The sequence below is a fragment of the Pseudomonas sp. RC4D1 genome, assembly GCF_018390395.1.
Lineage (GTDB): Bacteria > Pseudomonadota > Gammaproteobacteria > Pseudomonadales > Pseudomonadaceae > Aquipseudomonas > Aquipseudomonas danubii.
The window spans coordinates 1,105,405-1,334,933 of record NZ_JAHBAW010000001.1 but is presented as its reverse complement, the minus strand read 5'-3'; the positions used below and the strand labels follow the sequence as shown (position 1 = coordinate 1,334,933).

At 61.6% G+C, this 229,529-nt stretch carries 210 protein-coding genes, 3 tRNA genes, 1 other RNA gene and 3 pseudogenes; 93 read left to right on the top strand and 124 right to left on the bottom strand.

Features of this window, described 5'->3' with window-relative positions; all coding sequences use genetic code 11:
* Positions 1-28 precede the first annotated feature (28 nt).
* The 4 genes from KHO49_RS06085 to KHO49_RS06070 all read left to right on the top strand — a co-directional run bounded on the left by KHO49_RS06085 (position 29) and on the right by KHO49_RS06070 (position 4,750).
* Positions 29-790: an outer membrane lipoprotein-sorting protein gene (locus KHO49_RS06085; RefSeq protein ID WP_213664764.1), complete on the top strand. Its 762-nt coding sequence runs from the start codon at positions 29-31 to the stop codon at positions 788-790.
* A gap of 18 nt (positions 791-808) precedes the next feature.
* Positions 809-2,140, top strand: coding sequence for a hypothetical protein (locus KHO49_RS06080; RefSeq protein WP_213664763.1), 1,332 nt, complete (start codon positions 809-811; stop codon positions 2,138-2,140).
* Between the two features lie 282 nt (positions 2,141-2,422).
* The gene (locus tag KHO49_RS06075; protein WP_249735477.1) at positions 2,423-3,451 is read left to right on the top strand and encodes an SEL1-like repeat protein; all 1,029 of its coding nucleotides are present in this window, start codon (positions 2,423-2,425) and stop codon (positions 3,449-3,451) included.
* Between the two features lie 273 nt (positions 3,452-3,724).
* Positions 3,725-4,750 carry an SEL1-like repeat protein gene (locus KHO49_RS06070; RefSeq protein ID WP_249735476.1) on the top strand — a complete coding sequence of 342 codons (1,026 nt, stop codon included), beginning with the start codon at positions 3,725-3,727 and terminating at the stop codon, positions 4,748-4,750.
* Between the two features lie 94 nt (positions 4,751-4,844).
* Here KHO49_RS06070 and KHO49_RS06065 read toward each other — a convergent pair whose 3' ends face one another.
* The 4 genes from KHO49_RS06065 to KHO49_RS06050 are packed head-to-tail and all read right to left on the bottom strand — an operon-like array spanning position 4,845 to position 9,636.
* Positions 4,845-5,705, bottom strand: coding sequence for an efflux RND transporter periplasmic adaptor subunit (locus KHO49_RS06065; RefSeq protein WP_102878436.1), 861 nt, complete (start codon positions 5,703-5,705; stop codon positions 4,845-4,847).
* Positions 5,706-5,715: 10 nt separating this feature from the next.
* Positions 5,716-5,916, bottom strand: a complete 201-nt coding sequence (locus tag KHO49_RS06060) for a DUF1656 domain-containing protein (RefSeq protein WP_007930063.1) — start codon at positions 5,914-5,916, stop codon at positions 5,716-5,718.
* Positions 5,906-8,113, bottom strand: a complete 2,208-nt coding sequence (locus KHO49_RS06055; RefSeq protein WP_170001125.1) for an FUSC family protein — start codon at positions 8,111-8,113, stop codon at positions 5,906-5,908. Before KHO49_RS06055 ends, KHO49_RS06060 begins: the two co-directional genes overlap by 11 nt.
* Positions 8,114-8,124: 11 nt before the next feature.
* Positions 8,125-9,636 carry an efflux transporter outer membrane subunit gene (locus tag KHO49_RS06050; RefSeq protein WP_110596051.1) on the bottom strand — a complete coding sequence of 504 codons (1,512 nt, stop codon included), beginning with the start codon at positions 9,634-9,636 and terminating at the stop codon, positions 8,125-8,127.
* Positions 9,637-9,902: 266 nt separating this feature from the next.
* On the opposite strand from KHO49_RS06050, the gene KHO49_RS06045 reads away from it, so the two are divergent.
* Positions 9,903-10,871 (top strand): LysR family transcriptional regulator, encoded by a 969-nt coding sequence (locus KHO49_RS06045; protein ID WP_102878433.1) that lies wholly within the window; start codon positions 9,903-9,905, stop codon positions 10,869-10,871.
* A gap of 211 nt (positions 10,872-11,082) precedes the next feature.
* Positions 11,083-12,057: a 2-hydroxyacid dehydrogenase gene (locus tag KHO49_RS06040; protein WP_102878432.1), complete on the top strand. Its 975-nt coding sequence runs from the start codon at positions 11,083-11,085 to the stop codon at positions 12,055-12,057.
* 90 nt (positions 12,058-12,147) lie between these two features.
* Here the strand turns inward: KHO49_RS06040 and KHO49_RS06035 are convergent, their stop codons facing one another.
* Positions 12,148-13,095 (bottom strand): DMT family transporter, encoded by a 948-nt coding sequence (locus KHO49_RS06035; RefSeq protein ID WP_110596050.1) that lies wholly within the window; start codon positions 13,093-13,095, stop codon positions 12,148-12,150.
* Positions 13,096-13,251: 156 nt separating this feature from the next.
* Here KHO49_RS06035 and KHO49_RS06030 point away from each other — a divergent pair, with 156 nt between their 5' ends.
* From KHO49_RS06030 to KHO49_RS06020, 3 genes are all read left to right on the top strand, one after another.
* Complete coding sequence (locus KHO49_RS06030; protein ID WP_213664762.1) at positions 13,252-14,127, top strand: AraC family transcriptional regulator; 876 nt, start codon at positions 13,252-13,254, stop codon at positions 14,125-14,127.
* A 475-nt stretch (positions 14,128-14,602) separates the two neighbouring features.
* Positions 14,603-15,877, top strand: a complete 1,275-nt coding sequence (locus KHO49_RS06025) for an OprD family porin (protein ID WP_213664761.1) — start codon at positions 14,603-14,605, stop codon at positions 15,875-15,877.
* Positions 15,878-15,929: 52 nt separating this feature from the next.
* Complete coding sequence (locus KHO49_RS06020; protein ID WP_115581640.1) at positions 15,930-16,757, top strand: acid phosphatase; 828 nt, start codon at positions 15,930-15,932, stop codon at positions 16,755-16,757.
* Positions 16,758-16,797: 40 nt separating this feature from the next.
* On the opposite strand, the gene KHO49_RS06015 is transcribed toward KHO49_RS06020, so the two are convergent.
* The 11 genes from KHO49_RS06015 to KHO49_RS05965 all read right to left on the bottom strand — a co-directional run bounded on the left by KHO49_RS06015 (position 16,798) and on the right by KHO49_RS05965 (position 29,476).
* The gene (locus KHO49_RS06015) at positions 16,798-19,236 is read right to left on the bottom strand and encodes a TonB-dependent siderophore receptor (protein ID WP_110596046.1); all 2,439 of its coding nucleotides are present in this window, start codon (positions 19,234-19,236) and stop codon (positions 16,798-16,800) included.
* A 317-nt stretch (positions 19,237-19,553) separates the two neighbouring features.
* Positions 19,554-21,257: a bifunctional metallophosphatase/5'-nucleotidase gene (locus KHO49_RS06010; protein ID WP_213664760.1), complete on the bottom strand. Its 1,704-nt coding sequence runs from the start codon at positions 21,255-21,257 to the stop codon at positions 19,554-19,556.
* Positions 21,258-21,404: 147 nt separating this feature from the next.
* Positions 21,405-22,043 (bottom strand): MotA/TolQ/ExbB proton channel family protein, encoded by a 639-nt coding sequence (locus KHO49_RS06005; RefSeq protein WP_115581638.1) that lies wholly within the window; start codon positions 22,041-22,043, stop codon positions 21,405-21,407.
* Positions 22,044-22,071: 28 nt separating this feature from the next.
* On the bottom strand, positions 22,072-24,312 hold the full coding sequence (locus KHO49_RS06000; protein WP_213664759.1) for a TonB-dependent receptor family protein: 2,241 nt from the start codon (positions 24,310-24,312) through the stop codon (positions 22,072-22,074).
* A gap of 43 nt (positions 24,313-24,355) precedes the next feature.
* Positions 24,356-25,126 (bottom strand): energy transducer TonB family protein, encoded by a 771-nt coding sequence (locus KHO49_RS05995; RefSeq protein ID WP_102878423.1) that lies wholly within the window; start codon positions 25,124-25,126, stop codon positions 24,356-24,358.
* Positions 25,127-25,130: 4 nt separating this feature from the next.
* The gene (locus tag KHO49_RS05990; protein WP_060837609.1) at positions 25,131-25,538 is read right to left on the bottom strand and encodes an ExbD/TolR family protein; all 408 of its coding nucleotides are present in this window, start codon (positions 25,536-25,538) and stop codon (positions 25,131-25,133) included.
* Between the two features lie 168 nt (positions 25,539-25,706).
* Positions 25,707-26,696, bottom strand: a complete 990-nt coding sequence (locus KHO49_RS05985; protein WP_213664758.1) for a FecR family protein — start codon at positions 26,694-26,696, stop codon at positions 25,707-25,709.
* Positions 26,693-27,268: an RNA polymerase sigma factor gene (locus tag KHO49_RS05980; RefSeq protein ID WP_102878420.1), complete on the bottom strand. Its 576-nt coding sequence runs from the start codon at positions 27,266-27,268 to the stop codon at positions 26,693-26,695. Before KHO49_RS05980 ends, KHO49_RS05985 begins: the two co-directional genes overlap by 4 nt.
* 14 nt (positions 27,269-27,282) lie before the next feature.
* Positions 27,283-27,609: a DUF3325 domain-containing protein gene (locus tag KHO49_RS05975; protein ID WP_102878419.1), complete on the bottom strand. Its 327-nt coding sequence runs from the start codon at positions 27,607-27,609 to the stop codon at positions 27,283-27,285.
* Positions 27,609-29,174, bottom strand: a complete 1,566-nt coding sequence (locus KHO49_RS05970) for a PepSY-associated TM helix domain-containing protein (RefSeq protein WP_213664757.1) — start codon at positions 29,172-29,174, stop codon at positions 27,609-27,611. The genes KHO49_RS05975 and KHO49_RS05970 overlap by 1 nt, the downstream gene beginning before the upstream one ends.
* Positions 29,171-29,476 carry a DUF3649 domain-containing protein gene (locus KHO49_RS05965; protein WP_102861711.1) on the bottom strand — a complete coding sequence of 102 codons (306 nt, stop codon included), beginning with the start codon at positions 29,474-29,476 and terminating at the stop codon, positions 29,171-29,173. The genes KHO49_RS05970 and KHO49_RS05965 overlap by 4 nt, the downstream gene beginning before the upstream one ends.
* A 220-nt stretch (positions 29,477-29,696) precedes the next feature.
* On the opposite strand from KHO49_RS05965, the gene KHO49_RS05960 reads away from it, so the two are divergent.
* The 3 genes from KHO49_RS05960 (at position 29,697) to fecA (ending at position 33,653) form a co-directional block, all read left to right on the top strand.
* Entirely contained in the window at positions 29,697-30,185 is a 489-nt protein-coding gene (locus KHO49_RS05960; RefSeq protein ID WP_110596041.1) for a sigma-70 family RNA polymerase sigma factor, read from the top strand.
* A gap of 8 nt (positions 30,186-30,193) precedes the next feature.
* Positions 30,194-31,159, top strand: a complete 966-nt coding sequence (locus KHO49_RS05955; RefSeq protein ID WP_213664756.1) for a FecR domain-containing protein — start codon at positions 30,194-30,196, stop codon at positions 31,157-31,159.
* Positions 31,160-31,292: 133 nt separating this feature from the next.
* Entirely contained in the window at positions 31,293-33,653 is a 2,361-nt protein-coding gene (gene fecA, locus KHO49_RS05950) for a TonB-dependent Fe(3+) dicitrate receptor FecA (RefSeq protein WP_213664755.1), read from the top strand.
* 67 nt (positions 33,654-33,720) lie between these two features.
* Here fecA and KHO49_RS05945 read toward each other — a convergent pair whose 3' ends face one another.
* Together KHO49_RS05945 and KHO49_RS05940 are read right to left on the bottom strand one after the other, a co-directional pair.
* Complete coding sequence (locus KHO49_RS05945; protein ID WP_102861208.1) at positions 33,721-34,128, bottom strand: HPF/RaiA family ribosome-associated protein; 408 nt, start codon at positions 34,126-34,128, stop codon at positions 33,721-33,723.
* A 213-nt stretch (positions 34,129-34,341) separates the two neighbouring features.
* On the bottom strand, positions 34,342-35,289 hold the full coding sequence (locus tag KHO49_RS05940; protein ID WP_102861207.1) for a LysR substrate-binding domain-containing protein: 948 nt from the start codon (positions 35,287-35,289) through the stop codon (positions 34,342-34,344).
* Between the two features lie 135 nt (positions 35,290-35,424).
* Between KHO49_RS05940 and KHO49_RS05935 the strand changes: the two genes are divergently transcribed.
* From KHO49_RS05935 to KHO49_RS05925, 3 genes are all read left to right on the top strand, one after another.
* Positions 35,425-36,801, top strand: coding sequence for an L-serine ammonia-lyase (locus KHO49_RS05935; RefSeq protein WP_213664754.1), 1,377 nt, complete (start codon positions 35,425-35,427; stop codon positions 36,799-36,801).
* Positions 36,802-36,864: 63 nt separating this feature from the next.
* Positions 36,865-38,160 (top strand): serine/threonine transporter, encoded by a 1,296-nt coding sequence (locus KHO49_RS05930; RefSeq protein ID WP_213664753.1) that lies wholly within the window; start codon positions 36,865-36,867, stop codon positions 38,158-38,160.
* Between the two features lie 219 nt (positions 38,161-38,379).
* Positions 38,380-38,697 carry a DUF3509 domain-containing protein gene (locus KHO49_RS05925; protein WP_102861204.1) on the top strand — a complete coding sequence of 106 codons (318 nt, stop codon included), beginning with the start codon at positions 38,380-38,382 and terminating at the stop codon, positions 38,695-38,697.
* Here the strand turns inward: KHO49_RS05925 and KHO49_RS05920 are convergent.
* A complete protein-coding gene (locus tag KHO49_RS05920; RefSeq protein WP_102861203.1) occupies positions 38,694-39,194 on the bottom strand; it encodes a phosphate-starvation-inducible protein PsiE in 501 nt (166 codons plus the stop codon). The two genes, KHO49_RS05925 and KHO49_RS05920, sit on opposite strands and share 4 nt — an antisense overlap.
* Positions 39,195-39,460: 266 nt before the next feature.
* On the opposite strand from KHO49_RS05920, the pseudogene KHO49_RS05915 reads away from it, so the two are divergent.
* A pseudogene (locus KHO49_RS05915) lies at positions 39,461-39,715 on the top strand (YebG family protein); the annotation flags it as partial.
* Between the two features lie 177 nt (positions 39,716-39,892).
* Here the strand turns inward: KHO49_RS05915 and KHO49_RS05910 are convergent.
* The 3 genes from KHO49_RS05910 to KHO49_RS05900 form a co-directional block, all read right to left on the bottom strand.
* On the bottom strand, positions 39,893-40,318 hold the full coding sequence (locus KHO49_RS05910) for a hypothetical protein (RefSeq protein ID WP_213664752.1): 426 nt from the start codon (positions 40,316-40,318) through the stop codon (positions 39,893-39,895).
* A complete protein-coding gene (locus KHO49_RS05905; protein WP_249735474.1) occupies positions 40,315-40,581 on the bottom strand; it encodes a hypothetical protein in 267 nt (88 codons plus the stop codon). Before KHO49_RS05905 ends, KHO49_RS05910 begins: the two co-directional genes overlap by 4 nt.
* Before the next feature lie 98 nt (positions 40,582-40,679).
* The gene (locus KHO49_RS05900; protein ID WP_102878408.1) at positions 40,680-41,699 is read right to left on the bottom strand and encodes a Leu/Phe/Val dehydrogenase; all 1,020 of its coding nucleotides are present in this window, start codon (positions 41,697-41,699) and stop codon (positions 40,680-40,682) included.
* 182 nt (positions 41,700-41,881) lie between these two features.
* Here KHO49_RS05900 and KHO49_RS05895 point away from each other — a divergent pair, with 182 nt between their 5' ends.
* Together KHO49_RS05895 and KHO49_RS05890 are read left to right on the top strand one after the other, a co-directional pair.
* Positions 41,882-42,685 (top strand): SirB1 family protein, encoded by an 804-nt coding sequence (locus KHO49_RS05895; RefSeq protein WP_110596037.1) that lies wholly within the window; start codon positions 41,882-41,884, stop codon positions 42,683-42,685.
* 59 nt (positions 42,686-42,744) lie between these two features.
* On the top strand, positions 42,745-43,212 hold the full coding sequence (locus KHO49_RS05890) for a GNAT family N-acetyltransferase (RefSeq protein ID WP_213664751.1): 468 nt from the start codon (positions 42,745-42,747) through the stop codon (positions 43,210-43,212).
* A 12-nt stretch (positions 43,213-43,224) separates the two neighbouring features.
* Here KHO49_RS05890 and KHO49_RS05885 read toward each other — a convergent pair whose 3' ends face one another.
* The 4 genes from KHO49_RS05885 to hmgA all read right to left on the bottom strand — a co-directional run bounded on the left by KHO49_RS05885 (position 43,225) and on the right by hmgA (position 47,993).
* Complete coding sequence (locus tag KHO49_RS05885; protein WP_213664750.1) at positions 43,225-44,595, bottom strand: MFS transporter; 1,371 nt, start codon at positions 44,593-44,595, stop codon at positions 43,225-43,227.
* Positions 44,596-44,733: 138 nt separating this feature from the next.
* Complete coding sequence (gene maiA / locus KHO49_RS05880) at positions 44,734-45,372, bottom strand: maleylacetoacetate isomerase (RefSeq protein ID WP_213664749.1); 639 nt, start codon at positions 45,370-45,372, stop codon at positions 44,734-44,736.
* 11 nt (positions 45,373-45,383) lie between these two features.
* Positions 45,384-46,685 (bottom strand): fumarylacetoacetase, encoded by a 1,302-nt coding sequence (gene fahA, locus KHO49_RS05875; protein ID WP_213664748.1) that lies wholly within the window; start codon positions 46,683-46,685, stop codon positions 45,384-45,386.
* Between the two features lie 3 nt (positions 46,686-46,688).
* A complete protein-coding gene (gene hmgA, locus KHO49_RS05870; protein ID WP_110653390.1) occupies positions 46,689-47,993 on the bottom strand; it encodes a homogentisate 1,2-dioxygenase in 1,305 nt (434 codons plus the stop codon).
* Positions 47,994-48,160: 167 nt separating this feature from the next.
* Between hmgA and KHO49_RS05865 the strand changes: the two genes are divergently transcribed.
* Entirely contained in the window at positions 48,161-48,961 is an 801-nt protein-coding gene (locus KHO49_RS05865) for an IclR family transcriptional regulator (protein ID WP_102861192.1), read from the top strand.
* 10 nt (positions 48,962-48,971) lie between these two features.
* On the opposite strand, the gene KHO49_RS05860 is transcribed toward KHO49_RS05865, so the two are convergent.
* The 9 genes from KHO49_RS05860 to KHO49_RS05820 form a co-directional block, all read right to left on the bottom strand.
* Positions 48,972-51,524, bottom strand: coding sequence for a LuxR C-terminal-related transcriptional regulator (locus KHO49_RS05860; protein WP_213664747.1), 2,553 nt, complete (start codon positions 51,522-51,524; stop codon positions 48,972-48,974).
* A gap of 148 nt (positions 51,525-51,672) precedes the next feature.
* Positions 51,673-53,040, bottom strand: coding sequence for a DUF1329 domain-containing protein (locus KHO49_RS05855; protein ID WP_110596032.1), 1,368 nt, complete (start codon positions 53,038-53,040; stop codon positions 51,673-51,675).
* Positions 53,041-53,064: 24 nt separating this feature from the next.
* A complete protein-coding gene (locus tag KHO49_RS05850) occupies positions 53,065-54,855 on the bottom strand; it encodes a DUF1302 domain-containing protein (protein ID WP_213664746.1) in 1,791 nt (596 codons plus the stop codon).
* A gap of 484 nt (positions 54,856-55,339) precedes the next feature.
* Positions 55,340-55,699: a hypothetical protein gene (locus KHO49_RS05845; RefSeq protein WP_102861188.1), complete on the bottom strand. Its 360-nt coding sequence runs from the start codon at positions 55,697-55,699 to the stop codon at positions 55,340-55,342.
* Between the two features lie 162 nt (positions 55,700-55,861).
* Entirely contained in the window at positions 55,862-56,773 is a 912-nt protein-coding gene (locus KHO49_RS05840) for an SDR family oxidoreductase (protein ID WP_102879066.1), read from the bottom strand.
* Between the two features lie 168 nt (positions 56,774-56,941).
* On the bottom strand, positions 56,942-57,844 hold the full coding sequence (locus KHO49_RS05835) for an alpha/beta fold hydrolase (RefSeq protein ID WP_213664745.1): 903 nt from the start codon (positions 57,842-57,844) through the stop codon (positions 56,942-56,944).
* A complete protein-coding gene (locus KHO49_RS05830; protein ID WP_102861186.1) occupies positions 57,844-58,626 on the bottom strand; it encodes a class II aldolase/adducin family protein in 783 nt (260 codons plus the stop codon). The genes KHO49_RS05835 and KHO49_RS05830 overlap by 1 nt, the downstream gene beginning before the upstream one ends.
* 144 nt (positions 58,627-58,770) lie before the next feature.
* Positions 58,771-59,457, bottom strand: a complete 687-nt coding sequence (locus KHO49_RS05825) for an LrgB family protein (protein ID WP_060837578.1) — start codon at positions 59,455-59,457, stop codon at positions 58,771-58,773.
* A complete protein-coding gene (locus KHO49_RS05820; RefSeq protein ID WP_110653386.1) occupies positions 59,447-59,833 on the bottom strand; it encodes a CidA/LrgA family protein in 387 nt (128 codons plus the stop codon). Before KHO49_RS05820 ends, KHO49_RS05825 begins: the two co-directional genes overlap by 11 nt.
* Before the next feature lie 98 nt (positions 59,834-59,931).
* Between KHO49_RS05820 and KHO49_RS05815 the strand changes: the two genes are divergently transcribed.
* Positions 59,932-60,828, top strand: a complete 897-nt coding sequence (locus KHO49_RS05815) for a LysR family transcriptional regulator (RefSeq protein WP_170001145.1) — start codon at positions 59,932-59,934, stop codon at positions 60,826-60,828.
* Here the strand turns inward: KHO49_RS05815 and KHO49_RS05810 are convergent.
* Positions 60,809-61,264 (bottom strand): flavodoxin, encoded by a 456-nt coding sequence (locus tag KHO49_RS05810; RefSeq protein WP_102861183.1) that lies wholly within the window; start codon positions 61,262-61,264, stop codon positions 60,809-60,811. The genes KHO49_RS05815 and KHO49_RS05810 overlap by 20 nt on opposite strands.
* A 159-nt stretch (positions 61,265-61,423) precedes the next feature.
* Here KHO49_RS05810 and KHO49_RS05805 point away from each other — a divergent pair, with 159 nt between their 5' ends.
* Together KHO49_RS05805 and KHO49_RS05800 are read left to right on the top strand one after the other, a co-directional pair.
* Positions 61,424-61,897, top strand: coding sequence for a PAS domain-containing protein (locus KHO49_RS05805; protein ID WP_102861182.1), 474 nt, complete (start codon positions 61,424-61,426; stop codon positions 61,895-61,897).
* Between the two features lie 53 nt (positions 61,898-61,950).
* The gene (locus tag KHO49_RS05800; RefSeq protein ID WP_102861181.1) at positions 61,951-62,556 is read left to right on the top strand and encodes a hypothetical protein; all 606 of its coding nucleotides are present in this window, start codon (positions 61,951-61,953) and stop codon (positions 62,554-62,556) included.
* 18 nt (positions 62,557-62,574) lie between these two features.
* Here the strand turns inward: KHO49_RS05800 and KHO49_RS05795 are convergent, their stop codons facing one another.
* On the bottom strand, positions 62,575-63,534 hold the full coding sequence (locus KHO49_RS05795) for a MerR family transcriptional regulator (RefSeq protein ID WP_213664744.1): 960 nt from the start codon (positions 63,532-63,534) through the stop codon (positions 62,575-62,577).
* A 209-nt stretch (positions 63,535-63,743) separates the two neighbouring features.
* On the opposite strand from KHO49_RS05795, the gene KHO49_RS05790 reads away from it, so the two are divergent.
* The 6 genes from KHO49_RS05790 to KHO49_RS05765 all read left to right on the top strand — a co-directional run bounded on the left by KHO49_RS05790 (position 63,744) and on the right by KHO49_RS05765 (position 66,802).
* Positions 63,744-64,313, top strand: coding sequence for an antibiotic biosynthesis monooxygenase (locus tag KHO49_RS05790; protein ID WP_213664743.1), 570 nt, complete (start codon positions 63,744-63,746; stop codon positions 64,311-64,313).
* Between the two features lie 125 nt (positions 64,314-64,438).
* Positions 64,439-65,149 (top strand): dihydromonapterin reductase, encoded by a 711-nt coding sequence (gene folM, locus KHO49_RS05785; RefSeq protein ID WP_213664742.1) that lies wholly within the window; start codon positions 64,439-64,441, stop codon positions 65,147-65,149.
* 23 nt (positions 65,150-65,172) lie between these two features.
* Positions 65,173-65,733 carry a GTP cyclohydrolase I FolE gene (folE, locus tag KHO49_RS05780; RefSeq protein ID WP_102861177.1) on the top strand — a complete coding sequence of 187 codons (561 nt, stop codon included), beginning with the start codon at positions 65,173-65,175 and terminating at the stop codon, positions 65,731-65,733.
* Positions 65,734-65,735: 2 nt separating this feature from the next.
* Positions 65,736-66,116: a dihydroneopterin triphosphate 2'-epimerase gene (gene folX, locus KHO49_RS05775; protein WP_102878391.1), complete on the top strand. Its 381-nt coding sequence runs from the start codon at positions 65,736-65,738 to the stop codon at positions 66,114-66,116.
* A 58-nt stretch (positions 66,117-66,174) separates the two neighbouring features.
* The gene (locus KHO49_RS05770) at positions 66,175-66,471 is read left to right on the top strand and encodes a DUF1244 domain-containing protein (RefSeq protein WP_110596025.1); all 297 of its coding nucleotides are present in this window, start codon (positions 66,175-66,177) and stop codon (positions 66,469-66,471) included.
* A complete protein-coding gene (locus KHO49_RS05765) occupies positions 66,464-66,802 on the top strand; it encodes a HopJ type III effector protein (RefSeq protein ID WP_102861174.1) in 339 nt (112 codons plus the stop codon). The genes KHO49_RS05770 and KHO49_RS05765 overlap by 8 nt, the downstream gene beginning before the upstream one ends.
* 67 nt (positions 66,803-66,869) lie before the next feature.
* On the opposite strand, the gene trxB is transcribed toward KHO49_RS05765, so the two are convergent.
* Positions 66,870-67,832: a thioredoxin-disulfide reductase gene (gene trxB / locus KHO49_RS05760; protein ID WP_060837566.1), complete on the bottom strand. Its 963-nt coding sequence runs from the start codon at positions 67,830-67,832 to the stop codon at positions 66,870-66,872.
* 310 nt (positions 67,833-68,142) lie between these two features.
* Here trxB and cysZ point away from each other — a divergent pair, with 310 nt between their 5' ends.
* Positions 68,143-68,892, top strand: coding sequence for a sulfate transporter CysZ (gene cysZ, locus KHO49_RS05755; RefSeq protein ID WP_102878389.1), 750 nt, complete (start codon positions 68,143-68,145; stop codon positions 68,890-68,892).
* A 45-nt stretch (positions 68,893-68,937) separates the two neighbouring features.
* Positions 68,938-70,218 carry a glycosyltransferase family 4 protein gene (locus KHO49_RS05750; protein ID WP_213664741.1) on the top strand — a complete coding sequence of 427 codons (1,281 nt, stop codon included), beginning with the start codon at positions 68,938-68,940 and terminating at the stop codon, positions 70,216-70,218.
* Here KHO49_RS05750 and KHO49_RS05745 read toward each other — a convergent pair.
* The 3 genes from KHO49_RS05745 to KHO49_RS05735 form a co-directional block, all read right to left on the bottom strand.
* On the bottom strand, positions 70,215-71,318 hold the full coding sequence (locus tag KHO49_RS05745; RefSeq protein ID WP_102861171.1) for an NADH:flavin oxidoreductase: 1,104 nt from the start codon (positions 71,316-71,318) through the stop codon (positions 70,215-70,217). The genes KHO49_RS05750 and KHO49_RS05745 overlap by 4 nt on opposite strands.
* 186 nt (positions 71,319-71,504) lie before the next feature.
* On the bottom strand, positions 71,505-71,987 hold the full coding sequence (locus KHO49_RS05740) for a glutathione peroxidase (protein ID WP_102861170.1): 483 nt from the start codon (positions 71,985-71,987) through the stop codon (positions 71,505-71,507).
* A 122-nt stretch (positions 71,988-72,109) separates the two neighbouring features.
* The gene (locus KHO49_RS05735) at positions 72,110-72,595 is read right to left on the bottom strand and encodes an FKBP-type peptidyl-prolyl cis-trans isomerase (RefSeq protein ID WP_102861169.1); all 486 of its coding nucleotides are present in this window, start codon (positions 72,593-72,595) and stop codon (positions 72,110-72,112) included.
* Here KHO49_RS05735 and KHO49_RS05730 point away from each other — a divergent pair.
* Genes KHO49_RS05730 through yihG form a run of 3 tightly spaced genes read left to right on the top strand, consistent with a single transcriptional unit; the run spans position 72,564 to position 75,965 of the window.
* The gene (locus KHO49_RS05730; protein ID WP_102861709.1) at positions 72,564-72,902 is read left to right on the top strand and encodes a DUF3565 domain-containing protein; all 339 of its coding nucleotides are present in this window, start codon (positions 72,564-72,566) and stop codon (positions 72,900-72,902) included. The genes KHO49_RS05735 and KHO49_RS05730 overlap by 32 nt on opposite strands.
* A 57-nt stretch (positions 72,903-72,959) precedes the next feature.
* Positions 72,960-75,059: a phosphate acetyltransferase gene (gene pta, locus KHO49_RS05725; RefSeq protein WP_102878385.1), complete on the top strand. Its 2,100-nt coding sequence runs from the start codon at positions 72,960-72,962 to the stop codon at positions 75,057-75,059.
* Positions 75,060-75,965, top strand: coding sequence for a 1-acylglycerol-3-phosphate O-acyltransferase, YihG family (yihG, locus tag KHO49_RS05720; protein WP_102878384.1), 906 nt, complete (start codon positions 75,060-75,062; stop codon positions 75,963-75,965).
* Between the two features lie 120 nt (positions 75,966-76,085).
* Here yihG and cysN read toward each other — a convergent pair whose 3' ends face one another.
* The 3 genes from cysN to KHO49_RS05705 all read right to left on the bottom strand — a co-directional run bounded on the left by cysN (position 76,086) and on the right by KHO49_RS05705 (position 79,905).
* Positions 76,086-77,984, bottom strand: coding sequence for a sulfate adenylyltransferase subunit CysN (cysN, locus tag KHO49_RS05715; RefSeq protein ID WP_102878383.1), 1,899 nt, complete (start codon positions 77,982-77,984; stop codon positions 76,086-76,088).
* Between the two features lie 9 nt (positions 77,985-77,993).
* On the bottom strand, positions 77,994-78,911 hold the full coding sequence (gene cysD / locus KHO49_RS05710; protein WP_102861165.1) for a sulfate adenylyltransferase subunit CysD: 918 nt from the start codon (positions 78,909-78,911) through the stop codon (positions 77,994-77,996).
* A 235-nt stretch (positions 78,912-79,146) separates the two neighbouring features.
* Positions 79,147-79,905, bottom strand: coding sequence for a Nif3-like dinuclear metal center hexameric protein (locus KHO49_RS05705; RefSeq protein ID WP_110596022.1), 759 nt, complete (start codon positions 79,903-79,905; stop codon positions 79,147-79,149).
* 102 nt (positions 79,906-80,007) lie between these two features.
* Between KHO49_RS05705 and algW the strand changes: the two genes are divergently transcribed.
* The 3 genes from algW (at position 80,008) to KHO49_RS05690 (ending at position 84,094) form a co-directional block, all read left to right on the top strand.
* Positions 80,008-81,162 (top strand): Do family serine endopeptidase AlgW, encoded by a 1,155-nt coding sequence (gene algW / locus KHO49_RS05700; RefSeq protein ID WP_102878381.1) that lies wholly within the window; start codon positions 80,008-80,010, stop codon positions 81,160-81,162.
* 85 nt (positions 81,163-81,247) lie between these two features.
* Complete coding sequence (locus KHO49_RS05695) at positions 81,248-83,353, top strand: TonB-dependent siderophore receptor (protein WP_102878380.1); 2,106 nt, start codon at positions 81,248-81,250, stop codon at positions 83,351-83,353.
* 12 nt (positions 83,354-83,365) lie between these two features.
* On the top strand, positions 83,366-84,094 hold the full coding sequence (locus tag KHO49_RS05690) for a DUF4198 domain-containing protein (protein ID WP_213664740.1): 729 nt from the start codon (positions 83,366-83,368) through the stop codon (positions 84,092-84,094).
* A gap of 82 nt (positions 84,095-84,176) precedes the next feature.
* On the opposite strand, the gene hisC is transcribed toward KHO49_RS05690, so the two are convergent.
* The 10 genes from hisC to KHO49_RS05640 all read right to left on the bottom strand — a co-directional run bounded on the left by hisC (position 84,177) and on the right by KHO49_RS05640 (position 92,165).
* Entirely contained in the window at positions 84,177-85,229 is a 1,053-nt protein-coding gene (hisC, locus tag KHO49_RS05685) for a histidinol-phosphate transaminase (protein WP_110596057.1), read from the bottom strand.
* 2 nt (positions 85,230-85,231) lie between these two features.
* Positions 85,232-86,560 carry a histidinol dehydrogenase gene (hisD, locus tag KHO49_RS05680; RefSeq protein ID WP_047283941.1) on the bottom strand — a complete coding sequence of 443 codons (1,329 nt, stop codon included), beginning with the start codon at positions 86,558-86,560 and terminating at the stop codon, positions 85,232-85,234.
* Between the two features lie 154 nt (positions 86,561-86,714).
* Positions 86,715-87,350 carry an ATP phosphoribosyltransferase gene (gene hisG / locus KHO49_RS05675; protein ID WP_016968619.1) on the bottom strand — a complete coding sequence of 212 codons (636 nt, stop codon included), beginning with the start codon at positions 87,348-87,350 and terminating at the stop codon, positions 86,715-86,717.
* Positions 87,351-87,479: 129 nt separating this feature from the next.
* Complete coding sequence (gene murA, locus KHO49_RS05670; RefSeq protein ID WP_102861160.1) at positions 87,480-88,745, bottom strand: UDP-N-acetylglucosamine 1-carboxyvinyltransferase; 1,266 nt, start codon at positions 88,743-88,745, stop codon at positions 87,480-87,482.
* Between the two features lie 22 nt (positions 88,746-88,767).
* Entirely contained in the window at positions 88,768-89,007 is a 240-nt protein-coding gene (locus KHO49_RS05665; RefSeq protein ID WP_011059280.1) for a BolA family protein, read from the bottom strand.
* A 117-nt stretch (positions 89,008-89,124) separates the two neighbouring features.
* A complete protein-coding gene (locus tag KHO49_RS05660) occupies positions 89,125-89,430 on the bottom strand; it encodes an STAS domain-containing protein (RefSeq protein WP_213664739.1) in 306 nt (101 codons plus the stop codon).
* The gene (locus KHO49_RS05655) at positions 89,427-90,080 is read right to left on the bottom strand and encodes an MlaC/ttg2D family ABC transporter substrate-binding protein (RefSeq protein WP_102861158.1); all 654 of its coding nucleotides are present in this window, start codon (positions 90,078-90,080) and stop codon (positions 89,427-89,429) included. Before KHO49_RS05655 ends, KHO49_RS05660 begins: the two co-directional genes overlap by 4 nt.
* 11 nt (positions 90,081-90,091) lie before the next feature.
* A complete protein-coding gene (gene mlaD, locus KHO49_RS05650; protein WP_011059277.1) occupies positions 90,092-90,559 on the bottom strand; it encodes an outer membrane lipid asymmetry maintenance protein MlaD in 468 nt (155 codons plus the stop codon).
* Positions 90,559-91,356 (bottom strand): lipid asymmetry maintenance ABC transporter permease subunit MlaE, encoded by a 798-nt coding sequence (mlaE, locus tag KHO49_RS05645; protein ID WP_102861157.1) that lies wholly within the window; start codon positions 91,354-91,356, stop codon positions 90,559-90,561. The genes mlaD and mlaE overlap by 1 nt, the downstream gene beginning before the upstream one ends.
* Complete coding sequence (locus tag KHO49_RS05640) at positions 91,356-92,165, bottom strand: ATP-binding cassette domain-containing protein (protein WP_102861156.1); 810 nt, start codon at positions 92,163-92,165, stop codon at positions 91,356-91,358. The genes mlaE and KHO49_RS05640 overlap by 1 nt, the downstream gene beginning before the upstream one ends.
* A 264-nt stretch (positions 92,166-92,429) precedes the next feature.
* On the opposite strand from KHO49_RS05640, the gene KHO49_RS05635 reads away from it, so the two are divergent.
* The 10 genes from KHO49_RS05635 (at position 92,430) to KHO49_RS05590 (ending at position 99,500) form a co-directional block, all read left to right on the top strand.
* A complete protein-coding gene (locus KHO49_RS05635) occupies positions 92,430-93,404 on the top strand; it encodes a KpsF/GutQ family sugar-phosphate isomerase (RefSeq protein WP_213664738.1) in 975 nt (324 codons plus the stop codon).
* Complete coding sequence (locus tag KHO49_RS05630) at positions 93,404-93,928, top strand: KdsC family phosphatase (protein ID WP_102861154.1); 525 nt, start codon at positions 93,404-93,406, stop codon at positions 93,926-93,928. The genes KHO49_RS05635 and KHO49_RS05630 overlap by 1 nt, the downstream gene beginning before the upstream one ends.
* A 9-nt stretch (positions 93,929-93,937) precedes the next feature.
* Positions 93,938-94,510 carry an LPS export ABC transporter periplasmic protein LptC gene (gene lptC / locus KHO49_RS05625; RefSeq protein WP_102861153.1) on the top strand — a complete coding sequence of 191 codons (573 nt, stop codon included), beginning with the start codon at positions 93,938-93,940 and terminating at the stop codon, positions 94,508-94,510.
* A complete protein-coding gene (lptA, locus tag KHO49_RS05620; protein ID WP_102861152.1) occupies positions 94,497-95,042 on the top strand; it encodes a lipopolysaccharide transport periplasmic protein LptA in 546 nt (181 codons plus the stop codon). The genes lptC and lptA overlap by 14 nt, the downstream gene beginning before the upstream one ends.
* Complete coding sequence (gene lptB, locus KHO49_RS05615; protein ID WP_011059270.1) at positions 95,042-95,767, top strand: LPS export ABC transporter ATP-binding protein; 726 nt, start codon at positions 95,042-95,044, stop codon at positions 95,765-95,767. The genes lptA and lptB overlap by 1 nt, the downstream gene beginning before the upstream one ends.
* Before the next feature lie 182 nt (positions 95,768-95,949).
* Positions 95,950-97,443, top strand: coding sequence for an RNA polymerase factor sigma-54 (locus KHO49_RS05610; protein ID WP_102861151.1), 1,494 nt, complete (start codon positions 95,950-95,952; stop codon positions 97,441-97,443).
* A 125-nt stretch (positions 97,444-97,568) separates the two neighbouring features.
* The gene (hpf, locus tag KHO49_RS05605; protein WP_016966642.1) at positions 97,569-97,874 is read left to right on the top strand and encodes a ribosome hibernation-promoting factor, HPF/YfiA family; all 306 of its coding nucleotides are present in this window, start codon (positions 97,569-97,571) and stop codon (positions 97,872-97,874) included.
* A gap of 12 nt (positions 97,875-97,886) precedes the next feature.
* Complete coding sequence (gene ptsN / locus KHO49_RS05600) at positions 97,887-98,351, top strand: PTS IIA-like nitrogen regulatory protein PtsN (protein ID WP_011059267.1); 465 nt, start codon at positions 97,887-97,889, stop codon at positions 98,349-98,351.
* A gap of 2 nt (positions 98,352-98,353) precedes the next feature.
* The gene (gene rapZ, locus KHO49_RS05595; protein WP_016966640.1) at positions 98,354-99,211 is read left to right on the top strand and encodes an RNase adapter RapZ; all 858 of its coding nucleotides are present in this window, start codon (positions 98,354-98,356) and stop codon (positions 99,209-99,211) included.
* A gap of 16 nt (positions 99,212-99,227) precedes the next feature.
* Positions 99,228-99,500 (top strand): HPr family phosphocarrier protein, encoded by a 273-nt coding sequence (locus KHO49_RS05590; RefSeq protein ID WP_041115979.1) that lies wholly within the window; start codon positions 99,228-99,230, stop codon positions 99,498-99,500.
* 29 nt (positions 99,501-99,529) lie between these two features.
* On the opposite strand, the gene KHO49_RS05585 is transcribed toward KHO49_RS05590, so the two are convergent.
* The 6 genes from KHO49_RS05585 to pmbA form a co-directional block, all read right to left on the bottom strand.
* Positions 99,530-100,423, bottom strand: coding sequence for a ZIP family metal transporter (locus KHO49_RS05585; RefSeq protein WP_213664737.1), 894 nt, complete (start codon positions 100,421-100,423; stop codon positions 99,530-99,532).
* A 33-nt stretch (positions 100,424-100,456) separates the two neighbouring features.
* Complete coding sequence (locus KHO49_RS05580) at positions 100,457-101,068, bottom strand: superoxide dismutase (protein WP_102861149.1); 612 nt, start codon at positions 101,066-101,068, stop codon at positions 100,457-100,459.
* Position 101,069: 1 nt separating this feature from the next.
* Positions 101,070-101,519 (bottom strand): DUF2753 family protein, encoded by a 450-nt coding sequence (locus KHO49_RS05575; RefSeq protein ID WP_102861148.1) that lies wholly within the window; start codon positions 101,517-101,519, stop codon positions 101,070-101,072.
* A gap of 27 nt (positions 101,520-101,546) precedes the next feature.
* Positions 101,547-102,923 carry a class II fumarate hydratase gene (locus KHO49_RS05570; protein ID WP_102878373.1) on the bottom strand — a complete coding sequence of 459 codons (1,377 nt, stop codon included), beginning with the start codon at positions 102,921-102,923 and terminating at the stop codon, positions 101,547-101,549.
* Positions 102,916-103,311 carry a FagA protein gene (locus KHO49_RS05565; protein ID WP_102861146.1) on the bottom strand — a complete coding sequence of 132 codons (396 nt, stop codon included), beginning with the start codon at positions 103,309-103,311 and terminating at the stop codon, positions 102,916-102,918. Before KHO49_RS05565 ends, KHO49_RS05570 begins: the two co-directional genes overlap by 8 nt.
* A 234-nt stretch (positions 103,312-103,545) precedes the next feature.
* Complete coding sequence (gene pmbA / locus KHO49_RS05560) at positions 103,546-104,892, bottom strand: metalloprotease PmbA (RefSeq protein WP_102861145.1); 1,347 nt, start codon at positions 104,890-104,892, stop codon at positions 103,546-103,548.
* Positions 104,893-105,000: 108 nt separating this feature from the next.
* Here pmbA and yjgA point away from each other — a divergent pair, with 108 nt between their 5' ends.
* Positions 105,001-105,522 (top strand): ribosome biogenesis factor YjgA, encoded by a 522-nt coding sequence (yjgA, locus tag KHO49_RS05555; protein WP_102861144.1) that lies wholly within the window; start codon positions 105,001-105,003, stop codon positions 105,520-105,522.
* 48 nt (positions 105,523-105,570) lie between these two features.
* Here yjgA and tldD read toward each other — a convergent pair whose 3' ends face one another.
* The 8 genes from tldD to mreB form a co-directional block, all read right to left on the bottom strand.
* Positions 105,571-107,013 (bottom strand): metalloprotease TldD, encoded by a 1,443-nt coding sequence (tldD, locus tag KHO49_RS05550; protein WP_102861143.1) that lies wholly within the window; start codon positions 107,011-107,013, stop codon positions 105,571-105,573.
* A 26-nt stretch (positions 107,014-107,039) separates the two neighbouring features.
* Complete coding sequence (locus KHO49_RS05545) at positions 107,040-107,879, bottom strand: carbon-nitrogen hydrolase family protein (protein ID WP_213664736.1); 840 nt, start codon at positions 107,877-107,879, stop codon at positions 107,040-107,042.
* Positions 107,880-107,937: 58 nt separating this feature from the next.
* Entirely contained in the window at positions 107,938-111,741 is a 3,804-nt protein-coding gene (locus KHO49_RS05540; RefSeq protein ID WP_213664735.1) for a YhdP family protein, read from the bottom strand.
* Between the two features lie 75 nt (positions 111,742-111,816).
* Positions 111,817-113,274 carry a ribonuclease G gene (gene rng / locus KHO49_RS05535; RefSeq protein WP_102861140.1) on the bottom strand — a complete coding sequence of 486 codons (1,458 nt, stop codon included), beginning with the start codon at positions 113,272-113,274 and terminating at the stop codon, positions 111,817-111,819.
* A gap of 56 nt (positions 113,275-113,330) precedes the next feature.
* Positions 113,331-113,936, bottom strand: coding sequence for a Maf family protein (locus KHO49_RS05530; protein ID WP_102878369.1), 606 nt, complete (start codon positions 113,934-113,936; stop codon positions 113,331-113,333).
* Positions 113,937-113,979: 43 nt separating this feature from the next.
* Positions 113,980-114,471, bottom strand: coding sequence for a rod shape-determining protein MreD (gene mreD, locus KHO49_RS05525; RefSeq protein WP_102861138.1), 492 nt, complete (start codon positions 114,469-114,471; stop codon positions 113,980-113,982).
* The gene (mreC, locus tag KHO49_RS05520; RefSeq protein WP_170001240.1) at positions 114,471-115,565 is read right to left on the bottom strand and encodes a rod shape-determining protein MreC; all 1,095 of its coding nucleotides are present in this window, start codon (positions 115,563-115,565) and stop codon (positions 114,471-114,473) included. Before mreC ends, mreD begins: the two co-directional genes overlap by 1 nt.
* A 142-nt stretch (positions 115,566-115,707) precedes the next feature.
* Positions 115,708-116,745, bottom strand: a complete 1,038-nt coding sequence (gene mreB, locus KHO49_RS05515) for a rod shape-determining protein MreB (RefSeq protein WP_002555108.1) — start codon at positions 116,743-116,745, stop codon at positions 115,708-115,710.
* A gap of 211 nt (positions 116,746-116,956) precedes the next feature.
* Between mreB and gatC the strand changes: the two genes are divergently transcribed.
* The 6 genes from gatC to KHO49_RS05485 all read left to right on the top strand — a co-directional run bounded on the left by gatC (position 116,957) and on the right by KHO49_RS05485 (position 122,123).
* Positions 116,957-117,244 carry an Asp-tRNA(Asn)/Glu-tRNA(Gln) amidotransferase subunit GatC gene (gatC, locus tag KHO49_RS05510; RefSeq protein WP_011059250.1) on the top strand — a complete coding sequence of 96 codons (288 nt, stop codon included), beginning with the start codon at positions 116,957-116,959 and terminating at the stop codon, positions 117,242-117,244.
* A gap of 16 nt (positions 117,245-117,260) precedes the next feature.
* Entirely contained in the window at positions 117,261-118,712 is a 1,452-nt protein-coding gene (gene gatA / locus KHO49_RS05505) for an Asp-tRNA(Asn)/Glu-tRNA(Gln) amidotransferase subunit GatA (protein ID WP_102878367.1), read from the top strand.
* 10 nt (positions 118,713-118,722) lie between these two features.
* Positions 118,723-120,168 (top strand): Asp-tRNA(Asn)/Glu-tRNA(Gln) amidotransferase subunit GatB, encoded by a 1,446-nt coding sequence (gene gatB, locus KHO49_RS05500; protein WP_102878366.1) that lies wholly within the window; start codon positions 118,723-118,725, stop codon positions 120,166-120,168.
* Positions 120,169-120,250: 82 nt separating this feature from the next.
* Positions 120,251-120,631: a septal ring lytic transglycosylase RlpA family protein gene (locus KHO49_RS05495; RefSeq protein WP_102878365.1), complete on the top strand. Its 381-nt coding sequence runs from the start codon at positions 120,251-120,253 to the stop codon at positions 120,629-120,631.
* Between the two features lie 50 nt (positions 120,632-120,681).
* A complete protein-coding gene (locus KHO49_RS05490) occupies positions 120,682-121,746 on the top strand; it encodes a calcium/sodium antiporter (RefSeq protein WP_213665251.1) in 1,065 nt (354 codons plus the stop codon).
* Entirely contained in the window at positions 121,743-122,123 is a 381-nt protein-coding gene (locus tag KHO49_RS05485; RefSeq protein WP_102861132.1) for a carboxymuconolactone decarboxylase family protein, read from the top strand. The genes KHO49_RS05490 and KHO49_RS05485 overlap by 4 nt, the downstream gene beginning before the upstream one ends.
* A 68-nt stretch (positions 122,124-122,191) precedes the next feature.
* Here KHO49_RS05485 and KHO49_RS05480 read toward each other — a convergent pair whose 3' ends face one another.
* Complete coding sequence (locus KHO49_RS05480; RefSeq protein ID WP_102878363.1) at positions 122,192-123,133, bottom strand: AEC family transporter; 942 nt, start codon at positions 123,131-123,133, stop codon at positions 122,192-122,194.
* A 166-nt stretch (positions 123,134-123,299) separates the two neighbouring features.
* On the opposite strand from KHO49_RS05480, the gene KHO49_RS05475 reads away from it, so the two are divergent.
* Both KHO49_RS05475 and KHO49_RS05470 read left to right on the top strand, forming a co-directional pair.
* Positions 123,300-124,940: a phospholipase gene (locus KHO49_RS05475; RefSeq protein WP_213664734.1), complete on the top strand. Its 1,641-nt coding sequence runs from the start codon at positions 123,300-123,302 to the stop codon at positions 124,938-124,940.
* Positions 124,941-124,953: 13 nt separating this feature from the next.
* Positions 124,954-125,145, top strand: coding sequence for a hypothetical protein (locus KHO49_RS05470; RefSeq protein ID WP_102861129.1), 192 nt, complete (start codon positions 124,954-124,956; stop codon positions 125,143-125,145).
* A gap of 181 nt (positions 125,146-125,326) precedes the next feature.
* Here KHO49_RS05470 and KHO49_RS05465 read toward each other — a convergent pair whose 3' ends face one another.
* The 3 genes from KHO49_RS05465 to KHO49_RS05455 form a co-directional block, all read right to left on the bottom strand.
* A complete protein-coding gene (locus KHO49_RS05465) occupies positions 125,327-127,054 on the bottom strand; it encodes an ABC transporter ATP-binding protein/permease (RefSeq protein WP_213664733.1) in 1,728 nt (575 codons plus the stop codon).
* A 97-nt stretch (positions 127,055-127,151) separates the two neighbouring features.
* Positions 127,152-127,712, bottom strand: a complete 561-nt coding sequence (locus KHO49_RS05460) for a response regulator transcription factor (protein WP_025132017.1) — start codon at positions 127,710-127,712, stop codon at positions 127,152-127,154.
* Positions 127,705-128,967 (bottom strand): ATP-binding protein, encoded by a 1,263-nt coding sequence (locus KHO49_RS05455; RefSeq protein ID WP_102878360.1) that lies wholly within the window; start codon positions 128,965-128,967, stop codon positions 127,705-127,707. The genes KHO49_RS05460 and KHO49_RS05455 overlap by 8 nt, the downstream gene beginning before the upstream one ends.
* Before the next feature lie 239 nt (positions 128,968-129,206).
* Here KHO49_RS05455 and KHO49_RS05450 point away from each other — a divergent pair, with 239 nt between their 5' ends.
* From KHO49_RS05450 to KHO49_RS05400, 11 genes are all read left to right on the top strand, one after another.
* Positions 129,207-129,923, top strand: a complete 717-nt coding sequence (locus KHO49_RS05450) for an SIMPL domain-containing protein (protein WP_102861126.1) — start codon at positions 129,207-129,209, stop codon at positions 129,921-129,923.
* Between the two features lie 222 nt (positions 129,924-130,145).
* Positions 130,146-130,709, top strand: a complete 564-nt coding sequence (locus tag KHO49_RS05445; RefSeq protein WP_102878358.1) for a helix-turn-helix domain-containing protein — start codon at positions 130,146-130,148, stop codon at positions 130,707-130,709.
* A gap of 263 nt (positions 130,710-130,972) precedes the next feature.
* Positions 130,973-131,410 carry a hypothetical protein gene (locus KHO49_RS05440; protein WP_213664732.1) on the top strand — a complete coding sequence of 146 codons (438 nt, stop codon included), beginning with the start codon at positions 130,973-130,975 and terminating at the stop codon, positions 131,408-131,410.
* 113 nt (positions 131,411-131,523) lie between these two features.
* Positions 131,524-133,149 (top strand): ABC transporter substrate-binding protein, encoded by a 1,626-nt coding sequence (locus KHO49_RS05435; protein WP_102878356.1) that lies wholly within the window; start codon positions 131,524-131,526, stop codon positions 133,147-133,149.
* 307 nt (positions 133,150-133,456) lie between these two features.
* Positions 133,457-135,043, top strand: a complete 1,587-nt coding sequence (locus KHO49_RS05430; protein WP_110653059.1) for an ABC transporter substrate-binding protein — start codon at positions 133,457-133,459, stop codon at positions 135,041-135,043.
* Between the two features lie 166 nt (positions 135,044-135,209).
* Positions 135,210-136,616, top strand: coding sequence for an OprD family porin (locus KHO49_RS05425; RefSeq protein WP_110596009.1), 1,407 nt, complete (start codon positions 135,210-135,212; stop codon positions 136,614-136,616).
* Positions 136,617-136,694: 78 nt separating this feature from the next.
* Positions 136,695-138,290, top strand: coding sequence for an ABC transporter substrate-binding protein (locus KHO49_RS05420; RefSeq protein ID WP_110596008.1), 1,596 nt, complete (start codon positions 136,695-136,697; stop codon positions 138,288-138,290).
* A 73-nt stretch (positions 138,291-138,363) separates the two neighbouring features.
* The gene (locus KHO49_RS05415; RefSeq protein ID WP_102861119.1) at positions 138,364-139,374 is read left to right on the top strand and encodes an ABC transporter permease subunit; all 1,011 of its coding nucleotides are present in this window, start codon (positions 138,364-138,366) and stop codon (positions 139,372-139,374) included.
* A gap of 11 nt (positions 139,375-139,385) precedes the next feature.
* The gene (locus KHO49_RS05410) at positions 139,386-140,297 is read left to right on the top strand and encodes an ABC transporter permease subunit (protein ID WP_011059232.1); all 912 of its coding nucleotides are present in this window, start codon (positions 139,386-139,388) and stop codon (positions 140,295-140,297) included.
* A gap of 10 nt (positions 140,298-140,307) precedes the next feature.
* Positions 140,308-141,276: an ABC transporter ATP-binding protein gene (locus tag KHO49_RS05405; RefSeq protein ID WP_110596007.1), complete on the top strand. Its 969-nt coding sequence runs from the start codon at positions 140,308-140,310 to the stop codon at positions 141,274-141,276.
* Positions 141,276-142,247 (top strand): peptide ABC transporter ATP-binding protein, encoded by a 972-nt coding sequence (locus KHO49_RS05400; protein ID WP_102861117.1) that lies wholly within the window; start codon positions 141,276-141,278, stop codon positions 142,245-142,247. Before KHO49_RS05405 ends, KHO49_RS05400 begins: the two co-directional genes overlap by 1 nt.
* A gap of 106 nt (positions 142,248-142,353) precedes the next feature.
* Here KHO49_RS05400 and KHO49_RS05395 read toward each other — a convergent pair whose 3' ends face one another.
* Together KHO49_RS05395 and KHO49_RS05390 are read right to left on the bottom strand one after the other, a co-directional pair.
* On the bottom strand, positions 142,354-142,599 hold the full coding sequence (locus KHO49_RS05395) for a hypothetical protein (RefSeq protein ID WP_170001157.1): 246 nt from the start codon (positions 142,597-142,599) through the stop codon (positions 142,354-142,356).
* A 335-nt stretch (positions 142,600-142,934) separates the two neighbouring features.
* On the bottom strand, positions 142,935-144,518 hold the full coding sequence (locus KHO49_RS05390; protein ID WP_102878351.1) for a peptide chain release factor 3: 1,584 nt from the start codon (positions 144,516-144,518) through the stop codon (positions 142,935-142,937).
* A 349-nt stretch (positions 144,519-144,867) separates the two neighbouring features.
* Here KHO49_RS05390 and KHO49_RS05385 point away from each other — a divergent pair, with 349 nt between their 5' ends.
* The 5 genes from KHO49_RS05385 to KHO49_RS05365 all read left to right on the top strand — a co-directional run bounded on the left by KHO49_RS05385 (position 144,868) and on the right by KHO49_RS05365 (position 150,146).
* A complete protein-coding gene (locus tag KHO49_RS05385) occupies positions 144,868-145,584 on the top strand; it encodes an ABC transporter permease (protein WP_102878350.1) in 717 nt (238 codons plus the stop codon).
* A gap of 24 nt (positions 145,585-145,608) precedes the next feature.
* Positions 145,609-146,505 carry a glycine betaine ABC transporter substrate-binding protein gene (locus KHO49_RS05380; protein WP_213664731.1) on the top strand — a complete coding sequence of 299 codons (897 nt, stop codon included), beginning with the start codon at positions 145,609-145,611 and terminating at the stop codon, positions 146,503-146,505.
* Positions 146,506-146,520: 15 nt separating this feature from the next.
* Positions 146,521-147,174 carry an ABC transporter permease gene (locus KHO49_RS05375; RefSeq protein ID WP_102861112.1) on the top strand — a complete coding sequence of 218 codons (654 nt, stop codon included), beginning with the start codon at positions 146,521-146,523 and terminating at the stop codon, positions 147,172-147,174.
* Positions 147,171-148,328, top strand: coding sequence for an osmoprotectant ABC transporter ATP-binding protein OsmV (locus tag KHO49_RS05370; protein ID WP_102861111.1), 1,158 nt, complete (start codon positions 147,171-147,173; stop codon positions 148,326-148,328). The genes KHO49_RS05375 and KHO49_RS05370 overlap by 4 nt, the downstream gene beginning before the upstream one ends.
* Before the next feature lie 654 nt (positions 148,329-148,982).
* The gene (locus tag KHO49_RS05365; protein ID WP_102861110.1) at positions 148,983-150,146 is read left to right on the top strand and encodes a type III PLP-dependent enzyme; all 1,164 of its coding nucleotides are present in this window, start codon (positions 148,983-148,985) and stop codon (positions 150,144-150,146) included.
* 51 nt (positions 150,147-150,197) lie between these two features.
* Here the strand turns inward: KHO49_RS05365 and KHO49_RS05360 are convergent, their stop codons facing one another.
* The 3 genes from KHO49_RS05360 to KHO49_RS05350 are packed head-to-tail and all read right to left on the bottom strand — an operon-like array spanning position 150,198 to position 151,882.
* Entirely contained in the window at positions 150,198-150,386 is a 189-nt protein-coding gene (locus KHO49_RS05360; RefSeq protein ID WP_102878347.1) for a hypothetical protein, read from the bottom strand.
* Positions 150,387-150,412: 26 nt separating this feature from the next.
* Positions 150,413-151,198, bottom strand: coding sequence for a tetratricopeptide repeat protein (locus KHO49_RS05355; RefSeq protein WP_213664730.1), 786 nt, complete (start codon positions 151,196-151,198; stop codon positions 150,413-150,415).
* 3 nt (positions 151,199-151,201) lie between these two features.
* Positions 151,202-151,882, bottom strand: a complete 681-nt coding sequence (locus KHO49_RS05350; protein ID WP_060842472.1) for a Fe2+-dependent dioxygenase — start codon at positions 151,880-151,882, stop codon at positions 151,202-151,204.
* 207 nt (positions 151,883-152,089) lie between these two features.
* Between KHO49_RS05350 and KHO49_RS05345 the strand changes: the two genes are divergently transcribed.
* On the top strand, positions 152,090-154,345 hold the full coding sequence (locus KHO49_RS05345; protein WP_170001159.1) for a TonB-dependent receptor: 2,256 nt from the start codon (positions 152,090-152,092) through the stop codon (positions 154,343-154,345).
* 155 nt (positions 154,346-154,500) lie between these two features.
* The gene (locus KHO49_RS05340; RefSeq protein ID WP_213664729.1) at positions 154,501-157,032 is read left to right on the top strand and encodes a PepSY domain-containing protein; all 2,532 of its coding nucleotides are present in this window, start codon (positions 154,501-154,503) and stop codon (positions 157,030-157,032) included.
* Positions 157,033-157,223: 191 nt separating this feature from the next.
* On the opposite strand, the gene KHO49_RS05335 is transcribed toward KHO49_RS05340, so the two are convergent.
* Positions 157,224-158,765 carry an alkaline phosphatase D family protein gene (locus KHO49_RS05335; RefSeq protein WP_213664728.1) on the bottom strand — a complete coding sequence of 514 codons (1,542 nt, stop codon included), beginning with the start codon at positions 158,763-158,765 and terminating at the stop codon, positions 157,224-157,226.
* Positions 158,766-158,995: 230 nt separating this feature from the next.
* Here KHO49_RS05335 and KHO49_RS05330 point away from each other — a divergent pair, with 230 nt between their 5' ends.
* Complete coding sequence (locus KHO49_RS05330) at positions 158,996-159,775, top strand: SDR family NAD(P)-dependent oxidoreductase (RefSeq protein ID WP_110653068.1); 780 nt, start codon at positions 158,996-158,998, stop codon at positions 159,773-159,775.
* Positions 159,776-159,830: 55 nt separating this feature from the next.
* A complete protein-coding gene (locus tag KHO49_RS05325) occupies positions 159,831-160,463 on the top strand; it encodes a LysE family transporter (RefSeq protein WP_110653069.1) in 633 nt (210 codons plus the stop codon).
* A gap of 67 nt (positions 160,464-160,530) precedes the next feature.
* On the opposite strand, the gene KHO49_RS05320 is transcribed toward KHO49_RS05325, so the two are convergent.
* From KHO49_RS05320 to ptsP, 4 genes are all read right to left on the bottom strand, one after another.
* Positions 160,531-160,908 (bottom strand): DUF6124 family protein, encoded by a 378-nt coding sequence (locus KHO49_RS05320; protein ID WP_170001162.1) that lies wholly within the window; start codon positions 160,906-160,908, stop codon positions 160,531-160,533.
* Between the two features lie 483 nt (positions 160,909-161,391).
* On the bottom strand, positions 161,392-163,137 hold the full coding sequence (locus tag KHO49_RS05315; protein ID WP_213664727.1) for a PTS fructose-like transporter subunit IIB: 1,746 nt from the start codon (positions 163,135-163,137) through the stop codon (positions 161,392-161,394).
* An 11-nt stretch (positions 163,138-163,148) separates the two neighbouring features.
* Positions 163,149-164,090: a 1-phosphofructokinase gene (gene pfkB / locus KHO49_RS05310; RefSeq protein WP_170001164.1), complete on the bottom strand. Its 942-nt coding sequence runs from the start codon at positions 164,088-164,090 to the stop codon at positions 163,149-163,151.
* Positions 164,090-166,951: a phosphoenolpyruvate--protein phosphotransferase gene (gene ptsP, locus KHO49_RS05305; RefSeq protein ID WP_213664726.1), complete on the bottom strand. Its 2,862-nt coding sequence runs from the start codon at positions 166,949-166,951 to the stop codon at positions 164,090-164,092. The genes pfkB and ptsP overlap by 1 nt, the downstream gene beginning before the upstream one ends.
* Positions 166,952-167,253: 302 nt before the next feature.
* Between ptsP and cra the strand changes: the two genes are divergently transcribed.
* Positions 167,254-168,249: a catabolite repressor/activator gene (gene cra, locus KHO49_RS05300; protein WP_213664725.1), complete on the top strand. Its 996-nt coding sequence runs from the start codon at positions 167,254-167,256 to the stop codon at positions 168,247-168,249.
* Between the two features lie 3 nt (positions 168,250-168,252).
* A complete protein-coding gene (locus KHO49_RS05295) occupies positions 168,253-169,044 on the top strand; it encodes a TatD family hydrolase (protein WP_213664724.1) in 792 nt (263 codons plus the stop codon).
* 18 nt (positions 169,045-169,062) lie between these two features.
* Here KHO49_RS05295 and KHO49_RS31485 read toward each other — a convergent pair.
* The 5 genes and pseudogenes from KHO49_RS31485 to KHO49_RS05275 all read right to left on the bottom strand — a co-directional run.
* Positions 169,063-169,578: pseudogene (locus KHO49_RS31485) on the bottom strand (methyl-accepting chemotaxis protein); the annotation flags it as partial.
* Between the two features lie 342 nt (positions 169,579-169,920).
* Positions 169,921-170,124, bottom strand: a pseudogene (locus tag KHO49_RS31480) (HAMP domain-containing protein); the annotation flags it as partial.
* 1,183 nt (positions 170,125-171,307) lie between these two features.
* Positions 171,308-172,144 (bottom strand): regulatory signaling modulator protein AmpE, encoded by an 837-nt coding sequence (gene ampE / locus KHO49_RS05285; protein WP_213664723.1) that lies wholly within the window; start codon positions 172,142-172,144, stop codon positions 171,308-171,310.
* Entirely contained in the window at positions 172,141-172,701 is a 561-nt protein-coding gene (gene ampD, locus KHO49_RS05280) for a 1,6-anhydro-N-acetylmuramyl-L-alanine amidase AmpD (protein WP_102861093.1), read from the bottom strand. The genes ampE and ampD overlap by 4 nt, the downstream gene beginning before the upstream one ends.
* 63 nt (positions 172,702-172,764) lie before the next feature.
* Positions 172,765-174,993: a DUF1631 domain-containing protein gene (locus tag KHO49_RS05275; protein ID WP_213664722.1), complete on the bottom strand. Its 2,229-nt coding sequence runs from the start codon at positions 174,991-174,993 to the stop codon at positions 172,765-172,767.
* 363 nt (positions 174,994-175,356) lie between these two features.
* On the opposite strand from KHO49_RS05275, the gene nadC reads away from it, so the two are divergent.
* Positions 175,357-176,205 (top strand): carboxylating nicotinate-nucleotide diphosphorylase, encoded by an 849-nt coding sequence (nadC, locus tag KHO49_RS05270; protein ID WP_102861091.1) that lies wholly within the window; start codon positions 175,357-175,359, stop codon positions 176,203-176,205.
* A 40-nt stretch (positions 176,206-176,245) separates the two neighbouring features.
* Here nadC and KHO49_RS05265 read toward each other — a convergent pair whose 3' ends face one another.
* The 18 genes from KHO49_RS05265 to rlmE form a co-directional block, all read right to left on the bottom strand.
* Complete coding sequence (locus KHO49_RS05265) at positions 176,246-176,542, bottom strand: DUF6388 family protein (RefSeq protein WP_047283892.1); 297 nt, start codon at positions 176,540-176,542, stop codon at positions 176,246-176,248.
* 269 nt (positions 176,543-176,811) lie between these two features.
* Positions 176,812-177,333: a hypothetical protein gene (locus KHO49_RS05260; RefSeq protein WP_102878333.1), complete on the bottom strand. Its 522-nt coding sequence runs from the start codon at positions 177,331-177,333 to the stop codon at positions 176,812-176,814.
* 483 nt (positions 177,334-177,816) lie between these two features.
* Positions 177,817-177,892, bottom strand: a tRNA-Thr gene (locus KHO49_RS05255).
* Between the two features lie 117 nt (positions 177,893-178,009).
* Positions 178,010-180,115, bottom strand: coding sequence for a polyribonucleotide nucleotidyltransferase (gene pnp, locus KHO49_RS05250; RefSeq protein WP_041115943.1), 2,106 nt, complete (start codon positions 180,113-180,115; stop codon positions 178,010-178,012).
* Between the two features lie 197 nt (positions 180,116-180,312).
* Positions 180,313-180,582 (bottom strand): 30S ribosomal protein S15, encoded by a 270-nt coding sequence (gene rpsO, locus KHO49_RS05245; RefSeq protein ID WP_011059205.1) that lies wholly within the window; start codon positions 180,580-180,582, stop codon positions 180,313-180,315.
* 115 nt (positions 180,583-180,697) lie between these two features.
* Positions 180,698-181,615, bottom strand: coding sequence for a tRNA pseudouridine(55) synthase TruB (gene truB / locus KHO49_RS05240; RefSeq protein WP_011059204.1), 918 nt, complete (start codon positions 181,613-181,615; stop codon positions 180,698-180,700).
* Between the two features lie 3 nt (positions 181,616-181,618).
* Positions 181,619-182,020 carry a 30S ribosome-binding factor RbfA gene (gene rbfA, locus KHO49_RS05235; RefSeq protein WP_213664721.1) on the bottom strand — a complete coding sequence of 134 codons (402 nt, stop codon included), beginning with the start codon at positions 182,018-182,020 and terminating at the stop codon, positions 181,619-181,621.
* Positions 182,021-182,179: 159 nt separating this feature from the next.
* Positions 182,180-184,696: a translation initiation factor IF-2 gene (gene infB, locus KHO49_RS05230; protein ID WP_102878332.1), complete on the bottom strand. Its 2,517-nt coding sequence runs from the start codon at positions 184,694-184,696 to the stop codon at positions 182,180-182,182.
* A gap of 27 nt (positions 184,697-184,723) precedes the next feature.
* A complete protein-coding gene (gene nusA, locus KHO49_RS05225; RefSeq protein WP_011059201.1) occupies positions 184,724-186,205 on the bottom strand; it encodes a transcription termination factor NusA in 1,482 nt (493 codons plus the stop codon).
* Positions 186,206-186,252: 47 nt separating this feature from the next.
* Entirely contained in the window at positions 186,253-186,711 is a 459-nt protein-coding gene (gene rimP / locus KHO49_RS05220) for a ribosome maturation factor RimP (RefSeq protein ID WP_041120545.1), read from the bottom strand.
* A 130-nt stretch (positions 186,712-186,841) separates the two neighbouring features.
* A tRNA-Met gene (locus tag KHO49_RS05215) sits at positions 186,842-186,918 on the bottom strand.
* 96 nt (positions 186,919-187,014) lie between these two features.
* Positions 187,015-187,100: transfer RNA gene (locus KHO49_RS05210), tRNA-Leu, on the bottom strand.
* A gap of 29 nt (positions 187,101-187,129) precedes the next feature.
* Positions 187,130-187,513 (bottom strand): preprotein translocase subunit SecG, encoded by a 384-nt coding sequence (gene secG / locus KHO49_RS05205; RefSeq protein ID WP_015634120.1) that lies wholly within the window; start codon positions 187,511-187,513, stop codon positions 187,130-187,132.
* 4 nt (positions 187,514-187,517) lie between these two features.
* Positions 187,518-188,273, bottom strand: coding sequence for a triose-phosphate isomerase (gene tpiA, locus KHO49_RS05200; protein WP_102861086.1), 756 nt, complete (start codon positions 188,271-188,273; stop codon positions 187,518-187,520).
* 66 nt (positions 188,274-188,339) lie between these two features.
* The gene (gene glmM / locus KHO49_RS05195) at positions 188,340-189,677 is read right to left on the bottom strand and encodes a phosphoglucosamine mutase (RefSeq protein WP_102861085.1); all 1,338 of its coding nucleotides are present in this window, start codon (positions 189,675-189,677) and stop codon (positions 188,340-188,342) included.
* A gap of 16 nt (positions 189,678-189,693) precedes the next feature.
* Positions 189,694-190,545 (bottom strand): dihydropteroate synthase, encoded by an 852-nt coding sequence (gene folP, locus KHO49_RS05190; protein ID WP_110653077.1) that lies wholly within the window; start codon positions 190,543-190,545, stop codon positions 189,694-189,696.
* An 8-nt stretch (positions 190,546-190,553) separates the two neighbouring features.
* Positions 190,554-192,458, bottom strand: coding sequence for an ATP-dependent zinc metalloprotease FtsH (gene ftsH / locus KHO49_RS05185; protein WP_102861083.1), 1,905 nt, complete (start codon positions 192,456-192,458; stop codon positions 190,554-190,556).
* 201 nt (positions 192,459-192,659) lie between these two features.
* Entirely contained in the window at positions 192,660-193,289 is a 630-nt protein-coding gene (gene rlmE, locus KHO49_RS05180; protein ID WP_047283886.1) for a 23S rRNA (uridine(2552)-2'-O)-methyltransferase RlmE, read from the bottom strand.
* Positions 193,290-193,393: 104 nt separating this feature from the next.
* Between rlmE and KHO49_RS05175 the strand changes: the two genes are divergently transcribed.
* A complete protein-coding gene (locus tag KHO49_RS05175; RefSeq protein WP_102861082.1) occupies positions 193,394-193,702 on the top strand; it encodes a YhbY family RNA-binding protein in 309 nt (102 codons plus the stop codon).
* A gap of 12 nt (positions 193,703-193,714) precedes the next feature.
* Here the strand turns inward: KHO49_RS05175 and KHO49_RS05170 are convergent, their stop codons facing one another.
* The 8 genes from KHO49_RS05170 to grpE form a co-directional block, all read right to left on the bottom strand.
* Positions 193,715-194,119 carry an MFS transporter gene (locus KHO49_RS05170; protein WP_213665250.1) on the bottom strand — a complete coding sequence of 135 codons (405 nt, stop codon included), beginning with the start codon at positions 194,117-194,119 and terminating at the stop codon, positions 193,715-193,717.
* Between the two features lie 28 nt (positions 194,120-194,147).
* Positions 194,148-194,624 (bottom strand): transcription elongation factor GreA, encoded by a 477-nt coding sequence (gene greA / locus KHO49_RS05165; protein WP_011059193.1) that lies wholly within the window; start codon positions 194,622-194,624, stop codon positions 194,148-194,150.
* A complete protein-coding gene (gene carB / locus KHO49_RS05160) occupies positions 194,621-197,842 on the bottom strand; it encodes a carbamoyl-phosphate synthase large subunit (protein WP_102878329.1) in 3,222 nt (1,073 codons plus the stop codon). The genes greA and carB overlap by 4 nt, the downstream gene beginning before the upstream one ends.
* 130 nt (positions 197,843-197,972) lie before the next feature.
* A complete protein-coding gene (gene carA / locus KHO49_RS05155) occupies positions 197,973-199,109 on the bottom strand; it encodes a glutamine-hydrolyzing carbamoyl-phosphate synthase small subunit (RefSeq protein WP_110595985.1) in 1,137 nt (378 codons plus the stop codon).
* Between the two features lie 256 nt (positions 199,110-199,365).
* Entirely contained in the window at positions 199,366-200,172 is an 807-nt protein-coding gene (gene dapB, locus KHO49_RS05150; RefSeq protein ID WP_102878327.1) for a 4-hydroxy-tetrahydrodipicolinate reductase, read from the bottom strand.
* A 10-nt stretch (positions 200,173-200,182) separates the two neighbouring features.
* Positions 200,183-201,307 carry a molecular chaperone DnaJ gene (dnaJ, locus tag KHO49_RS05145; RefSeq protein ID WP_102861077.1) on the bottom strand — a complete coding sequence of 375 codons (1,125 nt, stop codon included), beginning with the start codon at positions 201,305-201,307 and terminating at the stop codon, positions 200,183-200,185.
* Between the two features lie 321 nt (positions 201,308-201,628).
* On the bottom strand, positions 201,629-203,545 hold the full coding sequence (gene dnaK / locus KHO49_RS05140; RefSeq protein WP_102861076.1) for a molecular chaperone DnaK: 1,917 nt from the start codon (positions 203,543-203,545) through the stop codon (positions 201,629-201,631).
* 102 nt (positions 203,546-203,647) lie between these two features.
* Positions 203,648-204,214, bottom strand: a complete 567-nt coding sequence (gene grpE, locus KHO49_RS05135; RefSeq protein ID WP_102861075.1) for a nucleotide exchange factor GrpE — start codon at positions 204,212-204,214, stop codon at positions 203,648-203,650.
* Between the two features lie 249 nt (positions 204,215-204,463).
* Here grpE and recN point away from each other — a divergent pair, with 249 nt between their 5' ends.
* Complete coding sequence (gene recN / locus KHO49_RS05130; RefSeq protein WP_213664720.1) at positions 204,464-206,137, top strand: DNA repair protein RecN; 1,674 nt, start codon at positions 204,464-204,466, stop codon at positions 206,135-206,137.
* Between the two features lie 94 nt (positions 206,138-206,231).
* On the opposite strand, the gene fur is transcribed toward recN, so the two are convergent.
* Entirely contained in the window at positions 206,232-206,636 is a 405-nt protein-coding gene (fur, locus tag KHO49_RS05125; protein ID WP_011059185.1) for a ferric iron uptake transcriptional regulator, read from the bottom strand.
* Between the two features lie 98 nt (positions 206,637-206,734).
* Between fur and KHO49_RS05120 the strand changes: the two genes are divergently transcribed.
* On the top strand, positions 206,735-207,262 hold the full coding sequence (locus KHO49_RS05120; protein ID WP_102861073.1) for an outer membrane protein assembly factor BamE: 528 nt from the start codon (positions 206,735-206,737) through the stop codon (positions 207,260-207,262).
* Between the two features lie 59 nt (positions 207,263-207,321).
* Here the strand turns inward: KHO49_RS05120 and KHO49_RS05115 are convergent, their stop codons facing one another.
* From KHO49_RS05115 to KHO49_RS05105, 3 genes are read right to left on the bottom strand one after another with little or no spacing between them, the layout of a single operon-like run.
* Entirely contained in the window at positions 207,322-207,636 is a 315-nt protein-coding gene (locus tag KHO49_RS05115) for an RnfH family protein (protein ID WP_213664719.1), read from the bottom strand.
* A complete protein-coding gene (locus tag KHO49_RS05110; RefSeq protein ID WP_016967218.1) occupies positions 207,629-208,063 on the bottom strand; it encodes a type II toxin-antitoxin system RatA family toxin in 435 nt (144 codons plus the stop codon). Before KHO49_RS05110 ends, KHO49_RS05115 begins: the two co-directional genes overlap by 8 nt.
* Before the next feature lie 7 nt (positions 208,064-208,070).
* Positions 208,071-209,474 carry a sodium-dependent transporter gene (locus KHO49_RS05105; RefSeq protein WP_102861071.1) on the bottom strand — a complete coding sequence of 468 codons (1,404 nt, stop codon included), beginning with the start codon at positions 209,472-209,474 and terminating at the stop codon, positions 208,071-208,073.
* Between the two features lie 116 nt (positions 209,475-209,590).
* Between KHO49_RS05105 and smpB the strand changes: the two genes are divergently transcribed.
* Positions 209,591-210,073, top strand: coding sequence for an SsrA-binding protein SmpB (gene smpB / locus KHO49_RS05100; protein ID WP_047283878.1), 483 nt, complete (start codon positions 209,591-209,593; stop codon positions 210,071-210,073).
* Positions 210,074-210,154: 81 nt separating this feature from the next.
* On the opposite strand, the gene KHO49_RS05095 is transcribed toward smpB, so the two are convergent.
* Entirely contained in the window at positions 210,155-210,922 is a 768-nt protein-coding gene (locus KHO49_RS05095) for a GntR family transcriptional regulator (protein WP_102861070.1), read from the bottom strand.
* Between the two features lie 261 nt (positions 210,923-211,183).
* On the opposite strand from KHO49_RS05095, the gene KHO49_RS05090 reads away from it, so the two are divergent.
* The 7 genes from KHO49_RS05090 to ssrA all read left to right on the top strand — a co-directional run bounded on the left by KHO49_RS05090 (position 211,184) and on the right by ssrA (position 219,753).
* The gene (locus KHO49_RS05090; RefSeq protein WP_213664718.1) at positions 211,184-212,878 is read left to right on the top strand and encodes a lactate permease LctP family transporter; all 1,695 of its coding nucleotides are present in this window, start codon (positions 211,184-211,186) and stop codon (positions 212,876-212,878) included.
* A gap of 141 nt (positions 212,879-213,019) precedes the next feature.
* Positions 213,020-213,844, top strand: a complete 825-nt coding sequence (locus tag KHO49_RS05085; RefSeq protein ID WP_213664717.1) for a (Fe-S)-binding protein — start codon at positions 213,020-213,022, stop codon at positions 213,842-213,844.
* Positions 213,841-215,295, top strand: coding sequence for a LutB/LldF family L-lactate oxidation iron-sulfur protein (locus KHO49_RS05080; RefSeq protein WP_102878319.1), 1,455 nt, complete (start codon positions 213,841-213,843; stop codon positions 215,293-215,295). Before KHO49_RS05085 ends, KHO49_RS05080 begins: the two co-directional genes overlap by 4 nt.
* The gene (locus KHO49_RS05075) at positions 215,295-215,966 is read left to right on the top strand and encodes a LutC/YkgG family protein (protein ID WP_213664716.1); all 672 of its coding nucleotides are present in this window, start codon (positions 215,295-215,297) and stop codon (positions 215,964-215,966) included. The genes KHO49_RS05080 and KHO49_RS05075 overlap by 1 nt, the downstream gene beginning before the upstream one ends.
* Positions 215,963-218,773: an FAD-binding and (Fe-S)-binding domain-containing protein gene (locus tag KHO49_RS05070; protein WP_213664715.1), complete on the top strand. Its 2,811-nt coding sequence runs from the start codon at positions 215,963-215,965 to the stop codon at positions 218,771-218,773. Before KHO49_RS05075 ends, KHO49_RS05070 begins: the two co-directional genes overlap by 4 nt.
* 211 nt (positions 218,774-218,984) lie before the next feature.
* Positions 218,985-219,272, top strand: a complete 288-nt coding sequence (locus KHO49_RS05065; RefSeq protein ID WP_102878316.1) for a PA2433 domain-containing protein — start codon at positions 218,985-218,987, stop codon at positions 219,270-219,272.
* Between the two features lie 87 nt (positions 219,273-219,359).
* Positions 219,360-219,753: a transfer-messenger RNA gene (ssrA, locus tag KHO49_RS05060) on the top strand.
* A gap of 513 nt (positions 219,754-220,266) precedes the next feature.
* Here ssrA and KHO49_RS05055 read toward each other — a convergent pair.
* Positions 220,267-221,115, bottom strand: coding sequence for a helix-turn-helix domain-containing protein (locus tag KHO49_RS05055; RefSeq protein ID WP_102878315.1), 849 nt, complete (start codon positions 221,113-221,115; stop codon positions 220,267-220,269).
* A 157-nt stretch (positions 221,116-221,272) separates the two neighbouring features.
* On the opposite strand from KHO49_RS05055, the gene KHO49_RS05050 reads away from it, so the two are divergent.
* From KHO49_RS05050 to KHO49_RS05040, 3 genes are all read left to right on the top strand, one after another.
* Positions 221,273-221,821: a GNAT family N-acetyltransferase gene (locus KHO49_RS05050; RefSeq protein WP_102878314.1), complete on the top strand. Its 549-nt coding sequence runs from the start codon at positions 221,273-221,275 to the stop codon at positions 221,819-221,821.
* Positions 221,822-222,118: 297 nt separating this feature from the next.
* Positions 222,119-222,556 (top strand): GNAT family N-acetyltransferase, encoded by a 438-nt coding sequence (locus tag KHO49_RS05045; protein WP_102878313.1) that lies wholly within the window; start codon positions 222,119-222,121, stop codon positions 222,554-222,556.
* 643 nt (positions 222,557-223,199) lie between these two features.
* Positions 223,200-223,577: a DUF6124 family protein gene (locus KHO49_RS05040; RefSeq protein ID WP_213664714.1), complete on the top strand. Its 378-nt coding sequence runs from the start codon at positions 223,200-223,202 to the stop codon at positions 223,575-223,577.
* Between the two features lie 149 nt (positions 223,578-223,726).
* On the opposite strand, the gene KHO49_RS05035 is transcribed toward KHO49_RS05040, so the two are convergent.
* The 4 genes from KHO49_RS05035 to KHO49_RS05020 all read right to left on the bottom strand — a co-directional run bounded on the left by KHO49_RS05035 (position 223,727) and on the right by KHO49_RS05020 (position 228,147).
* Positions 223,727-224,719 (bottom strand): TerC family protein, encoded by a 993-nt coding sequence (locus KHO49_RS05035; protein ID WP_213664713.1) that lies wholly within the window; start codon positions 224,717-224,719, stop codon positions 223,727-223,729.
* Positions 224,720-224,981: 262 nt separating this feature from the next.
* Positions 224,982-225,437, bottom strand: coding sequence for a GNAT family N-acetyltransferase (locus KHO49_RS05030; RefSeq protein ID WP_110595972.1), 456 nt, complete (start codon positions 225,435-225,437; stop codon positions 224,982-224,984).
* A gap of 70 nt (positions 225,438-225,507) precedes the next feature.
* Positions 225,508-227,148: an ArnT family glycosyltransferase gene (locus KHO49_RS05025; RefSeq protein ID WP_213664712.1), complete on the bottom strand. Its 1,641-nt coding sequence runs from the start codon at positions 227,146-227,148 to the stop codon at positions 225,508-225,510.
* A gap of 114 nt (positions 227,149-227,262) precedes the next feature.
* Positions 227,263-228,147 carry an EamA family transporter gene (locus tag KHO49_RS05020; RefSeq protein ID WP_213664711.1) on the bottom strand — a complete coding sequence of 295 codons (885 nt, stop codon included), beginning with the start codon at positions 228,145-228,147 and terminating at the stop codon, positions 227,263-227,265.
* 115 nt (positions 228,148-228,262) lie between these two features.
* Between KHO49_RS05020 and KHO49_RS05015 the strand changes: the two genes are divergently transcribed.
* The gene (locus KHO49_RS05015; protein WP_110595969.1) at positions 228,263-229,045 is read left to right on the top strand and encodes an AraC family transcriptional regulator; all 783 of its coding nucleotides are present in this window, start codon (positions 228,263-228,265) and stop codon (positions 229,043-229,045) included.
* A 26-nt stretch (positions 229,046-229,071) separates the two neighbouring features.
* Here the strand turns inward: KHO49_RS05015 and KHO49_RS05010 are convergent, their stop codons facing one another.
* Entirely contained in the window at positions 229,072-229,389 is a 318-nt protein-coding gene (locus KHO49_RS05010) for a hypothetical protein (RefSeq protein ID WP_011059155.1), read from the bottom strand.
* Between the last annotated feature and the right edge of the window lie 140 nt (positions 229,390-229,529).

Here is a 229,529-nt window from a genome sequence, read left to right as displayed (position 1 = left end):
GTCAATCACTCAAGAAGAAGGCTTCGTCATGCTCAAATACATCCTGGCCCTGCTCATGGGCTTGAGCGGCGCTCAGAGTTCGATGTCTTACGCAGACTCATCTCCTCTTACCCCACAGCAGATCGTCGCTGCCAGCGACCGTGCCCGAGGGGGCGGCCTGAGCGGTATCGAATGGAAAATCGACATCACCGGTGAGGACAGCAAGGGCCCCCTGAGCAAGCACAGCTACCTGGTCAAGGCCAGCGGCAACAACAGCCTGGCGCAAACCATCTATCCGCCCCGTAACCGAGGGGCTCGGCTGCTGCAGCTGGAACGCAACATGTGGTTTGGCAAGCCCAGCCTGAGCAAGCCGGTGTCGATTTCGGCACGCCAGAAGATGATCGGCATGGCCTCCAATGGCGATATTGCCTCGACCAATTACGCCAATGACTACAACGCCTCAGTGCTGCGCAGCGAACCGGTCAACGGCGAAGACAGCCATGTACTGGAGCTGCTGGCCAAGAATCGCTTCGTCACCTACGACCGCATCATCTATTACGTCTCAAGCACCCGCCTGGTACCGCTGAAGGCCGAGTTCTACACGGTCTCGGGCAAGTTGTTCAAAACCGCCAGCTTCGACGCCTACAGCAACCTGGAACTGGACAATGGCCAGCACCAGCTGTTCATCAAGCACATGACCATCCGGGATGCCATCGAGCCGTCCAACTACTCGGTCCTCGACTATCAGGATGTGAAGTTGCAAACCTTCGCCGCCGACACCTTCAGCATCGACTCGCTCAATCGCCCCTGAATCAGGATGAAACAACGCATGCCACGCCCAAGGATGGGGTACCCGCAGGCGGCTCGATGGCGAGCCGGCCCGCTACAACCGCGGCTCTGGCTGCTGGTGCTCTGCTGCAGTGCCGCGCCGTCCGCCAGCGCCCTGGACAGCCTGTCACTGCACAACGACCTGACCGTCCTCAGCTATGCCACCTGGAACCGGCTGAACCAGGACGCATTGGCCAACCCGGACAATCTGATCGCTCAACTGCCACGACGCCAGATGGAGCTGGCGCCACGCCCGGATTTCAGCCTCACGACCTCGTCATGTTTTTTCCAGTTCAAGCCACGGGCGTTCCTCAGTGCCCGGGGAGAGAGTTTTGCTACGGGCGACCAACACACCTCCGGTGATGCCTATGTGAACGAAGCACGCCTGTCCTGCTCGCTGCCCAATGCGCTCAACCTGGAGTTGGGACGCGGCACTTTGCTGTGGGGCAACGCGGTCCTGCTCTCGCCCAGCAATCCCTTTTTCCCCGAGACCGGCAAGACTGATCCGGTCAACGAGGTCTTCGGCAAAGATTTCGCACGAGCCACTCTGGCGCTTGCCGAGCACTGGCAAATCGAGGGCATGCGCAGCGTCAGTAGCAACTCGCGAGACATGAGCGCGCAGCACTTCTCCCCCATCAGCGCGGTGAAGCTCAACTGGACCGCAGAGGCCGCGACGGCCAGCCTGCTGGCCTCCAAACGCGACAACGGCGTCAGGCGACTGGGGGCTTATGGCACCCTCACCGTCTCCGATGCGTGGCTGCTCTACCTGGATGGTTCGCTGGGGCAAGGCCGCGACATTCCCTTGCCTGTGGCTCCCACGGCGCAAACCAGGGCCTGGCACTTCGAACACCAGCCGATGGCCGACCGCAGGTTGCGCAAAAGCCTGCTGCTGGGCAGCGGTTACACCTTGGAATCCGGCTGGACCCACACCCTGGAAGCGCTCTACAACGGTGACGGCTATAGCCCGTCCGAGCGCGAGGACTATCAGCGGGCGATTGGCCAGAGCAACGCCGCGCTGATGCTGGGTGATGACAATGCGGCCCAAGTGCTGGGGCAAGCCCTGCTCACTGCCCGGCAAGGCCTGCTGGGGCAGCGCTACGCCATGTACCAGATCGACCGCAACGACTGGTTCAACACCTGGGACCTGGCACTGCGCTACACCCAGGCCTTCGACTCGCCACGGGGCGGCAATCTGGCGCTGTCGCTGAACTACAAAATGAACGATCACAGCGAACTGTTCACCTTTGCCCAGTGGAATACCGGCAATGGGCAGTCCGAGTTTGCACAACTGTCTCGCTCTTCAGTCATCAGTGGCATCCGCTACTACTTTTGAAACCCGTATCCGCAGACCTGTCAGGGCCCCCGTCATTGGCCAGGACACTCGCTGATCGAGGAGAAAAGGCTGATGAAGCAGTGCCGATTGAGCGCCAAGCGCTGAGCATTCAACGTCGCCGATCACCTGCATGACACCGTTGTATGCCGCGCCGATGCCCGTAGAATGGGCGCACTCAAATCGCAGGGAAGCGGCATTTCAAGCACGGAACGGCTGCACCCCGCCCCTGCTCATGCCCTCTTGGCGTCCTGCCTTTTACGATTGAACCTCAGGGACTCTCCATTGATATCTCGCAGCCTGCTGCCCTTGGCCATCCTCACTCTGCTGCTGGGCTGCAATGCCTCGTCACCGGACGAAAAACTCAATGCCACCCTGCCGGACCTGAGCCTGGAACAGATCCTGCCCAAGGTCGAAGCCAACCCGTACTGCTCGCCGGAGATGGACAGCGAACGGCTGGTCGGCCTCGGCATCCGACTGATGAATGAGGACGAGGTACTGCATGGCGCAAGCCGTACCTTGCTGGCGAGCAAGGCCATACAAATGGCCCGCGCCTGCCTGATCATGGCCGCCCCCCGCGACACCATGAGCCTGTGCATCCTGGGCGGGATTGTCGGGTCCAGGCAGAAGGACTATGACAAAAGCGAAGCCTTCAACTACATCGCTTACGCCGCCCAGCACAATGAATCCTGCGCGGAAGCGGGCCTGTACGACATCTACAACCTTGGCAAGTTGGACCAGCCCGCGAACAAGGCATTGGCCATGGCCTGGCTGGAACGCGCCGCTCGGCACGGCGACGAGGACTCGCAACAAGAGATGCTGCGCAGCAGCGAACAGGACAATTTGCCACTGGCCTACGCCTGGGCCCGAACCCTCGATGACGCCCAAAGGCTCGAAGCGCTGAAACGCAAGATGAGCCCTCAGCAAACAGCTGAAGGCGAACAGCACTACACCCGGCTGCTCAGCCAGCTCCCCTCCAAAAAGGATCTGGAGCAGGCGCTGCGCCAGAACGTCATCCTCCTGGGCACAGGGGATATCTACTACGACTACCCGGAGGTGTTCGCGGGCATGTCGCCTGAGCAACAGCATGCTTTCGTCGCCCAGTTGGTAGACATGCAGGACCGCTACCCGAAGTTCCACACCCGCGGCCAACTGGTGGCCTACGCCTTGATTTCCCGCCTGGTGCAAAGCACCGGGCCGGCCGTGGACCTGTGGCAAGACCCGGCGCTGCAGGCCGTGCTGGAGGACGATGACCTGAGCGTGGAAGACAGCGTGGCCAAGGCCAAAATCCTCCTGGCCAAGCGCAAGCCATAGCAGCGGCTGGCGCTACGCCTTTTGCAGCCGCCGCCGAGGTGTCGCGCGCAAGACCCAAGGGCCCTTTGCCGCAGCCAAACAGGTGCGGCGGTTTGGGTTGTACGCCCTCTCAAACCCCGTAGAATGCGCAACCTTGAGCCCTTGGGCCCATGCAGCATGGAATCGCTGGTGTCGACACCCAAGCACGGAATGGCTAACGCTCCACCCTATCCCGTCCTGTCCCTGCCTGATTTCATGCGCGTCTTTTTTCATTCGCCGATCAGGGAATACCCATTGAAATTGTTCAACGTGCTGCCACTGGCCTTGGCTGTCTTGCTGGCGGCTTGCGCCTCCACGACGCCGGAAAACACCGCACCGAAAATCCCCGAACTGAATGACACCCTGCCCAAGCTGACGCTGGAAAGTGTCTTGCCCAAGGTCAGCACCAACGAATACTGCAACCCGGCCATGGAGGCCGATCTGCTGTTCGGCATCGGTTACAAGCTGAACGAGATCGAGGACTACAAGAACGCCAAGGGCTGCTTCGCCATGGCCGCGCCGCACTACACCCGGGCCTTCTGCTACCTGTCCACCACCACCGACCAGGAAACGGACAAGCCCAAGGCCGAGCGCGACCGCGAGTCGTTCAACTACATCGCCTACTCGGCGTCGCAGAACGATTGGTGCGCCGAGTACGGCATGTACGCCACCTACTGGTTCGGCGACAAGGACATCCCCAAAGACCGGGACCTGGCCCTGCGCTGGCTGGAACGCTCGGCGCTGCACGGCAACCCGGAACCGCAGCAGAGCCTGGCCGACGCCGCCGAAGAGTCCGGCGATCTGGTGAAGGCCTACGCCTGGCTGAAAGTCATCGACAACACCGAGGACACCAGCCAGTTGGATGCCCTGAAAGGCAAGATGAGCCCTGAGCAACTGGCCGAAGGCGAACAGCGCTTTGCCGACCTCAAGAAGCGCGTAACCAGCAAGCAGGTGATGTACGACGAAGCACGAGATGAGGAGGTGGCGATTTTCTCGGCCGAGATCCATTTCGATCTCCCCGACCTGTTCCAGGGCATGACCACGGCCCAGCGCCAGGCCTTTGTCAAAGCGGCCATCGCCAAGGCCCGGGACAGCGGCAAGTTCGATCTGCATTACGCGCTGACCCAGTACATCATCGTCTCGCGCCTGGCCCAACAGCGTTACCCCGGTGTCGACGTGCTGCAGAACCCGAAGCTGGTGGCCGCGATCAACCACGTCAACGACGGCCTGGAAGCCACGGCGAAGAAGTCCCTGGCGATCATGCAGAAAAGCTACAAATAACCGCCCCCCCACTGTCGTAGGAGCCGGCTTGCCGGCGAAGAGGCCCGCGAGCCTTGCATCGCCCCTGCCGGCGCTTTCGCTGGCAAGCCAGCTCCTACAGGGGCTCGGGGTTGACGATGACGGTGCAGGTGATGCCCGCCGCCAGCAGCACACCTTCCGGCACTTCATCAATGTGGATGCGCACCGGCACGCGCTGGGCCAGGCGCACCCAGTTGAAGGTCGGGTTGACGTCGGCGATCAGTTCGCGGCTTTCCGGGTTGTCGCGGTCGTAGATGCCGCGGGAAATGCTTTCCACATGCCCCTTGAGCACTTCACCGCTCATCAGTTGCATGTCGGCCTTATCCCCCACGCGCACGTGGGGCAGCTTGGTTTCTTCGAAGAAGCCATAGACCCAGAACGAGTTCATGTCGACCACCGCCATCTTCGCCTCGCCGATGCGTGCGTAGTCGCCGCGGTGCACGTTGAGGTTGGTGACGTAGCCGTCCACCGCCGCCCGTACCTGGGTGCGTTTGAGGTTGAGCTCCGCCGCTTCCAGCTGCGCCTGGGCGTGCTGGTAATCGGCCAGGGCCGAGTCGGCGATGTTGCCGGCGTCGTCGCGGTTTTCCTTGGAGATCACCAGGTTGTCCATGTCGGCGCGGCGTCGGGCGTTGACCTTGCGCATCTCCCAGGTGGCCTTCTTCGAGGCCACCAGCGCTTGCGCCTGCTTGACCGCGATCTGGTAGTGCTCGGGGTCGATCTGCATCAGCAGATCGCCCTTGCGCACCAGCTGGTTGTCCTTGACCGGCACGTCCACCACTTCGCCGGTAACGTCGGCGGCGACGTTGATGATGTCCGCGCGCACCCGGCCGTCACGGGTCCAGGGGGTGTACATGTAGTGCTCCCACAGGGTACGGCCAATCCACAGGGCCAGGGCCAGCACGAGCAGGGTGGCGAGCAGGCTGAAAAACTTTTTCATTGCGGGGGTCTCAACGGTAGACAGTGAGCGCCATGGCGCCGAACAGACAGCAGAACAGGCTCAGGCGCAGCAGCGCCGGGTGCCAGAAGAAGCGATACAGGTCATAGCCGGAAATAAACCGGTCCAGGGCCCAGGCCAGGGCCGCGGCGATGAAGAACATCAGGGTCATGGTGGGCATGTAAACGCCGTGGAAGGCGATTTCACGAGGCATGGTCAAGTCCTTGGGGTGCAGGCGCCGTTGGCTTGGCCACGGCATAGGCTGCCAGCGGCGATTGCGGGTCGAGCAGTGAAGTACGGATGAAGTGCAGGTAGCTCTTGACCCGGCGCAGGGCCGAAGTGTCGAAGTGCGGGGCAAAGGGCTCGTCGGTGGCCTGGACCCGGCTGATGGCGTGGTCCACGGCGATCAGGCCGCGCTCCAGGTTGCTCTGGCTCGGTTGCAGGAACAGCCGCACCAGGGAGCGCCCCATGACCCGGATCGCCTGGCGCCAGGGCTGGGATTCGGCATAGGCCGGGTGCACCGGGAGGATCGCCTGCTCCTTGCGCAACTCGATAATGGCGTGGCCGACTTCCAGCACCACGAACATCCAGCGCAGCAGCTCGCTCTGCACCTTGGGCTGGCCCACCGCCAGGCCGTAGGCCTGGTGCAGCAGGTCACGGGTGCGGCTTTCGAAACTGGAGGCCAGGCCCTTGAGCTTGCCGCTGATGGCGTACACCACCTGGCCGCGCAGGTCCTGCTCCAGGCGCCGCCACAGCCAGCGGCTGTTGGGCGGCAGGATGATCGCCCCGGCCGCGGCGCAAACCAGCATGCCCATGACCATGGCGATGTAGTCGTTGATGAAGGTGTAGGGGTTGTAGACGGTCAGGTTGTCCGGCACCGAACCGGTGCTGAAGAAGATCAGCAGCCCCAGGCCGACCCCGGCGTACTTGGGCCTTGAGGCGAGGAATGAACCGAGCACGATCACCGGCGCCAGCATCAGGCACAGCAGCGGGAAGCCGTCGATCCAGGGGAACACGAAGAACATTTCGACGAAGCCCACCAGGGCACCGATCAAGGTCCCGCAGGCCATCTGGAAGGCCATGCGCTTGGGGTTCGGCGTCGCGGCCGAGAGGCCGATGGTGGCGGCGGCGATCAGGGTCATGGTGGCGCCGCTGGGCCAGGCGGTGGCCACCCAGTAGCTGCCCAGCACCACCAGCACAAAGGCCGCGCGGATGCCCGAAGCGGCGCAGGCCAGCCAGTTGGTCTGCGGCGTGTAGGGCTCGTCCCAGCGCTCGCGTTCGTGACTGTGGTCGGCCAGGGACGCGTGGGTCTGGGCGTAGCTGTGCATCTCGTCGACGAAGCGGTAGAGCAGCTCGTAGGCGGTGTGAAAATCCAGCTGCTCGGCGTCGCTCGGACCGCTCTCCTGGAAGGCCGCCCGCAGGCTGCGCACCCGTGCTGGCAGCTCGGCCTTGTAGGCCGCCAGGGCCGTGGCCAGGCGCGCCGCATCGGGGCTGGTCAGGGCCCGGCCGGAGAAACCGTCCAGCAGTTCCGCCAGGTCCTGCAGGCCCGGCTTGATCGCTGCCACCACATGGTCGGCGCCACTGCTGCGCAGGCGCTCGAGCAACTGGTGCAGGGCGTTGAAACGCGTGGTGATGCCCATGAATTCGCTGTTCAAGCGGCTCAGGCGGCCATTGCGCCGGCGCATGTGCGGGTCTTCAAACACAGTGACGCTGCGCAGCCCTTCCAGGCCCACGGCCTCGGCGATGAAGCGCACGTTGCTGGTTTCAAAGCTGTCGCGCTGGCTGCGCCCGCGCAGGCCGTCGGTGACGAACAGGGCGAACACCCCGAAGCGTTGGTACAGGGCGTTGCGCATGGCGGCGCTGGCGGTCTGCGGCAGGATCGCGGCGCTGACCAGGGTCGAACAGAGAATCCCCAGGGAGATCTCCAGCACCCGCCACACCGCCGCCATGAAGGCGCCTTCCGGGTGAGCCAGGGCCGGCAACCCGACCATGGCCGCGGTGTAGCCGGCGAGGACGAAACCGTAGGCGCGAAAGTTGCGGTAGCGCGCGGCACCGGCCGAGCAGATGCCGACCCAGATCGCCAGGGAGCCGAGGAACAGCTCGGTGTTCTGGGCGAACAGGGCGATCAGCGCCACCATCACCGCCGAGCCGGTCAAGGTGCCGAGAAAGCGGTAGAAGCTCTTGGCGAACACCTGGCCGCTCTGCGGCTGCATGACGATGAACACGGTGATCATCGCCGTGCGCGGTTGCGGCAACTCCAGGCGCATGGCCAGCCACAGGGTGAGGAACGCGGCGGCCAGGACCTTGAAGATGTACACCCAGGTCACGCCGTCGCTGCGCGCCCAGTCGAAGAAACCCCGGCGCCATTCCAGGGAGTACAGCCAGCGCAAAGGGGCGGGCAAGGAAGTCATGAGGGCCTGCTTCAGTGGTCGAACACGGCCAGGGCCGCGGGGGTCTTGGGTGCCTGGGTGCGATTTTCCGCGGGGACGTCACGGCCGGCTTCCAGCCCGCCGCCCAGGGCCGTCACCAGGTCCGCCTGGACGGTCAGGCGCGCGGCCTGCACCTGTTGCTGGATCTGCTGCTGGTGGAACAGCAGGCTCTGGGCGTTGAGCACGTTCAGGTAGTCGGTCAGGCCGCGCTGGAAGGCCACGGTGGCGATGTCGTAGGTCTTCTGCGCTGCGGCCACCGACTCGGCGGCGAAGGCTTGCTGCTTGTCCATGGACTCGCGGCGGATCAACTGGTCGGAGATGCTTTTCAGCGCGTCCACCAGGGTCTGGTTGTACCTGGCCACGGCCAGGTCGTAGCCGGCTGCGGCTTCACCCAGTTCCGAGCGCAGGCGCCCGCCGTCGAAGATCGGCAGGCTGATGGCCGGGCCGACGTTGTAGTTGAGCTTCTTGCCGGTGAGGAACTCCAGGGCCCCGCCGCCGGTGGCCATGAAGCCGAGGCTGCCCACCAGGTCGACGTTGGGGTAGAAGCCGGCGTGAGCCACATCGATGCCGCGAGCCTGGGCCGCCACTTGCCAGCGGCTGGCGACCACGTCCGGGCGCTGGCCCAGGAGTTCGGCGGGCAGGGCCGAGGGCAGTTTCAGCGCGGCGCCCAGGGACAGGCTCGGTCGCTGCAGTTGCGCGCCCTCCCCCGGGCCCTTGCCGGCCAGGGCCGCCAGTTGATTGCGGGTCAGGGCGATTGCTTCGTCCAGGGCGTCCAGTTGGCGATGGGTTTCCGGCAGCGGCGCCTCGGCCTGGCTGACTTCGAAATGGGTGCCGAGGCCGCCGTCCAGGCGTCGTTGCGCCAGTTCGAGAATCTGTTGCTGCTGCTTCAGGGTGGCGGCCACGATATCGCGCTGGGCGAAGTGCAGGGACAGCTGGATATAGCTGCGCACCACGTTGTTCACCAGTTCCAGCTGGGCCTGGCGGGCTTCGGCCACGCTCATGTGGGCCAGGTCGACGGCGCGCTCGGTGCTGTTGCTTTCCCGGCCCCAGAGGTCCAGGGCATAACTCAAGCCCAGGGCGGCGTTGTTGTCCCAGGTGGTGGTGTTGGCCAGGGCGCCGGGGCCGTAGAACTGATCGGTGGGCCAGTTGTGGCGCTTGAGGGTGGCGTCGCCCTTGATCTGCAACGACTCGGCCGACTCGGCGATACCGGCCAGGGCCTTGGCCTGGCGCACCCGGGCGGCGGCCATGGCCAGGCTCGGGCTGCCTTGCACGGCGAGGCTGATCCAGCGGTTCAGCTGCGGGTCGCCGTAGGCCTGCCACCACTGGGCACTGGGCCAGTGGGCCTCTTGCGCGGCGCTCTTGATCGCCTCGTCAGTGGCCAGTGTATTAGCGGGAAGTGTCTTGCCTTGTGGGGCAATGCCTCCGGTTCCGATGCAGCCGCTGATTGCTAACGATAAAGCCCAAACACTGAGGGTCTTGAACCCTCTGCTGATGCGACGCGGCACTGCTGCGAATTCCTGAAGATCGGGGGGGAGTATTTCTCTCGTAGGCATCGGCTGGCCGGCGCAGCGATACGCCTGCTAAACCGCGTTGCGCGGATCGCCGGCAAACCGGCTCCTACGGATCGGCGCAATTCTAGGGGGCGGCCGGGGCGGCGATAAGGTGGGATTCCTGTGAATCTTTGTTACCGTAAACGCGATAATCCCTTGGTCGCCTATCCAAGCCCCCGTAACTTCGTGTCACAATTTGCCATCTCCCCAGAGAGCACCCCATGGACACTTTGCAAAACATGCGCGCCTTCAGTTGCGTCGCCGAAGCCGGTAGTTTCACCGCCGCGGCAGTGCAACTGGACACCACCACGGCCAACGTCTCGCGCGCAGTCTCCAATCTTGAGGCTCACCTGCAAACCCGCCTGCTCAACCGCACCACCCGCCGTATCGCCCTGACCGAAGCCGGCAAGCGCTACCTGCTGCGCTGCGAGCAGATCCTGGCCTACGTCGAAGAAGCCGAGGCCGAGGCCAGCGACGCCCACGCCCGCCCCGCCGGGCAATTGAAAGTGCACACCATGACCGGCATCGGCCAGCACTTCGTGATCGACGCCATCGCCCGCTATCGCAAGTCGCACCCGGACGTGACCTTCGACCTGACCATGGCCAACCGCGTGCCGGACCTTCTGGACGAAGGCTACGACGTGTCCATCGTCCTGGCCAGCGAGCTGCCGGACTCGGGGTTCGTCTCCCAGCGCCTGGGGATCACCTACAGCATCGTCTGCGCCTCCCCGGCCTACGTGAAAGCCAACGGCTGCCCGCACAAACCCAGCGACCTGCTCAACCATGCCTGCCTGCGCCTGGTGAGCCCGGTGATACCGCTTGAGAAGTGGGCTTTCGACGGCCCGGAAGGCCAGGAGATGGTGACCATCAACAGCTCGCCGTTCCTGGTGAACTCCGCCGACGCCATGAAGACCGCGATCATCAGCGGCATGGGCGTTGGTGTGCTGCCGGTGTACGCCGCCATCGAAGGCCTGCGCAACGGCACCCTGGTACGGGTCATGCCCAAGTACCGCTCCCAGGAGTTGAACCTGTACGCCATCTACCCGTCGCGCCAGTACCTGGACGCCAAGATCAAGACCTGGGTCGAATACCTGCGCGGCTCCCTGCCGGAGATCCTCGCCGCGCACCAGGCGGAACTGGCGGCCTATGAACTGAGCGGCAGCCTGAGCGGCGCACGCCTGAGCACTTGAGCCCGCCCCCTTGAACCGGGGGCCTGTAGCCGCTGTCGAGCCAAGGCGAGGCTGCGCGGGCTCAGCCTGAGCAACTCTCGCCGAACCCTCCAGAGCGGCCACCAGGCCGCCCCCGTTGCAAGCCATCGCAGCCTGCGGCAGCGGCTACAAAAAGCCGGTGGGGAATGTTAGCTTGCTTGGCATTCTCTCCCGCCTGATGAGTCTCCCCGCAATGAAAAAGACGGTACTTGCCTTCAGCCGCATCACCCCCGAGATGACCGAACGCCTGCAACAGGACTTCGAGGTCATCGTCCCCAACCCCAAGCTCGGGGACATCGCCGCGCAGTTCAATGAAGCCCTGCCCCAGGCCCACGGCCTGATCGGCGTCGGCCGCAAACTGGGACGCGCGCAGCTGGAAAACGCCGCACGACTGGAAGTGGTGTCGAGCATCTCGGTGGGCTACGACAACTACGACCTGGACTACTTCAACGAACGCGGGCTGATGCTCACCAACACTCCCGACGTGCTCACAGAAAGCACCGCCGACCTGGCCTTTGCCCTGCTCATGGGCAGCGCCCGCCGGGTGGCCGAGCTGGATGCCTGGACCAAGGCCGGGCAATGGCAGGCCAGCGTCGGCCCGGCGCTGTTCGGCGGCGATGTGCACGGCAAGACCCTGGGCATCGTCGGCATGGGCAACATTGGCGCGGCCATCGCCCGGCGTGGGCGTTTGGGCTTCGGCATGCCGATTCTCTACAGCGGCAACAGCCGCAAGACTGCCCTGGAACAGGAACTGGGGGCGCAGTTCCGGAGCCTGGAGCAACTCTTGGCCGAGGCGGATTTCGTCTGCCTGGTGGTGCCGCTGAGCGACAAGACCCGACACCTGATCAGCCACCGCGAACTGGCGCTGATGAAACCCAGCGCGATCCTGGTGAACATTTCCCGGGGGCCGGTGGTGGATGAACCGGCGCTGATCGAAGCCCTGCAGAAGGGCCAGATCCGCGGCGCCGGCCTGGATGTGTACGAGAAAGAGCCGCTGGCAGAATCGCCGCTGTTCCAACTGAAAAATGCGCTGACCCTGCCGCACATTGGCTCGGCCACCCATGAAACCCGTGACGCCATGGCCAACCGCGCCATGGCCAACCTGCGCAGCGCCCTGCTGGGCGAACGCCCGCAGGATCTGGTCAACCCGCAAGTGTGGAAGGGCTGACCAGCCACTGCCTCTCACCCCCTGTAGCCGCTGCCGAGCCTGCGAGGCTGCGACAAGGTCCGCAGGACCTTCAGCGATAGCCCGGCAGAATCAGGTCGCCTGGTTTTGCGACGGCTGCGCCGCCGTTCGCAGCCTCGCGAGCTCGGCAGCGGCTACAGAGGCTGGCGCAGCCTTGGGTTTACGGAACACCAGGACGTTGCCCAGCATCACCAGCACCAGTCCAGCCAATGCCGGGGCGGTCCACTGATAGCCTTCGGCAAAGGCCGAGACGTTCAGCGCCACCACCGGGAACAGCACCGTGCAATAGGCCGCCCGCTCCGGGCCCATGCGCCCGACCAGGGTCAGGTAGGCGGTAAAGCCGATCACCGAACCCGGTATCACCAGGTACAGCAGCGAGCCGATGTAGCGGGTGGTCCACTCCAGGTCGAAGGCAATGCCCTGGAACAGGCAATACACCGCCAGCATCGTCGCGCCGTAGGCCATGCCCCAGGCATTGGTGGTCATGGGCTTGAGCCCGGCTTTCTGCTGCAGGCTGGAGAGCATGTTGCCCGCCGAGAAGCACAAGGTGCCCAGCAGGGCCAAGCCCAGGCCCCGCAGGGTTTGCGGACTGGCGCTGTGGCCTGCCAGTTCCGGCCAGAACAGCAGCCCCAACCCCAGCAGGCCCAGGCCGCCGCCCAGCAGCACGTTGCGGGCAATCTTCTGGCCAAAGAACACCCGCGCATTCAGGGCATTCCACAAGGTCGCGGTAGAAAACACCACCGCCACCAGGCCGCTGGGAATCCATTGGCTGGCGTGCAGAAAGCACATGAAATTGATGCAGAACAGGCATAGGCCCTGGGCCAGGCAGATCAGGTGGCCACGGCGGTTCATCGGCTGCAGCTTGCGGCTGAGCAGCAGCAAGGCGAACAGCACCAGGGCCGCCAGGGCGAAGCGATAGACGATGGACACCGGAATCGCCACCACCCCCAGTTGCAGTTTCAGGGCGATCCAGGTGGTGCCCCAGATCAGCACGGTCAACAGGTACAGCGATAGGTTCATGGCGGGACTCCTTTATCAGGAGTGCAGTGTCCCGTCCGCCAGACCTTGGGCGCTTGCATAAACTTGCGCTTTTTATCGGCCCGGGGCTGGCGGCGAACCGGCGAGGGAGTAGCATGCGAACCACCGGAAACCGGACCCCTTGCCGACTCGAACAGCATGCCCGTACTGGATACCCTGCAAGTCTTCCAAGCCTTGAACCGCTCGCCCCATGCTCGCCTGGAGCATAGCGCCGAGCTCGGAGACGGCTTGTCCGCAGCCTTGTGGAGCAACCATCACGACGCCCAGGAATATGAGGCGCCCGGCCACCACACCCTGTCCTGCTACCTGGCCGGCGGCACCGGCACCTTTCGCCGCGATCAGCCGGGCAGCAAAGGCGGCCCAGGCAAGCTGTGCATCCTGCCTGCCGAGCACCAATCGGCCTGGGTGATCAACGGCGATATCCGCCTGGCCCACGTGTATTTCAGCCCCGAACAATTCGCCCTGGGTTGCGTCACCCTGCTGGACCGCGAACCCCGGGCAATGCAACTGCGCGAAAGCACCTTTGTCGACGACCCCGAGCAGACCCGGCGCTTTGCGCAACTGGTCCGCCTGAATTGGGACGAGCCCGGCGAGCGCCTGCTCACCAGCAGCCTGGCCCACGAGATGCTCTGCCATGCCCTGCTCAATCAAGTGGGCCTGCGCCAGGGTGCCCGGCTCAAGGGCGGCTTGGCCGCGCACCAGCGCCGCCTGCTGGTGGACTACATCGACAGCCAGCTGGACGCGCCCCTGAGCCTGGGCCAACTGGCGGGGTTGTGTGCGCTGTCGGAGTACCACTTCGCCCGCATGTTCCGCGCAAGCTTCGGCCTGCCGCCCCATCAATATGTGCTGGCCCGGCGCCTGAGCCGGGCCCGGCACCTGCTACGCAGCACTGCCCAGCCCCTGGGGGAGATTGCCCTGGCCTGTGGTTTTGCCAGTGCCAGCCACTTCAACAATCGCTTCCGCCAGGCCCTGGGTGGAACACCGGGGGACTACCGCCTGGCATTCCTGCGCTGAGGTTCGGCTTAATCCTGACCCGCCTCTGTAGGCCCCTTCTTATGCCAAAGTCCGCATCGGCACGCCTGAATAAGTAAATTACTCAAATTCTTTACATAAACAGGACAACTCTTACCAAACAACCAATAAACTCCTACGCCGCCCTCTATAAAAGAGCACTTCCAACAAGTACCGATATGACAAACAAAAACATAAACAGGTAATTATTTTAAAACTTCAGTTATCACCCCATTCACAGAACTGATGATTCTTGTTTAACCCCAGACCCAACTTAGTCTTTAGGCCTTGAATCCCCGGCATTACGCAAAGATTCAACAAACAGCCACACGCCTTCACCCCCATCAACTTCAACCCCAAAAAAGCCACACCCACAACTTCACCCACCCTTCATCAAATTTAAACAAAGCTGCAAAGACTCAACACATCAGCCCCCAATCGCCTTTCTCCTAAAACAACAAAAACAGAGGACGATGAAATGCCTTCAAGACACTGGCCACGACAATGGCTCAACCGCTCTACCCTACTTTGCGCCGGGCTGCTGGCCATCCCGGTAAAAGCCGAACTGCTTGAAGACAGCAGCGCGCGCCTGGAACTGCGCAACTATTACTTCAATCGGGACTATCGCGAAGGCACCGCGCCCAGCCGTGAAGAATGGGCACAAGGTTTGCTCTTGCGCCTGGACTCGGGGTTTACCGAGGGCCGCCTGGGTGTGGGTGCCGACGCCATCGGCATGCTCGGCATCAAGCTGGACTCCGCGCCTGGCCGAACCGGCACCGGGCTGCTGAAGGTGGGACGCGATGGCCGGGCAGAGGATGACTATTGGAAACTGGCCCTGGCCGGGAAGCTCAAGGCCAGCAAGACCCTGTTCAAGTTCGGCGCGCTGGTGCCACCGGTACTGCCCACCTTGAAACCCAACGACGGCCGCCTGTTTCCGCAGATTTTCGAAGGCGGGCTGCTGACCTCGAATGAAATCGATGACCTGGAGTTGACCGCCGGGCGCCTGAGCCGGGTCATGCAGCGCAACGCCACGCAGTACACGCCGCTGACCTTGAGCCCCTTGAACCGGCGCTTCCAGGGTCAGGGGGCAACGGCAGAACACTTCGACATGGCGGGCGTCGACTATCGATTCCACAAGCAATGGCTGGCGCGGGTGCATGTCGCCCAACTCGAGGACATCTACCGCCAGCAGGTCTTCACCCTGGTCAACAAGAGCCCCTGGGGCGCAGGGACGTTCAGCAGCGATCTGCGCTTGAGCCTGATGAACGACTACGGCAATGCCAAAGGCGGCAAGATCGACAACCGTGCTCTGCAGGGGCTGCTCGGCTATGCCTACAAAGGCCACAGCCTTGGCCTGGCTTATCAGCGAATGTTGGGAGACACCGGTTATGCCAACATCCTGGGCGCCGATGCCAACTTGATCAACTTATCGGTACTGGGTGACTTCGCCAATGCCAAGGAACGTTCCTGGGCACTTCGTTATGGCTATGACTTCGCCAACCTGGGCTTGCCGGGCCTGAGTTTCAACAGCCGCTATATATCCGGCAGCCATGCCGAAATCACCGGCACCCGAACCATTGGCAAGTCATGGGAGTTGGATAACGAACTGCGTTATGTCGTGCAACAAGGCCCACTGAAAAACTTGAGTGTGCGCCTGCGCACCGCACACTATCGTTCCAACTATGCCAAGAACTTCATTCGCGACACCGATGATACACGGCTGATGTTCAATTACGCCTGGAACATCAAGTAACCCAACAAGCAGAACCCATGTAGCGAATCAAACTCCTAGAGGTGATATCCACATGCAACGCCTACTATCGAACTGTTTGGCCGGTCTATTGTTTTCAAGTCTGATCCACTCCGCCGTGGCCAAACAAACCAGCCAAACGGAAAGCGTCCCGGAGTTCCGACCGGGTTACTTGATCGGTTATCTGAAACAGCAGGATCTGCCCAATAGTCTGTCGCTGTTACCACCACCTCCTGCGGTGGGCACGCCAGCCTTCGCGCTGGACCAGAGCATGGCTGAAAAGAGCCAGGCCTTGCGTGGCAGCAAACGCTGGGCGTTGGCCATCAGCGATGCCAACCTGAAATTCCCCGCCGCCGCAGAGACGTTTTCCTGTGCGCTGGATGCGCCAATCAGCGAACAGCAAACACCTGCGCTGTACAGAGTCTTGCGCCGGACCCTGACCGATGCCGGGCTGGCCACCTATCGCGCAAAGAAGCGCTACCAGCGCCCCCGGCCCTTCGTCTACAACCAGCAGCCCAGTTGCACCCCGGAAGATGAAGCCAAGCTGGCCGCGGATGGTTCCTACCCATCGGGCCACAGCGCCATCGGCTGGGCCTGGGCGCTGCTGTTGAGCGAACTGGCCCCCGAGCACGGCAACGCGCTCTGGGCCCGTGGCCGGGCCTATTCGGAAAGCCGCATGGTGTGCAACGTCCACTGGTACAGCGACGTCCGTGAAGGCCGCGAGATTGGCGCAACCACCGTGGCACGCTTGCACACCGATCCGACCTTCCAGGCCGACTTCGCCGTCGCCCGGCAAGAGCTGCTGGCCGTTCGCGCCAAGGGCCTGACTGCCAGCGGCGACTGTGCGGCGCAAGCGCAAGCCCTGGCGCTGGGCGCCGACTAAGGCGCTACGGCCACGTCCAGGACCAGGACCAGGATGCTCATCAGAACTCCAGGGTGCTGGACAGCGACACCTGGCGGGCATCCCCCATGGACACGAAGAACTTGCTGGCCGACGAGGTGTAGTAAGTCTTGTCGAACAGGTTCTTCACGTTGAGCTGGAACTTGACCTTCTGCCCTTCGACCCGGGTGTCGTAGGTGGCAAAGGCATCGGCCACGGTGTAGCCCGGCAGGTCGAAGCTGTTGGGCGCATCCCCGGCGCGCTCGCCGACATAACGGGCCCCGGCGCCGACGCGCAGGCGGTCGCCACCGATCAGGCTGCCGAAGTCGTAGACCGCCGACAGCGAGCCGGTGTTCTTGGCCACGTTCTGCAGTTGCTTGCCCTTGTACTGGGTGTCCTTGGTCACTTCGGTGTCGGTGTAGGCGTAGCTGCCGATCAGGCTCCACTGATCGGTGAGCTGCCCGGTCAGGTCCAGTTCCAGGCCCTGGGAGTGCACCTCACCGGCGACGCTGGTGACCGTCTCGGTAGCGGTGGCGGTGGTCACCAGCACATTGCGCTTGGTGATATCGAACAGCGCCGCGCTGGCGGTGACGCGCCCGGGAATGTCGAGCTTGGCCCCCAGCTCCCAGGACTTGGCTTCTTCCGGGGCGATGGAGCCGTCGAGCACCGCGCTGCCACCGGCCAGATCGGCGATGCTGGAGTTCGGCTTGAACGACTCGGTGTAGCTGCCGTAGAGCGACAACTGGTCGGTGTAGCGATACACCAGCCCGGCCCGCGGCACGAATTTCTGTCCGTTGCTGTTGGTGTTGACCCGGAACGGCCGGCCCTTGCCGGCGTACTGGTCGTATTCCTGGAAACGTCCGCCGCCCACCAGAATCCACTGGTCGGTAAGGTGGATGGCGTCCTGGAAAAACAGCGAGTCGCTGCGCAACAGGTCGGTCTGCGCACTGTCGTTGGCGCTGACTGTGGTTCCGGCCACCTCCCGGCCGTAGACCGGGTTCAGGTAGTTGAAGGTGGTCCGGCTTTTCTGCCGGATCAGGTCGGCGCGGTAGATCTTGCGGTACTCATCATCCAGGCCGAACACCAGATCGTGGCGCATGCCGCCCAGTTGCACCTGGCCTTCCAGGCTGACGGTGGCGTAGCGGTCGGTGGTCAGGGCGTCCTGGGTGCCGTCCATGGCCCGGGTCAGGGTGCCGTTGGCATTTACCGCGGTCAGGCGCACCTGGCTGGCGTCGTAGGTCTCGCGGTTCCAGCTGTAGCCGAAGTGGGCCTTCCAGTCGTCGCTGAGCTCGTGGTCGACTTCAAAGCGATACAGGTCCGAGCGCCCTTCCATGTTGTTGAACGGCTCGTCCAGGCGTCGGGTGGCCGGGATGTCCAGCGGGTGATTGGTCTTGGGATCGATGGCGGTGCCACGGTCGAAGGGGGTCAGGAACTCGCGGTGCTCATAGGCCAGCAACACCTTGGTGCGCTCGCCGTACCAGGCCAGGGACGGCGCCACCAGGGATTCGCGATGGGTGCCGAAGTTGCGCCAGTAGTCTTCGTCTTCATGGTCGACGATCAAGCGGTAGGCCAGCCCGGAATCACCCAGCGGGCCGGTGGTGTCCAGGCTGCCGCCGCTGCCGTTCTTGCCCGAGCCGTAGGTCGAGCCACGCACGGTCAGGGCCGTGGACTGCTGCAATTCAGGCTTCTTGCTGACAATGTTGATGACCCCGCCCGGGTCCTGGATGCCGTACAGCAGAGACGACGGGCCCTTGAGCACTTCCACCCGGTCCGCCGTGGCATTCAGCGCCCGGCCCTGCACCACTGGCATGCTGTCGCGCATGATCGAACCGTTGCGGTTGTCGCCAAAACCGCGCAACAGCACCGCATCCTGGGTGCCGCCCAGGGTGTTGGTCTGGGTGATGCCGCTGACGTTCTTCAGGGCATCGTCCAGATTGCGCGGGGTCTGGTCCCGCAGCACCTGGGCCGGCACTACGTTGATGATCTGCGGGATTTCCTGGTTCAGCGCTTGGGAACGGGCCACCGAAGTGGTGGCCGGCGGCTGGTAGCTGGTGCTGTCGTCGAGGCCCGGGGTGGTGATGCTGGTGGCCCCCAGGTTCAGTGCGCCACTGCTGGGCAAGGGTTCCAGGACCAAGGTGTGCGCGTCGCTGCGCCGGTAGGTGAAGCCGGAACCGCCCAGCAGACGCTGCAGGGCCTGTTCGGCGCTGAACGGGCCGCTCAGAGCCGGTGCCTTGAACGCATAAGGCGCTTCGTCGGTGTAGACCACGCTGATCCCGGTGACCCGGGTGAAATCGCTCAGGGCCTGGGGCAGCGGCTTGGCCACGATGGCAAAGTTGAACAGCGCACCGTGTTGCGCACTGCCGGCCTCGGCCGCCTGCGCCACGCTCAGGGGCAGCCACGCCAACCCCGACACCACCAGCGCCGAAGCGCCGAACCACCGTTTGACCGAAGCGTTTGCCGCCGAATGTGCCCTGGACTTCATGCTTGAGACTCGCGTGTAAAAAAGCCATGAATGCGAATTAGTCGCACTTTCAAGCACTACACGTGGCTCGAACGCAAAGACCTCACCTGTTTTTTGAAAATATTTTCACGATGGCGAAAACGCCCCTCCCGCCCGATGCATCCGCTGTAGCCGCTGGCGCAGGCTGCGAACGAGCAGGGCGGCACTCCGACGAAGTGGTCGCGGCGGTCTTGAGGCCGCTGCTGGCTTGGCGGGACATCGCCAAGCAAGGTCCTGCGGACCTTTTCGCAGCCTCGCAGGCTCGGCAGCGGCTACAAGGATCAGGGGCGCTTCTGGTGTCAGTTGAGGCGCTGGATGCGCCCGGCGCTGCTGCTGGAACCCACCGGCTGGCCCTGCTGGTCCATGGCCTTGAGGTACTGCAGCATCGCGTCCAGATCGCTGAGCCCGAGGTCGCTGCGGTTGCGGCCGCTCTTGAACAGGCTGAAGCGGTCGCCGCCATCGGCCAGGAAGCCATTCATCACCAGTCGGTAGTTGCCATCGGCCTGCAGCGGCTTGCCGTTGAGGCGCAGGCTGCCGGGCACTACGCGGCTGTCCAGCGGGCGCTGGGCGTCCCAGCGATAACTGAAGCCCTGGGACACTTGCAGGATGTTGGCATCGTCCGCGCCCTTCCATTGCTGGTTGAGCACCTGTTCGATCTGCCGCCCCGTGAGGTCGAAGGCGATCAGGTTGTTGTTGAACGGCTGCAAGGTCGCCAGTTGCCCGTAGTTCACCTGGGTCTGCCCCGGTTCCAGGGCCAGGTCGCTGCGAATGCCGCCGGTGTTCATGAAGGCGATTTGCGCACCGTTGGCCCGGCCACCCGCCAGATGGGCATCGGCGATCAGGTCGCCGATGGGCATTTCCCCGGCATTGTCAGCTCGCCGGGCAATCGTCGAGGCGGCAATCGCCCCTACCGGCTGGAGCAGCACCTGATTGCTGCGGGCCTCGACCTCCTGTTGCAGCTTCGCCAAGCCCTGGTCCTGTGGATAACGGGCCGGATCGGCCAGCAGGTTAAGGGCCTGGATGCTCGTCACCCGGTGCTGGCCCGGGGTCACTTGCAGGGTCAGGTGGGTCAACAGATGGCCGTAGGCATTGCCCTGGGTCACCAGCAATGGCCCGACCTTGCACAGGTAGCCCTGGTGCGAGTGAGCGCTGATCAACACGTCCACCGCCGGGTCCAGGCGCTTGGCCACGTCGACGATATCGCCACTCAACTGCGAGCAGTCCTGCTTATCGAAAGGTTCCGGGGTCGCGCCACCCTGGTGCACCACGGCGACGATGGCGTTGACCCCCTTGGCGTTGAGTTCGGGAATCAACTGGTTAATCGATTGGGCTTCATCGGCCACCTGCAAACCGCGCATGCCCTTGGCGCTGACCACCGAAGCCACGTCCCGCAGCACCGCGCCGACGAAGGCCACCTTGACCCCGCGCACCTCCTCGATGCGGTAGGCCGGCAACAGCGGCTGGCCGGTGTCGCTGTCCAGCAGGTTGGCCGCCAGGTAGGGGAAACCGCTGCCAGGGTAGTTCGGGCGGAACTGGCAGGCCTTGTCCGGCCGCGATGACTGGCAGCCGCCATTGAGCTGGCGCAGGAACTCGGCCTTGCCGTTGTCCAGTTCGTGGTTGCCGATGGCGCTGAGTTTCATGCCCATCTGGCGCAAGGCGTCCAGGGTCGGCTCGTCGGCCCACATGGCCGACAGCGGCGGGCTCCCGCCCACCAGATCGCCGGCGCCGATGAACAGCAGTTGCGGGTCCTGCTGGCGCAGCTGGGTGAGCATGCCGCCCAGGGTGGCGATACCGCCGGCCGCAAGCTTGCGCACCCCGCCCGGGGCCTGGGGGTCCTTGTAGCTGAAGGGGTTGGCCTGCAAATAGCCGTGCAAGTCGTTGATGGCGACGATGTTCACCGCCACCGGTTGCGGCTCGCGCGGCAGCGAGCTGCAACCGGCCAGGGTGACCAGGGCCAGGGTCAGTGCACCCAGCAGCCGGGGCATGGGACGAAGACGGGACATGAAAGAAATCCTTGGCAGATCAGCAAAAAAAAGGCCGCTGACACAGGCCTGGATCGGACAGAGACGAGCGCTGGGGAACAGCGCTCGCCGTCGATCGTCCGAACGCGGCCCGAGCCTACGGCAGCGGCTACAGGTCACGTCAGGTCATCAGGCCGGTTGCAGATTGCCCTGGACCGTGGGTACGGGGGCCTTCAGGGCGGTGCCCATGCCGGCGCGCAGCAACAGGATCTTCAGATGGTCGGTGATGCGTTCGACCCGGTCCTGGAAGTGGTTGTGGAAAATCATGCTGCCCAGGGCGATGGCGATACCCAGGGCCGTGGCGTAGAGCGCGGTGCCGATGCCCTTGGACACTTCACCGGGGTCGCTGACGCCGGTCTCGGCCAGGGCCTTGAAGGTGTCGATGATCCCCAGGATGGTGCCCAAGAGGCCCAGCAAGGGCGCGGCGGTGACCACGGTTTCCAGCAGCCACAAGCCATGCATCAGCTTGCTGCGGGTGGCGATGTAGATCGACTCGCTGAGGTCTTCCAGGTCCTTGTGGCTGGCCAACCCCTGCTTGTGGGCGAACAGCTCGGCGACCATCTCCAGGGGCAGGCTGTTGCGCTGGCGCAGCTCGGCGGGCAGGTCGTCGACGCTGTGCATTTTCGGGTTGAGCACGGCCTCCAGTTTCTTCGCCTGGCGCAGGCTGAAGCTGAAGTAGATGCCGCGTTCCACGGCGATAAAGGCGGCAATCGCGGCGGCGCCGTACATGGTGTAGAAGGTGATGTCGTGCAGCAGATTCATGTCCATCGTCATTTCCTCTTGGGCCCGAAGGCCATCAGAACCCGGCTTCCAGGGAGACCATCGCGGTGCGTTCCTCACCGACGTTGTAATAGGCCGTGCTCGGTGCCAGGCCATTGGTGCGCTGGGTGTTGAACGACACGGTGCGGGTCGAGGCCAGGTATTCCTTGTCGAACACGTTGAGCATGGAGAAGCGCAGGGTCGCGGACTTCAGCACTTTCTTGTCCACCGGCAAGTGGATACCGGCATTGAGATCCACCACGGTGCGGCCGGCGATCTTCTCGTCGTTGGTCAGGTCGCCGTAGAAGGCGCCGACGTACTTGCCGACGACGTTGCCGTAGTAGCGCGAGTCGTCGTAGCCCAGGCTCAGGTTGAACATGTTTTCCGGCACGTTGGCCAGTTGCTTGCCGGAGGTGGGCAGCAGCACGTTCTTGTTGCTCAGGTCGTCCATCTGCTCGGACTGGGTGTAGGTGTACGAGGCGTAGTAGTTGAAGTCGTGGGGCAACTTGCCGCTCCACTCCAGTTCCAGGCCGCGGTTCTTCACTTCGCCAACGTTGGCCACCACATAGTCGCCGTTGACGTCGGTGGTGGAGATCTGCCGGTCCTTGAAGCTGATGTAGAACAGGGTCGCGCTCAGGGCCATGTTGTCTTCGCTGTAGCGCCAGCCCAGTTCCTGGTTCCAGCTCAGCTCGGGTTTCAGGCTGATGGAATCGCCCTTGTTGTAGAGCACGTAGTTGGGCGGCGTGCGCATGTTGCGGGTGACGTTGTAGAAGGCCTGGTTGTTCGGGTCGATCTGGTACTTGGCGTTGAAGCTGGGCAGGAACTCGTGGTACCTGGCGTCGCGTTTTTCCGGCTTGTCGGTGAGGCTGCCGAGGTTGTTGCCGTCACGTTCCACGTACTGGTAGGCCAGGGCTCCGGTGAGGGTCAGGTCCGGGGTCGCCTGCCAGGTGTCCTGCACCCAGAGTTTCTGCGCCGGGGTCACGGTGTATTGGTGACGGCCCTGGACCGTGGCGCCGTTGCGGTCCACCAGTTGGTCGGAACCGTTGTAGTCGCCCCAGACATTTTCCGGAGCGCCATTGCCCTTGATCCCGATGAAGGGCTGGGTCTGGCGCTGGCGGGCGCGCTCGTACCAGTAGCCGACGTCCAGGCTGTGCTCTTCGTTGAGATCCCACTTGAGCTTGGTGGTCATCCCGGGGCGCCAGGTTTCGGTCCACGACGGCCGGTAGTAGGTGCCGGCAGGCAAGCCGCTCAGGTCGTAGTTGCCGGCCTTGTTCGAGCTGGCGGACAAGCTGGTGGCGGTCTGGCCGCTGAAGCTGCCGCCGTTGGACCACACGTAGTAGGGGTTCAAGGTCAGGCTCAGGTCGTCGCGCAGCTGAAAGCGCTGGGTCACCGAGGCGGTCAGGCTTTCAAAAGGGTTGCGGTTGAGCTTGTAGGACTGGGACACGCTGCCGTTCTTGAACACGGTGCTTTCCGAGTAGTCCAGGCGCCGGCCCTGGTTCTGGAACTGGGCCTTGCTCAGGCTGTTGTAGTTGTAGTTTTCCTGCTGGTTGTACTTGACGATGGCGTTGGTGGAGTTGCCGTTGCCGTCTTCGAACAGGGTGTTCCACTCGACCTTGTCAGCCCGCAGGGTGCCCTTGCCGCGCCACTTGTCACCCTCGGTGTGGGACGCCGAGACCCAGGTCTTGAAGCCGCCCAGGTCACCGGTATTGAGACGGGCGAAGCTCTTGCGCACGTTGTTCGAGCCGATGGACTGCTTGGCGAACACGCCGAAGTCCTTGGTCGGGCGCACGGTCACCAGACCGATGTTGCCGCCGCTGGAGCCGATGTGCGGGCCGTCGGCTTCGGACGAGCCCTGGGTGACGAAGACTTCGCTGAAGTTCTCCGGGTCGCCCATCAGGTTCGGGTAGATGCTGTAGTCCCCCGAATCGTTGATCGGGAAACCGTCGGCAGAAAGCCCGACCTGGTCGGAGTTCATCCCGCGCATGGTGAAGTTGGTGCCGCTCAGGCCGGTGGCGTCGGTGCTGGAAACGTTGATCCCCGGGGTGTACTTGAGCTTGTCCACGGCGTTGGCAGTGGGGGCCATCTGGTCCATGGCCTCCTTGGTCACGGTGGAACGTCCCTTGGCGCTTTCTTCCTTGATCATGTGGCCGTTGCCCAGGGTCTGTTTACCGGCAACGTTCACCGAACCGACGTCAACTGTATCGTCGGCCAAAACCAATGGCGCAAAACTGCCCAGGCCCGATGCCAGAAGCAGGGCATAAAGTTTATTGATCTTCACGGGTCAATCCCTTGCTTACAACTTTCGTTAATAGGTGATGGGTTTATTCCACGTTGTAACTAAAGGTCGCGGTAAAACGTTGCTTGTTCTTGCCGGAGAACGCGTCCGAGGGAAACGGTGAAACTTTCTCCACGCGGCGCAAACTGGTTTGCGCCGCGCGATTGAGCAACATGTTCGGCGCCTTGTTTTCGATGCCACTGTCGAGCACGTTGCCGGCCCGATCGACTTCCAGCCAGATCACCACATCGCCCTGGGGACGTTGCAGCGAGGCCTCGCGGCCGCTGGGGTATTGCTTGTGCTTTTCCAGTTCCTTGCGCAAAGCGGCGGTGTACAGGCTTTCCTTGATTGCACTGGCGGGCGCCGCAGGTGCGGGGGCCGGAGCCGGTGCAGGAGCCGCTGGCGCCACCACCGGTTGCGGTGCTGCAACCACCGCCGGCTGCGGCGCGGGGGCACTCCTGGCCACCTGAGCCGGAGCCGGCTTGGGTGGTTGCGGCTTGGCCAGCAACGGCTTGGGCGCTGGGGGCTTGGGCTTGACCACCGGCTTGGGCTTGGGCGGCTCGATCACCAGCGGCTCTTCCTCGGGCACCACCAGCGGTGGCTCGGGCTCGATCGGCAGCGGCTCGGGCTCAGGCGGTGGTGGCTCTGCCGCGGCCACCAGTTCCGCCGCATCCACCAGGGCAATTTCCACCGTGCTTTCGTCGTACACCGGCTTGATCTGCAACTGTTGCAACTGACTGGCATAGATCACCAGCAACAACAGGCCGGCCGGCAGCAGGCACGCCAGCCACTTGCGAGTTCTATATAAACCGAACATGGCGTCAGGACTTGCGCGTAGCGATGGAGACGGAAGAGAAGCCATTGCCCTTGAGCAAGTCCATCACCGAAACCAGGCGCTTAACTTCCACGCCCTGATCGCTGTTGATAATGATCACCAACTTTTCGCTGCCGTTGTTCAGCACTTTAAGTTGTGCCAACAGCGCCCCTTCATCCAGGTCCTGGCCGTCGAGTTGCAGGCGTTCTTGCAGCCCCAGGGTAATCACCGCCTTGTTTTGCGGCTTCAATTGTTGCGCGGTACTGGCCACCGGCAACTGCGTCTTGATTCCCACGGCGGGAATCACGTTGAGACTGATCAGTACGAAGAACACCAGGAGAAACATCATCACATCGATCATCGGAATGATTTCGATGTGGGCCTTCTTCTTTTTTGCGACATCCCAGCTGCGCATCGTCTTGCTCCCGCTTCAGCCTTCCCTCCCTTGTGAGAGCTGAATCACAACCCTCGCCGATCCTGACCATGTGCTCAGGAATCCGCAGATCATCCGCGCCTGATATAACGGTTTGGTGACAGAAAGGTGTGATATCGATGAATGTTCGGGAGCTCTGGGACGGGCCTTTCAGCGCAGGACTATGAACCTGCCGAGGACTTGGTGCTGTTCGAACCCTAAGGCCGCCTGCAGGGAATCGAGGACCGCCTGAGGGTCCTTGCTGGAGAAACTGCCACTGACCCGGCGCGCTGCCAGTTGGTCATTGAGCAGCAGGATGCGTCCGGGGAAATAGCGCCGCAGGTCCTGCACCACCTCGGCCAGGGGCACGTGGTAGTAGTTCAGCCAACCCTGGCGCCAGGCCAGTTGCGCTTCGCTGTCGACACCCTGCAACGGGGTCGCCTGGCCATGACCGTACGCCACCTGCTGGCCGGCACCGAGCACCTGCTGCGCCGCGCCTTTGGCGGCGGTGACCGCGACACGTCCGGACAGCACCGTGACCTGGGCACCGTCGGCTTGCAGACGCACTTCGAACTGGGTGCCCAGGACCCGCGCTTCGCCCTCCCCGGCCGCCACCACAAAGGGCGCGCCCGTGTGGCTGACGCTGAAGAAACCAGCGCCACGACGCAACTGCACATGCCGTTCGCCGTGGCGGAAGTCCACGGCAATGGCGCTGTCGGCGTCCAGGGTGACCTGACTCTGGTCGGCAAGAATCACCGTGCGTACCTGACCCGGCGCGGAAACGTAATCGGCGCCCAGGTCATCGAGCCAACGGCCCGGCTGCCAGCCGGCGCCCAGGGCGATCACCAGCAGCACACTGGCGGCCATGGCCAACCCTGCCGACCAGCGCCGCCGGACCCGAGCACGGGCTCCGTCCATGGCACGCAGCAGGCCCTGCAGGGCCAAGGCGTCTTCATCCGCCAGGGTCCGCGCCGGCTGTTCACTCAACTCCCACAGCACCTGGGCCTGGGCATAGGCTTCGACGTGGGCCGGATCGGCCTGCAGCCATTGGCTGAAGGTGGCCTGGTCGCCACTGCTGGGCTGATCGTGGAGCAGGCTCAGCCAGGCCAGGGCGGCCTGTTCCTGGGCCGGCGTCGGGATGACACGGGAGCGCTGATTCACGGTGCATTCCTTGGCGTGCGCGGGGGTGCAGGTTCCCGCAGGCTGGCCTTGCAGGCTTCGAGGGCGCGCATCATGTGTTTTTCCACGGCGCTTTGGGACAGGCCCATGACCTTGGCGATCTCGGCGTACTTGCGCCCGTGGATACGGTTGAGCAGGAAGATCTGCCGGGTTCGCTGCGGCAGGCTGCGCAGGGCGGCCTCCACGTGTCGCAAGTCATTGCCGGCTTCCAGGGCGGCCTGGGGCTCGCTGCCCTGGTTGTCCTGCTGTTCCGGTAGCCAGCCTTCACTGACCCGCACCCGCGCGCCTTCGCTGCGCAAATGATCGATGGCAATGTTGCCGGCGCAACGCAGCAGGTAGGTGCTGAGCTCTTCGACCTGCACCAGGGGCCGGCGCCAGAAGCGCAGGAACAGGTCCTGCACCAGGTCCGCGGCGGTGGCCCGGCAGCCGACCCGGCGGCTGACCAAGGCTTCCATCTGCGAACGCTGGGACAGGAACACCTGCAGAAAATGCGCACGACTGCCCCGCAGATCGGGGTGATCCAGGTCGCTGGGTTCCGGTGGCAGGGCGCTCATCACGGGCCGCTCCCTCAGAACCGGGCCAGGGCCGCGAGGGGGCAGGCCAACAGACTGGCCCCCGCCATCGATAGCACCAGACGCGGGCGATAGGGCAGCAGCAACACCAGCAGCAAGGCACTGCACATCAGCACGGCGCACCACTGCACCAGCCCCAGGCTCCAGCCGGTGCCCTGCACTGCCGCCGCCAGCGACAGGCCCAGCAACAACCAGCCTCCCAGGCGCAGGCCCTGTTGGCGCCGAGTCGTGGGCTTGTGCCCCAGCAGTTCGCCGTGATGCCGGTCCAAGGACAGGCACAGGCCGGTGAATCCGCTAAAACACAACAGCAGCGCCAGCAACATCAGTTCACCTCGGTGTCAGGGGGCAGAGGCCGCTGCCGGGCCGGTGTTTGCTGGCCGCGATGCAGCTTGCGCGCAGCCCAGGCCAGGAACAGGCCACTGCTCAGGCAGGCCAGGTCGAAGCCCGCCAGCATCCAGTCGCCACGCACCATGAAGCCGTCCATCAGGCTCGGGCTGGTCACAGCGTCCAGCAAGGGGATGCTGGAGAACAGCAAGGCGGCGAGGCTCAATTGCTCGACCCAGGCACGCCGCCCGGGCCGGACCACGGCATGCACCAGGCTCAGGCCCCACAGGATGAAGAAGCTGTTGACCTCCCAGTCGGCGCGCTCGGCGAAGGCTGCCGGCAACAGCCGGTTGGCCCAGAAGAAGCCGGCCACCGCCAGCACCAGCCCGGACATGCTGGCAATGTTCAGCACTTCCACCAGGCGCAGCTCGAAGGGCATGACCCCGCTCTTGGCGTGCTTGAGCTGGCGCTTGCCCAGCCAGATCACCAGCCCGGTGCCGATCATCGCGGTGCTCGCCAGGCCGCAGATAAAGTACAGCCAGCGCAACACCGGACCGGCGAACAGGCCCATGTGCAGGCCATAGAAACTGCCGCCGATGGCCATGGGCAGGGACTGTTCGGGGCTGGCGTCCAACGGCTGGCCAGTGACCCCGTTGAACGACACGCTGCTGCCAAGATCCCGGGCCACCCGGTCGGCGCTGTGGCGCATGACGTGCACCGACGCATTCACATCCCCCGGGTGGTTGACCACCAGGCGCTGCGCATGGCCCCCCGGCCACTGTGCCAAGGCTTGCTTGAGCAGCGGGTCCAGGGCCGTCAGCGCTGCCGGCTGCCCAGCCGCCGGGATGCTGTTGCTGGCCGGCCGCAAGTCCTTGAAGAACGCATTGCTGTCACCCTTGTAGGCCACCAGGATGCTCGCCGGCATGACCATGGACATGAAGATCACCAGGCTGCTGTAGGTGATCATCAGGTGGAATGGCAGCACCAGCACGCCCACCGCGTTGTGCCCGTCGAGCCAGGTGCGCTGGCCCTTGCGGGGCCGGAAGGTGAAGAAGTCCTTGAAGATTTTCTTGTGGATGATGATGCCGCTGATCAGGGCCACGAACATCACCATGGCGGCCAGGGTCGACAACCAGCGGCCCCAGGGATAAGGCATTTGCAACTGGAAGTGGAAGCGGTAGAAGAACTCGCCGCCACGGGTATCGCGCACCTGCAGTTCGCTGCCGGTGCTGGGGTCCAGGAGTTTTTCCGTGAACTCGCCGCGCTCGCCCGGGGCGCTCGGCGCCTGCCAGGCCACCGATAGCAGCGGCTGGCGCGCATCGGGCAGGGTAATGAACCAGCGCTGCGCGCCCTGGCCGTGCTGTTCCAGGTAACGCTGGGCCAGATCCAGGCTGATATCGGCATGCACGGCCCGAACCGGGGCCTCCGGCTGCATCCAGTGGGTAATTTCCTCCTTGAAGTAGGACAGGGTTCCGGTGAAGAAAATCGCGAACAGCAACCAGCCGAACACCAGCCCGGCCCAGGTGTGCAGCCAGGCCATGGACTGACGCAAACCTTCCTTCATGGCAAGGCCACCCAATAGGCGCTGCCGGCGACCAGCGCCAGCACCAGGCTTGGCAGCAACAGGCCGAACCAGGCCTGCCAGGCAGTGCGACAGGCGAAGCACCAGAGCACCGCCAAGAGATAGAACACAAAGGAGGCCATCATCCCGCTGAGCACGGCGTCGGCCCGGGGAATGGGCAGCAGCAGGGTCAGGCAGACGCTGGACAGCGCCGCCAGCAGGTAACCACCCAGGACCGCGGCACAGACCCGCGAGACCACTGCCAGACGATAGGAAGCGGGAACTCCGCCGGCCTTGCTTTTCATGTTTGAACCTTGCAGCGAGGGGATGCCCGGGGCACTGCGCAGGCCGTCGGGGAGAAACAGGCGCACAATACTAATGATAAATATTCTCATGTGCAAAAAAACACCGACAACTCGGCCCATTTCTGTCGCTACGGGCTGATTGCCGAATGCCCTGTCGCAACACTACAATGCGAACAATTCTTGTTCTCTTATGCGCCTTGTGGGTGCAGGAGCGTCCGACTTGTCCCATTGCGCTACCGTCGAAGGCCTCTACCAAGCCCATCACAGCTGGCTGAACACTTGGTTGCGGCGCCGGCTCGGCTGCCCCCACAGTGCCGCCGACCTGGCCCAGGACACCTTTATTCGTGTGCTCAGCGCCCGGGAAACACCGCCCCTGATCGAGCCCCGGGCGTTTCTCACCACCATCGCCAAACGGGTGCTGTTCAACCACTACCGACGCCAGGACCTGGAGCGGGCCTATCAGGAAACCCTGGCGCAGATGCCGGAACAGGTGGCCCCCTCCGAGGAGGAGCGGGCCATCATCCTGCAGACCCTGATGGAGCTGGACGCCTTGCTCGACGGCCTGCCACGCCCGGTCAAGCGGGCCTTTCTGCTGTGTCAGCTCGATGGCCTGACCTACGGCCAGATTGCCGAGCAATTGAACATCTCCATCGCCACAGTCAAACGTCATCTGAACAAAGCCGCCATGCGTTGTTATTTCGCCCTGTGAGCCCCTCGATGAATCCACACCTCAATGGCCAGCCCGACTTCAGCAACGCCGTGGCCGAACAGGCCGTGCACTGGCTGATCGAAATGCAAGGCGGCCCCTTGAGCCCACGCCAGCAAGCGGCCTGGCAGCAATGGCACGACGCCCATAGCGAACACCAGCGAGCCTGGGCGCATATCCAACGGGTCAATCAGCGCTTGCGCGGCTTGTCCTCGCCCCTGGCCCACGCGGCCTTGAATGCACCGAAATCCGCCAGCCGGCGCCAGGCCCTGAAGCTGTTGCTGATTCTCGGTGCCGGCTCGGCCGCCGCCTGGGGCCTGCGGGAACACAACCCGCTGCCGCCGCTGTTGGCGGACTACCGCAGCTCCCTGGGCCAGCGGCGCACCTTGCAACTGAGCGATGGCAGCCAGTTGCAACTCAACACCAGCAGCGCGGTGGATGTGCGTTTCGATGGACAGCAACGACTGATCCGCCTGCTGGAGGGCGAGATCATGCTCAGCGCCGGCCAGGACGCCCGGCCGCTGGTGGTACAGACCGCCCAGGGGCAGGTCCGCCCCGCTGCCGCACGAATCAACCTGCGCCAGTTCAAGGAGCACAGTCAGTTGGCGGTGTTTTCCGGAACGGTCAGCGTGACGCCGGCGCACTACAGCGCAATGCCGCCTCAGGTAGCGGCCGGACAACAACTGAATTTCACCCACAGCAACTGGCAGCCGCCCCAGGCCCTGGGTGCCGGCAGCGGTGCCTGGAGCGAAGGCATGCTGGTGGCGGCCCATATGCGCCTGGCGGATTTCCTCGACGAGTTGGGTCGTTACCGTCGTGGCCAGTTGAACTGCGATGCCCAGGTGGCGGACCTGCTGATCTCAGGCAGTTATCCCCTGGATGACAGCGAGCGGATTCTCGACCTGCTGGCCATTAGCCTGCCGGTCAGGGTGCGGCGCTTTACCCGCTATTGGGTCACGGTTGAGGCCCGGGCCTGATTGTCGGGAACCACCATCCGTCGCTGGTTCTTTCGCTCAGGAAGATTTTTTCATGGCCGTTGAGCCGTTTTGCCCGGCTCGGGTGACAGAGAGGGAAAGCCACCTTGATTCCCCCTTCTCAGGATCGCCGTTCATGACCGAGCAACCCATCCGCCTCACGCCCCTGGCCCGTACCCTGCGTCACCTGTTGCTGGGCGCCAGCCTGAGTCTTGCCAGCCTGCCCCAGGTCCTGGCCGCCACCACCGAGACCAAGCCTTACCACATTGCCCCGACCAGCCTGGAAAGCGCGCTGAACCAGTTCGGTCGTGAAGCCGGGGTGCTGATCTCCTTCGGCTCAGAGGTCACCCGTGGCGTGCAAAGTCGTGGCCTGGAAGGTAACTACAGCCCGGAACAGGGCCTCAAAGCCCTGCTGCAAGGCACCGGCCTGCAAGCCCGGGCCGAGGGCCAGAATGCCTTCAGCCTGCAACCGGCCAACCCCGAGGCAGCCCCGGCGTCGGTGCAACTGGAGACCTCCAGCGTGGTCGGTGACTGGCTCGGCGATGCCCAGCAGAGCGATGTCTTCGAGCACCCCGGCGCCCGGGACGTGATTCGGCGGGAAGAGTTCGAGCGTCAGGGCGCGACCCAGGCCCGGGATGTGCTCAATCGGATTCCCGGGGTCAATGCACCGGACAACAACGGCACCGGCAGCCACGACATGGCCCTGAACTTCGGCATTCGCGGCCTCAATCCGCGTCTGGCCTCGCGCTCCACGGTGCTGATCGACGGCATACCGGTACCGTTCGCCCCCTACGGTCAGCCGCAACTGTCGTTTGCCCCCATCAGCATGGGCAACATGGATGCCGTGGACGTGGTGCGTGGCGGCGGCGCCGTGCGCTACGGCCCGCAGAACGTCGGCGGCATCGTCAACTTCGTGACCCGGGCGATTCCCGATGCGCCAACGGTCAAGGGCGGTTTTCAGACCGAGACCAGCCCCTCCTCCAGCCATGACGGTTTCAAGACCAGCGCCAACCTGCTGGCCGGCGGCACGGCCGACAATGGCCTGGGTGGCGCCCTGCTGTACTCCGGCACCCGCGGCGGCGACTGGCGCGAACACAGCGACACGCAGATCGACGACCTGATTCTCAAGGGCAAGTACCAGCTCGACGAAGCCAACAGCTTCAATGCCATGGCCCAGTACTACGAGGGTGAAGCGGACATGCCCGGCGGCCTGAGCGTGGCGGACTACAAGGCCGATCCGTATCAGTCCACCCGTCCCTATGACAAATTCTGGGGCCGTCGCACGATGTTCAATGTCGGCTATCGCTATCAGGAAGATCGCCGGGAGTTCACCGTCAACAGCTTCTTCACCAAGACCCTGCGCAGCGGCTACCTGGACCAGGGCAGCTTCCTCTCCCTGTCACCCCGCGAGTACTGGGTCCGTGGCCTGGAAACCCGCTTCGCCCAAGGCTTTGACCTGGGGGACAGCAGCCATGAAGTGGGCGTCGGCTACCGCTACATCAACGAAGCCGGGCATGAACTGCGCTATCGCACACCGCTGACCGCCAATCAGCAACTGCCCACCAGCAACAGTCGCAACGACCGGGATACCCGCGGCGGCACCGAGGCCCACGCATTTTTCGTCGACGACCGGATCGATATCGGCAAGTGGACCCTGACCCCGGGCATCCGCTACGAGATGATCGAGTCCCAGCAGAGCAACAACCTCACCCACGTCAAATACCAGGGCGACTACAACACCGCGCTGCCGGCGCTGAATGTGCTGTATCACCTCAACGAGAGCTGGAACCTCTACGCCAATACCGAAGGCTCCTTCGGCAGCGTGCAATACAGCCAGATGCCCAACCGGGTGGCCAGCGGCGAGGTCAAACCGGAAAAAGCCCGCACCTGGGAACTGGGCACCCGCTATGACGATGGCAACCTGCGGGCGGAGATCGGCGCCTTCCTGATCAACTTCGACAATCAGTACGACAGCAACCAGACCAACGACACGGTGATCGCCCGGGGCGAAACCCGCCACCAGGGTATCGAGAGCAGCATCAACTACGCCCTGGACGGCCTCGATCCGGCGCTGGCCGGTTTCAATGTCTACGCCACCTATGCCTACGTCGATGCCACGATTCGTGAGGACGGTCCGAACAAGGGCAACCGCGTGCCCTTCTCCTCCAAGCACAAGGGCACCCTGGGGGTGAGCTACACCGAAGGTCCGTGGAAGCTCAACCTCGACAGCAGCTACCAGAGCAGCCAGTTCGCCGACAACGCCAACACCTCGCGTGAAAGTGCCGACGGCAGCAACGGCCGCATCCCCGGCTACATGCTGTTCAGCACCCGTGCCGGCTACGACTTCGGCCCGCAGCTGTCTGACCTGAATGTCGCGGTGGGCGTGAAGAACATCTTCAACCACCAGTACTTCACCCGCTCCTTCGACGACAACAACAAGGGCAAGTACGTGGGTGAGCCACGCACGCTCTATGTACAAACGTCAGTGGCGTTCTGACTTTTCTCGCCACAAAACAAAACGGGCCTGCAATGCAGGCCCGTGGGTTGGGGGAGAAACTCAGCCGTCAGCTATTGAGCGCGGCCTGCTGGTTTTCCAGGAATTCTTCTTCGAGCAGGGCATCCGCCTCGGTGCCGTCGCTGCTGGGCACGGCCGCCGCACGTTTGCCGCGCAATTTACCGAACATGTGCTCCAGGGCACTTTCCAGCTTGATGGTCGCACCATCAATGGCCTGTTCCAGGGTGTCGGCCTTATGGGTCACGGAAATCGGCTGGTGACCTTTCGGACGGGCTTCCAGCTGGCAGCGCATATCGTCCGGACCTGACTTGCCACCGTTCTCGTCCCGCAGGTGGACCACGACCCGGGTCAGGTCTTCTTCGTAGCGTTCGAGCGTGCTTTCAACGGTGCTGCGCACCCACTCCTCCAACCGAAGGCTGCTTTGAATATGGTTATCGCTATGGACTTGGATTTGCATAGTTCTTCCCTTATTTCAGCTTGCTCGTAAGAGGGTCAAGGCAGGACGTTTGGACCTGCATTTCGTGACCTCTTGATTACACAATTAGGCACGGCGGCGAACATTTCAACCCCTTAAAAAAGATAAATATTCATACGCAAATAAAGCCGGACAAACTGCAAAGGCGCTGTTAAGGTCGGGAGTTAGCTCGATTCGGCCCCCTCGCTCAAACCCTCACAATTGCCCCTCTCCCAGGGGGTGCAGACCGCGAAAGATCTCCGCTTCTTCCACCAGCCAATCATGCACCGCACGCACACCCGGATGGCTCAGGGCGCCCGGTGCATAGAGCAGCACATAACGCTTGTGATTGGGCACCGCCAGACCGAAAGGCACGATCAGGGTGCCGCGCTCCAGTTCGTCATTGAGCAGGGTGCGCCGGGCAATCGCCACGCCCATGCCGGCGATCGCCGCCTCGATGGTCAGGTGGTTGCGGTTGAAGGTGTGGCCACGACGCACATCCGCGCCCTCGAAACCGATGGCATTGAGGTAGAACTCCCATTCGGCGTATTCAAAGCTGCCGCGCCAGGCGGTGATGTCGTGCAGCAAGGGGAAATGCGCCAGGTCCGCCGGCCCGTGCAGCGGCGGACGGCCCCGCAGCAGACTCGGCGCGCAGACCGGGAAGATCTGCTCGTCCAGCAACGCGGTGGACTGCAAGCCGGGGTAGCTGCCGTCGTTCAGGTCGATGGCCAGGTCGAAGTCGCCTTCGTGCAAGGCCACGCTGCTGTCTTCAGCCACCAGCCGCAGCTGGATCTCCGGATAACGCTGTTGCAGCCGCGGCAGGCGCGGGGTCAGCCACTTGCCGAGAAACGAAGGGATCGAACGCAGACGCAGGGTGCCGCTGATCATTCCCGCGTCCAGGCGCCGCAGCTCCGCATCGATGCTGCCGTAGGCCTCGCTCACCGTCAGCGCCAGGCGCTGGCCTTCGGCGCTCAGTTCCACCCCCCGGGGCCGACGGTGAAACAGGCGCAGACCCAGGCGCTCTTCCAACTGACGGATCTGCTGGCTGACCGCGCCGGGCGTGATGTGCAGTTCTTCAGCACATCGGGTAAAGGACAGGTGCCGCGCGGCACAGGAAAACACATGCAGCCAGACATAGGTCTGGGCATGAAACTGACGGCTCATCGTTTAGTCCTGCTAAAGGATCTCTTAGGAAGTTTCGTTGGTCAGTTCCGACCGACCCGGGCAGTATCGCCGACATTGCGCTTGGCCTACAAAAAATGGCAGCGATCCACCTTCCATTGCTTGTAAGGCTTTAGCATGGCTATCAGTGTTTTCGATCTTTTCAAAGTCGGTATCGGTCCCTCCAGTTCCCACACCGTGGGCCCGATGCGCGCCGCCGCCACCTTCGCCCAGGCACTGTTCGACCTGGGCCTGGAGGATCAGGTACAGCGGGTGCAGATCCGCCTTTACGGCTCCCTCTCCGCCACCGGTGTCGGCCATGCCACCGACCGCGCCAGCGTCATGGGACTGATGGGCGAATGGCCCGACAGCATCGACCCGGGCAGCATCGGCCCACGCATCCAGCAACTGCGCGACAGCGGCCAATTGCGGCTGGGGGGGCGCACGAATATCGCCTTCGACTGGCAACAGGACCTGCTCCTGCTGGACCAAAGCCTGCCCTACCACCCCAACGCCATGTCCCTGACCGCCTCAGGCGAGCAAGGCACGCTGCTGGAACAGACCTACTACTCGGTAGGTGGTGGTTTCATCATCGAGGCCGCCCAGGTCGAGGCCGGAACTGAAGCCGGCGCCAGCGTCGAATTGCCTTACGACTTCAACAGCGCTGCTGAACTGCTGGCGCTGTGCAAGACCCACAAGCTGCGGGTCGGCGAGCTGATGCTGGCCAACGAAAGGGCTTGGCGCAGCGACGCCGAAATCCGCAGCGGCCTGCTGCATATCTGGTCGGTGATGCGCGAATGCGTCGAACAGGGCCTGCGCCACGAAGGCATCCTGCCTGGCGGCCTCGATGTCCCGCGGCGCGCCGCCAAGCTGCACCGCAGCCTGCTGGAAATCGGCAAGCCGAATGTCATCACCTCGACCCTCTCGGCCATGGAGTGGGTCAACCTCTACGCCCTGGCGGTAAACGAGGAAAACGCCGCCGGCGGGCGCATGGTCACCGCTCCTACCAACGGTGCGGCGGGGATCATCCCGGCGGTGCTGCACTACTACATGAAGTTCAATCCCCAGGCCTCTGACGACGACGTCGTGAACTTTTTCCTCGGTGCCGCGGCAGTGGGCATCCTGTGCAAGAAGAACGCCTCTATTTCCGGCGCCGAAGTCGGCTGCCAGGGCGAAGTGGGCTCGGCCTGCGCCATGGCCGCCGCGGGTTTGGCGGAAGTCCTCGGCGCCACCCCCGAGCAACTGGAAAACGCCGCCGAGATCGGCCTGGAACACAACCTCGGCCTGACCTGCGACCCGGTGGGCGGGCTGGTGCAGGTGCCCTGCATCGAGCGCAACGCGATTGCCGCGGTGAAAGCGATCAACGCCACCCAGATGGCCCTGCGCGGCGACGGCAAACACTTCATTTCCCTGGACCGGGTGATCCGCACCATGCGCGATACCGGCGCCGACATGCATGACAAATACAAAGAGACTTCACGGGGCGGCCTGGCAGTGAGCTGGGTGGAATGCTGAGGAGCCTTCCCTGACCGTCCGTAACACGTGAGCCCGAGCAAAAATAATAACGAGGCGATACCGATGACCGATGTACCCACACCTGCTGCCGAAAATCCCGCAGTAGCCACACCCCGCGACACCGCAACAGCCCGGCAAGGCTGGAGCAAGCACGACACCACCTGGATGCTCGGCCTGTATGGCACCGCCATCGGCGCTGGCACCCTGTTCCTGCCGATCAACGCCGGGGTCGGTGGCTTCTGGCCATTGATCGTGCTGGCGCTGCTGGCCTTCCCCATGACCTTCTTCGCTCACCGCGGCCTGACCCGTTTCGTCCTCTCCGGGCGCTCCGGGGACATCACCGAGGTGGTGGAAGAACACTTCGGGGTCGGTGCCGGCAAGCTGATCACCCTGCTCTACTTCTTCGCCATCTTCCCGATCCTGCTGGTGTACAGCGTGGCCCTGACCAACACCCTGGGCAACTTCATGGAGCACCAGCTGCACATGACCCCGCCGCCTCGGGCGCTGCTGTCGCTGCTGCTGATCCTCGGCCTGATGGCCATCGTGCGTTGTGGCCAGGACGTGATCGTGCGGGCCATGAGCCTGCTGGTCTATCCGTTCGTCGCCGCCTTGCTGCTACTGGCCCTGAGCCTGATTCCCAACTGGAACGGCGCGTTCTTCGCCTCGGCCGGCGAGGGCATGCCCCTGCCGCTGTTCTTCAAGACCTTGTGGCTGGCGATTCCGGTGATGGTGTTCTCCTTCAACCATTCGCCGATCATCTCGGCCTTCGCCCTGGATCAGAAACGCCATTACGGCGGCCAGGCCGAACGCAAGAGCAGCGGCATCCTGGCCACGGCCCACGCCATGATGGTGCTGACGGTGATGTTCTTCTGCTTCAGCTGCGTGCTGGCCCTGTCGCCGGCGGACCTGGTGGCGGCCAAGGAACAGAACATCTCGATCCTGTCGTACCTGGCCAACCACTTCCAGACCCCGGTCATCGCCTACGCCGCGCCGCTGATCGCCCTGGTGGCCATTACCAAGTCGTTCCTGGGCCACTACATCGGCGCCAGCGAAGGCTTCCAGGGGCTGATCGTGAAAAACCTGCGGGGGCGCTCGCTGTCGTCCACCCGCCTGGAAAAGATCACCGCGCTGTTCATGATCCTCACTTGCTGGGCCGTGGCCACCTTCAACCCGAGCATCCTGCACATTATCGAGACCATGGGCGGACCGGTGATCGCCTGCCTGCTGTTCCTGATGCCGATGTACGCGATCCAGCGGGTGCCTTCGCTGCGCCAGTATTCGGGCCAGTTGTCGAACCTGTTCGTGGTGCTGATCGGCCTGATCGCACTGTCTGCGATCATTTACTCGGTCGTGCCCTGAAACGGGCAGGAATAAAAAAAGCGGACCTTGTGGTCCGCTTTTTTGTCCCCGCAATCATTGCCCGGCGAGGTTCCCGGCATGCCCCTTGCTTTGTTCATCCTTGAGCAACACGGACGTAGGCAAACCTCGGCAAACGACCGGCCAGCGGTCTGGAATCGCGAACTAATTCCGCGCCCTGCCAGTCAATGACTGCACGATCCAATCAGGCGGTGACGCATCATGGACAACCCCTTTCAACTGATTACCGACACCTTCACCCCGGATTATCAGGTCAACCTGAGCATCCAGGGCCTGGACGGCAGCATCATGCTGACCTTGTCCCAGGCTGGCCGGGTGGTGGCCAAGCGCATGATCAGCGCAGCCCAGCGCAATGACCCGCAGCGCATCAAGCGCCTGGTGCAAAGCATTCAATTCGGCATCGCCATCGAGCAAGGCCACAGCGCCGTGGCCATCCTCGAAGCCATGACCAACGGCGACAGCCTCGCACTGCTGCCGTCCGCTGGGCATAAGCCCGCGCCCCAGGCCTTGCGTTTCTAGAGCTCGCCCTTCTCCACTTCCGGGTGCTCGCCGGAGCCCGCGCCGATCTTGCGTTGCGGATGTTCGATCTTCACCGAGGGAAACTGCGACGAGGCGTAGCGCACCACCAGAATGGCGAAGGCCAGCAGCAGGATGCCGCCACACAAGTAGATGATCCCCAGGTCTGGCGGGCTGTGGTGCGAGACGTTGGAAATCAGTAGCCGGGTCAGCGCGGTGATCGCCACGTAGATCAGGAAACGCACTGGCATATGGTTGGTCTTGAAGTAGATACCGACCATCGCCCCCAATTCCAGGTAGATGAACAGCAGCAGGATGTCATCGATCTTGATGTGGCCTGCCTCAAGCATCTGCAGGAATTCCATCACCGCCGCCCAGGCAGTCACCGCGCCAATGGCGAACAGCGCCAGGTAATGGAACGACTCGACAAACAGGTTGCCCAGGGACTCGGCCAGTTGATGGACGTTCTGCCGTAGGTTCTCGGCCCAATTGATTTTCACGATGGTTCTTCCTTAGGTCGGTTCGACCGGATGATGCGGATTGGACGTGACGGTTGTTCTGCATGCAGAAAAAAGGCCAGGAGCCGTCAATGAGATGGTGGCCGCCCGCAACGAGGCACGGCCCCATCACAATCGACCCGGGAAAAAAATTCCGTCTACATTAAAAAGCCACTATCCAAGGGAAAAGGATTCGCCTATTCTCTCGACCTGTATATAGATACAGTGTTTATACAGACCCATTATCGTGAAGGCATGTGAGGTGGTGAATGGCCGTCGAAGTGGTATACCGCAGCAGCCGAGATCTGGAGCGCTTGTTCATGGATAAAGCCGAAGCTGACCGTCATGACAAAATGCTCGAACTGGCTGAAGTGCTGGCGCAAGTGTTGCAAAAAGCCGTGCCGTCGCTGAGCGAGCAACAGGTGGAAGAAGCCGGGATCTACATGGCGAAGAACCGCGATGTATTCGCCAGGGCCTTCAAGAGCCAGCCGGATGCGTTGTCCGAATTGCTCAGCGCCCCCGCTCCCGCGCTGGAGGTGGTTGAAGCGCAGCAACCTGCTGAAGTCGAGGCGCCGACCAAACCGGCGAAAGCGGCCAAGGCAGCGAAATAGGCTTTACGCGAATTGAATAAGCTCTGTGTCCATGGCACAGGGCTTTTTTCATGTTTGCCGATCAAGGAGTGCCCGTGATGCAGCCGCCGGTCAAACGACTGCCGCGCCTTTCGGCTCGGGCAAATCGATCAGGTTGCGACGCAATATCGCAGTGATCTTGCCCATGAAAATCACGGGCAAATCGGTCGCGCCTCCATAAAGGTCGACCATTCCAACCTCAACCGCGCTGTCGACGATACTGGAGAACGCCTCGATATCTTCAGGCGCTATCAAAGCAACAAGGCTTTGTGGCAAATCATCCCCTCGACCATTCAATGCCAGTTGCGCTCCGGCCCTGTCCCAGGCCAGTAAACGATCTTTTTCCGGGTAGTCCTCAAGGTGCTTTAGCAAGTCATCGACAGCAGGATGAGCAATACCTTTGCTCAGGCAGTAAGTCTCCAGGCACGCCGCAGCGTACAACTGCAGGTCCCTGACAGAACACCCGATCAATGGTTTGTCGGTATGGGCCTCGGTCATGGCACAACCTCCCACACCCTGCAGCCTGGCGAGCAGTATCCGGACGCTATATCCATGGCTTCCAGGATTCTGTCTTCAAGTTCTTCAGATGCGTCATGCCTGAGCGACGCCAGATAGTTGTACACCGCCTGCGCGCCAAAGCCCCGATCCCGGTACCGCTCAAGAAGCTGGCGTATCGATTGAATATCCGCACCTTTGCGCAACAGCGAAGACAACTGCTCATCCAGGCCACTATCCAGCACTTGAGGCATCGTCGAATTCATTCCTTGTCGTTGGCCTTTGAGGGATTAGGCTCAGCCCTGCAACCTTTCCCGGGCCCTGATACTACAGAGGGCGAGCCAAAGGGATAAGACACAGATACCTAGCGGTACAGCACCCGCTCCGCCAGTTCGTCCGCAACCCGCGCCGGAGAGCGTTTTTCCGCCTGGGCGTGGGCGAAGATCTCCGTCAGCCGCAGGCTGATCTTCGACAGGTGCGCGGTGATCACCGGGAGTTCCTCATTGCGATGCTTGAGGGACACATAGATCAGGCCACCCGAATTGATCACGTAGTCCGGCGCATAGAGAATCCCGCGCCGCTCCAGTTGATCGGCCACTTGCAGGTTGGTCAGTTGATTGTTGGCCGAACCGGCCACCGCCGCGCAGCGCAACTGGGCCACGCTGAGGCTGTTGAGCACGGCGCCCAGGCCGCAAGGGGCGAGAATGTCGCAAGGGGTGCTGAGCAACGAATCGTTGGCGACGGGATGCGCCCCGAGTTGCTCCATAGCCAACTGCACCTTGCCGGCATCAATGTCGCTGACCAGCAGCTCGGCACCAGCGGCGTGCAGTTGCTCGGCCAGGGCAAAGCCGACGTTGCCCAGGCCCTGGATTGCCACCCGCAGGCCTTCCAGGTTGTCGCTGCCCAGGCGGGCCATGGCGGTGCTGCGAATCCCGGCGAATACGCCCATGGCGGTGTGGGGCGACGGGTCTCCGGCGGCGCTGGTGCTGGTGACGTAGCGGGTCTGCTGAGCGATGCAGTCCATGTCGGCCACCGAAGTGCCGCTATCGATGGCGGTGATGTAGCGCCCGTCCAGTTGCTCGATGCAACGGCCAAAGGCCTCGAACAGCGCCGCGCGGTTTTCCACATGGGCGGGACGGATGATCACCGCGGTACCGCCGCCTTGAGGCAAGCCGGCCAGGGCCGCCTTGTAGCTCATGCCCTGGGCCAGTCGCGCAGCGTCTTCCACGGCACTGGTGGTGTCGGGATAGGCCAGATAACGGCAACCGCCCAGGGCGGGCCCCAGGCGGTTGTTGTGGATGGCGATCACTGCCTTCAACCCGGTGCTGGGGTCGACGCTGAGGTGCAGCGATTCAAGGCGAGTGCTGTGCATGAGAGCGAACATCGACGGGCTCCCGAATCACTTCTTGTAGTCGCCAGTATAGGCTTGCGCCTGGAATTTGCTGCGCCACGCAGGAATAAGCCGCGGGCTTTTGCAGGCATTGGGAAATAACCTGCTACCACCTGTGTCAGCACTGGACGAACCTGCGCCACGAGGCTAAAACGAGGCATCCGTCGGAGGTTGAGATGAACCCGCGCCAAGCCTTTTTCGCCTGCCTGCACCGCTCGCCACCAGCCCTGCTGGAAGCGGCCCTGTGGATTGCCGCCGAGCATGCACCAAAACTTGTGCCCGAGCGTCACTTGGAAGCCTTCAAGGAGATCCAGCTGCAGATCGGCAGCAGCCTGCCTCATCTACCGCCGAACGAACTGGGCCAGCCACTGTTGCGGCGCATGAACGACCTGGGCTTCCAGCAGGACGAGCACCTGCCCCTGCGCCCCCAGGCGGCGCTGATGGACAAGGTCCTGGAATCGCGCCGCGGGCAACCCCTGGCCCTGGCCCTGATTGCCCTGGAGCTGGCACAACGGCTGCAGATTCCCCTGGTGGGGGTGAACTTCCCCGGGCACTTCCTGCTGCGGGTGCCCGGCGCCGACCATCTGCTCGATCCCTGCGGCGGACGCCGACTGTACCCCGCCGACTGCCGGGAACTGCTGCAACGCCAGTACGGCGCCCATATCAAGCTCAGTGCCGAACACCTGGCCAGTGCCGAGCCGCTGCAGATGTTCCAGCGCCTGTCGCGCAATCTGCGCCAGTTACACCTGTCCTACGACGACAACCTGGCGGCCCTGATCAATGCCGAGCGCGTGCTGGAACTGGGCAACGGCAGCGCCGCCGACTACCTGGCCCGGGCCAGCCTCTATCAACGCCTGGAGTGCCCGAATGCCGAGCGCTTCGACCTGGAGCACGCCTTGCTGCTCAGCGACGACCCGATCCAGCGCCTGCGCCTGACCGAGCGCCTGGGGCACCTGCCGCCCAACACCGTGGTCCACTGATCGCATCCCGGACCGGGCTCTGGCAGGATGCTCGGCTCACTCCACGGAACGGGCACAGCATGCTGATCAGAAAAGCACATAGCGGCGACGCGCAACGGGTCTTCGACATTCGTAACCAAGCCATCAACCACCAGTGCCGCGGCCACTACCCCGACGCCGACTTGCAGGTATGGACCGCCGGCAGCCTGGCGGACTACTTCATCGAAGTGGTGGAAAACACCGGCTACGTGGCCGTCATCGACGACCAGGTAACCGCCAGCGGTCTGCTCGACCTGGAGACCGGACAGGTCGACGCGGTGTTCGTCGACCCGGCCTACATGGGCCAGGGGATTGGCCGGCAGATGATGGCTTACCTTGAGGAACGGGCCCTGCAAGCCGAGCTGCCGCACCTGATCCTGGACTCGACCTTGAATGCCGCCGACTTCTACCGTCATTGCGGTTTCGTTGGCGAGCGGATCGCCCAGTACCAGTCGCCCCGGGGCCTGACCCTGGCCTGCGTGCCGATGATCAAGCACCTGGCACGCTGAACCGACAGCACATCAGGACTTGAGCGGCGCCTGCAGCTCCGGGGCCGCTCCCGCACCACCCGCACAAGCCTCGGACGGCGAGCGCACCTGGATGATCAGCAAGGCCGCCAGTACCGCTGGAATCGCGCAGAAGAAGAAAATCTGCTGCACCGGGATATGCATCGCCAGCAGCATGCTGCCGAACAAGGGCCCGAGGATCGAACCGAAGCGTCCCACCCCCAGCGCCCAGCCGGTGCCGGTGGCGCGCACCTGAGCCGGATAGAAATTACTGGCGAAGGCATTGAGGGTCAGTTGCCCACCGATGATGCAAAAACCGGCGGCGAACACGAACACCACCAGATAACGCGGGTTGTCGTGATTCAAGCCCAGCAACACCGTGCACAGTGCCGCGGCGCCGAGCACGGCCGCCAGCAGGCGCACCTTGCGCTTGAGGCGGTCGGCGAACCAGGCCATGCAGATCGCCCCCAAGGTGCCGGCAAAGAGGAACATCGAGGTCACCAGATTGGCCTGTTTCAGGGCCAGGCCACTTTCCAGCAGCAAGGTCGGCAACCAACTGATCATGAAGTACAGGAGGATCAGGCTGACAAAAAACGTCGACCAGATCAGCAGCGTTGGTCGCGCATAGCCCTGGCGAAACAGCTCCAGCACCGTGAGCTTGCTGCCTGCCGGTGCTTCAGTGGCGTCGCTGACAACCGGCGGTGGCTGCCAGTGCGGGAGCATCTGCGCAGTGACCTTGCGCAAGCGCGCATAAGGTGGCGCATCCCGCAGCAAGCGCGGCAGGGATTCGGGCAGGCGCCAGACCAGGAACGGAAACAGCAACAACGGCGTGATCCCACCGGCCAGGAACACCGCCTCCCAACCGAAGCGGTCGATGAAACCGGCAGCGACAAAACCACCGGCAGCGCCACCGAACGAGAAACCGCAGGCGGCCAAGGTCACCATCAAGGTGCGCAAGCGTGGCGGCGAATACTCGGACATCAGGGCCATGGCGCTGGGCATGGCGCCGCCCATGCCGATCCCGCAGATAAAGCGCGCGGCCATCAGGCTGTCGAGGGAATTGGCGAACACCATCAGCACCGTCAGGCTGGCGTAGATCAGCACGCAACCGAGCAGGATCCGTCGCACCCCGAACCGGTCTGCCAGAGGTGTCACTGCCAGAGAGCCGAGAGTCAAGCCCAGCAGGTTGGCGCTGAACACCGGGCCGAAGGCGGACTTTTCCAGGCCCCAGTCCTGGGCCAGGGCCGGCACCACATAACCCAGGACCTGGGCATCGTAGCCGTCAGTGACCAGCAGCAAGGCGAGAAGCAACAGGAGCAACCACTGATAGCGGGACACCGGGCGGGCGTCGAGCGCAGCACGAAAGCTGGCAATCTGATTTTGCATCGCAAGGTACCTGTTCATTTTTTATGGTTATGAGCAGCAGTGTTGCGCAGGTCACAGGCGGTGACCGCTCAAGCCCCGTTGCGGGGCCCGGGTGATACGGATGCCACGCTGCCCCGTACACCGGGGCAGCGTGCAGGCTCAGGCCGGGGTGTCCGGCTGGTTGGCCGGGTGCGCAGCCTGGAACGCCGGGTGCGCCGCAGCCAGGGCTGCGACTCGGAGAATCCGTGGATACTCATCCAGAGACACCTTGAAGCGCTCGGCGGCGTACAGCTGGGGAATCAGGAACACATCGGCCAGCCCCGGCTCATCGCCGAAACAGAAGCCGTGGTCACCGATCAGTTGTTCCAGGGCCGCCAGGCCCTGGCTGATCCAATGGTCGATCCACACCAGCAACTGCTCTTCTTCATGCCCCCATTCCCGCAGCAGGTTCTGGGTGCTGGAGTTGTGCAGCGGGTGGATGTCGCAGCCGATGATCGCCGCCACCGCACGCTCCCGGGCGCGACTGACCAGATCCTTGGACAGCAGCGGCACCTGTGGATAACGCTCTTCCAGGTACTCGATGATCGCCAGCGACTGGATCAGCAGGTCGCCGTCGTCGGTGCGCAGGGCCGGCACCCTGCCCTGGGGGTTGATCTCCAGGTACTCCGGCTGGCGGTTGGCGCCGCCCTTGGGCACCAGCAGATTGACCGGGATGGCCTGGAATTCCAGGCCCTTGAGGGCCAGGGCAATCCGCACCCGGTAGGACGCGGTGGAACGGTAGTAGGTATAGAGCTGCATGGGGCTCTCCCTTAACGTGCCGGTTGGACCGTGCCCCGGCATTCGCCGAAGCCGATGGAGGCGAAACCTTCGCGGCGGCAACGCCCGCGCAGAATGATTTCATCGCCGTCTTCGAGGAACTTGCGCACCTCACCGGAAGCCAGCTCGATGGGCTTCTTGCCGCCTTCGGTGATCTCCAGCAGGCTGCCGAACTGACCGCTCTGCGGGCCGGACAAGGTGCCCGAACCAAACAGGTCACCGGCCTGCAACTGGCAGCCGTTGACGCTGTGGTGCGCCACCATCTGCGCCACGGTCCAGTACATGTACTGGGTGTTGCTCAGGGTCAGGCGGTGAGCCGGCAAGCCCTGCTCGCGCATGGCCTGGGTGATCAGCAGCACTTCCAGCTCGATGTCGAAGCCGCCAGCGGCCTGATCGCGCTTGTCCAGCAGATAAGGCAAGGGTTGCGGGTCGCCTTCAGGACGCTGGGGCTGGGCCTGGCGGAACGGCTCCAGGGCTTCGGCGGTCACCACCCAGGGCGAAATGCTGGTGATGAAACTCTTCGACAGGAATGGCCCCAGCGGCTGGTATTCCCAGGCCTGGATATCCCGCGCCGACCAGTCGTTGAGCAGGCAGAAACCGGCAATGTGCTCAGCGGCGTCGCCAATCGCGATGGGCTCGCCCATCTCGTTACCCTGGCCAATCCAGATGCCCAGTTCCAGTTCATAGTCCAGGCGTGCGCAGGGGCCGAAGGTCGGCTCGCTCTGCCCGGCCGGCAGGGTCTGGCCCTTGGGCCGGCGCACATCGGCACCGGAGACGCGGATGGTCGAGGCGCGACCGTGGTAGCCGATGGGCACGTACTTGTAGTTGGGCAACAGGGGGTTGTCGGGACGAAACAGCTTGCCGACGTTCTGCGCGTGCTCGATGCCGACATAGAAGTCGGTGTAGTCATTGATCTTGGCCGGCAGGTGCATCTGGCAGTCCGCCGCCAGGGGCAGCAGTTTCGCGCCCAGGGCTTGGATCTTGTCGCGCAGGCTGCTGCCCTCGCTCAGCAGTTCCAGCAGGCGCTCACGCAGGGCGACGCGGGCCGGACGGCCAAGCTGGAAGAAAGCGTTCAACTGACCACCACGGGCAGCTTGCACCGCGGCCTTGGCCTGGCCTTCGAACAGGCCGGCCTCCAGCGCCGCTTCCAGGTCGAAAATCTGTTCGCCAATGGCAACGCCACTGCGGGGCGCCGAACCCTGGGTGCTGAAGACCCCCAGGGGCAGGTTCTGCAACGGGAAGTCGGGGTGACCGTTGGCGGACTCGACCCAGCTACGGGTGATGGTTGAGGTCATGGGTTATCTCCGATTCGGGTTGAAGGTGGCGGGCAGCGAGGCCCAGCAAGCATCGTAGTCGTTCTGCAGTTGCGGGCATTCCAGGGCGAACTGGCTGGGACGCAGCACCTGGCTGGTCTCGAACATGAAGGCCATGGTGTTGTCGATCTTCGAAGGTTGCAGCTCGACGTTGATCGCCTTGGTGCAGGTCTCGCCGTCCGGACCGTGGGCGCTCATGCAGCTGTGCAGGGACGCGCCGCCGGGCAGGAAGCCTTCGGCCTTGGCATCGTAGGCGCCCTGGATCAGGCCCATGAATTCGTTCATCAGGTTGCGGTGGAACCACGGTGGACGGAAGGTGTTCTCAGCCACCATCCAACGCGGCGGGAAGATCACGAAGTCGAGGTTGGCCAGACCCGGCACGCTGGTGGGTGAGGTCAACACGGTGAAGATCGACGGGTCCGGGTGATCGAAGCTGACAGTACCGATGGTGTTGAAACGGCGCAGGTCATATTTGTAGGGCACGTTGTTGCCGTGCCAGGCCACCACGTTGAGCGGCGAATGGTCGAGTTCGCAGCCCCAGAGTTCGCCGAGGAACTTCTGCACCAGGGTGGTGGGCTGCTTGAGGTCTTCGTAGTGGGCCACCGGGCTCAGGAAGTCCCGGGGATTGGCCAGGCCGTTGCTGCCAATGGGGCCCAGGTCAGGCAGGCGCAGCGGCGCACCATGGTTCTCGGCAATGTAGCCACGGGCTTGCGGGTCCAGCAGCTCAACGCGGAATTTCAGGCCGCGAGGCAGCACGGCGATTTCCAGGGGTTCCAGCTCCAGCACGCCCAGTTCGGTAGCAATGCGCAGGCGGCCCTGTTCCGGCACCAGGAGCATTTCCCCGTCGGCGTTGAAGAACACCCGCTCCATGGAGCGGTTGGCGCGGTAGTGATAGACGCTGATGCCGGAAGGACTCTGCGCTGCAGAGTTGGCCACCATGGCCACCAGGCCATCAATGAAATCGGTGGGTTCGGCAGGAATCGGCAACGGGTTCCAACGCAGGCGGTTGGGGGTCACCTCTCCCAAGGAGCCGCCCGCCAACTGGCGCTCGAGCTTGGCGAACGCCGGGTGATTGGCCGAGGGCTGGATGCGGTACATCCAGGTGCGCCGGGCTTCGCTGCGGGTCATGGTGAAGGCGGTGCCGGAAAACAATTCGGCGTACAGGCCGTAAGGGGCTTTTTGCGGGGAGTTCTGGCCGACGGGCAGTGCGCCCGGCAGGGCTTCGCTGGCGAATTCATTGCCAAAGCCCGATTGGTAGCTGAGGGCCGACGCCGAAGAATCGAGGTTCATGGAGCCTCCTGGAAGTTGGAATAGGCAGGGGCCCACCACTCCTTCACAAGAGTTATCGGCACGCCTGGGTTATTTTTATCGTAATCCAATTACGCATAACGTAATTTGATTGCCTATGAGCGTCAAGCTATAAAGACCGCCACTTGTAACGGGACCCCGACACCTCCATGGAAAAGCCGCGCAGCACCAGCGACAGCACCGGTAAACAGAAAGTCCGCTCGGCCGAAGTCGGCACCGACATCCTCAAGGCCCTGGCCGAACTGTCACCGGCCACTTCTCTTTCGCGTCTGGCCGAACATGTGCAAATGCCGGCGAGCAAGGTGCACCGTTACCTGCAGGCGTTGATCGCCAGCGGTTTTGCCGAGCAGAACACCGCCACCAATCACTACGGCCTGGGCCGTGAAGCCTTGCGGGTGGGGCTGGCGGCCCTGGGCAGCATGGATGTATTGAAAGTGGGCGCCCTGCCCCTGGCGGAACTGCGGGACGAATTGAACGAAACCTGCTTCCTCGCGGTGTGGGGCAATCAGGGCGCGACCGTGGTGCACATCGAGCCGGCGGTGCGAGCGGTGACCGTGGTCACTCAATTGGGCTCGGTGCTGCCCCTGCTCAGCTCATCCACCGGGCTGGTGTTCAACGCCTACCTGCCACAACGGGAAACCCTCGATCTGCGCCAGCAGGAACTCTCCACAGGTGCCCCCCATGCCCTGGCCGACCCGCAGGTCCACGACGCACTGGCCGAGCAGATCCGCCAGCGCGGCTTGCACCATGTCCACGGTTTACTGATGCCTGGGGTCGATGCCCTGTCGGCGCCGGTATTCGATGCCACCGGCAAGATCGCCGCGGTGCTGACCGTGGTAGGGCCGACGTCGCTGTTCCACGCCGATGAACATGGACCCGCGGCCCAACGCCTGCTGGCGGCCAGCTCTGCGGTGAGCTGGCGCATGGGTTATCAACCGCAGCCCGAGTAACCGGCGCGCCTCAACTCATCAGCCCCAGGGCCTGGGCCTTGGCCACCGCCTGGGTGCGCCGCTCGACCCCCAGCTTGCTGTGAATCCTGCGGCCGTGGGTCTTCACCGTGTGCAGGGAGATGAACAACTGCTCGGCAATCTGCTGGTTCGAGCAGCCCTGGGCAATCAATTGCAGCACTTGCAACTCCCGCAGGCTGAGCAGGCTGTCGTGATCCTCCTGCGGCGCCGCGAGCGTGGTTGGCGGGCTGTCCAGTGCTTGCAACAACGCTGGTTGTCGCAGGCGCAACTCGTGCAGGGCCTGGGGCAGATTGCAGCGCGCCACCCGCTCCTGCCCGGCCTGCAACGCCTGCGCCGCCAAGGCTTGATCGCCGAGGATGAAGGCCACCTCGGCCAGGGCCAATTGCACCTGTGCCTCCAGCCCCAGCATGCCGTGGCGCTGGGCCCGTGCCAGCAGCCCCTGCAACGTGGCCACCGGTGCCTGGGCCCGCCCCAGATGGACCTCGGCCAGCACCAGCAGGTACTCAATGCTCGGAATCAATTCCAGGGAGGCCGGCGGCGCCTGCAGGGCCTGGGGCCCACGAAAGTGCCGGAGCACCCGGCTCAAGGCTTCGTGAGCCAGTTCCGCTCGGCCCTGCTGCAGCCAGAGCTGGCTGCTGACCTGCAACAGCACGCCACGGTAGACCGTGTCCGGGATCTGCCGTTGCTGCATCAGCCGCTCGGCGTCCCGCAGGCGCACGAACGCCTGGGCGTAGTCGCCCTGGTTGGCCGCCAACTGGGCCTCACCGAGAAAGCCATACAAGGCGCGCTTGTCATGACTGACCAGGCAATCCTCAAGCCCTCGGCGAAAATACTCGGCTGCTTGCCCATCGTTTCCCTGGCGCAACGCCAGCCGGCCGAGGCGCAAGGCCAGGCGCCCGAGCAAGGGTGTGGCGCGCAGCGCTTGCCCGGACAAACGCTCGATCACCTGTTCCAGCAAACTTTGCGCCCGATGGGGCGCGCCGCGTTGTTCCAGCAATTGGGCATGATCGAGCTCCAGCAAGCCTTCGAACAACAACGCATCCTGGGCCCGGGCCAGACACAACGCCTCACGATTGAGGGACTGGGCCACCTCCAGCTCGCCGCACAACAGCGCTTGCTGGGTCAGGCCGGACAGGCACAGCAAACGGGTGGTCCAGGCGCCGTCCTCCAACTCGTTCAAGGCTTCGCGAAAGTGCTGCCGCGCGGCCTCCATCCGCCCGCCCAGGTGCAACAGCCACCCTTGCTGCGCCTGCCAGCGAGCCAGCAGCTGACGTTGTTCAACCGCCGAAGGTTGCGGTGCAAACCGTGCCATCTGGGCCATGCATTGCCCGGCCTGTTCGAAGCGTCCGGCAAACAGCATGGCCGCCACCAGCAACCCCAGTAACTGCGGACTGCCCAGCAGCAACTCGGCGCCCTGGCGCTCATGCAGTTGCAACAGCAACAAGCCATTGTGCTGCTGGAACAGGAACTCAATATTGAAATGCTCCAGCAGGCTGACCGCGACTTCGTACTCCTGGGCCAATAGCGCCTGCTCAAAGGCCGATTGCCAATCCTCCTGAGCGGTAAACCACTGGCACGCCCGCCGATGCCAGGAGCGCCCGGCGGGCCAGGCCTCATGCCGCATCAGCCGGGCCAGGGGTGCAAACACCTGCAGCCAGTCGGCACCGCCTTCCCAGGGTTCGATAAAGCAGCCCAGGTCCTGCAGGGTACGCAGGTACTGGGCCCCTTCTCCGGCGCCAAACAGGTGCTCGCACAACTCGGCATTGAACCGCGGCATCTGGGCCAGCACTTGCCAGACTTCCGCCAGTTCCGCCGGTAACACGCTGAACAGCTCATGCTCCAGGTATTCGAGCAAGGTATTGGGGCGCCCTGGCTTGCAGGGTTGGGTCACCCGCTCGCTGCCATCGAGCAAGGCGATGCGCACCCCGGCACACCAGCCGCCACTGCGCTGCAGGATGCTGCTGGCGGTCTGGGCACACAAAGGTTGCGGCAAACGTTGCAGCAGTTGCTCGATATCACGCTGGCTGAAGGCCAGGGCGCTGCCGTCCAGTTCGTAGAGCTGGTCGTCCAGCAACAGGCGTGGCCAGTTGCATTGGGGGCGGCGGCGACTGCCGATCCACCAAGTGAGCAAGGGGTTGTCGATGCTCAGCAAGCGGTCCAGCAGCCCGTCCAGCTCCGGAGCCGGCAAACGGCAATAGTCATCAATGCACAGCCAGGCCGGACTGGGCAGATGAGCCAGGTGTAACAGCAGCGCGGCGGGATCGGCATCGGCCTGGTCCAAGGCGTCGGCCAGGACACGACACAAGTCTTCAGGACTCTGGCACGCACCGCCCAGGGGCAACCAGATGACCCGGCACGAAGCGGGGGCCTGCTGCAGGCATTCGCTGAGCAGGGCGGTCTTGCCACTGCCGGCGGGGGCACACAACAACTTGACCCGCGCACTGGAGGCCAGCAACGGCGTACTCAGGTGGTCGCGTGGAGAATGATGAGAAGACAAACGGGGCATGAACCCGGGACGCTCTGGACAACGAGTCATGGCAGTCATTGCGGCGAGCCTTTTTATAGTTTTAGCCAGCGTGCCCCCACCCTAGCCTCGACCTCCCGACCTGTTGAAGAAGTATTCAGCGGGCTGATCCTCTGCCATAAAAAAGGCGACCGGGCGGTCGCCTTTGCACCCCGTGCGTCACTGCTGCCTAGCGCACCCCGCTGGCGCGCAAGGCGGCCGGAGTGTAGTCGGCCGCCTTGGCGGCAAAGCCGAATTCCAGGCTGTGCTTTTCCTCGTTCTTCATGCCCAGGGCCAGGTAGCGACCGGCGTTGAGGTCATACAGGGCTTCCAGGGTGTAGGCCGGGACCTGATGGTCGTAGTAGTACTGCGCGTGTCCCTCGGCCACTCGCCACAACTGGCCACGACCGTCGTAGTGATCCACCAGCGCCACCTGCCAGCTGTCCTCGTCGATGTACATGTGGCGGGTGGCATAGATATGCCGCTGGTTGGGCTTGACCGTGCCCACCACTTCCCAGACCCGGTGCAGTTCGTAGCGGGTCAGGTCCTGGTTGATGTGCCCGGCCTTGATGATGTCGTCGTACTTGAGGCTCGGCGAGTCCAGCTTGTAGCTGTTGTAGGGGATGTACATCTCCTTCTTGCCCACCAGTTTCCAGTCGTAACGGTCGGGTGCGCCGGAAAACATGTCGAAGTTGTCCGAGGTGCGCAGGCCGTCGGCGGCGGTGCCCGGACCGTCGTAGGCCACCTGCGGGGCGCGGCGTACACGGCGCTGCCCGGCGTTGTAGATCCAGGCCGAACGGGGCTCCTTGACCTGATCCAGGGTTTCATGGACCAGCAGCACGTTGCCCGCCAGCCGCGCCGGGGCGGTCACCGACTGCTTGAAGAAGTTCTGCACGTTGGCACCCTTGGCCGGGTCCAGGTCGGGGATCAGTTGCGGCGCCGCCACTTCCTCTTCAAAACGGATCGAGGTGTAGCTGCCGTTGGTCTGCGGGGTGGCCTGGGTGATGATGCGTTTCTGATTGCCACCGTGATAGCGGGTCAGGTGGTTCCACAGCACCTCGATGCCGCTCTTCGGAATCGGAAAGGCGTAGTAGCGGTTGCCCGTGAAGTTGGCCAGTCCGTTGCCGTCGTTGGTGGTGGTCACGTTCAGCGCGCTGCGCTTGGCCGACTCGTAGATTTCCGGTGGCAGGCCGACGCTGCGATGGGTCGGGTAGACCGGAATCCGGTAGCTGTCCGGGTAGCGCTTGAACATCGCCAGTTGCCCTGCGGACAGCTTGTCCTTGTACTTGTCGGCCGTGGCCGCGGTGATGATGAACAACGGTTTCTCATTGGCGAAGGGATCGGCGAGAAAGCCCTTGCTGTCCACCGCCCCGGCGTTCTTCGGGATGCCGCCGGTCCAGGCCGGAATCGAGCCATCGGCGTTGCCGGCCTTCTCCGCCCCCACGGGAGTCAGGCTGGTGCCCAGCTTGGCGGCTTCTTCCGGACTCACTGCAGCCATCAGGTTGGCCGCCCACAGGCCCAGTGCCAGGGCGCTGCATTGCAGAATCATCTTGCGCATTCAAGTGCTCCTTCTTGTGCCGGTTCAGAAGTTCACGCCAAAGCTCAACGCGAGGAAGTCCCGGTCGGTGAGGGTGTTGTAGCGCCCGCCAAAAAAGTCGGTGTAGCTGAGGCTGGCGGTGTAGGTGTTGCGGTAGTCGGCGTCGACACCAACGCTGAGGGCCTTGGCGCCCTGGTTGAACAAGCCGTTGGGGCCGTAGCCGTTGACGTCGTGGGACCAGGACAGGTTGGGCTTGAAGTTGATCCCGCCGATCACGTTGCTGTAGTCGAGGATGGCCCGGGCCCGATAACCCCAGGAGGTGGCGGTGACGAACCCATCGGTGTCGCCGCCATAGCCGTACTGGCCGTAGACCGAGTCGCGGCCGTAGCGCAGCTTGCTTTTGTCCTCCAGGCCACCGACCCGGACAATCGCCGCCTCGCCCACCAGGGTCAGGCGATCGGCCCCCAGCACCTGATCGAAGAACTGGGTCATGCTGCTCTGGATCTGGGTGATTTCCTTGCGCCGGTAGCCGGTGTTGTCGGCGCCCATGGCGGTCTTGATCGGTGAAGCCGCACCCCCGGCAATGGGGTTGAGCAGGGCCAGGGTCAGGTCGTTAGTGTTGACCTGCACCGGGGCATTGGGCCGGTAGCTGATCTCGCCGGTCCAGGCGGTGCCGGTGGGCAGCGTGGTGGAGAAGCTGGCGCCATACAGGCGGATGTCCTCCGGGTATTCGAGGTAGTACTGGCCACGGCCGAGCATCACGCTTTGCAGCAGGCCGCTGCCGGAACCGGGAACGATGCCGTTGGCGGCGCCGGCAATCGCGCCCAGGGTCGCCGGGCTGACATTGGCGGTGGTGGTGCTGACCACCGGGCTGCGGGCGTGGTAGTTCATGAAATACAGGCCGTACTCGGTGTCATCGCCGAGCCAGCGCAGAGCGGCGCCCCACTGCCCGGAGTCCCGGGCGTCGCGGTCACCGCCGCGGGGCAGGATCACCCCCTCGCGGGCCACCTGAAAGCCCTGGCCGAAGGCCGCTGCCACCGGTTGTAACGGTGCGATCGCCGGGTTGCCGACGGTGTAGCCGGTGGTGCAGCCATCGGCCACCACATCGTTGCCGAAGAAGGTGCCGCAGTTGTCCACCACGGTCTGGTCCCACTCCAGCTGATAGAAGCCTTCCACGGTCAACTGGTTGGTCAGGCCCTGGGAGGCGAACAGCATGTTCACCGGCACCAGGCCTTCCTTGATCTCGGCCCCGGGGCGGCGAAAGGCCGAGACGTCCACCGGGTTGATGCTGTTGATGGAGTTGCCGATGAAGGTGCTCTCGCCCCAGCTGACCACCTGCTTGCCGGCGCGCACGGTACCCGGCAGGTTGGCAATCGAGTAGTTGTGGTAGACGAAGGCGTCGAGAATCTGTGCGCCCGAGGACTTGGCGCCTTCCTTGCGGTTGTGGTCGCTGATGGGTTTGAACTGGCGATCCTCGTCCTTGAGTTCGAAGTCGTACCAGTACTTGCCGCGCACGAAGACGCCGGTGTCGCCGTACTTGAGTTCAAGGTCGTGCAGGCCCTTGAAGATCTTCGAGAAAGTCTCGCCCTTCTTGAAGTTCAAGCGGCCATCGTCACCGGTGGAAGACTGCGCGGTGCCACCGTTGATGGTGCCGACAAACGCAGGGTCGGCATTGCGCATGCCCCAACTGGCGCCAACGGACAAGGACGAGTCGAACTGCCCTTCAATTTCCCCAATATTGAACGAAACCGCCTGCGCCTGAGCGCTGCAGCCCAGCGCTACCGCGACAGCCAGCGCCTGCGGTTTGAAGATGGCGCGCATTGTTGTTCTTGTCATGCGTCTTCCCCGGTGAGTGACAGGAGGCCTCACCCTACTGCCGGGGTACCACGGCCGATAAGCGCACCAAGGAGGTATTCGAGTTGTCGCCCGAAAGGATTAGCGCCCTTGCCACAGGGACCGTTCAGAGATGTATCCACGGGCTGGATACGCGACCATCAAGTGCATCGATACAGGTGCTGTGCCCCTCTGGACTGTTGCTCAAGCTGTAACAGTCCTTGTCCTGAATGGCTATTTTTCCAGGTCATGCCAGGGCTTATTCTTACCTCGCAGTCACGGCAAACAACGCCACGCCACTGCCGCGCAAAGAGCCCGCCGCCCGTTGCCCGAAACAGACTTCCAGTTGGCTTGAAAAGATTCAGTCCAGGCCACTACCCCAGGTTCACCGACGTTGATTTTGTAGCTCCTTGATCTAACGTCTTACCTTGGCCGCTGCTCTTGCAGCGGCCTTTTTTATGCGCGCAAGACAACGGCCAAGTTGGCCTTACAAGGTGTCGTCATCACCATCGTCGTAATGAAACTTGTGCAACAGACGATGCGCCACCGGTGACAGGATCAAGCCCAGAGTGGCGGCGAACACCAGGTTGGTGTAGAGCCCGTAGGTGGCAAAAAACAGTTTGCCGCCAGGGGTTTGCGGCATGTTGATGGGCCCGATGCCGCCGAGGATCATGGCTGCGTCATACAAGGCGTCGTGAAAGGAAATGTCCTGCTCGAAGTACAGCAGACCGCTGATACCCAGCAACACCGAAAAGCTGATCAGGGCCAGAACCACCAGGCCGTGAACACATAGACGCCGGATAAACAGCAGTCGCGACAGTACCGGCTGATCCTTTGACTCATACATCTCAAGCGCTCCTTGTGCGTTCGCCAGCCGTCGAGCATAGAGACGAACGCCACAGGAGTAAAACCGCCGGAGCCCAGGCTCCGGCGGGTCATTGCCTGGCGGCTTTCAAGCCTGGAAAAAACGCCCGCCGATCAGCGCCGGACAAGGCTGACCCACGCAGCGTCAGAGGGCGTACTTTTGCAGATTCTGCATCATCTCCTTGAGCGCCTCGATGTTGTCCTTGGGATGCGCCGCCCCCTCGAAATCGCAGATCTGCTGCCAGTGTGCCGCCACATCGTCGGGCGAAAAGCCCTGGCGCGGATCAAAACCGGCGCCCAGGCTGCGCTCCCAGCGCACCTTGCCGATCCAGCCGCCGCCCACTTCGAACAGGCCGGAGGTTTCCTCGCACTGCTCGCTGCCCAGGTACACCACCAGCGGGCTCACCAGTTCCGGCTTGAGCTGCTCGAACACCTGTGGCGGGATCAGGCCCTCGGTCATCCGCGTGCCACCGGTCGGGGCAATGGCGTTGACCAGGATGTTGTTCTTGCGCCCTTCGATGGCCAGGGTCCGGGTCAGGCCGTACAGGCCGAGCTTGGCCATGCCGTAGTTGGACTGGCCGAAGTTGCCGTAGATGCCTGATGTGGACGCGGTGAAGATCACCCGTCCGTACGCCTGGTCCCGCAGATGCGGCCAGGCGGCGCGAGTGACTTTGTAGGCACCTTCGACATGCACCCGGTACACCAGGTCCCAATCGGCGTCGTCCATCTTGTGGAAGGTCTTGTCCCGCAGGATGCCAGCGTTGTTGACCACCACATCGACCCGGCCGAACACATCCAGGGCGTTCTGCACGATCTTTTCGCCATCGGTGACCGAGTCGTGGTTGGCCTCGGCGATGCCCCCGGCCTCGCGGATCTGCGCCACCACCCGATCGGCCGCCGAGGCACTGGCGCCCTCGCCCTGGGCCGAGCCCCCCAGGTCGTTGACCAGCACCTTGGCCCCGTGCCTGGCGAACAGCAAGGCATGGGCCCGGCCCAGGCCGCCGCCGGCTCCGGTGATGATCACTACTTTGTCTTGCAAGCGCACAGATTCACTCATACCGAACTCCAGCAGGGCCAATGGACAATTCTTCGAGTGTCGGACAGCCAGCCGGCGGTCACAATAAAAACGTCCAGGCCTGAATGGTGCCCAATAAGACAGCGGGATAATCGCCCCGCCCGCACCAGAGCGCGCCCCTGCCTTGGGCCACACAGTGACCCAAGGCGCTCAGGACCCCATTGCCTGGCGTGGCGGCGCGAGCAATGTGTCGCGAAACCCCAGGTAATGCTTGAGCACCGGCAACGGCGCTTCGATCTGTGGGTAATGGCCGATACCCGGTAGCAGCACCGTGTCCGGCTCGGCGATCAACTGACGATAGCGCTCCACCATGTGCGCCCCGGAAATCGGGTCCTGGGCGCCATCGATCACCCGCAGCGGCACCTCGCCGCGTTGCATGGCGCCGACCCAACGCTCGCGCTGGGCCCGTCGCTCGGGGATATAAGCGATCAACTTGTGCAGGATGCGCGGCCCGTTGTTGCTGTGCACCAGGCTCCAGAAGTCATCCAGGACCGACTCGCTGGGACCGGTCTGGGGGCCGAAGATCTGCCGGAAGCTGTTCGCCAGCCCCTGGCGACTGAACACCCGCCCGAGCATCCAGCCCACGGGGCTGAGCAACAGCTTCTGGGTCAGCACTGGGCGATGGGTTTCCGGAAACAGACCGCCATTGAGGAACACGCAGCTGGCGATCTCGATTCGCGCTTCATAATGCCGGGCCAGCAGTTCCTGGGCGACGCTGTCGCCGTAGTCATGGGCCAGCAGGTGCAGCGGCTCTTGGATCTGCAAATGGACCAGCAACGCCTGCTGCAAGTCTGCCTGCTCCAGCAGGCTGTACTCATGGTCCAGCGGCTTGTCCGAGTCGCCGAAGCCGAGCATGTCGCAGGCGATCACCTGATAGCGCCGCGCCAGGGGTTGCCACAGGTAATGCCAGTCCCAGCTGGCGGTGGGAAACCCATGGATCAACAGCAGCGGCTCTCCTTGCCCCGCCACCCAATAACGAATGCGCTGGCCGCGAAATACAAAGTCCTTGCCGCGCTTGCGCCAGACACACAGAGGAATCTCGGCGATAGGCATCAGACTTTATAACCCGGGTCGAGTTGATCGAGCTTGCGCAACAGGGCCGGCCAGGCCAGTGCGCCCCCCATCCCCTGGGCACTGCGGGTGACGCCGGCGATCATCGCCTTGGCCCCCGCCAGGATCGATGCAGGAATGGTGATCAGCTCGGCGCCACCATTCTGCGCCAGCACCTGGATCTCGCAGGCACGCTGGAAGGTGAACATCATCAGGAAGGTATCGGCGATGCTGGCGCCGCAGGTCAGCAAGCCATGGTTGTGCAGCAGCAGGAAGTTGTTGTCCCCCAGGTCGGCCTGCAGCCGCTCTTTCTCCTCGGGGTTCAGGGCTACGCCCTCATAAGGGTGACGGCCCAGGCTCGACAGCACGAACAGCGACTGCTGGCTGATGGGCAGCACGCCCTGCTTCTGCGCCGACACTGCGACCCCGGCGGCCGTGTGGGTATGCAGCACACAGAGCACATCGTGGCGCACCGCGTGCACGGCACTGTGAATGGTGTAGCCCGCCGGGTTGATCTCGTAGGGGCTGTCCATCAGCTTGTTACCAGCCTGGTCGACCTTCACCAGGCTAGAGGCGGTGATCTCGTGGAACATCATGCCGAAGGGGTTGATCAGGAAGTCTTCGGTGCCCGGCACCTTGGCGGAGATATGGGTGAAGATCAGGTCGTCCCAGCCGTGCATGGCCACCAGACGGTAGCAGGCGGCGAGGTCCAGACGGGTTTGCCACTCAACGGCGCTGACTTGTTTTTTTACACTCGGTGTCGATTGAACGGGGGCTAGGCTCACGGCAAGGACCTCGGTGATGGTTCTTATTGGATGAGGGAACCCTCAGAGTCTAGACAGCTTGCATCGACTGCGGAGTTGCATTGACAGCCAGCTTGATGACCGTACGGGTCAGCCGGAGAGAAGGCTCTGATCCGTGGCTTTGCGTCAAAGCACAGACGCCAGCAAAGGGGCCGCGAAGAGGTTCAGCAACCCGGTCAACACCATCACCAGACCGGCCACCGAGCCCTCTTCACCCCCGACTTCATGGGCCCGGCTGACTCCGGCTCCGTGGGCGCCGACACCAAACAGCGCGCCCCGGGCCAGGGCACTGCGCAAGGGCAGCCAGCGCAGCAGCACACCGCCGAGCATGGCACCGAACACCCCGGTGAACATCACGAACACCGCCGTCAACTCAGGCACGCCGCCCAGGTCATGGGCCAGGGGCATGGCGAACGGCGTGGTAATGGAACGTGGCACCAGGGACAGGGTCACCGAGCTGTCCAGGGCCAGCATCTTCGCCAAGCCGAAGGAACTGCCGATGGACGCGGCGCTGCCCGCCAGCATGCCCAGCAACAGGGCCGACCAGTGGCGCATCAGCAACTGGCGCTGCTGCCAGATGGGAATCGCAAAGGCCACCGTCACCGGCCCCAGCACCAGCATCAGCCAGTGGGTGTTGGCGGCGTATTCGGCATAGGCGGTGTGCAGCGGCACCGCAATTGCCAGCAGCAGGGCCGGCACCAGGATCAACGGCGATAGCAGGTAGCGCCCGGTGCGCCGGTAGATCCAGCGGCTGAACAGATACGCCCCCAGGGTCAGGGCAAGCCAGAACATCGGCATCAGTTCAAGCTTCATGGCGCATCCTCCAGCGACAGACCATCTCCACCGTGAGTGCGGTCACCAGCATCACCAGCAGGGTGCTGATACCGATCACCAGCAGAATCCGCCAGCCGTCCTGACGCAGCAGGCTGCCGTAGTCCAGCAAGCTCATCAGCGCCGGAATGAAGAACAGCAGCATCTCCGCCATCAGCAGGCCGGCCCCCAGTTGCAAGGCCGCCGGCTTGACCCAGCCCAGGGCGAAGGTCAGCAGCAACAGCGCAAGGCCAATGACCCCACCGGGAATCGGCCAGGGCAGCCAGGTAGCCAGTTGGCAACCGAGAAAATAGATGGCCAGCAGCACTGCCAATTCGCCAATCAGGCGGCCCAGGCGTTTACAGGTGGAAATGTTCATGGTGGTTGAGTCCTCTCAGGGGCCCATTTTATGAAAAGCCCCTGCATCACCGAAGCGAATTGTTAGACTTGAAACCATTCCAATCTGGAATTACCACCATGGATTTCAAACAACTGCGCAGTTTTGTCGAAGTCATCCGCCAGGGCGGTTTCACCCAGGCGGCCAGGACCCTGCACATCAGCCAGTCGGCGGTCAGCAAGCAGATCGCGCAGCTGGAACAAAGCCTGGGCACGCCCCTGCTGGAGCGCCAGGGCTCGCACATTCATCTCACCGCCGCCGGCGGCGTGGTGCTGCAGCGCGCCGAGGACATGCTGCGCCTGCGCCATGAACTGCTCAGCGAACTGGATGACCTGAGCCATCTGGCACGGGGTGAACTGCGCCTGGGTCTGCCGCTGCTGGGCAGCGATGCACTGTTCGCCAGCCGTTTCGCCGAATACCGCCGGCGCTACCCGAATATCCAAGTGCAACTGCTCGAAGGCGGCAGCCTGAATGTCGAGCAGGCCGTGCGCAGTGGCGAGCTGGAACTGGGGGGCAGCCTGACCCCCAAGGACCCGGCGTTTGCCTATCAACCCTTCTGCGATGAACCCCTGGATGCCTTGTTGCCCGCCGATCATCCCCTGGCGCTGAACGCCCAGGTGCGCCTGGAAGAACTGGCCGATACGCCCTTCCTCCTCTATCAGCGCAGCTTTGTGCTCAACGACCGGCTGCTCCAGGCCTGCCAGCAGGTGGGCTTCACGCCAAAGGAGGGGGGACGTAGCGGCCAGGCAGACTTTCTTGCGGCGCTGGTGGCCGCCGGTCAAGGTGTGGTGTTGCTGCCCAGTGTGGTGGCCCGCGGCCTGGTGCGGCCGGGGGTGGTGCGCCTGACGCTGAAGGCCCCGGACTATCTGCGCTGGGACATTGCCTTCATCTGGCGCCAGGGCGCGTATCTGTCCAAGGCAGCGCAAGCCTGGCTGGCGCTGCTACGGGAACAGCCGGTCAACCCCGCAGGGCGCTGATCAACTCGGCCAGCCAGGGCTCGGCATCGGTTTCCGGGGTCACGCTCTCGCTGGCGTCCAGGCGCAGCATCGGCAGCACTTCTTCCACTCCCAGCTCGGCAAACAGCTCACGCATCTGCTCGCCACCGCCACAGAAGGTATCGCCGTAGCTGGAATCCCCCAGGCCGATTACCGCTCCGGGCAGCCCACGCCAGGCGGCGGGCAACTGATCGCGAATGCTCGAATACAGCGGCAGCAGGTTGTCTGGCAGTTCGCCCATGCCGGTGGTCGAGGTCACGGCCAGCAACGCCTGCGGTGCGAAGGCCTGAAGCTCGGTCAAAGTGGCCCGCGAGTTGTGCCAGGCCTCGAAACCTGCGGCGTTGAGGAGCTTGGCGGCGTGCCGGGCGACTTCTTCAGCCGTGCCGTACACCGAGCCGGAAAGGATGGCGACTTTCATCAATCTGTTCCTGAAGCTGACTAAAAGACTGGGATATTACCAGCTACGGAGTAAAATCCCGCTTCTGCTGCCCGCACCGCTCAAAAGCGCCTGTGGACAGCGTGCCAGCGTGACTTAGAATTCAATTCAACACTTGCTGATTGATAGCGGAACTTCGGGATGATCAACGCTCATCTGCTGCAAAAGATGATCAACGCCTCCAACGACGGGATTGTGGTCGCGGAACAGGAAGGCGAAGACAACATCGTGATTTACGTGAATCCGGCTTTCGAGCGACTGACCGGCTACAGCGCCGACGAAGTGCTGTATCAGGATTGTCGTTTCCTGCAGTCCGGAGACCGTGACCAGCCGGGGCTGGAACGGATTCGCCAGGCCCTGAGCCAGGGGCAGCCTTGCCGCGAGGTGCTGCGCAACTATCGCAAGGACGGCAGCCACTTCTGGAACGAACTGTCGATCACCCCGGTATTCAACGACAGCGATCAACTGACCTATTTCATTGGCGTGCAGAAAGACGTCAGTGTGCAGATCAAGGCGCAGCAACGCTTGCTCCAGCTGGAGCAGCAACTGGCCGCAGTGCAAGCCGAGCTCGCGGCCCTCAAGGCGACCGACGGCTCTAATAAGTCGCAGATTTAGTGGTCTGTAGGGATATTCCCCACCGATTTGTCCTTCACCCTTCGAGCAACATCATGCAGCGTGACGCTCTCCTCACCCAGGATGAACTGGACTTCATCCAAACCATGCAGCACAACCCGCAGCTCAATGTGCGCGATGCCACATCGAGCCTGCTGGTCAATGGCGGCTCGCAGATCCGTGACCTGCTGACCCGTCTGGCTGCCAATGAAAAGGTCACCATCCAGGCCCATTTCGACAACCAGCAGATGACCTTCCCCCTGCATCTGGTGGAAGACGAATTCCATGCCCTGCATCTGCGCCTGGGGGTGCCGAGCATCTTCGAGGACGGCCCCATGATCCGGCCCTGGCGCCTGACGCTGGAAGAGCCGGTGGCCCTGGAAAACTCCAGGGGCCAGCCTGGACGCCTGTGGGTGCGGGAGGTGTCGTTCAAGGGCGTATTGCTGGAGATCCGCAACCGGACCCGGCCCCCCAAGCAGTTCGCCCAGTGGTTCAGCCCTTCGGGATATGAACGGATTGCCCTGCACGGGCGCTTCGAGCGCCAGACCGAAGCCGGTTTCTATGCCTATCGCCTGGATCAGAGTGACGCGGAAGAAACCGAACGCCTGCGCCAGTTCATCCTCCAGCAGCACCGCCATACCCATCCGGCCCTGCACGCCTGAAGCTGACCGAGAGCCGTTTCAGGTATCCAGGCGACCGCTGAGGAACTGCCGCAGGCGCTTCTGCATCAGGCGCCCCTCATTTCCCAGGCACGCCACCGGCGAACCGCTGAAGCTTTCCTGAGCCAGGTCCGCCGCATCTCCGGCAAGCATCAATGGACAGTCCAGAGTCAGCGCCAGACGCTTGAGGCGCTTGGGCAACTCCGCCGTCGGCGCGTGATTGGAGAACACCACCAGGGCCACAGGCTTGAGTTTTTCGCAGACCAGGGTCAGTTCATCCAGCGGTGCTCCCGGCCCCAGCAGGCGGACACCGACCTGGTCATGCCCGAGCATCAGTGCCGCCACCAGCAGCTCCAGTTCGCGGCACTGCGGGCTGAGCGCCGTCAGCAGCAGTTGCCGGTTCTGAGTGGTACGCTGCAACAACAGCCTTTGCGTGATCCGCGCCCGCAAAAAACCATCCAGAAACAACCACTCGCTGGTCTGACCGAAAGTCTCTCGGTCCTGCAGCAGTTGCTTCCAGAACGGCAGGAAAATGTCCTGGAATACCACCGGCAAGGCGTAGCTGGAGAAGACCTGGCCGTAGAGACGCTCCAGTTGCTCTTCATCGAAAGCGCTCACCGCCAGCTTCAACTGATCGCGCCACTGGCCATATTCACCTTGCAGGCCGTCGTCCACCGCCACCTTGGCCTGAGCCTGGTCTGCCCGGCTCTTGGCCAGAATCTTGCCGACCTTGCTTACCGCCACACCGCGCTCGATCCAACCCAGAATCTCCCGCACCGCCTCAACATCGTGCATGGAATACAGGCGATGCCCGCTTTCGGTGCGCGTCGGCTGGATCAGACCGTAGCGTCGTTCCCAGGCCCGCAGGGTCACCGGGTTGATTCCAGTCAGGCGCGCCACTTCACGGATCGGAAACAGCTCATCCTGACGGGCAGGGTCAGGCGCCGGAGCAACAGGGACAGGTTCAGTCATGACGGGCATCTGGGGAGAAAACACCAGTAAACAAAGTGGCGGCCATTCTACTCTCCCCAGGTGCAAATGCTTCAAGCGCGAGAAAAACCGACCGGTGTCATTGGTAGCCTCGCGCCAATCAGGAATAATCCTTGCTTGATTCAGGCGCGGCCCACTACCCCGGTGCCACGTCAGCGACTGCCTTACCCAGGCCGCGCATTGGTTTACGGAGATACATAATGTCTACCTCACCCGTCACCCTGATGGTTGCCCGGCGCGTTGCCGACGGCCGTTACCAGGACCTGATCGCCTGGCTGCGCGAAGGCGAACAACTGGCCACCGACTTTCCCGGCTACCTGGGTTCCGGCGTTCTGGCCCCACCACCTGACGACGACGAATTCCAGATCATCTTCCGCTTCGCCGACGAACAGACCCTGCACACCTGGGAACACTCCGCCTCGCGCACCGCCTGGCTGGCCCGGGGCAGCGACTTGTTTGCCCACCCATCGGAACATCGCGTCAGCGGTATCGATGGCTGGTTCGGCGCAGCCGGACAACGACCACCGCACTGGAAACAGGCCGTGGCCATCTGGCTGGCGTTCTTCCCGGTGTCGCTGCTGTTCAACTTCGTCTTAGGTCCCCTGCTCAGCGACCTGAGCCTGTTGCCCCGAGTGTTTGTCAGCACCCTGGCGTTGACCCCGTTGATGGTCTACCTCTTCATTCCGATGTCCACCCGCCTGCTGGCTAACTGGCTCAACAGCACACCTGCGCGCCCGCTGCCGACCAGCGCCTCGACGCAGAATCCGTGATTCGCCGGCAAGCTGGCTCCTACATCGCCCTGTAGGAGCTGGCTTGCCAGCGCAGCCCCCGAGCAACAGGCACAACCCATCCCGCCGCTGGTATAGTTTTCCCCTACCCGCGACGCGAGCCCTTCATGAACACCTCCTCCGCTCCGATCCTGATCACTGGTGCCAGCCAGCGTGTCGGCCTGCATTGCGCCCTGCGCCTGCTGGAAGACGGGCAGCCGGTGATCGTCACTTACCGCAGCGACCGCCCGGGCCTGCAGACCTTGCGGGAAAAAGGCGCGATCCTGTTGCATGCCGACTTCTCCAGCGAAGCCGGAATCCTGGCCCTGATCAGCGAGGTGAAACACCACACCGACCGCTTGCGGGCCATCGTCCACAACGCCTCAGAGTGGCTGGAAGAAAGCCCAGGCGAGGAAAGCGCGGCCTTTACCCGGATGTTCAACGTGCACATGCTCGCGCCCTACCTGATCAACCTGCACTGCGCAGAGTTGCTGCAGCGTTCGAGCCCGGCGGACATCATCCACATCAGCGACGACGTGACCCGCAAGGGCAGCAGCAAGCACATCGCCTACTGCGCCAGCAAAGCCGGGCTGGACAGCCTGACCCTGTCCTTCGCGGCAAAATACGCCCCGGCAATCAAGGTCAACGGCATCGCTCCGGCCCTGCTATTGTTCAACCCCGACGACGACGCGGCGTACCGCGCCAAGACCCTGGCCAAATCCGCCCTGGGCATCGAACCCGGCAGCGAAGTGATCTACCAGAGCCTGCGCTACCTGCTGGACAACCCCTATGTCACCGGCACCACCTTGACCGTCAACGGCGGGCGGCACGTCAAATAAGCCGGCCCCCACGAGGACCTTGCATGAGCCTTTCCCTGCCCCAACACTACCGCGAGATCCTCAAGGGCCTCGGTGAAGACCCCGAGCGCGAAGGTTTGCTCGACACCCCCAAGCGCGCGGCCAAGGCCATGCAGTACCTGTGTCATGGCTACAGCCAGTCGGTGGACGAGATCGTCAATGGCGCACTGTTCGCCTCCGACAGCGACGAAATGGTGATAGTCGCCGACATCGAGCTGTACTCCCTGTGCGAACATCACCTGCTGCCCTTCATCGGCAAGGCCCATGTGGCTTATATTCCTACCGGCAAGGTGCTGGGGCTGTCGAAGATCGCCCGGATCGTCGATATGTTCGCCAGACGCCTGCAGATCCAGGAAAATCTCACCCGGGAAATCGCCGACGCGGTGCAAAGCGTGACCCAGGCCGCGGGCGTCGCGGTGGTAATCGAAGCCAAGCACATGTGCATGATGATGCGCGGCGTCGAGAAACAGAATTCCACCATGCACACCTCGGTGATGCTCGGCGCCTTTCGCGATTCGAGCACCACTCGCCAGGAATTCCTGCAATTGATTGGACGGAGCAAGTAGCAATGCCACAACTTCAGCCAGGAATGGCTCGTATCCGAGTCAAGGACCTGCTCCTGCGGACCTATATCGGAATCAACGAGGAAGAGATCCTCAACAAGCAGGATGTGCTGATCAACCTGACCATCCTGTACCCCGCCCATGATGCGGTGCGCGACAACGACATCGATCACGCGCTGAACTACCGCACCATCACCAAGGCAATCATTGCCCACGTCGAAGGCAATCGCTTCGCCTTGCTGGAGCGCCTGACCCAGGAACTGCTGGACCTGGTGATGTGCAACCTCTCGGTGCAGTACGCCGAAGTCGAAGTCGACAAACCCCACGCCCTGCGCTTTGCCGAATCGGTATCGATCACCCTCGCGGCCAGCCGCGCTGGCTCATAGAGAACAGCCATAGCGGCAAGCGCCTGTCTTGGCGCTTGCCGCTGCATTGGAGAGTCACATGACCGAACAACAACGCCTGGAACTGGAAGCCGCGGCCTTTCGCCGCCTGGTGGCCCACCTGGACAACCGCAAGGACGTGCAGAACATCGACCTGATGAACCTGGCCGGGTTCTGCCGCAACTGCCTGTCCAAGTGGTACAAGGCCGAGGCCGACGAACGCCAGATCGAGGTCAGCCTCGATGACGCCCGTGAAGTGGTGTACGGCATGCCCTACGCCGAATGGAAAAATCTCTACCAGAAAGAAGCCAGCGCCGAGCAGCAAGCGGCGTTCGCCAAAGGAAAGTCCCATGACTGATCTGAACACCCTGCGCGCCAGCCTGAACAGCGGTGAACACGCTTTTGCCGACACCCTGGCCTTTGTCGCCGCCGGTTACGACTACCAGCCTCAGGCCTTCAACAACGGTGGCGTGGAAAACGCCGCCGGGCAGAACGAAGGCTCGTGCAAGACCCTGGGCCTGGCCCTGTTGGAAGGCCTGAGCGACACAGAAGCCCTGCTGGCCTTCGGCGAGCACTACCGCTCGGTACTGGCCACCCCCGAAGGCACTGACCACGGCAATATCCGCGCCCTGATCGCCCACGGCCTGGCCGGGGTCAAGTTCGCCGCCCAGCCGCTGACTCGCCGCTGATCTGGCTCCGACAAAACCATCACCCATAAAAAAACCGGCTTGCGCCGGTTTTTTTATCGCCTGGAAATCAGTGTGCCGCGTTCTGCAGACCGTCCAGGTAACGCTCGGTGTCCAGTGCCGCCATGCAGCCGGCGCCGGCCGAGGTGATGGCCTGACGGTAAACGTGGTCAGCCACGTCGCCAGCGGCAAAGATACCCTCGACGCTGGTGGCCGTGGCATTGCCGTCACGACCGCCCTGCACCACCAGGTAACCGTCCTTGAGGGTCAACTGGCCTTCGAACAGCGAGGTGTTCGGGGTGTGGCCGATGGCGATGAACACGCCGTCGACTTTCAGCTCGTCGAAGCTGCCGTCGTTGTTCTTCAGGCGCGCACCGGTCACGCCCATGTTGTCGCCCAGGACTTCGTCCAGGTTGGCATTGAGCTTGAGGATGATCTTGCCTTCGGCCACGCGGGCGTTGAGCTTGTCGATCAGGATCTTCTCGGCGCGGAAGGTTTCGCGACGGTGGATCAGGGTCACGGTGCTGGCGATGTTGGCCAGGTACAGGGCTTCTTCGACAGCGGTGTTGCCACCACCGACCACCGCCACCGGTTTGTTGCGATAGAAGAAACCGTCACAGGTAGCGCAGGCCGATACACCCTTGCCCATGAACGCTTCTTCCGAAGGCAGGCCCAGGTAACGGGCGCTGGCGCCGGTGGCGATGATCAGGGCGTCGCAGGTGTAGGTCGCGCTGTCGCCGGTCAGGGTGTAAGGCTTGGCAGCGAAGTCCACGGCATTGATATGGTCGAAGACGATTTCGGTTTCGAAACGCTCGGCGTGCTCGCGCATCCGCTCCATCAGCGCCGGGCCGGTCAGGCCGTGTACGTCGCCAGGCCAGTTGTCGACTTCAGTGGTGGTGGTCAGTTGGCCACCGGCCTGCATGCCGGTGATCAGCAGCGGCTTCAGGTTGGCACGGGCGGCATAGACGGCGGCGCTGTAACCGGCAGGGCCGGAACCGAGAATAATCACACGCGAATGGCGTACTTCAGACATGACTCACTCCTATCGACCGGCCCGGGTGCCCTGGCGCGGAACGCCGGATTGCCGGCTGGAATAAAAAAGGACGGCGAAACCTTGGGGAAGGCTTGAACTCGACCGTCCAAAAAATAATGGGTGAAGCGTATAGAGGGGGCGAAGATTAAGGAAATACGGTTTAACAATCCAGCTCATAGGCGGTCTCTATCCTCAGCAGGCCCATTTGAAAGGGTCTTTGTTACCGTTGATGTCGACCTGTTCACGGTGCTTTCGCCCCCCGGGCAAAGCCGGTAAGGTCGGCGCGTTTTCCATCTGCTCGGAGCGTTCTATGCCCGCCCCCGTACTGTCCGGCCCGCAATACCTGCGTGAAGGCCTGAAGCTGGTCCTCAGTCCCGGCCTGCGCCTGTTCGTGCTACTGCCCCTGGTGATCAACCTGGTGTTGTTCGTCGGATTGATCTATTTCGCCGGCCACCAGTTCAGCCTGTGGATCGACACCCTGATGCCGACCCTGCCGCAATGGCTGAGCTTTCTGAGCTACATCCTCTGGCCGCTGTTCATGGTGCTGGTGGTGTTGATGGTGTTTTTCACCTTCACCATGCTGGCCAATATCATTGCCGCCCCCTTCAACGGCTTTCTATCGGAAAAAGTCGAAATCGTGGTCCGTGGCACCGACGATTTCCCGCCCTTCAGCTGGGGCGAACTGATCGCCATGATCCCCCGCACCCTATCCCGGGAAATGCGCAAGCTCGGCTACTTCCTGCCCCGGGCCATCGGCCTGTTCATCCTGTCGCTGATCCCGGTGGTCAACCTGATTGCCGCGCCGCTGTGGCTGCTGTTCGGCGTATGGATGATGGCCATCCAGTACATCGACTACCCGGCGGATAACAACAAGATGAGCTGGCAGGAGATGATCGTCTGGCTGCGGCAGAAGCGCTGGCAGAGCCTGGGTTTTGGCGGCATCGTCTACCTGGCGCTGATGATCCCCTTCGTCAACATCCTGATGATGCCAGCCGCCGTGGCCGGGGCGACGCTGTTCTGGGTGCGTGAGCGCGGGATGGAGAACCTGCCGGCCAAATAAGGCTGGCGTGTCATAAATCCATCATCCAGACGTCACAATGACGACATGGCCTCAGTCGACACTGTGGCCATGACGACAGCTCTGCACATCACCCTCATCACTGAAACCTTCCCACCGGAAATCAATGGCGTGGCCAATACCCTTGGCCGCCTGTGTGATGGCCTGCGTGCCCGTGGGCATCAGGTGGAACTGGTGCGTCCGCGCCAGGGTTGTGATCAGAGCCGCCCCAGCGACGAGGCCCTGATGCTGTGCCGCGGCTGGCCACTGCCGGGATACCCGGGGCTGCAATGGGGCCAGTCGTCGATGCACAAACTGCTGCGACGCTGGAAACGCCAACGCCCGGACGTGCTCTACATCGCCACCGAGGGCCCGCTGGGGCTGTCCGCGCTGCGGGCGGCGAAACGTCTGGGGATCTCGGTGGTCAGTGGCTTCCATACCAACTTCCAACAGTATTCCAGCCAGTACGGCCTGGGTTTGCTGACGCGCTTGCTGACACATTACCTGCGCTGGTTCCACAACCGTTCGAAGCTGACCCTGGTGCCCAGCGCCAGTCAGCGCCTGGAGCTGGAGCGTCGGCACTTCGAACGCCTGGCCCTGCTGTCCCGGGGCGTCGACAGCCAACTGTTCCATCCGGCCAAACGCCTCAATGAGCTGCGCACCCGCTGGGGCCTGGGCAACGATGATCTGGCGGTGATCCATGTCGGGCGCCTGGCCCCGGAGAAGAACCTGAGCCTGCTCAAGCGCTGCTTCGAGCAACTCAAGGCCACTTATCCACAGCGGAAGATGAAACTGATCGTGGTGGGTGACGGCCCACAACGCGCCGCCCTGGAAAAAAGCCTGCCCGAGGCCCTGTTCTGTGGCAGTCAGCGGGGTGAAGCCCTGGCGGCCCATTACGCTTCGGGGGATGTGTTCCTGTTTCCCAGCCTCACGGAAACCTTCGGCAATGTGGTGCTGGAAGCCCTGGCTTCCGGGCTGGCGGTGGTGGCCTACGATCAGGCCGCTGCAGCCCAGCATATCCGCCATGGCTACAACGGCGTGCTGGCCATGCCCGGGGATGAAGGCGCGTTCTGTGAGGCCGCCGGCTGGCTGCTGGAGGAAGCGGAAACCCTGCGCCGGGTACGTCTCAACGCCCGACAACACGCCAGCCGCCAGGGCTGGCCGGCCGTGATCGCACAGTTTGAGGATCAGTTGCGCAGTGTCTGCCAGCCAGCACCGGTCGTGGATTACGAAGGGATGATCGAAGCGGCGCTGGAACCACGCAGCGCCACAGAGACACTTGGTGCGGCAAGGAGGCTGCCCCCCTCACCGCCCGGGGCCAGAAGTTAAACCAGGGTCGTCAGTGCTTCACGGCTGAACGGCAGGATGTCCTGCTCACGGCCTTCACGGACTTTCTGCGCCCAATCCGGGTCCACCAACAGTGCCCGACCCACGGCCACTAGATCGAACTCGTCGTTGTTCAAGCGCTGCAGCAGGTTTTCCAGGCTGGCCGGCTGCGCCACCTTGTCAGTGTTGACCATGAACTGCAGGAACTCGCCGTCCAGGCCGACGCTGCCCACGGTGATGGTGGGTTTGCCGGTGAGCTTGCGGGTCCAGCCTGCCAGGTTCAGGTCCGAGCCTTCGAACTCCGGCTCCCAGAAGCGTCGCGTCGAGCAGTGGAAGATATCCACACCTGCATCTGCCAACGGCTTGAGGAAGGCGCCCAGAGCTTCCGGGGTCTGCACCAGACGCGCGCTGTAATCCTGCTGCTTCCACTGGGAGAAACGCAGGATGATCGGGAAATCCGGGCCGACGGCAGCCCGCACCGCCTGGATCAACTCGATGGCGAAACGCGAGCGCTGCGCCAGGTCGCCGCCGTATTCGTCGGTGCGCTGGTTGGTGCCCTCCCAGAAGAACTGGTCCACCAGGTAACCGTGGGCACCATGGATTTCCACACCGTCCATGCCGATGCTCTGGGCATCCTTGGCGGCCTGGGCAAAGGCTGCGATCACTTCCTGGATGTCCTGGTGGGTCATGCCGTGCACCAGCACCTTGCCGTCCTTGAGCTTCTCGGTCGGGCCATAGCCGGGCACGCTGGCGTCCGGCTCGGTGCCCAGGCGCCGCACATTACCCACATGCCACAGTTGCGGAACGATCTTGCCACCTTCGGCGTGGACCGCATCCACCACCTTCTTCCACCCGGCCAGGGCCGCCTCGCCATGGAACTGCGGCACATTGGGGTAACCGTTGGCGGCCTGGTGCCCCACCGTGGTGCCCTCGGTGATGATCAGGCCGACACCCGCAGCAGCGCGGCGACGGTAATACTCGATGACCTTGGCGTTGGGCACGCCACCCGGAGAAAACGAACGGGTCATCGGCGCCATCACTACGCGGCTCGGCAGCTCCAGCGCGCCGAGTTGAAAGGGTTTGAACAAGGCTTGAACAGGCATGCTGCACTCCGACAAAAAGGCTCGAGTCGATACTCGACGCACAAGACTGCGCCGGGTACCTGCCCCGGCGCACTTATGATGAGGATAATATGGCCCCCTCACAGTGCTGCACAGCATTATTGATTTGAGTGATTTAGATGCAAAAACGCCGCATTGCAGCGGCGTGAAAGAGGGGCCCGGCAGTGCTTAGCTCAGGGCTTTTTCGATGGCCTGGACCACAGTCGGATCATCCGGAGCAGTACGGGGCGAGAAACGCGCCAGAACCCGACCGTCCTTGCCCAACAGAAATTTCTCGAAGTTCCAGGTGATATCCCCGGGAAACTCCGCGCCCTCGCCCGCCAGCAAACGGTACAGCTGATGACGCTCGGGACCGTTCACGTCCAGTTTGCTGCTCAAGGGAAAAGTCACCCCGTAATTGAGGCTGCAAAACTCCTGGATCTCCTGCTCGGTGCCCGGTTCCTGCCCGGCGAACTGGTTGCAGGGCAACCCCAGCACACTGAATCCCTGGGCCTTGTATTGCTGGTAGAGATTCTCCAACGCCGCATATTGTGGTGTCAGACCACATTTGGAGGCGACGTTGACCACCAGCACGACTTGCCCCTTGAAGGGCGCGAGCGGCAGCTCCTGACCATCCAGGGCTTTCAATTTAAGGTCGTGAAAAGCACTCATGACGAACTCCAAATTCCTGTGTTCTTACAGAAAAACAGCCTCTCGACAGTACAGCCAAAAGCCGCGGACTAAAAAGGCGCCCTCGGGCGCCTCTCCAGTAAGCTTGAGCTTAGCGCAGAAAATCAGTGGTGATGGCCACCTTCGCCATGGACGTGACCATGAGCGACTTCTTCCTGGCTGGCATCACGGATGGCAACGATCTTGACCTGGAAGTTCAGGCGCTGACCGGCCAGCGGGTGGTTGCCGTCTACGGTCACGTCGTCACCGTCCAGATCACGGATGGTCACGATCTGCATCTGGCCGTCCGGAGCGGACGCGTGGAACTGCATGCCCACTTCCAGTTCGTCGACGCCTTCGAACATGCTGCGGCTCAGGGTGCTGACCAGTTCGGCAGCGTATTCGCCGTAGGCATCTTCAGGTTCCACGGAGACGTTCAGTTCGTCACCGACTTGCTTGCCTTCCAGAGCCTTTTCCAGACCAGGAATGATGTTACCTGCGCCTTGCAGGTAAACCAGCGGGGCGCCGCCGGCAGAGCTGTCGATGACCTCACCAGCATCGTTGGTGAGGGTATAGTCGATGGAGACAGCCTTATTGGCGGCGATCAGCATGGGGCGGGACCTTTTGCATAAGAATGAAGAACGAGCAAGTTTAGCGAAGCAATCGCTCGAAAGCGAACGGAACCCGGACCAACGGAACGTGAAAAATCACTCGACAATCTGCGGTTTCCATCAGGACGAAGAGGGTCATTGGGTGGCCGAACTGTCCTGTGGGCATACCCAGCACCTGCGTCACTTGCCGCCCTGGCAATCCCGGGCCTGGGTACTGGACCCGCAGTTGCGGGCGGAAAAAATAGGCCAGCGCTTTGACTGCGGCTGGTGTGCTCAAGCACCGGATAACGATAACCTTAGCGCCTGACGACCAGGCAGACGGCTGCAGACCGTCGCCTTTGCCATGCACCTTCTGAGAACTCGCATGCAAACTTTTTTTATCGCGCCCACCGATTTTGGTGTGGGTCTGACCTCCATCAGCCTCGGGCTGGTGCGTACCTTGGAACGGGCCGGCCTCAAGGTCGGCTTTTTCAAGCCCATTGCCCAGCCCCACCCCGGTGATACCGGCCCCGAGCGCTCCACCGAGCTGGTAGCCCGGACCCACGGCCTGAAGCCGCCACAACCCCTGGGCCTGGCCCATGTGGAGCGAATGCTCGGCGACGGCCAGCTGGATGAATTGCTAGAGGAAATCATCACCCTCTACCAGCAGGCCGCCATCGGCAAGGACGTGCTGATCGTCGAAGGCATGGTGCCGACCCGCAGCGCCAGCTACGCAGCCCGGGTCAACCTGCACCTGGCCAAAAGCCTGGATGCCGAAGTGATCCTGGTCTCTGCTCCGGAAAACGAAGTGCTCACCGAGCTGTCGGGACGGGTCGAGTTGCAGGCGCAGTTGTTCGGCGGCCCGCGAGACCCGAAAGTGCTGGGGGTGATCCTCAACAAAGTGCGTACCGACGAAAGCATGGAGGCGTTCTCCGCCCGTTTGAAGGAGCACTCGCCCTTGCTGCGCAGCGGCGACTTCCGCCTGCTGGGCTGCATTCCCTTCCAGCCGGAACTGAACGCACCGCGCACCCGCGACGTAGCCGACCTGATGGGCGCCCAGGTGCTCAATGCCGGGGACTATGAAACCCGGCGCATGACCAAGATCATCATTTGCGCCCGAACCATGCGCAACACCGTGGAACTGCTCAAGCCCGGCGTACTGGTGGTGACCCCGGGGGATCGCGACGACATCATCCTCGCCGTGAGTCTCGCGGCGATCAACGGTGTGCCCCTGGCCGGCCTGCTGCTGACCAGCGACACCCTGCCCGACCCGCGCATCATGGATCTGTGCCGTGGTGCCCTGAACGCCGGCCTGCCGGTGCTGTCGGTCAGCACCGGGTCCTACGACACCGCCAACCAGCTCAATGGCCTGAACAAGGAAATCCCCATCGATGACCGCGAGCGCGCGGAAATCATCACCGACTTCGTCGCCAGCCACCTGGACGCCAACTGGCTGCACCAGCGCTGCGGCACTCCGCGGGAAATGCGCCTGTCGCCGGCGGTGTTCCGCTATCAGTTGATCCAGCGGGCACAGGACGCCAACAAGCGTATCGTCCTGCCCGAAGGCAGCGAACCCTTGACCGTGCAGGCCGCTGCCATCTGCCAAGCCCGGGGCATCGCCCGTTGTGTACTGCTGGCCAAGCCAGAGGAAGTGCATGCGGTAGCCCGGGCCCAGGGCATCGAGTTGCCCGAAGGCCTGGAGATTCTCGACCCGGACCTGATTCGCGAGCGCTACGTGGAGCCCATGGTGGCCCTGCGCAAGAGCAAGAGCCTCAACGCCCCCATGGCCGAGCAGCAACTGGAGGACCCGGTGGTGATCGGCACCGTGATGCTGGCCCTGGATGAGGTGGATGGCCTGGTATCGGGGGTCATCCATTCCACTGCCAACACCATTCGCCCGGCCCTGCAACTGATCAAGACCGCCCCGGGCTGCACCCTGGTGTCCTCGGTATTCTTCATGCTGTTCCCTGAGCAGGTGCTGGTCTACGGCGACTGCGTGATGAACCCGCACCCCAGCGCCAGCGAACTGGCGGAGATCGCCCTGCAGAGTGCCGACTCGGCGGCGGCGTTCGGCATTACTCCAAGAGTGGCCATGATCAGCTACTCCAGCGGCGACTCGGCCAGCGGCGAAGAAGTGGAGAAAGTCCGCGAGGCGACCCTGCTGGCCCATGAAGCCCAGCGTTCGCTGTTGATCGACGGCCCGCTGCAATACGATGCCGCGGCCAACGAAAACGTCGCCCGGCAACTGGCCCCCAACAGCCAGGTGGCAGGCAAGGCCACGGTTTTCGTGTTCCCCGACCTGAACACCGGCAACACCACCCACAAGGCCGTGCAGCGCAGCGCCGATTGCGTGAGCCTGGGGCCGATGCTGCAAGGCCTGCGCAAGCCTGTGAACGACCTGCCCCGGGGCGCCCAGGTGGATGACATTGTCTACACCATCGCCCTGACCGCGATTCAAGCCGCCAACCGACCCATGGATGCCTAAATGCTGGAATTTCTACCTGCCGCTGTGCGCGGGATCATCGCCTCGATCCTGCTGGCGCTGAACACCATCCTGCTGTGCTCGTTCCTGTTCTGCGTGGCGATCTGCAAGGCCCTGCCCTTCGCCCTCACCCAGCGCTTCACCCACTGGCTGATGAACCACACCCACGAAGCCTGGATCAGCAACAACAAGGCCTGGATGCAGCTGGTGTGCCGCACTCGCTGGCACCTGCAGGGCCTTGAAGGCCTGGATTACCAGCACTCCTATCTGGTCACCAGCAACCATCAGAGCTGGGTCGACATCATGGTGCTGCAGTACGTGCTCAACCGCCGCATCCGCCCGCTGAAGTTCTTCCTCAAGCAGGAGCTGATCTGGGTGCCGGTGATTGGCCTCGCCTGGTGGGCCCTGGGCTTTCCGTTCATGAAGCGCTACTCCAAGGCCTACCTGGAAAAGCATCCGGAGAAAAAGGGCAAGGACCTGGAAACCACCCGCAAGACCTGCGCGAAGTTCCGCAACAACCCGGTGGGGATCTTCAACTTCGTCGAAGGCACGCGCTTCACCGAAGGCAAGCATGCCCAGCAACAGTCGCCGTTCCGCTACCTGCTCAAGCCCAAGGCCGGCGGCATCGCCTTTGTCCTGGATGCCATGGGCGAGCAATTGCAATCGATCATCGATGTGACAATCCACTACCCCGCTGGCCGGCCCGGTTTCTGGGACCTGCTGTGCGGCAGGGTCAAGGAGGTGGTGGTGCGCTTTGAGGAGGTGCAGATTCCACCGCAGTTCATTGGCAAGAACTACGAGCAGGACACGACCTATCGCCAGGCATTCCAGGGCTGGATCAACCAGCAGTGGCTGGACAAGGACGCGCTGCTGGAAGAACTGCATCGCGAGTATCCGGCAAAGCCCTGAGGGCCTGTTCGCTGGCAGGCCAGCGCCTGCGTAGCTGCACCGTCCTGGCCGGCTGACGCTATCTGCAGCGCACAAAAAAGCCCGCAGCCGATCACTCGACTGCGGGCTTTTGGCTACGGCTTAGATCGCGCCGCGGCCACGCAACAGGTCCAGCACCTGCTTGACGCTCTCTTCCACCGACAGCGCCTGGGTGTCGATCACCAGATCGGCATTCAGCGGTACGTCATAGGGGAAGGACTCGCCCGGGATGTTGTCCCCAGCGGCAGCGTACAGGCCTTGAGGATCACGCTCGGCACACACCGCAGGCGATGCCTGGACGTAAACCGTCAGCAGACGATCCTTGCCGATCAGGTCCTTGGCCTGCTCGCGCCCTTCGGCACTCGGCGCCACGAACGCGGCCAGGGTCAGCAGGCCAGCTTCGTTGAACTGACGGGCCACGTGAGCCGCACGGCGCCAGTTCTCGGTACGCCCGGCACGATCCTGTGGCAGACCCTTGTTCAGGTCGTGACGCAGGTTCTGACCATCGAGCACATACACCGCACGGCCCATGTCGAACAGCTTGCGCTCCACCGCATAAGCCAGGGTGCTCTTGCCAGCGCCCGACAGGCCGCTGAACAGCACGGTGGCCGGTTGCTGGCCGAAACGCAGGGCACGCTCCTCAGTGGCCACATGGGCCAGCTTGCCGTGATGGGTGACGCTGCCATGGGCCACTGGCTGGGCGATGATCATGCCGGCGCCGACGGTGCCGTTGGTCAAGCGGTCGATAACGATGAAAGCACCGGTGGTGCGGTTGCTTTCGTAGCCATCCAGGGCAATCGGCGCGTCGAGGCTGATCTTGACCTTGCCGATCTCGTTCAGTTGCAGCGCGCTGGCCGCGCCCTCCTCCAGGGTGTTCACATCAACCTTGTGAGTGATGCTGGCAATCGAACCCGGCACGTAGCTGGTGGCGCGCTTGATGTCGTATTTCTTGCCCGGCAGCATCGGCTCTTCGGCCATCCACACCAGCATGGCTTCGAAGCTGTCGGTGACCGGCGGCACGTTGTCGGCATGCACCAGCAGGTCGCCACGGGAGATGTCGATCTCGTCTTCCATGGTCAGGGTCACGGCCTGGCCTGGACCTGCCTGCTCCAGCTCGCCCTCGAAGGTGACGATGGACTTGACCCGGCTGCTCTTGCCCGACGGCAGCACCACGACTTCGTCGCCCTTGTGCACGATGCCGCTGGCCAGGGTGCCGGCAAAACCACGGAAGTTCAGGTTCGGACGGTTGACGTACTGCACCGGGAAACGCAGGTCGGTGAAGTTACGGTCACCCGCCACTTCCACAGTCTCGAGAATTTCCATCAGCGACTGGCCGGTGTACCAGGGCGAACGCTCGCTCTTGTTCACCACGTTGTCGCCCTTGAGGGCCGACATTGGCACGAAGTGCAGGCTGGTGGGCTGGATCTTCAAACCCTGGGCAAACTTCAGGTAGTCGGCCTTGATCGACTCGAACACGCCCTGGTCGAAGTCCTTGAGGTCCATCTTGTTGATGGCCACGACGATGTGCTTGATGCCCAGCAGGGAGGCGATGAAGCTGTGACGACGGGTCTGGGTCTGCACACCGTAGCGGGCGTCCACCAGTATGATCGCCAGGTCACAGGTGGAAGCACCGGTGGCCATGTTGCGGGTGTACTGCTCATGGCCGGGGGTGTCGGCGATGATGAACTTGCGCTTGGCGGTGGAGAAATAACGATAGGCGACATCGATGGTGATGCCCTGCTCGCGCTCGGCCTGCAAGCCATCGACCAGCAACGCCAGGTCGATGTCGTCACCGGTGGTGCCGACCTTCTTCGAATCCCGGGTGATGGCTTCCAGATGGTCTTCGTAGATCATCTTCGAGTCGTGCAGCAGACGCCCGATCAGGGTGCTCTTGCCGTCGTCGACGTTACCGCAGGTGAGAAAGCGCAGCAGCTCTTTGCGTTCGTGCTGGCCCAGGTAAGCGAGGATGTCCTCGCTGATCAAATCAGATTGATGCGACATGACAGCCCCTTAGAAATAACCCTGACGTTTTTTATCTTCCATCGAGCCGGCGCCATCGTGGTCGATGACCCGACCCTGGCGCTCGGAAGTTCGCGTCAGGAGCATTTCCTGGATGATGTCCGTCAGGCTCTCGGCCTCGGACTCCACCGCGCCCGTCAACGGGTAGCAGCCAAGGGTACGGAAACGCACTTTCTTCTTGACGATGCGGGCTTTCTCTTCATCGGACAGATGCTCGAGGATGCGCTGGTCATCGATCATGATCAGGGTGCCGTTCTTCTCGATCACTTCACGTTCGGCGGCGAAGTACAGCGGCACGATCGGGATGCCTTCCAGGTAGATGTACTGCCAGATGTCCAGCTCGGTCCAGTTGGACAGCGGGAACACGCGGATCGACTCGCCCTTGTTGACCTTGCCGTTGTAGACGTTCCACAGCTCGGGGCGCTGGTTCTTCGGATCCCAGCGGTGCTTGCTGTCGCGGAACGAGTAGACGCGCTCCTTGGCGCGGGACTTCTCTTCATCGCGACGGGCACCGCCGAATGCGGCGTCGAAACCGTACTTGTCCAGAGCCTGCTTGAGGCCCTCGGTCTTCATGATGTCGGTGTGCTTGGCACTGCCGTGGGTGAACGGGTTGATGCCCTGGGCCACGCCATCCGGGTTGACGTGGGTGATCAGGTCCAGCCCCAGCTCCTCGACCATGCGATCGCGGAACTTGTACATTTCCTGGAATTTCCACTGGGTATCGACGTGCATCACCGGGAACGGCAGCTTGCCGGGGAAGAACGCCTTGCGGGCCAGATGCAACATCACGGCGGAGTCTTTACCGATGGAGTACAGCATCACCGGGTTGTCGAACTCGGCGGCCACCTCGCGGATGATGTGGATGCTTTCCGCCTCCAGCTGTTTCAGATGCGTCAGTTTGTCGACCATGGCTACTCACGAAAGCTTTCTTATGGACGGCCAGCGGGCCGTGTTCGAGCGGGGCATGCTAGCACAGCGACCTGCTTCTAATCAGGACGCCAACTAGAACGAAACGGTATATGAATATACCGCTCCGTTAGCCCCCAAACGCCCCTCTGTAGGAGCTGGCTTGCCAGCGAAGGCGCTTGCAAGCGCACCTCAGGGCTGAAGATCTTTTTGCCGGCAAGCCGGCTCCTGCACGGGGTCAGATCGGGTTGGGGCAGTCGATGAACAGGTGCTCTAGGGCGAAGCGCCGGGCCAGGTAGTCGCCCAGGGCCTGGACGCCATAACGCTCGGTGGCGTGGTGACCGGCAGCAATGAAGCTGATGTCGTTTTCCCGGGCGCTGTGGAAGGTCTGTTCCGAAGCCTCACCACTCAGGTACAGGTCAACGCCGGCCTGGACCGCCTGGTCGATGTAGCCCTGGCCGCCGCCGGTGCACCAGCCGACCCGGCGGATCATCTCGCTGCCTTCGATCAGCAAGGGTTCGCGGCCCATCACTTCTTGCACCCGCCGGGCAAAGTCCCGCGCCGTCATGGGTTCGCTGAGGGAACCGACCAGACCGACGACCTTGGGGTTCTCCGGGTCCAATGGGCCTTCCACGGTGATATCCAACTGCCGGGCCAACTGCACGTTGTTGCCCACCTCCGGGTGCAGGTCCAGGGGCAGGTGATAGGCCAAGAGGCTGATGTCGTGCCTGAGCAGGGTTTTCAACCTACGCTGCTTCATTCCGGTGATGCAGGGGTTCTCGCCTTTCCAGAAGTAGCCGTGATGCACCAGCACCAGATCGGCCTTGGCCTCCACGGCTGCGTCCAGCAACGCCTGGCTGGCGGTCACGCCACTGACGATGCGCATCACCTGCGGGCGTCCTTCGACTTGCAAGCCATTGGGGCAATAGTCGGCGATGCGTGAACTGCCCAGGTAGCGGTCCGCTTCTTCCACCAGTGTGCTCAGGGCAACGGCCATAAAAGACTCCTAAATATCCCGTTCAGAGGCGCGCGCGGCCTCGTATAATGCGCGACATTATGGGCCGTGCGCAGCCCTTCGTAACCACCCAGGACTTGCTCAATGCTCAAGGCTCTGCGTTTTTTTGGCTGGCCGCTACTGGCCGGCGTGCTTATCGCGTTGTTGATTATTCAGCGTTATCCGCAATGGGTCGGGCTACCCAGCCTGGACGTCAACCTGCAGCAAGCTCCGCAAACCACCAGCACCCAGCAGGGGCCAGTCTCCTACGCCGATGCGGTACTGATTGCCGCGCCCGCGGTGGTCAACCTGTACACCACCAAAGTGATCAACAAACCCGCGCATCCGCTGTTTGAAGACCCGCAGTTCCGGCGTTTCTTCGGCGACAACCTGCCCAAGCAGCAGCGCATGGAGTCAAGCCTGGGTTCCGGGGTGATCATGAGCCCCGAAGGCTACCTGCTGACCAACAACCACGTGACTTCCGGCGCCGAGCAGATCGTGGTGGCGCTCAAGGATGGCCGTGAAACCCTGGCAAGGGTCATCGGCAGCGATCCGGAAACCGATCTGGCGGTACTCAAGATCGACTTGAAAAAACTGCCTTCGATCACCGTCGGCCGCTCGGAAAACGTCCGTGTCGGTGACGTCGCCCTGGCCATCGGCAACCCGTTCGGGGTCGGCCAGACCGTGACCATGGGCATCATCAGCGCCACCGGGCGCAACCAGCTGGGCCTGAACAACTACGAAGACTTCATCCAGACCGATGCCGCGATCAACCCAGGCAACTCTGGTGGTGCACTGGTAGACGCCAACGGCAACCTGACCGGGATCAACACCGCCATCTTCTCCAAGTCCGGCGGTTCCCAGGGCATCGGCTTCGCGATCCCGATCAAACTGGCCATGGAGGTGATGAAATCGATCATCGAGCATGGCCAGGTGATCCGTGGCTGGCTGGGCATCGAAGTGCAGCCGCTGACCCAGGAGCTGGCAGAGTCCTTCGGCCTGGCCGGGCGGCCTGGAATAGTGGTGGCCGGGATCTTCCGCGACGGTCCGGCGCAGAAGGCCGGTATGCAGCTGGGTGATGTGATCCTCAGCATCGACGGCGAACCCGCCGGCGATGGTCGTCGTTCGATGAATCAGGTAGCGCGGATCAAGCCGACGGACAAAGTCTCGATCCAGGTCATGCGCAACGGCAAGGAACTCAAGCTGACCGCAGAAATCGGCCTGCGTCCGCCGCCCGCACCGGTCAAAGAAGAAGAGTGAATGTGCGCCCGGCCATGCCGGGCTAACAACATACATTCTCATCAGTCATGTTATATTGTTTCAATATTGCTATTGGAACAGCCCGATGACGTCCCGAAAAATCCTCCCCTTGGCAGGCCTGACCCTAGGCCTGCTGGCAGACCCGCTGCTTGCCGAAGAACCGCAGTCGCTGGAACTTGAAACCACCCGCATCACCACCGAATACGAGTCTGCCAGCGGCCCGGTCAAAGGTTACCGGGCCACTCGCTCGGCCAGCGCCACCAAGACTGACACGGCAATCCGCGATATCCCGCAGTCCATCAGCGTGATCCCCGCCAGCGTGCTCAAGGACCTGGGCAGCAGTAACGTCGAGCGGGCCCTGGAGTTCGCCGGCGGAGTCTCCAAGCAGAACAACTTCGGCGGCCTGACCCTGTATGAATACAGCGTGCGCGGCTTCACCACCTCGGAGTTCTACAAGGACGGTTTCAGCGCCAATCGCGGTTATCCCAGCACCCCGGATGCGGCCAATATCGAGCGCATCGAAGTGCTCAAGGGACCGGCGGCCAGCCTTTATGGCCGGGGCGATCCCGGCGGTACGGTGAACATCGTCACCAAGAAACCTCAGCCCGAAGCCTTCGCCACCCTGCAGACCAGCGCCGGCAGCTGGGACCGCTACCGCACCGCCCTGGACCTCAACACCCCGCTGGATGACCAGGGCAACCTGCTGTCCCGGGTCAACCTGGCGGTGGAGGACAACCACAGCTTCCGCGACCATGTGGACAGCCGCCGGTTGTTCGTCGCCCCTTCCTTCAGTTGGCAGCTGAACCCGGACACCAGCCTGCTGGTGGAGAGCGAGTTCGTGCGCCACAGCTCGACCTTCGACCGCGGCATCGTCGCGCCCAACAATCGCTGGAGCGGCGTCTCGCGCTCGACCTTCCTCGGTGAACCCAACGACGGCAACATCGACAACCACAACACCATGCTCCAGGCCGCCCTGGAACATCACCTCAACGACAGCTGGAAGCTGCGCCTGGCCAGCCACTACAAGGAAGGCAAGTTGTGGGGCTTCGCCTCGGAAACCCGCCCGCTGAATGCCGACCAGCACACCGTCAACCGGCGCTATCGCGAGCGCGACAACAACTGGCACGACAGCATCACCCAACTGGAACTGCGCGGCCTGTTCGACATCGGCAGTTGGCAGCACGAGTTGCTGATCGGCAGCGAATACGAGAACTACCGCAAGAACGAGCGGGTCACCACCATCGCCGGCGGCGCCTACGCTGTCGACATCTACGACCCGATCTACGGCCAGGCCAAGCCCAACGGCAAACGTTCCGGCACGGACTTTTTCGAACATGTCGAAAGCCAGGCCCTCAACCTGCAGGACCAGATTGTCTTCAACGACCGCCTGCGCGGCATGCTCGGCGCCCGCTTCGAACATTTCGAGCAACGGATCGACGACCACACCACCGGCAAGCGCAGCCGCCAGAGCCACGACGCCCTGACCCAGCGCGCCGGCCTGCTGTATCAACTGACTCCGCAGTTGGGGCTGTTCGCCAACGCCTCCACCTCGTTCAAGCCCAACAACGGACTGGATGCGGCCGGCAAGACCTTCAAGCCCGAGGAAGGGGTCGGTTATGAAGTGGGGATCAAGAGCGAGCTGTTCGACGAACGCCTGAGCGCCACCCTCGCCGCCTTCCATATCGACAAGGAAAACGTCCTGGCCCTGGACCCCGGCACCGACTCCAGCCGCGCTGTGGGCAAAGCCCGCAGCCAGGGCTTCGACGTGCAAGTGACCGGCCAGTTGACCGATGCGGTGCGGGTGATTGGTGCCTATGCGCTGATCGATGCCGAGGTCACCAAGGGCGATCGGGCGATCCCCGCCGGCAGTCGCATACTCGGCGTGGCCAAGCACAGTGGCAGCCTGTTGGGCGTCTATGAGTTCCAGGACGGACGACTCAAAGGCTCGGACGTCGGCGCCGCCCTGACCTACGTCGGCGATCGCTCGGGCGAGGCCGGAGGCCGCTTCGAGTTGCCCGCCTACCGCACCCTGGACCTGCTGGCCCACTACAAGGCCAGCGACAACCTGACCCTGGGCCTGAACCTGAACAACCTGTTCGACGAGAAGTACTACGAGCGCTCCTACAGCAACTACTGGGTCAACCCCGGCGAGCCGCGCAACTTCACCGTCAGCCTGACACTCAACCTGTAGCCGGAAATCGCCATGCACAACCTCAAATCAATCGCCCTGCTGGGCCTGCTCGCCACCCTGGGTACAACCCAGGCCTCGGCCCACGGTCTGTGGACCGAACAGCGCCGCGGCAATATCGAAGTGATCTACGGCCACGGCGCCGAAGACGACGCCTTCAAGGCCAAGAAGGTCAGTGGTGCCTGGGCCTACGACGCCGCAGCCAGAATGATTCCGGTGAGCGTGCAACGCCTGGCCGACCACGCGCGCCTGCAACCACTCAAGCCACCGGCGGTGCTGGCCGTGGCGCTGGACAACGGTCCGTGGTCGCAAACGGCGGACAAACGCTGGGTCAACCAGGGGCGCAGCAAAGTCCCGGGGGCCATCGCCTCGACCCACACCTTCAAGTACAGCCTGGCGATCTATCAAGCGGGGGCGAAGCTGCCCAAGCTGGAACAGCTCAAGCTGCTGATCCTGCCGGAAGTCGACCCGCTGACCGTGGGCCAGGGCAACAGCCTGCCGGTGCGGGTACTGCTGGATGGGCAGCCCGTGGCTGGGGTCAAGTTGATCGGCGATTACCGCAATGCACCGAGCACCCTGAGCACCGAAACCGATGCCCAGGGACGCGCTCAAGTGTTGGTGAGAAATGAAGGCTTGAACGTGATTGCCGCAGAGCTTGAAGTGCCGCTCAAGGACGATCCGGATGTGGCTTCACGCGGCCTGTTCAGCTCCCTGACCTTCCTCGGCGAGCCGCACCACGAGTGAGAGCAGCCGGGGGCTGCAGCTACAAGCGGCAAGCTTGTAGCTGCAAGCGAGAGGCTCCAAGCATTGGCTCTGGGCTTCTAACTTAAAGCTGCCCCAATCCGTCGATCAGCGCCTGGTTCTGCTCCGGCGTGCCGATGCTGATGCGCAGGAATTGGGCGATACGTTCCTGCTTGAAGTGACGCACTATCACCCCTTGCTCACGCAGCTTGGCCGCCAGGCCGGCTGCGTCGTGCTGGGGGTGGCGGGCAAAGATGAAGTTGGCCGCCGACGGCAATACTTCAAAACCCTTGGCCTGCAACTGCGCCACCACCCACTCACGACTGTCGATCACCCGTTGGCAGGTCTTGGCAAAGTACTCGCGGTCCTCGAAGGCCGCCGCTGCACCCACAATGGCCAGGCGATCCAGAGGGTAGGAGTTGAAGCTGTTCTTGATCCGCTCCAGGGCCTCGATCAGGTCCGGATGCCCCACCGCCAGGCCCACCCGCAGGCCGGCCAGAGAGCGCGACTTGGACAGAGTCTGGGTCACCAGCAGGTTGGGGTAGCGGTCCACCAGACTGATGGCAGTCTGGCCACCGAAGTCGATATAGGCTTCGTCCACGACCACCACCGAATCCGGGCTGGCCTGGAGGATCTGCTCCACCGCGTCCAGGGCCAGCAAGCAGCCGGTGGGCGCATTCGGGTTGGGGAAGATGATCCCGCCGTTGGGCTGGGCGTAGTCGGCCACACGGATCTGGAACTGTTCATCCAGGGGCACCGCCTGGTAGTCGATGCCGTACAGGCCGCAGTACACCGGGTAGAAGCTGTAGCTGATGTCCGGGAACAGCAGCGGCTTATCCTGCTGCAGCAGGCCATGGAAAATGTGCGCCAGGACTTCGTCGGAACCGTTGCCGAGGAATACCTGATTGCCCTGCACCCCGTAATAGCGGGCCACCGCCTGCTTGAGCAGGTCGCTGTTGGGGTCGGGATACAGGCGCAGGTTGTCATTGAGCTCGGCCTGCATCGCCGCCAGGGCCTTGGGCGACGGGCCATAGGGGTTTTCGTTGGTGTTGAGCTTGACCAGCTTGGTCAGCTTGGGTTGTTCGCCCGGCACGTAGGGCACCAGGTTCTTGACGAACGGACTCCAGAATTTGCTCATGTTCATTGCCCCTGATCTTGGTCGTCGACGATGCGGTATTCGGCGCTGCGGGCGTGGGCGGTCAGCGACTCGCCACGGGCCAGCACCGAGGCGGTCCGCCCCAGCTCGGACGCGCCCTGCTCGGAGCAGAAAATGATCGACGAGCGTTTCTGGAAGTCATACACCCCCAGCGGTGAGGAGAAACGCGCAGTACCGGACGTCGGCAGCACGTGGTTCGGCCCGGCGCAGTAATCGCCCAGCGCCTCGGAGGTGTGACGGCCCATGAAGATCGCCCCGGCGTGGCGGATCTGCGGCAGCCAGGCTTGCGGGTCGGCCACCGACAACTCCAGGTGCTCGGGGGCAATGCGGTTGGCCACGTCCATGGCTTGCTGCATGTCGCGAACCTGGATCAGCGCGCCACGGCCGTTGATCGAGGTGTTGATGATTTCTGCGCGCTCCATGGTCGGCAGCAGCTTGGCGATGCTCGCCGCCACCTTGTCGAGGAACTCGGCGTCCGGGCTGACCAGGATTGCCTGGGCGTCTTCGTCGTGCTCAGCCTGGGAAAACAGGTCCATGGCGATCCAGTCCGGATCGGTCTGGCCGTCACAGACCACAAGGATCTCCGAAGGACCGGCGATCATGTCGATCCCGACCTGGCCAAACACGTGGCGCTTGGCGGTGGCCACATAGATGTTGCCTGGGCCGACCACCTTGTCCACCTGGGGCACGCTTTCGGTGCCGTAGGCCAGCGCGGCCACGGCCTGGGCGCCACCGATGGTGAACACCCGGTCAACCCCGGCGATGCAGGCAGCGGCCAGTACCAGCTCGTTGACTTCACCACGGGGGGTCGGCACCACCATCACCACCTCGGTCACGCCCGCCACCTTGGCCGGGATCGCGTTCATCAGCACCGATGACGGGTAAGACGCCTTGCCCCCCGGCACGTATAGGCCGGCGCGGTCCAGCGGCGTAACCTTCTGGCCCAGCACCGTGCCGTCGGCTTCGGTGTAGCTCCAGGAGTCCTGCTTCTGCTTCTCGTGGTAGCTGCGCACCCGCGCCGCGGCCTTTTCCAGGGCTTCGCGCTGGGCCACGGTGATTCGGGTCAAGGCCAGTTCCAAGCGCTCGCGCGGCAGGATCAGGTCGGCCATGGAGGCCACTTGCAGGCCGTCGAAACGCTGGGTGAACTCCACCAGCGCCGCATCGCCGCGCTCGCGCACGGCCTTGATGATGTCCAGCACCCGCTGATTGACCGAATCGTCAGAGACACTTTCCCAGCTCAGCAGATGATCCAGATGACGGGCGAAATCCGGGTCGGCAGCGTTGAGTCGGCGAATTGCAGTCGGAGCGGTCATAGCGAAGGCCTCAATGATTGGCGAGTGCACAAAAGGGCAAGCTTGGATTTGCAAAGCTCAGGCGCCGCAAGACTACCAAGCCATCCGCGTGGGCACCTGAGCATTCTGGCTATGACGCGGATAGATGGGCGCGGCTCAAGGCCACGCATGTGAATCAGCCGCGGTGTCGCGATTCCACTGCCTTGCGCAGGGTATCGATCAACGCCTGGATACGGGCGTGCTGCATCTTCATCGATGCCTTGTTGACCACCAGGCGGGAGCTGATGGTGGCGATCAGTTCCTGGGGCTCCAGACCGTTGGCCCGCAGGGTGTTGCCGGTGTCGACCACGTCGATGATCTTGTCCGCCAGACCGATCAGCGGCGCCAGTTCCATCGAGCCGTAAAGCTTGATGATGTCGACCTGACGGCCCTGCTCGGCGTAATAACGCTTGGCGACGTTGACGAACTTGGTGGCCACACGCAGGCGCCCCTTGGGTTCGACGGCGCCAATCGCACCGGCGGTCATCAGCTTGCACTGGGCAATCTGCAGGTCCAGCGGTTCGTAAAGGCCTTGGCCGGAGTACTCCATCAGGACGTCCTTGCCGGCCACCCCGAGGTCGGCGGCGCCATGCTCGACATAGGTCGGTACGTCAGTGGCACGCACGATCAGCAGGCGAACGTCGTCCTGGGTCGTGGGGATGATCAGTTTGCGGCTCTTGTCCGGATTCTCGGTTGGCACGATGCCCGCTTCAGCCAGAAGCGGCAGCGTGTCGTCGAGGATACGGCCCTTGGACAGTGCGATGGTCAACATGAGTAACGTAAGTCCTTATGCGGCGACTGATGCCCGGACGCAAACGGCGCCAGACATGCGTCGAGCCTGAAGACAGGCTCGACGTGGAACTGATTCAGCGTTGGGCACCTCCCTGTGCCCGTCATGCAACTAGCCCGGTACGCGGCGGATCTTGGCGCCGAGCATCTGCAGCTTCTCTTCGATGCACTCGTAACCACGGTCGATGTGGTAGATGCGGTCGATCAGGGTGTCGCCTTCGGCCATCAGGGCCGAGATCACCAGGCTGGCCGAGGCCCGCAGGTCGGTGGCCATGACTGGCGCGCCCTTGAGGATCTCGGTGCCGGTAACGATCGCGGTGTTGCCTTCGACCTGGATCTTGGCGCCCATGCGGTGCAGCTCGTACACGTGCATGAAGCGGTTTTCGAAGATGGTCTCGATGACCGCGCCCGTGCCTTCGGCAATCGCGTTCAGGGAAATGAACTGCGCTTGCATGTCGGTCGGGAACGCCGGGTACGGAGCAGTACGCACGTTGACCGCCTTGGGGCGCTTGCCATGCATGTTGAGCTCGATCCAGTCGCTGCCGGTGGTGACTTCGGCGCCCGCTTCCTTGAGTTTTTCCAGAACGGCTTCAAGGATGGTCGGATCGGTGTCCTTGACCTTGACCCGGCCGCCGGTGACGGCTGCGGCCACCAGGTAGGTACCGGTTTCGATACGGTCAGGCATCACTTTGTAGATCGCCGAATGCAGACGCTCGACGCCATCGATGGTGATGGTGTCGGTGCCAGCACCGGAAATCTTCGCACCCATGGCGATCAGGAAGTTCGCCAGGTCGACGACTTCAGGTTCGCGGGCGGCGTTCTGCAGCACGCTGCGGCCCTTGGCCAGGGCAGCGGCCATCATGATGTTCTCGGTACCGGTCACACTCACGGTATCGAAGAAGAAGTTGGCACCACGCAGGCCGCCTTCAGGCGCCTTGGCCTTGATGTAGCCGCCCTCGACATCGATCACCGCGCCCATGGCTTCCAGGCCGCGAATGTGCAGGTCCACTGGACGCGAACCGATGGCGCAACCGCCTGGCAGGGCCACTTCGGCTTCGCCGAAACGGGCGACCATCGGGCCCAGTACCAGGATCGAGGCGCGCATGGTTTTCACCAGCTCGTACGGCGCCACCAGGGTCTTGATGGTGCGTGGATCGATTTCGACGCTCAGTTTCTCGTCGATCACCGGCTCGATGCCCATGCGACCGAACAGTTCGATCATGGTGGTGATGTCGTGCAGGTGCGGGAGGTTGGCCACGGTGACCGGGCCATCGCACAGCAGGGTTGCTGCCAGAATCGGCAGCGCGGAGTTCTTGGCCCCGGAAATGCGGATCTCGCCATCAAGGCGAACGCCGCCGGTAATAATCAATTTATCCATAACAGTCTCGACGCCCTTGGGCTCAGGTGCGCTCGGCCCAGGCCGCGCGGCTGAAAAATTTCATAGTGATCGCGTGGATGCTGCCATCGGCAATCCATGGATTCAAATGGGCATAGATGCTCTGCTGACGCTTCACCGGGCTCAAGGCCGACAGTTCGTCGCTAATCACGTTCAGCTGAAAGTTGCAGCCTTCGCCCTCAACTTCTACCTGAGCTCCGGGCAGCTTTCCCTCAAGAAAGCTCTTCACTTCGTTGGCCTGCATGCTCAACCTCAATCGGCGCCCTGTGCGCGCGGGTCGGACATCATACAAAAAAGCCCCGCGCCTGCGAACCCCGCATAGCAGGACTCTGACGGGGGGCTTCTATATAGATGTGGGTTATTACGGATGGAGAAGGATCTCGGTGACCCCGGATACTTCGGCAATTTCTCGCATGTCTTCGGGCAAGGCACGAACACTCACTGCCTTGCCCAGGTCCTGGGCATCACGCATGAAGGCCAGCAGCAGGGCCAGGCCGACACTGCTGGACTTTTCCACCGCCGAGCAATCCAGCACCAACGCCGCAGCGCTGCTCGACTTGATCAATGCCTGGCCCTGCTTGCGCAGACCCGGGCCGCTGCGGTGATCCAGCACACCGCTGATCAGCAACTCCCCGGCGTCCCCGAGGCGTACGGCGGACTCGCTCATTGCGCAACCTTATCTGCGGCGTCTTCGGTCACTTCCTTGGCCTTGGCCACTTCGCCGGCCCAGCCGTCGATGGTCTTGTCCAGGTTGTTGCCGTTACGCTGCATGGCATCGGCGAACTGATCACGGAACAGTTTGCCGATATTGATGCCGTTGATAATCACGTTACGCACTTTCCACTCGTCGTTGATCTTCTCCAGGGTGTAGGACACCGGGTAGATCGCGCCGTTGTTGCCTTTGACCTGCATATCCACGCTGGTACGGGTACCGCTTTCATCCTTGGCCGGAGAAACAGTGATGCCCTGGTTGTTGTACTCCAGCAAGGCATTGCCATAGAACTGCATCAGGCTGCGCTTGAAGTTTTCCTGGAAGCGCGCCATCTGCTCCGGGGTGGCCTTGCGCGAATACTTCACGGTCATGATGCTGCGGGAGATGCCATCGGCGTCCACCACCGGACCGACAATACCGTTCAAGGCGTTGTAGAAGTCGTTCGGGCTTTGCTTGTACTTCTCTTTATTGGCCGCCAGATCCGCCAGCAGACGGGTGGTCGTGTCCTGCACCAGATCATGCGCGGAAGGCGTGCTTGCCGCATTGGCCAGCAACGGCAGGGCCGCCAGCAGGACCAACAAGCCACGTCGCAAGATAGAGATCATCGAAAAACTCCTCATTTGGCGTCTTTGCTAACGGTATTGAGCAGGAATTTACCGATCAGGTCCTCCAGTACCAGCGACGACTGGGTGTCGTGGATGGTTCCACCATCCTTGAGCAAGGCTTCTTCCCCGCCCACGCTGATACCGATGTACTTCTCACCCAACAGGCCAGCCGTCAGGATAGATGCAGTGGAGTCGGTCGGCAGATTATCCACACGCTTTTCCAGTTGCATCGTCACCCGGCCGGTGAAGCTGTCACGGTCCAGATCGATCGCTGTAACCTTGCCGATGGTCACACCGGCCATGGTCACCTTAGCTCTGACCGTCAAACCGGCGATATTGTCGAAGTAGGCGTAAAGTTTATAGGTATCGGTGCTCGCAGTCGGAGACAAGCCACTGACCCGCAGGGCAAGCAACAGCAAAGCCAGGATGCCGGCCAGCAGAAAAAGGCCGACACCGATTTCCAGGGTGCGGTTTTGCATCAGAAATCTCCAAACATCAAGGCGGTCAGAATAAAGTCCAAGCCGAGTACGGCCAACGAGGCATACACCACGGTCTTGGTAGTGGCACGGCTGATCCCTTCTGAAGTGGGCTCACAGTCGTAGCCTTGGAATACGGCGATCCAGGTCACTACAAACGCAAAAACAATACTTTTGATCACACCGTTGAGCACGTCACCGGTGAAGGTCACGCTGTTCTGCATGTTCGCCCAGTAGGAACCGTCATAGACGCCCAGCCAGTCGACAGCCACCCAGGAACCGCCCCAGATTCCCACCACGCTGAAAATCATCGCCAGCAACGGCAGGGAAATGAAGCCGGCCCACAGGCGCGGCGCAATGATGTACTTGAGTGGATCGACCCCGATCATCTCCAGGCTGGAGAGTTGCTCGGTGGACTTCATGTTGCCGATTTCCGCGGTCAGCGCCGACCCGGCACGACCGGCGAACAGCAACGCAGTCACCACCGGGCCCAACTCCCGCAGCAAGGTCAGGGCAACCATTTGCCCGACGGCCTGCTCCGAACCGTAGCTGGACAGAATGTTGAAACCCTGCAGCGCCAGCACCATGCCGATGAAGATCCCGGACACGACGATGATCACCAGGGACATCACGCCCACCGAATGCAGTTGCTTGACCAGCAGGCCAAAACTGCCGCCAATGCCGCCGCGCCCCAGCAACGCATGAAACAGAAACAGCGTGGAGCGCCCCAGTACCGCCAGGACATCGATGCCTGAGCGACCGAAGAGGCGAACCCTCTCGATTAGCGATATTTTGCGCATCAGCGCTTCCCCAGAAGATCTGCGCGGTAGTCCGTCGCTGGAAAGTGAAACGGCACTGGGCCGTCGGGATCGCCCTTCATGAATTGACGGATACGCGGATTGTCGGAGTCCATCAGTTCGTCAGGAGTTCCCTGCCCCAATACCTGGCCATCGCCGACCACATAGAGGTAATCGGCAATGCTCGCGGTTTCCGCAAGATCGTGGGACACCACGATGCTGGTAATGCCCAGGGCATCGTTGAGCAGGCGAATCAAGCGCACCAGGACGCCCATGGCAATCGGGTCCTGGCCCACGAAAGGCTCGTCGTACATGAGAATCTGCGGGTCCAGGGCGATGGCCCGGGCCAGGGCGACCCGACGCTTCATGCCACCGGACAGCTCGTCGGGCATCAGATCGACGGCACCGCGCAGGCCCACCGCCTGTAGCTTGAGCAGCACGATGTCACGAATCATTTCGTCCGGCAGCTCGGTATGTACCCGCAGCGGAAAGGCCACGTTCTCGAACACGTCCAGATCGGTGAACAGCGCGCCGCTCTGGAACAGAACGCCCATTTGCTTGCGTGCATCGAACAGATCGCTGCGCGAGAGGGTCGGCAGATTCTGGCCGTTGACCCACACTTCGCCGCTGCTGGGCCGCAATTGCATGCCCATCAAGCGCAACAGGGTGGTTTTTCCGCAGCCTGAAGGCCCCATGATGCCGGTGACCTTGCCCCGCGGAATACGGATATCCACGTTATTGAAAATGCTGCGCGTACCGCGCTTGAAGGACAGTCCCTTCAGCTCGACCGCGTAGGCGTTATCGGCACTCATCTAAACTCCTTGCGATGCAGCCTATCACTCGGACGCTTGGCTCCCTGCCGGGAGTACGTGCCCCTGGGCAGGCCGAACTGGCGGCGAACTATATCACTGCTGATACTGAGCCCCCAAGGCCGAAGCCGTGAACGTTCAGGTCCAAGACAGGCAAAATCGGAGGAATCCTAATACCGGCCAGATAAAGGCTGACGAACTTGCGTGAGGGATTTGTTCATTACCGCTATAATCGCCGCCTTTTCATCGGGCTATACGATTTCAGACATGAGCCAATCCAGCGACCTGATTCAATCAGCACAACGCACCATCCGCCTCGAACTTCAGGCCGTAGAAGGCTTGCTGCCCCATATCGATGCAGATTTCGTACGCGCTTGCGAGATGATTCTGGCCAGTAAAGGCCGCGTGGTAGTGGTCGGCATGGGCAAGTCCGGGCACGTCGGCAACAAGATCGCCGCCACCCTGGCCAGCACCGGCACCACGGCTTTCTTTGTCCACCCGGCTGAAGCCAGTCATGGCGACATGGGCATGATCACTCGCGACGACGTGATCCTGGCCCTCTCCAACTCCGGCTCCACCAACGAAATCGTCACCCTGCTGCCCTTGATCAAGCGCCTGGGCATCCAGTTGATCAGCCTGACCGGCAACCCTGACTCGCCGCTGGCCAAGGCCGCCGACGTCAACCTCAATGTGCATGTCGAACACGAGGCCTGCCCGCTGAACCTGGCGCCGACCTCCTCGACCACTGCCGCCCTGGTCATGGGCGACGCCCTGGCCGTGGCCCTGCTGGAAGCTCGCGGGTTCACCGCCGAAGACTTCGCTTTCTCCCATCCCGGAGGCGCCCTGGGCCGCCGCCTGCTGCTCAAGGTGGAGAATGTGATGCATGAAGGCACCGAGTTGCCGCACGTGCAAAGGGGCACCCTGCTCAAGGACGCGCTCATGGAGATGACCCGCAAGGGCCTGGGCATGACCGTGATCCTGGAGACCGATGGCCGCCTGGCCGGGATCTTCACCGACGGCGACTTGCGCCGCACCCTGGATCGCGCCATCGATATTCATCACGCCACCATCGACTCGGTCATGACCCCTCACGGCAAGACGGCACGCGCCGATATGCTGGCAGCCGAAGCCCTGAAGATCATGGAAGACCATAAAATCAGCGCCCTGGTGGTGGTGGACAAGGAAGACCGGCCGATCGGCGCCTTGAACATGCACGATCTGCTGCGCGCGGGAGTGATGTAATGAGTGCCGACCTGCTGCAACGCGGTAAAAACATCAAGCTGGCGGTTTTCGACGTCGACGGCGTACTGACCGACGGTCGCCTGTACTTCCTTGAGGACGGCAGTGAGTTCAAGACGTTCAATACCCTCGACGGCCAAGGCATCAAGATGCTCATGGCCGCCGGGGTGCAAACGGCGATCATCAGCGGGCGCAAGACCCCTGTGGTGGAGCGCCGGGCCAAGAACCTGGGGATTCCCCACCTCTACCAGGGTCGTGAAGACAAGCTGGTGGTGCTGGACGAACTTCTTGCCCAACTGGGCCTAAGCTATGAACAGGTCGCCTATCTGGGCGACGACCTGCCCGACCTGCCGGTGATCCGCCGTGTCGGCCTGGGCATGGCGGTGGCCAACGCAGCCGGCTTTGTCCGCGAACACGCCCATGGCATCACTGTAGCCCGCGGTGGCGAAGGCGCTGCCCGGGAGTTCTGCGAGCTGATCCTGCAAGCCCAGGACCGCCTTGAAGCAGCCAACGCCGCTTATTTATAGAGCCCTCCCATGCTGAGTAAAAAGATTCGCAACATCCTGATATTCGGGATCATCGCCCTGCTGTTCGCGGCGGTCGGTTACTGGAACATCAGCCCTGAGCGCTTCCTCGACAAGCCGGTAGTGCAGGTCGACGACAACGCCATCGACTATTACGTGATCAACGCTCGCAGCGTGCAGTACCTGCCTGACGGCAAGCTGCAGTACGAAATGACCTCGGACAAAGTGGAGCACGTCAAGGCCAGCGAAGTGACGCTGCTGACCAAGCCGGACCTGCAGATGTACCGCGGCACCACTTTCCCCTGGCACGTCCAGAGCGAGCGCGGCGAAGTCAATCCGGACGGCACCGAGGTCGAGCTGATCGATTCGGTACGGGTTTCCCGCACTGATGAGCGCAACCGCAACCTGCTGATCACCACCAGCCGCATGACAGTATTCCCGCAGAAGCAATATGCGCAGACCGAGCAAGCCGTTAGAATCGACGGCGCCGGCGGCGTGACTACGGCCAAGGGAATGAAAGCGTATTTGAAAGACGGCAGGATGAACCTGCTATCGAACGTAAGAGGACAGTATGAGGCTCGTTAAAACCCTCCCTATTTTGCTCAGTCTGGGCGCAGCACTGGGAAGCGTGAGCGCCTGGGCTCTGCCGAACGATAGCCAACAGCCAATCCGCATCCAGGCCGACGACGCCCAGTTGGACGACAAGAACGGCGTAGCCACCTACAAGGGCGATGTGATCATCACCCAGGGTTCGATGAAGATCACTGGCAACACCGTGACCATCACCCGAGCCCAGAGCGGCGAAATCGACGTAGTGACGTCGGTGGGCAACCTCGCCTACTTCGAGCAGCTGCAGAAGCAGACCGACCCGAAACCGGTTCAGGCCTACGCTGTGACCATCCAGTACCACGCTCAGCAGAATCGCATCGTGCTGATCGACAAAGCCAAGGTCATCAACGACGGCAACACCACCGAAGGCGAGAAGATCGTCTACGACACCGTCAAGCAAGTGGCTAACGCCGGTCGCGCCAATGGCAGCTCGGTCACCGCGCCACGTCCGCGGATCGACATGGTCATCCAGCCGAAAAAGAAAACCGACGAGCAAAAGGCCCAGTAATGGCAACTCTGAAAGCTCAGCACCTGGCCAAGAGCTACAAGAGCCGTCAGGTCGTGCGTGATGTCAGCCTGTCCATCGACAGCGGTCAGATCGTCGGCCTGCTCGGCCCCAACGGCGCCGGCAAGACCACCTGTTTCTACATGATCGTCGGCCTGGTCCAGGCCGATCAGGGCCGCGTCCTGATCGACGACCTGGATGTCAGCCACCAACCGATGCACGGTCGCGCCCGCGCCGGCATCGGCTACCTGCCACAGGAAGCCTCGATCTTCCGCAAGCTGTCGGTGGCCGACAACATCATGGCCATCCTCGAGACCCGCAAGGAACTCGACAAGGCCGGCCGTCGCCAGGAACTGGAAAGCCTGCTGCAGGAGTTCCACATCAACCATATCCGCGACAACCTCGGCATGAGCCTGTCCGGTGGTGAGCGCCGTCGCGTGGAAATCGCCCGCGCCCTGGCCACCGCGCCCAAGTTCATCCTGCTGGACGAACCCTTCGCCGGCGTGGACCCGATCTCGGTCGGCGATATCAAGCAGATCATCCACCACCTGAAGGCCAAGGGCATCGGGGTGCTGATCACCGACCACAATGTCCGCGAAACCCTGGACATCTGTGAAACGGCCTATATCGTCAATGACGGGCAACTGATTGCCGAAGGCGACTCCGAGACCATCCTGGCCAACGAATTGGTCAAGGAAGTCTACCTGGGCCATGAGTTCCGCCTGTAAAGGCTGAGGTGTCGGGCTAGATGCCAGAGCGCCAGGAACAATAAATCCCTACTGATTTTATTGTTACAGCGCTCTAGGCAAACACTTCAGTTTCAGGCATATAATTTGCTTATGTTTGGCGCTCCGGCGCCCTGTAGTGGATGGCGCATGTGCGCCGGCAAATAAGGTGTTAAGCCCCTGCCATGAAACCATCGCTAGTCCTGAGAATGGGCCAGCAGCTGACGATGACACCGCAGCTGCAACAGGCCATCCGCCTGCTCCAATTGTCGACCCTGGACCTGCAACAGGAAATCCAGGAGGCCCTGGAGTCCAACCCGATGCTCGAACGCCAGGAAGATGGCGAAGACTTCGACAACAGCGACCCCTTGGCCGACAACACCGAGTCCAAACCCAACACCGAGATTCAGGAACCCTCCTACCAGGAAACCGCCCCCACGGTGGATAACCTCGAGGAAGGCGAATGGAACGAACGCATCCCCAACGAGCTACCGGTGGACACCGCGTGGGAAGACGTCTACCAGACCAGCGCCAGCAGCCTGCCCAGCAGTGATGATGATGAATGGGACTTCACCACTCGCACATCGGCCGGCGAGAGCCTGCAAAGCCACCTGCTCTGGCAACTGAACCTGGCGCCAATGTCGGATACCGACCGCCTGATCGCCGTGACCCTGATCGATTGCATCAACAATCAGGGTTACCTGGACGAAACCCTTGAAGAGATTCTCGAGGCCTTCGATCCGGAGTTGGACATCGAGCTGGACGAGATCGAAGCCGTCCTGCACCGCATCCAGCAATTCGAGCCAGCCGGCATCGGCGCCCGCAACCTGGGTGAATGCCTGCTGCTGCAACTGCGCCAACTGCCAGCGAAAACTCCCTGGCTGAGCGAAGCCCAGCGCCTGGTCAGTGACTACATCGACCTCCTGGGCAGTCGCGACTACAGCCAGCTGATGCGCCGCATGAAGCTCAAGGAAGACGAGCTGCGCCAGGTCATCGAACTGGTGCAAAGCCTCAACCCGCGCCCGGGCTCACAGATCGAATCCAGCGAAGCCGAATACGTGGTACCGGACGTCATCGTGCGCAAGGACAACGAGCGCTGGCTGGTGGAGCTGAATCAGGAATCGGTGCCACGCCTGCGGGTCAACGCACAGTACGCCGGCTTTGTTCGCCGCGCCGACACCAGTGCCGACAACACCTTCATGCGCAATCAGTTGCAGGAAGCTCGCTGGTTCATCAAGAGCCTGCAGAGCCGTAACGAAACCCTGATGAAAGTCGCCACTCAGATCGTCGAGCACCAACGAGGCTTCCTGGAGTACGGCGACGAAGCCATGAAACCTCTGGTTCTGCATGACATCGCTGAAGCTGTGGGCATGCACGAATCGACCATTTCCCGTGTAACCACGCAAAAATTCATGCATACCCCCCGGGGCATATATGAACTGAAATACTTTTTCTCCAGCCACGTCAGCACCTCCGAAGGCGGCGAATGCTCGTCCACGGCGATCCGCGCGATCATCAAAAAACTGGTGGCTGCGGAAAATCAGAAAAAGCCGTTGAGTGACAGCAAGATCGCTGGTTTACTGGAGGCACAAGGCATTCAGGTAGCCCGTCGTACCGTCGCCAAGTACCGCGAATCCCTTGGGATCGCGCCTTCCAGCGAACGGAAGCGGTTGATGTAGCCGCCGGGCTGGCCACAGCGTTTCAGAGTGTGTTTGAAACAGGCCGAAAGTCGGTTTCAAACGCGGTCTAGGTGGCAGGCAACCCAGCCTGTCGCGTTATGCACTGGCAACGAAGGAGAAGCTGTATGCAAGTCAACATCAGTGGACACCAACTCGAAGTGACTGAACCTCTGCGCGCTTACATCGGCGAGAAACTCGACCGGCTGGAGCGGCACTTCGACAAGATTACCAATGTGCAGGTCACCATGGCTGTCGAGAAGCTGAAGCAGAAAATCGAAGCCACCCTGCACATCCACGGTGGGGAGGTCGTCGCCAATGCAGAACATGACGATATGTATGCCGCAATCGACCTGCTCACGGACAAGCTTGACCGCCAACTGAAAAAGCATAAGGAAAAGCAACTCCACCTTCTCCAAGGCACGGGTCGCTAACACTCCCCTCTCATGATCCGACTTGAAAGCATCCTGACCCCCGGCCGTTCCCTGGTGAACGTGCCGGGCGGCAGTAAAAAACGCGCCCTCGAACAAATTGCCAACCTGATCAGCCGCGAAGTGCCTGATCTGGAGATGCAGGATGTCTTCGAGAGCCTGATCGCCCGTGAAAAACTCGGTTCCACCGGTTTTGGCAACGGCATCGCCATTCCCCACTGCCGCCTCAAAGGCTGCGAGTCGCCTATCAGTGCGCTGATGCACCTGGACGCTCCGATCGATTTCGACGCCATCGACGGTGCACCCGTGGATCTGCTGTTCGTCCTCCTGGTTCCGGAAGCCGCCACCGACGCACACCTGGAACTGCTCCGGCAGATCGCCAGCATGCTCGATCGCAAGGAAGTCCGTGACCGGCTGCGCAGTGCCACCAGCAATGAAGCCTTGTATCAGGTTGTCCTGGACGAGCAAAACGGTCAGTAACCATGCGCTTGATCATTGTCAGCGGCCGCTCCGGCTCAGGTAAAAGCACCGCCCTCGATGTTCTTGAGGACCACGGATACTACTGCATCGACAACCTTCCCGCCGGCTTGCTGCCTGAGCTGGCCGAGCGCGCGTTGATTCACACGGAACTGGCACAACCTCTGGTAGCGGTTTCCATAGACGCCCGAAACCTGCCCAGCCATCTGTCGCGCTTCCCCGAGTTGCTGGAAGAAGTGCGCAGCCGGCATATCCAGTGCGACGTGCTCTATCTGGACGCCGATGAGGAAACCCTGCTCAAGCGTTTCTCGGAAACCCGGCGGCGCCACCCGCTGAGCAGTGCCAATCGCTCGCTGGCTGAAGCCATCCACGATGAGACTCAACTGCTGGGGCCGATCGTCGATCTGGCCGACCTCAAGGTCAACACCACCAATCTGAACCTCTACCAATTGCGGGACACCATCAAGCTGCGCCTGCTGAACCAACCCGAACCCGGGACCGCGTTCCTGGTGGAGTCTTTCGGTTTCAAGCGCGGCATGCCGGTGGACGCCGACCTGGTGTTCGACGTGCGCTGCCTGCCCAATCCGTATTGGAAGCCCGAACTGCGCGCCCAATCCGGTCTGGACGCTCCCGTGGCCGAATACCTGGCCGCACAGCCCGATGTCGAAGAAATGTTCCAGGACATCGAAAGCTATCTGCTCAAGTGGCTGCCACGCTTCGCTGCCAGCAACCGCGCCTACGTGACCATTGCCATTGGCTGCACCGGCGGACATCACCGCTCCGTGTACCTGACCGAGCGCCTGGGCAAGGTGTTGCAAAAAACCCTGAAGAACGTCCAGGTTCGCCACCGCGACCTTAGCTGAAAGGATCTACCCCGCGATGCCAGCTCTGGAAATCGAGATCATCAACAAACTGGGTTTGCACGCCCGCGCCTCAGCCAAATTCGTCGGTGTAGCGGGACAGTTCCCCTGCCAGATCCGCGCCGGCAGGAGCCCGGAGTCAATGGTGGACGGCAAAAGCATCATGGCCATGATGATGCTCGCCGCAGGCAAGGGCACCAAGATCCATCTGAAGACCGAAGGCGAGCAAGAACAGGAAGCGCTGAATGCGCTGGTGGCATTGATCAACAACTACTTCGACGAGGGCGAGTAAGCCCCTGCGGGCCACTCGCCAAACGGCCCTCAGGCGAGCGCCGTGTCCATCACCATCATCAGGCAAAAGCCGATGCACAATCCGAGGCTGGCAAGCTTTTCGTGACCATTGCGACGGGACTCGGGAATGACTTCGTGAGTCACCACCAACAACATGGCTCCCGCCGCCAAGGCTAACCCCAGCGGCAGCAGCACCTGCGCCAGACTCACCAACCAGGCACAGAGCAAGGCAAAGACCGGCTCCACCAAGCCTGAAGCGGCGCCAATCAAAAATGCCCTGACCCGCGACATCCCCGCCCCCGCCAGCACCAGAGCGATCACCAGCCCCTCCGGTACATCCTGCAGGGCAATCCCCATGGCCAAGCTGTCCGCATCCGCCATGCCGCCCCCTGCCGACACCCCCACCGCCATGCCTTCCGGAATGTTGTGGGCAATGATGGCAAAGACAAACAGCCAGATGCGTGGCGCAATCACCGGATGCTCCGCCGTACCTACCAGCACTTCGGGGCTGGCTCCCGACACCTTGCGATCCACCAGGAACAAGCCAAAAGCCCCCAGCATGATGCCGGCGCAAACCAGGCCACTGGAGCCCCAGGCAGACAAGCCCAAGTCTTGAGCAGCGGCAATACCGGGAACGATCAGCGAAAACGCCGTCGCCGCCAGCATCACCCCAGCGCCAAAACCCAGCAACGTATCGCTCACGGCCATCGGCATTCTGCGGATCACCAGCACCGGGACCGCCCCCAGCGCCGTGCCCAACGCGCAGATCGAGCCACCCTGCAAGGCGCGCAACAACCTTGGTTCCAGATTCAGCCAGCTCAGCCCTTGAGCCACCAGCAACGCGGTACCCGCCAACAGCAACAGCGAACCGAAGGCATAACGAAACATCCGTCCGCTGCTGATCGCCAGTGTTTCAGTGCCCATAGTCGGCCTTAGGTCTTGTTATGAATGGAGGTATCAGGCCATCGCGGCCTGATAGCGTTGAGCGACTTCCGGCCAATTGATCACGTTATAGAACGCATTGATGTATTCCGGCCGACGGTTCTGATAACGCAGGTAGTAGGCGTGCTCCCACACGTCCAGACCGAGAATCGGCGTATTGCCATTCATCAGCGGGCTGTCCTGGTTACCGCTGCTTTCCACCAGCAGCTTTTTCTCCGGAGTCACGCTGAGCCAGGCCCAGCCACTGCCGAAACGGGTCAGCGCAGCCTTGGTGAACGCCTCCTTGAAGCGCTCGAAACCACCCAGTTGCTGTTCGATTGCCTGAGCCAGGGCACCCTCGGGCTTACCGCCGCCGGCCGGGGTCATCACCGCCCAGAACAGCGAATGGTTGGCGTGGCCGCCCCCTTGGTTGATCACCGCGGCCCGAAGTTTTTCCGGCAGTTGCTGGACGCTGGCCACCAGTTTCTCGACTTCCCAGCCCGCCCATTCAGTGCCTTCTACAGCGGCATTGAGATTGTTGATGTAGGTCTGGTGGTGCTTGCTGTAGTGAATCTCCATGGTCTGCGCATCGATGTGCGGCTCCAGGGCGTCGTAGGCATAAGGCAGTGCAGGCAAGGTAAAGGACATATCAATGGGCTCCGTAAGAGGGGCTGTCGGCTAGCGGACTGTCGGCTGACAGGCCCGCGACGTTGCTGTCCAGCAAACGATGAGTACGGGGGTACTCACCGTGATCACCGATGAAATTCAGCAGTTCGACGTAGGTCTTGCTGCTCTGGCGCAAAGCCGCCTCGCGCAAGGCAGGGCTGAGGCGGCTGTCCTGCATGGTCTGCAGCAGGCGCTGGTGGATCGCGCAGAGGTACTCTGCGCTCTCCTCCGGCTGGTTCAGGCGCAAATGCAGGTCCGCCAGGTTGTGATGGGAAATCACACAGGCTGCCACCGCCTCGTCGGCATCCCCCCAGCGCTCGAACAACACCTGAGCCAAGGCCAGTGCCTGCAGGTAGAACTCGCGAGCATCCACCAGTTCGCCCTGCATAAAGAGGCGATTGGCCCTTTCGATCGTGCGTTTCCAGTGCTCCATGGTGAGCCTCCAAAGCGGTGTTGGGAGTTACACGCCGCCTGCGGTGAGTTTTTCCGGGTCCAGCAGGACCTCAAGCTGGCTGCGTGGCAGATCAGTGAGTTCAAGTGCCACGTCGATCACCGGGCGACCTTGCCTGTAGGCAGTCTTGGCAATTTCAGCGGCCTTCTGATACCCGATGATCGGGTTCAGAGCAGTCACCAGGATCGGGTTGCGTGATAGTGCTTCCTTGAGCTTGGGCTCGTTGACCTTGAAGCTGGCAATGGCCTTGTCCGCCAACAGGCGACTGGAGTTGGCCAGCAGTTCAATACTGCCGAGCAGGTTCTGGGCAATGATCGGCAGCATCACGTTGAGCTCGAAGTTGCCCGATTGCCCGGCCACGGTGATGGTGCTGTCGTTACCAATGACTTGGGCCGCGACCATCGCCACGGCTTCCGGAATCACCGGATTGACCTTGCCCGGCATGATCGACGAGCCCGGCTGCAGCCCCTCCAGCTCGATCTCGCCAAGCCCCGCCAGTGGACCGGAGTTCATCCAGCGCAGGTCGTTGGCGATCTTCATCAACGACACCGCAGTGGCCTTGAGCTGGCCGGACACCGTGACCGCCGTGTCCTGTGAGCCGATCAGGGCGAACAGGTTCTTGCCCGGGGTGAACTGCACCTGGGTCAGCTTGCTCAACTGCCGGCTGAAGCGCGCAGCGAACTCGGGGTGAGCGTTGATTCCAGTACCCACGGCGGTGCCGCCCTGAGCCAGGGCCTGCAGGCTCGGCAGCAGGTCCTGCAAGTGAGCGATATTGGCCTTGAGCTGCTGCGCCCAACCGTCCAGCACCTGGCTCATTCGCACCGGCATGGCATCCATCAGGTGGGTACGACCGGTCTTGATGAAGGGATGCACCTGCACCGCCTTGCGCTCAATGACCTCCACCAGATGCACCAGTGCCGGCAGCAGTTGCTCATGCAGGGTCAGGGCTGCGCTGACGTGAATGGTGGTGGGAATGATGTCGTTGCTGCTCTGACCACAGTTGACGTGGTCATTGGGATTGACCGGCTCGCCCAACAGGCGGCTGGCCAAGGTCGCCAGCACTTCGTTGGCGTTCATGTTGGAACTGGTACCGGAGCCGGTCTGGAAGATGTCCACCGGAAAGTGCTGCATGTAGTCGCCTTCCAACAGCCCCTGGGCGGCATCGACAATGGCCTTGCCCTGGGACGCGCTGAGCTGCCCAAGCTCGACGTTGGCCTCGGCCGCTGCAGCCTTGGCCAGAATCAGGGCACGAATGAAGGCTGCCGGCATGCGTTGCCCGCTGATGGGAAAGTTATCCACCGCGCGCTGAGTCTGCGCGCCATACAAGGCCTGCTCAGGGACCTGCAGTTCGCCCATGCTGTCGCGTTCGATACGGGTATTACTCATCGGGAAATCCTTGCACCAGTTCAATCAGAGGAATGGAAGGCAGCAGCGAACAGGTCGCCAGTTGCCAGGCATGGCTTTGCCAGCGCTTGAGCCGGCACTTGCACAAAGACAACCGCTCCATGTCACGCAATGGCCGCCAGGCCTGATCCAGGCACAGGCTGCGCCAGTGCCAGGGCAGCGCAGTATCGGTAGCGGTATCGATCAACAAACGGAAGGAGGTTTCAGCGACGGTCCAGGCCGACATCGCGGTGCAGCACGCCAGGTAGCGGCCCTCGGCGAGGTAATGCTCGATCAGACGCGGTTCGTCCGGTTCCAGTGCGCAACGGATCTGGCGACTCATCCAGCGCCAGCTTTCGAGGTAGGGCTGCTCGTGCAAGGCAGAACTCATGACCTGGGCTCATTGAATAATGATTTTCATTATTAAATGATATTGAGAATCAAATCAATCTGACTTGTACGAATTTTGCCCAACTCTGTAGGAGCCGACTTGGCGGCGAATGAGCCCTTGTGCCTGGTGCCGGGCGTCCGGACGCCTTCGCTGGCAAGCCAGCTTAGAAAGCGCCAGGCATAAAAAAACGCGCCACCCGGGGAGGTGGCGCGTTTGGGTGACCCAGGAGGGCGGTCAGCTACCAGCGACAGTCATGCGTTCGATCAGCACCGAGCCGGTGCGGATGTTGCTGCGCAGTTCCAGGTCGTTACCCACGGCAATGATCTGCTTGAACATGTCCCGCAAATTACCGGCAATGGTGACTTCCTGCACCGCGAACTGGATCTCGCCATTCTCGACCCAGAAACCCGCCGCACCACGGGAGTAATCCCCAGTGACCATGTTCAGACCATGCCCCATCAACTCGGTCACCAACAGGCCACGCCCCATACGCCGCAGCAGCGCCGCCTGGTCTTCATCGCCATGGGTGACGAACAGATTGTGCACGCCACCGGCGTTGGCGGTACTCGGCATGCCCAGCTTGCGCCCGGAATAGGTGCCCAGCACATAGGACACCAACTCCCCGTCCTTGACGAAAGGCTTGGCGTAAGTGGCCAGGCCGTCACCATCGAACGCCGAACTGCCCATGGCGCGCATCAGGTGCGGACGCTCATCGATGGTCAGCCACTGGGGAAACAGCTGTTGGCCCAAGGCGCCTTCAAGGAAGGATGACTTGCGATACAGATTGCCGCCGGAAATCGCGCCGAGAAAACTGCCGAACAGGCCGCCGGCCAGTTCCGCGGAAAACAGCACCGGCACTTCGCAGGTCGGCACCGGGCGGGCGCCAAGTCGACTGGCCGCGCGTTGGGCAGCACGCTGACCAATGCTCGCAGGGTCGGCCAGCAACTGGCCCTGGCGATTGACGTCATACCAGTAGTCGCGCTGCATCTGGCCGTCAGCCTCGGCAATCATCACGCAGCTCAGACTGTGGCGAGTGGAGGCATAACCACCGATAAAACCGTGACTGTTGCCATACACCCGGCAGCCCTGATGGGTGCTCAGGGTGGTGCCGTCGGCATTCTTGATCCGGCTGTCGGCGGCAAAGGCCGCAGCTTCACAGGCCAGGGCCTGCTCGATGGCTTGCTCTGGGGTGATGTCCCAGGCATGGAACAGGTCGAAGTCCTGCAGGTCCTTGGCCATCAAGGATGCATCGGCCAGCCCCGAGGCTTCGTCTTCGGAGGTGTGCTTGGCGATTGCCAGAGCCGCGGCCACGGTTTCACGAATGGCCTCGGGGCCGCTGGCAGAGGTGCTGGCCGAACCCTTGCGCTGGCCCACATAGAGGGTGATGCCAAAGCCCTGATCGCGGTTGAACTCCACGGTTTCCACTTCCCGCTGGCGCACCGAAGTCGACAGGCCCTGCTCCAGAGACACCGCTACTTCGCAGGCACTGGCCCCCTGGCGCTTGGCCTCGGCAACGATCTGCTCGACTTGCTCCTGCAGGGCCGGCAAAGCCTGTGGGCCGACGCTTTGTGCTGCACTCATGCTGTTCTCCACTCAAATTCTGCTTTCGATTAAGGCCGGCGAGCGACCGGGCCGGACAAGCGGCCCTCGACTGGTTATCATGGCGGCGTTTCTTTGCGGACTGCCACCATGGTTGATTCTTACGACGACTCCCTCGATGGGGAGAAAAGCAAATCCCAGGTCAAACGCGAGCTGCATGCTCTGGTTGATCTCGGCGAGCGCCTTACCACTCTCAAGCCTGACTTGCTGAACAAACTGCCGTTGACCGACGCCTTGCGCCGGGCCCTGGCGGATGCGCCCAAGCACGTCGCCCATATCGCCCGAAAGCGCCACCTGCAATTCATCGGCAAGCTGATGCGTGACCAGGACACCGACGCGATTCTGCAACTGCTCGACCAACTCGACGCCTCCACCCGGCAGTACAACGAACGTTTCCACAACCTGGAACGTTGGCGTGACCGCCTGATCGGCGGCGGCGATGACGTTCTGGAAAAGTTCGTCAGTGAATACCCTGACGCCGATCGCCAGCAACTGCGCTCCCTGATTCGTCAGGCCCAGCACGAGGTGGCCCATAACAAGGCGCCGGCCTCCAGCCGTAAAATCTTCAAGTACATCCGCGAGCTGGACGAGACCCAACGCGGTCTGCGTTGAGTCCTCCACGGGTGAGCTGCCCAGCAGTTCACCCGGCGCCCTCTTCTCTTATGCCCCTGTGCCACCCACGGTGATCGCATCGATCTTCAAGGTCGGCTGACCGACGCCTACCGGCACTGATTGCCCGTCCTTGCCACAAGTGCCAACGCCGCTGTCCAGGGACAAATCGTTGCCCACCATCGACACTCGGCTCATCGCTTCAGGACCGTTGCCAATCAGGGTCGCGCCCTTGACCGGTGCGGTGATCTTGCCGTCTTCGATCAGATACGCCTCGCTGGTGGAAAACACGAACTTGCCGCTGGTGATGTCCACCTGGCCGCCACCAAGATTGGCGCAATAGATACCTTTCTTCACCGAGGCGATGATTTCCGCCGGATCGCTTTCGCCAGCCAGCATGTAGGTGTTAGTCATGCGCGGCATCGGCAAGTGCGCGTAGGACTCACGACGCCCGTTGCCAGTGCGGGCCACGCCCATCAGGCGGGCATTGAGTTTGTCCTGCATATAGCCCTTGAGCACACCGTTCTCGATCAGGGTGGTGCATTCGGTCGGGGTGCCTTCGTCGTCCACGCTCAGGGAACCGCGGCGACCGGCCAGGGTACCGTCGTCGACGATGGTGCAGAGCTTGGAGGCCACCCTCTCGCCCATGCGGCCGCTGTAGGCCGAGCTGCCCTTGCGGTTGAAGTCGCCTTCCAGGCCGTGGCCCACGGCTTCGTGCAGCAAGACCCCGGACCAGCCAGACCCCAGCACCACTGGCAAGGTGCCCGCCGGTGCCGGAATGGCTTCGAGATTGACTAGGGCCTGACGCAGCGCTTCACGGGCATAACCCATGGCCCGATCTTCAGTGAGGAAATAGCGGTAATCGGTACGCCCGCCACCACCGTGGCCTCCGCGCTCGCGGCGGCCGTTCTGCTCGACGATGACGCTGACATTGAAGCGCACCAGCGGCCGTACATCCGCCGCCAGACCGCCATCGGTGGAGGCCACCAGAATCCGCTCCCAGACCCCGGCCATGCTCACGCTGACCTGCTGGATACGCGGGTCCAGAGCACGAGTCGCCGCATCCACTCGCTTGAGCAGTTCGACTTTCTCGGCCCGGCTGATGACTTCCAGAGGATTGTCCGGCGCATACAGTTGCGCCACGTCCTGACTGGTGAATGCCTGCACGGTACCGTTCTGTCCGGCCCGAGAGATCGAACGCGCAGCACGGGCCGCCAGCCCCAGGGCTTCCAGGGTGATGGCGTTGCTGTAGGCAAAGCCGGTCTTCTCCCCGGACTGCGCACGCACCCCAACCCCTTGGTCGAGGTTGAAACTGCCTTCCTTGACGATCCCGTCTTCCAGGGACCAGGACTCGGAAATCTGCCCCTGAAAATACAGGTCGGCGGCATCGATGCCCGGGCCGGCCAGATCCCCCAGCACGCCCTGCAAGCTTTCGATGGTCACGCCGCCAGGGGCTAGAAGATGTTCACTGACTGAGGACAACAACCCGCTCATATGCTTTGGCCTTAAATTCGTCGTACTTATGCAAGCCGTTGAACGCCTTGCGAGAAAATGCGCCGGTGACTGACCACCGGCATCCGCGCCCGTATGGACGCCTGTTCACTGCTGTCGCGCTCGGCCAACAGCACGCCCTCACCTTGATCCTGCTCCGCCAGCACGCGTCCCCATGGGTCGACGATGGCCGCATGGCCGTAGGTTTCCCGGGGGCCGGGGTGGACTCCACCCTGGGCCGCCGCCAGCAGGTAGCACTGGGTTTCAATGGCCCGAGCCCGGATCAGTACCTCCCAATGGGCGGCGCCGGTCACTGCGGTAAAAGCCGAAGGCGCGGTAATCAATTCAGCGCCGGCGGCGCGCAATTCGCTGTACAGCTCGGGAAAGCGCAGGTCATAACAGACCGTCAGCCCCAACCGCCCCACCGGCGTATCCGCCACTACCACTCGGTTTCCATGAGCATAGTCATCGGATTCACGATAGCGTCCGCGATTGTCCGCCACGTCGACATCGAACAGATGCAGCTTGTCGTAGCGCGCCACGATCTGCCCCTGATCATCCACCAACAATGAACAGGCATTGGACTTGGCCTCGGGCTGATCTTCGGGAGGCAGCGGCAAGGTCCCGGCCACAATCCATAACCTGAGGTCGCGGGCGGTCTGTTTCAACCATGGCAGGATCGGACCTTCGCCCAGGGCTTCGGCACGACCGATGGTCGCCATGTCACGGCGGCCCATGGCGGCGAAGTTTTCCGGCAGGACCGCCAGCGTTGCCCCCCCGGCAGCGGCTCGTTCGAGCAGGCCCCGGGCCTGCAGCAGATTGGCCAGCACATCGCTCTGGCTGACCATTTGAATCACCGCAAGAGACATGGCGAACTCCTTGTAGGGTAGGCCGCCATGCTACTCCATAGGCACGAATCGAGGATTCTCAAAACGGCTTGTCGAAGCTGATTTGGGGATCTTTCCACGGGCCTTTGACGTTGTATTTGACGCTGGCAAAGCGCGCCACGCGGTCTCCGATCAGCTTGTCGATCAGGAACAACGCCCCGCCCACCGCAGGCGCCCCGACGATCAGCGCGGCAATCGGCAGGTTGTTGGTGACCGGCAGGGTCACCAGCAGCTTGGCGTCCACCTGATCGGCCACCATATCCAGGGTGCCATTGAGCTCCAGATTGCTCGACGGCCCCGTGAGGGTGATCGGCTCGCGAGTGACGTACACGCCATTGCTCGCCGCCAGCACGCCCTTGACCCGGTCATAACTCAGGCCCTTGCCGAACAGGTCGGAGAAGTCCAGGCGCAGGCGCCGGCCGATGGAGTTGAAGTTGAGCAGGCCGAACACCCGCAGGGCCTGGGCCCCGCCTTCGACTTCGACGAACTGGCCCTTGCGCAGGGTGGCGTCCAGGCTGCCGGAGAAGCGCGTCAAGCCCACCCAGGCCGGTGAGCCCGGCCAGCGGCCATCGACATCCAGGTGAAAGTCTTCACTGGTCACGGTCGGTGCGAAGCCCCAGCCCTTGAGTACGTCCGCCAGGTTCTGGCCGCCAATACGGCCACGGTACCAACTGCTGCTGGCACCGGCCTGACCTTCCCAGCCACCCTCGCCTTGCAACTGCATGCCCTTGAGGCCCAGGTTCAGGCCATTGAAGACCATGCCCTTGGCCGTCGGCCGAACCTTGAGCGCCCAGCGACCGATCAGGTCCTGGCCCTGGAACAGTTGGGCAATGGAAATATCCAGTGGCGGAACGTTCTTCGGGTCCACCGAAGCCAAAGGATCAGGTGCATTTTCATCGGTCTGGGCCGTCGGGTCGGCGGCCGGCAGGCGCACATACGCCATGTCGATGACCATTGGCGCCACCTTGGCATCGGGAATCCCGACTTTGCCCTTGGCCTGTTGACTGTCGATCTGCAGCTCCCAGGCAGTGGGCTTGCGACTCAGCAGCAGGTTGACCTGATCCAGCGAGGTGCCGAAGGCGCTGAGCTTGCCGACCTTGAAGTCCGCACTGCTGAGCAACTGCTTGGCGCTGCCCCCCGGGTCCTTTCCGGCATAGCGATCCACCAGGGCCTTCCACGGTTCCACATCCAGCTCGGAGAGAATCCCCCGTACCCGCAGCCCTTTGCCAGGAGGCAGCAAGGCCGCACCATCGCCGAGGAACAGTTCGCCCCGACCCTCGGCGAGCTTGCCGCTGGGCGCCGCGAAAGTGAAGTCGGCCAACTCGCCGTATTTGAACCAGTAGCGCCGCTCGGCCCCTTGCAGGGTCATGCGAAACACACTGTTACGCCCGGTGCTGGCAGCCATGCCAAACGGCGCCGGCAGGTCCACCGCCATGCCCTTGAGGCTGGAGTTGACCATCAATTGACTGTCGGCACCGTCAAGGTTCAGTTGCAACTGAAAGGGCACTTCGCCGGACACCGGCAACGGCTGGCTGACTTTCAACCAGTCGGTGAGTTTCTTCACCGTAACCTGACCCTTGGCAACCACTCGGGTATTGGGCTTGCCTGGCTTGCCATCGGCAAAAATCTGCGCCGTGACCGGCCGATCGAAAGCCTGGGCGCTGATCCCTGAGCCACTCAGGCCCCTGGCACTGTCAAAGCGGAAGTCGCCCTTGAGCTGGGTCAGTTCCAACTCGGGTTCGCTGAGTTTGAGGCGCGCCTTGTCAGTCTTGAAGTCCACCAGGATCTTCGGTTCCTCACCCTTGACCAGGGGGATGTCCAGGTTCAGCTTGCCTTGCAGGTCGCCCTCGCCCTGCCAGCCGGCAAAGGTCGATGCGGTGCCGATCGGCGCTTCCTGCAGAATCTTCACCCCGTCACCCAGGCCGCCGGCAAAACTGCCGTCGATGAACATGTGGCTGCTCTGACCGGCAACGGAATGGGGAATGTTGACGAAAACATCCCGCACCTTGGTATCCAACAGCTGCCCCTTGCTGGCGACGATGCGTACGCCGCTGTCTTCGACAAACACATCGCCGCTGATCTTGCTCAGGTGCGGCCAGCCCGGCTGGAACGCCAGTTCGGCGTCATGCACCTTGAAGAACAGGCTGATGCTGCGAGCCGCCTCGATAGCGTCATGGTTCAGCGAACCCTGGTACTGGAAGAACCCCTCATCCACCGCGCCCTTGAGGATCGCCGTGCGCAGCCATTCATCCAGCGCCGGACTGAGCACCTGGGGCAGGTACTTGGCGGTGTAGCGCCCATCGCCGTCCACCAGGCCGACCCGCAGGTCCATGTAGTCTTCCTGGCTGTGGTCGAAGTGCAGCCGGATCAGGAAATCGCCGGCAATCTTGCCCTCTTCCCCCAGCACCTTGAGGTAGGGCGCGATCAGGGTGAAACCTTGTTTGTCGAGCTTCCAGGTCAGGGTGGCGTTGGCTTGGATGTACTGCCAGGGCTTGGCGAAGATCGGGTACAGGTGCAGGGAGAAATCCTTGCTGTCCATGCGCAGCTCGCCCTTACCCAGGTCGCCGCTGATGCTGCCACTGACGTTTCGCGCCGCCGGAGCGCCGTGATAGGCGTCGAAGCCGACCCGATCAAGGTTGGCGGCAAAGCTCAGCCGCTGGTCGCCGGTGTTCTGGGGGCGATAGTCGAGCAGCACATTGCGCAGCCCGCCGCTAACCTTCAAGCGCTCGATGGTGGTGGCCAGGCCTTGCGGCAAAGGTGCCAGGGCATTGAGGATCGGCGTGAGCGGCGTCAGGTCCAAGCGGTCGGCTTGCAGATGCCAGAGTTCTTCACGGTTATCGCCGGCCTGGGTTTGCTGCAGTTGCAGGCGCGATTCCCAACGGGTTTCGCCAAGGCTCAGCGCCAGGGAATCGAGTTGTACCTGCAGGCCCTGATCGCTGCGCTGGAAGAAGGCATTCAACGCCAGATTCTTCAGGGTGACTGGCGTGCGCTCGGCATAGGCGCCGATGAGCTGTGGCGCATTCAAGCGCAGCGCCGCGCTCTGCACTGTGCCCTTGGCCCAGGTCAGCCACAGCTCGCCACCGGCCTTGAGTTCGGAGAGTTTCCATTGCTGAGTGACACGGGCCGGCAGCCAGCGCGACCAGTCACTTTGCGGCAGGCTCAGGTACAGCTCGGCCCGGGCGTCGCGCCATGCATCCGCCTGGATGCGTGTGCGCAGGTTGACAGCCAGGGGCTGCCCGTCCGGCAGGGTCAGGCGCAGGTCCAGGCGCTGGCGGCTGGGACCGGTGCGCAGATTGAGTCCGACATAGGTCAGGGCCAGCGGCGAATGATCCTGCGGCAGCAAAGTGACTTGGCTGTCCAACAGGGAGAGTTCCGCGACTTGCTGCAAGCGAGTCAGCAGTTGTCCCGGATCCATGGGTTGGTCCTGCTGCATTGGCAGGCCTTGCAATTGCCATTGGCCGTCCGCGCCTTCCTTGAGGCTCAGACTCAGACCACTGAGCTCCAGGCGCCCTATGCGCAGGTCACGGGCCAACAGGCTGCCGAGCATGTCCGGGGCCACGCTGACCTGGTCCAGGCGCAGGGCGTTGGCCCCCTCGCCCACCATCACATCGTGTGCCAGGAGAATCGGCGACAGTCCGCTCCAACGCCCTTCCAGGCTACCGATATGCACCGGCAGCCCCACGGCCTGCTGCACCTTGGCTTCGACCTCGGCCTGGTACTCAGCCACCAGCGGAGTCAGTTCCCGACCCAGGCTGACGTACAAGGCCGTCACCACCAACAGCAACGCGCAGGAACCCAGCCCCCAGCGAATCAGCGTGGTGAACAAGCGGATCAGCCGCTCCATCTCAGTTGGCTCCCATGGCAAAAGTCATGCAAAAAGCTGAAGCCAGCCGTTTCCAGTGGTGTAAAACACGGGAAATCAGAGCAGCACCACGTCGTATTGTTCCTGGGAGTACATGGTTTCGACCTGGAACCTGATGGTACGGCCGATAAAACCTTCCAACTCCGCCACATTGCCCGACTCTTCGTCCAGCAGACGATCCACCACTTTCTGATTGGCCAGCACTCGATACCCTTCTGCCTGATAAGCCCGGGCCTCACGGAGGATTTCACGGAATATTTCGTAACAGATGGTTTCCGGAGTCTTCAGCTTGCCCCGTCCCTGACAACTGCTGCAGGGCTCGCAGAGCACCTGCTCCAGACTCTCGCGCGTGCGTTTGCGGGTCATCTGCACCAGGCCCAGTTCGGTGATGCCGATGATGTTGGTCTTGGCGTGATCGCGCTCCAGCTGCTTCTCCAGGGTCCGCAGTACCTGACGCTGATGCTCCTCGTCTTCCATGTCGATGAAGTCGATGATGATGATCCCGCCCAGGTTGCGCAGGCGCAGCTGCCGGGCAATGGCGGTAGCGGCTTCGAGGTTGGTCTTGAAGATGGTTTCCTCAAGATTGCGATGACCGACGAAGGCCCCGGTGTTGACGTCGATGGTGGTCATGGCTTCTGCCGGGTCCACCACCAGATAACCACCGGACTTGAGTGGCACCTTGCGCTCCAGGGCCTTCTGGATTTCATCCTCGACGCCGTACAGGTCGAAGATCGGCCGCTCACCGGGGTAGTGCTCCAGGCGATCGGCGATTTCCGGCATCAGCTCGGCAACGAACTGGGTGGTCTTCTGGAAGGTTTCCCGGGAGTCGATGCGGATCTTCTCGATTTTCGGGCTCACCAGATCCCGCAGGGTACGCAGCGCCAGGCCCAGGTCTTCGTAGATCACATTGGGCGCGCCAATGGTCTTGATCTGAACACCGATCTGATCCCAGAGCCGACGCAGGTAGCGAATGTCCATCAGGATCTCATCGGCACCGGCGCCCTCGGCGGCAGTACGCAGGATGAACCCGCCCGCCTCCTTGATGCCTTCCTGGGCCACGCAGTCGCTGACCACCTGCTTCAAGCGCTCACGCTCGGCTTCATCCTCGATCTTCAGCGAGATGCCGACATGGGCGGTACGGGGCATGTACACCAGATAACGTGAAGGAATCGACAACTGGGTGGTCAGTCGGGCGCCCTTGGTGCCGATGGGGTCCTTGGTGACTTGCACCACCAGGCTCTGCCCTTCATGCACCAGGGCACTGATGCTTTCCACCGCCGTACCTTCACGGGTGGAGATTTCCGCAGCATGAATAAACGCTGCGCGGTCCAGGCCGATATCGACGAAGGCGGCCTGCATGCCGGGCAATACCCGCACCACCTTGCCTTTATAGATGTTGCCAACGATACCGCGGCGCTGGGTCCGTTCGACGTGAACCTCTTGCAGCACTCCGTTTTCGACCACCGCCACCCGTGATTCCATCGGCGTGATGTTGATCAGAATCTCTTCACTCATGGCAGTGTCTCGTTCAGGCGTGTTCATAGAAGGCCGCAGCAGTCGGGTACGGCGCTTTAGCGCACTGGAAGGTTTTGCCAACAGGGTATGCCGAAATGGCCAAGCAGTTCTGCGGTTTCGCACACCGGCAAGCCAACCACAGCGGAGTAACTGCCATTGAGCCCTGACACAAACACCGCCGCAAGCCCCTGGATTGCATAACCGCCGGCCTTGTCCCGAGGCTCGCCGCTGGCCCAGTAGATGCTCGCTTCCTCAGGGGAGATGGCGCGAAACCGCACCAGGCTGCGCACCACTCTCGACTCGCAGCGCTCCCCGTCGAGCAAGGCAATGGCGGTAAATACTTCGTGCTCGCGCCCGGCCAGCGCCATGAGCATCGCCAGGGCGTCGGCCTGGTCCAGCGGTTTGCCGAGGATCCGCCCATCCAGCACCACGGCCGTATCGGCTCCCAGCACACAGGCCGGGGCCCGGGATTCGCTGCTGGTGATCAGGGCGCGCCCGGCCGCCGCCTTGCCACGGGCAAGACGCTCGACATAAGCCGCAGGGGATTCATCAGCCAGCGGAGTTTCATCGATGTCCGCGCTGATGGCGGTGAAGGGCACACCGATCTGGGTGAGCAGCTCACGCCGACGGGGCGAACCGGAAGCGAGGTAAAGCGGATTCATCAAGACATCTCCCTGTCGAGGTGCGGGCCAATGCCTGACCGAATTAATTGATTTTGAAACGTCGGCGCAACCCACGCAGGCCAAAGCTGACCCACGGCCACAACAGCGCACTGACCAGGGCTGGCAGGACCAGCGCCAGGGTCGGCTGGCGATTACCGGTCAGGGCGCTGAGCCAGAGTTGGACCAACTGCGCCAAGCCAAAGATCACCAGGATCACCAAACTCTGCTGCCACATCGGGAACATCCGCAGACGCTGTTGCAGGGATAGCACGAGGAAGGTGATCAGAGTCAGGATCAAGGCGTTCTGCCCCAGGAGCGTGCCGTAAAGCACATCCTCCGCCAGCCCAAGGCACCAAGCCGTGACCATGCCCACCTTGTGCGGCAGGGCCAGGGCCCAAAAGGCCAGTAGCAGGGCCAGCCATAGCGGGCGCAGGATTTCCATGAACTGAGGCAAAGGCGACACACTCAGCAGCATGCCGATCAGAAACGTCAGCCAGACGATCCAGCCGTTTTGCGAATAGGTGCTACCCGCCATTATTCTCTTCCTCCGGTGGTGGCCGGTGCCGCAGCCGGAGGCTGGGCCGCCGGTTTCACCACAGGTTTATTGACCGGCTTGGCCGGCGCATGGGCGGCCGGCTTGACCGGAGTCGCCGGTGCAGCAGTGGGGGCAGTGGCAGGCGCGGCAGTGGCAGCTGGAGTCACCGCAGGCTTGGGCACCGTGGCCGGCACCGCCGGGGTGGTATTGCCACCCTGCTGGTCCTGGGCTTCCTGAGCCTGGGCCGCATCATTGGCCCGCTCTTCGGCCGTGCGCGGATCACTGAATACCAGTAACAGGTAACGGCTGCGGTTCAGCGCAGCAGTGGGCACCGCTCGCACAATGGCGAATGGCTGACCGGAATCGTGGATCACTTCCTTGACCGTGGCCACCGGATATCCAGCGGGGAAACGCTGGCCAAGGCCCGAACTGACCAGCAAATCGCCTTCCTTGACATCGGCGGTGTCGGCCACGTGGCGCAACTCCAGGCGCTCCGGGTTGCCAGTGCCACTGGCAATGGCCCGCAGGCCGTTGCGATTGACCTGTACCGGAATGCTGTGGGTGGTGTCGGTCAGCAACAGGACGCGCGAGGTATAAGGCATCAACTCCACCACCTGCCCCATCAAGCCACGGGCATCGAGCACCGGCTGGCCGAGGAACACGCCGTCACGCTCACCTTTATTGATGATAATGCGATGGGTAAAGGGGTTGGGGTCCATGCCGATCAACTCGGCCACTTCAACCTTCTCGTTGACCAGTGCCGAAGAGTTGAGCAACTCGCGCAGACGCACGTTCTGCTCGGTCAAGGCAGCAAGCTTTTGCATGCGCCCCTGCAGCAGCAGGTTTTCGGTCTTGAGTTTTTCGTTTTCAGCGACCAGCTCGGTGCGACTGCCGAACTGACTGGCAACGCCCTGCCATAGCCGCTGCGGCAGGTCGGTGATCCAGTAGGACTGCATCAACACCAGCGACATCTGGCTACGCACTGGCTTGAGCAGTGTGAAGCGGGCATCGACCACCATCAGTGCGACCGACAGGACGACCAGCACCAGGAGGCGCACGCCCAATGAGGGGCCTTTGGCGAAAAGCGGTTTAATAAGCCGCTCCTCCCAGGCAAATGTTGTGTTTATTCATACGGCATCAAACCGGCCTGGATGCAGATTGACAGAAGATAAACGCCACAGGCAGCACTGCAAAGTGCTGCCTGTGAGCGCAACAGCATAGATGCAACCGGCGAAGTTACTCGCTGGAGAGCAGGTCCATGGTGTGTTTGTCCATCATTTCCAATGCACGGCCACCGCCGCGAGCGACACAGGTCAGCGGATCTTCGGCAACGATCACCGGCAGACCGGTTTCCTGGGCCAACAACTTGTCCAGATCACGCAGCAGAGCGCCACCACCGGTCAGCACCAGGCCGCGCTCGGCGATGTCCGAAGCCAGTTCCGGAGGCGATTGCTCCAGGGCACTTTTCACCGCCTGAACGATGGTTGCCAGGGACTCCTGCAGAGCCTCCAGCACTTCATTGGAGTTCAGGGTGAAGGCACGTGGCACACCTTCAGCCAGGTTACGGCCGCGTACGTCGACTTCACGTACTTCGCCGCCTGGGTAGGCAGTACCGATTTCCTGCTTGATGCGCTCAGCGGTGGACTCACCGATCAGGCTGCCGTAGTTGCGACGCACGTAAGTGATGATGGCCTCGTCGAAACGGTCGCCGCCAACACGTACGGATTCGGCGTAAACCACACCGTTCAGGGAGATCAGGGCGATTTCAGTGGTACCACCACCGATGTCCACGACCATCGAACCACGGGCTTCTTCAACCGGCAGGCCGGCACCGATCGCAGCGGCCATTGGCTCTTCGATCAGGAACACTTCACGGGCACCGGCGCCAAGGGCCGATTCACGGATGGCACGACGTTCAACCTGGGTGGACTTGCATGGAACGCAGATCAGCACACGAGGGCTGGGCTGCAGAAAGCTGTTTTCATGAACCTTGTTGATGAAGTACTGCAGCATCTTTTCGCAGACGCTGAAGTCGGCGATCACGCCGTCCTTCATCGGACGAATGGCGGCAATGTTGCCCGGAGTACGACCGAGCATGCGCTTGGCCTCAGTACCAACCGCAACAACACTTTTCTGATTACCGTGGGTCCGAATGGCCACAACCGATGGTTCATTCAGGACAATACCGCGCTCGCGCACGTAAATAAGGGTGTTGGCAGTGCCCAGGTCAATGGAAAGATCGCTGGAAAACATGCCACGCAGTTTCTTGAACATGGGAAAGGGACCCTAGGCAACGCGTGGGTAAAAAAGTGCGGCAAACTCTAACAACGACAGGGATTTTGGGCAAGGCGCCAATATGTTAAATTGGCCGCTTTTCTGTGCACCAAACCCCACAATCGCGGCCATAAGACCGTAGAAATGCGGTAGTGTTCCGACAATCTAACACGCGGACGAAATCCGTTTTTGTTTTCCACTGGAGAATCCCATGGCGCTTGAACGCTCCGACGTGGAAAAAATCGCTCATTTGGCCAGCATCAAGCTCAATGAAGGCGATCTTCCACACATCACCTCCGCCCTTAACAGCATTCTCGGGCTGGTGGATGAAATGCAGGCAGTCGATACCGATGGTATCGAGCCCCTGGCCCACCCTCTGGAAGCCAGCCAGCGCCTGCGCGCAGACGTTGTGACCGAGTCCAATCATCGCGAGGCCTATCAGTCCATCGCACCAGCGGTCGAAAGCGGCCTGTATCTGGTTCCGAAAGTCATCGACTAAAGGGAAAGAGCCTGCAATGCACCACATGACTCTGGCCGAGATCGCCCGCGGCCTCGCCGACAAGAAGTTTTCCTCTGTAGAACTGACCCAGACCCTGCTGGCGCGCATCGCTCAGTTGGATCCGCAGATCAACAGTTTCATCAGCCTCACCCAAGACCTGGCCCTGGGCCAGGCCAAGGCCGCCGACGAACGTCGCGCCAACGGTGAGAGCGGAGCCCTGCTGGGCGCACCGATCGCCCACAAAGACCTGTTCTGCACCCAAGGCATCCGCACCAGCTGCGGTTCGAAGATGCTCGACAACTTCAAGGCGCCCTATGACGCCACCGTGGTCGCCAAGCTGGCCGCTGCCGGGGCCGTGACCCTGGGCAAGACCAACATGGACGAATTCGCCATGGGCTCGGCCAACGAGTCGAGCTGGTACGGCGCAGTGAAAAACCCGTGGAACCTGGAGCACGTGCCCGGCGGTTCGTCCGGTGGTTCAGCCGCCGCCGTAGCCGCGCGCCTGCTGCCTGCGGCCACCGCCACCGACACCGGCGGTTCGATCCGCCAGCCCGCCGCCTTCACCAACCTCACCGGCCTGAAGCCGACCTACGGTCGCGTTTCCCGCTGGGGCATGATCGCCTACGCTTCCAGCCTCGATCAGGGCGGCCCGCTGGCACGCACCGCCGAAGACTGCGCGATCCTGCTGCAAGGCATGGCCGGCTTCGACCCGAACGACTCCACCAGCATCGATGAACCGGTGCCGGACTACAGCGCCAGCCTCAGCGGCTCGCTGCAGGGCCTGCGCATCGGCGTGCCGAAGGAGTACTTCAGCGCCGGCCTCGACCCGCGCATCGCCGAACTGATCCACAACAGCATCAAGGAGCTGGAAAAGCTCGGTGCGGTGATCAAGGAAATCAGCCTGCCGAACATGCAGCACGCGATTCCCGCGTACTACGTGATCGCCCCGGCGGAAGCCTCCTCCAACCTGTCGCGTTTCGACGGCGTGCGCTTCGGCTACCGTTGCGAGAACCCGGCCAACCTTGAAGACCTGTACAAGCGCTCCCGTGGCGAAGGCTTCGGCAGCGAAGTGCAGCGCCGGATCATGGTCGGCGCCTACGCGCTGTCCGCCGGCTACTACGACGCCTACTACCTCAAGGCGCAGAAAATCCGTCGCCTGGTGAAGAACGACTTCATGACCGCTTTCAACGAAGTCGACATCATCCTCGGCCCGACCACGCCCAACCCGGCCTGGAAGCTCGGCGCCAAGAGCAGCGATCCGGTCGCCGCGTACCTGGAAGACGTCTACACCATCACCGCCAACCTCGCGGGCCTGCCGGGCCTGTCGATGCCGGCCGGTTTCGTCGACGGCTTGCCGGTCGGCGTGCAACTGCTCGCCCCGTATTTCCAGGAAGGCCGCTTGCTCAACGTTGCGCACCAGTATCAGTTGAACACTGACTGGCACACCCGCACCCCAACCGGCTTCTGAGGAGACACACATGCAATGGGAAGTCGTGATCGGGCTGGAGATTCATACCCAGCTCACCACTCAATCGAAGATTTTCTCCGGTAGCTCCACCGCCTTCGGTGCCGAGCCCAACACCCAGGCCAGCCTGATCGACCTGGGCATGCCCGGCGTACTGCCAGTGCTGAACCAGGAAGCGGTGCGCATGGCGGTGATGTTCGGCCTGGCGGTAGACGCCGAGATCGGCCAGCACAACGTGTTCGCCCGCAAGAACTACTTCTACCCTGACCTGCCCAAGGGCTACCAGATCAGCCAGATGGAACTGCCAATCGTCGGCAAGGGCCACCTGGACATCCCTCTGGAAGACGGCACCATGAAACGCGTCGGCATCACCCGCGCGCACCTGGAAGAAGACGCCGGCAAGAGCCTGCACGAAGAGTTCAACGGTGCCACCGGCATCGACCTGAACCGCGCCGGCACGCCGCTGCTGGAAATCGTGTCCGAGCCGGACATGCGCAGCGCCAAGGAAGCCGTGGCCTACGTCAAGTCGATCCACGCGCTGGTTCGCTACCTGGGCATCTGCGACGGCAACATGGCCGAAGGCTCGCTGCGTTGCGACTGCAACGTCTCGGTCCGCCCCAAGGGCCAGGTCGAGTTCGGCACCCGCTGCGAGATCAAGAACGTCAACTCGTTCCGTTTCATCGAGAAGGCGATCAACAGCGAGATCCGTCGCCAGATCGATCTGATCGAAGACGGCGGCAAAGTGATCCAGCAGACCCGCCTGTACGACCCGAACAAGGACGAAACCCGTCCGATGCGCAGCAAGGAAGAAGCCAACGACTACCGTTACTTCCCCGATCCGGACCTGCTGCCCGTGGTTATCGAGGATTCCTTCCTCGACCAGGTACGCGCCACCCTGCCAGAACTGCCACCGCAGAAACGCGAGCGCTTCCAGGAGCAGTTCGGCCTGTCGGTCTACGACGCCAGCGTCCTGGCCACCAGCCGCGAGCAGGCGGACTACTTCGAGAAGGTCGCCAGCATTGCCGGTGACGCCAAGCTCGCCGCCAACTGGGTCATGGTCGAACTGGGCAGCCTGCTCAACAAGCAGGGCCTGGAAATCGACGCAGCCCCGGTCTCGGCCGAACAACTGGGCGGCATGCTGCTGCGGATCAAGGACAACACCATCTCCGGCAAGATCGCCAAGACCGTGTTCGAAGCCATGGCCAATGGCGAGGGCAGCGCCGACGAGATCATCGACAAGCGCGGCCTCAAGCAAGTCACCGACAGCGGCGCGATCTCCGCGGTGCTGGATGAAATGCTCGCGGCCAACGCCGAGCAGGTCGAACAGTACCGCGCCGCCGACGAGGCCAAGCGCGGCAAGATGTTCGGCTTCTTCGTCGGCCAGGCTATGAAAGCTTCCAAGGGCAAGGCCAACCCGCAACAGGTCAACGAGCTGCTGAAAAGCAAGCTCGAAGGCTGATCGAGAAATGCAGCCTTGGCTTGTCAGTCGAAATCGCGGGGATGCAAGCCCGTCTTCGCTGGCAAGCCAGCTCCTGCGAATAATGACTCCCCGTCCCTGGTTCGTGGGCTGTGCCCTGCTCGCTCTGCTCACGGGCTGCGCCAGCAGCCATATCATCGACCCTCGAGGTTATGACCAGACCGGGACAGCCTCCTATTACGGCGCCCGCCATCATGGCAAACGCACCGCCAGCGGCGAGCCCTTCGATCAGAACGGCCTCACTGCGGCCCATCGCGAACTGCCGTTCGGCACCCGAGTGCAAGTCACCAACCAGGGCAACGGCAAAAGCGTCGTGGTCCGTATCAACGATCGTGGCCCGCACACCCGCGGCCGCCTGATCGACTTATCCCGCGCTGCCGCGCAACAGCTGGGCATGCTGCGCAGCGGCACCGCCAAAGTACGCATCCAAGCCCTCAGCGACTGACCGACGGAGCCCGAGCCATTACCGCCTTTGCCGAACTGCCCCTGCTCAGCCTGATCCAACTCATCAGCGGCCTGGTGATGCTGATCGCCGGCGCCGAGTTGCTGGTGCGTGCCGCGGTACGTTTGTCCGCGCGCCTGCATGTACGTCCGCTGATCATGGGCTTGAGCATCGTCGCCTTCGGCAGCAGCGCGCCGCAGATGGCCATCAGCCTGCAGGCGACCCTGGCCGACAACACCGATATCGCCGTGGGCAGCGTGATCGGCAGCAGCATCTTCAACATCCTGGTGACCCTGGGTCTATCGGCCCTGATCATTCCGCTGCGGGTATCGCGACAGCTGGTGCGCCTGGACATCCCGTTGATGATCGGTGCCAGCCTGCTGGTATTCATCCTGGCCTATAACGAGCGTCTCACCCCCTCCGACGGTGTCATCCTGCTGGCGGCCCTGGTGCTGTACCTGCTCCTGCTGTTGCGCCAGTCGCGGCACTCGGCACGCCATCACCTGCCCGCTCCAGCCGGCCAGCGCGGTTTCGCGCCCAGGTTCAGCAGCATGCTGATGGTGCTTATCGGCCTGGGGCTACTGGTCTTCGCCGGACACTTGCTGCTAGGCGCCGCCGTCACCGTGGCCGACGACCTGGGCTTGTCGGAGCGAGTCATGGGACTGACGGTGATTGCCGTCAGCACCTCCCTGCCCCAACTCGCCACTTCCCTGCTCGCGGCCCTGCGGGGCCAGCGGGATATCGCCGTGGGCAATGTCATCGGCAGCAATCTCTTCAACTTGCTGGGGGTCCTGGGGTTTACCGCCCTGGTGGCACCGGCGCCGCTCTCGGTTTCGCCCAACGCCCTGGATTTCGACTTGCCGGTGATGCTCGGCGTCGCGGTGCTGTGCCTGCCGGTGTTCTATTCGGGGTATCGCGTGACCCGGGCCGAAGGCATGCTGTTTCTCGGCCTGTACCTGGCCTATGGGCTGCACGTGGTGTCCTTCACCACGGGCATGCCCCTGGCGGGAAAGCTGGAACACTTGATGCTGTTTTTCGTCCTGCCAGCGCTGGTGGCGTTTCTGCTGTTCAGCTCGCTACGGGCCTGGCGCCGCCAACATAAGAGAGAAGCGCCATGAGCGAAAACAAGAAAAGCGGACTGCAAATGCGTCGCCAAGTGATGGGCGACGCCTTCGTCGACCGAGCTCTGGGCAACGCCACCGAATTCACCCAACCACTGCAGGAGTTCGTCAACGAACACGCTTGGGGCGGCGTGTGGAACCGTGATGGCCTGCCGTTGAAAACCCGTAGCCTGATCACCCTGGCAACGCTGACCGCGCTGAAGTGTCCCCAGGAGTTGAAGGGCCACGTGCGTGGCGCCCTGAACAACGGCTGCACCGTGGAAGAGATACGTGAAGCGCTGCTGCATTGCGCGGTGTATGCCGGAGTGCCGGCCGCCATCGATGCGTTTCGCGCAGCCCAGGAAGTGATTGACGCTTATCAGCAGCCGCAGTGAACCCGTTGTTCGCCGACAAGCCGCCTCCTAGCGCCGCCTTATAAGAGCCGGCTTGACGGCGAACAGCTTCAGATCCACCCACCCCACTGCAACACAAAAATCCCAATGTTGGTGGTCACTGCCGCCATCACGGTGGTGATGACGATAATGGCCGCCGCCAGCTCATGATTGCCATTGGCCGCCCGGGCCATGACATAGCTCGCTGCAGCAGTCGGACTGCCGAAATACAGAAACAGAATCCCCAGTTCCGCCCCGCGAAAACCGCATAACCAAGCGCCAAAGGTTGCCAGCGTCGGCAGGCTGACCATCTTCAACAGGCTGGAGCTCATGGCCATCCGCCCACTGTTGCGCAAGGCCGCCATGGACAACGTGCCACCGATGCAGATCAGCGCCAGAGGCAGACTCATCTGTGCCAGGTATTTTCCAGAAGTCTCCAGCCAGCCGGGAAGGCTGATCTGCCAGTAGGCAAACGGCGCAGCCACCAGCACGCTGACAATCAACGGATTGCTGAACACACTTTTGCAGATGCTCCAAGGGTCGGACTTGATCGCCGGGCTGTAGACCGCCAGGACCACCGTCGACAGGGTGTTGTAGTAAAGAATCACCAACGCGGCGAGCAGCGCCCCCAGGGAAATCCCGTAATCCCCATACATGCTGGCCGCCAGGGCCAGGCCGATGATCGCGTTATTGCCGCGAAACGCCCCCTGGGTATAGATCCCCCGATCCACCTTCGGGCAACGCCAGATGGCCCAGCCCCAGGCCAGGGCAAAACAGACCAGGGTGGCCACCGAAAAGTAGATCAGTACACCAGGCTTCAGTGAGGCATGCAGGTCGGCATGGACAATGCCGAGAAACAGCAAGGCCGGCATGGTGACGTTGAACACCAGGGCCGACGCCGTATGGATGAAGTTGTCATTGATCCACCCCACCCGCTTGAGCAGCAGCCCCAGAAACAGCATCGCAAACACCGGCGCAGTGATCGCCAGGGTTTCGAAAAAAATAGCCAGCATGCGCGGGGGGACCTTGAGCCTGTCGTTAGGGCGCTAATGATAGTCCAATCAACCCGCCCTCACGTAACCGTCTTCTTGACGGCGTGTCATTTTCAATTATGCTCACGATAACTGTATATACATACAGTTAAACCAAGCATAACCATGACATATCAAGGAGCTAGAAATGTCAGGACTCTCTGCACAGATGCAGCAACAGCCACAACAGGCCGGCAAGATCATTGCCGATCTGGACCGTTTGTTCACTGAACAAGGCATCGCCATTTCCGGCGATGGCGACACCCTGGTGCTGGTCACCGACGGCCACCACACCATCAAGTACCACCGCCCGGAAGACCTGCCCCGCCCCCCGCAAAAGTCCGCCAGGGGCTTGCCTCAATTGCGTTTCGAGGGCGGCGAACACACCGCCATCGGCGACAGCACCCTGCTGCGTTTCGTCAAGGATGCGCCGCCCATCCCCGCGTGGCAGGTCGAACTGCACCTGCCCAACGGCCTGGCCCTGACTTACGGCCAGGTGGTTGCCCTGGGCGGCGATTTCTACGGCATTCCCGAGCAGCCGATCTGCGAAGGCGCAACGCCGGCTGATCGAGTGCAACGCTTTACCGCGGCCTTCAACTCGCTGGCAGTACTGCCGGCGGCGAAAGACGAAGCACGACAGATCCTCGCGGTGATGCAGAAGGAAATCGTTGCCGCCAACCAGGCGATCCGCGACGGCAAACAGCCCCACGAAGCCTATGACGCCCTGGGCGATACCCTGTCTGAAGAGTGGAACCGGATCACCGGTGGCGGCAGCGCGGTCTCCGCCCTGTTCCCTCTGGGGCGCTACCTGAAGCTGGCGGCCAACAATGCCGACCACTTTGGCGAATGGGCCCTGGCGGCTTATATCGCCGGGCACACGGCCGCACTGCAACAAGCGGTCCTGGCGGGTAAGACTGCCGACGACAAGCAACTGGAACTGGCCTATGCGATGAACGCCTTCGCCGACCACTTCCTCACCGACCTGTTTTCTGCCGGCCATGTACGAGTGCCACGCAAACAGGTGGCGGCGGTGGTCACCCCCAGCGACCTGGGCTCGCTGATTACCCGTTTCATGCACGACGAGGACAGCAAGTTCGGCCTCAATGTCAGTAACGCCCAGGGCGACCGCTGGCACGCCTACGGCGACAAGCGTTATTTCGACAGCGTCGATCATCGCAATCGCCAGCAGGTGAAACAGGCGGTGCAGCGTTCGGCAGACGAGATCTTTACCTGCTACCTCAGCGGTAACCTGCCGGCGCCCGCCAGTTACGCGGCTCTCAAGGCCTTACCGGATCTGAATGCCGCCAAGAGCGGCAATTTCTCGCCACTGTTCGTGATGAGCGGTGACAAAGTGCTGCGCCGCAGCGACGTCAACAATCTCAATGACAGCAAGACCATCGACAACTGGTGGGGCTGGAGCACCTACCTGCTGCTGAAGAACTACAGCCCGAACAAGCCGACGGGCTACCTGGAAACCCCAAGCGCGGTCCCGACAATCCTGGCCGATGGCTGGCAAAGCCACACCCCCAGCGAGCCCAACTGGCTCCCTGGCCAGGCGGTGCGCTATGCCCTCAGCGAAACCAACGGCTTGAATGAGTCATACATAGGTCCCTGGTCGGCCTACATGGAACTGGGCGACAGCTTCCAGCCGACCTTGAGCATCCCGGCCGGCACCAGCAACAGCAGCGCCACCGGACGCAATGTGTTCCGTCAGTTCCGCGGTGGCTCGCCGGAGCTGATCGGCTCCATCGACAAGAACGCCAGCCGCTTCATCGACCGTAACGCCTGATAAGGAAATCACCATGGCTATCAACCTGAAACTGCAACTGGCCTCCGGGCAATCCCTCAAGGACGCACCTCTGGAACTGCTGCTCAACGGCGCTCCCATTGCCCGAGCCTGCGTGGATGAACACGGCAACGTGGCCTTCAACGCCAAGCCGGGAAGTGGCCAACTGGCCGTACGAGTTGACCGTTCGATCCTGCACAAAGCCTAACCGCGCGCTGTAGGAGCGGGCTCACCCGCGAGCAGGCCTCCTGCTCCGCTGCGCCAGCGCCGGTTCATGGCCCTGGCGCAGCCGGCGTCATTGCCCTCAATGATCGCCAACCCCTGATTTCACCGAGACGTCCTCCCGAACCTCGCACTCAAGCCAAGCGGCAAGGCTTACCTGGCCAGCGTCATACGGTCACCGTCTGTTCCAGCAAATGCCCCTGCTCAATGCGTACATGGCGGGGATGGAAGCGCTTGAGGCTGCTGCGATGGCCGACGCTGACAATGCTCAGCCCTGGCAACTGATCGATCAACGCCTGGTACAGATTGGCTTCATCTTCTTCATCCATGGCCGAAGTCGCCTCATCCATGTACAGCCATTGCGGCGCATAGAGCAGCGCCCGGGCAAACGCCAGCCGCTGCTGCTCCCCCGGCGACAACATGCGCTGCCAGTGATTGCTCTCGTCCAGACGCGCCACCAGATGGGGCAGGCGGCAAGTTTCCAGGACCTGTGCATAACGCTCCTGGGGATAGCTGTCGCCCGACTGTGGATAACTCAAGGCTTCCCGCAGGCTGCCAATGGGCAGGTAGGGCTTCTGCGGCAGGAACAGGTAGCGCTGGTTCGGCAGCAAGATGCTCCCGTGCCCCGCCGGCCACAAGCGTCCCATGGCTCGCAAAAGGGTGCTCTTGCCACTGCCGGAGCGACCACTGAGCATCAGTCGCTCGCCAGGATTCACGGTCATCTGGGCACCGGCCAGCAAATGACGGCCATCCGCCAGATCCAGACCCAGATCACACACCTGCAATTGTTCGCCCTGGTGCTGCACGTCAATCGCCGGAGGACGCTCCTCGTTTTCACTCATGGCCTGGCGGAAGCTCAACAGACGGTCACAGGTGGCGCGCCAGGCAGCGAGGTCCGAATAAGCGCTGATAAACCAACTGAAGTTCTCCTGGACATTGCCGAACGCCGAGTTGATCTGCATCAGCTCTCCCAGCTCGATCTTGCCGGCGAAGTAACGCGGCGCGGCGACAATAAACGGGAAGATGATCGCGATCTGGCCATAACCGGCGGTGAAGAAGGTCAGGCGCTTGGAGACCTTCATGATGTCCCAGAAGTTGTGCCAGACCTTGCTGAAACGGCTGCTCAGACGCTGGTTCTCATTCTTCTCGCCGTCGTAAAGGGCAATGCTCTCGGCGTTCTCCCGGACTCGCACCATGGAGAAACGCAGGTCGGCTTCAAAACGTTGCTGTTGATTGTTCAGGCCGATCAAGCGACGCCCGATCAGGTGGGTCAGCCAACTGCCGACCACCGCATACACCAGGGCGCACCAGAACATATAGCCGGGAATGGTATAGCCCATGACCTCGATACTGCCGGATACACCCCAGAGGATGATGGAGAAGGACACCAGACTGACCACGTTGCGGATCAATCCCAGGCCCAGGGACAAGGTGTTGGTGGTGAAGCCGTTGAGGTCTTCGGAAATCCGCTGGTCGGGGTTGTCGGTGTAGCCGCCCTGCTCCAGCTGGTAGTAGTTCTTGTTGCCCAGCCAACGGGCAAAGTGTCTTTCGGTCAGCCAGGCGCGCCAACGGATGGTCAGCATCTGGGTCAGGTACAAGCGATACACCGCACCGAGAATGGCCACCGCGGCGATCCCGCAGAAATACAGGATCAGGCTCCAGAAAGCCGCCTCGTCCTTCTTCTGCAAGGCGTTGTAGAAGTCCTTGTACCAACTGTTGATCCATACCGAAATGGCGACACTGAACAGCGACAGGGCAATCACCGCGATCAGCAGCAGCCAGGCCTTGCCCTTCTCTTCACTACGCCAGTAAGGGGTAATCATGGCCCAGACCCGGCGAAAGAATTGACCGCGCACAGCATCGTTGACCGCGGAGTACTCAGCGTTCTGATTCATCGTTGTGGCTCGATAGGGAGAAGGACAAGCGTTGAGCCGATCTTAGTAGATCGGCTCGCTTTTTCACGGTGTCCAGCGACATTCATTCAGTCGCGGTTCAGCGACGCACGGGACGCTTCTGCAGTTTGCGCTGCAAGGTACGGCGATGCATGCCCAGGGCCCGGGCAGTGGCGGAGATATTACCTTCGTGTTCGGTCAGCACACGCTGGATGTGCTCCCATTGCAGACGGTCCACGGACATCGGATTTTCCGGCACCAGGGTGTCCAGGTCCGCATGCTCGGAGAGCAGCGCGGCCAGCACATCATCGGCGTCCGCGGGTTTGCACAGGTAGTTGCAGGCACCGCGCTTGATGGCTTCCACCGCCGTGGCGATGCTCGAATAACCGGTGAGGATCAGGACGCGCATTTCCGGGTCCAGCTCCAGCAGCTTGGGCAGCAGCACCAGCCCGGAGTCGCCATCCATCTTCAGGTCCAGCGCGGCGTAGTCCGGCAGATCCTGCTGGGCGATGGTCAGGCCCTCTTCCGCGGAACCTGCGGTACTGACGCGAAAGCCCCGGCGGCTCATGGCGCGTGCCATTACCCGGGTAAAGGTGGCGTCATCATCCACCAGCAACAGATGCGGCAGTTCTTCGCCTTCGACTTGGATCTCTTCACTCATGGTCGTCTCCTCGGGCGGCACGGGGCAGGCGCAGCTCGGTGAGCGTTCCGCCTTCCTCATGACTGTAGAGTTTCACTGAGCCACCGGCGCGGGTCACGCTGGCCTTGCTCAAAAACAGGCCCAGGCCGAAGCCTTTGCCCTTGGTGGTAAAAAACGGTTTGCCGATCTGCTCGGCGATGGCCAAGGGTACTCCGGCGCCGTGGTCACGAATACTGATGGTGAGGTTTTCCGCATCCCAGTCCAGGCGCACTTCCAGACCTTCGGCACAGGCATCGGCTGCATTGTTCAACAGATTGAGCAAGGCCTGGGTCAAGTCCGGCGGCGGCGCCAGGCGCGGCACTGGTCCCTCTCCCAGCAGATGAAAGCGGTAGCTGGCCTCGGGGCGCATCAGGTGCCAGCGATTCAAGGCTTCGTCCAGCCACTGGGTGACTTCCTGCATCTCCACCGCCATACGGCGATTGGCCTCGGCGGCGCGCACCAGTTGCTGCAGGGTTTCCTTGCACAACTTGACCTGGTCCTGGAGCACGCTGAGGTCGTCCTGCAACAGCGGGTCGGGATGGTCCTGGCGCATCTCCTTGAGCAATACGCTCATGGTCGCCAGCGGCGTGCCCAACTCATGGGCGGCACCGGCGGCCTGGGTCGCCACGGCCAGCAATTGCTGATCGCGCAGGCCTTCTTCACGGCGGATCGCCCGCAATTCTTCCTGACGGCGCAGTTCTTCGGCCATGCGTGCAGCGAAGAAGGTGATCACCGCCGCCGCCAGGGCAAAACTCAGCCACATGCCATAGACCTGCAGGTTTTCCCGGGCGATGGGGAAAGTCTGCAAGGGATAGAACCGCGCCAGCAACAAGGTGTAGAGGGTCAGGGCAATACCCGACAGCACCACCGAATAGCGCCAGGGCAAGGTCACGGCGGCGATCGTCAGGGGCACCAGGTAATAGGAGACGAAGGGGTTGGTAGAGCCGCCGGAGAAATACAGCAGCACACTGTGGATAAACAGGTCACAAGCCAGTTGCAGGGCATATTCCAGCTCCGTCACCGGCCACGAGGTTCGCAAGCGGATGGCGGTGAAGGCACAGAGCACCATGGAAAACATCAAGGTGACGCCCAGTTGCAACCAGGGCAGTGGCAACAGTTCCAACCAATAGGCGAGCCCCACCGAGCCGGCCTGAGCAGCCAGAACCAGGGTACGAATAAAGGTCAGGCGCCAGAGGTTCTGACGAGTGGCAGACAATAATTTTAAGGGGGCGAGCATGAGCTCTCCTGATGAGCGCTCCAGGGCAATCGGCGGGAGTATAACCAAGCAGCCCCCGCCACAGGCAAAACTGCGGCAAAGCGTCACAGAAAAACAGTGGCAAGCTGCACGCTTTGAGCTACAAGCGTATTGGCTCTCAACATGCAGCTTGCGGCTTGAAACTTGCCGCAGCCCCACACTGTCTGAATGTTTCACGCAGGCTCTGAGCTGATCCTGCGGACCGCACTCAAGGAGTTTCCATGCAGCATTTCAGTCGCAGCCTCGCCCTTCTGGCCCTCAGCGCCGGCACCCTCACCAGTCTGCCCGCCCTGGCCGCCGATGAACTGCACTACAACCAGATTTCCCTGCGTGCCGAAGTCAGCCAGGAAGTGGCACGGGACCTGATGATCGTGACCCTCTACAGCGAGTCGCAGAACAGCGACCCGGCCAAGCTTGCTGCAGAAATCACCAGCACCATGAACAAGGCCCTGGGGCAGGCCCGCCAGGTCAAGGATGTGACGCTGCGCCAGGGCAGCCGCAACAGCTACCCGATCTACGACGATAAAGGCCAGAAGATCACCGGCTGGCGTGAGCGCGCCGAACTGCGCCTGGAAAGCTCCGACTTCGCCGCCTTGTCCAAGCTCACCGGCGAACTGCTGGGCGACCTGAAAATGGCTGGCATGGACTTCGCCATCGCCGACCCGACCCGCAAGGCCAGCGAAGATGCCCTGCTCAAGGACGCGGTCAAGGCGTTCAAGGCCCGTGCTCAACTGGCCACCGAAGCCCTGGGTGGCAAGGGCTACAAAATCGTCAACCTGAACCTCAACAGCAACGGTTATCCACAGCCCTACCTGCGTGCGCCAATGATGATGAAGGCCGCCAGCATGGATTCGGCGCCCGTGACTCCGGAAGTCGAGGCTGGCACCAGCCAGGTCAGCATGACCGCCGACGGCGCCATCGAAGTGCTGATGCCGTAAACCTCTCCCAGCGTCCCCCAACGGCGGTAACCTCCAGCGCAAACCGAGGTCACCGCCGTTTTTCGTGACCAGGCATTTCAACCGGCACCCGACGAACTCGGCTCAGGGTAGGTGCGTTCGGCCACCAGGGTGATGCTAAAGTTACGCACCTCGGTACTGCGCCTGCCAGGCGTCATGGGTGTCTGCCGGGTATACTGCTTCTTTCCTATAAGAGTCTCTCTAATGACCGCAGATCGCATCGGCGAACGCCTGCGCCGCTATCGCCGCGCCGCCAAGAAAACCCTGCGCCAAATTGCCAGTGAATCCGGCCTGACCGCCAGTTTCCTCTCCCAAGCGGAACGCAATCTCACCGGTGTATCGATTTCGTCTCTGGTCAACATTGCCAAGTCGCTGAACGTTCCGCTGAACGCTCTGTTCGACCAGCCGACCCAGGCGCAACCCGACTCCCACGACGGCAAGCGCGTGCGCTACACCATCGAAGGTCAGCCACTGGCCTACGAACGGCTGTCCAGCTCCTTTCCCGGCAACCTGATCAACGCGGTGAAAATGAACATCCCGGTGGGCTATCAGTCGGAACTGATCTCCCACGATGGCTCTGAGTTTTCCTACGTTCTTTCGGGACAGATCGTCTACACCATCGAAGGTCAGCAATATCCACTTGGTGCCGGCGACTCGGTGCACTTCGACTCGACCAAGACCCACTGCCTGGCCAATGTCGGCAACGGCCCGGCGGAAGTCCTGACGGTCACGACCATGGGCCTGTTCGACGACCATTCGGCGGCGTAAGCCCCACCCGCAGTCGCCTGCCGAACCTTACAGAGGTACCTGTGCGCAAGAGAAATGTTAGTCAGGCTTAATTTTCGTTGACCACGATTTCAGCATGACTTAATTTCGGCATCGGCGAATTGACAAACAACAACACAACAAGTGATCGCCATCGCCGCACAGGGTCCATGGGGCTGCATTCACGCCCCATAGAAAGGCGAGTTACCGCGGCCCACAAGGCCAATCCTCAGATATGCCCTAGAAAAAGAAAAAATGAGGTTTGCATGCGTAAGACCTTTCCGCTCCAGGTTTGGCAGACAGCGGGGCTGATCCTCGACACGCCACTGTCACGCGCCACCAGCAACCTCCACAGTGACAACTTCACTGCGAGCCGCGACTTCAACACCGCCGACGATGCGCTGTCCATTCGCCATCGCCTGCAAGGTCCCGGGCAACCGTCTCCAACGGCCTCCCCCACACCGTCGTTCTACGCCATCCGGTCAACCGGATGCGTCGAAGATTTGCGCCTGCCTGAAAAGGTCTGGCGGCTCAAGCACAAGCCAGTCGGCACCCGTTCCATTGATGCACCAAGCGGGGGCGCGAACAGCCCTGTTTGCCCAATAGAAAAGCAATGCATGCACCAGAAAAGACCTGCGCAAACGGTCAAATGCGTCAATATTTATACAAATGCGTCATTCGTGTACGTTCGTTCCACTCTTTGAGACTTGTGTCGGCCCTGCATCTTGCAATGGGTATGAGGGCTGCATAAGTATCGGCGGGTCGACTCACAAGGTCGCCCTCTACTCCAAAAATGACAACAAATCATGAGGCCACCATGTTCAAAAAAGCAGTCCTTCCGTTTTTAGTCAGTGCCGGCTTGCTGGCCAGCACCCCCTTCGCCCACGCGGCGACTAACCTGGTGTTCTGCTCTGAAGGGAGCCCGGCCGGTTTCGACCCTGGCCAGTACACCACCGGAACCGACTTCGACGCCTCAGCCGAAACCCTCTACAACCGCCTCAGCCAGTTCGAACGTGGCGGCACCGCAGTCATTCCGGGCCTGGCCACCAGTTGGGACATCTCGGACGACGGTCTGACCTACACCTTCCACCTGCGCGAAGGGGTCAAGTTCCACACCACGCCGTACTTCACCCCGACCCGTACCTTCAACGCCGACGACGTGCTGTTCACCTTCAACCGCATGATCGACAAGGACATGCCGTTCCGTAAGGCATACCCGACCGAATTCCCGTATTTCACCGACATGGGGATGGACACCAACATCACCAAGGTCGAGAAAGTCGACGACAAGACCGTCAAGTTCACCCTGAAAACCGTTGATGCCGCATTCATCCAGAACCTGGCCATGAGCTTTGCCTCCATCCAGTCCGCCGAGTACGCCGACAAGCTGCTCAAGGAAGGCAAGACCAGCGATATCAACCAGAAGCCGATCGGCACAGGTCCCTTCGTTTTCAAGAGCTACCAGAAAGACTCCAACATCCGCTACACCGGCAACAAGGACTACTGGAAACCTGAAGACGTGAAGATCGACAACCTGATCTTCGCCATCACCACCGACCCATCGGTGCGCATCCAGAAGCTGAAGAAGAACGAATGCCAGATCACCCTCTTCCCGCGCCCGGCCGACCTCAAGGCGCTCAAGGAAGACAAGACCCTGAAGATGCCTGAACAGGCAGGCTTCAACCTGGGCTACATCGCCTACAACGTGATGCCGGTGCTCAAGGGCCGCACCGACGCCAACCCGCTGGCTGACCTCAAGGTTCGCCAGGCACTGGACATGGCCGTCAACAAGCCGCAGATCATCGACTCGGTCTACCAGGGCGCCGGCCAACTGGCGGTCAACGCCATGCCGCCGACCCAATGGTCCTACGACACCAGCATCAAGGACGCCAAGTACGATCCCGAGAAAGCCAAGCAGTTGCTCAAGGAAGCGGGCATCAAGGAAGGCACCCAGATCACCCTCTGGGCCATGCCGGTACAGCGCCCGTACAACCCGAACGCCAAACTGATGGCCGAGATGCTGCAGTCCGACTGGGCCAAGATCGGTCTCAAGGTCAACATCGTCAGCTACGAGTGGGGCGAGTACATCAAGCGCTCCAAAGGCGGCGAGAACCAGGCGATGATCATCGGCTGGAGCGGCGACAATGGTGACCCCGACAACTGGCTCGGCACCCTGTTCGGTTGCGATGCAATGAACGGCAACAACTTCTCGAAATGGTGCGACAAGCCTTATGACGCCCTGATCAAGCAAGCCAAGGCCACGTCGGATGTGGCCAAACGCACCGAGCTGTACAAGCAGGCGCAACACATTCTCAAAGATGCCGTTCCGATGACACCTATCGCTCACTCGACGGTGTTCCAACCCATGCGCGCCAACGTGCAGGATTTCAAGATCAGCCCCTTTGGCTTGAACTCCTTCTACGGCGTAGGCATCGGCAAATAAGGTTCTGCAACGGCGACGTCCCTGGCGTCGCCGTTGTTTTACCGCCCCCCCTGAAAGCGTCCGGCCCTGGGGTCGAGATTGCGTCCTTTTGGACGTGATCTTTCGAATTTAGAGCCGATTCCTACAAGCCTTTCAGGTACAGCGCATATACGACCCAGCCTTCGGCTCCTAACGTCGAGGCATGGCAAAACTGCGTCTATCGGTGGGCATTTGCTGCAGCCATGGTTGGGCATCAATGGCCTGTACAGGCTCCAGGAAGGAGCCAGGGTCCATTGATCATCACAACAAAAAATGGAGATGGACCGTCATGCGTCATTCGTTGATTTTCTCGGCCCTGCTGGCCACCAGTTCGATCTGCAGCGCTGCCGACCGCAGCCTGGTGTTCTGTTCCGAAGGCAGCCCCGCAGGCTTTGACACCGCGCAGTACACCACCGCCACCGACAACGATGCCGCCGAGCCGTTGTACAACCGCCTCGTGGAGTTCGAAAAAGGCGCAACCAACGTACTGCCGGCCCTGGCCAAGAGCTGGGATATTTCCGAGGACGGCCTCAAGTACAGCTTTCACCTGCGTGAAGGGGTGAAGTTCCACAGCACTCCCTACTTCAAGCCCAGCCGTGACCTCAACGCCGACGACGTGCTGTTCACCTTCAATCGCATGCTCGACGCCGAACATCCGTTCCGTAAGGCCTATCCGACGGAGTTTCCCTACTTCAACGGCATGAGCCTGAACAAGAACATCGCCAAGGTCGAAAAAACCGACCCCATGACCGTGGTCATGACCCTCAACACCGTGGACGCGGCGTTCATCCAGAACCTGGCCATGAGCTTTGCCGCGATCCTCTCCGCCGAATACGCCGAGCAACTGCTCAAGGCCGGCACGCCCAGCCAGATCAACCAGCAACCCATCGGCACCGGACCTTTCGTGTTCCAGCGCTACCAGAAAGACTCGCAGATCCGCTACGCCGCCAACCCGCATTACTGGGACCCGAGCCGGGTCAAGCTCGACAGGCTGATCTTCGCCATCAACACCGATGCCTCGGTACGCGTGCAGAAGCTGCGCGCCGGCGAATGCCAGGTGACCCTGCACCCGCGTCCCGCCGACATCGATGCCCTGAAAAACGACCCGAAACTGCAAGTCATCGAGAAGCCCGGCTTCAACCTCGGCTACATCGCCTATAACGTGCAACACAAACCCTTCGACCGCCTCGAAGTACGCCAGGCACTGGACATGGCGGTGAACAAGCAGAGCATCCTCAATGCCGTGTACCAGGGCGCCGGCCAGTTGGCGGTGAACGCCATGCCGCCCACCCAGTGGTCCTACGACGAGACGGTCAAGGACGCTGCCTACAACCCGGAAAAAGCCCGTGAGCTGCTCAAGGCTGCCGGGGTCAAGGAAGGCACGGAAATCACCCTCTGGGCCATGCCCGTGCAACGCCCCTACAACCCCAACGCCAAGCTGATGGCCGAAATGCTCCAGTCCGACTGGGCGAAGATCGGCCTCAAGGTGAAGATCGTCAGCTACGAATGGGGCGAATACATCAAGCGCACCAAAAACGGCGAACACGACATCAGTCTGATCGGCTGGACCGGAGACAACGGTGACCCGGACAACTGGCTCGGCACCCTGTACAGCTGTGACGCCATCGGCGGCAACAACTACTCCATGTGGTGCGACCCGCAATACGACCAGCTGATCAAGCAAGCCAAGGTCGTCACCGACCGTGAACAGCGCACCGAGCTCTATAAGCAGGCCCAGCAGTTGCTCAAGCAGCAAGTGCCGATCACGCCTGTGGCCCACTCGACGATCAACCAGCCGTTGAGTGCGAAAGTCGAGGGCTTCAAGGTCAGTCCCTTCGGCCGCAACTCCTTCTCAGGTGTCAGCCTGACCCCATAACCGATGAGCCAGAACCCTGAGGGCGACTCTCGCCCTCACGCAGGCGCTTTGCCTGAATTCGGCGATTGAGCCGCGTGCAAACGTTTGCGATGCCATGAATGAGTTCCAAAAACCAGCCGGCCCAAAAAAACCGGCATCTAAAAAAGAAAACAAAGGAGCTTCACCCATGAAACTGAGCAGCAGCGCATTGTTAGCCTTGGCTATCAGTAGCATCACCGCCACGGCCTATGCGGAGAACGTCAGCCAGGACTTCGTCCCGACTGTACAGAACAGCACCAATGCCCAGGCGGAGGCCAAAGGCTTCATCGAAGGGCAAAGCCTGTCGGGTACCACCCGCAACTGGTACGCCAACGAGCTGAAACGTCGCAATGACCGTTTTTCGTACCAACACAATGGTGTAGATACCTCGACCCCACGCCGCATCAACTGGGTCCAGGGCACCATCCTCAACTACAGCTCCGGCTTCACCGAAGGCACCGTGGGCGTCAGCACCGAAGTCGCGGCCTACAACGCCATTGCCCTGGATCGTGACCGCAAGCACATCGCCGGCAAGAACAACCGCACCCTGACCCATTCCGACGGCGATGCCGTGGGCCAGTGGAGCAAGCTGGGCCTGGCCAACGTCAAATTCCGCGTGTCCAACACCACCCTGACCGCCGGCCGGCAGAACTTCAGCACGCCAATCGTCGATGTCATCGGCAACCGTGCACTGCCTTCGAGCTTTGAAGGGGTGAGCATCCACAGCGAAGAGTTCAACAACCTGTCGTTCGATGCCGGCACCTTCGACCGGGTATCGCCACGGACCGAACAGAGCCTGTCGAAATTCCGCTCCGAGTACACCAGCAACACCGCCGAGACCGACCGCGTGAGCATCGTCGGCCTCAACTACCAGCCGCTGAAAAGCCTGAAGACCAGCCTCTATGCCTCCAAGGTGGAAGACTTCTGGAACCAGTACTACTTCGGCGCCACCCACGAGCTGGGCGACAGCTCGGTGCTGAGCCTGACCACCGGCCTGAACTACTACAAGACTGTCGACACCGGCAAGAAAGACATGGGCAATATCGACAACGATACCTACTCCCTGTCTCTCGGCCTGACCCACCAGGCCCATAGCCTGACCTTCTCTTACCAGGAAGTCAGCGGCAACGAATACTTCGACTACCTGCACGAAACCAACGGCATCTACCTGGCCAACTCCCTGCTCTCGGACTTCAACGGCCCGAACGAGAAATCCTTCCAGATCGCCTACGGTCTGAACATGGCCGAATACGGCGTGCCCGGCCTGAAGTTCAACATCTACCAGGCCCGTGGCTGGGGCATCGACGGCACCCACTACAACGGCAGTGCCTACGGCGGCATCAACTCGGAAGGCAAGCTCTATGGCGTACGCACCATGGACGGCGAACACCACTACGAATACGGCATCGGTGCTTCCTACGCCGTGCAGAGCGGCCCGCTGAAAGCCACGGCGATCCGCGCCACCTACACCACTCACCGCGCGAGCGAGAACCAGGCCGACGGCAACATCAATGAATTCCGTCTGGTCACCACCATCCCGTTCAATATTCTCTAACCCACCAGTTGAAGGGCGGACTCATGACGAATCCGCCATTCAAGCTAATCTGGTTCAATTGATTGCAGAGGGTTCTTGATGAAAATGCTTCCCCTGAGAGCGGCCATGGGCGCCGCACTGCTGAGCGTCGCCATGGGCGTCGCAGCCAAACCCTTGGTGGTCTGTACCGAAGCCAGCCCGGAAGGCTTCGATATGGTCCAGTACACGACTGCAGTCACTGCCGATGCGGTGGCGGAAACCATCTTCAACCGCCTGGTGGACTTCAAGCCCGGCACCACGGACATCCAGCCCGCCCTGGCGGAGTCCTGGGAGATCAGCCCGGACGGCCTGCAATACACTTTCCACCTGCGCAAAGGCGTCAAGTTCCACACCACCGACTACTTCACCCCAACCCGCGACATGAACGCCGACGACGTGCTCTGGAGCTTCCAGCGTCAACTGGACCCGAAGCATCCCTGGCACGACAAATCCAGCGTCGGCTTCCCCTATTTCGAAAGCATGGGCTTCAAGGAACTGCTCAAAAGTGTCGAGAAGACTGACGACCACACCGTGGTCTTCACCCTGACCCGCCGCGAGGCACCGTTCCTGGCCGACATCGCCATGGCCTTCTCTTCAATTTTCCCGGCGGAATACGCCGACAAGCTGCTCAAGGAAGGCAAGACAGCCGACCTCAACAGCAAGCCCATCGGCACCGGCCCGTTCATTTTCACGCGTTACGCCAAGGACGCCCAGGTCCGCTTCAAGGCCAACCCGGACTACTTCCGGGGCAAGGCACCGGCGGACCCGCTGGTGCTGGCAATTACCACCGATAACAACGTGCGCCTGCAGAAGCTCAAGGCCAACGAATGCCAGATCGCCCTGTACCCCAAGCCCGATGACATCCCCAGCATCAAGGCCGACGCCAACCTCAAGGTCGACGAGCTGGCCGCCATGACCACCGGCTACATCGCCATGAACACCACGCGCAAATACATGAGCGACGTGCGAGTGCGCAAAGCCATCGACATCGCCTTCGACAAGGAAGCCTACGTCAACAGCCTCTACGGCAAAGGCAACGCCCTGGTGGGTACCGGCCCTTATCCTCCGACCTTGCTGGGCTTCAACACCAGCCTGCAGAACCCGGCCCGGGACCTGGACAAGGCCCGTGCCCTGCTCAAGGAGGCCGGCGTGCCGGATGGCACGGTCATCACCCTGTTCACCCGCAATGGCGGTGGCCCAACCAACCCCAACCCTTTGCTGGGGGCCCAGATGATGCAGGCTGACCTGGCCAAGATCGGCCTCAAGCTCGAGATCCGCGTCATGGAGTGGGGCGAGATGCTCAAGCGTGCGAAAAACGGCGAACACGATATGGTGTCGGCCGGCTGGGCGGGTGACAACGGCGATCCGGACAACTTCCTGACCCCGAACCTGAGTTGTGACGCCGCCAAGAACGGCGAAAACTACGCCCGCTGGTGCAACAAGGAGTTCCAGGACCTGATCGACCAGGCCCGTTCCGACGCTGAACCTGCCAAACGCGCAGAGCTCTATGAAAAGGCGTTGCTGATTTTCCAACAGGATCAACCGTGGATTCCCATGGCCTATCCGAAGATGTTCACCGCCATGCGCAAGAACGTCGAGGGTTACCACCAGAGCCCCCTGACCACCAACAACTTCGCGACCACCCAAGTGAAGTGATAAGAAACGCCCGCCGCCCTTGACCCCAAGGGCGGCGGGAACGCCTAACCGGCTGATTGAGGTACTTCAGAAGATGTTTAGTTTTATTGCCCGCCGTGTGGGGTTGTTGATCCCCACATTCTTCGGCATCACCTTGCTGACCTTCGCCTTGATACGCATGATTCCCGGCGACCCCGTGGAAGTCATGATGGGCGAACGTCGGGTCGACCCCGAGATGCATGCCCAGGCAATGGAACGCCTTGGATTGAACAAACCGCTGTATGCCCAATACCTGGACTACATCGGCAAGCTCGCCCACGGTGACCTGGGCGAATCCCTGCGCACCCGCACCAGTGTGTGGAGCGAATTCACTTCGCTGTTCCCCGCGACCCTGGAACTGTCCATGGCCGCCCTGCTGTTCGCCGGCATCCTCGGGCTGCTGGCCGGGGTGATCGCCGCCCTCAAGCGAGGCTCCCTGTTCGACCATGGGGTCATGGGCATCTCGCTGGCGGGTTACTCGATGCCGATCTTCTGGTGGGGCCTGATCCTGATCATGTTCTTCTCGGTGAGCCTGGGCTGGACCCCGGTGTCCGGACGCATCGACCTGCTCTACGACATCGAGCCGAAAACCGGCTTCATGCTCATCGACACCCTGCTGGCCAAAGACACCGACGCCTTCTTCGACGCCCTGCATCACCTGATCCTGCCGGCCATCGTGCTGGGCACCATTCCCCTGGCGGTGATCGCGCGGATGACCCGTTCCTCGATGCTCGAAGTGCTGCGTGAAGACTACATCCGCACCGCCAAGGCCAAGGGCCTGTCGCCTGCGCGGGTGGTATTCGTCCACGGCCTGCGCAACGCACTGATTCCGGTACTCACGGTGGTCGGCCTGCAAGTCGGCACCCTGCTGGCCGGCGCCGTGCTGACCGAAACCATCTTCTCCTGGCCGGGAATCGGCAAGTGGCTGATCGAAGCCATCGGCGCCCGGGACTATCCCGTGGTGCAGAACGGCATCCTGCTGATCGCCTGCCTGGTGATCATGGTCAACTTCGTGGTGGACATCCTCTACGGCTTTGCCAACCCACGCATCCGTCACCAGCGCTGAGATCAAGACTAATGAGCACTCCAACTTCCTCAGTAGCAGTCGATCAAAGCCTGCTCTATCCGTCCGTCTACAAAGAATTCTGGCAGCACTTCTCCCGCAACAAGGGGGCGGTGGCCGGCCTGCTGTTCATGCTGCTGATCGTGTTCTGCGCGCTGTTCGCCCCTTGGGTGGCGCCGCACAACCCCAGCGAGCAGTACCGCGACTTCCTGCTGACGCCGCCGGCCTGGCTCGAAGGCGGGCAGATGCAGTTCCTGCTGGGCACCGATGAGCTGGGCCGCGATCTGCTGTCGCGACTGATCCAGGGTTCGCGCCTGTCGTTGCTGATCGGCTTGTCATCGGTGGTGATGTCGCTGATCCCGGGCATCCTCCTGGGGCTGTTCGCCGGTTTCTTCCCGCGCTTGCTGGGCCCGACCATCATGCGCCTGATGGACATCATGCTGGCCCTGCCTTCGCTGCTGCTGGCCGTGGCCATCGTCGCCATCCTCGGCCCAGGCCTGATCAACACCGTGATCGCCATTGCCGTGGTGTCCCTGCCGTCCTATGTGCGCCTGACCCGTGCCGCGGTGATGGGCGAACTGAACCGCGACTACGTGACCGCCGCGCGCCTGGCCGGTGCCGGCCTGCCGCGCCTGATGTTCATCACCGTGCTGCCCAATTGCATGGCGCCACTGATCGTCCAGGCCACCTTGAGCTTCTCCTCGGCGATCCTCGACGCCGCCGCCCTGGGCTTCCTCGGCCTCGGCGTGCAACCGCCAACTCCAGAGTGGGGCACTATGCTGGCCTCGGCCCGGGACTACATCGAACGCGCCTGGTGGGTCGTGAGCCTGCCGGGTCTGACCATTTTGCTCAGCGTGCTGGCAATCAACCTGATGGGCGACGGCCTGCGCGATGCGCTGGACCCGAAACTCAAGAACGCCGCCTGAGGAGATTCCCATGTCATTGCTAGAAATCAAGAATCTCAACGTACGCTTCGGCGATGCCACGGCGGTGCCGGTGGTGGACGGCCTCGACCTCAAGGTCGACAAGGGCGAAGTGCTGGCCATCGTCGGCGAGTCCGGCTCCGGCAAATCGGTGACCATGATGGCGCTGATGGGGCTGATCGAGCATCCCGGCATCGTCACCGCCGATGCCTTGAGCTTCGACGGCCGCGACATGCTCAAGCTCAGCGCCCGCCAGCGCCGGCAGATCGTCGGCAAGGACCTGGCCATGGTCTTCCAGGACCCGATGACCGCGCTCAACCCCAGCTACACCGTGGGCTTCCAGATCGAGGAAGTGCTGCGCCTGCACCTGAAGATGTCCAGCAAGGCCGCGCGCAAGCGCGCCATCGAGCTGCTGGAAAAGGTCGAGATTCCCGGCGCTGCCAGCCGCATGGACGCCTACCCGCACCAGCTCTCCGGTGGCATGAGCCAGCGGGTGGCGATCGCCATGGCGATTGCCGGCGAACCCAAGCTGCTGATCGCCGACGAACCCACCACCGCTCTGGACGTGACCATCCAGGCGCAGATCATGGACCTGCTGCTCAACCTGCAGAAAGAGCAGAACATGGGCCTGGTGCTGATCACCCACGACCTGGCCGTGGTGGCCGAAACCGCCCAGCGCGTCTGCGTGATGTACGCCGGCCAAGCCGTGGAAGTCGGCCAGGTGCCGCAGCTGTTCGACATCCCCGCGCACCCTTACAGCGAAGCGCTGCTGGCGGCGATTCCCGAGCACAGCCTGGGCGCCACCCGCCTCTCGACCCTGCCGGGTATCGTCCCCGGGCGTTATGACCGCCCACAAGGCTGCCTGCTGTCGCCACGCTGTCCCTATGCTCAGGACAACTGCCGTCAGCAACGCCCCAGCCTCGACCCGAAAGCCGCCAGCCTAGTGCGCTGCTTCTACCCGCTCAATCAGGAGGTGGCGTAATGGCCGTCGTTCTTACCGCCCGCGACCTGACCCGTCACTACGAAGTGTCCCGTGGCCTGTTCAAGGGCCATGCCACCGTGCGTGCCCTCAACGGCGTGTCCTTTGAACTGGAAGCCGGCAAGACCCTGGCCGTGGTCGGCGAGTCCGGCTGTGGCAAGTCCACCCTGGCCCGGGCCCTGACCCTGATCGAGGAACCCTCTTCCGGCTCGCTGAAAATCGCCGGCCAGGAAGTGGCCGGCGCCGACAAGGCCCAGCGCAAGCAACTGCGCAAAGATGTGCAGATGGTGTTCCAGAGCCCTTATGCCTCGCTCAACCCACGGCAGAAGATTGGCGATCAACTGGCCGAGCCGCTCTTGATCAACACCAAGCTGTCCGCCGCCGAACGCCGGGAAAAAGTCCAGGCGATGATGAAGCAGGTGGGCCTGCGCCCCGAGCATTACCAGCGCTACCCACATATGTTCTCCGGCGGCCAGCGCCAGCGCATTGCCCTGGCCCGGGCGATGATGCTGCAACCCAAGGTGTTGGTGGCGGATGAGCCAACCTCGGCCCTGGACGTGTCGATCCAGGCCCAGGTGCTGAACCTGTTCATGGACCTGCAGCAGGAATTCAACACCGCCTACGTGTTCATCTCCCACAACCTGGCGGTGGTGCGTCACGTCGCCGACCAGGTGCTGGTGATGTACCTCGGCCGGCCGGTGGAAATGGGCCCCAAGGAGGACATCTACACCCGCCCCCTGCATCCCTACACCCAGGCGCTGCTGTCGGCGACCCCAACCATCCATCCGGACCCGGACAAGCCGAAGATCAAGATCGTCGGCGAATTGCCCAACCCGCTGAACCCGCCACCCGGCTGTGCCTTCCACAAGCGCTGCCCCTACGCCACCGAGCGTTGCAGCACGCAAGAGCCGGCCCTGCGCCAGCTCGACAGCCGCCAGGTGGCTTGCCACTACGCCGAGCAGTTTGTGGTTTAAGCGGACATGAAAAAGGCGCTCCCGAAACACTCCGGGAGCGCCTGTACAGTGTTCCACTCGCCCCTGGCAATGGATTGCGCATCAGTCCGTGGCCAGGGGTTTTCTTTTAGCTCTGGCTGTCACCCTCGTCGTCATCGTCGGTGGTCTGATCGTCATCGCCCGAACTGCCCCCCTGCCCTTCATCCCCCGGTTCCGACTCGGACTGGGCGAGCATCTGTTCCGGTTCGCCTATGGTCGACGAAAAGCCCGGCTCCTTGACCTCCAGCAGATTGTGAGCCCAGGCCGCCGAGGTTCCGAGCGACAGCATCACCAGCACTTTGATCAGCAACAGCGTGCGTTGAAAAATATTCATAGCCGATTCCATCCTTCACAGGTGAATCATCAAAGGCTGCGCCCAACCTTGCGCAGGTCACAGCACTGTCTGAAACCTAGTCCCGATATCCCGGCTTTTCCAGATAGCAGGCTATCGACAGCCAAACCTGCCAGGCCCTTCCGACTAACGGCGCTCCCTGAAATACAGCACAACCGGTAGGAGCCGACTTGCCGGCGAAGAGGCCCGCAAGCCGTGCACCGCCGCGTCCGCCGCCTTCGCTGGCAAGCCAGCTCCTAAGGGGCGGCGGGCCTATCCTGCGCGCAACAAAAAGCCCCGCTGTCTGCACAGCGGGGCTTGGGGTGTTACAGGCGAACTTAGTGATGTTCGCGGGTAGCGCGGAATTTCACATCCGGCCAGCGCTCTTCCATCAGCGCCAGGTTGACCCGGGTCGGCGCCAGGTAAGTCAGGTGACCACCGCCGTCCAACGCCAGGTTCTCCACCGCCTTGTTGGAAAACTCTTCCAGCTTCTTCTTGTCGCTGCACTCAATCCAGCGGGCGGACCATACGGTGATCGGCTCATAGGAGCACTCCACCTTGTATTCCTCCTTCAGGCGGCTGGCCACCACATCGAACTGCAGCACACCCACGGCGCCGAGGATGATGTCGTTGCTGCGCTCCGGGAAGAACACCTGGGTCGCGCCTTCTTCGGCCAGCTGTTGCAGGCCCTGGCGCAGTTGCTTGGACTTGAGCGGGTCCTTCAGGCGCACGCGGCGGAAGAGTTCCGGGGCGAAGTGCGGGATACCGGTGAAGCCCAGGGCCTCGCCTTCGGTGAAGGTGTCGCCGATCTGGATGGTGCCGTGGTTGTGCAGGCCGATGATGTCGCCAGCGTAGGCTTCTTCCAGCTGTTCACGCTCGGAGGAGAAGAAGGTCAGGGCGTCGCCGATGCGCACGTCCTTGCCGGTGCGCACGTGGCGCATCTTCATACCCTTCTCGTACTTGCCCGAGCAGATGCGCATGAAGGCGATACGGTCGCGGTGCTTGGGGTCCATGTTCGCCTGGATCTTGAACACGAAACCGCTGAATTTTTCTTCCTGGGGCGCGACGCTGCGCTCGTTGGCAACACGAGCCAGCGGCAGTGGCGCCCAGTCCACCACGGCATCGAGTACGTGATCGACACCGAAGTTGCCCAGGGCGGTACCGAAGAACACCGGGGTCAACTGGCCGTCGAGGAACTCCTGCTGGTTGAACTCGTGGCAGGCACCCTGCACCAGTTCCAACTGCTCGATGAAACGCTCGTACTCGTCACCCAGGTGGGCACGGGCTTCGTCGGAGTCGAGTTTCTCGATGATCTTGGTTTCAGTACGTTCGTGGCCGTGGCCCGGGGTGTAGACGATGATGTAGTCGCCCGCCAGGTGGTACACACCCTTGAAGTCGCGGTAGCAACCGATCGGCCAGGTGATAGGCGCGGCCTTGATCTTCAGCACCGCTTCGATTTCGTCCAGCAGCTCGATCGGGTCGCGAATATCGCGGTCGAGTTTGTTGATGAAGCTGACGATGGGCGTATCCCGCAGGCGGCAGACGTCCATCAGGGCGATGGTCCGTGGCTCAACGCCCTTACCGCCGTCGAGCACCATCAGCGCCGAGTCCACGGCGGTCAGGGTGCGATAGGTATCTTCCGAGAAGTCTTCGTGGCCCGGGGTGTCCAGCAGGTTGATCATGTGTTCGCGATAGGGGAACTGCATGACCGACGTGGTAATGGAAATACCCCGCTGCTTCTCCATCTCCATCCAGTCGGAAGTGGCATGGCGGTCGGACTTACGCGATTTGACCGTACCCGCCACCGCAATCGCCTTGCCCATCAGCAAGAGCTTTTCGGTGATGGTGGTCTTACCCGCATCCGGGTGGGAAATAATGGCGAAAGTGCGGCGTTTCGCGACTTCGGCGGCCTGGTTGGTCATGGGAAATCGCCTGGCGGTGATCAAAAAAGGGCGCAGATTATAGCCCACACAAAGCCTTGCGGGCCACCGCTGCCCCTGTCCCCCAGGCCACCGCGCGGCAGATAAACGGTGGCTAAATGCTGCCAAGTATGGAACCTTTTAAAACGTGGAGACGTCCACTCCCCTGTCACGCGCTGTCGTCAGGGGCTGAAATATCAGCACGTTAGCTTGACGAAGCTGCGCTCATGGCTCGTTCACCCGCCGCTTTGCCGGCACTCGACGAGCTGCTTTTCGCGCGTACTTTCGCGGCAGCCAGGAATGGCCTTGCCACACGGGAAAGTGCCCGCCGACTGAAAAAAGGAGTCCGCCTGTGGCTATTCGCTATGGCAAAGGGCTGATAGGAGGCGCTGCGGTCATCGCCCTCCTGGCCCTGCTGGTCCACTGGATCGGCATCACGACGATCGAACACTACCGCGACGATCTGTTGTTCTACCTGCAAGCTCATCTGTTCCTGGTCCTGGCGTCCATGCTCGCCGCACTGCTCGTGGGCATCCCCGCCGGCATCTTCCTCAGCCGCCCGAGCATGGTCGGACGCGCCGAACGCTTCATGCAAGTGTTCAACATCGGTAACACCGTCCCCCCTCTGGCCGTCCTGGCCATCGCCCTGGGGATTCTCGGCATCGGCAGTGGCCCGGCCATCTTCGCGTTGTTCCTCGCCTCCTTGCTGCCCATCGTGCGTAACACCTACGAAGGCCTGAAAAACGTCCAGGGTTCCCTCAAGGAAGCCGCCGTCGGCATCGGCATGACCCCGCGCCAGGTGCTGTGGAAAGTCGAATTGCCCAATGCCGTGCCGATCATCATCGGTGGCGTGCGGGTGGCCCTGGCGATCAACGTCGGCACCGCGCCCCTGGCCTTCCTGATCGGCGCCAACAGCCTGGGCAGCCTGATCTTCCCCGGCATCGCCCTGAACAATCAGCCGCAATTGCTGCTCGGCGCCGCCTGCACTGCGCTGCTGGCCTTGCTCCTCGACGGTCTGGTCACCCTGGCCAGCCGCCTCTGGCTGGAACGTGGTCTGCGCCCGTCCTAAGTCCGTAAGCGCCAAGGAATGAACATGAAAAAAACAAGCCTGATACTCGGCTGCATCCTGCTTTTCGCTGGATGGGTGCAAGCCGCGGAAAAACCACTGATCCGCATTGGTGCCCGGGTCTTCACCGAACAGACCCTGCTGGCGGAAATCACCTCCCAGTACCTGCGCAGCAAGGGTTACGACACCCGCGTCACCGGCGGCCTGGGCAGCAACCTGGCGCGCAGCGCCCAGGAAAGCGGCCAGCTGGACCTGATCTGGGAATACACCGGGGTCTCGCTGGTGGCCTACAACCACATCGACGAGAAACTCGACAGCCAGCAGTCCTACGCCCGAGTCAAAGAACTCGACGCGAAAAAAGGCCTGGTCTGGTTGGCGCCGTCCAAGTTCAGCAATACCTACGCCCTGGCCCTGCCGGAGAACGTGGCCAAGGAACATCCGCAGATCAACAGCATCAGCGACCTGACCCGAGCCCTGGCCGAAAACCCCAAGGAAAACCGCTTGGTGGCCCTGGACACCGAGTTCGCCAACCGCTCCGACGGCCTGGCCGGCATGGTCAAGCTGTACGACATGAACCTGACCCGCAAGAACACCCGGCAAATGGACGCCGGCCTGGTCTACACCGCCTTGCGCAATGGCCAGGTATTTGCCGGTTTGGTCTACACCACCGACGGTCGGCTCAACGCCTTCAAGCTCAAGCTGCTGCAAGACGACAAGCATTACTTCCCGGACTACACCGCAGCCCCCGTGGTGCGTCAGGCGTATCTCGACGCCCACCCGCAATTGGCGGCGGACCTCAAGCCGCTGGCGGCGCTGTTCGACGACGAAACCATGCGCCAGCTGAACGCGCAGGTCGACGTCGACCATGAAAGCCCATCCGCCGTGGCCGCCGATTTCCTGCGCCAACATCCGATCAACCACTAATAGAGAGGAGAAGACATGGAATTCTTGAACGCCTTTTCCCATCTCGATTGGGCCCAGGTCCTGCACCTGACCTGGCAGCACATCACCCTGGTGGGCATCGCCGTGACCCTGGCGATTGTCTTCGGTGTGCCCCTGGGCATCCTGATGACCCGCTTCCCGACCCTGGCCGGCCCGTTGCAGGCCAGTGCCACCGTGCTGCTGACCATTCCCTCCATCGCCCTGTTCGGCCTGCTGCTGCCGTTCTACTCCAAGTTCGGCCAGGGCCTGGGGCCGCTGCCGGCCATCACGGCGGTGTTCCTCTATTCCCTGCTGCCGATCATGCGCAACACCTACCTGGCCCTGACCGGCGTCGAGCCGGGCATCCGCGAAGCCGCCCGCGGCATCGGCATGACCTTCGGCCAGCGCCTGCGCATGGTCGAACTGCCGATCGCGGTGCCGGTGATCCTCGCTGGGGTGCGCACCGCCGTGGTGATGAACATCGGCGTCATGACCATCGCCGCCACCATTGGCGCCGGCGGCCTGGGCGTACTCATTCTTGCTTCCATCAGCCGCAGCGACATGTCGATGCTGATCGTCGGCGCGCTACTGGTCAGTCTCCTGGCCATCTTCGCCGACCTGCTTCTGCAATGGCTGCAACGCTCGCTGACACCAAAAGGACTGCTCAAATGATCGAACTTCAAAAGCTGACCAAGACCTTCCAAAGCAACGGCAAGACCATCACCGCCGTTGACTCCGTAAGCCTGACCGTCAATGAAGGCGAAATTTGCGTATTCCTCGGCCCTTCGGGCTGCGGCAAAAGCACCACGCTGAAGATGATCAACCGCCTGATCAAGCCCACCTCGGGCAAGATCCTGATCAACGGCGAAGACACCACCGACCTCGACGAAGTCACCCTGCGCCGCAACATCGGCTATGTGATCCAGCAGATCGGCCTGTTCCCCAACATGACCATCGAGGAAAACATTGTGGTGGTGCCCAAGCTGCTGGGCTGGGACAAGCAGAAATGCCACGACCGCGCCCGTGAGCTGATGAGCATGATCAAGCTCGAACCCAAGCAGTACCTGCATCGGTATCCACGTGAGCTGTCCGGCGGCCAGCAACAGCGCATCGGGGTGATTCGCGCCCTGGCGGCGGACGCCCCGCTGCTGCTGATGGACGAACCCTTCGGCGCGGTGGACCCGATCAACCGCGAGATGATCCAGAACGAGTTCTTCGAGATGCAGCGCGCGCTGAACAAGACCGTGATCATGGTCAGCCACGACATCGATGAAGCCATCAAGCTGGGGGACAAGATCGCCATCTTCCGCGCCGGCAAGCTGCTGCAGATCGATCACCCGGACACCTTGCTGGCGCACCCGGCGGACGACTTCGTCAGCAACTTCGTCGGCCAGGACAGCACCTTGAAACGCCTGTTGCTGGTGAAGGCCGAAGACGCCGCGGACAACGCACCGTCGGTGAGCCCGGAAACCCCGGTAGCCGAGGCCCTGGACCTGATGGACGAACACGACCGCCGCTACGTGGTGGTGACCTGCGCCGAGAACAAGGCCCTGGGTTATGTACGCCGTCGCGACCTGCACCGTCAGACCGGCACCTGTGCCCAGTTCCTGCGCGAATTCAACGCCACCGCCGCCTACGACGAACACCTGCGGATTCTTCTGTCGCGCATGTACGAGTTCAACCGTTCGTGGCTGCCGGTGCTGGATGCCGAGCGGGTATTTCTCGGTGAGGTGACCCAGGAATCCATTGCGGCCTACCTGAGCTCCGGGCGTTCGCGGGGGATGAAGACCAACATCGTCTCGCCGGCTGAGGCAGTGGTCGCCTGATCAATAAATAGCCAATAACGAACCTGTGGCGAGGGCGCTTGCTGCACCTGGGCCGTGAAGCGGCCCCTCTTTGCCAAAAAGAGTGGAACTGCTGCGCAGTTCACCGGGAGCAAGCGCCCTCGCCACTGGTTTTTCGGCCCACTGACATGGCGGAAAAAAATATCAACAGCCGCCCCCGCGAACGCCGTCCGGCAGCACCTTCCGAAACAGCCAAGATCCCCCTCTGATCAGCCTCTCGTCGCTAACGTCGTCGATGTTGACGCCTTCATACTTTCCAGACACTTGGCGCGCAAAAGCGTCGAACGTGCAGGTATTTTTAACACTTGGAAAATCTTCGGGAACATCTGTCCGTCATCTGTGTCGGCTACAAAGAGAGGTGTCGTTTACGCACGTCAGACAAGTGCAAAAACGCGACATTTTTTGTTGATCTCAGGCCCCTCACCACCTAAAGTTCGCGCCGAACGTCCATGCTGGAAACGATCCATCCGGCTCAAGTACTGACGACGAGACAGCAAGGCCAAGGGAAACTTTCCCATGGCCTTTTTGCTTTCGGCGACATGCCTTGGGAAGTAGGCGAACCAAAGTGGGGATACGGAGGACGTTCTGATTTGCACCCATTGATTTCTAACGTTTGCCAGTAGGAGCTCCCAACGCATGTCGATTAACGTCGAAGACTATTTCGCGCGCGAAACCTTTCAAAAAATGAAGGCGTTCGCCGACCAGCAAGAAACCCCGTTCGTGGTCATCGACACCCAGATGATCGCCCAGGCCTATGACGACCTGCGCGCCGGTTTCGAATTCGCCAAGGTCTACTACGCGGTCAAGGCCAACCCGGCCGCCGAGATCATCGACCTGCTGCACGAAAAAGGCTCCAGCTTCGACATCGCCTCGATCTACGAGCTGGACAAAGTGCTGGGCCGCGGCGTCAACCCGGCCAACATCAGCTACGGCAACACCATCAAGAAATCCAAGGACATCCGCTACTTCTATGAGAAGGGCGTGCGTCTGTATGCCACCGACTCCGAAGCCGACCTGCGCAACATCGCCAAGGCCGCCCCGGGTTCGAAAGTCTATGTGCGCATCCTCACCGAAGGCTCCACCACCGCCGACTGGCCACTGTCGCGCAAATTCGGCTGCCAGACCGACATGGCCATGGACCTGCTGATCCTCGCCCGCGACCTGGGCCTGGTGCCTTACGGCGTGTCGTTCCACGTGGGTTCGCAACAGCGCGACATCAGCGTCTGGGACGCGGCGATCGCCAAGGTCAAAGTGATCTTCGAACGCCTGAAGGAAGAAGACGGCATCGAGCTCAAACTGATCAACATGGGCGGTGGCTTCCCGGCCAACTACATCACCCGTACCAACAGCCTGGAAACCTACGCCGAGGAAATCATCCGCTTCCTCAAGGAAGACTTCGGCGACGAGCTGCCGGAAATCATCCTTGAGCCTGGCCGTTCGCTGATTGCCAACGCCGGCATCCTGGTCAGCGAAGTGGTGCTGGTGGCGCGTAAATCCCGCACCGCCGTGGAGCGCTGGGTCTACACCGACGTGGGCAAATTCTCCGGCCTGATCGAAACCATGGACGAGTCCATCAAGTTCCCGATCTGGACCGAGAAGAAAGGCGAAGTGGAAGAAGTGGTGATCGCCGGCCCGACCTGCGACAGCGCCGACATCATGTACGAGAACTACAAGTACGGCCTGCCGCTGAACCTGGCCATCGGCGACCGCCTGTACTGGCTGTCCACCGGCGCCTATACCACCAGCTACAGCGCGGTGGAATTCAACGGCTTTCCGCCGCTGAAGGCGTTTTACCTGTAAGGACAGTGGCTAGCTGCTAGCGACAAGCTGCAAGAAAAAGCCCATGACCTGTCATGGGCTTTTGGCTTTTTGTGGCGGCGGCTTTGGCAAAGGACAAGGCTGACTCAAGCTCGCAGCCCACGCCACGACTTGCTGATGGTCGATCACTCTTGCGCAATCGACATCGGCCATTGCTTCCAGTGTCCTGCGAGTGGCGACATTGAAAGACGGCAGGCCAAAAGAGACCTGGGAATCACTCATGAGACTTTTCCTTGCGTCATCCCCACTCAGGCCAAGTCCGCAAGCTGCTCGCCATCCCGTTCATCCGCCAATTGCGCTGCGCGCCGCTGATAGGCCTGGGCCAGTTCGCGAATCTTTGGATGCGTGGCATTGAGCAACGCAGCGCAAGCCACCCGCAGGAAATTCAGGTTGCCGCCCGCCAGGGCCTGCTGCAGCCAATCCACGGCTTCGTCGATACGACCGGCATCGGCCAGCACCGCCGCATAGCTGAACTGTCCACGGAAATCCCCGCCTTCGGCCGAGCGTCGATACCATTCGTGGGCCGCTTGCGGGTCGGCCGGACACACCAGCCCTTCCTCCAGGTAACGCCCCAGCAGGTTCATCGATTTGGCATGCCCCAGCTCTGCCGCACGGCGGTAGCAAGCCAGGGCCAGGGCGTGGTTTTGCGCCACGCCACGGCCGGTGGCCAGCAGGTTGGCGTAGTTGTACAGGCCCCAATCCAGCCCCGCTTCGGCAGCCAATCGATAATGCCCGGCAGCGCGGGCGGCATCCGCCGGGCATCCCCACCCGTGCTCATGGCAGCGGCCGAGCATGTTGCGCGCCATCAGGTGCCCACGTCGCGCGGCGATTTCGAACCAGCGCAAGGCCAGGGGTTGATCCTGCTGGATGCCGTGGCCGTCGAGGAGGATCTGTCCCAGCAGCGCCTGGGCCTCCACCAGCCCCTCTCGGGCCGCCACCAATATCGCCTGGGCCGCACGGGCCGGACTCTGTTGGAGCATGGCGCTCAGTTGCGCGCCGTCGAGGACTTCCTCGCGGCGAAGTTGAACAGTCACCGCCTACACCTCGACCCAGCGCCGCAGCAGGTTGTGATAGGTGCCGGTCAGGCGGATCAGCGAAGGATGCTCGGGCACATCCCGGGTCAGCTCCTGGATCGCTCCGTCCATCTCGAACAGCAAGGCGCGCTGACTGTCTTCGCGCACCAGGCTCTGGGTCCAGAAGAAAGAGGCATAGCGAGCGCCGCGGGTCACCGGGTTGACCTTGTGCAGGCTGGTGCCGGGGTACAGCACCATGTCCCCCGCCGGCAGCTTGACCCGCTGCAGGCCGTAGGTGTCCTGGATCTCCAGCTCGCCGCCGTCGTAATCCTCGGGGTCGCTGAAGAACAGGGTCGAGGACAGATCGGTGCGTACCCGCTCCGCGCTGCCCTTGGGCTGGCGCACAGCGTTGTCGATATGGAAGTCGAAACTGCCGCCGGCGGTGTAGCAGTTGATCAGCGGCGGGAACACCTTGTGCGGCAAGGCGGCGGACATGAACAGCGGGTTCTGCCACAGGCGATCGAGCATCGCCGCGCCGATCTCTTGGGCCAGCGGATGCCCTTCGGGCAGTTGCAGGTTGTGCTTGGCCTTGGCCGACTGGTAACCGGCGGTGATCTTGCCATCCGCCCAGTCCGCCTGCTCCAGGGCTTCACGGATGCGCCCTACCTCATCACGGGTGAACACGCCGGGGATGTGCAGCAACATGGCCAGGTACCTGAGCAGCGAAAGGCCCTCAATGGTATTGATTCTTATTGACTGTGTAAAACCCGGTGACGAATGAGCGCGCAAAAACCGTAAGGATAAATTGTAAAGATTGTAAATTCAGTGCGAATAGTAACGTTTCGCAATTGATAACGATTGTTTCTTTCCCCTATATTCCGCGACCTCAAATCCTTGGGGAGGGGAACCACCATGTCACGCCAACAACCACCATCCGCTGTCAGTTCACCACGCCTGCTGGCCTCCGCCATTGGCGTGGCGATTACCGCCGGCTCCGCGGGCCATATGGTCCAGGCTGCGCAAGACACCCAGCAAAAGACAGCGGGCAAGGCCATTGCCCTGGATGCCACCAGCATTACTGGTGAGGCCCAGGAGCAGACGTCTTACAAGGTCGACTCCTCCTCCTCGAAAAAATACACAGCACCACTTCGGGAAACGCCGAAAAGCGTGACGGTGATTCCCCAGCAAGTGATGCGCGACACTGCTGCCACCAGCCTGGTGGATGCCCTGCGCACCACACCCGGGATTACCTTTGGTGCCGGTGAAGGCGGCAACCCGGCCGGTGACCGCCCGATCATTCGCGGCTTCAACGCCGAAAGCGACGTGTTCATCGACGGCATGCGTGATCCTGCCTCGCAAAGCCGGGAGATCTTCAACGTCGAGTCCATCGAAGTCAGCAAGGGCCCTGGCTCGGCCTTTACCGGTGCCGGTTCCACCGGCGGCAGCCTGAACCTGGTGTCCAAGACCGCCAAGCTGGGCAACTCCTACAACGGTGGGTTCACCTGGGGCTCGGACCAGACCAAACGCACCACCCTGGACCTCAACCAGCAGATGACCGACAGTTCGGCCTTTCGCCTGAACCTGATGAAGCACGAGGCCAACGTGGCCGGTCGCGACGCCGTGGAAGTCAGCCGCTGGGGCGTGGCGCCCTCCTTCGCGTTCGGCCTGGGTACCGACACCCGGGTCACCGTGGGCTACTACCACCTCAACACTGACGACATCCCGGACTACGGCATCCCGTTGACCAACAGCGGCACTCGCCGCAGCAAGTACAACGTCGACAAACCGGTCAGCGTCAATCGTGACAACTTCTACGGTCTCACCGGCCGCGACTACCGCAAGACCAGCGAAGACAGCGGCACGATCAAGATCGAACACGATCTGAACGACAACCTGACCCTGTCCAACAGCTTCCGCCTGTCGCGCTCGACCCTGGACTACATCGTCACCAACCCGGATGACAGCCGTGGCAACGTGGCCAATGGCACCGTCTACCGCAGCCCGAAAAGCCGCAACTCGACCTCCAAGGGCTGGACCAACCAGACCGACCTGAGCGCCAAGTTCGACACCGGTTTCATCGAGCACAGCCTGGTGACCGGTATCGAGTTCTCCTACGTGGATACCCACAACCGTGCCTACGACGTGACCTCGGCGGTCAACGGCAGCACCTGTAACGCGGCCCTGATCGCCAACGGCGACTGCACCAGCCTCAACAACCCGACGCCGGGCGCCGGCTGGAACGGCACCATCAAGGACAGCGCGGCCTACACCGACACCGACACCAAGACCGCTGCGGCCTACGTGTTCGACACCCTGAAGTTCAACGAACAATGGTCGCTGAACCTGGGCCTGCGTTTCGACGACTACCAGACTCGTTCCAGCGGCTTCGCCACTCGGGCCCCGGCGGGTGAATTTGCCCGCGAGAACAACTCGCAGCTGTGGAACTACCAGGTTGGCGTGGTCTACAAACCACTGCCCAACGGCAGCGTCTACGCCGCCTACTCCACCTCCAGCAACCCAGCGGGCGAGACCAGCGGCAACGGCGGCCTGGACTTGGCCGCGAACAACAGCAGCCTGGACCCGGAAAAGAACCGCAACTACGAAGTGGGCACCAAGTGGGACTTCTTCGATGACGATCTGTCGTTGACCGCGGCCCTGTTCCGCACCGAGAAGACCAACGCGCGGATCAACGACCCGGATGGCGGCGCCACCCAGGTGCTGGACGGTGAACAACGGGTCAACGGCCTGGAACTGACCTACAGCGGCAAGCTGACCCGCAACTGGAAGGTCTACGGCGGCTACACCTACATGGAAAGCGAAGTGGTGAAAACCACCCTGGCGGTGGACGAGGGCAACCACACCCCGAGCACGCCACGGAACAACTTCACCCTGTGGTCGACCTATGACCTGATCCCGGAACGCCTCACTGTCGGCGCCGGCGCCACCTTCGTCGATTCGCAGTTCGGCAACATCGCCAACTCGGTGGAGATCCCGTCCTACTGGCGCTACGACGCCATGGCCAGCTACAAGCTGACCAAGAACGTCGACCTGCAGCTCAACGTGCAGAACCTGACCGACAAGCGTTACTTCGACCAGGTGTTCCAGACCCACTACGCCCACGTAGCCGCCGGCCGTACCGCCCTGATGAGCGCCAACTTCCACTTCTGACCCAGCAGCCGACCGCCTGTGGCCCCCGCCACAGGCCGCCAAGCCCCACGCATTGCAATGCCTGGGGCTTTTGCGTGTAAAAAAGAATGCTTCTCGACAACCCACGGCATACTGCGCGCCGTGTTTTCTCTCTCTGGACGAACAAGGCGAGTGACGTGTTGAAGAAAACCCTGTTCCAGCTGCACTGGTTCTTCGGCATCAGCGCGGGGCTGATCCTGGCCCTGATGGGCATCACCGGGGCGACGGTGTCGTTCCAGGACGAGATCCTGCGCGCCCTCAACCCATCGGTGCTGCAAGTCGACAAGCTGCCCGCCGGGGTGCTGCCACCCGCCGAACTGGTGGACAAAATCCAGGCCGCCGAAGGCAAGACCGTGTCCATGCTCTGGGTGGAAACCGACAGCGGCAACGCCGCTCGGGTGTTCTTCACCCCGCCGCCAGGGGAGCGCCGTGGCCAGATGCGCTACTTCGATCCCTACACCGGCGAGTTCCTGGGTGACGCGGTCGGCCAGGACTTCTTCGGCTTGATGCTGCAACTGCACCGCTTCCTGGCCATCGGCGACACCGGCCGGCAGATCACCGGCGCCTGCACCCTGATCCTGATCTTCTTCTGCCTGTCCGGGCTGTACCTGCGCTGGCCGCGCCAAGTCGGCAACTGGCGCGTATGGCTGACACTGGACTGGGCCAAGAAAGGCCGCGGCTTCAACTGGGACCTGCACGCGGTGTTTGGCACCTGGTGCCTGCTGTTCTACCTGCTGTTCGCCCTCACCGGCCTGTACTGGTCCTACGACTGGTACCGGGAGGGCCTGACCAAACTGCTCTCCGACTCGCCACACAGTGAACGCCAGCGCGGTGGTCGCGGCGGCCCACCGCCCAAGGGCCCCGCCCCCGTGGCGGACTACAACGCCCTGTGGAGCAGCATCTACAGCGCTGCCGGCAAGGACCTCAGCGGCTACAACATCCGCATGCCCGCCGTGGCCGGCCAGCCGGCGACGGTGTTCTACCTGCTCAAGGACTCGCCCCACGATCGCGCCCTGAACCAGCTCACTCTGGACCCCGCCACCGGGGTCATCAGCCGTCATGAGCGCTACGCCGACAAGAGCCTCAAGGCGCAGTTGCTCACCAGCGTCTACGCCCTGCACGTGGGCAGCTACTTCGGCCTGATCGGACGCATCGTGCTGACCCTGGCCTCATTGAGCATGCCGCTGTTCTTCGTCACCGGCTGGCTGCTGTACCTGGATCGCCGGCGCAAAAAGCGCCAGATCAAGAACGCACGCCAAGGCCTGGAAAGCAGCGCCGACGATGGCTCGGCATGGCTGATCGGCTTCGCCAGCCAGAGCGGTTTTGCCGAACAATTGGCCTGGCAGACTGCCGGGCAATTGCAAGCTGCCGGGGTCAGCGCCAAGGTCCAGTCGCTGGCCAGCCTCAGCGAGCAGGATCTGCGCAGCGCCCAACGCGCGCTGTTCATAGTCAGCACCTTCGGCGACGGTGAAGCCCCGGACAGCGCCCGCGGCTTCGAACGCAAACTGCTGGGCCGCGAGCTGCCGCTTGCGGGCTTGCAATACGCCGTGCTCGGCCTCGGCGACCGCCAGTATCAGCACTTCTGCGGCTTTGCCCGGCGCCTGCATGACTGGTTGTCGAGCCAGGGCGGCAACACCCTGTTCGCCCCCATCGAAGTGGACAGCGGCGACAGCTACGCCCTGCGCCACTGGCAACAGCAACTGGGCCAACTGACCGGACAGGCTCCCGTGGACCTGTGGCAGGCCCCGGCCTTCGACAACTGGACCTTGAACACCCGTACCCTGCTCAACCCTGAAAGCAGCGGTTCCGGGGTCTACCTGCTGCAGTTGCTGGCCCCCAGTACCAGTAGCTGGCTGGCCGGGGATCTGGTGGAAGTCATGCCGCGCAACAGCCGCGGCGCGGTGGTGGATTTCCTCGCCGGCCTGGGCCTCTCCGGCAACACCCCGGTGCAACTGGATGGCCTGCAAGAAAGCCTGGAACAGGCCCTGGGCAGCCGCCAGCTGCCAGACAACCGAAGCCATCTGGTGGGGCTGCATGCCCAGGCCCTGGTGGACGCCCTGGTGCCCCTGAGCATGCGCGAATACTCCATCGCCTCGATTGCCGCCGACGGCTGCCTGGAACTTCTGGTGCGTCAGGAATGCCACCCCGATGGCAGCCTGGGGATTGGTTCCGGCTGGCTCACCGAGCATGCCGCGGTGGGTTCCAGCATCAGCCTGCGGGTGCGCCGCAACAGTGGCTTCCACCTGCCGGCCGAACCTTGCCCGCTGATTCTGCTGGGCAACGGCACCGGGTTGGCGGGCCTGCGCAGTTTGCTCAAGGCACGGATCGCCGATGGCCAGCAACGCAACTGGCTGATCTTTGGCGAGCGCAACGCCGAGCATGATTTCTACTGCAAGGATGAACTGCAGGAATGGCGCACCCGGGGCGACCTGAGCCGCCTGGACCTGGCGTTCTCCCGGGACCAGGCCGAGAAGGTCTACGTCCAGGATCGCCTGCGCCAAGCGGCCGACGAGCTGAAAAAATGGCTGGCCGACGGCGCCGCGATCTACATCTGCGGCAGCTTGCAGGGCATGGCGTCCGGGGTGGATCAGGTGCTCAACGAGGTACTGGGCGCAGACCAGGTCGAACGCCTGATCGAACAGGGGCGCTACCGCCGCGACGTTTACTGAGGCGTCAGGCGCTTCGCCGGCAAGCCGGCTCTACACCACTCCTACGGCCCCCTCCTGCGTAGGAGCTGGCTTGCCAGCGAAGGCGCCCGTCAGAACAGCGCAAGGCTCAAGGCCCTCTTCGCCGGCAAGCCGGCTCCTACATCGATCCTGCTGCCCACTCCTCCTACGGAACGGGATGCTGGCGAGGAGGGTTACACCGGTTGCAGGTTGTGCTCGTACACCGCCACGCCATCCAGGTCCCGCAGGATCACCTTCAGCTCTGCAGTCTGCCCGTCGATCTGCACTTCGCCAAAGAACTGGAAGCCGGCAAAGGGCGAAGTGTTCTGCGCAGGCGGCGCCTTCTGGAACACCACTTCCGGGCCGAAGGTTTTATCCAGCACATTGGGCCCGAAACTCCCGGCATTCAGCGGGCCCGCAACAAACTCCCAGAACGGCTCGAAGTCCTGGAACGCCGCGCGATCCGGGTGGTAATGGTGAGCGGCGCAATAATGCACGTCCGCCGTCAGCCACACATGGTTGCGCACCTGATGCTTGCGCAGATGCGCCAGCAGTTCGGCAATCTCCAACTCACGCCCCTGGGCCGGTCCCGGGTCGCCGTTGGCAACGGCCTCCCAACGCGCCACACCGGGGCTGACTTCACCATCGGGCACGCCGAGGCCAATGGGCATATCCGCTGCCACCACTTTCCACTGGGCCTGCGAATCCTTGAGTTCACGCTTCAACCAATCCAGCTGCTCACGGCCCAGGAAGGGTTTCTCGCCACCGAGGTTGTCATCGTTGGCCCCGCGATAACTGCGCATATCCAGCACGAACACATCCAGCAGCGGTCCATAGCTGAGCTTGCGGTAAATCCGCCCGCCGCCATCGGCGCTCTGCCGACGCATCGGCGCATACTCCAGCCACGCCTGACGCGCGCGGCCCACCAGGGTCTGGATGTCCTTGACCGCATAGCGCTCGTCCAACTGCTTGCCGGGCGACCAGTTGTTGACCACCTCGTGGTCGTCCCACTGCCAGATCTGCGGCACCTCGGCGTTGAAGCGACGCAGGTTCTCGTCCATCAGGTTGTAGCGGTAATTGCCCCGGTACTCGTCGAGGGTCTCGGCCACCTTGCTCTTGGCCTCGGTGGTGATGTTGCGCCAGACGCGCCCGTCCTCCACGGTCAACTGCGCCGGCACCGGGCCGTCGGCGTAAATGGTGTCGCCGCTGTGGATAAAGAAGTCCGGCAAACGCAGGCGCATGGCCTCATAAATGCGCATGCCACCGATGTCCGGGTTGATGCCGAAGCCCTGGCCCACCGTGTCGCCGCTCCAGACAAAACGGATATCCCGGCGTTGCGTCGGCGCACTGCGCAAATGGCCGAACCACGGCTCACTGGCCACACCGCTCTGGGCATCCTCGAACCTCACCCGATAAAAGATCGCCTGATCGGCCGGCAACCCCGTCAATTCCACCCGCGCGGTAAAATCCGTGCGCGCATCGGCCAGCGGCGAGATGAACCGCCGAGGGTTGCCGAACAGGCTTCGCGTGTCCCACTCCACCACCATCCGCGCCGGGCGATCCGTGCGGCTCCAGATCATCGCCCTATCCCCCAGCAGATCCCCGGACTGCACCCCATCGGTGAGCTGCGGCCGGTCCTTGACCGACGCAATCACCGCCGGCGCCAGGCTCGGCAGCAACAGCCCCGCCCCGGCGATTTGCATGATCCGACGACGGCCGAGGTTGAACTCGCTCATGGTGACTCCCTGACAATGGTCAAAAGGCAACCTTAGTCAGCGGGGATGAAGGGGGTGTGACAAGAGGCTTGGAACGAGCCGCCTTTTAACTGCAACCAAGCCTTACGCCACAACAAGAACAATCATTAGCAGCATCTGAAAAATCAGTTCTACATCAAGTTTGATCCCACCTACCCGAAACAACCGACACGCTAAGCTCGCCCTTTCCGATACAACCAACCGAGTCGAACATGAATAATAAAAAAAGAATTTTGGTAACCGGTGGCGGAAAAGGAATAGGCGAAAAAGTCATTCGCCTGTTGGTAAGCAAGGGCTACGAAATGCACTTCACCTACTGCCGATCAAAAAAAAGCGCTGAGAAACTATGCAGTGAGTTTCCCAACAAGGTGTTCGCCCACTATTTGAATATGGCGGACCCTGACTCCATCAACACTGGCGGCTTTAGTGAAATATCAGATTGGTACGGCATTATTTTCAATGCGGGTGTGGGTTCCGCCAGCGTAAACAACTATGCCAATAGCCCTGATACTTCTGAAGATCAGTTAGATGAGGCCATGTTGAAAATCAATGCCTTGGGGCCGCTATCCCTGTATCGGCGGCTCAAGCCGAACCTGATCAAAAACAACCACGCAAAGATAATCTTTATTTCATCGGTGGGAGGAGGCATCGCCGCGTTTCCCGGCTTTCGCTACAGCGACGGAATGAGCAAGGCGGCCCTGAGCTACCTGGCCAGACAGATAGCCACAGAGAACACGGACTCTGGCATCGATGTGTTCACCCTCTGCCCTGGAGCGACCGAAACATCAATGTTTGAGGCCAGTACCCTGAATAAACTGAGCCCGTCAGAGCGTGCACACTTTGTCCAAAAACTCCCGAAAGGGCGTCTTATCCAGCCTGAAGAAATAGCTCACTGGATCGCCAAACTATTAGAACCTGAATCCACTGTATTACATGGTTGCATCATTGATGCCTCTGCCGGACTGGGCATACGCCCCAGTCACATGGACTGACCCCAGCAATCGTAATACCGGCCAACTTAATAACAGCCAAAGACTGGAGATTAACGTGGAAGCTGAAACATGGATCACTTACTTAATAGCCTGCATCTTCATCTGTATCTCTCCAGGCAGCGGCGCTGTTCTGGCGATGAGTCATGGCACTCTTCTTGGCTGGCGCCGGACCCTCTTCACCATTGCCGGCCTGGAAGCCGGTGGCGCGCTCATACTCTTGTTGGCAGGAGTGGGAGTGGGCTCTGTGTTACTGGCCTCCGGATTCTGGTTCGGAGTGATCAAAGTCATTGGCGCCCTCTACTTGATCTGGCTCGGACTCGCTCAATGGCGCAGCGCCGGGACTCAAAGCCAGGCTCAAGCTGGACACTCCAGCGTCCCGACCACTCGACTCTTCCTCACCGGATTTGCAACTAACGTCTCCAATCCAAAGGGCATTATTTTCATGGTGGCCATCCTGCCCCAGTTCATAAACCAGGCACTTCCATTAGTCCCTCAACTTGCACTCATGGCCATGACCATGACCCTGGTGGATACGCTGGTGATGACAACCTACGCCTACAGCGCCAACCGACTGCAACAGTATCTGCGCAGCCCATCGGCCCTGAGCGTTCAGAGCCGATTCTTTGGCGGGGTACTGATGGCCATGGGTGCAGCCTTGCTCATGGTGAAGAACCAGACCGCCGATTGAACGACAACCCGTCTGGACGTAATGGCAAGGGCGCCGAAGCCCCTTGCCAAAAGAGCGGAAACCTCGACTACGGAACCGAGCGATTGCCATCAAGCAAGGCATCCACCACGCCACGGGCCATTTCCACCGAATGCACCAGGGACCAGATCAAGCCACGCTCGACGCCGCTGGCCTGCTCGGTGATCTCGTCGGACACCTCTTCGGCGGCTTTGAGCAGCATGGAAACGTGGAGCAAAGCTTCCTCGGCGCTGATGCCGGGGCGGACGGTGAAGGGCGAGTCGGTGCCCGCAGGACCCGCGGCGGTGGGGTGGAGAGCCGCAATCAACGAGCCGTTTACGCGGGTGTTGGCCAGAGCATGGCGAATGACTTCATTGGCCAGATCGTGGTCGGGATTACGACGGGAAGAAGGATGGAAAACAGGCGGATCGGGGACGATCTTTTTCATGGTGTAGCTCCTTGGGATGGAGCCACCACCTGACGCTGCTAAACGTAAGGTGGCAGCTGTACGCGGGTTAGCAGACCGGTCCAAGGAATCCGGCGCACCCAAGGGCGCCCCACGCACAGCCGCCATAACAGAACTCGGCAGGCCAAAAGCCAACCGGGACAGGGGCAATACTTGCGTGTCTTGGAATCAGGCTGCTAAACCCGATCACTGAACATTCAGTGACGAACCGAGCCTAGTGAGCCGAGTACCCAGCCGCAAGCGCCAAGGAGTGTCTCGGAAACGCCTTACAAAAGAAAGAGACTTGGCCGACCGTTAACACCACCAAAGGCTAAGATCGACCAAGATTCGGACGCATGATTTCCAGCGACCTTGAGATCGCCGCGTCTCCTACGACGGAGTGCCGCCCAGAGCGTTCGCAGCCTGCGGCAGCGGCTACAACGGGTGCCGTTGCGGGATTGCGCCGCAACGGATGTACCGTGGAGGTCAGGCCGCCTTGGCCGGTTCCAGGGCCAGTTCGACGGTCTCTGGTCGTTTCACTAGCGCATAGACAACCGCTGTCAGCAGGCTGCCCGCGACAATCGCCAGCAGATACAGCAGCGCATGGTTGATGGCGTTCGGGATCAGCATGACGAACAGGCCCCCATGGGGCGCCATCAGCTTGCAGCCGAAGTACATCGACAAAGCCCCGGTCAGCGCGCCGCCCGCAATGCTCGCCGGAATCACCCGCAGTGGATCTTTGGCGGCAAACGGAATCGCCCCTTCGGAGATAAAGCACAACCCCAACACCAGCGCCGCCTTGCCGGCTTCGCGTTCGGTCTGGGCAAATTTGCGTCGGGCAATGAAGGTGGCAATCCCTAAGCCAATCGGCGGCACCATGCCCGCAGCCATGGTCGCGGCCATCGGTGCATAACTCTGGGACGCCAGCAGCCCCACCGAAAACGCATAGGCCGCCTTGTTGATCGGCCCACCCAGGTCAACGCACATCATCGCGCCCAGCAGTACCCCAAGCAGAATGGCGTTGGTGGTGCCCATACTGTCGAGGAAGTGGGTCAGCGCCGCGAGCATGCCCGCCACCGGTTTGCCCACCACGTAGATCATCACCAGCCCGGTAAACAGACTGGCCAGCAGCGGGATGATCAGGATCGGTTTCAACGCCTCCAGGCTTTGCGGCAGTCGCACATATTGGCTGATCGCCTTGGCCGCATAACCGGCCAGAAACCCGGCGACGATGCCGCCGATAAAACCCGCGCCCAGGGTGCTGGCGAGCAGGCCGCCGATCATCCCCGGCGCCAGACCCGGCCGGTCGGCGATGGAGTAGGCGATGTAACCGGCCAGCAGCGGCACCATCAACTTGAAGGCGGTCTCGCCGCCGATCTGCATCAAGGCCGCGGCCAGGGTGCCCTCTTCTTTGAAGGCGGTAATGCCGAAGACGAAGGACAGGGCAATCATCAAGCCGCCCGCTACCACCATCGGCAGCATGAACGACACGCCAGTCAGCAGGTGTTTGTAGACCCCAGTCTTTTCCTGCTTGGCCGGTGCCTGGGCGCCTGCAGCCGTGGACTCCAACTGGCCCTCGGCCAGGGCCTTGTTCAGAGTCGCCTCGGACTGTTTCAAAGCCACGCCGGTGCCGCAGCGGTAGATGCGCTTGCCGGCAAAACGCTCGGTGGCCACTTCGATGTCCGCCGCCAGCAGCACCACGTCGGCGGCGGCGATGGCTTCGGCGCTCAGCGGGTTACGGGCGCCCACCGAGCCCTGGGTTTCCACTTGCAGGTCGTAGCCCAGGCGCTTGGCGGTCTGCTGCAAGGCCTCGGCGGCCATGAAGGTGTGAGCCACACCGGTCGGGCAGGCGGTGATCGCCACCAGGCGCGGCGCGCGTTTGCCCGCCTCGACCACCGGCTCGGCACTGGCCTCGGTGGCGACATGGATCTGAGCCTCTTCGGCGCCGCGACGCAGCACCGCGTCGACGTCCTGCAGAGCCTGGGACGGAGTGCTGCGGTAGACCCGCTTGCCGACAAAACGCGACAGGTCCACAGGCCCGGTGCTGACGACCAGCACCCACTCGGCGGCCTCAAGGGTGGCCGCTGACAGTTGGCGCTCGGGGTGTGCGTCATCGTGCACTTCAACGCTGGTACTCCAGCCCTGGCGCTGGGCCGCAGCGTCCAGCAGGCGGGCACAGAGCACGCTGGTGACCATGCCGTTGGGGCAGGCGGTAATAATGGCTAACTTCATACGCAACCCTCTTATTGTTCTAGGAGGGGATGCACGCGCACCCCCTGCTCCAGCCGGGCCAGTTGGGCCCTGTCGCTGATGCCGAAACCGATCTGGGTCACGGCCATGGCGGCAATCGCCGTGGCGGTGCGCAGGGTCTGTTCGAACGGCTGGGCGCTGAGCAGGCCGTGGAGCATGCCCGCCAGCAGCGAGTCGCCAGCGCCCACGGTGCTGACCACGCTGACCTTGGGCGGCTGGGCCTGCAAGGACAGTCCGGCGCTAAACCAGTTCACCCCTTCGGCGCCGTGAGAAATCACCACGTGCTCGACGCCCTGGGCCTGCAGAAGACGCGCCGCCTCGGCCTGCACCGCCACGCCAAGCACCGGGCTGCCCAGGGCATCTGCCAGTTCTTCAGTGTTGGGCTTGATCAACCAGGGGCCCGTCGTCAGGCCGGCGCGCAAGGCGGCGCCGCTGGTGTCGAGGGCGACCTTCAGGCCCAGGCTTTTCAGGCGCAGCAACAGCGCCTGGAACCATTCGGGGCTGACGCCTCGCGGCAAGCTGCCGGCCACCACCACCGCGTCATGCCCGGGGGCGATCTGCTCCAGGCGCTCAAGCAAGGCCTGTTGCGCCGCCTCGCTGACCTCGGGCCCAAGGCCGTTGATATCGGTAATGCGCCCGTCGCTTTCGGCCAGCTTGATGTTGCTGCGGGTGTCGCCGGGCACGCGGATAAAGGCATCGACAAACCCGCGCTGGGCGAACAACGCGTCAAACGCCTGTGGATTGTTTTCCCCGAGAAAGCCGCTGACGGTCAGCTGATGGCCGAGGTCGGCCAGCACCTGGGCCACGTTCAGGCCCTTGCCTGCGGCATGGGTGTGCATGGCCTCGCTGCGGTTGACCTGCCCCGCCTCCAAGTGCGCCATCTGGACGGTGAGGTCCAGCGCCGGATTGAGGGTCAGGGTGAGAATCTTCGCCATTACATGGCCTCCACTAGGGCACGCACTTCGTGGGCGCTGCCGACGGCCAAAGCCTGTTGAGCAAGGGTTTGCGCCTGGGTCAGGCTAAGTTCGCGAATCCGCGCCTTGACCTCGGCGATGCTGCGCCCGGAGACGCTCAGTTCATCCACCCCCAGGCCCACCAGCACCGGCACCGCCAGCGGGTCGGCCGCCAGTTCGCCGCAGACCCCGACCCATTTGCCGTGGGCATGGGCGGCACGCACGGTGATGTCGATCAGTTGCAGCACCGCCGGGTGCAGGCCGTCGGCCTGGGCAGAGAGCGTCGGGTGGCCACGGTCGATGGCCAGGGTGTATTGGGTCAGGTCGTTGGTGCCGACGCTGAAGAAGTCCACTTCCTTGGCCAGCACCGGCGCCAGCAGGGCGGCGGACGGCACTTCGATCATGATCCCCAGTTGCAGGTCGGCCACGGGAATTTCCTGGCGCAGGCGCTCGGTCATGTCCCGGGCCTGGCGCCATTCTTCGACGCTGCCGACCATGGGGAACATGATCCGCAGCGGGCGGTTGTCCGCCGAGCGCAGCAGGGCGCGCAATTGCGCTTCCATGATGAGCGGCCGCTGCAAGGTCAGGCGGATGCCGCGCACGCCGAGGAAGGGGTTTTCTTCCTTGGCGATCGGCCAGTAAGGCAGCGGTTTGTCACCGCCCACATCCAGGGTGCGCACCACCAGCGGACGCCCGGCAAGGCCGTCGAGTACGCGGCGGTATTCGGCTTCCTGGGTGGCTTCGTCCGGGGCCTGGGGATGGGCCATGAAGATCAGTTCGGTGCGCAGCAGGCCGATGCCTTCGGCGCCGTTTTCCACAGCGGCGGCGACACCGGCGCTTTCACCGATATTGGCGAACACCTCGACGGCATGACCGTCCGTGGTATGGGCCTGTTGATGGCGTTGCTCGGCGGCGGCCTTGAGGCGTTGCTCGCGGGTGTCACGTTCCTCGGCGGCCCGCTGCAGGGTGTGGCTATCAGCGTCGACATGCAGGCGACCGCGCTGGCCGTCCAGCAGCAAGGGCGTGCCGGACTTGATCAGCAGCACGCTGGCGCCCGCGCCCACCAGGGCCGGAATGCCCAGGGCCCGGGCGACGATGGCGCTGTGGGCGGTGGCGCCGCCGCGGGCGGTGAGAATGCCGGCGACCCGGGCCGGATCGAGGCGCGCGACGTCCGAGGGTCCGACTTCGTCCATCACCAGGATGTAGGGCTGGTCCGGCTCGGCCGGGGTTTCGATGCCGCACAGCTGGGCCAGTACCCGGCGGCCGATGTCCCGCAGGTCGGCGGCACGTTCGGCGAGCAAGGCGTCCTGCAGGGCTTCCTGTTGTTTGGCGGCGGTTTCAATCACGGTCATCCAAGCCGCTTCCGCGCTTTCGCCCTGCTTGAGGCGGGTGTCCACCTCGTCGGTCAGCTCGGGGTCGTCGAGCATTTCCTGGTGGGTGATGAAGATCTCGCGAATGGCCTTGGACTTGCTGCGCTGGACCAGCCCATCGATGTCCTGGCGCACGTCGGCCAGGGCCTGCTGCAGGCGCTGGCGCTCGATGGCGGTGGACTCACCCCGCAGCGGGTAGTCGATGGCTTGCTGAACCTGGATATGGGCCGGGCCGATGGCGATGCCGGGAGCGGCGGCGATGGCCTGGATCAGGCTGCCGGAGGCCGGGGCGCTGAGCGGCACCACGACTTCCTGCGATTCTTCCCGGGGGGCGCTGGCCGCCGGCAGGGGCTCAACGGTTTCCCCGAGGCCGGCTTCGATGGCCGCCAGCAGGGCCGGCAAGGCATCAGCGGCAATGCTCGGTTCAGCAATCAGCTCCAGCACCTGGCCGCGTCGAGCACCGAGGCTCAGCAGTTTGCTCAGGCTTTTCACCGAGACCGCCGAAGCCGCGCCATCGGCGATACGGATGCGGATCTCGCCCTCGAAATTCTTCGCCAACTGCGCCAATTCCTTGGCCGGGCGGGCATGCAGGCCGTGGGCATTGGCCAGGGCGATGCGGGCGCTGGGCCAGTCCGCCGGCAACTCACCGCCGAGCACTTCCAGCACCGCGCGACGGCTGGTGGCGCGGCCCAGTTCCTGGCCCCGGCCTTCGATCAACAGCGCGCACAAACGCTCCAGCAAGGCTTGATGAGCTTCTCCCAGGCTGGCCAGGCAGAACAGGCCGCTCAGGGGCTGGCCCAGGTAACGAATGGGTTTGTCCGGGGTGACGAACGCCAGCCCCGGGCGCAGCACGGTCTGCTCGCTGTGCAACCACCACAGGCCGTCGCCCAGGGGCAGTGCATCCACCTGTTGCAGCACCGCGGCAAAGCCGTTGCTCACGCACTCGGCCTGGCGCAGCAGGCGGGCGCCGCGCCAGACCAGCTCTTCGAAGTCTTCCGCCGCAACCCCGAGGCCGATCATCTGCGCGTCCAGCGCCAGTTCCTGGGGCGCGCCCTGCAACAGCTTGAGCAGGGCCTCCGGGGAACTGGCACGACGCAGGGCCTGGCCCAGGTCGGTTTCCCCCAGGGCCCGGGTCAGCAGTTGCAGCAGGCGCAAATGCTCGTCGGATTTGGCCGCGATGCCGATGGCCAGGTAGACGATCTGCCCGTCGCCCCAGTCCACGCCGTCGGGAAACTGCAGCAGGCGTACGCCGGTGGCAAACACCTGATCGCGGGTTTCCGGGGTGCCGTGGGGGATGGCGATGCCTTGGCCGAGAAAGGTCGAGCCCTGGGCTTCGCGGGCCTTGAGGCCGGCCAGATAACCTTCGGCCACCAGGCCGTCAGCCACCAGTTTGTCGGCCAGCAAATGCAGCGCCGCGGACTTATCCACAGCCGTTTGGCCCATGGATATCTGCTCTACAGTGAGCTCGAGCATGGCTTCTCCTATTTAGCGCGGCAGGGGGCGGCGCTAGGTATTGTTTTAAGTAAGCAGCGTAGGCGTGTTTAGGGCCACAAACGGGACTTGTTACCGGGCAGGGGCAGTTTTCCGTTTATGATCTAGCCTAGAAAATACGCCTGCTGAAACGTTTAATCTAGCAAGTTTGCTAAGTTACTCGATAATCTCGGCGCCTTGAAGTCCTTCTGCTCGATGGCCGGTTCCGACGTTGGTCGCCTGCCCAGATCAGGTAGGATTGGCGAAAATGTCGGGGCAAGCACCAAAAACAAGGAAATCCCGGGTTGAAACTCAGTGATATCGCTCGCCTGGCCGGTGTGTCCGTCACCACCGCCAGTTACGTCATCAACGGCAAGGCCGAACAACAACGCATCAGCAACGCCACCGTGGAACGGGTGCGCGCGGTGGTGGAGGAACACGGCTTCACCCCCAATCCCCAGGCCGCTGGCTTGCGCAGCCGCCACACCCGGACCCTGGGGTTCATACTTCCGGACCTGGAAAACCCCAGCTACGCGCGCATCGCCAAGCTGCTGGAGCAAGGTGCTCGGGCCCGGGGTTATCAGTTGCTGATCGCCAGCTCCGACGATGCGCCGGACAGCGAGCGGCAATTGCTCCAGTTGTTTCGCGCGCGGCGTTGCGATGCGCTGTTCGTCGCCAGCTGCCTGCCGCCGGAAGACGACAGCTATGAGCAATTGCAGGCCCAGGGCCTGCCGATCATCGCCATCGACCGGGTGATGCCGTCCGAGCTGTTCTGCTCGGTGATCAGCGACGACCTGCACGCCAGCCTGCAACTGACCCAGAGCCTGCTTGAGCCCGAGCCCAAGCAGATCGTGCTGATCGGCGCGCGCCCGGAACTGAGCATCAGCCAGGAGCGCGCCGCTGGTTTCCGCCAGGCCCTGCAAGGCTTCGGCGGTGAGGTGCTGATCGAGCACGGCGAAGCCTTCAGTCGTGATTGCGGCCGGCAGTTGATGGAAGAGTTGCTACAGCGCCTGGGGCACCTGCCGGATGCCCTGGTGACCACCTCCTATGTGCTGCTGCAGGGGGTGTTCGACGCTTTGCACGACTTCCCGCTCAAATCCCGGCCACTGCGCCTGGGCACCTTCGGTGATACCCAGTTGCTGGACTTCTTGCCGCTGCCGGTCAACGCCATGGCCCAGCAGCACAAGCTGATCGCCGAGAAAGCCCTGCAACTGGCCCTGGCCGCCATCGAAGAAGGGCAATACCAGCCCGGCGTCCAGGCCATCGCCCGGACCTTCAAACAGCGCATCCGGCAGGCTTGAACCGTGGAACTGATCGACACCCACACCCATCTGGATTTTCCGGATTTCGACGACGACCGTGAGGCGCTGCTGGCCGACAGCCGCGCCCGGGGCGTCTCGCGAATGGTGGTGCTGGGGGTCTATCAGGCCAATTGGCAGCGGGTCTGGGACCTGGTGCAGAGCGATGCCAGGTTGTACGCGGCCTTTGGCCTGCACCCGGTCTATCTGGACGCTCATCAACCCGCCGACCTCCAGCAACTGGGGGACTGGCTGACGCGATTGGCAGGGCATCCCCAGCTGTGCGCGGTGGGCGAGATCGGCCTGGATTACTTTCTTGCGCAATTGGACCGCGAGCGCCAGCAATCGCTGTTCGAGGCCCAGTTGCAGCTGGCGGCGGACTTTCATTTGCCCGCCCTGCTGCACGTGCGGCGCAGTCACGCGGCGGTGATCGCCACCTTGAAGCGTTTCAAGCTCAAGCGCGGCGGCATCATCCACGCCTTTGCCGGCAGCCGCGAGGAAGCCCGGGAATACATCAAGCTGGGGTTCAAGCTGGGCCTGGGCGGCGCCGCTACCTGGCCTCAGGCATTGCGCCTGCGCAAGGTCCTTGCCGACCTGCCCCTGGACTCTGTGGTGCTGGAGACCGACTCGCCGGACATGGCGCCCGCCATGTTTCCCAGCCAGCGCAACAGCCCGCAGCATCTACCGGCGATCTGCAGCGCCCTGGCAGACATCATCGGCATCGCTCCCGAGCAACTGGCCAGGGCCAGCACCCGTAATGCCTGCGAGCTGTTCGGCTGGCCCTCAGGCACGCCGTAACGATCGCCTCCTCCCCGGTCAGACGCGGAAAGCCCCAATCAGCTGTTTCAACTGCACCACCTGGGCCGACAGCTGGCGGCTGGCATCCTCGGTCTGGTGCGCGCCTTCGGCAGTGCGTTCACCGGCGCGATTGATCTCGACAATGTTCTGGTCAATGTCGTGGGCCACTGCCGTCTGCTGCTCTACGGCAGCGGCGATTTGCTGGTTCTGGTCGACGATCATGCCGACCGCACCCAGGATGTTTTCCAGGGCCTGCTGAACCTTTTCCGACTGGTCGACCGTGCCATTGGCCATGGCGTGACTGCTGCCCATGGCCTTGACCGCCGCGCCGACGCCGCCGTGGAGCTTGCCGATCATTTCCTCGATTTCTTCGGTGGATTGCTGAGTGCGCTTGGCCAGGGTCCGCACTTCATCGGCCACCACGGCAAAGCCCCTGCCTTGCTCGCCGGCGCGGGCGGCCTCGATGGCGGCATTCAGGGCCAGCAGGTTGGTCTGTTCGGCAATGCTCTTGATCACTTCCAGCACCCGGCTGATGGACTGGCTGTCGCTGGCCAACTGGTTGATCACCCGCACCGACTGATCGATCTCGCTGGCCAGGCGAGCAATGCTGTCTTGCTGGGACTCCACCAGCCCACGGCCGCTGATGGTTTCGTCGTTGACGCTGTGGGCACTGCTGACCGCAGCCGCCGCGCTACGGGCCACTTCCTGGGAGGTGGCGGACATCTGGTTCATGGCCGTGGCCACTTGTTCGATCTGGCTGCGCTGGCCGGCCACGGCCTGGTTGCTCTGGGCCGAGACGCTTTCCACCTGTCCGGCCTGGCGCTCCACCTCGCTGACGGTATGGCCGACCCGTTCGATCAGGTCGTGGATCTTGCGCACCGTGCCGTTGAACACACTGCCCAGTTCGCCCAGCTCATCACGGCTGTGGGCGGTGAAGGTGACGGTCATGTCCCCCGCCGCCACCTTGTCCATCATCGCTCCCAATTGGCGCAGGGTGGTGCGGGTGGAGGCATAGAAGCCGCCGTACAGATAAACGATGGAGAGAAACACCAGGGCCAGGGCCGCCACCAGCAGCACCATGTGGCTGCGGTTCTGCTCCAGGCGTTTTTGCAGCTCGACATCAAGGAACTTCAAGGTGCCTTCGTTGAGTTGATAGGTCTGCGCCATCAGGCTGCTGACCTGGTCGTAGAACCCCTGCCAGGGCGCGTCCAGGGTATCGGCCATCACCACCTGCTCTTCGAACAGTTCGCTGGCCTGCTTGAGGCTGCCTTTGCTGGCACTGGCCAGGCTGTCCAGGGCGTCGTGGGCGGCGCGGCTGGAGCCCAGGGCATCCTGCAGCTTGAGTCCGTACTCGGCCTGAAGCTTTTCGATCTGCACCAGCAGCTCGTCGAAGCGGGTGCTGGATGAAGAGTTGAGAAAACCCTGGCCCAGGGAATAGGCGCCCATGGCCCGACCTTCTCCCAGGGTCTGGGTGACTTGCGGGGTGACGCTGGTGATCAGCTCGCTGAGCTGGCGGATATCGCCCTGAGCATCGCGGCTCAGGCCCGACTGGCTGGCGATGATCTGGCTGAACAGTTGCGCGCTGCCCAGCAGCTTGCCGATCAGCCCGCTCTTGTTCAGCAGCGAGCTTTCCACCTGCTGGGCCTTGAAGGCCGCCACCAGCTCGTCGCGCTTGGCGTTGAACACCTCGACCTGCTGGGGATCGACGGTGACGGCCTCAAGAGCCTGCATGCGCTCGAGCACGGACTTTTCCAGGGCGACTATCTTGCCCTCCAGATCCCCTGCCTTGCCGGACTGACCAAGGCTGGCGTTGATCTGCACCAGGTTGTTGAGGGTCTCCAGGTCCCGGCGCAGGGCCAGGCTGCTGCCCAACAGGTCGAGACTTTGCAGTTCGACCCGGGTGCCCTGGAACTCCCGGTAGGAGTCGCGTACCAGATAGAAGTTGGTCACCAGCATGGGCACAAAGAACAGCACGCTGATCAGGCTGAACTTCATGCCGAAGCTCAGGCGGTTCATCAGCGCGACAGCGGGATAGAGCAAGCTCTTCACAAGGAAGTCTCCCTTTTCTTTTATTGTTATGGGCCGGCAGGCGAAGGCAGCAGAAAGCCACTATTCGGCGCTCCGTCTGTATAGCTCAATTTCGGGGGAGGTTTTGTAACTTAAAGTTAACCGCGCATGGGCGGTGGATCGGGGCGGTGGATCGAGCCCGTGGCCCGGGCTGGCGCAGCGAGCCAGACTGGCTCGCTGCGCCAGGGGCACAGATTCAGGCGAGAACGGTCCACAGGGCAAAACCGGCGTACCAGAGCACGGCCGCCCGCAGCTGCAGCTCCCAGATGCGGTCCAGGCTATTGATGCCTTCGGGCCCGGCCAAAGGGGGAGGAATCTCGGCGGCCACCAGGCCGACCTTCTCTACCAGTTGCGCGGCGCTGATGTGCCAGTTGAGCAACTCGTGGAGCATCACCCGGCTCACGGCCACGAAGTTGCCCACCAGGGCGAAGCTCGCCGCCAGCAGGCGCACCGGCAACCAGTCGAAGGCATGGCGCAACTGCGCCGCACGCTCCACCAGGGCGAGATTCTTGCCGTGCTCGGCAGCCAGCGCCAGCAGGCGATAGCTCAAGGCCGCCACCGGGCCCAGCAGGAAGTACCAGAAGATCACCACGAAGAAGCTCTGGAAGGCCTGCCACAGCAGATAGCCCTGGACCCGTTCCAGCAGTTGCTCGCCATTGTCGGCGTCAATGTTCAGGTCACGCTTGGCCACATGCACCGCCGCTTGCAGGTCTTCACGGCGCCAGGCATCGCGAAACGGCCCGAGGCCACCGAGCAGATCGCCCCGGCCCAGAGCGTAGATCACCACCAGCAGATGCACCGGCAGGGCCAACAGTCCATAGGTGACCGGCTCCAGCACCAGCAGCAAGAGACCGAGCAAAGCCACCGGCAGCAATACCAGCACCAGCAACAGGCACCATGGATGCCCCGCCAGACGCGGGCTGGCCTCCAACCGCGCCAACTCCTTCAGCCACCAACCGTCGCGCTGCACCCGCTGGCGCAAGGCCGAGAATTTCTCGATCCACACCGCCAGCAGCAACACCAGAAAACTCATTGTCCTTCTCCCTTCTCCAAGGCGGCACGATAACGTGCCCAGTCAAAAGCCTGGCCCGGGTCGGTCTTGCGCCCGGGAGCGATGTCGCTATGACCACAAATCCGTTGTGGCGTGATGGCGCAGAAAGCCGCCTGTAATTGTTTGGTCAGGGCACTCAGGGAACGGTACTGGGCGTCGGTGAAGGGCAATTCGTCAGTGCCCTCCAGTTCAATGCCCAGGGAAAAATCGTTGCACGTGTCCCGCCCCTCGAAGCTCGACACCCCGGCATGCCAGGCCCGATCCAGACAAGAGACAAACTGAGTGACCGCGCCGTCACGTTCGATCAGAAAATGCGCAGACACGCGCAAGTCGGCGATCCCGGCAAAATAGGGATGCTCTGTGACATCAAGGCGATTCTGGAAGAATTCCTGCACCTTGCCGGTGCCGAACTGCCCCGGCGGCAGACTGATGTTATGAATCACCAACAGGGAGATCTCGCCTGCCGGGCGTTCATTGAAATTGACTGACGGGCAGTGCCGTACGCCGTGACACCAACCCGTGGCAGGGTCCAGCCGCATACCGATTCCTTCAACTAAAGCCTTGAGTGGCCCAGTATGCCGCGTTACCCCCTCGGGTTGCGATCACTTGCCGTGATTGAGTCGCTGCAGATTGCCGATCACCGATTCCAGGGCCCGATCGAACAGCAAGGTATCGTCCAGCGCCCGCACCGCGCCGCGATGAAACTCCAGGGCCAGGCCCATGCGCGTGCGCTCCAGGACTTTCATTCCGGTGCGGTTGACGAATACGTACTTGGCCACGGGATGGGGAACAATCGCCGCCAGTTTGCAACGCAAGGTATTGTCCTCGTCCTCCTGAAACTCGACCCAGGCCCCCAAGCGCAGTTGCTCCACTTGCAACACACCGGGGTCATTGGCCGGCAGAGCCAGCGGAGCGGCCTCCAGGGGGCCTTCTTCGGCGCTGGGCAGGACGATCTCCTGGGCCACCACGATCAGATCGCTAGGCTCGGCCCCCAGGGGCACCACTCGCTGTTGCGGTGCCTGGGCTTCACGCTCGAATGCCTGCAGGTGCAGAAGCTCCAGCTGGCTGAAGAATTCGCTAGTGGCAAAAGGATCGAAAGCTGCGCTGCTCAAACCGTCTCGCAGGCCCTTGAGCAGTCCCGGCACCAGGGCCAGCAGGCGCATTGCGGTGTCCGGCTGCTCGTGGCGTTGCACACTCCAGATCAGCTCGCGCATGACGCCCTCAGCAGTGCGCCATTCGGCAGAGTCATCACCGTGCTTCAGGCAACAGAGCAACAGCACCTGGCTCCAGGCATCGCGAACAAAATCCACCACTGTGTGCGGCAGCACCTTGCCCAGCAGCGCTTCATTGAGTGCCTGTTCCACCCGCCGTCTCGCCAGCTCCGCCTTGGCCCGCCCCTCCTCGGCGTCTCGGGTGCGCTGCTCCAGCAACTCGGCACGACGTCGTTCGTCGGCGGTAAAGGCGAGAAAATCGGCCAGCAGCTCGGAAAAGATCGCCGGGTCGTCGGTGAATTCGCTCAGCAGGCGTTGCACCACTTGTTCGATTCGCAGATACAGGCTGTCGCGCTGATGGTCATCGCAGCCACCCCAGCCCATCGCTGCGGCAGCGATTTCATTGAGCAGGCGCCGCGCCGGGTGGTTGCCGCGACTGAAGAAACTCTTGTCCAGCACCGCCACCTTGAGCATGGGAATCTGCAGGCGGCCGATCAGCGCCTTGAGGGACTCCGGCAGGTTGCGATCGTCAAGAATGCACTCGAAGAGCATGGCGATCAGGTTGATCACATCCTCGTCGGCAACATCCACGACCCGGGACTTGCCGCTCTTGACGCTGACCCGGGTGAGCAGTTGTTCCAGCTGATTGCGCAGGTCGAAATCTTCCTGGGCACTGGGGGCCGGCACGTATTGCTGCAGATGGGACAGCAGGCGCATGAGGTCACGGGTCGAAATCGGTTGGGTTTCGGCGCTGGCCTCAAGGGTCGGGGCAACGCTGCCACGCACATGCAAAAGCAGTGTCTGCAAGGCCGCGAAGACTTCCTGCACGCTCTCGTCGAGCGGGCTCTGACCCGGTTTGTGCGCACCGCCATCGGCAGTGGCGGTCTGGGCTTCAGCCTGGGCTCGATCCGAGGCCCGGCGCGCCGGGGCCGGCATCAGCTCCGGCAGGATTCCAGTGGCGATCAACAGTTGGTTGGCTTCGCCATAGAGCAGTTCGGCATCACTGAGCACGTACCGCTCGAACAGCTTGAGGATGATCAACTTGACCTTGATCTCCACCCCCAAACTGCGTCCGGCCTGGAGGAAGTACTCACAGAGCAGCGCCGGAGCCAGAGGGTTTTCCGCATCCGCCAAGCGCCGGCCCAGCAGCACGCCCAGGCGCGCCGTCAGTTGCCCGAGGGCGAAGCCGTCCCGGTTGAGAACCTTGGCCACCATGGCATCCACGGCCACGGTCTTTTCCAGATCATCCCGGGAAGGGTCAAGAGAAGGGTCGTAAGCCACCGAATGGGGAATGACCAGGGCCGGGTCGTACTGCACCAGGCCAGCGAAGGCTTCGAAAAACTTTTCCAGAAAACCGCGTTCGATGCTTTTGCGCTTCAAGCGCAGGTCGCGCATGGCCTCAAACAGGGTGTTCTGCTCGACATTGTTCTGCGCCCGATCGGCCATTTCGAACAGCGTGTCGTCGGCGTTATCGAACAGTTCCTGTAAACCGTGACGCAGCTGCTGGGCGGCCTTGTCTCGAACCTGAAGCAGAATCACCGGCAGGCGGGCAAGCGGCGAAGCGGTCGCCTGATCTGTAGCCGCCTTGTGCAAAGGCACTACATTCCCGTCGTTGTGCATCCAAGCCTCCTGGAAAGGTGTTTCTTCGGTTCGAAATCAAGGTTCAGTCAAGCCGACGGCGCTCACAGTCGGCTCTCAGCGGAGGCAAATGCATTCCACTGCACTTTATTTAAGGGGGAGCCAAAGACACGTCAAAGCTATGACGTCAATTACAAGTCATATTATCTTGTAAAAGTCCCCTCTTGCGCCAGCGGACTCTGCCACCTATCCGGAAATAACCCTCAGGCAAACTAGAAAAATCACTCCTACTCATCAGACAAATCGACGAAAGACAGGTTCGTCAAAGACTCGCCGAGATTTGCCACCTTGGGTTCGCCGATCCCATGCCCCTATAATCGGCGCACTTAGTTTGTGGAGCCCGTTATGCCGAATCTACGCCTCGCCGACCTGACCGCCGAAATCGAAGCCAACGTGCGCCGCGCGTTGCTGGAGGACATCGGCAGCGGCGACATCACCGCGCAACTGATCCCGGCCGAACGCCTGGCCAAAGCCACCATCATCACTCGCGAAGCGGCGGTCGTCGCTGGTACAGCCTGGGTGGATGCGGTGTTCCGCCAACTGGACCCGCGGGTTGCCGTGCACTGGCAAGTGGCTGACGGCGAGCGGGTGGTACCCAACCAGGCGCTGTTCCACCTGGAAGGCCCGGCCCGCTCACTGCTCACCGGCGAACGCAGCGCTCTGAACTTCCTGCAACTGCTGTCCGGCGTGGCCACCCGCGCCCGTTATCTGGCCGACTTTGTCACCGATACCCAGGTCAAGCTGCTGGATACCCGCAAGACCCTTCCCGGCCTGCGCCTGGCACAGAAGTACGCGGTTACCTGCGGCGGCTGCCACAACCACCGTATCGGTCTGTATGACGCCTTCCTGATCAAGGAGAACCACATCGCCGCCTGTGGCGGCATCGCCCAGGCCATCAGCGCCGCCCACAAGATCGCCCCGGGCAAGCCGGTGGAAGTGGAAGTGGAAAGTCTTGGGGAGTTGAAGGAAGCCCTGGCAGCCGGTGCCGACATCATCATGCTCGATGAACTGAGCCTGGACGATATGCGCGAAGCTGTGCGTCTGAATGCCGGCAAGGCCAAGCTGGAAGCCAGCGGGGGAATCAACGAAAGCACCTTGCGCCCGATTGCCGAAACCGGGGTGGACTACATTTCCATCGGTGCCATGACCAAGGATGTGAAAGCCCTGGACCTGTCCATGCGGCTGAGCATCTGATCCATGAAAAACGCCAGCCTGATTAAGGCTGGCGTCGGGCTCAACTGTCGATCTCGTTGAGCTGCAGATAATCCTCAAGGTCCATGCCCAGCGCTTCAGCAACCTCCTGATGCACCTCCAGGCGCATAGCCTTCAGTTCCTCCGGTGTCTCGGCCACCAGATCGAGCACCAGTTCCCACGGCTCGATGCCGCGAGACTCTGCCTCGTCCTCAAACGCCCATTGCGCTTGCTGCTTCTGTTCTTCGGGGCTCAGGGCGCTGATTTCCTCTTGCAAGGAAGGCGTGGCAGCCAGGTACCGTTCAAGCGCTACGTCGATTCTTGCCTCTTTAGGAATCATCTCGTTCTCTCTGATCATGGGAATGGAAGATGGATCTGGATCGTTGGGATCTCTCTGCCGCAAAAAACCGTTACAACCGTCGATTTATCTGGCCTTCAGAACCATTCGGGATCATCTGAAAACAGCATGCTGGTACTCAGACAGCAACCGAATATAGGACCTTTGAGCGACGATTTATATGACCTGATGCACCGATGAGCGAGAAATCGGCGGATTTCCGGGCCGTCACCAGACACAGACTCGCCAGAAACCTCAGGAAACCAGGTTGATCAGCCGGCCGCTGTTCCTTTTCTCAAGCAAACGCCTGCCTTGCCCAGTTCGAAAAATCTTCTGAGATTTTCCAGGATGTCGTACTGCTGAACTGTCCCATCGCGGGCAATATTCATTTCAGCCCTGGTCACCCACAAGTGCCCGTCCTTGCTTTGATTAGGAATAACGGAGAGCACGATATTGAACTTTGTAGCCTCAGGAGGGGTCCCGGCTGACTTAGGTTCATAAAAATTGAAAGTCAGCTGGTTATCATCATTGGGCGAGACGCTTTGCGCACTGACAACAGGCAGTCCAGCCTTCGCAGCTGCTGGAAAATGAGCCGAGAACAACACGCTTCTGCCCCGCACTTCTTTGGTGATCTCCAGATAATATTGTTCAGCATCTTTCACATTCGCTGGAGTCGTGCACTCTTCGCCCTCCATTGCAAAATACTGCCCCTCAAACTCATACGTGGGGGCCTTCTCACAGGCTGCGAGGGACAGCGATACTGCGCTGATTAACGCCAACTTCCACTTCTTCACGCTGAACACTCCTTGATTTCAGGCCGTCATTATGGGCAAGGCCGTTCGCTGGCACCACTTGATTCATGAGCAGCATCAAGTACTTGCACAAGCAACCCAGTACGACTCCCTTCTCATTACGAAAGCATCGACTTTAAATAGCATCGGCCAAACTCTTAGAAGCACGATACGCACTAGCGAATATAGAAAAATGAAGTCTTAGTTCGGCTTACTATTTGCCTGCCATAAGAACCCTTAAAAACACACCATTCAACAATCAACCCCAGCAGCACCCGGCTCAATAGAACAGCAGCTCCTGAAACTTTCAGAACAAACTCTGGCAATTATCAATAATGAGTCATGAATACAACCGACGAACTCAACACCAGTTGAAGCTGGCTGCCGACCTTTCTTGGGGAGGTATCTTTCGAGGGCGCTCATTCAGCGCTAGAGGGACTTTGCTGGCGGGGCCAAACACTGGCAAACCGCCCCAAACTCGATATCTGGTGCCGGAGACAGGAATCGAACCTGCGACCTTCGCGTTACGAGTGCGCTGCTCTACCGACTGAGCTACACCGGCGTGGATTAAAACCTAGCACCGGCGCCCGAGGCCGGCAACCAGGAGCCTTTGCGCACATAGCAAAACGCCCCGAACCAGTCGGGGCGTTTGCTTGTTCAGCGTATGGCTAGGGGACGATTAAACGCCCGAAGCTTTGGCTGCTGCCACGTCTTTGATGGACAGCTTGATACGACCGCGGTTGTCCACGTCCAGTACCAGCACTTCCACTTCCTGACCTTCTTTCAGGATGTCGGTGACTTTCTCAACGCGAGCGTCGCTCAGCATGGAGATGTGCACCAGACCGTCCTTGCCCGGCAGGATGTTGACGAAGGCGCCGAAGTCGACGATGCGCTCGACCTTGCCGACGTAGATCTTGCCGATCTCGGCTTCCGCGGTGATGCCCAGAACGCGCTGACGCGCGGCCTCTGCAGCTTCCTTGGTTTCGCCGAAGATCTTGATCGAACCGTCGTCTTCGATGTCGATCGAAGCCTTGGTTTCTTCGCAGATCGCACGGATGGTGGCGCCACCTTTACCGATGACGTCACGGATCTTGTCGGTGTCGATCTTCATCGCGATCATGGTCGGTGCGTTGGCCGACAGCTCGGTACGGGACTGACCGATGATCTGGTTCATCTGACCGAGGATGTTCAGGCGAGCTTCCAGGGCTTGGCCCAGGGCGATCTCCATGATTTCTTCGGTGATGCCCTTGATCTTGATGTCCATCTGCAGCGCGGTGACGCCTTTGGCGGTACCGGCTACCTTGAAGTCCATGTCGCCCAGGTGGTCTTCGTCACCCAGGATGTCGGTCAGGACGGCGAACTTCTCGCCTTCTTTAACCAGGCCCATGGCGATACCGGCAACCGGCGCCTTCATCGGTACACCAGCGTCCATCAGCGCCAGGGAAGCACCGCACACGGAAGCCATGGAGCTGGAACCGTTGGATTCGGTGATTTCCGATACTACGCGGATGGTGTAGGGGAACACGTCAGCGGCTGGCAGCATGGCCTGGACCGAACGACGGGCCAGACGGCCGTGACCGATTTCACGACGACCAGCGCCGCCCATGCGACCACACTCGCCCACCGAGAACGGAGGGAAGTTGTAGTGCAGCATGAAGGGGTCTTTTTTCTCGCCTTCCAGGGTGTCCAGCAGCTGTGCGTCACGGGCAGTACCCAGGGTCGCAACCACCAGGGCCTGGGTTTCGCCACGGGTGAACAGGGCCGAACCGTGAGTCTTCGGCAGGACGCCGACTTCGATGTTCAGCGGACGTACAGTGCGAGTGTCGCGGCCGTCGATACGTGGCTTGCCGTTAACGATGTTTTCGCGAACGGTGCGGTATTCGATCTCGCCGAAAGCGGCTTTGACGTCGGCAGCCGAAGGCTGGCCTTCTTCACCGGAGAGCTTGGCGACCACTTGGTCTTTCAGCTCGCCCAGGCGCGCATAACGGTCGGCCTTGACGGTGATGGTGTAAGCCTGGGAGATGGCTTCGCCGAACTCGGCACGGATAGCGCCCAGCAGTTCGGTGGCTTCTGGGGCAGCAGCCCAGTCCCAAGTAGGCTTGGCAGCTTCGGCGGCCAGCTCTTTGACAGCCTTGATCACCGACTGGAATTCGTCGTGGGCGAACAGTACAGCGCCCAGCATCTGGTCTTCGGTCAGCTCTTTGGCTTCCGACTCAACCATCAGCACGGCTTCTTCGGTACCGGCCACAACCATGTCCAGGCTCGAAGCAGCCAGTTGTTCGTAGGTTGGGTTCAGCAGGTAGCCAGTGCTTTCATGGAAAGCCACGCGAGCGGCGCCGATCGGGCCGTCGAAAGGAATGCCGGAAATCGCCAGGGCAGCCGAGGTACCGATCATCGCAGCGATGTCCGGATCGGTCTTCTTGCTGGTGGAAACCACGGTGCAGACAACCTGCACTTCGTTCATGAAGCCTTCTGGGAACAGAGGGCGGATCGGACGGTCGATCAGACGCGAGGTCAGGGTTTCTTTCTCGGAAGGACGGCCTTCACGCTTGAAGAAACCGCCAGGGATCTTACCGGCAGCGTAAGTCTTTTCCTGGTAGTGAACAGACAGAGGGAAGAAGCCCTTGCCTGGGTCGGCTTGCTTGGCGCCAACCACGGTCACCAATACGCTGACGTCGTCGTCAACGGTGACCAATACTGCGCCGGAAGCTTGACGGGCGATACGGCCAGTCTCGAGGGTTACGGTCGACTGACCGAACTGGAATTTTTTGATTACCGGGTTCACGGTGTCCTACCTTCTTTGTGGCTCTTGGGGAAACTTGATTCTTGCGAAATTCTTGGGCAATGCGGGGAATCGGCCCAGCCTTTATTGTCCAGGTAAAACGGTGCAGCAGATAAAACTTGAGGCTGGGAGCCTGCCATACGCCGGCGGAAAAACCGCTGACGCATGGCAAACAACCAACCTCATAGCGCAATCGCTGATTAGCGACGCAGACCCAGACGACCGATCAGGGTGCTGTAACGGCTCAGGTCTTTGCCTTTCAGGTAGTCCAGCAGCTTACGACGCTGGTTTACCATGCGGATCAGGCCACGACGGGAGTGGTGGTCTTTACCGTTGGCTTTGAAGTGACCTTGCAGTTTGTTGATGTTGGCGGTCAGCAGTGCAACTTGCACTTCTGGCGAACCAGTGTCACCAACAGCTTGCTGGTAGTCGGTTACGATCTGAGCTTTTTCTTCAACGCTGAGTGCCATGTGGGCAATCCTTATATCAGGAAACTGTTCAAGAACAGTTTCAACAGGCCAGGGACAAATCCCTGTATCTATAAATGAGTAGTGACCGTGCCTGTTAACAGCCACCCTCGTCCGGTCATTCTGACCGAATCAGTCGACGCGGCGCGATGCGCCCGTCTTCGCTCACTTCACCGATACCGATGAAGCGACCGTTGTGATCCTGTACCCGCACCATGCCGAACTTCGGTGCATCCGGGGCACGTACCGGCTGGCCATTGAGCCAGTAGAACGCGCTGTGCTCCGAGAACTGCAGCAGTGGCCAATCCAGCAAGCCGCTGTCCGATGGCATCAGGAAGCGATCTACCGCTTCATTGCCGCCTTCGGCGTGCACGGCTTCAAGCTCTTCCAAGGTGACCGTCTGGGCCAAGCTGAAAGGTCCGGCCTGGGTCCGTCGCAGTTCTGCAACGTAAGCACCGCAGCCGAGCTTTTCACCAATATCTTCCACCAGGGTGCGGATATAGGTGCCTTTGCTGCAGTCCACCGCCAGGCGCGCAGTGTCGCCTTCAAAGGCGAGTAATTCCAAGCGCGCAATAGTAACAGAACGCGGTTCGCGCTCCACCACTTCCCCTGCACGAGCCAGTTTGTAGAGTGGCTGGCCATCACGCTTGAGGGCGGAGTACATCGGCGGTATCTGTTTGATTTCGCCGCGAAATTCCGGCAATACCGCTTCGATATCGGCACGACCAACGGTCACTTCGCGGGTCTGCAAAACTTCGCCTTCAGCATCCGCAGTGGTGGTGGTCTTGCCCAACTGCGCCAGGGTTTCGTAACCCTTGTCGGAATCGAGCAGGTATTGCGAGAACTTGGTGGCCTCGCCGAAGCACAGCGGCAGCACACCGGTGGCCAGGGGATCGAGGCTGCCGGTGTGACCGGCCTTCTCGGCATTGAGCAACCAGCGGACTTTCTGCAGCGCCGCGTTGGAGGTGAAGCCCAGCGGCTTGTCCAGAAGGATGATGCCGCTGACGTTACGACGGATACGCTTGACCTGAGCCACCGCTTACTCCTTGGCGTCTTCAGGGGCAGGCGCGTCGCCATGCTGGCTGTCTTCAGCCACGGCGCGCTCGATCAGAGCCGACAGGTGCGCCCCGCGGACCACGCTTTCGTCGTAATGGAAGTGCAGTTGCGGCACGCTGCGCAGCTTCATTTCCTTGGCCAGTTGCATGCGCAGGAAACCTGCCGCCGAGTTCAGCACCTTGATGCTCTGGGCGATCTCTTCGGCGTTTTCCTGGCCCATCACGGTGATGAAAATCTTCGCGTGACCGACATCGCGGCTGACTTCCACGGCGGTGATGGTCACCAGGCCGACGCGTGGATCCTTGACTTCGCGACGGATCAGTTGCGCCAGTTCGCGCTGCATCTGATCACCGATGCGTTGGGTACGGCTGTATTCTTTTGCCATGTCTTGTTACCTGTTACTGCCTCACGGTGAAACCCGTGTGGTCTGAAAGCGGCAAACGCCCGGCCTGGCAGGAGCCAGACCGGGCGTTGCGTTTAGAGGCCGCTGGCGGTGCCGTGCATGAACATGCTACGGGCCACCAAGGCTCTTGAAGTGCGCGAGTTAGAGGCTGCGAGCAACCTGGACCTTCTCGAAGACTTCGATCTTGTCACCGACTTTGACGTCGTTGTAGCTCTTCACGCCGATACCGCATTCCATGCCGGCACGCACTTCGGACGCGTCATCCTTGAAGCGGCGCAGGGATTCCAGCTCGCCTTCGAAGATAACGATGTCTTCACGCAGTACACGGATTGGACGGTTACGGTGCACGACACCTTCGATGACCATGCAACCGGCGATCGCGCCAAACTTCGGCGAGCGGAACACGTCGCGAACTTCGGCAACACCCAGGATGTTCTCCCGAACGTCGCTGCCCAACATACCGGTCAGGGCTTTCTTGACGTCTTCGATGATGTCGTAGATCACGTTGTAGTAACGCATATCCAGACCTTCCTGCTCGACGATCTTCCGGGCACCGGCATCGGCACGCACGTTGAAGCCGAACAGTACAGCGTTGGAGGCCAGTGCCAGGTTGGCGTCGCTCTCGGTGATACCACCGACGCCGCCGCCCACTACGCGCACTTGCACTTCGTCGTTGCCCAGGCCGTTCAGAGCGCCTTGCAGAGCTTCCAACGAACCACGGACGTCGGATTTGAGGACGATGTTGAGCGTCTTCTTCTCTTCCTGGCCCATGCTTTCGAAGATGTTTTCCAGCTTGCCGGCGTGAGCACGAGCCAGTTTGACTTCGCGGAACTTGCCTTGACGGAACAGAGCCACTTCACGGGCTTTCTTCTCGTCGGCCACTACGCTCATCTCGTCGCCAGCGTCCGGGGTACCGTCCAGGCCGAGGATCTCGACCGGGATGGAAGGTCCGGCTTCCTTGATGGGCTTGCCGTTCTCGTCGAGCATGGCGCGCACGCGGCCGTAGTTCGAGCCAACCAGCACCATGTCACCTTGACGCAGCGTACCGTCCTGAACCAGCACGGTGGCTACCGGGCCACGGCCCTTGTCGAGACGGGATTCAACCACGACGCCACGGCCAGGAGCCGAAGGAGTCGCCTTGAGTTCCAGTACTTCAGCCTGCAGCAGAACGGCTTCGAGCAGGTCGTCGACACCGGTACCCATTTTCGCGGAGACCGGTACGAACGGCGTATCGCCACCCCAATCTTCCGACGTCACGCCGTGAACCGAGAGCTCACTGCGGATACGGTCCAGATCAGCGCCTGGCTTATCGATCTTGTTCACCGCAACCACCAGCGGCACGCCGGCAGCTTGTGCGTGCTGAACGGCTTCAATGGTCTGCGGCATCACGCCGTCGTCCGCTGCAACCACCAGGATCACGATGTCGGTAGCCTTGGCACCACGGGCACGCATGGCGGTAAACGCGGCGTGACCTGGGGTGTCGAGGAAGGTGACCATGCCGCGCTCGGTTTCTACGTGGTAGGCACCGATGTGCTGGGTAATACCACCGGCTTCGCCCGCGGCCACTTTGGCGCGACGGATGTAGTCCAGCAACGAGGTCTTACCGTGGTCAACGTGGCCCATTACGGTCACGACCGGCGCACGAGCAACCGCTTCACCTTCGAACTTCAGGGACTCGGCCAGGGAATCTTCCAGGGCGGTGTCGCTGACCAGGGTCACTTTGTGGCCCAGTTCTTCAGCAACCAGCTGGGCAGTTTCCTGGTCCAGAACCTGGTTGATGGTGGCTGGAGTGCCCAGCTTGAACATGAACTTGATGACTTCGGCAGCCTTGACCGACATCTGCTGGGCCAGTTCGCCCACAGTGATGGTCTCGCCGATCTGCACGTCACGTACCACTGGCCCGGTTGGGCTCTGGAAACCGTGAGCGTTGCGCTTCTTCAGCTTGGCCTTGCCGCGACCACCACGACGGAAGCCATCGCTTTCTTCGTCGGTGGTACGTGGAGCAACGCGCGGCGCTGGCGCCTTTTCCTTGACCGAAGCACGATGAGGAGCGTTTTTGCGCTCGCCATCGCCGCTGCGACGGTTGTCGTCGTTGCGGGACTTGTCCGGACGGCGCTGCTCGTCTTTCTTGCGCTCGGCAACCGGCGCCGGAGCGGCCACTGGTGCTTCTTGCACAGCTTCGACCACAGGCGCAGGTGCAGGGGCTGCAGCAGCTTGCGCGGCAACAGGCTCGGCAACCGGAGCAGGCTGGCGACGCGCTTCTTCTTCGGCGCGACGCTTGGCTTCTTCTTCAGCCTTTTGACGAGCAGCATTTTCTACTGCGCGGCGTTCTTCCAGTTCGCGTTGACGCTCGGCTTCGATTTCTTCCGGGCTGCGCTGCACGAAGACTTTCTTCTTGCGCACTTCAACGCTGATGCTTTTGCTACCAGCAACACGCAGGGTGCTGGTGGTCTTGCGCTGCAAAGTGATCTTGCGTGGTTCTTCCACTTTCGCCTTGTGGCTGCTTTTCAGATGAGTCAGCAACGACTGCTTCTCACTGTCGCTCACATGTTCCTCGGCGGCGGTGTGCGGCAGACCTGCCTCACGCATCTGCTGCAGCAGGCGCTCTACCGGTGTTTTGACCTCATCGGCCAGTTGTTTCACCGTGACTTGCGTCATGCACTTCTCTCCTCAGGCCGCGCCTAATTACTCGAACCAGTGGGCTCGGGCGGCCATGATCAACTTGCCGGCACGATCATCGTCAATGCCGTCGATGTCGAGCAGGTCGTCAATAGACTGCTCGGCCAGGTCTTCGCGGGTAATTACGCCGCGCACCGCCAGTTCCATCGCCAAATCCTTGTCCATACCCTCAAGCGAGAGCAGGTCTTCGGCCGGATGGGCGTCTGCCAGCTTTTCCTCAGTAGCGATGGCTTTAGTCAACAAGCGATCCTTGGCCCGAGCGCGAAGCTCGTTGACGATATCTTCGTCAAAGCCGTCGATGTTGAGCATTTCTTCCAGCGGTACGTAGGCAATCTCTTCCAGGCTGGTGAAGCCTTCATCAACCAGAACCTGTGCCAGTTCTTCATCAACTTCCAGCTCGTCGATGAAGTTGCGCAGGATGTCGCCGGTTTCTGCTTGCTGCTTGGCCTGGATGTCCGATTCGGTCATCACGTTCAGGGTCCAGCCAGTCAATTGGCTGGCCAGACGCACGTTCTGACCACCGCGACCGATGGCCTGAGCCAGATTGTCTGCGCCAACGGCGATGTCCATGGCATGGGCATCTTCGTCAACGATAATTGCCGCGACCTCAGCCGGCGACATGGCATTGATCACGAACTGCGCCGGGTTCTCGTCCCACAGGACGATATCCACGCGCTCGCCGCCCAACTCACCGGATACGGCCTGGACGCGCGAACCGCGCATACCAATGCACGCGCCTTGTGGGTCGATGCGCTTGTCTTTGGAGCGGACTGCGATCTTGGCGCGCGAACCCGGATCACGGGAGGCGGCCATGACTTCGATCAGGCCTTCGGCAATTTCCGGCACTTCGATACGGAACAGCTCGATCAGCATTTCCGGTGCGGTACGCGACAGGATCAGCTGCGGGCCGCGGTTCTCGGTGCGGATTTCCTTGAGCAGCGCACGCAGGCGCACGCCAACCCGGAAAGTCTCACGGGAGATGATGTCTTCACGGGCCAGCAACGCTTCAGCGTTGTTACCCAGGTCAACGATCACGTTGTCACGTGTCACTTTTTTCACGGTGCCGGAGATGATTTCTCCCAGGCGCTCGCGATAGGCATCAACCACCTGTGCGCGCTCGGCTTCGCGAACTTTCTGCACAATGACCTGCTTGGCGGTCTGGGCAGCGATGCGGCCGAACTCGATGGATTCGATTTTCTCTTCGATCACATCACCGACTTTGGCGTCGGGATGGGTTTCACGAGCCTTGCTCAACCAGGTCTCGACCGCTGGATCATCCAGATCGGCTTCTTCAACCACCGTCCAGCGACGGAAAGTTTCATAGGAACCGGTGTGGCGATTGATTTCCACACGCAGGTCCACTTCGTCTTCAAAACGCTTTTTGGTAGCAGTGGCCAGGGCCAGCTCCAGCGCTTCAAAAATCACGCTTGCCGGTACACCCTTTTCATTGGATACCGACTCAACAACCAGCAGTACTTCTTTGCTCATCGTACGCCTCGCCTTTCGCAAGCCATTGGATCCGCGGGATCCGCGTCTCAGTCAAAACTGGGAATAATGTTGGCCTTGTCGATCATATCGATCGGCAACAGAAACTCGTGATCATCCACCTGCACCACGACGTCCTGCTCCTCCACCCCGCGGAGAAGGCCCTGAAAATTACGCCGACCTTCGAAAGGCGAGCGCAGCTTGATCTTCACTTGCTCACCGACATACTTGGCGAACTGTTCAAGGGTGAACAGTGGGCGTTCCATGCCAGGAGAGGAAACCTCAAGGGTGTATTCAACGGAAATTGGATCTTCTACGTCGAGAACACCGCTGATCTGACGGCTGACGATGGCGCAATCGTCCACCAGCACGCCGCCTTCTTTATCGATATAAACGCGCAACAATGAGTGGCGACCCTGAGCCGAAAACTCAATACCCCAGCATTCATAGCCAAGGGCCACGACCACCGGGGCCAACAAGGCCTGCAACTGTTCTAGCTTGCTCGACACCTGAACCCCCTCGTGCATGCTTGTGCAAATAAAAAATGGGCGAAGCGCCCATCCCGGAAACGCCGTTGAATAGCGGCGTTATAAAGTGTCCAGCTAACAAAAAGCCCCTGAAAAGGGGCTCCGCTAAAACTGGTTGCGGGGGCCGGATTTGAACCGACGACCTTCGGGTTATGAGCCCGACGAGCTACCAGACTGCTCCACCCCGCGACAAAGCTGGGGCGGAAGTATACGACTGATCCCTTTTTGGGTCAATGTAACCTTCCACCTACAAGAAAGCCCGCAACCGCGGGCTCTCCTGACAATTGGTACCGAGAAGGGGACTCGAACCCCTACACCCTATGGGCACAACCACCTCAAGGTTGCGTGTCTACCAATTCCACCACCTCGGCATAGACTACGTTACTGCGTGAAACTCTTCTTACTTCTGCTCTGGAGCTGGAGGTACGTCAGTCGCACTATTGGCCGACTTTTGCTCTTGGAGCACCGGGACATCATCAGAAGCCGGTTTTTGCTTTGGTACTTCAAGTACTGCTGGATCTGGCAAACCTACTTGAGTCAGCTGATGAGCTTTCTCTTTAGCAAAGTAACCTAACCCCAAGCTGGTTATGAAGAAACCGGCGGCAAGTATAGCAGTAAACTTACTAAGAAAGGTAGAGGAACCTTGGCTTCCGAACACAGTATTTGAAGCACCTGCACCGAAAGACGCGCCAGCATCCGCACCTTTACCCTGCTGCAGCAAAACCAGAGCAACTACGCCCAGGGCACCCAGCAGATGAAAAACGACTACGACTGTTTCCAGCATTTTTTCAGTTTCCCGCGGCGCGACAGATCGCACCGAACTCATCTGCATTCAGGGAAGCTCCACCAATGAGCCCCCCATCGATATCCGGCATGCCGAACAGTTCGACCGCATTGGCCGCCTTCACGCTGCCGCCGTATAGAAGCCGCACTCCTCGTGCAACTTCAGAATTCTCTGCCGCCAACTGCGCGCGAATGGCTGCGTGCACATCCTGCGCCTGTTGCGGTGTTGCAGTCAGCCCGGTACCAATGGCCCAGACCGGCTCGTAAGCGATAACAGCACTGGCGAATGCGCCAACACCCAACTCTTCAATGATGCTGCCCAGCTGACGCCCGACAACTTCCAGAGTCTTCCCCGCCTCGCGCTGCTCGAGGGTCTCCCCCACACACAGAATCGGCTTCAGACCACAAGCCTGTGCTGCCGCGAACTTGCGGTTAAGCGTCGCGTCCCGCTCGCCCATTATCATGCGGCGCTCAGAGTGCCCAACCAGCACCAAGGAACAACCTGCGTCCACCAATTGACTTGGGGCGATTTCGCCCGTCAACGCACCTTGCATGGATTCCACCGCAGAGTTCTGCGCGCCGACCTGAATCGACTTGCCTTTCAAGCCATCAATCACTTGATTGATATACAAGCAAGGCGGGAATACCGCGACATCAACACCGCTTGGCAAGGCCAGATGACGAAGGCCGTTGATCAGCTCAGCGACGCTGGCGCGGGTACCGTGCATCTTCCAGTTACCAGCTACCATAGGGCGACGCATGCTGTACCTCGTCGGTCAAAGTGGGCGCAGATGTTACCCAACCAAAACAACACTGGCAAGCCGAAATCAGGCAGAAACTTCAGCAACCAGTTTTGCCAGCTCATCAGCATAAGCGCGAACCTGTGCTTCATCGTCACCTTCGACCATGACACGCACCAGCGGCTCAGTACCGGACTTGCGCAGCAGAACCCGACCACGCCCCGCCATAGCAGTCGTAACGCGCTCGCAAGCCTCTTTCACAGCAGGATGCTCAACCGGGCTCTCGCCACCACCAAAACGGACATTGACCAGCACTTGAGGGCATTTGCGCAGCCCTTGGCGTGATTGCGCCAGACTTTCACCACGCGCCTTGAGCGCCATCAGCACCTGTAGCGCAGCGATGATCGCATCACCGGTGGTCGCGTGGCGGAAGCACACGATATGGCCGGAATTCTCTCCACCCACCAACCAGTTGCGCTCAAGCAGCTCAGCAATCACATAACGATCACCTACATTGGCCCGGACAAAAGGAATACCCAGATCTGCCAGAGCCAGCTCCAGCCCCAGATTGCTCATAAGCGTCCCGACTACACCGCCTTGCAACTTGTCACGCTCATGCAGGTCCCGGGCGATGATGAACAGCAGCTCATCACCGTCAACAATTGCACCGGTCTGGTCGACCATCAGCACCCGGTCACCGTCGCCATCAAAGGCAATACCCAGATCCGCGTGCTCAGCCAGGACCGCCGCCTGCAATTGCGACATATGAGTCGAACCGCAGTTCTCGTTGATGTTCAAGCCATTAGGCTGCGCAGATAGAACCGTGACTTGCGCACCCAACTCGCGGAATACACTCGGCGCGACCTTGTAGGTGGCGCCATGAGCGCAGTCCAGGACGATCTTCAAGCCTGCAAAACTGGTGCTCGATGGCACGCTGCTCTTGCAGAACTCGATATAGCGTCCCGATGCATCGTTGATCCGCGACACCTTGCCGAGCTTGCTCGACTCCACCACGGTCATGGGCGCATCCAGTAACTCCTCGATCATCAACTCCACCTCGTCAGGCAACTTGGTGCCCTCACCCGAGAAGAACTTGATGCCGTTGTCATCATGGGGATTGTGCGAAGCACTGATGACAATCCCGGCCTCCGCATGGAAGGTGCGCGTCAGATAGGCGATAGCCGGAGTTGGCATCGGCCCCAACAGCATGACATCTGCACCGGCAGCAGATAGCCCTGCCTCGAGAGCCGATTCGAACATGTACCCAGAGATACGCGTGTCCTTACCTACCAGCACACGGCAAGCCCCCATGCTGCGGAAAGCCATGCCCGCCGCCCAGCCGAGCTTGAGCATGAAGTCTGGAGTAATAGGGTATTCGCCCACACGACCACGAATGCCGTCGGTGCCAAAATATTTCTTAGTCATAAGTACTCCATCGTTCTTATTCAGCGGATTCCACTGCCGCAATCATTCGCACCACATCCACCGTTTCGGCGACATCATGGACGCGGATAATCTTCGCGCCCTTGGTCACCGCCAGTGCCGCCAGTGCCAGGCTACCGTGCAATCGCTCGGCTACAGGCCGATTCAGGGACTGGCCAATCATGCTTTTGCGCGACACCCCGACGAGCAGGGGACGCCCAAGGGCATGCAAGGCCTCCATATGCTTGAACAGACTCAAGTTGTGCTGCAGGGTCTTGGCAAAACCAAAGCCCGGGTCAAGAACAATCCGCCCAGCCTCGATTCCCACCGACGCACACGCCGCCATCCGCTCAACCAAAAACTCACTCACTTCCCGAGTGACATCCTGGTAATGCGGGTTGTCTTGCATATCGCCAGGCTCACCGAGCATATGCATCAGGCATACAGGCAAACCAGTAGCGGCCGCCGCATCCAGAGCACCATCACGGCGCAGTGCGCGCACATCATTGATCAACCCCGCTCCCAGGCGAGCAGTTTCACGCATGACGGCCGGCGTCGAGGTATCAACGGAAATAACCACATCCAGCTCGCGATTAATTCGCTCCACGACCGGAGCCACACGCTCCAACTCTTCCAGGGGCGATACCGCACGAGCACCCGGCCGCGTCGACTCGCCACCGATATCGATCAGCGTAGCACCAGCAAGAACCATGGCCTCGGCATGCCGCAAGGCGACATCCAGTTGACTGAAGCGACCGCCATCGGAGAAGGAATCGGGGGTTACATTGAGAATGCCCATGACATGCGCACGGGCCAAATCAAGAACCCGGTTGCCGCAAGGCAACCGGGTGGAGGAAGGAACAGAAGTCATTTAAAACCTTAGTGGTCGGCAGCAGGGCCGCCGATGGGTGTTTCCGGACGTTCGTTTTGCACTACTGGAGGAGTAGTACCCGAACCGCCCTCCCAATCACGAGGTTCACGCGGAGTACGCCCAGCCATGATGTCGTCAATCTGATCAGCATCGATGGTTTCGTACTTCATCAAGGCATCTGCCATGGCGTCCAGTTTGTCGCGGTTATCAGTGAGGATCTGCTTGGCGGTGCCATAGCACTGATCAATGATGCTGCGCACTTCGGAGTCGATCAGTTTCGCTGTTTCAGCGGACAAACTGGCATGCTGACTGCCTGCACTGCGACCCAGGAACACTTCGCCCTCTTCTTCCGCATACATCAGCGGGCCGAGTTTTTCGGAGAGCCCCCACTTGGTGACCATGTTCCGAGCAATCTGGCTGGCGCGCATGATGTCGTTGGATGCACCGGTGGTCACACCGTCAAAACCCAGCGTCATCTCTTCTGCAATACGACCGCCATAGAGCGAGCAGATCTGGCTGATCAGGGCTCGCTTGGACAGGCTGTAGCGATCCTCTTCCGGCAAGAACATGGTGACGCCCAATGCCCGACCGCGAGGAATGATCGAGACTTTGTAGACTGGGTCATGCTCAGGCACAACTCGACCAACAATGGCGTGGCCAGCTTCGTGATAAGCGGTGTTCTGCTTCTCTTTCTCGGACATGACCATGGATTTGCGCTCTGCGCCCATCATGATCTTGTCCTTGGCCAGTTCAAATTCCTTCATTTCGACAATGCGCTTACCGGTACGAGCCGCGAACAGCGAGGCCTCGTTCACCAGGTTTGCCAAGTCGGCACCGGAGAAGCCCGGCGTACCACGCGCAATCACCGCCGGAGCAACATCTTCGCCCATTGGCACTTTGCGCATGTGGACCTTGAGAATCTGCTCACGGCCGCGAATATCCGGCAGACCAACCACCACCTGGCGGTCGAAACGACCGGGCCGCAGCAGCGCTGGGTCAAGCACGTCAGGACGGTTGGTGGCGGCGATAACAATGATGCCGTCGTTCATTTCAAAGCCGTCCATCTCAACCAGCAATTGGTTGAGGGTCTGCTCACGCTCATCATGACCGCCGCCCATGCCGGCACCACGGTGACGACCGACAGCGTCGATCTCATCGATGAAAATGATGCATGGAGCATGTTTCTTGGCCTGTTCGAACATGTCGCGAACACGGCTGGCACCAACACCAACGAACATCTCGACGAAATCGGAACCGGAGATAGTGAAGAACGGTACCTTGGCTTCGCCCGCAATGGCCTTGGCCAGCAAGGTCTTACCGGTGCCCGGTGGCCCCACCATCAGCACGCCGCGAGGAATACGGCCCCCCAGGCGCTGGAACTTGCCTGGATCACGCAGGAATTCAACCAGCTCGCCAACTTCCTCTTTGGCCTCGTCACAACCAGCAACGTCAGCCAGCGTGGTTTTCACCTGATCTTCAGAGAGCAAACGCGCCTTGCTCTTGCCAAAGCTCATCGGCCCGCCCTTGCCACCTGCGCCACCCTGCATTTGCCGCATGAAGAACATGAAGACGGCAATGATCACCAGGATCGGGAAACTGGCTACCAGCAGTTGGGTCCAGATACTTTGTTGCTCGGGCTGCTTGCCCTCGACCACGACATGGTTGTCCACCAAATCGCCGATCAGACCATTGTCCTGAATGGCAGGACGGATGGTTTTGAAGGTATCGCCATCGCTGCGCTTGCCGGTAATAACGTAGCCATCAACAGCTACGCGCTCGACCTTGCCATCCTTAACTTGCTGGATGAAGTCGGAGTAGTTGAGGGTTTGCGGCTCGTTAGGGCTGGAGAAGTTGTTCATCACCGTCACAAGGACGGCAGCGATGATCAACCAAAGGATCAGATTCTTTGCCATGTCGTTCAATTAACTACCCTCTGAAGCAAGCGCCGCTACTGGCGCGCGCTTCGCATGATATTCACCGGCCTAACTTACTACATTACCTACAGCTCTGGCAGGCGCTGTCTGTAACCCTATGTGAAACTTAGACTACACAATATGCGTTTAATCTGACGGGGCGAAATACGAAAATCCTATCACCCCAGTCAAAAACCTTACTTACTCGCTGCGACCACGAAAGCCCCGCCCCAGCAGATATTGCTCCCGAGAACGGTCACGGGAAGATGTCGGTTTGCGCATCTGCACTTTCTCGAACATCTGCCGAACGCTTTTGTGGTACTCATCAAAACCTTCACCTTGGAAAATCTTGATCAGAAAATCACCACCTGGCCGTAGTACCCTACCCGCAAGATCCAGCGCCAATTCGCACAGGAACATCGCCCGAGGCATATCCACGGCTGCTAACCCACTCATATTGGGGGCCATATCGGAAATCACAAGGTCAACCTCTGAATTTCCGACAGCTTCGAGAATCTGCGCCAGCACCGCATCCTCGGTGAAGTCCCCTTGAATGAAGGTCACATCGGGGATGCTGTCCATTTCCAGGATATCCGAGGCGATCAATCGCCCCTGACCACCAATCAGACGACTGGTCACCTGCGACCAGCCCCCCGGGGCAGCCCCCAGGTCGATAACACTCATGCCAGGACGGATAAGGCGGTCCTTTTCCTGGATCTCCAGCAGTTTGTAGCTAGCACGGGAACGGTACCCATCTTTTTGCGCCATTTTGACGAATGGGTCGTTGAAGTGCTCTTTCAGCCAGTTATGGCTAGTTTTGGAACGGGCCACGGGCCACCTCAAAATAAAACGGGTCGTGATTAACTGGGCGGTCCCGGACTCGCTCGGGTAAACTGGCCGCCGCTTTTTACAAGATCAGACGCAGGGGTCAGATTATGCCGCTCACTCAAGAGCAGAAGAAACAGTACAAATCCATTGGCCACCATCTGAAACCAGTATTGACTGTGGCTGACAACGGTTTGACCGAAGGTGTGCTAGCCGAACTTGAACGCGCCTTGAGCGATCACGAGCTGATCAAGATCAAGCTCAACATCCTCGAGCGCGAATCGCGCCTGGAAGCCATTGCCGAACTGTGCAAGGCCGGCAAAGCGGATCTGGTGCAGGTCATCGGCAAGATGGCGCTGATCTACCGCAAGAACGCCAAGGTAAACAAGCAATTGTCGAACGTCCATCGTTTCAACTGACGTCGACTCGGGTCAAGGGTGTGCCTGGCGCACCCTTCCACCCCATCCTGGCACCGGCTGCAATACCAGTATCAAGCCGGAAAATCCCAGAACCAGATAGCTGAACAACTGCCAGCGTTGAGCTTCCGGCAACAGAATACGCACGGCGAAATACATGCCGCACGCATACATTGCCATCAACAGCAGTTGCCCCCGAATATCCCGCCAAAGACTTCTCAGTCCTTCGGACTGAATCAGTACCAGCGTCTGTAGAACCAGGCACACCCCCGAAAAGCCCACCAACAAAGCACTGAGCAGGGTAGAAATCTCTTCGATCAGCAAGGGAGCAAGGCCAATCTGGCCCAGGACGGGAAACAAACCGAGATGCAACAGCCATAAGCCGCCGACCCACAGCATCTGGGTCAGCTGCCAAAGCATGGCGCCCGCATGCAGCGGGCGCCTTCTTTCAGATGTGACGGACTTCGACAATCTCATACTCGATTACACCGCCAGGCGTTTTGACCGCCACCACATCACCCTCTTCCTTGGCAATCAAGGCACGAGCAATCGGCGAGCCGACGGAGATTTTACCGAGCTTTATATCAGCCTCGTCCTCACCAACGATCTGGTAGGTCACGCTTTCGTCAGTCTCGACGTTGGCGATCTCGACCGTGGTGCCAAAGATCACCTTGCCGGTATGAGGAATGGTCGTGACATCGATGACCACCGAGTTCTGCAGACGGCCTTCGATATCACGGATCCGAGCCTCGACCATGCCTTGCTGTTCACGCGCAGCATGGTATTCAGCGTTTTCCTTCAAGTCACCCAACTCGCGGGCCGTACCGATGTCCTGGCTGAGCTTAGGACGAACGACCTTGGTCAAGTGAGCATGCTCTTCTTCCAGGGCGCGAGCGCCCTGGACGGTCATTGGGTATTTATTCATGCCTTCAATCCTGCGTGTAGATCCTGCAAGCGACGCACGGTTTTTTCTGGACCGAACTTCAACGCTTCGCAGATAGCTTCGCCAGCAGCAATGGTGGTGGTGCAGTAGATCTTGTGCTGCAAGGCGTTACGACGAATGGAGTAAGAGTCAGCAATCGACTGACGACCTTCAGTGGTGTTGATGATCAGGGTGACTTCGTCGTTCTTGATCATATCGACCACATGAGGACGACCTTCAGTCACCTTGTTCACACGACGCACTTTCAGGCCGGCCGCCTCGATCAGCTTGGCGGTGCCCGCAGTAGCGACCACTTCGAAGCCCAAGTTGATCAGATCACGGGCCACGCCTGCAACCAGAGGTTTGTCATCGTCACGAACACTGATAAATGCAGTACCACCAGTCGGCAGCACTTCGCTGGCGCCCATCTGGGCCTTGGCGAAAGCCTCACCGAAAGTATCGCCCACACCCATGACTTCACCGGTGGACTTCATCTCTGGGCCGAGGATCGGGTCAACACCCGGGAACTTGGCGAACGGGAACACCGCCTCCTTGACGCTGTAGAAGTTCGGGATGATTTCCTTGGTAAAGCCCAGCTCTTTCAGGGTCTTACCAGCCATCACACGAGCCGCGATCATCGCCAGGGAGACGCCGATGCACTTGGACACGAAAGGCACGGTGCGGGAAGCACGCGGGTTCACTTCAATGACGTAGATCTCATTGCCCTGCAGGGCCAACTGTACGTTCATCAAGCCAACCACGCCCAACTCCAGGGCCATTTTCTTGACCTGCTCACGCATCTCATCCTGGATGTGCGCCGGCAGCGAGTACGGCGGCAGGGAGCACGCGGAGTCACCGGAGTGAACGCCGGCCTGCTCGATGTGCTGCATGATCGCGCCGATCACCACGTCGGTACCGTCGCAGACCGCATCCACGTCCATCTCGATGGCGCAGTTGAGGAAGTGGTCCAGCAGCACCGGACTGTCGTTGGACACTTGCACCGCTTCACGCAGGTAGCGCTTGAGCTCTTCTTCCTCGTAGACGATTTCCATCGCACGGCCGCCCAGAACATAGGACGGACGCACCACCAGCGGATAACCGATCTTGGTCGCGGCACGAATCGCTTCGTCTTCGCTGCGCACGGTGGCGTTTGGCGGCTGACGCAGGTTCAGGCGCTCAACCATTTGCTGGAAGCGCTCACGGTCTTCTGCACGGTCGATAGCGTCTGGGCTGGTGCCGATGATTGGCACGCCGGCCGCTTCCAGGGCGCGAGCCAGTTTCAGAGGCGTCTGGCCGCCGTACTGAACGATCACGCCTTTTGGCTTCTCAACGCGGACGATTTCCAGCACGTCTTCCAGGGTTACCGGTTCGAAGTACAGGCGATCGGAGGTGTCGTAGTCGGTGGAAACGGTTTCCGGGTTGCAGTTGACCATGATGGTTTCGTAACCATCGTCGCGCAGTGCCAGTGCAGCGTGCACGCAGCAGTAGTCGAACTCGATACCCTGGCCAATACGGTTTGGACCGCCGCCCAGGATCATGATCTTGTCGCGGGTCGATGGCGCGGCTTCGCACTCTTCTTCATAAGTCGAGTACAGGTAAGCGGTGTCAGTAGCGAACTCGGCGGCGCAGGTGTCGACGCGCTTGTAGACCGGGAACACTTCCAGCTTATGGCGGTGAGTGCGCAGGTTCTTCTCGGTCACACCCAGCAGCTTGGCCAGACGCTGGTCGGAGAAGCCTTTGCGCTTCAAGCGGAACATCAGGTCGCGGCCGATAGCCGACAGCCCCAAGGTCTTGACCTTCTCTTCTTCCTTGATCAGATCTTCGATCTGCACCAGGAACCAAGGATCGATCATGTTCATGCCGAAGATCTGCTCGACGGTCATGCCGGCACGGAAGGCGTCAGCCACGTACCAGATACGCTCGGCGCCTGGCACGGTCAGCTCACGCTTGAGAACGTTCATGCTTTCCGGGTTGCTTAGGTCGAGTTTCGGATCCAGGCCGCAAACGCCGACTTCCAGACCGCGCAGAGCTTTCTGCAGGGATTCCTGGAAGGTCCGGCCGATGGCCATGACTTCACCCACCGACTTCATCTGGGTGGTCAGGCGCGCGTCAGCCTTGGAGAATTTTTCGAAGGCGAAACGTGGCAGCTTGGTCACGACGTAGTCGATGGACGGCTCGAAGGAGGCTGGGGTCTTGCCGCCGGTGATGTCGTTGGACAGCTCGTCCAGGGTGTAACCCACCGCCAGCTTGGCCGCGACCTTGGCGATCGGGAAACCCGTGGCTTTCGAGGCCAGTGCCGAGGAACGGGACACCCGCGGGTTCATCTCGATCACGACCATGCGGCCAGTGTTCGGGCAGATGCCGAACTGCACGTTGGAACCGCCGGTTTCCACGCCGATCTCACGCAGTACCGCCAGGGAGGCGTTACGCAGGATCTGGTATTCCTTGTCGGTCAGGGTCTGTGCCGGAGCCACGGTGATCGAGTCACCGGTGTGCACACCCATCGGGTCGAAGTTTTCGATGGAGCAGACGATGATGCAGTTGTCCTTCTTATCGCGGACCACCTCCATCTCGTACTCTTTCCAGCCGATCAGCGATTCGTCGATCAACAGTTCCTTGGTCGGCGACAGGTCCAGACCGCGGGCGCAGATCTCTTCGAACTCTTCCCGGTTGTAAGCAATACCGCCACCGGTGCCGCCCATGGTGAAGGACGGACGGATGATGCAAGGGAAGCCCAGCTTGTCGAGGACTGCATTGGCCTCTTCCATGCTGTGAGCGATACCGGAACGTGGGCACGCCAGGCCGATGGACTTCATGGCGGCGTCGAAGCGCGAACGGTCTTCAGCCTTGTCGATGGTGTCAGCATTGGCACCGATCATCTCTACGCCGAACTTCTCCAGAACGCCTTCGCGCTCCAGGTCCAGAGCGCAGTTCAGAGCCGTCTGGCCGCCCATTGTTGGCAGCAGCGCATCCGGACGCTCTTTCTCGATGATCTTGGCAACGGTCTGCCACTTGATCGGCTCGATGTAGGTGGCGTCGGCCATGGCCGGGTCGGTCATGATGGTGGCCGGGTTGGAGTTCACCAGGATGACCCGGTAACCCTCTTCGCGCAGGGCCTTGCAGGCCTGGGCGCCGGAGTAGTCGAATTCGCAGGCCTGGCCGATCACGATCGGGCCAGCGCCAAGAATCAGGATGCTTTTAATGTCTGTACGTTTTGGCATGGGTTGTCACTCAAATCCGCAGGTCAGTCGGCAAGCCGTCTTGAACATTCTCTGAGGCGCCTGAGGGGATTCCGCCGGACTCGCCGGGGCCACCCTCAAGCGCTGCTCGCTACACTTTCAAGGCGAGCGCTTAGCGTCGCTTGGCCATCTCGTTGATGAAGCGGTCGAACAGCGGCGCCACATCGTTCGGGCCCGGGCTGGCTTCAGGGTGGCCCTGGAAGCTGAACGCGCTCTTGTCGGTACGTTCGATACCCTGCAGGGTGCCGTCGAACAGCGACTTGTGGATCGCCCGGACGTTACCCGGCAACGTGGCTTCATCCACCGCAAAACCGTGGTTCTGGCTGGTGATCATGACCACGCCGGTGTCCAGGTCCTGGACCGGGTGGTTGGCACCGTGGTGGCCGTGGCCCATTTTCAGGGTCTTGGCGCCGGAAGCCAGGGCCAGCAATTGGTGACCCAGGCAGATGCCGAACACCGGAATCTCGGTCTCGAGGATTTCCTTGATGGCCTTGATCGCGTAGTCGCAAGGCTCGGGGTCGCCAGGACCGTTGGACAGGAACACGCCATCCGGCTTGAGGGCCAGGACGTCGCTCGCCGGGGTCTGAGCAGGCACAACGGTCACGCGGCAGCCGCGCTCCACCAGCATGCGCAGGATGTTCAGCTTGACCCCGAAGTCATAGGCAACCACGTGGTACGGCAGATCGGCGGCTTCGATGGTGGCGTGGCTGTCGGTTTTCAGATCCCAGACAGTCGAACGCCATTCGTAGCTTTGCTTGGTGCTGACGACTTTCGCCAGGTCCATGCCTTTCAGGCCCGGGAAGCCGCGCGCTGCTGCAATCGCCGCTTCTTCGGAGATGTTGTCGCCGGCCATGATGCAGCCGTTCTGAGCACCTTTTTCACGCAGGATGCGGGTCAGGCGACGGGTGTCGATACCGGCGATCGCCACGACGTTGTTGGCTTTCAGGTAATCGGACAGGGACAGGGTGTTACGCCAGTTGCTGGCCACCAGCGGCAAGTCACGGATAACCAGGCCAGCCGACCAGACGCGGTCGGACTCGGCGTCTTCCGGCGTGGTGCCAGTGTTGCCGATGTGGGGATAGGTCAGGGTAACGATCTGTTGGGCGTAGGAAGGATCGGTAAGGATTTCCTGATAGCCGGTCATTGCGGTGTTGAACACCACCTCACCAACGGTTTGACCGTCGGCTCCAATGGCTTCGCCGCGAAAAATGCTGCCATCAGCAAGGGCGAGTATGGCTGGCTTAGTCAAGAAGACCTCCCGTAAATAGAGCCTGAAAGGGCGATCGCAGGTTGCAAAAAAGCGGAATGACGTATAGACACGTCACCCCGCTTCTTCGTCGAATTATCTGCGCGCTTTTAGTGGACACACTAAAGCTGTAGCTTACAGAAAAAGGCTTTTTCGGTCCACCGCTAATGAGCCTTAAAGGCAGAGGAATGCGACAGAACATCGCCTAGCGGTGCGAAGCGGGGCTGAAGGACAGCCTCAACCCCACTTCAGATGCATCTCAACGCAAATCCAGCACATCCTGCATGTCGTAAAGACCGGCCTCGCGACCATCCAGCCACAGGGCAGCACGTACCGCCCCCTTGGCGAAGGTCATGCGACTGGAGGCCTTGTGGGTGATTTCCAGGCGCTCGCCCTCAGTGGCAAACAGCACAGTGTGATCCCCCACCACATCACCACCACGCACAGTGGCGAAACCGATAGTTTCGCGCTCACGCGCACCGGTATGCCCCTCGCGACCATAGACCGCAACCTGTTGCAGGTCGCGCCCCAAGGCATTGGCAATCACCTCACCCATGCGCAGGGCAGTACCCGAAGGCGCATCGATCTTGTGACGGTGATGAGCCTCGATGATTTCGATGTCCGCATCATCACCCAGCACCCGAGCCGCCATATCCAGCAGCTTCAGCGAAAGGTTCACCCCGACACTGAAGTTGGCAGCGAAGACGATGGGAATATCCTTGCCCGCCTCGGCCAGCAATTGCTTTTCCTTGGCGCCCAAACCTGTAGTACCAATCACCATGGCCTTGCCCGCCTTACGGCAGAAGGCCAGGTTCTTGAGCATCACTTCCGGCAAGGTGAAATCGATCAGCACATCAAACTCATCGACAACCTTCTCCAGGCTATCGGACATCGACACGCCAAGACGCCCCAGGGACGCCAGCTCACCCGCATCCGCACCCACCAGCGAACTGCCAGGACGAACGATCGCCGCCGTCAACCCAGAGAGCGGCGAGCGCAGCTGCACAGCCTCGACCAAAGTCTTGCCCATGCGCCCCGCGGCGCCCATCACTGCTATACGTCGCATGCATTACTCCTTACAGATCGCCGAAGAAGCGCTTGACGCCCTCGAACCAACCCGTGGTTTTCGGCGAGTGCGAATTGTCGCCATCCAGCGAACCGCGCAACTCTTCCAGCAGCTCGCGCTGACGACGACTCAGGTTCACTGGCGTTTCTACCGCAACCCGACACATCAGATCGCCAGCACCGCCGCCACGCACCGGAGCAACGCCCTTGCCACGAATCCGGAACTGCTTGCCGGTCTGAGTCCCCTCAGGAATCTTCAGCTTGACCCGACCATCCAGAGTCGGAATCTCCAGCTCGCCGCCCAAGGCCGCATCAACAAAGCTGATAGGCACTTCGCAGAACAGATGCTTGCCGTCACGCTGGAAGATCGAGTGCTCGCGCACATTGATCACCACATACAAGTCACCAGTCGGACCACCCTGAGTCCCCGCCTCACCCTCACCGGACAGACGGATACGGTCACCCGTATCGACACCTGCCGGCACTTTTACCGACAGCGTCTTGTACTCTTCGACGCGGCCTTCGCCGTGACACGAATCGCACGGATCGGAAATGATCTTGCCCTGACCATGGCAACGCGGGCAGGTCTGCTGCACCGAGAAGAAGCCCTGTTGCATGCGCACCTGACCAATACCACCGCAAGTCGGGCAAGTGACAGGCGACGAGCCCTTCTTGGCACCCGAACCATCGCACGGCTTGCAATTGACCAGTGTTGGCACACGGATGTTAACCGTGGTGCCCCGCACCGCCTCTTCCAGATTCAGCTCCAGGGTGTAACGCAGATCGCTACCGCGCTGCGCGCCACCGCGAGAACCGCCGCGACCGCCACCAAAGAAATCACTGAACACATCACCGAAGATATCGGAGAAGTTCTGACCGCCAAAACCGGCGCCACCACCACCCATGCTCGGATCGACACCGGCATGACCATACTGGTCATAAGCTGCGCGCTTACTGGAGTCGGACAGCACTTCGTAGGCCTCGTTGGCCTCCTTGAACATGTCTTCCGACGCTTTGTCGCCGGGATTACGATCCGGGTGATGCTTCATCGCCAGGCGACGGTAAGCCTTTTTCAGCTCCGCTTCGCTGGAGCCACGCTCCACACCCAATACTTCGTAATAGTCACGCTTTGCCATAAGTCTTTGCACTCTTAAGGACGCCCGGCAAACCCTCCTGAGCTCTGCCAAACTCGCTGAGCCCCAATACAGGCCCGGACCCAACTCACGTCAATTCAACGATCCTGGTCTTGGATAGACGACCCGGTTGCAGGTCGATCATTGCGGTCATCGCAGCCGGAAAGCAGGAGCTTCTCCGACCCGACCGCCAGTGCACAAACGGAAGTTGCACACCATCAAAATTCGCTGACTCCAGACACGCCAACGCGGGAGCAAGCTCCCGCGCGGCGACATCCTACCAGTCACCGCCCAAAGGCAGTCAACCGGCCGACCAACAAGCCATTACTTGTGGTCTTTTACTTCTTCGAACTCGGCATCGACGACGTCGTCGGCTTTTTCAGCAGACTCAGCGTGCGGTGCTGCACCCTCAGCAGGCTGAGCCTGTTCGGCGTACATCTTCTGGGCAACCGGGGCCGAGACTTTCGACAGCTCTTCGACCTTGGCGTCGATGGCAGCCTTGTCGTCGCCTTTGACAGCGGCTTCCAGAGCAACCACGGCAGCTTCAATCGCGGTCTTCTCTTCCGCAGTCACTTTGTCGCCGGCGTCAGCCACCATCTTGCGAGTCGAGTGCACCAGCGCGTCACCCTGGTTACGGGCAGTGGCCAGCTCTTCGAACTTGCGATCCTCTTCCGAGTTGGCTTCAGCGTCACGGATCATCTGCTGGATTTCTTCATCCGACAGGCCGGAGTTGGCCTTGATCACGATCGACTGAGTCTTACCGGTAGCCTTGTCCTTCGCACCTACGTGCAGGATGCCGTTGGCGTCGATGTCGAAGGTCACTTCGATCTGCGGCACTCCACGTGGAGCAGGTGGAATGTCGGTCAGGTCGAACTTGCCCAGGGACTTGTTCTGCGCGGCTTGCTTACGCTCGCCCTGCAGTACGTGAATGGTCACGGCGCCCTGGTTGTCATCGGCAGTCGAGAACACCTGGGATTTCTTGGTAGGAATCGTGGTGTTTTTCTCGATCAGCGCGGTCATCACGCCACCCATGGTTTCGATACCCAGGGTCAGCGGGCTAACGTCCAGCAGCAGTACGTCTTTCACGTCACCGGCCAGAACCGCACCCTGGATCGCAGCACCCATGGCAACCGCTTCGTCCGGGTTGACGTCCTTACGAGCTTCTTTACCGAAGAAGTCGGTTACGGCTTTCTGTACCAGCGGCATACGAGTCTGGCCGCCGACCAGGATCACGTCGTTGATCGCGCCAACGTCGATACCGGCGTCCTTCAGAGCGATGCGGCATGGCTCGATGGTGCGCTGAACCAGGTCTTCAACCAGAGATTCCAGCTTGGCGCGGGAGATCTTCACGTTCAGGTGCTTAGGACCAGTGGCATCTGCTGTGATGTACGGCAGGTTGACGTCGGTCTGCTGGCTCGAGGACAGCTCGATCTTGGCTTTTTCGGCAGCTTCTTTCAGACGCTGCATGGCCAGCGGGTCACCCTTGAGGTTCATGCCGCTTTCTTTCTTGAACTCATCAACCAGGTAGTCGATCAGACGGATGTCGAAGTCCTCACCACCCAGGAAGGTGTCACCGTTGGTGGCCAGTACTTCGAACTGATGCTCACCGTCGACTTCAGCGATCTCGATCACGGAAACGTCAAACGTACCGCCACCCAGGTCATAAACGATCACGGTGTGATCGCCCTTGGCCTTGTCCATGCCATAAGCCAGAGCGGCTGCGGTTGGTTCGTTGATGATGCGCTTGACGTCCAGACCAGCGATACGACCGGCGTCCTTGGTGGCCTGACGCTGGCTGTCGTTGAAGTAGGCCGGAACAGTAATGACCGCTTCGGTCACTGCTTCGCCGAGGTAGTCTTCGGCGGTCTTCTTCATCTTTTTAAGGATTTCAGCCGAAATCTGTGGCGGAGCCATTTTCTGGCCGTTCACTTCAACCCAGGCGTCGTTGTTGTCAGCCTTGACGATCTTGTAAGGGACCATCTGAATGTCTTTCTGCACAACTTCTTCGTCGAAACGACGACCGATCAGACGCTTAACTGCGTACAGGGTGTTGTGCGGGTTGGTAACAGCCTGACGCTTGGCCGACTGACCTACCAGAATCTCGCCATCGTTGGCGTAAGCGATGATCGACGGCGTGGTACGCGCGCCTTCAGCGTTTTCGATAACTTTTACGTTGCCGTTTTCAAGAATGGAGACGCACGAGTTGGTGGTCCCCAAGTCAATACCGATAATTTTGCCCATGTTAACTCTCCCGAAACTTTGGATTTGGATGCCGCAGTTGTGGTGGCAAACTGCGGTAGCACTTAAACGCTTGACTGTTAGATGGGGGCTCTACAGCCGTTTTCAAGCCTTTTCGTCAATCGAAGGCGAAACCGGTGCAGGCGCCTTGCTGACCACGACCATGGCCGGGCGCAGCAGGCGACCATTGAGCTGGTACCCCTTCTGGAACACTTTGAGAACACTATTGGGTTCTACATCCGCGCTTTCCTGCATGGCCATGGCCTGATGCTGTTCAGCGTTGAACGGTTCGCCGTGAGGATCGATGGCTTCCAACTGATAACGCTTGAGGGTGTCGTGGAACATCTTCAAGGTCAGTTCGATACCTTCACGCATTGGGCGAATGCTTTCGTCGTCCGGATTGGACAGTTCCAGGCCACGCTCCAGGCTATCGATCACCGGCAACAGGTCACCGGCGAACTTCTCGAGAGCAAATTTGTGAGCCTTTTCCACATCCTGCTCGGCGCGGCGGCGGACGTTTTGCAGATCGGCCGCAACACGCAAAGCCTGATCCTGCGCACCAGCCAGTTGCTCTTCGAGCACTTGTACACGAGCCGCCAGGTCTTCACCCGAAGCCTCGGGGGCCTGATTGGCGTCTAGATTTTGCGTATCCAGCGTCTGTTCGTCAGCCATGAAATTCTCCTTTCAATATCGTCTGTGAGCCAGGCTCACTCTTCTGCACAGCTATATGGGGTCGCATTTTCAGGGTTCAAGCCCGCAGCCACAGCAAAAGTTGTTCCGACCGGATAAATCCTGTACGCGGGCACTCCCGAGGCACTAAAAAGCCAGAATGACCAAGCAAATCGAGCTAAGGGAAAGCATTGTCAGCCCGAAACAAAACACTGTATAAATAACCAGACATCTAGTTTGGGAGCGGCCTTAATGCTAGTGCACCTGTCCGTACACAATTACGCCATCGTCGAACACCTGGATCTGGAACTGGATCGCGGAATGAGCGTCATTACCGGCGAAACCGGCGCCGGCAAGTCGATCATGCTCGACGCGCTCGGCCTGACCCTGGGCGATCGCGCCGACAGTGGCGTGGTACGACCCGGCTCCGACAAGGCCGACATCCTTGCCACCTTCGACCTGTCGGACATTCCCGAGGCCCACAGTTGGCTGGCCGAGCGCGATCTGGATAACGACGGGCCGTGCATACTACGCCGGGTGATCACCGCCGAAGGACGCTCCCGCGGCTATATCAACGGTACGCCCTGCCCGCTCGGAGACCTCAAGGCCCTGGGCGAACTGCTGATCGACATCCACAGCCAGCACGAGCACCAGTCACTGCTCAAGACCGATACCCATCGGCGCCTGCTGGATGAATACGCCGGCGCCACCGATCTCGCCCGCCAGGTGCAGCTGGCCGCCCAGCGCTGGCGCCAGACACGCCAGGAACTGGAACGCCTGTCCAACTCCGGTGATGAGCAACGAGCTCGTCACCAACTGCTCAGCTATCAGCTCGAGGAACTGGAGAACCTCGGCCTGGGGGAAAACGAACTCGAGGAACTGGAGCAGGAACACAAGAACCTGACCAACGCTGAAACCCTGCTGGGTATTTGCCGACAGGTGGTGGAGCAATGCAGCGAAAGTGATTCCGGCAATGTCCTCAACGCGCTGACCGTCAGCCTCAACCGTCTGTCCAGTATTGGCAATTCATCGGGCTCGCTGGGTGAGGCCACCAATCTGCTGGCCAGCGCACAGATCCAGGTTGAAGAGGCCGTGGGCGAACTAAACCGCTTCCTCGATCACTTCGACGCCGACCCGGCACGCTTGCAACAACTCGAAGAACGCCTCGACGCCATCTATACCTTGGCACGCAAGCACCGCATTCAGCCCTTCGAACTCGCAGCCATGCAGCAAACCCTGCTAGATGAGATCGAGACCCTTGACGCAAACGATGAGTCCATCGAGCAGCTCGGCGAAGAGTTGCAGTCCTTCGCCAGGCATTACCATGAAAAAGCCTTGGAGCTCAGCCAACTGCGCCAGCAAGCTGCGACCGGCCTGGCCAGTGCAGTAGAGCTGGAAATTCAGCGCCTGGGTATGCCTGGAGGGCGTTTCACTATTGAGCTTCGCGCCAACACCAGCGATGAGCTGCTACCCAATGGCCTGGAGCAGGTTGAACTGTTGGTCAGCGCCAACCCCGGTCAGCCGCTCAAGGCCCTGGCAAAAGTTGCCTCCGGCGGCGAGCTGTCCCGTATCAGCCTGGCGATCCAGGTCATTACCGCGCAGACCTCGCGAGTTCCCACTCTGGTGTTCGATGAAGTCGACGTGGGGATTGGCGGACCGACAGCGGAGATCGTCGGCCAGTTGCTGCGCCGTCTCGGCGAACGCGGCCAGGTGCTGACTGTGACTCACTTGCCTCAGGTCGCTGCCCAAGGGCACCAGCACCTGTTCGTGCACAAGGTACGAGGCAGCGATGCGACACATACAGCAGTATCCAAGCTGGGCAAGAGCGAAAGGGTCGAGGAAGTTGCGCGGATGCTCGGCGGCATCGACCTGACCAAAGAGTCCCTGGCCCACGCCAAAAAGATGGTGGTCACCGCCAAAGCCTGAAGCCTCAGCGCTTCTTTTATATAGACAGAAAGCACGAAGGCGACCCTTAGGTCGCCTTCGATCGTTTCACGACTATGAAAGTCGCGTGAGGGGCTTACTTCTTCTTGCGCACATACAGCACAAGATTGTGATCCACCAACTCGAAACCGTGCTTTTCGACAATCGCCTTCTGAAGCTTTTCGATTTCTTCGTCGAAGAACTCGATCACTTCGCCAGACTCCACGTTGACCATATGGTCGTGGTGACCGCCATCCGCCAGCTCGAATACAGCGTGACCGCCATCAAAATTATGGCGCACCACCAGTCCGGCTGCTTCGAATTGAGTCAGTACACGGTAAACCGTGGCCAGACCCACATCCTCACCAGCTTCCATCAGCGCCTTGTAGACATCTTCAGCGCTCATGTGCCGCTGCTCGGTGGAGTCGAGCATTTGTAGAATTTTGACCCGTGGCAGAGTCACTTTAAGGCCGGCTTTACGTAGTTCGCTATTTTCAACCATGGTCAGCTTTCTCGCCGATGCTGCTTCGCAGCTTCTCTTAATGCGGGTATGATCGGGGTTTACGTTGTCCCAGCCAAGATAGTGGAAGTCGCCCACCGATGCAAAACACCAAGCTCTTGCTAACCAGTTTCACCTTCGTGGGACTGCTCGCACTCGCCGGTTGTTCATTCCCCGGGGTTTACAAAATCGACATCCAGCAGGGCAATGTCGTGACGCAGGACATGATAGACCAGTTGCGCCCGGGAATGACCCGACGGCAAGTAAGGTTTATCATGGGCAACCCTCTGTTGACCGACACGTTCCATGCCGATCGCTGGGATTATCTCTACAGCCTGCAACCTGGTGGCGGTGAACGCCAACAGGAACGCGTCAGCCTGATCTTCAACGGCAACGACCAACTGGTTAGCTTGGCCGGCGACTTCATGCCAGGCGTAAGCCGCGACGAAGCCCTGTTGGGCAAGGAGAGCGGCAACACCGTTACCGCCCCTGCCGAGAACGCCGAGAAGCCAAAAGCCGAGAAACCGGTCAAACCGGGTTCGCTGCTGGACCAGATCCAGAAGGATGTGGATGGCGTCGAAACCGTACCAGTGCCTACACCTGAACCACTGGACACTTCTCCGCAATAATTTGTGGCGAATAAAAAAGCCCGGGCATGCCCGGGCTTTTTATTGGCTGTCGCTAACGATCACTGCTCACGCTTACGAGCCTCGGCCGCCTTGGCGGCACGCAGACGCCGCACCTCTTTAGGATCGGCCAGCAGCGGACGATAGATTTCAATTCGATCTCCGGCCTGAACTACATATTGCCCAGGATCGGATACCTGCTTTCCGAAGATTCCCAGCGGACACGCCGCCAGATCCAGCTCCGCAAAATGCTCCTTTATAGAAGAAGCCTCCAGCGCTGCAAGCAGGGTCGAACCCTGGGGCACTTGCACACTGACCAGCACCTGGCGGTCGACGGCAGCGTGAACCACCTCTATGACAATCAGAGGCTCAACCATGCAGTTGCTTGGCCCGCTGGCAGAATGCATCCACCAGAGTATTGGCCGCCTGATTGAACAGAGGCCCCAGAGTGGCACGCACCAACGGCCCGGCGTAGTCGAACGACAGATCGAGGCTGATCTTGCAGGCCTTCTCCCCCAACGGTTTGAACACCCATAACCCATGCAGTTGGTTGAACGGCCCCTCTTCCAGGTTCATCTCGATCGACTGTCCCGGCACCAGGGTATTGCAGGTCACGAAACGCTGGCTCATGCCGCCCTTGGCCACCGCCAGGCTGGCACGCATCCGTTCCTCGCTGTTTTCCAGCACCTCGGCCGAAGAGCACCAGGGCAGAAACTCCGGGTAACGGGCCACATCATTGACCAGGTCATACAGAAACTGCGCCGGATAGGGCAAAAGGGCCGAACGTTGAATATGGGTCGTCATGTGAGCTTCATTTCCACAACTGGGCGGCAAACACCACAAGAATGCCGACGGGCGCCACATAGCGCATCAAAAACAAGGCCAGGGTGAACAACAACGGACTACGCAACGACAACTCATCACGAACAGCCTCACGGCCCATCACCCAACCTGCAAACACCACGAAGCACAAACCGCCAAGAGGCAACATGATCCGCGAGGTGAAAAAGTCGATCACGCCAAAGAAATCCAGACCGCCGGCCGCGCCCCATCGATAGAGATGAAAAACACCGCCTTCGTTCACGAAGAATTTGGCCTGCTGCCAGATGTTGAAAGAGAACACCGTTCCCAATCCCACGAACCAGCAACTGAACGCCAGCCAGAATGTCACCCAGCCGCGGCGGATTTTAGTCCTCTCGACGAGATAAGCCACCATCGGTTCCAACAAGGAAATCGCCGAACTCCAGGCAGCAATCGCCACCAGGATAAAGAACACTACGCCCATAAGCTGGCCGAACGCCACATTGCCGAAGGCAAACGGTAGGCTGATGAACATCAGGCCCGGCCCCTCGCTGGGATTCAGCCCGGCAGCGAATACGATGGGGAACAGGGCCATCCCCGCCACCAGCGAAACGAAGGTATCCAGCAGTGCCACACCGACCACGGTGCCAGCCAGGGACGAATGCTTGGGCATGTAGGCACCGTAGATCATGATCGAACCAACCCCCACGCTGAGGGAAAAGAACGCATGCCCCATGGCCGGCAGCAGCCCGTCCAACAAGCGGTCCAGGCTGAAGTCGAACATGAAATGCAGGCCCTGCATGAAATGCCCAGTGGTCATGCTGTAGCCCAGCAGCACCAACAGCATCACGAACAGCAGCGGCATCATGATCCGCAAACTGCGTTCAAGCCCAGCGACCACTCCCTTGGCAATCACCAATGCCGACAGCAGCATGAACAGCGTGTGCCAAAGCGTCAGTCGCCACGGGTCGGCCGTCACCGCGGAGAAGTACACACTGACCTGATCCGCCGTGACACCCTGAAAATCGCCGCGCCCCATATCGATGATGTAGTCCAGGGACCAACCACCCACCACGCTATAGAAGGAAAGAATCAGCAGCGCCGTGATCATTCCGGCGAAGGCGCCCCAGGACCACCTGGCCGAATGCCCCGCCTCCAGAGCCAGCACCTTCAGGGCATTGGCCGGACTCTGCCGTGCCCGACGACCAATCAAGGTTTCCGCCAGCATCACCGGCAAGCCGATCAGCGCAATACACGCCAGAAACACCAGGACAAAAGCACCACCACCATAGACGCCGACCATGTAGGGGAATTTCCAGATGCTCCCCAGGCCCACGGCCGAACCAGTTGCAGCGAGTATAAAGACCCAGCGGCTTGCCCAGCCGCCGTGGACAGAGACCCTGTCTGTCGACATCGTTAACGCGCCCAACCGAAAAAAAGAGGCCGCATTGTCCGGGATTCAATCAACCTGCTCAAGCACGCTGCGTCACCGTAGCCGACGCGCGCGCAACTCCCTATAATGCCGCCCCTATGGCTAAACAGAAGAAACACCCAACAGGGACCATCGCGCAAAATAAAAAGGCGCGTCACGATTACTTCATCGAACATCGGTTCGAGGCTGGACTGGTCCTGGCCGGCTGGGAAGTAAAGAGTCTGCGGGCGGGCAAGGCGCAACTGGTGGACAGTTACGTGCTGCTCAAGGATGGCGAGGCCTGGCTGTTCGGCAGCCATTTCACCCCGCTGACCACTGCAAGTACCCACGTCATTGCCGACCCGACGCGCTCGCGCAAGCTGCTGCTCAACCAGCGCGAGCTGGAAAAGCTGTTCGCCGCCGTGCAGCAAAAGGGTTACGCCTGTGTGTGCCTTTCGCTCTACTGGAGCAAGCACCTGGTCAAGTGTGAAATTGCACTGGGCAAGGGCAAGAAGGAATACGACAAGCGTCATACCGAACGCGAGCGCGATTCCGATCGCGAGCTGCAGCGTGCGGTGCGGACCAAGGGCAAGGAAGACTGATCTTCCTGCCTTGAGGTCGCTTTCGCCGGCAAGCCGGCTCCTACAACACCCAGGTAGGAGCCAGCTTGCCGGCGATTTGCATTACATGCCCTTGCGCCGCTCGGCCCGGGCCACTCGCTGTACTTCCTGACGCACTTCCTCAAGCACCTCTTGCACATAAAGAATGTGCCGACTGGAAACTTCCCGAGCCTCCTCAGCGCGTCCTTCAATAATCGCCAAGTACAGATCGCGGTGCTGACTGATCAGCATGTCGCGAGTTTCCGTGCGCTGCTTGTACATGCCGCCGATGTTGGTCACCACGTTGCGCTTGAGCAGGTCGAACAGGCCGCGAATGGTGTGCAGCAACACCGCGTTATGGCTGGCCTCGGCAATCGCCAGGTGGAACTTGGCATCCGCCGCCCCCTCCTCGATACGGCTGACATCGTCGGAGCGGGAATAACAATCCTGCAGTTCCTCGAAGGCTTGAGTCAGCCGCTCACGATCCACCGCCGTCGCGCGCAACGCCGCGTAATAAGCGCAAGACGCCTCCAGGGTATGGCGGAACTCCAGCAGATCGCGCTGTGCATCCGTGTTGTTTTCCAACAGGTGCAGCAAAGGATCGCTGAAGGTCGAGCCCAGGGATTCCACCACGTAGTTGCCGCCACCCTGACGGCTGATCAGCAAGCCCTTGGCCGTCAGCTTCTGGATCGCCTCGCGCAGCGAAGGACGGGAGACACCGAACTGCTCGGCCAAGGCACGCTCGGCCGGCAGCCGCTCGCCAGCCTTCAAGGTGCCTTCAAGAATCATCCCTTCCAGACGCTCGACAATATCGTCGGACAAACGGCGCTGGCGTATCTGATCAAACCCCATAACTCACTCTCCACCCTCCCGACCCTTCGCCGGGGGGCTCTATTCTGGCCTATTCACGGCGCGCCAACACCTAGCAGAAGGAAGCCTTTTGCACCGATCAGATGCCCGCGCCATAGCGCATTCGACAAAAGTTTTAGGGCGGCAAATTGACACACCGCGCACAACGCTTTTACCCTAGCCAACAGCGATTGTAAATTGGTCTTACCAATTAACCAAGACGCTAGCAGTGCCTGACCAACAACAATTAGGGGCCACCCCATTATGCAAACCTGGCAACAGCTCTATAGCCCGCTTGGCAGCCTCGGCCTGTCCGCCCTCGCCGCCGTTATCCCGATCGTGTTCTTCTTCCTGGCTCTGGCCGTGTTCCGTCTCAAAGGACACGTCGCCGGGAGTATCACTCTGGCCTTGTCGATCCTGGTGGCGATCTTCGCCTTCAAGATGCCCGCCGACATGGCCTTCGCTGCCGCTGGCTATGGATTTGCCTACGGTCTGTGGCCCATCGCCTGGATCATCGTCGCCGCCGTGTTCCTCTACAAACTGACGGTGAAAAGCGGCCAGTTTGAAATCATCCGCAGCTCGGTACTGTCGATCACCGACGACCAGCGCCTGCAGGTGCTACTGATCGGCTTCTGCTTCGGCGCCTTCCTCGAAGGTGCGGCCGGCTTCGGCGCACCGGTGGCGATCACCGCCGCCCTGCTGGTGGGCCTGGGCTTCAACCCGCTGTACGCCGCCGGCCTGTGCCTGATCGCCAACACCGCGCCCGTGGCCTTCGGCGCCCTGGGGATTCCGATCATCGTTGCCGGCCAGGTGACGGGCATCGACGCCTTCAAGATCGGCGCCATGACCGGCCGCCAACTGCCGCTGCTATCGCTGTTCGTGCCGTTCTGGCTGGTGTTCATGATGGACGGCATGCGCGGCGTCAAAGAGACCTGGCCCGCCGCGCTGGTCGCCGGTCTGAGCTTTGCCATCACTCAGTACTTCACCTCGAACTTCATCGGCCCGGAACTGCCGGACATCACTTCGGCCCTGGCCAGCCTGATCTCCCTGACCCTGTTCCTGAAAATCTGGCAGCCCAAGCGCACCGCCGGTGCGCAGATCGCCGGTGCCACCTCCAGCGCGGCCGTCATCGCCAGCGTCGGCGGCTTCGGTCAGCCACGCAACACCGTCGCTTCGCCCTACAGCCTGGGGCAGATCTTCAAGGCCTGGTCGCCGTTCCTGATCCTCACCGTGCTGGTGACCATCTGGACCCTCAAGCCCTTCAAGGCGATGTTCGCCGCCGGCGGGTCGATGTACAGCTGGGTGTTCAACTTCGCCATCCCGCATCTGGATCAACTGGTGATCAAGATGGCGCCGATCGTGACCACACCCACCGCCATCCCGGCGGTGTTCAAGCTCGACCCGATCTCGGCCACCGGCACGGCGATTTTCTTTTCCGCGCTGATCTCCATGCTGGTGCTGAAGATCAACGTTAAAACTGGTCTGACCACTTTAAAAGAGACTTTCTACGAGCTGCGCTGGCCGATCCTGTCCATCGGCATGGTGCTGGCGTTCGCCTTCGTCACCAACTACTCGGGCATGTCTTCGACCATGGCCCTGGTCCTGGCGGGCACCGGCGCGGCGTTCCCGTTCTTCTCGCCGTTCCTGGGCTGGCTCGGGGTGTTCCTCACCGGTTCCGATACCTCGTCCAACGCCCTGTTCAGCTCGCTGCAGGCCACCACCGCGCACCAGATCGGGGTCAACGACACCCTCATGGTCGCGGCCAACACCAGCGGCGGCGTGACCGGCAAGATGATCTCACCGCAATCGATCGCCGTGGCCTGCGCCGCCACCGGCCTGGTGGGCAAGGAGTCGGATCTGTTCCGCTTCACCCTCAAGCACAGCCTGTTCTTTGCCACTATTGTCGGCCTGATCACCCTGGCCCAGGCCTACTGGTTCACCGGCATGCTGGTGCACTAAGCAACACCGAAAGAACCGACGCCGCCCTTACCCGCGGCGTCCGCATTCACCACCCGGTCTGCAAGGCTGCTGAAAGCTTGCTGGTTTATCTTTCAGCCGCCGCGACGGACGAATAACCGGGACCACCCGGAGACACGCCTGATGAGCGAGCTTTTCTACAACGCCGTGCCCAATGCGACTCGTGTCGCGCCACCGCTGGCCGAACCCCGGCAGTACCCCAGTGCGAAGCCGTCGCGGGTTTACCTGTTCGGCACCTGCGTGGTCGATCTGTTCTATCCCGAAGCCGGGATGGACGCGATTCACCTGCTGGAGCGCGAAGGCATTCGCGTGGAGTACCCGCAAGGGCAAAGCTGCTGCGGCCAACCCGCCTACACCTCGGGTTACACCGAGCAGGCGCGCACCGTGGCCCGCTCGCAACTGGCGCTGTTTGCCGGCGACTATCCGGTGGTGGTGCCGTCGGGTTCCTGCGCGGGCATGCTGCGCGAGCATTACGCGGACTTGTTCAAGGACGAGCCCGAAACCCTGAAACAGGTGCAGGCCCTGGCCGCCCGCACCTACGAGCTGGCCGAGTTTCTCCTGCACGTGTGCAAGGTGCAGTTCAAGGACCGCGGCGCCCCGGTCAAGGTGGCGCTGCACACCTCCTGCTCGGCTCGACGGGAAATGAACACCCACCTGCACGGCCGTGACTTGCTGTCACAGCTGAGCAACGTGGAACGGGTAGAACACAGCCACGAAAGCGAATGCTGTGGCTTTGGCGGGACTTTCAGCGTCCGAATGCCGGACATCTCCGGCGCCATGGTTGCGGACAAGACCCGGGCGCTGAAGGAATCCGGCGCGCATCAGGTACTGAGTGCCGATTGCGGCTGCTTGATGAACATCAACGGCGCGCTGGAGAAACAGCAAGAGGCATTGCGCGGAAAGCACCTGGCGAGCTTCCTCTGGCAACGTACCGGAGGTGCACAATGAGCACCCCCGAGCTGATTCCGACCACCAACGTGGCGGACGATTTCCGAACCCGGGCCCACGAAGCCCTGGGGGACAAACAACTGCGAAACAACTTTCGCAGCGCCATGGACTCACTCATGGCCAAGCGTGCGGCCTCGTTCAGCGATGCCCACGAAAGAGAACACCTACGCGCCCTGGGCAACGCGATTCGCGCCCGGGCGTTATCCAAGCTGCCCGACCTGCTCGAGCGCCTGGAACAGAACCTGACCCGCAACGGTGTGACAGTGCACTGGGCGGAAACGGTGGACGAAGCCAATGGCATCGTCCTCTCGATCATCCGCGCTCACGAGGCGCGGCAAGTGATCAAGGGCAAATCGATGGTCAGCGAAGAGATGGAAATGAACCATGTCCTCGCTGAACAAGGCATTGAATGCCTTGAGTCGGACATGGGCGAGTTCATCGTCCAGCTCGACCACGAGAAGCCTTCACACATCATTATGCCGGCGATCCACAAGAATGCCGGTCAGGTCGCGTCCTTGTTCCACGACAAACTCGGCGTGGAGTACACCAAGGACGTTGACCAACTCATTCAGATCGGTCGCAAGGTCTTGCGGCAGAAATTCTTCGAAGCCGATATCGGCGTCTCCGGCGTCAACTTCGCCGTGGCCGAGACCGGCACCCTGCTGCTGGTGGAAAACGAAGGCAACGGGCGCATGTCCACCACCGTGCCGCCAGTGCACATTGCCGTCACCGGGATCGAGAAAGTCGTCGAGAACCTGCGCGATGTGGTGCCCCTTCTTTCACTGCTGACCCGCTCGGCCCTCGGCCAGCCCATCACCACCTACGTCAACATGATCTCCGGCCCGCGCAAAGAGCATGAGCTGGACGGCCCCCAGGAAGTGCACCTGGTGCTGCTGGACAACGGCCGCAGCCAGGCCTTTGCCGACAGCGAACTGCGCCAGACCCTGAACTGCATCCGCTGCGGCGCCTGCATGAACCACTGCCCGGTCTACACCCGAGTCGGCGGCCACACCTACGGCGAGGTCTACCCGGGGCCGATCGGCAAGATCATCACCCCGCACATGGTCGGCCTGGCCAAGGTGCCGGATCACCCCAGCGCCTCGTCGCTGTGCGGCGCCTGTGGCGAAGTCTGCCCGGTGAAGATCCCGATCCCGGCGCTGCTGCGACGCCTGCGCGAAGAGAACGTCAAGGCCCCGGACAGCCCCCATCAAGTGATGCGCGGTCAGGGCAGCAAGTACTCGCGCAAGGAGCGTTTCATCTGGAACGCCTGGGCCCGCCTCAACAGCTCGCCGACCCTGTATCGCCTGTTCACCCTGGCCGCCACCCGCCTGCGCGCCCTCACCCCGAGCAAGGTCGGCCCCTGGACGCAGAACCACAGCGCGCCAAAACCCGCCGCCCGGTCGCTGCATGACCTGGCCCGTGAGCACCTGGACAAGCAGGGAGACCGCTGATGAGCGCGAAACACAATATCCTCGCCAAGCTGCGCAACAGCCTCGCCGGCACCACGCCGATTGTGGATAACTTCGACGAGGCGCTGGTCACCGAGCCTTACAGCTACACGGCGGAACAACGCATTCCGCAACTGCGCAAACAGATGGAAGCGGTGCACACCGAGATCCACCTGAGCACCGGCGCCGACTGGCCTGAACTGCTGGCCCGGCTGCTGCAGGAGCGCCAGCTGCCCAGCCTGCTGATCGCCCCGAGCACGCCCCATGGCCAGCGGGTCACCCAGTACTGGGCCGAGCACCCGCAACTGCCGGCACTCAAGGCCTACGACCGCCCGCTGGAAGAGTGGAAAGCCGAGCTGTTCAACGACACCCCGGCCAGCCTCACCGGCACCCTGGGTGCCATCGCCGCCACCGGCAGCCTGATCCTCTGGCCAACCCGGGAAGAACCGCGGCTGATGAGCCTGGTGCCGCCGGTGCATTTCGCCCTGCTCAAGGCCAGCGAAATCCGCGACAACTTCTATCAGGTGCAGCAACAGATGAACTGGGCCGCCGGCATGCCGACCAACGCACTGCTGGTGTCCGGCCCGTCGAAGACCGCTGATATCGAACAAGTCCTGGCTTACGGCGCCCACGGCCCGAAAGACCTGGTGGTGCTGATCCTGGAGGACCAATGAGCCTACCGGCCGCTTTTCTACGTGATGCCCAGCAACTGATTCCCCAGGAGCGGCGTTTCGACGACCCGCTCTCGACCCTGGCCTTCGGCACCGATGCCAGCTTCTACCGGCTGATCCCCAAGCTGGTGATCCGCGTCGAATCCGAAGATGAAGTGGTCGCCCTGCTCCAGCTGGCCCAGCGCGACCGCGTGCCGGTGACCTTCCGCGCCGCCGGCACCAGCCTGTCCGGGCAGGCCATCAGCGACTCGGTGCTGATCGTTCTGGGGGATAACTGGAACGGCAAGGAGATTCGCCATCAGGGTACGCAGATTCGTCTGCAGCCTGGTGTGATCGGCGCCCAGGCCAATGCCTGGCTGGCGCCGTTCGGGCGCAAGATCGGCCCCGACCCCGCCTCGATCAACGCCTGCAAGATCGGCGGCATCGTCGCCAACAACGCCAGCGGCATGTGCTGCGGCACCGCGCAGAACACCTATCACACCCTGGCCGGCATTCGCCTGGTACTGGCCGATGGCACGCGCCTGGACACCGAGGATGCCGCCAGCATCGCCGCCTTCCGCGCCAGCCATGGTCCGTTGCTGGAGCGCCTGGCCGAACTGGGCCGCAGCACCCGCGCCAACAGCGAGCTGGCAGCGAAGATCCGCCACAAATACCGGCTGAAAAACACCACTGGCCTGTCCCTCAATGCCCTGGTGGATTTCGACGAACCGCTGGACATCCTCAGCCACCTGCTGGTGGGCTCCGAGGGCACCCTGGGCTTTATCAGCGCGGTGACCTACGACACGGTAATCGACCCCCCGAACAAGGCCTCGGCGCTGATCGTCTTTCCCGACGTAGAAACCTGCTGCAACGCGGTGACCGTGCTCAAGAGCCAGCCAGTGTCGGCAGTGGAGCTGCTGGACCGCCGCAGCCTGCGCTCGGTGCAGGACAAGCCCGGCATGCCGGCTTTCGTCCAGCAGCTCTCGGCCAACGCCTGCGCGCTGCTGATCGAGTCCCGCGCCGCGTCCTCGTCGCTGCTGCACGAGCAACTGGCGCAGATCATGAATTCCCTGGCCGCCTTCCCGGTGGAAAAACAGGTGGACTTCACCGAAGACCCGCAGGAAAACGCCAAGCTCTGGGCGATCCGCAAGGACACCTTCCCGGCGGTGGGCGCGGTGCGCAAGACCGGCACCACAGTGATCATCGAAGACGTGACCTTCCCCGTGGAGCAGCTGGCCATCGGCGTCAACCGCCTGATCGAGCTGTTCGACAAGCACCACTACGACGAAGCGATCCTGTTCGGCCATGCCCTGGAGGGCAACCTGCACTTCGTCTTCACCCAGGGCTTCAACAGCAGCGAGGAAGTGAACCGCTACCAGGCGTTCATGGACGACGTGGCGCAACTGGTGGCGGTGGAATTCGGCGGTTCGCTGAAGGCCGAGCACGGCACCGGACGCAACATGGCGCCCTTCGTCGAGCTGGAATGGGGCAGCGATGCCTACCAGCTGATGTGGCAGCTCAAGCGCCTGCTGGACCCCAACGGCATCCTCAACCCGGACGTGGTGCTCAGCGAAGATCCGCAGATCCACCTGAAGCATCTCAAACCGCTGCCGGCGGCCGACGAGATTGTGGATAAGTGCATCGAGTGCGGTTTCTGCGAGCCGGTGTGCCCATCCAAGGGCCTGACCCTGAGCCCGCGCCAGCGCATCGTCATCTGGCGCGACATCCAGGCACGTAAACGCGCCGGCATCGACACCTCCGAGCTGGAGGCGGCCTATCAGTACCAGGGCATCGACACCTGCGCCGCCACCGGCCTGTGCGCCCAGCGCTGCCCGGTGGGCATCAACACCGGCGAGCTGGTGAAGAAACTGCGCAGCGAGCACGCCACTCACACCGGCACCGCCGACTGGCTCGGCTCGCATTTCGCCAGCACCTTGCAGGGCGCGCGCTTCACCCTGCACGTGGCCAACGGCGCGCGCATGCTCCTGGGAGCGCCGCGCCTGAGCAAGCTGTCGGCGAGCCTGACGCGTCTGTCCAAAGGCCGGGTGCCGCAGTGGAACAACGCCATGCCCCAGCCGGAAAAGGCCATTCGCTTCAGCCCGAGCGTCAGCGACGCGCGCCCGCGAGTGGTGTACCTGGCGGCCTGCGTGTCCCGAGCGATGGGGCCAGCAGCAGGCGACAAGGAACAATCGTCGCTCTACGAAAAAACCCGCGGCCTGCTGGAAAAGGCCGGCTATCAAGTGGTGCTGCCGGACAACCTGGACAACCTCTGCTGCGGCCAGCCCTTCGCCTCCAAGGGCTACGCCACACAGGCCGAAGACAAGCGCCAGGAACTGATCGGCGCCCTGCTTCACGCCAGCCGTGGCGGCCTTGACCCGATCTACTGCGACACCAGCCCCTGCACCCTGCGTCTGGTGCAGGACCTGGGGGATGTGCGCCTGGACCTCTACGACCCGGTGCGTTTCATCCGCACCCACCTGCTGGAGCGCCTGGAGTTCACCCCCCAGGAAGCGCCAATCGCCGTGCACATCACCTGCAGCACCCAGCACCTGGGCGAGAGCCAGGCGCTGATCGAACTGGCCCGGCGTTGCAGCAACAACGTGGTGATCCCCGAAGGCATCCACTGCTGTGGTTTCGCCGGCGACAAGGGCTTCACCACCCCCGAGCTCAATGCCCACTCCCTGCGCAGCCTCAAGGACGCGGTGCAGTATTGCAGCGAAGGCATCTCCACCAGCCGCACCTGTGAAATCGGCCTCAGCCAGCACGGCGGGATCGACTATCACGGGCTGGTCTATCTGGTGGACCGGGTCACCCGGGCCAAAGCGGTCTGACTTCAGGGGCAGGACAACAAGGGGCGGCTTCGCCCCTTTTTTGTGCCTGCTTGAACGCGATAACGGCGGCTACGTTTCATCGCAAAAAAAACCGAACCCCGGCACGCGGCCAGGGTCCATTTTCCAGGCCCGCACAAAAAGGGCTTAGCCCCACTCGGCCGCCCGTCCTGTTGACCGGCAACGCCGAGCCCCTGCGATCAAGGAGATAACCATGAAGCGTTCTGCACTGGCTGGACTGTTCATCACCGCCGCGATGCTGGCCTCCCCGGTGTTTGCCGCCGGGCAAGAGGACCTGTGCCAGATCAACCTGCAAAAGATCAAGGATGCCAAGGTCAGCACCGAGGCCATGAGCTCGGACTTGAGCAGCAACATCGACGCCAAGGTCCAGCAAGCCACCGCCGAACAGGCCAAAGGCACCGAGGAAGGCACCAAGAACTGCATCTCCCTGACCACCCAGGCGATCCAGCAATTGCAGAACAACACCAAGGGCGGTCAATAGGCCGATACATCGGCCAACCTTCGGGTTGGCCTTCTGCGCTTGCTTAGCGTAGAATCCGCCTACCTGTTGGTAATGCACAACAGGTTCGGGGCCGTTTAGGATTCGACGCCGGTTGCGAAACTTTAGGTGCATGCCGAGTTGGTAACAGAACTCGTAAATCCACTGTTGCAACTTCCTATAGTTGCCAATGACGAAACCTACGGGGATTACGCTCTCGCTGCGTAAGCAGCCTTAGCCCTTCCCCCCTGGTACCTTCGGGTCCAGCAATCATCAGGGGATGTCTGTAAACCCAAAATGATTGTCATATAGAACAGAATCGCCGTGCAGTACGTTGTGGACGAAGCGGCTAAAACTTACACAACTCGCCCAAAGCACCCTGCCCGTCGGGTCGCTGAGGGTTAACTCAATAGACACGGCTAAGCATGTAGTACCGACAGCGGAGTACTGGCGGACGGGGGTTCAAATCCCCCCGGCTCCACCAACTCAACAAGAAAAGACGTCCTTGGACGTCTTTTTTTGTGCCTGAGATCCAGAAAATACAGGACCTTGGCGCCTACTAGCGTCCACAGACGTCCGACAAAATCCCCACCTTCTTGTATTCCACAAGGTATTCCAAGCCCTTCAGGGGTAGTTTTTGGAATACCGAATGATGTCATAGAGTGCTGAACCGCCTTGATTTAGTAGACGTATTCGAGTGATTGCATTTGGCTGACTCCGTTGAAAAAGTCGGCCATGGTTTCTGCAGAAGAAAATAATGCATCCGAAGTTGAGTTCTTTACTTCGGCAAAGGCTTCCGAACTCAGATTTCAGTTAGTCGTTTGCAAAAAAGGCGTTTTAACCAGTCACGATTCAATCCGTTTAGGCAGTCCGATTCTCAACAGAATCTGCAGAATGCTGCTTGCTGTGAAATGCGGTAGCCGACCTAAAGCGAACGCTCTATATGTAATCAAAATGTAGTGCACCTTCCCTCCTCTATTTCGACCGCAGGTCAGTCCTATCCCCCATCCTCCCTCTTGTGCTTACGATAACGGGACAGCGAAATCCCCGTTTGGCGCTTGAAGTAGCGACACAAGTAAGATGCGTCGGCAAAGTTCAGTTCGTCGGCCACACGGCCAATAGCCAAGTCACTGTATGAAAGAAGCGCCTTGATTTCCAAGGTTACCTGCCGATCAATCAGGCCCTTGGGTGTGTCATTGAAAAACGCTTTGGTCAACTGCGACAGGTAGAACGGCGTGATATTCAGTGCGTCGGCGTAGAACTTCACATCTCGGTGGCGCACACAATGTTTGCCTATCAATTCCCAGAAGCGCCAACTGAGCATTTCCTTCCGGCTGAATCCCCTGTTTTCTATTTGGCTGGCTGGAAGTTGCTCGGCTATTTTCAAAAAGAGGTTCTGCAGCTGATTGCGCAACATGATGCGTTGGTAGGTGGGGCAGGTCTGCGCAATGTTCCGCATCTGCGTCACCCAGCCCTCTATCAACGGCATGTCGTCCCTGGATGGAACGCAATGAGGATGGTCATGCAGAAATACGAACAACGTATTTGGCAGTGGGTAGGCAACCTCAGCGGCAAAACTTTTCGGCATAAGGCAGAAAAACACCTTGAAGCGGCGCGAGCGACGTTTGAGCAAGGCAATAGTGTCCTCAGCCAGCAGCATCACAGCACCGCGCCTAACCGCATGCTCTTTGAAGTTAAGTGTGAAGTGGGCACTACCGGAGAGGCACACCAGCAGCGTCAAATAAGCGTGACCGAAGGAAAGCGGTAAACCTAGCCCTTCCGCTAGCGTGGTTTCTCCCATCCGCATCAAGTCGCCAGGAACGGAAAGTTTCGGAATGTGATGCATAGTGACCCAGCGCTACAACAAACAAGAGCCAAAATCCTATCACCGCTTGGCGCAGCTGTTTCTAAAAGTACCGAAAAAGCCGAGGTACTGACGTGTACCGATGATATGCCTCCCAATACTCTGTCCTGAACGAATCAATCCATTACGAGTACAGGACATGACACTTAAAACAGAACGACTCTTGCTGCGCCCCTGGCAGGACACAGACGCCGATGATCTATACGAATATGCCAAAGACGCCCGAGTCGGCCCTATCGCTGGCTGGCCCCCCCACACCAGTGTGGAGAACAGTGCCGACATCATCCGTACGGTCTTCAATCACCCCGAGGTGTACGCGGTCGAATTGAAGGAAAATCGCCGTGCTGTTGGTTGTGTGGGCATTCTCATAGGCAGCAACAGCAATTTTGAAATCAGTGAGCAGGAAGGGGAAATCGCCTACTGGATCGGCGTGCCGTACTGGGGTAAAGGCCTGATTCCGGAAGCAGTACGTGAAGTGATGCGACACGCCTTTGAAAACCTGAACCTCAAAGCACTTTGGTGTGGTTACTTCGCCAACAACATCCAGTCCTATGCTGCTCAATCGAAGTGTGGCTTTCGCTTTCATCACACGGAAGAAAACAAATACAACCAGTTCCTCCAAGACTATCGGACAGAACACATTAGCCGTATCACCTACCAAGAATGGCTGGACCATACGAAAGAGTAAGGACACAAACCAAAGGCACCGATGTACGGCGGCCACAACCGACGGACGCAGCCTGGTGACGACGTAAACCGCACGAACGCCGGAGAGGAGTTCAAACCTTACTTGGAACTGCACGGAGAGCTAACCGGAATCCCCCCCGCCGCCGCAGCACTGCTGCGAACAGCAACAGCAAGAATGCGAAGCCTTGCCGCAGGACAGCGCCGACCTGTTCGCCGCGCTGCTGGTGAAGGCGCAGGATGAACTAAATACCCATGAAAGTTAATTGAGCCTCATCAACACCCCAACTCAGGAGACTCTATGAAAATCTCACTTACCCAAATAACGCAACAAAACTATGAGGCGATTTGTGAACTGGAGGTCACTGAAGAACAGGAAGACTACGTGGCAAGTAATACCTGGTCGCTCGTTGAGGCTGCGTACAACCCAGGCTACTTCACACGCGCCATAATCGCGGATGGAGAGCCTGTAGGCTTTTTTATGTGGGTGCAGGAATCAAAAGGCAAAGTCTCTATCTGGCGCTTTATGGTGGACAAAGAACATCAGCAGAAATCCATCGGCAGAGTAGCGCTGGGTCTCGCCCTCCATGAAATAAAACAGATCGCAGATTTGAAAGAAATTGAAATTTGCTACAACCCCAAGAACATCGTAGCTAAAGGGTTTTACTCCAGCTTCGGGTTTGTCGAGGTTGGTATGGATGCAGACGGCGAAGATATGCTGGCGAGGATCAGGATTTGAACTTCGCCAAATACAATCCGAGCATTGCACAAAAGTTCTAATTACCTTCAACTCCAATCGCTTTTGATTCCGAAAGCCCTACGCAATGCAAGCTTTTCCCGACGCTGTACTTCGACGATGAGCACGTGACCATCCTCTACACCGCCAGGGACGCACTTCTCGTCGTGGCGCAAGCGCTAGACGATATCGGGGTTCCTGGTAGCCAACCAAACGAAGCACCAACAAAGCGCGCCTTGTGCGGGCTTTGTTGATGCTGGCCTTAACGTTCAGCCACCATCGCCAACCGCCCCTCCCCACTCTCACGGACCGAGCATTGGTTGCCCCAAAGCGGCGTTAAGTCTCTTTCTATTGTGTGAACTTTCCTAGAAACTCCTAGCCGCTTGCGCCTACCCCCTCACCCTGGCTAGCCTCGATCCGTCACTGCACATTCAGTGACCGGGTTTAGCAGCTCGACGTGTAACTAGGCGCATGGCGCCCCCATTACGTGGCGCTTTTTTTGGCTCCGCTTTATGGCGGCCGTGCGCAGGGCACCTTCGGGTGCGCCGGGTTCCTAGTACACCGGTCTGCTAACCTGCGAACGGCCGCCACCCTATCGTTTAGCAGCGACGGTGAAGGCTCCTATCTCTGTACTAGGAGTTACGCCATGAAAAAGCTCGTCCCCGATCCTCCCCACACTGCAGCCCATCGCGGCAGAAACCCCGAGCACGATCTGGCCAATCAGCAGATCCGGCAGAAACTGTCACTTCAGCCTGCCGATGTACCTCTGATCCAGTCACTGAAAAAAACCATCAGCACCCCAGTAAGTCGCGACTCTCTGTTCTCAGTACGCGGCGGCATCAACGCCGAAGAAGCCCTGCTCCACGTCTCCCTGCTGCTCAAAAGCGCCGAAGAAGTCTCCGATGAAATCACCGAGCGCGGCAGTGGCATCGAGCGCGGTCTGATCTGGTCCCTGGTGCACTCGGTGGAGATGGCGCGAGCGGTGGTAGATGCCTTGCTCGATGGCAGTCGCCACAGGCCCTAGAGGTAGCAGGCCTCGTAAAAGCACAGCGCGGCAGCACGACCTACCGCGCTGTTTTGTAGCGCTCGAATGAAGCCGGACACGCATTCAGTCGAGAATGCGCGCCCGGTCCAGGTGTCTGATGCCCCAACAAGGCTGCTGTCCATCGGGATCTAAACCTGCGGACCAGCAGACGCCTGCCCACGGGTTTTCCACAGCGATACCAGCACTCCGCCCAGCAGCAAAGCCAGGGTCACACTCAAGGAAATGACCGCTGGAATCTTGCCGATGATGCCGACCATGAAGATCTTGCCGCCGATAAACACCAGCACCAGCGCCAGGGCGTACTTGAGATAGGCGAAGCGGTGAATCATCGCTGCCAGGGCGAAATACAACGCCCGCAGACCGAGGATGGCGAAGATGTTCGAGGTGTAGACGATGAACGGGTCCTGGGTGATGGCAAAGATCGCCGGGACGCTGTCCACCGCGAACACCAGGTCGGCGCACTCGATCAGCACCAGGGCCAGGAACAACGGCGTGGCCCAGACCACGGACGTACCACTGGCATCGGCCTGGCGGACGAAGAAGCGCCCTTCATGCAGGCGATCGGTCACCCGCATGTGCTTGCGCAAGAACTTCACCAGCAGGTTTTCGCTGAGGTCGGGGTGATCATCGAGCTTGCTGAACAGCATCTTTACCCCAGTCAGCAGCAGGAAGACGCCGAACCCATAGAGAATCCAACTGAACTCGGCGATCAGCGCCGCACCGAGGCCAATCATGATGGCGCGTAGCACTATCACGCCGAGAATTCCCCAGAACAGCACCTCATGCTGATACTGCCGCGGAATGGACAGAAAGCTGAAGATCATCGCCATCAGGAACACGTTGTCCATCGACAACGATTTCTCGATCAGAAAGCCGGTGTAGAAATCCATCCCGGCGTCACCGCCCTTGACCTGCCAGACCCAAAGGCCGAACAGCAAGCCAGCCGCGATGTAGCCCGCAGACAGCAGCAGACTTTCACGAACGCCGATTTCTCGATGCTCACGGTGTAACACCCCAAGGTCGAAGACCAGCAGGCCGACAACGATGCTGATAAACGCGAACCAAAGCCACGTAGCGGTGCCGAGAAACTCAGCAAAAAAGAAGGATTCAAGGGCTGTCATGAGTGCGCCTCCCAGTGTCGAAGTTGTACAAACTGCAACTCCGACATGGCAGCGATTAGCTGTCAGAGGGGCCCGGCGTTGTGAGGAAAAAACTAAATAGCCGCATGGGGTTTCGCAACAATGCAAGAGTTGCAAGTTATGTCTATTTGCAAGACCTCAGTGGCGCTCATCACCTGGCGCCAGCGCACTCGGCGGTCGCCAGTCTGCGGGCTCAATTCGCAGCGGCATCAGCACCGAAGAAGCCCGCCCCGCGTGTTCTTCCTCAAGGGCTCAGGGCCCGCTCCATGATCAACGTCAGCTCCTCGCCCTCGTAATGCTCGCGTACCCGGACAAAACCCAGGCGTGCATAAAAGCCTTCGGCGGTGACCGATGAGGGCACCACCAGCGAGGTCAAACCCGAGTCCAGCGCCGCCTGCTCGACCGCGGCCATCAGTTGCCGGCCCAGGCCATGGCCGTGGTACGCCGGATCGACAAACACCGAACGCACCGCGCGCCCGTCGAGGCTGGCGGTGCCCAGCAATTCCCCGTCCACCAGGGCGACGAACATCTGCCGGCGCTGCATCAGTTGGCGCACGGAATCGGTGGTGAAGCTGGCCTGGACCCGCTCGATCACACTGGCGGGATAGTCCTGGGCATTGCTGGTGAGCAAGGCCGCCAGGATCACTTGGCTGACCCTCGCGGCATCGGCCTCTAGGGCCGGACGAACCTGGCATTCCATGACCACTCCCTGGTTTCAACGCGGATCGCAGGGGCCAAAAATACGACCCGCACCACTCGCTGCCAAGCACTTACTGCAACTGAAACACCAAACAGGGATTGTCATTCAAGCGCCCCTCGTACACCGGCTGCTGGTTTTCCAGCGAGGTGCCCTGGAGCTTCTCTCGATCCTTGCGCGCCACGATCACCCAGGAGCCGTGGGGCAATGTGTCCAGTTGTCCGGGGGCGTCGCCGCTGACAAACAGCGGCTGTTCGTCGTGGTCCAGGTTCATCATGTAGCGCACGGCCCAGGTGTCCTGGCCCAGGTTGAAGAACACCAGGGGGCCGTGTTCAGCCGCGCGCAGTTGTTCCACCTGGGAAACAAAACCCTGGGTGTCGAATTGCAGATCCTTGGCTGGGTTCAGCACCGCCACCAGCAGCGTCCATTGCGCCGCCAGGGCCAGGGCGCTGAGCAGTACCAGGCGCCGGCCGAAACTGCCCAGGGTCTTGCGCCAGCAGTACAGAGCCAGCAGTTGCAACAGGACAAAGATCGCGATCAGCAGCGGCATGGACACCGGCGGCCAGTAACCGTGTTTGTGCCAGCTGTGTTTAAGGACGAACAGCAACAGGATGCACAACCCCGGCAACAAACCCACCAGCCACAGGTAGGCGCTGCGTACTTTGTCCAGCCGGCCCCGGACCATGAGCAGGCCGTAAGCGGCCACCGCAGCGAACATCGGCACCATGGGCAAGATGTAATAAGCGCGTTTGAAATGCGGCACCGACAAGCCCAGCAGGATCATCAGGCCGCAGGCGCCAAAACGCAGTACCAGGCGCAGCTGCGGGTCGGCATGGCGCCGGAACACTTGGTGGCGCAGCATCCACAGCGTCACCAGGGCCAGGGGCACCACAGGGAAGTAGCGGTACAACGCCAACTGAAAGTAGAAGTAGAACGGCTCGCCACTCTCATCCAGACGTCCGCCCACCTGCATGTGGTAGACCTGCTGCACAAAGGCCTCGCCACCGCTGAGATAAGCCAGCTTCAGCAGCAGCCACCAACAGGCTGCCAGCAACAGCAGACCGCTGAAGCCGTAGCCGAGCACGCGTTTGAACAAGATACGGCGCGCCTCCTGGGTACGGCTCTCACCCAACAGCCAATAGGTGCAGACCACCCCGCAGACTTCCACCAGCCCCAAGGGCCCGCGAATGGCGAAGGCCAGGACAAACAGCGGTAGCACCATCAGTGGCCGCAGCAGCGAGCCACGCTGTTCGCCGCTGTGCAGCAGGTAGAAGGCACCCAGGCACAGCAGTGAAACCATCTGGTCCAGGCACACCGAGCGGGACTTGTCCAACAGCTGGCTGGTCAGCGCCGTCAGCAGTACCGCGAGCAGCGCCCAGGTGCGCCCCGAAGGCGCCAGCAAGCGATACAGCAACGCCAGCACCCCGGCCGAGGCCAGCGCAGTGGGCAGGATATTGGCCAAGTGATTGGGGGCGCCGAAGGCCTGGGCAAACAGGTAGCTGAAGAAGGTCGCGGTAGCCGGATAGTCCGGATACGGCTGGCCGTAAGTGGTGGGGAACAGGCTCGGCCCGTGACGGAACATCTCCTGCAGAAACAGCGCCCAACGGCCGTCGAAACCCTGGGGCTGCTCGTCCCAGATGCCAAAGGTGAACAGCAGCAGGGCCACCAGGTAGATACCCCAGGACTCAATCCCGAAACGCGTTTCTCGAACCATCTTCGCCCCACCAGAAAGTGCCGTGCCATAAGCTCGGCGTAAGGCTGGACATGGTGCGCGCGATACCCCTGAACGGTGACTGAACGAGGATAAGAAACCCGCCTGCGGCAGCGGCTACAGGGACCGGCGCCCCAGGGCCGAAAACCGGCGCCAGTCAAACTGCCCCACTGCCAGCGCCAGCAGGATCAGGCCCATGGATACAGCCTCATCGACCCCGACCCGCTGCCCCAGGATCAACACCGACCCGGCCATGCCGAACACCGGGATCAGCAACGACAAGGGCGCCACCCGAGAGACCGGATACTCCCGCAGCAACAGGTTCCAGCCCCAGTAACAGAAGTGCGTTGCCGCATAGACCTGGAACATCAGGGACAAGGCCGCGCTGGCGGACACCTGTCCGGCCAGTTGCAGAAACGGCGCACTCCCATGGCTTATCCAGGTCAACGCCAGCAGCGGCAACGGCGCAAACAGGCTGGCCCAGACCACGAAGGCGAACACCTCGCGAACCCCACAGCGCTTGATGATGACGTTGCCCACACTCCAGCTGAAGGCGCTCACCAGCAGCAAGGCGTAACCCAGGCTGGTGGCGTGCCCGGGGCTGTCGCCGATGATCCGCAGCAGCCCCCACAAAGCAATGGCCGTGGCCAGAACCTGCTGCCAGCGCAGGCGCTCGCCGAACAGCAACACGCCCCAGCCCAGGGAAAAAAAGGCGCTGAACTGGATCAACAGCGAAGCCGTGCCCGGAGCCACGCCCTGCTCGATACCCAGGTTGATCAGCGCCCACATGGCCACGCCGAAAATCAGCCCGTAGGCCGCCAACCAGGCGAATGCCACCGGCGGGCGAGGTATCAGCCATACCCAGGGCAACGCCGCCAGGGTGAAGCGCAAGGCGGTAAGCAGCAATGGATCGATACTCGCCAGCCCAAGCTTGGTGATGGGGAAGTTCAGGCCCCACAAGGCCGTCACCAGCAAGGCCAGGAACAGGTGTTTTTTCTGCATGTCGCGCGGTCCAGGAAAGGCGGCCGCGAGCAAATCCCCGGCCGGGGCCGAACTATCGCCGGAGCACGCCATGGCCCGCTTGCAGTATCAGGTCAACTATCAGTAGATTCGGGCCATGCACCCTATCGATATCGATCCCTACGAAAACATCCCCCGAGACGCGCTGGTCACGGCCATCGACTATGCGGACGGCCAGTACTTCGCCGAACACCAGCATCGACGCGGGCAGTTCGCCTACGCCGCTACCGGGGTCATCAGCGTCTACACCGAACAGGGCAACTGGGTGGTGCCGCCACAGCGGGCCATTTGGGTGCCGGCCGGGGTGACCCATGCCATGCACATGAGCGGGCCGGTGACCATGCTCAACACCTATGTGCGCCCCCGGGCGGCAAAACGCCTGGGCTTGCCGGAGCAATGCGAGGTGCGGGAAGTGTCCGAGTTGCTGCGCCAGCTACTGCTGCGGGCCATGCACCTCCCCACGCTCTACGCCAGGGACGGTGTGCCGGGGCAGTTGATGAACCTGCTGCTGCATGAAGTCGCCAGCATGCCGGCCTTGACCCTCAACGCCCCGCTGCCGGACGAACCGCGGCTGGCCAGGGTCTGTCGCGAGCTGCTGGAACAGCCATCGCTGGAGTTGGGGATCGATGCCATAGCCGAGCGCGCCGGCATGAGCCGTCGTACCTTCACCCGGCTGTTTCGCCAGCACACCGGCATCAGTTTCGTCGAATGGCGCCAGCAGGCCTGCCTGTTGGCGGCCGTGGTGCGCCTGGGCCAGGGCGAGGCCGTGACCCGGGTCGCCAGCGACCTGGGCTACAGCAGCCCGAGTGCCTTCAGCAGTGTGTTTCGCAAGGTCCTGGGCGAGGCGCCCAGTCGTTACTTTGCCCGGGCCCGGGCCTGAAGGACCCGAGCCTGAGCGAGGCCGTGCTACAGGAACACGGCGGACAACATCCCCAGCGCACCGAGGCAGAAGCCGATCAAGGCGCCGCGCCCGGGCGCCTGCTGGAACAGCGCCCAGATCACCAGCGGCTCCAGAAGCAGCAGCGACGTCACCGAGACCACGGTGATGATCCAGATGTCGCCAACCGCCACGTAACCCAGCCAGTAGGCCGCCAGCAGACAGATACCGCCCAGGCACATGATCAGCACCGGCAACGCCAGTTCGGCACCGGAGGTGTTGCCGGAATGGGCCAGCCGCGCCACCACCACTTCACTGTAGATGGCGCAGAACTCGCCCAGCACCATCAGCCCTACAGCAGAAACTCCGAGTAATTCTTTGGACATGTAACAAACCCCTTGGTATTGAGAGCCCGATTTTTCAGCTCCCAGGCATTGATCGCTCCGCTAACGGAGCCTGTATCTCGATGCGCAGGGGTACGGGGCAA

Bases quoted from the DNA above. Each gene is read 5' to 3' on its own strand.
- KHO49_RS06085 (WP_213664764.1), top strand. From the start codon at position 29: ATGCTCAAATACATCCTGGCCCTGCTCATGGGCTTGAGCGGCGCTCAG.
- KHO49_RS06080 (WP_213664763.1), top strand. From the start codon at position 809: ATGCCACGCCCAAGGATGGGGTACCCGCAGGCGGCTCGATGGCGAGCC.
- KHO49_RS06065 (WP_102878436.1), bottom strand. From the start codon at position 5,705: ATGAAAAAGTTTTTCAGCCTGCTCGCCACCCTGCTCGTGCTGGCCCTG.
- KHO49_RS06060 (WP_007930063.1), bottom strand. From the start codon at position 5,916: ATGCCTCGTGAAATCGCCTTCCACGGCGTTTACATGCCCACCATGACC.
- KHO49_RS06055 (WP_170001125.1), bottom strand. From the start codon at position 8,113: ATGACTTCCTTGCCCGCCCCTTTGCGCTGGCTGTACTCCCTGGAATGG.
- KHO49_RS06045 (WP_102878433.1), top strand. From the start codon at position 9,903: ATGGACACTTTGCAAAACATGCGCGCCTTCAGTTGCGTCGCCGAAGCC.
- KHO49_RS06040 (WP_102878432.1), top strand. From the start codon at position 11,083: ATGAAAAAGACGGTACTTGCCTTCAGCCGCATCACCCCCGAGATGACC.
- KHO49_RS06035 (WP_110596050.1), bottom strand. From the start codon at position 13,095: ATGAACCTATCGCTGTACCTGTTGACCGTGCTGATCTGGGGCACCACC.
- KHO49_RS06030 (WP_213664762.1), top strand. From the start codon at position 13,252: ATGCCCGTACTGGATACCCTGCAAGTCTTCCAAGCCTTGAACCGCTCG.
- KHO49_RS06025 (WP_213664761.1), top strand. From the start codon at position 14,603: ATGCCTTCAAGACACTGGCCACGACAATGGCTCAACCGCTCTACCCTA.
- KHO49_RS06020 (WP_115581640.1), top strand. From the start codon at position 15,930: ATGCAACGCCTACTATCGAACTGTTTGGCCGGTCTATTGTTTTCAAGT.
- KHO49_RS06015 (WP_110596046.1), bottom strand. From the start codon at position 19,236: ATGAAGTCCAGGGCACATTCGGCGGCAAACGCTTCGGTCAAACGGTGG.
- KHO49_RS06010 (WP_213664760.1), bottom strand. From the start codon at position 21,257: ATGTCCCGTCTTCGTCCCATGCCCCGGCTGCTGGGTGCACTGACCCTG.
- KHO49_RS06005 (WP_115581638.1), bottom strand. From the start codon at position 22,043: ATGGACATGAATCTGCTGCACGACATCACCTTCTACACCATGTACGGC.
- KHO49_RS05995 (WP_102878423.1), bottom strand. From the start codon at position 25,126: ATGTTCGGTTTATATAGAACTCGCAAGTGGCTGGCGTGCCTGCTGCCG.
- KHO49_RS05990 (WP_060837609.1), bottom strand. From the start codon at position 25,538: ATGCGCAGCTGGGATGTCGCAAAAAAGAAGAAGGCCCACATCGAAATC.
- KHO49_RS05980 (WP_102878420.1), bottom strand. From the start codon at position 27,268: ATGAGCGCCCTGCCACCGGAACCCAGCGACCTGGATCACCCCGATCTG.
- KHO49_RS05975 (WP_102878419.1), bottom strand. From the start codon at position 27,609: ATGTTGCTGGCGCTGCTGTTGTGTTTTAGCGGATTCACCGGCCTGTGC.
- KHO49_RS05970 (WP_213664757.1), bottom strand. From the start codon at position 29,174: ATGAAGGAAGGTTTGCGTCAGTCCATGGCCTGGCTGCACACCTGGGCC.
- KHO49_RS05965 (WP_102861711.1), bottom strand. From the start codon at position 29,476: ATGAAAAGCAAGGCCGGCGGAGTTCCCGCTTCCTATCGTCTGGCAGTG.
- KHO49_RS05955 (WP_213664756.1), top strand. From the start codon at position 30,194: ATGAATCCACACCTCAATGGCCAGCCCGACTTCAGCAACGCCGTGGCC.
- fecA (WP_213664755.1), top strand. From the start codon at position 31,293: ATGACCGAGCAACCCATCCGCCTCACGCCCCTGGCCCGTACCCTGCGT.
- KHO49_RS05945 (WP_102861208.1), bottom strand. From the start codon at position 34,128: ATGCAAATCCAAGTCCATAGCGATAACCATATTCAAAGCAGCCTTCGG.
- KHO49_RS05940 (WP_102861207.1), bottom strand. From the start codon at position 35,289: ATGAGCCGTCAGTTTCATGCCCAGACCTATGTCTGGCTGCATGTGTTT.
- KHO49_RS05935 (WP_213664754.1), top strand. From the start codon at position 35,425: ATGGCTATCAGTGTTTTCGATCTTTTCAAAGTCGGTATCGGTCCCTCC.
- KHO49_RS05930 (WP_213664753.1), top strand. From the start codon at position 36,865: ATGACCGATGTACCCACACCTGCTGCCGAAAATCCCGCAGTAGCCACA.
- KHO49_RS05925 (WP_102861204.1), top strand. From the start codon at position 38,380: ATGGACAACCCCTTTCAACTGATTACCGACACCTTCACCCCGGATTAT.
- KHO49_RS05910 (WP_213664752.1), bottom strand. From the start codon at position 40,318: ATGACCGAGGCCCATACCGACAAACCATTGATCGGGTGTTCTGTCAGG.
- KHO49_RS05905 (WP_249735474.1), bottom strand. From the start codon at position 40,581: ATGAATTCGACGATGCCTCAAGTGCTGGATAGTGGCCTGGATGAGCAG.
- KHO49_RS05900 (WP_102878408.1), bottom strand. From the start codon at position 41,699: ATGTTCGCTCTCATGCACAGCACTCGCCTTGAATCGCTGCACCTCAGC.
- KHO49_RS05895 (WP_110596037.1), top strand. From the start codon at position 41,882: ATGAACCCGCGCCAAGCCTTTTTCGCCTGCCTGCACCGCTCGCCACCA.
- KHO49_RS05890 (WP_213664751.1), top strand. From the start codon at position 42,745: ATGCTGATCAGAAAAGCACATAGCGGCGACGCGCAACGGGTCTTCGAC.
- KHO49_RS05885 (WP_213664750.1), bottom strand. From the start codon at position 44,595: ATGCAAAATCAGATTGCCAGCTTTCGTGCTGCGCTCGACGCCCGCCCG.
- maiA (WP_213664749.1), bottom strand. From the start codon at position 45,372: ATGCAGCTCTATACCTACTACCGTTCCACCGCGTCCTACCGGGTGCGG.
- fahA (WP_213664748.1), bottom strand. From the start codon at position 46,685: ATGACCTCAACCATCACCCGTAGCTGGGTCGAGTCCGCCAACGGTCAC.
- hmgA (WP_110653390.1), bottom strand. From the start codon at position 47,993: ATGAACCTCGATTCTTCGGCGTCGGCCCTCAGCTACCAATCGGGCTTT.
- KHO49_RS05865 (WP_102861192.1), top strand. From the start codon at position 48,161: ATGGAAAAGCCGCGCAGCACCAGCGACAGCACCGGTAAACAGAAAGTC.
- KHO49_RS05860 (WP_213664747.1), bottom strand. From the start codon at position 51,524: ATGACTGCCATGACTCGTTGTCCAGAGCGTCCCGGGTTCATGCCCCGT.
- KHO49_RS05855 (WP_110596032.1), bottom strand. From the start codon at position 53,040: ATGCGCAAGATGATTCTGCAATGCAGCGCCCTGGCACTGGGCCTGTGG.
- KHO49_RS05850 (WP_213664746.1), bottom strand. From the start codon at position 54,855: ATGACAAGAACAACAATGCGCGCCATCTTCAAACCGCAGGCGCTGGCT.
- KHO49_RS05845 (WP_102861188.1), bottom strand. From the start codon at position 55,699: ATGTATGAGTCAAAGGATCAGCCGGTACTGTCGCGACTGCTGTTTATC.
- KHO49_RS05840 (WP_102879066.1), bottom strand. From the start codon at position 56,773: ATGAGTGAATCTGTGCGCTTGCAAGACAAAGTAGTGATCATCACCGGA.
- KHO49_RS05835 (WP_213664745.1), bottom strand. From the start codon at position 57,844: ATGCCTATCGCCGAGATTCCTCTGTGTGTCTGGCGCAAGCGCGGCAAG.
- KHO49_RS05825 (WP_060837578.1), bottom strand. From the start codon at position 59,457: ATGAAGCTTGAACTGATGCCGATGTTCTGGCTTGCCCTGACCCTGGGG.
- KHO49_RS05820 (WP_110653386.1), bottom strand. From the start codon at position 59,833: ATGAACATTTCCACCTGTAAACGCCTGGGCCGCCTGATTGGCGAATTG.
- KHO49_RS05815 (WP_170001145.1), top strand. From the start codon at position 59,932: ATGGATTTCAAACAACTGCGCAGTTTTGTCGAAGTCATCCGCCAGGGC.
- KHO49_RS05810 (WP_102861183.1), bottom strand. From the start codon at position 61,264: ATGAAAGTCGCCATCCTTTCCGGCTCGGTGTACGGCACGGCTGAAGAA.
- KHO49_RS05805 (WP_102861182.1), top strand. From the start codon at position 61,424: ATGATCAACGCTCATCTGCTGCAAAAGATGATCAACGCCTCCAACGAC.
- KHO49_RS05800 (WP_102861181.1), top strand. From the start codon at position 61,951: ATGCAGCGTGACGCTCTCCTCACCCAGGATGAACTGGACTTCATCCAA.
- KHO49_RS05795 (WP_213664744.1), bottom strand. From the start codon at position 63,534: ATGCCCGTCATGACTGAACCTGTCCCTGTTGCTCCGGCGCCTGACCCT.
- KHO49_RS05790 (WP_213664743.1), top strand. From the start codon at position 63,744: ATGTCTACCTCACCCGTCACCCTGATGGTTGCCCGGCGCGTTGCCGAC.
- folM (WP_213664742.1), top strand. From the start codon at position 64,439: ATGAACACCTCCTCCGCTCCGATCCTGATCACTGGTGCCAGCCAGCGT.
- folE (WP_102861177.1), top strand. From the start codon at position 65,173: ATGAGCCTTTCCCTGCCCCAACACTACCGCGAGATCCTCAAGGGCCTC.
- folX (WP_102878391.1), top strand. From the start codon at position 65,736: ATGCCACAACTTCAGCCAGGAATGGCTCGTATCCGAGTCAAGGACCTG.
- KHO49_RS05770 (WP_110596025.1), top strand. From the start codon at position 66,175: ATGACCGAACAACAACGCCTGGAACTGGAAGCCGCGGCCTTTCGCCGC.
- KHO49_RS05765 (WP_102861174.1), top strand. From the start codon at position 66,464: ATGACTGATCTGAACACCCTGCGCGCCAGCCTGAACAGCGGTGAACAC.
- trxB (WP_060837566.1), bottom strand. From the start codon at position 67,832: ATGTCTGAAGTACGCCATTCGCGTGTGATTATTCTCGGTTCCGGCCCT.
- cysZ (WP_102878389.1), top strand. From the start codon at position 68,143: ATGCCCGCCCCCGTACTGTCCGGCCCGCAATACCTGCGTGAAGGCCTG.
- KHO49_RS05750 (WP_213664741.1), top strand. From the start codon at position 68,938: ATGGCCTCAGTCGACACTGTGGCCATGACGACAGCTCTGCACATCACC.
- KHO49_RS05745 (WP_102861171.1), bottom strand. From the start codon at position 71,318: ATGCCTGTTCAAGCCTTGTTCAAACCCTTTCAACTCGGCGCGCTGGAG.
- KHO49_RS05740 (WP_102861170.1), bottom strand. From the start codon at position 71,987: ATGAGTGCTTTTCACGACCTTAAATTGAAAGCCCTGGATGGTCAGGAG.
- KHO49_RS05730 (WP_102861709.1), top strand. From the start codon at position 72,564: ATGGAGACAGCCTTATTGGCGGCGATCAGCATGGGGCGGGACCTTTTG.
- KHO49_RS05735 (WP_102861169.1), bottom strand. From the start codon at position 72,595: ATGCTGATCGCCGCCAATAAGGCTGTCTCCATCGACTATACCCTCACC.
- pta (WP_102878385.1), top strand. From the start codon at position 72,960: ATGCAAACTTTTTTTATCGCGCCCACCGATTTTGGTGTGGGTCTGACC.
- yihG (WP_102878384.1), top strand. From the start codon at position 75,060: ATGCTGGAATTTCTACCTGCCGCTGTGCGCGGGATCATCGCCTCGATC.
- cysN (WP_102878383.1), bottom strand. From the start codon at position 77,984: ATGTCGCATCAATCTGATTTGATCAGCGAGGACATCCTCGCTTACCTG.
- cysD (WP_102861165.1), bottom strand. From the start codon at position 78,911: ATGGTCGACAAACTGACGCATCTGAAACAGCTGGAGGCGGAAAGCATC.
- KHO49_RS05705 (WP_110596022.1), bottom strand. From the start codon at position 79,905: ATGGCCGTTGCCCTGAGCACACTGGTGGAAGAAGCGGACCGCTACCTG.
- algW (WP_102878381.1), top strand. From the start codon at position 80,008: ATGCTCAAGGCTCTGCGTTTTTTTGGCTGGCCGCTACTGGCCGGCGTG.
- KHO49_RS05695 (WP_102878380.1), top strand. From the start codon at position 81,248: ATGACGTCCCGAAAAATCCTCCCCTTGGCAGGCCTGACCCTAGGCCTG.
- KHO49_RS05690 (WP_213664740.1), top strand. From the start codon at position 83,366: ATGCACAACCTCAAATCAATCGCCCTGCTGGGCCTGCTCGCCACCCTG.
- hisC (WP_110596057.1), bottom strand. From the start codon at position 85,229: ATGAGCAAATTCTGGAGTCCGTTCGTCAAGAACCTGGTGCCCTACGTG.
- hisD (WP_047283941.1), bottom strand. From the start codon at position 86,560: ATGACCGCTCCGACTGCAATTCGCCGACTCAACGCTGCCGACCCGGAT.
- hisG (WP_016968619.1), bottom strand. From the start codon at position 87,350: ATGTTGACCATCGCACTGTCCAAGGGCCGTATCCTCGACGACACGCTG.
- murA (WP_102861160.1), bottom strand. From the start codon at position 88,745: ATGGATAAATTGATTATTACCGGCGGCGTTCGCCTTGATGGCGAGATC.
- KHO49_RS05665 (WP_011059280.1), bottom strand. From the start codon at position 89,007: ATGCAGGCCAACGAAGTGAAGAGCTTTCTTGAGGGAAAGCTGCCCGGA.
- KHO49_RS05660 (WP_213664739.1), bottom strand. From the start codon at position 89,430: ATGAGCGAGTCCGCCGTACGCCTCGGGGACGCCGGGGAGTTGCTGATC.
- KHO49_RS05655 (WP_102861158.1), bottom strand. From the start codon at position 90,080: ATGATCTCTATCTTGCGACGTGGCTTGTTGGTCCTGCTGGCGGCCCTG.
- mlaD (WP_011059277.1), bottom strand. From the start codon at position 90,559: ATGCAAAACCGCACCCTGGAAATCGGTGTCGGCCTTTTTCTGCTGGCC.
- mlaE (WP_102861157.1), bottom strand. From the start codon at position 91,356: ATGCGCAAAATATCGCTAATCGAGAGGGTTCGCCTCTTCGGTCGCTCA.
- KHO49_RS05640 (WP_102861156.1), bottom strand. From the start codon at position 92,165: ATGAGTGCCGATAACGCCTACGCGGTCGAGCTGAAGGGACTGTCCTTC.
- KHO49_RS05635 (WP_213664738.1), top strand. From the start codon at position 92,430: ATGAGCCAATCCAGCGACCTGATTCAATCAGCACAACGCACCATCCGC.
- KHO49_RS05630 (WP_102861154.1), top strand. From the start codon at position 93,404: ATGAGTGCCGACCTGCTGCAACGCGGTAAAAACATCAAGCTGGCGGTT.
- lptC (WP_102861153.1), top strand. From the start codon at position 93,938: ATGCTGAGTAAAAAGATTCGCAACATCCTGATATTCGGGATCATCGCC.
- lptA (WP_102861152.1), top strand. From the start codon at position 94,497: ATGAGGCTCGTTAAAACCCTCCCTATTTTGCTCAGTCTGGGCGCAGCA.
- lptB (WP_011059270.1), top strand. From the start codon at position 95,042: ATGGCAACTCTGAAAGCTCAGCACCTGGCCAAGAGCTACAAGAGCCGT.
- KHO49_RS05610 (WP_102861151.1), top strand. From the start codon at position 95,950: ATGAAACCATCGCTAGTCCTGAGAATGGGCCAGCAGCTGACGATGACA.
- hpf (WP_016966642.1), top strand. From the start codon at position 97,569: ATGCAAGTCAACATCAGTGGACACCAACTCGAAGTGACTGAACCTCTG.
- ptsN (WP_011059267.1), top strand. From the start codon at position 97,887: ATGATCCGACTTGAAAGCATCCTGACCCCCGGCCGTTCCCTGGTGAAC.
- rapZ (WP_016966640.1), top strand. From the start codon at position 98,354: ATGCGCTTGATCATTGTCAGCGGCCGCTCCGGCTCAGGTAAAAGCACC.
- KHO49_RS05590 (WP_041115979.1), top strand. From the start codon at position 99,228: ATGCCAGCTCTGGAAATCGAGATCATCAACAAACTGGGTTTGCACGCC.
- KHO49_RS05585 (WP_213664737.1), bottom strand. From the start codon at position 100,423: ATGGGCACTGAAACACTGGCGATCAGCAGCGGACGGATGTTTCGTTAT.
- KHO49_RS05580 (WP_102861149.1), bottom strand. From the start codon at position 101,068: ATGTCCTTTACCTTGCCTGCACTGCCTTATGCCTACGACGCCCTGGAG.
- KHO49_RS05575 (WP_102861148.1), bottom strand. From the start codon at position 101,519: ATGGAGCACTGGAAACGCACGATCGAAAGGGCCAATCGCCTCTTTATG.
- KHO49_RS05570 (WP_102878373.1), bottom strand. From the start codon at position 102,923: ATGAGTAATACCCGTATCGAACGCGACAGCATGGGCGAACTGCAGGTC.
- KHO49_RS05565 (WP_102861146.1), bottom strand. From the start codon at position 103,311: ATGAGTTCTGCCTTGCACGAGCAGCCCTACCTCGAAAGCTGGCGCTGG.
- pmbA (WP_102861145.1), bottom strand. From the start codon at position 104,892: ATGAGTGCAGCACAAAGCGTCGGCCCACAGGCTTTGCCGGCCCTGCAG.
- yjgA (WP_102861144.1), top strand. From the start codon at position 105,001: ATGGTTGATTCTTACGACGACTCCCTCGATGGGGAGAAAAGCAAATCC.
- tldD (WP_102861143.1), bottom strand. From the start codon at position 107,013: ATGAGCGGGTTGTTGTCCTCAGTCAGTGAACATCTTCTAGCCCCTGGC.
- KHO49_RS05545 (WP_213664736.1), bottom strand. From the start codon at position 107,879: ATGTCTCTTGCGGTGATTCAAATGGTCAGCCAGAGCGATGTGCTGGCC.
- KHO49_RS05540 (WP_213664735.1), bottom strand. From the start codon at position 111,741: ATGGAGCGGCTGATCCGCTTGTTCACCACGCTGATTCGCTGGGGGCTG.
- rng (WP_102861140.1), bottom strand. From the start codon at position 113,274: ATGAGTGAAGAGATTCTGATCAACATCACGCCGATGGAATCACGGGTG.
- KHO49_RS05530 (WP_102878369.1), bottom strand. From the start codon at position 113,936: ATGAATCCGCTTTACCTCGCTTCCGGTTCGCCCCGTCGGCGTGAGCTG.
- mreD (WP_102861138.1), bottom strand. From the start codon at position 114,471: ATGGCGGGTAGCACCTATTCGCAAAACGGCTGGATCGTCTGGCTGACG.
- mreB (WP_002555108.1), bottom strand. From the start codon at position 116,745: ATGTTCAAGAAACTGCGTGGCATGTTTTCCAGCGATCTTTCCATTGAC.
- gatC (WP_011059250.1), top strand. From the start codon at position 116,957: ATGGCGCTTGAACGCTCCGACGTGGAAAAAATCGCTCATTTGGCCAGC.
- gatA (WP_102878367.1), top strand. From the start codon at position 117,261: ATGCACCACATGACTCTGGCCGAGATCGCCCGCGGCCTCGCCGACAAG.
- gatB (WP_102878366.1), top strand. From the start codon at position 118,723: ATGCAATGGGAAGTCGTGATCGGGCTGGAGATTCATACCCAGCTCACC.
- KHO49_RS05495 (WP_102878365.1), top strand. From the start codon at position 120,251: ATGACTCCCCGTCCCTGGTTCGTGGGCTGTGCCCTGCTCGCTCTGCTC.
- KHO49_RS05485 (WP_102861132.1), top strand. From the start codon at position 121,743: ATGAGCGAAAACAAGAAAAGCGGACTGCAAATGCGTCGCCAAGTGATG.
- KHO49_RS05480 (WP_102878363.1), bottom strand. From the start codon at position 123,133: ATGCTGGCTATTTTTTTCGAAACCCTGGCGATCACTGCGCCGGTGTTT.
- KHO49_RS05475 (WP_213664734.1), top strand. From the start codon at position 123,300: ATGTCAGGACTCTCTGCACAGATGCAGCAACAGCCACAACAGGCCGGC.
- KHO49_RS05470 (WP_102861129.1), top strand. From the start codon at position 124,954: ATGGCTATCAACCTGAAACTGCAACTGGCCTCCGGGCAATCCCTCAAG.
- KHO49_RS05465 (WP_213664733.1), bottom strand. From the start codon at position 127,054: ATGAATCAGAACGCTGAGTACTCCGCGGTCAACGATGCTGTGCGCGGT.
- KHO49_RS05460 (WP_025132017.1), bottom strand. From the start codon at position 127,712: ATGAGTGAAGAGATCCAAGTCGAAGGCGAAGAACTGCCGCATCTGTTG.
- KHO49_RS05455 (WP_102878360.1), bottom strand. From the start codon at position 128,967: ATGCTCGCCCCCTTAAAATTATTGTCTGCCACTCGTCAGAACCTCTGG.
- KHO49_RS05450 (WP_102861126.1), top strand. From the start codon at position 129,207: ATGCAGCATTTCAGTCGCAGCCTCGCCCTTCTGGCCCTCAGCGCCGGC.
- KHO49_RS05445 (WP_102878358.1), top strand. From the start codon at position 130,146: ATGACCGCAGATCGCATCGGCGAACGCCTGCGCCGCTATCGCCGCGCC.
- KHO49_RS05440 (WP_213664732.1), top strand. From the start codon at position 130,973: ATGCGTAAGACCTTTCCGCTCCAGGTTTGGCAGACAGCGGGGCTGATC.
- KHO49_RS05435 (WP_102878356.1), top strand. From the start codon at position 131,524: ATGTTCAAAAAAGCAGTCCTTCCGTTTTTAGTCAGTGCCGGCTTGCTG.
- KHO49_RS05430 (WP_110653059.1), top strand. From the start codon at position 133,457: ATGCGTCATTCGTTGATTTTCTCGGCCCTGCTGGCCACCAGTTCGATC.
- KHO49_RS05425 (WP_110596009.1), top strand. From the start codon at position 135,210: ATGAAACTGAGCAGCAGCGCATTGTTAGCCTTGGCTATCAGTAGCATC.
- KHO49_RS05420 (WP_110596008.1), top strand. From the start codon at position 136,695: ATGAAAATGCTTCCCCTGAGAGCGGCCATGGGCGCCGCACTGCTGAGC.
- KHO49_RS05415 (WP_102861119.1), top strand. From the start codon at position 138,364: ATGTTTAGTTTTATTGCCCGCCGTGTGGGGTTGTTGATCCCCACATTC.
- KHO49_RS05410 (WP_011059232.1), top strand. From the start codon at position 139,386: ATGAGCACTCCAACTTCCTCAGTAGCAGTCGATCAAAGCCTGCTCTAT.
- KHO49_RS05405 (WP_110596007.1), top strand. From the start codon at position 140,308: ATGTCATTGCTAGAAATCAAGAATCTCAACGTACGCTTCGGCGATGCC.
- KHO49_RS05400 (WP_102861117.1), top strand. From the start codon at position 141,276: ATGGCCGTCGTTCTTACCGCCCGCGACCTGACCCGTCACTACGAAGTG.
- KHO49_RS05395 (WP_170001157.1), bottom strand. From the start codon at position 142,599: ATGAATATTTTTCAACGCACGCTGTTGCTGATCAAAGTGCTGGTGATG.
- KHO49_RS05390 (WP_102878351.1), bottom strand. From the start codon at position 144,518: ATGACCAACCAGGCCGCCGAAGTCGCGAAACGCCGCACTTTCGCCATT.
- KHO49_RS05380 (WP_213664731.1), top strand. From the start codon at position 145,609: ATGAAAAAAACAAGCCTGATACTCGGCTGCATCCTGCTTTTCGCTGGA.
- KHO49_RS05375 (WP_102861112.1), top strand. From the start codon at position 146,521: ATGGAATTCTTGAACGCCTTTTCCCATCTCGATTGGGCCCAGGTCCTG.
- KHO49_RS05370 (WP_102861111.1), top strand. From the start codon at position 147,171: ATGATCGAACTTCAAAAGCTGACCAAGACCTTCCAAAGCAACGGCAAG.
- KHO49_RS05365 (WP_102861110.1), top strand. From the start codon at position 148,983: ATGTCGATTAACGTCGAAGACTATTTCGCGCGCGAAACCTTTCAAAAA.
- KHO49_RS05360 (WP_102878347.1), bottom strand. From the start codon at position 150,386: ATGAGTGATTCCCAGGTCTCTTTTGGCCTGCCGTCTTTCAATGTCGCC.
- KHO49_RS05350 (WP_060842472.1), bottom strand. From the start codon at position 151,882: ATGTTGCTGCACATCCCCGGCGTGTTCACCCGTGATGAGGTAGGGCGC.
- KHO49_RS05345 (WP_170001159.1), top strand. From the start codon at position 152,090: ATGTCACGCCAACAACCACCATCCGCTGTCAGTTCACCACGCCTGCTG.
- KHO49_RS05335 (WP_213664728.1), bottom strand. From the start codon at position 158,765: ATGAGCGAGTTCAACCTCGGCCGTCGTCGGATCATGCAAATCGCCGGG.
- KHO49_RS05330 (WP_110653068.1), top strand. From the start codon at position 158,996: ATGAATAATAAAAAAAGAATTTTGGTAACCGGTGGCGGAAAAGGAATA.
- KHO49_RS05320 (WP_170001162.1), bottom strand. From the start codon at position 160,908: ATGAAAAAGATCGTCCCCGATCCGCCTGTTTTCCATCCTTCTTCCCGT.
- KHO49_RS05315 (WP_213664727.1), bottom strand. From the start codon at position 163,137: ATGAAGTTAGCCATTATTACCGCCTGCCCCAACGGCATGGTCACCAGC.
- pfkB (WP_170001164.1), bottom strand. From the start codon at position 164,090: ATGGCGAAGATTCTCACCCTGACCCTCAATCCGGCGCTGGACCTCACC.
- ptsP (WP_213664726.1), bottom strand. From the start codon at position 166,951: ATGCTCGAGCTCACTGTAGAGCAGATATCCATGGGCCAAACGGCTGTG.
- ampE (WP_213664723.1), bottom strand. From the start codon at position 172,144: ATGAGTTTTCTGGTGTTGCTGCTGGCGGTGTGGATCGAGAAATTCTCG.
- ampD (WP_102861093.1), bottom strand. From the start codon at position 172,701: ATGCGGCTGGACCCTGCCACGGGTTGGTGTCACGGCGTACGGCACTGC.
- KHO49_RS05275 (WP_213664722.1), bottom strand. From the start codon at position 174,993: ATGCACAACGACGGGAATGTAGTGCCTTTGCACAAGGCGGCTACAGAT.
- nadC (WP_102861091.1), top strand. From the start codon at position 175,357: ATGCCGAATCTACGCCTCGCCGACCTGACCGCCGAAATCGAAGCCAAC.
- KHO49_RS05265 (WP_047283892.1), bottom strand. From the start codon at position 176,542: ATGATTCCTAAAGAGGCAAGAATCGACGTAGCGCTTGAACGGTACCTG.
- rpsO (WP_011059205.1), bottom strand. From the start codon at position 180,582: ATGGCACTCAGCGTTGAAGAAAAAGCTCAGATCGTAACCGACTACCAG.
- rbfA (WP_213664721.1), bottom strand. From the start codon at position 182,020: ATGGCAAAAGAATACAGCCGTACCCAACGCATCGGTGATCAGATGCAG.
- infB (WP_102878332.1), bottom strand. From the start codon at position 184,696: ATGACGCAAGTCACGGTGAAACAACTGGCCGATGAGGTCAAAACACCG.
- nusA (WP_011059201.1), bottom strand. From the start codon at position 186,205: ATGAGCAAAGAAGTACTGCTGGTTGTTGAGTCGGTATCCAATGAAAAG.
- secG (WP_015634120.1), bottom strand. From the start codon at position 187,513: ATGCTGGAAACAGTCGTAGTCGTTTTTCATCTGCTGGGTGCCCTGGGC.
- tpiA (WP_102861086.1), bottom strand. From the start codon at position 188,273: ATGCGTCGCCCTATGGTAGCTGGTAACTGGAAGATGCACGGTACCCGC.
- glmM (WP_102861085.1), bottom strand. From the start codon at position 189,677: ATGACTAAGAAATATTTTGGCACCGACGGCATTCGTGGTCGTGTGGGC.
- folP (WP_110653077.1), bottom strand. From the start codon at position 190,545: ATGACTTCTGTTCCTTCCTCCACCCGGTTGCCTTGCGGCAACCGGGTT.
- ftsH (WP_102861083.1), bottom strand. From the start codon at position 192,458: ATGGCAAAGAATCTGATCCTTTGGTTGATCATCGCTGCCGTCCTTGTG.
- KHO49_RS05175 (WP_102861082.1), top strand. From the start codon at position 193,394: ATGCCGCTCACTCAAGAGCAGAAGAAACAGTACAAATCCATTGGCCAC.
- KHO49_RS05170 (WP_213665250.1), bottom strand. From the start codon at position 194,119: ATGCTTTGGCAGCTGACCCAGATGCTGTGGGTCGGCGGCTTATGGCTG.
- greA (WP_011059193.1), bottom strand. From the start codon at position 194,624: ATGAATAAATACCCAATGACCGTCCAGGGCGCTCGCGCCCTGGAAGAA.
- carB (WP_102878329.1), bottom strand. From the start codon at position 197,842: ATGCCAAAACGTACAGACATTAAAAGCATCCTGATTCTTGGCGCTGGC.
- dapB (WP_102878327.1), bottom strand. From the start codon at position 200,172: ATGCGACGTATAGCAGTGATGGGCGCCGCGGGGCGCATGGGCAAGACT.
- dnaJ (WP_102861077.1), bottom strand. From the start codon at position 201,307: ATGGCAAAGCGTGACTATTACGAAGTATTGGGTGTGGAGCGTGGCTCC.
- dnaK (WP_102861076.1), bottom strand. From the start codon at position 203,545: ATGGGCAAAATTATCGGTATTGACTTGGGGACCACCAACTCGTGCGTC.
- grpE (WP_102861075.1), bottom strand. From the start codon at position 204,214: ATGGCTGACGAACAGACGCTGGATACGCAAAATCTAGACGCCAATCAG.
- recN (WP_213664720.1), top strand. From the start codon at position 204,464: ATGCTAGTGCACCTGTCCGTACACAATTACGCCATCGTCGAACACCTG.
- fur (WP_011059185.1), bottom strand. From the start codon at position 206,636: ATGGTTGAAAATAGCGAACTACGTAAAGCCGGCCTTAAAGTGACTCTG.
- KHO49_RS05120 (WP_102861073.1), top strand. From the start codon at position 206,735: ATGCAAAACACCAAGCTCTTGCTAACCAGTTTCACCTTCGTGGGACTG.
- KHO49_RS05115 (WP_213664719.1), bottom strand. From the start codon at position 207,636: ATGGTTGAGCCTCTGATTGTCATAGAGGTGGTTCACGCTGCCGTCGAC.
- KHO49_RS05110 (WP_016967218.1), bottom strand. From the start codon at position 208,063: ATGACGACCCATATTCAACGTTCGGCCCTTTTGCCCTATCCGGCGCAG.
- KHO49_RS05105 (WP_102861071.1), bottom strand. From the start codon at position 209,474: ATGTCGACAGACAGGGTCTCTGTCCACGGCGGCTGGGCAAGCCGCTGG.
- smpB (WP_047283878.1), top strand. From the start codon at position 209,591: ATGGCTAAACAGAAGAAACACCCAACAGGGACCATCGCGCAAAATAAA.
- KHO49_RS05095 (WP_102861070.1), bottom strand. From the start codon at position 210,922: ATGGGGTTTGATCAGATACGCCAGCGCCGTTTGTCCGACGATATTGTC.
- KHO49_RS05090 (WP_213664718.1), top strand. From the start codon at position 211,184: ATGCAAACCTGGCAACAGCTCTATAGCCCGCTTGGCAGCCTCGGCCTG.
- KHO49_RS05085 (WP_213664717.1), top strand. From the start codon at position 213,020: ATGAGCGAGCTTTTCTACAACGCCGTGCCCAATGCGACTCGTGTCGCG.
- KHO49_RS05080 (WP_102878319.1), top strand. From the start codon at position 213,841: ATGAGCACCCCCGAGCTGATTCCGACCACCAACGTGGCGGACGATTTC.
- KHO49_RS05075 (WP_213664716.1), top strand. From the start codon at position 215,295: ATGAGCGCGAAACACAATATCCTCGCCAAGCTGCGCAACAGCCTCGCC.
- KHO49_RS05070 (WP_213664715.1), top strand. From the start codon at position 215,963: ATGAGCCTACCGGCCGCTTTTCTACGTGATGCCCAGCAACTGATTCCC.
- KHO49_RS05065 (WP_102878316.1), top strand. From the start codon at position 218,985: ATGAAGCGTTCTGCACTGGCTGGACTGTTCATCACCGCCGCGATGCTG.
- KHO49_RS05055 (WP_102878315.1), bottom strand. From the start codon at position 221,115: ATGCATCACATTCCGAAACTTTCCGTTCCTGGCGACTTGATGCGGATG.
- KHO49_RS05050 (WP_102878314.1), top strand. From the start codon at position 221,273: ATGACACTTAAAACAGAACGACTCTTGCTGCGCCCCTGGCAGGACACA.
- KHO49_RS05045 (WP_102878313.1), top strand. From the start codon at position 222,119: ATGAAAATCTCACTTACCCAAATAACGCAACAAAACTATGAGGCGATT.
- KHO49_RS05040 (WP_213664714.1), top strand. From the start codon at position 223,200: ATGAAAAAGCTCGTCCCCGATCCTCCCCACACTGCAGCCCATCGCGGC.
- KHO49_RS05035 (WP_213664713.1), bottom strand. From the start codon at position 224,719: ATGACAGCCCTTGAATCCTTCTTTTTTGCTGAGTTTCTCGGCACCGCT.
- KHO49_RS05030 (WP_110595972.1), bottom strand. From the start codon at position 225,437: ATGGAATGCCAGGTTCGTCCGGCCCTAGAGGCCGATGCCGCGAGGGTC.
- KHO49_RS05025 (WP_213664712.1), bottom strand. From the start codon at position 227,148: ATGGTTCGAGAAACGCGTTTCGGGATTGAGTCCTGGGGTATCTACCTG.
- KHO49_RS05020 (WP_213664711.1), bottom strand. From the start codon at position 228,147: ATGCAGAAAAAACACCTGTTCCTGGCCTTGCTGGTGACGGCCTTGTGG.
- KHO49_RS05015 (WP_110595969.1), top strand. From the start codon at position 228,263: ATGCACCCTATCGATATCGATCCCTACGAAAACATCCCCCGAGACGCG.
- KHO49_RS05010 (WP_011059155.1), bottom strand. From the start codon at position 229,389: ATGGTGCTGGGCGAGTTCTGCGCCATCTACAGTGAAGTGGTGGTGGCG.